Here is a 198,374-nt window from a genome sequence, read left to right as displayed (position 1 = left end):
ACCCGCCTTCAAGGCGGAACCGCAACTTCAATCTGTGACTTAAACGCCTCGCGCGCTAGCGCGTACACCGAAGTTTCAGAGTGAGAAGAAAAGCCGCGTTCCGCCTACGGCGGAAGGTGGAATGCGCTTCGCTTATTCCACCCTACGGGGTTCCGCTTCCAAGATAAGTTCACCCGAAATCCAAATTCATCGAAGCCTGGATTCCGGCTTTCGCCGGAATGACGATGTTCGGAGAGTGGTGCGGAAGAGCGCCTACGTCGTCTCATCCCCGGCAATATGCAGCGCATGCTCATGCCCATACTTCTGCCGCAGCCAGCGCAGCTGGAAGGTGTACTGCGCCGACCGTGCAAGGTCGCGCAGGTACCAGGCATTGACGGAGCCGCCGACCAGGGCGCCGATCACCGGCAGGGACTCGCCGGCCTTGCGCCAGCCCAGGTTGCGGGCCAGGCTCTTGCCGAGGTTGTTGAGGCTGAAGGCGACGCTGTCCTTGGCCAGTTCGCGCTGGGCGGCGCGGCTGACGCCGTCCACGCCGGCCTCATGGTCGATGGTGTCGTCGACTTCGCCGACGGAGTCGATCGCGGCCAGGGCGGCGGCTTTTTCCTGCATCGAGTTGGCCGAGGCCAGGGCGAACACGGCCACCGGCAGGCGGCGGCGTTCCGGCGCGGCGAGGTCTTCGCCGTAGCAGAGGCCGATGCGGTGGATGGTGCGGAAGGTCAGGGTCAGCAGGGTCGGCAGATCGGCGATCAGGCCGAGGCCGCCGGCGAGGCCGAATACGGCACCACTGCCCCCGGCCATCATGGCCGCGCGGCGACTGACCTGCTGCGCCAGGCGGTCGCAGATTTCGAGCTCCACAAGGCGCAGATCTTCGATGTGGGCGACGCCGCCGCGCTTGAGGATGGAGCGCCGGTCAGTGATCCGCACGGCGGTGGCATGCACCGCGTCCAGCGCCAGCCGCAGGGCCAGGGTCGGCACCATCTTCTCGGCGGCATTGGCCAGCGGGCCGGTGGCGTGGCCGATGGTGCGGGTGGCGAGGCCGGGCTGCTGGCCGCGCCAGGCGCGGATCAGCGCCAGCTGCTCGTGTTCGTATTCGTTCAGGGGGCTCATCGTGTCGCAGGTCCTTTTTGTATGCAGCATACCCTTTGACCGTGACAATCATAAAATGACGCATGTGCCTCATTTCCTTCGCCTGGGACGCCCACCCCGACTACGTGCTGGCGCTCGCCGCCAACCGCGACGAGTTCCATGGCCGGCCGACCGCGCCGCTGGCGCAGTGGGCGGATGCGCCCGAGGTGGTGGGCGGCCGCGACCTGCGCGAGGGCGGCAGCTGGCTGGCGCTGTCGGGCAAGGCGCGGCTGGCGGCGGTGACCAATGTGCGCGAACCGCACCTCGCTCCAGCGCCGCGTTCGCGCGGGGCGCTGGTCAAGGATTTCGCCATCGGCGACGTCCCGGCAGCTGAAGAGGCGGCGCGGATCCATGCCGCCCGCGACGCCTACGGGCCGCACAACCTGTTGCTGTGGGACGGCGCGCAACTGGTTTTCGTCAGCAACCGCAACGAAGCCCGGCCGCGGCCGGTGCAGCCGGGCATCCATGGCATCTCCAACGGTCCCTATGACGCACCCTGGCCGAAGACGCTGCAGCTGAGCGCACGCCTGGGCGACTGGCTGTCGGCACAGGACGGCACTGCGGACGCAGACATCACCCCCCTGCTGGAAGCCCTGGCCGACGAGCGCAAGGCCGGTGATGCCGAACTGCCGCAGACCGGTGTCGGCCTGGAGATGGAACGCATGCTGGCCCCCGCCTTCATCCGCAGCGAACGCTACGGCACCCGCGCCAGTACCGTGCTGCTGATCCGGCGCGACGGCCGCGCCACGCTGTTCGAACGCAGCTTCGGCCCGGACAAGCAGCCGCTCGGCGATGTGTGCCTGGAGCTGACGCTGTCCGCGCCCGGCACGGTCCCGCCATGAACAAGAAGAAGAGGAGAGACAGACAATGAGCGACTTGCGCGACAGGCTGCCGCCGGACGACTACATCTGTGCGCGCTTGCGCCGGATCGAGGTGGAGGTGCAGGTCGGCCTGCATCCCTGGGAACTGCACCCGGAAAAGCCGACGCGGCTCTGGGTGGAAGTGGAGCTGTACGCACTCAATCCGCCCCGCCGCCCTGCCGGTCTCTACGAAGTGATCGACTACGATCGCGTGCGCAACTACGTCCGCGCCTGGGAGCGGAAGGCGCATACGCCGCTGCTGGAAACGCTGGCGGAGGAGCTGGTGGAGTTCGGCTTCGAGGACGAGCGCGTCGACGCGGTGCGCGTGTCCCTGCTCAAGCCGGACATCTTCAATGAAACGCACGGCGCCGGCGTCGAGCTGTTCCGGCGGCGCCACACGCGCGGCGTGGAAACAGCGGCAGCCGGGAAGAAGCCCGCTGCGCAGAAAGGCAGGAGTGCGAAGAAGGGCAAGTAGCCCGGCGCAGGCTTGCGGGCGGCAGCCCCAATCAGGGCTCGTAGCGCAGGAAGACCAGCGAGGAAAGATGTTCCATTTCCGAACGCTCTTCGACCACCAGGAATTCCTCCTCGATCCGGTAGGACTCGGAAAACTCCCCGATCAGTTCCGTGCCGGCTTCGCTCAGCAAGCCTTTTTCGTCCTCGGTCCCCGTACTGTCGAAAATGTTGCGGACACGGACCACGTCGTAGTCGAGTTCGACCGACACCGCGATCAGCGAGTGCGGCACACGCGACAGCAGCGCGCGTTGCATGGCAAGCATGAGACCTGCTTCTTCCTGCGTCATCTACTTGCACTCCGTCAAACCGGGGATGTTACGTGAGAATGCCGACCCCGTAGTCCCGGACGGCGGCTTTGCCCGTCCGCGTCTTCCGCAGCAACTCTAAAGCAGGCCCTCGCCCCCATCCACCGCCAGCGTGGTACCGGTGATGAACGCCGCCGCGGGACTCACCAGGTAGCGTACCGCTTCGGCAATGGACGCCGCGCCGCCGAGCCGGCCGGCGGGGATCCGCGCCAGATGCGCCCGCTGCGCCGCTTCGTCGACGCTGTCGTCGATCGGCCACAGGATGCTGCTCGGCGCCACCGCGTTGACCCGCACCTCCGGCGCCAGCTCCAGGGCCAGCACCCGGGTGATGGCCTCCAGTCCGGCCTTGGCCGCGCAATAGGGCGCGCGCGCGAAGAGCGGCTTGCGCGCGTAGAGGTCGCTGATATTGACGATGGCGCCCTGCGCCAGGCGCAAGGCCGCGGCGCAGGCCTGGGACAGGAACAGGGGCGCCTTCAGGTTGGTGCCGACGAGGTCGTCGAAGGCCCGCTCGGTAATGCCGCCCAGCGGCGTTTCGTAATAGGTGGAGGCGTTGTTGACCAGCACGTCGAGCCGGCCCCACTGCGCCTCGGCCCGCTCCGCCAGCCGCTCGATCTGCTCTACGACCAGCAGGTCGGCGCCGAGGCTTACGGCGGAGTCGGGTCGCAGCAGGTTCAACTCGGCGGCCAGCACGCGGGCGTCGTCATCCGCGGCGCGATGGTGGATCACGACGTTCATGCCGGCGCCGTGCAGCGTGCGGACGATGGCCGCGCCGACGCGGCGCCCGCCGCCCGTCACCAGGGCCGTGCCGCTCAAGGCCATGCCGCCCTCCTGATCCTCGCGCAATTCCATGGCTGCTCCTTTATCCTGTTATAGCGTGTTTCAGACGCGCCACCCCTAAGGGCCTGTTCATAATCATTTGGTCGCTGTGTCCAAATGATTATGAACAGACCCTAACCATTCTACGGACCTTATCGTGAGCGACCTGCTGCAAGTCATCCTGCTCGGCCTGATCGAAGGCATCACCGAATTCCTGCCCATTTCCAGCACCGGGCACCTGCTCATCGCCGAGCACCTGGGCCTGGGTGCGCGCAGCGACGTGTTCAACGTGGTGATCCAGGCCGGCGCCATCCTGGCGGTGATGCTGATCTACCGCGCCCGCCTGTGGGAACTGACGCGCGGCTTCCACAAGCCGGAAAACCGCGACTACTCGCTCAAGCTGATCGCCGCCTTCCTCATCACCTCGGTGTTCGGTTTCCTCCTGGTCAGCAAGCTGCACTTCAAGCTGCCCGAGGAGCTGGGACCGGTAGCCTGGGCCCTGATCATCGGCGGCGTATGGATGCTGGTGGCCGAATGGCTGGCGGCGAAGAAGGCCGACAGCGCGCGCATTACCTGGACTGTGGCCATCGCCGTGGGCCTGGCGCAGGTGGTGGCGGGCATGTTCCCCGGCACCTCGCGCTCGGGCGCCACCATCTTCATCGCCATGCTGCTGGGCACCAGCAACCGCGCCGCCGCCACCGAATTCGCCTTCCTGGTCGGCATCCCGACCATGTTCGCCGCCAGCGGCTACGAGCTGCTCAAGGCGCTCAAGCACGGCGGTGCCGGCGGCGAGAACTGGGCCGACCTGGGCATCGCCTTCGTCGTCTCCACCATCACCGCGTTCGTGGCGGTGAAGTGGTTGCTCGGCTACATCCGCAGCCATCGCTTCACCGCCTTCGCCATCTACCGCATCGTCGTTGGCGTGGCCCTGCTGGTGTATATGGCCCGGGTGCCGTCGGCGATCTGATCTTTCACCTCCGGGAGATCGCGCCCCTCGCCCCTGCCCCTCGGCCTCCGGGAGAGGGGTTTTCTCAGTAGACCATCGCCGCCGCGTTGAGGATGCCGCCGCAGATGGAGATGGTGGCGGAGAAGATCGCCACCGAGACGCGGTCGGCTTCGATGTGGCGGGTCAGGTCGCGGATCAGCAGGCGCATCATCAGGTAGACCAGCAGCTGCACCACCAGCGCCACCAGGCCCCACAGGAAGAAGTCGAGCAGGCTATCGCCGTGGGCCAGGGCGCTACCGACCGGCAGCACGTAACCGATCAGCGCGCCGCAGAAGCACACGGCGGCGCTGACATTGCCCTCGCGAATCAGCTTGATCTCATGCTGCGGCGTGATCAGCACGTAGACGGTGGCGAAGGCGAAGCACAGCAACGCGGCCAGGCTCCACCATTCGATGAAGGCCGGCAGGTTGCTCAGATATTTGTCCATCGACGATCTCTACTCCGATGATCTTCAATTACTGCTTGACCGCAAACTGTCGCGGCGGCCGCTTTCATCCCAGCCATTCATCGAACAGCCGCCTGCCCCAATAGAGTCCCACACCACTGCCGACGGCGCCGAGTATCACCGCCGCGGGCAGTGCCCACAACGCGCCCAGCCACCAGCCGAACCAGCCCACCGCGGTGGTGCCCATCAAGGCGAACAGGGTGCGCATGGCCGTAAAGCTTGCGTCTACAGCGACATGCAGGCAGCGGCGCGCACGCGCAACACCGCCTCCTGCTCAAAGCGCGTCTTGTAGCGATCGGCGATTTCACCCACGGCGCGCTCGCTCCTGTCATCCACCGGATGCAGCAATTGCAGCACGTGGGTCTGCTCATGGGCAATGCTGCCGTCGGCGTTGCGCCACTGCCCCTGCGCTTCGAGGATGCTGAAGCCCTGCGGAAAGCGCGGCGCGATCTCGTCGCGGACGAAGCCCTCCCATTCCTGTGGCGTGACCGCGCCGCCGTGGACGCGGCCGGTGCCGAAGTACAGCGTGTCCTGGATTGCGGCCTGCTGTCCCGGCGTGCAGAGCGATGCGGGATTGGAGGCGCAGGCCGACAGCAATGCCAGCACCGACATGGCAAGGCGCCTCAAGTGCCGTGCTCCCCGTTGTCCTGGCGGAAGGTGAGCAGCCGCTGGGTGCGCCGCTTCTTCAATTCCTCGCCCACCGCCACGCCGTTGAAGCCGTCCTTGACCACTTCTCCGGCCTGGATCGCGACGGCGGCCTCGCGCGCCGCGCGCAGGTAGGCCACCGGCGGGTAGTCGCAGTTCTCCTGGCCGAGACGGCCGCGCGCATCGCACAGGCAGGCGTCCAGCGCCTGGTCGAAGAACTCGCCGCGCTTGAAGGCGCCGAGCCGCTCCAGCAATTCCAGCAGGGTGGCGGGACGCAATTCGCGCACGCGGTGCACCAGCAGGTGGTCGCGCGTCACCGCCAGGGCCAGGTCGCGCTGCGCATTGGGCACGCGCAGGCGCGCGCAGAACTGCTCCACCAGGGGCAGTCCGCGCATGTCGTGCATGCGGTGGCTGGGCAGTTCCGCCTGCGGCGTCACTGCTTTGCCCAGGTCGTGCAGCAGCGCGGCGACGCGCACCGGCAACGGGAAGCCCAGCCGCGCGCCGACGTCGATGCACATCAGGGTATGCACCAGGGTGTCGACCTCGGGATGGTAGTCGGCGCGCTGCGGCACGCCGGACTGCGCCGCCAGCTCCGGCATCACCCGCGCCAGCGCGCCGCAGTCGTGCAGCACCTGGAAGTAGACGCTGGGCCGGTAGCCTTCCTCGACACGGCCGTCGCCGGAGAGGGCGCGCTCGGTTTCCTTCCATACCCGTTCCGGCACCAGCTCGTCGGCCTCGCCCCGCTGCACCATCTGCCGCAGCAGCTCCATGGTTTCGTCGGCGACGCGAAAACCCATCGGCGCAAAGCGCGCGGCGAAACGGGCCAGGCGCAGGATGCGCACCGGGTCTTCGGCGAAGGAGGGCGAGACGTGCCGCAGGATGCGCGCTTCCAGATCGCGCTGGCCGCCGTAGGGATCGACCAGTGCGCCGTGCTCGTCGCGCGCCATGGCGTTGACGGTGAGGTCGCGCCGGATCAGATCCTCCTCCAGTGTGACGTCGGTGCCGGTGTGGAAGGTGAAGCCGTGGTAGCCGCGCCCGGACTTGCGCTCGGTGCGCGCCAGGGCGTACTCCTCCTTGGTCTGCGGATGCAGGAACACCGGGAAGTCCTTGCCCACCGGCCGGTAGCCCGCGGCGACCATGTCTTCCGGGCTGGCGCCGACCACCACCCAGTCCTGCTCCTTCACCGGCAGGCCGAGCAGGGCGTCGCGCACCGCGCCGCCGACCAGGTAGGCCTTCATTTCGGAGGCGCCGGATCGGGCGCCACCGGATCGGCGAGAACCGGGGCCTGCGTCTGCGCCGGCGGCACCGCCGGCACCGCGATCTGCCCCAGCCAGGCATCGGCCTTCTGCGGCTCGCCGCTGCGGCGCCAGCCGAACACCACCGAATGCCACAGCACGCGCTGCACATAGTCGCGCGTTTCGTTGTAGGGGATGTTCTCGATCCACACCGCCGCGTCACGCGGCGCATCCGGCAGCCAGCGCGTGGCGGCGTTCGGCCCGGCGTTGTAGGCGGCGATGGCCAGCGGCTGCTGGTTGCCGAACAGTTCCAGCAGGTCATGCAGCTCGGCGCTGCCCAGCGGCACGTTGACGTTGGGATCGAACAACTGGCCGCGTGCCGGCGACGGACGCTGCCAGCGCCGCGCCACGCGCTGTGCCGTGTCGGGAATCAGTTGCAGCAGGCCCATGGCGCCGGCGCGCGACACCACCTCGGCGTCGTACAGGCTTTCCTGGCGCAGGATGGCGTAGATCAGGTCTTCAGGCACCTGGGTCAGGGCCACGGCGGCGTGCACCGCGACATCGTACGGCTTCGGATAGAGCAACTGGTAATCGTTGTACACACCCTGCTTGCTGGCGCTGGCGATGGCCTGCTCGTACCAGCCCCAGCGCAGCGCCAGCGGCACGGCCTGCACGCGCCAGGCGGGATCGAGGCCTTCGAGGCCAACCTGCCATTCCACCGCGGCCAGCGACTTGAGATCACACAGCAGCAGCTCGTGCGCGCGCACGAAGGGCGGCTGCTGCGCGATCTGCGTACCGATGGCGGTGTTGATGGCCAGCGGCTGCGGATGCGGGGCGAACGGCTGGCCCAGGCGCGCACTGGACAGTACGGCGTAGTAGTTGTCGTTGGCGGTGAGCTGCACATAGACCGCGCGCGCGGCGGCGGCATCGCCCTGCACTTCGCTGGCGCGCGCCGACCAGTAGCGCCAGCGCGGCAGTTCGCGCTGCGCCGGCGACAGCGTGGCCAGGGCCTGCGCGGTACGCGTCCAGTCGCCGCTCCACAGCGCGGCGCGCACGTTCCACTCCGCGGTGCGCTCGTCGATATCGCCGGGGGCGACGCGGCTGAAATAGGTCAGGGCTTCCGGGCGGCGGCTCCAGGCCGCGCCGAGGGCCAGCGAACGCGCGGCGATGCTGGCGCCGGCCGCATCGAGCTTGCGCGCATCGACCAGCGGCTGGTAGCGCTGCAACGCCGCATCGACATCGGCGCGCGCCAGGCGCTGCCAGCCGTCCAGCAAGGCCGCCGTTTCCACCGGCAGTTCCGGCCCGGCGATCAGGCGATCGATCTCGCGCTGCGGCTGCTCGATCAGCGCGGCCCATTGCCGCAGCGGCGCAGCCATCTCCGCCGGCAGCGTCTTCAGCAGATTCTGCGCAAGGCGCGCATTGCCGGTCGCCAGCGCCAGCCGCGCGCGCTGATCGATCAGCGAGGGCGGCAGCAGCTTGCGCGCGCGCAGCCAGTCGAATGCGGGCTCGCACTCGGCCGGCGTGTCGCGGCCGGTCAGCCATTGCTCGACGATGGCCGGCGCGAGGTCCTTGGTCAGGTTGAGGGCGATGCGCGCCTGCAAGGCATTGCAGCGCAGGGCGGGATCGGAGCCGGTATCGACGTAATGCGTGTTGAACATCGACCAGGACTTGCGCCGCGCCAGGTCGGGCAGCCAGGCGCGGCGCAAGGCGCGCGCGGCCTGCTGGTCGGCGTTGTCCTTGATGAAGGCGGCGATGCGCACGTCGACGGCATTCGGATCCGGCGCCAGGCGCAGGTCGCGCCGCAGCCGCGCCGCTTCGAGGTAGGGATACAGCGGATAGGCCTGCAGCGCCGCGCTGTCCTGCGCCGGCCCCTCGGGCAGCATGGCGCTGGCCGGGGTGTAGGCGCGGAGGAATTCCTGCCGGGCGGCGGCGTAGGCATCGTCATCGGCGCGCGCCAGCAGTGCCGCGCAAAGCAATGCGGGCACGAGCAGCAACGGGGCACGTTTCAGCCGCATGAGGAGATCCAAGCCTGGCAGACCTTGTTTGGAGTGCAGCAGCGGCGGCGAGTTTCCTGCCGCGGCCGGAAAAAGCCGCGGCACACCGCCGCTCACCCGCCCATTGTAGGCGGGCGCGGCCCGGGGAGTCTTCGATTAATGCGGCGGCTGCCGTTATCCGGCTGCCGCCGCGCTTGCCCTACTGCCCCGCCGCGCAGGCGGCGAACACCTGTTTCGGTGTCTCGCCGGCATTGGTGTGCGCGCTGAACACGCTGTTGGCGCAATAGGTCGACACCGGGAAGTAGTCGCCCATGATCAGCGGCGCCGACGCGGCCTGGCCCTGCGGCACGGCGAAGGCCGACTGGGTGAAGTTGGGGGAGGCCAGCATGTGGCGCAGGATTGGCGCGGCCTGTTGATCGGTGCCGTAGGTCAGCCAGTCGAAACCCCGCGACGGCACGGCGTTGGCCGGGCGCTTGGCCGGCACCGAGATGACGATGTTGAAGAAACCGTCCTTGTCGATGGTGGCGTTGCTGTCCTCGATGCAGGCGTAGGTCTCCACCGTGACGTAGGCGTTCTGGCAGATCGACCAGTGGCGCAGCTGCGGATCGGAGCCGGCCTTGGGGCCCGTGGCGTAGGTCGGCGCCCTGGCCCGCATCAGCACCAGGTCGCCGGGCTTCTGCGACAGCAGGGCATAGATGTAGCGGTTGTCGGAATTGAGCAGCACGTCGCTGGCGTTGTCGCGCAGCATGAACACCGGCGCCGCCGGCACCGGCTTGGCCGCGATCGGCTTGGGATATTGCGGATTGGCGTTGACGATGTCGGAAAGCTGGGCGCGCGCCACGCGGCGCAGGTTGCGCTGGCCGATGCCGAGGTCGCAGACCGCCTTGTTGTCGAGGCTGGCGAGGGTCACGTCGCCGCTGGCGGTTTCCTTGTACACGGTCGGCAGGGGCACGCCGCCGTGATCGATGACGTCGAGGTTGCCGAGGGCGTTGTAGATGCGGTAGATGAAGACCGCCTGGCTGCCCAGCGAGAAATTCTTGGCGGTGACGTAGAGCGTGTTCGGCGCCGGGGTGGCCGGCGCGACGCCGTAGACGATGCGGACGGTGTAGTGGCCGCCGGGCTGGATCGCGGTATCGAGCGTGTTGACGCCGTTGAACGGCGACTGGCTGCCCGGGTCGGGCTGCACCTTGTAGTCGGGCAGGTAACCCAGGCCGCCATTGGGGCCGTTGTAGAGCTGGTAGGAGAAGTTGCGCGCCTTGGGATACTGGCCTTCGATGCGGAATGTCGTGCCTACCGGGAAATACGGCGACAGGAACACCTGGTAATAGCCGGCCGCCAGTTCGATGTAGCCGTAACGGATGCCGGTGGGGCTGGCCGTGGTGGGCGTGCCGTTGGCGGGACGCCAGTCGCAGGCGAGGTTGAGACCCTTCGGCGTACCGGCCAGTGCGTCGGGCGCGCCGAGGTCGATCGGCAAGGGCGCGCCGTCGGCGTTGATGGCGCCGACGCCTTGCGCATCATCGGCGCCGGCGGCGAAGGAAACCAGGAACAACCCCGAGACCAGAGCAGCAGCCAGACGGCGCATGTTGCGCATCGGTGATCTCCATCCATGTATTTTTTTGTTGGGGAACACTTTCCCCTGGCTGGAAAATAAGCCGAGTCGAGCGTCCTTGGCAAATATCCTTCACCGCACTGCAACAATACACGGACGGCTGGCGTCACCTCATTGCGAAAAATCCAATTCCGTACCTGAGCAGTACCCACAGGCCCCCGGGCGCCGGACGGAGGGGCGCTACTACGCCCTACCCAATACCATCGGCACGCTCCCGGATCACCCTGCGAAGAAGCGGCTCGCCACTATCCCCCGAGGAGGAGTCCGCGATCGGCGGCTCCTCCTCTGGAAGAAAGCGGGATCGGACGATACGGCTCAGGACCAGCTGTCGTCCCCGCCGCCACCGCCGCTGTCGCCGCCGCCATCGTCCCAGGAGCTGGTGTCGTTGACGCCGAAGTCGTTGCCGCCCATATCGGCGTTGGGGTCGCGCTGCGGCTCGCGGTAGCTGTCGCCACCACCGCCTCCTTCCACGCGCCGTTCGCCGCCGTCGAGGAAGCGGTGCGCCAGCTCTTCGCCCGCCACCACGCCGGCGCCGACCGCAAGACCGGTGCCGAGGCTGCCGAGCAGGCCGGAACCGCCGCTGGGAGGCGGATAGCCATTGCCGTAGCCGCCGCCGTAAGGCGCGCCGCCCGCGCCCGGACCGGCGTAGCCGCCGGGCATCACCGCCTGCTGACGCCGCCGCAGCAACATCCAGGCGATGGCGACGACGAAGCCGATGCCGAGCACCATGCCCCAGGGAATGCCGGAGGAATGCGCAGGAATCGGCGCGATGCTGTTCACCGGCGTGGCGCGCTGCTGCGGAAACAACTGCGCGCGCAGGGCGTTCACCGAGTCCGGCTTGGCGAAGGGCAGGCCCGGCTCGAGCCGCTCGGCGGTCTGGAACTCGTCACGCGCGGTGGCGAACCTGCCCTGGCGGGCATCCAGCTCGGCCGCCACGTAATGGGCCTTGGCGCTGTTCGGGTGGTCCTTGAGGACCTGCACCATCATGGTCTGTGCCTGGTCGAGGTGGCCGCTGTTGGCGGCGTCGTAGACCTGCGGCAGGGTGGCATCCGCCGCCGCGGCGGCGCCGCCGAAGCCGGCGCAGGCCGCCAGCAGCAGGATCAGCGCTGATTTGGATAAAAAGGATCTGGACATGGAGAAACTCCGTGGGACGACGTCACTTGCAACGTTGGACAGCGTTCTAGGGCAAAAATGCCGCCGGAACGGCCGAATTCAAGTCGGCCTGCCGGCTGATATTCAAGCAGCCGCAGATGAACGCAGCCTGACCAGCGCCGCGCAGCCGAAATGGATGAAGCAGAGGCCGGAGTAGACCGGCGCGACCAGGTTCACCACCGGCACCAGCTGGATCAGGGAGGCGACGCAGCCGAGCAGGTAGAACCGGCCGCCGGCGCGGCCGCGCAGCAGGGCGTACTCGTCGCGGCTGGCGTGCTCGGAGAGGGCGTCGTAGCGGAACAGACGGTCGTTGAGCCAGCCGTTGAGCAGCACCGGCAGTACGACGGCGGGCAGGCCGAACAGCCACAGGGGCAAGGTCACCAGCCACAGCAGCAGGTAGGCCAGGGTCGATCCCAGGGCGTTCCAGACGCTGCCCATGATGGTGCCGCCGCGGCGGCGCTCCAGTTGCGGGTAGTCGCGCCGCGCCACGAACTCGACCATCAGCGGCATCGCCACGGTGGCGGTGATCAGCAGGGCTGTGGCCTGCACCAGCGGCGGCAGGATCAGGAACAGGGCGACGGCTACGCTGAATTCGCTGACCACGTGCAGCACGGTGTCGCCGAACAGGTTTTTCAGCGCCGGCACCGAGGCCAGGTGCTGCAGGCCGTTGACCAGGTCGTGCCAGAAGAAATAACCGAGCAGGGACCACAGCAACACCGAGCCGAGCAGCGGCCACAGCACCAGGCCGAGCATGCGCGGGGTGAAGAAATCGCGGAGGGCTTTCGCCAGGGCGTCGGTCATCAGCCTTTGGACATCAGCCTTCGGCGATCTGCGCCTGCGCATCGTGCAGCATGCGCACGCCGCGGATGCCGCCGTTGACGATGGCGTCACGCAGGATCTGCACGGCCTGCTGGCGCGGGAAGCTGCGGCGCCAGATCAGGCCGATGCGGCGCGTCGGCGCCGGGGCGGCGAGCGGCACCGAGGGCAATGGGTTCGGTTCGGCCGGGCGGTTGTCGACCGAGCCGCGCGGCAGCACGGTGATGCCCAGGCCGCTATCGACCATGTAGCGGATCGTTTCCAGCGAGCTGCCGGTATGCGGGCGCGGCCCGTCGCCTTCGGCGTCGACGCACTTGGGGCAGACGGCGATGACCTGGTCGCGGAAGCAGTGGCCGGGACCGAGCAGCAGCAGGTGCTCTTCCGCCAGTTTCTTCGCGGGCAGCGAGGTCTCGTGCACCCAGCGGTGATCGCGCGGCAGCACCACCACGAATTCCTCGTCGTACAGCGGCCAGGCCGAGAGGCCGTGCAGGTCCACCGGCAAGGCGATGATGGCCACGTCCAGCTCGTTGTCGCGCAACTGCTCCAGCAGCACCGCGGTGAAATTCTCCTCGATCACCAGCGGCATCAGCGGCGCGCGCTGGCGCAGCTCCGGCACCAGGGCGGGCAGCAGGTAGGGGCCGACGGTGTAGATGGCGCCGAGGCGCAGCGGCCCGACCAGTTCGTCCTTGCCTTCGCCGGCGATGTCCTCGACGCGCTTGGCCTCGGCCAGCACGCGCCGCGCCTGGGCGATGATGCGCTCGCCCACCGGCGTCGGCCGCGCTTCGCCGCGGATGCGCTCGAACAGCGCCACGCCCAACTCCTCTTCCAGCTTCTTCAGCGCCACCGACAGAGTCGGCTGCGACACGAAGGAACGCTCGGCGGCGCGCGAGAAGTGGCGCTCCTTGTCGAGGTTCACCAGGTAACGCAGTTCGGTGAGGGTCATGTCTGGGGGCTCAGGCCAAGAGATGCCCGACCTGCTCGAGCGCGGTACGCGCGCGCTCCAGGTCCGGCTCCTGCACCAGCACGTATTCGGTTTCGTAGCTGTTGACGGCGAAGATGCTGACGCCGGCCTCGGCCAGCGGGCCGGCCACGGCGGCGAGCACGCCGGACTCGGAGAACGGGAAAGGCCCGGCGACTTCCAGCGCGCGCCACACCGTGCCGGTGAAGGCCTCGTCCGCCTCGCGCACCACGGTCAACGACTCCTGCGTGCGCACCACGGCGAACAGGCCGTCCTGCGAGGACGGCAGCGGCAGGGCGGCGTCGCGCGGCAGGCGTTCCACCGCCAGCCGCCAGGGATGCGCCATCAGGCGCAGGCGTCGGCTCAGGGCCATGGCTAGACCCAGTTCCGCCTGATCAGGAATTCCTCGTACAAGCGCGCCTCCGCCGAGCCGGGCTCGGGGTGATGATCGTAACGCCAGGCCGCCAGCGGCGGCATCGACATCAGTATGGACTCGATACGGCCGCCGGACTGCAAGCCGAACAGGGTACCGCGATCCCACACCAGGTTGAACTCGACGTAGCGGCCGCGCCGGTAGAGCTGCCAGTCGCGCTCACGCTGGCCGTAAGGCATGTCCTTGCGGCGCAGCGCGATGGGCAGGTAGGCCGGCAACAGGCTGTCGCCGACGCTGCGCATCAGGGCGAAGCTCTGCTCGAAGCCGCCTTCGCGCCAATCGTCGAAGAACAGGCCGCCGACGCCGCGCGGCTCGTTGCGATGCTTGAGGAAGAAGTAGTCGTCGCACCATTGCTTCAGCTTCGGGTGCACCTGCGGACCGAAGGGCGCGCAGGCGTCGCGGGCGACACCGTGCCAGTGGCGCACGTCTTCCTCGAAGCCGTAATACGGCGTGAGGTCGAAGCCGCCGCCGAACCACCAGATCGGCCCTGACACGGTGCCCTCGCGAAGCGAGGTGGGTGCGGGAGGGGCCGAAGGGCTCGCGTTCGCTGGCGATCCCGGAGCCGCGCCGCCGGCACTCGCCCCTCCTTTTCCAGACATGGCGTCGCGAGCCGGCTCCGCACCGGGGGCCTCGGCAACGAGGAAGCGCACGTTGCAATGCATGGTCGGCGCGTAGGGATTGCGCGGGTGCACCACCAGCGACACGCCCATGGCGCGGAAGCCGCGGCCGCTCAGTTCCGGCCGCTGGGCGGTGGCGGAGGGCGGCAGCTTCGCACCGGTCACATCGGAGAAATTGACGCCGGCGCGTTCGAACACGGCGCCATCGGCGAGCACACGGCTTTCACCGCCGCCACCTTCCGCACGCGACCAGGTGTCGTGCCGGAATTTCGCTGCGCCGTCGAGCTGCTCGAAGGCCGCGCAGATGCGGTTCTGCAAATCGCGCAGATAGGTTTCGACCGCCTGGATATCGATTGTGCTCATCGGCGCAGGATCATGCCGCTGATGACGTCGCGGATCGTGGTCGGCGATTCCTGCTTGCCGAGGGCGCCCGGGACCAGGGCGTCGATGCTGCGGCGGAAGGCCAGGCGCACGCCGCTGGCGCTGCGGATGGCTTCATGGCCGGCGCGGTTGGCGCTGGTGGAGACGATGGGGCCGCCGTAGGCCAGGCACAGCGCCTGCACCACCGGGTGGGCGCTGACGCGGATGGCGACGCTGTCGCGCTCGCCGCTGATCCACATCGGCGTATGGTCGGAAGCCGGAAACACCCAGGTGGCCGGCCCCGGCCAGGTGGCGAAGGCGCGCTTCTGCGCGGTGCGCGAAGGCAGTTGCACGAAGGGCTCGAGCTGGGCGAAGTCCGCCGCCACCAGGATCAGGCCCTTGCGCCAGTCGCGGCGCTTGAGGGTCAGCAGCTTGTCCACCGCGCGCTCGTTGAGCGGTTCGCAGCCCAGGCCCCACACCGCCTCGGTGGGATAGGCGATGACGCCGCCGGCTCGTAGCGCCGCGCAGGCAATGCGCAGGGGCGTCGTTGCCATGCCCGACTTAAGCCTTCTTGGCGCCGGCGGCGCGTTTTGCGACGGCTTTCTTCGCAGCGGTTTTCTTCGCTGCAGCTTTCTTGGCCGGAGCCTTCTTCGCCGCCGCCTTGGGCGCCGCCGCGCCTTCCGCCGGTGCCGCGGCCTTCTTCGCCGCGGCCTTCCTGGCCCCACCCTTCTTCTTGCCGGGCTTGGCCGCTTCGGCCTCGGCCAGGTAGGCCTCGCACTCGAATACCGACAGCGATTCCGGATCGCGCGTCTTGGGGATGCGCGCCTTGCGCTTGCCGTCGGTGATGTACGGACCGAAACGGCCCTTGACGATGCGGATGCCGGTGTTGTCGAACAGCTTGATGGTGGCCGCTTCGAGCGCCGCCTGCTTGGCTTCGATCAGCTCGATCACGCGCGGCATTTCGATGGTGAAGGGGTCGTCGTCCTTCTTCAGCGAGACGAACTGGTCACCGTAGCGCGCGTAGGGCCCGAAGCGGCCGATGTTCACGTCCACTTCGACGCCGCTGCCCGGCAGCGGGCCGAGCTTGCGCGGCAGCTTGAACAGCTCCAGCGCCTGCTCCATGGTGATGGTGTCGATGCGCTGGTTGGCGCGCAAGCTGGCGAAGCGCGGCTTGTCGACATCTTCCTTGGTGCCGATCTGCACGAACGGCCCGTAGCGGCCGAGACGCGCGCTGACCGGCTTGCCGCTGGCGGGGTCGATGCCGATCTGCCGCGCTTCCGACACTTCCGAGCGCGACAGCTCCATCTTGGAATCGACGGTGGGCTTGAAGTCGCTCCAGAACCGGGCCAGCAGCGGCACCCACTCGGCTTCGCCGCGCGAGATGGCGTCCAGCTCGTCTTCGAGCTTGGCGGTGAATTCGTAATCGACGTAGCGGGTGAAGTGCTCGGTGAGGAAACGGTTGACGATCATGCCGACATCGGTCGGAATGAAGGCCTTGCCTTCGAGCAGCACGTACTCGCGCGCCAGCAGGGTGGAGATGATCGAGGCGTAGGTGGAGGGACGACCGATGTCGAACTCTTCCAGCGTCTTGACCAGGCTGGCTTCGGTATAGCGCGGCGGCGGCTGGGTGAAGTGCTGCTCGGGCAGCAGCTCCAGCAGCTTGACCGTCTCGCCCTCGACCAGCGGCGGCAGGCGCTTCTCGTCGTCCTCGTGCGCTTCGGACTCGTCGTCCACGGCGATGCCGTAGGCGGCGAGGAAGCCCGGCTCGACCAGGACCTGGCCGTTGGCGCGGAAGGCGTGTTCCTTGCCGGCGCGCAGTTCGGCGGTGACGGTGTCGAACACCGCCGGATTCATCTGGCAGGCGACGGTGCGTTTCCAGATCAGGTCGTACAGCTTGGCCTGGTCCGGAGTCAGATAACGGCCGATCTGTTCCGGCGCGCGCGCGGCGGAGGTGGGGCGCACCGCTTCATGCGCTTCCTGCGCGTTCTTCGACTTGGTCTTGAACTGGCGCGCTTCGTCCGGCAGCGCCTTGGCGCCGTAGCGATTCTTGATGGTCTCGCGGATCTCGGTCAGCGCGTCCTGCGCCAGCGACACCGAGTCGGTACGCATATAAGTGATGAGGCCGACGGCCTGGCCTTCGATCTCGACGCCTTCGTACAGCTGCTGCGCGGTGCGCATGGTGCGGCTGGCGGTGAAGCCGAGCTTGCGGTTGGCGTCCTGCTGCAGGGTCGAGGTGGTGAACGGCGGGCCGGGCGAGCGCTTGCGCTGCTTCTTCTCGACCTTGGCCACCAGCAGTTCGCCATTGGCTGCCTTCTCGATCGCCGCGTGCGCGGCGCTGGCCGCGCCCTGGTCGCCGAGGGTGAACTGCTCGACCTTGGCGCCGTTGTATTCCAGCAGGCGCGCGCTGAAGACCTGCTGGTCTTTTTCGCTGCGCGCTTCCAGGGTCCAGTATTCCTGCGGCACGAAGGCGCGGATTTCCGCCTCGCGCTCGCAGATCAGGCGCAACGCCGGGCTCTGCACGCGGCCGGCGGACAGGCCCGGTGCGACCTTGCGCCACAGCAGCGGCGACAGGTTGAAGCCGACCAGGTAGTCCAGGGCGCGGCGCGCCTGCTGGGCGTTGACCAGGTCGAGCGAGACCTCGCGCGGGTTGGCGATGGCCTGGGCCACTTCGCGCGGCGTGATCTCGTAGAACACCACGCGCTGCACCGGCTTGTCCTTGAGCAGGCCCTTTTCCTTCAGGTACTCGGACAGGTGCCAGGCGATGGCCTCACCCTCGCGATCCGGATCGGTGGCGAGGATCAGGTCGTCGGAATGCTTCAGTTCGGCGGCGATGGCGCGGACGTGTTTCTCGTTGCGCTCGATCAGCTGGTACTTCATCTCGAAGCCGCGCGCGGTGTCGACGGCGCCGTCCTTCGGCACCAGATCGCGCACATGACCGTACGAGGCCAGGACTTCATAGTCCTTGCCCAGGTATTTCTTGATCGTCTTCGCCTTGGCGGGCGATTCGACGATGACCAGATGTTTGCTCATGCTTGGGGAAGCTCTAACCCGGATTTCGCGTTTTATGGCGCGTGGGGCGTCAGCTTATACAAGCGCTGCCGCGGCCTGTCCAGCGCCGGAGGCGGCCGAAAAGGCGCGCCAAAGCCAATTTCGTCAAGGCGCAAGCCGCCGAAACCGGATGTGAAAATTTACCGCCGGGCAGCGCCGCCGACGGTTCGAATCGCGATGGACTCAGGGTTCCGGCGGGGTTCCCATGGCGAGCGCGTCGAGCTCGGCATCGCTGACCCGGGCCTGCGCCAGCAACCAGCGCGCGCGGTGCATCAGGGCGACAGGGACCATCAGCTGACTGCCCTGCTCCAGACCGGGAACGATGCCGAAGGACTCGACCCGCACCGGCACCGAGTCCGCGCGCAGGACGCCTGCGGCGATTTCCGCCGCTAGGTGGGTGGAGAATGTTTCCAATAGCTGCCACTCGCTCGGCAGCATCAGGGACAGCCCATCCACCCTTCAAGGGCGCTTGTTTCAACAGTCCGGGCCACGGATGGCCCGGTCTTGTCCAGGATGGACCTAATGTAGGAACTCGCCCTGGTAGTACACCATGTCTTCCAGGTGCACCGCCGCTTCTTCCTCGCCGGGCTGGTTGATCAGCACCAGCAGGCAGACCCATTTGACGCGCTCGAGATCGACTTCCTCTTCCAGGGCGAGCAGGCGTTCGATCACCAGTTCGCGGCTTTCGGGGTTGAGGATGCCGAGCTGTTCCAGGTACAGGAGGAAGCCGCGGCACTCGGCCGAGAGGCGTTCCTGTTCCTGGGGCGCGTAAATGCGCAGGGCGTCGGTGCGTCCGGCCAGGGGCGGGGCGTTGCGCTGGTTGGCCAGGCCGTCGAGCCAGGCGAAGGCGTGGCCCACTTCTTCTTCGGGGAACCCGGCGGCGGCCAGTTCGACGCGCAGGGTTTCCTGGTTGTCGGAGTCGGAGAACTCACCGTCGTGGTAGTTCTCGAAGAGGTACATCAGTACATCGAGAAGGGTTTCTTTCATCTCTTTCGCGCCGGATTGAGGCCGGCGCGTTATCAGGTTTAGCCATTATAAGGGCGAACCTTCCGCGGACAAGCCGCGTCTGCCGCCCCGCCTAAAACCCCGATCAAGCCCCTTTTTTCGCTATCTTTTCACTCCTTGCTGTTTAGCTCAAGTGCGTTGCAGCCTTGTGAAGGTATCGCCCGGCCCGGCCGAGACCAGGCCTTCCAGTTCCAGCGTCAACAGGGCCGCCGAAATCCGCTCCACCGGCAGGCCCAGACGCCCCACCAGGTGATCCAGCGACACCGTCTCGAAACCCAGGGCCTGCAACACCCGCAGCTGCTCCGGGTCGCCGATGGACGCAGCAGGATTCGTGCCGCCGAGGGCGGCGCGCGCGGCCGGGAGCTGCGGCGCCAGTTCGGCCAGGATGTCGTCGACCGTTTCCACCAGCTTGGCGCCTTCACGGATCAGGGCGTGGCTGCCGCGCGCCAGCGGGTTGTGGATGGAGCCGGGGATGGCGAAGACCTCGCGGCCCTGCTCGCCGGCCAGGCGGGCGGTGATGAGCGAGCCGGATTCGCGCGCCGCCTCCACCACCAGCACGCCCAGCGCCAGGCCGCTGATGATGCGGTTGCGGCGCGGGAAGTGCTCCGGCAGCGGCGGCACGCCGACCGGGAATTCGGACAGCAGCAGGCCGCGTGCGGCGATGGTGTGGGCCAGCTCGCGGTTGCGCGCCGGGTAGACCCGGTCGAGGCCGTTGCCGCAGACGGCGATGGTCAGGCCGTCGGCCAGCAGGGCGCCGCGATGGGCGGCGGCGTCGATGCCCAGGGCCAGGCCGCTGGTGATGGTGAGCCCGCGCCGGGCCAGCTCGGCGGCGAAGGCCTGGGCGTTTTCCATGCCCTGGGCGGAGGCGGAGCGGGCGCCGACCATGGCGAGCTGCGGCAGGCGCAGCAGATCGGGGTCACCGATGGCGTAGAGGGCCAGCGGGGCCTGGGCGATTTCCGCCAGCTGCGGCGGGTAGCGGAGATCGCGGAAGGTGATGAAGGAGCGGACGGCGGGGGGCGCCGATGCGGCCAGCCAGGCCAGGTCGAGGTCAACCCCGGCCCGGTCGGGCTGGGCCAGGCCCTGGCACAGCGCTTCGGACAGGCCGGCGCCGCGCCAGGCGGACTCGCCGGCCCCGAACACCGCGGCCGGCTCGCCGAAGCGCTCCAGCAGGCGCCGCGCCCGGCCCGGGCCGAGGCCCGGAACGCGGATCAGGGCCAGCCAGCCGCGCAGCGCCTCCTCGTCCAAGGGCGGCGCTCAGTGCCGCCGGCTGGCCGGATTGTGCACCTTGTCGTACTGGTGGGCGGGGCGCGTTTCCTTCAGCACCAGGCCGTAGCTCAGGCGCGGCGTGACCTTGAAGATCATCAGCAGGCCGGCCTTCTGCTCCGGCAGCTGGACCTTGCCGCTGCCGTAGGGGTCCGCCACCGAGTGGCCCTGCTGGTAGATGCCGAGCATGCTGCCGGGATCGAGGCCGTCGCGGCTGCCGCGGTTGATGGCGACGATGTCGTACTGGGCGATCAGGGTCAGGGCGCCGTAGACGCTGAGGATGCGGCCGTCAACGGGCACCGCCGGGGCATGGGGATAGAAGTCGGCCTTGAAGCTCTCCGGCTCCAGCGGCAGCAGGCGGTTGCCGATTTCCACTTCCTGCGGCGACTTGGTCAGGATCATTTCCGCGGGCTGGCCGTAATCGCGCAGGTCGGCCTCGCCGGTGGGAATCGCCTCGTAGCCGAGCAGTTCGTGGCTGTCCGGGTCGATGTAGGGATTGCCCACCTTGACCAGGGACCAGCTGGAGACGGTGTCTTTCGGCAGGTTCTTGACGTAGACGCTGCTGTTCTGGCCGACGATGACGTGCTCATCGGTGAACTCGACCACGTAGGGCGCCTTGTCGATTTCTTCCTTGGAAATCAGGCGCGGACCGCGCAGGAATTCGCGGATGGCGTCGATCGGGATCGCCGGGATGGCCTGGTCCAGCGGCATTTCATGGATGCGCGGATGCAGGCGGTCCTCCGCCAGGATCAGGCGCGGGCGGCCGTTGACCATGACCAGGGTCAGCACTTCGCCCGGGTAGATCAGGTGGGGATTCTTGATCTGGCCGTTGGTGTACCAGAGCTGCGGCCACTGCCAGGCGTCGCGCAGGTAGTAGTTGGAGATGCCCCAGAGGGTATCGCCCTTCTTCACCGTGTAGTGCAGCGGCGCGTCCTCGCGCAGCGACAGGTCGCCGGCGGCGGCGGTGGCCTGGCCGATGTCGTCCACGCCGTTGATGACGGCGGTCGCCGGATCCGGATCGGGCGCGGCCTGCGGCACCGTCTCGGCGTTGGCGCTCTCGCTCAGCGAGGCCGATTCCTGGCCGGCGCAGCCGGCCAGCAGGGCCAGCAGCAGGCCGGTTGCCACGCTCCGCGCACCCAGCGCCAGGCCAAAATGATCCGGTGAGGCGTTATACTTCCCCATGTCACAACTCCCTTTATTCTGCAAACCCTCTTAACAGCCGGTATAGCAGCTAGCCGATTTTGGCACAAACCTGAGCAGTGACGCACGGTTGCCGGCGAGTCCGGCAGTGAATTCGCAAGTTTGGTCACCAGTCACGCAGCAAGCTCCGCCGCCATGGCCCTCCTCCCCATCCTGCATCACCCCGATCCCCGGCTTCGCAAGAAGACCGCGCCGGTGCAGCAGTTCGACCAGAAGCTGCAGAAGCTGATCGACGACATGTTCGAGACCATGTACGCCGCCCCCGGCGTCGGCCTGGCCGCGAACCAGGTCGGGGTGCAGCTGCGCCTGTCGGTGATGGACTGTTCGGACGAGCACGACCAGCCGATCGTGATGATCAACCCGGAGATGGTCGGCAGCGACGATCCCCAGGATATGGAAGAAGGCTGCCTGTCCCTGCCGGACATCCGCGACAAGGTGCAGCGCTACAACAAGGTGAAGCTGCGCGCCCTGGACCGCAACGGCAAGCCCTTCGAACTGGAAGCGGAAGGACTGATGGCGCAGTGCATCCAGCACGAGATCGACCATCTCGACGGCAAGCTTTACATCGATTACCTGTCCAGCCTGAAGCGCGAGCGGATCAAGAAGAAGCTGCTTAAAGCAGTGGCTAGTGGTCAGTGACTAGTGGCCAGTCAACAGCTTCGGCTTTCGCGCTTTTACTAGCCACTAATCACTAATCACTGGCCACTGACTCTGTGAAGCTCGTCTTCGCCGGCACTCCCGACTTCGCCGTGCCCGCGCTCGATGCGCTGCATGCCGCCGGCCATGACATCGTCGGCGTCTTCACCCAGCCCGACCGCCCCGCCGGGCGCGGCCGCAAGCTGCAGGCCTCGCCGGTGGCGCTGCGCGCCGAGGCGCTGGGGCTGGCGGTGTACAAGCCGCCGAAGCTGCATGCCGAGGCGCAGGCAGTCCTGCGCGAGCTGGCGCCGGAGGTGATGGTGGTGGTGGCCTACGGACTGCTGCTGCCGCAGGCGGTGCTGGATATCCCGACGCTGGGCTGCCTCAACATCCACGGCTCGCTGCTGCCGCGCTGGCGCGGCGCGGCGCCGATCGCGCGGGCGGTGGAAGCCGGCGACAGCGAGAGCGGCATCACCATCATGCGCATGGACGCCGGGCTCGATACCGGGCCGATGCTGCTGCTGGAGCGCCTGCCGCTGACGCCGGAGATGACGGCCGCGCAGCTGCACGACGCGCTGTCCCCCCTGGGCGGGCGGCTCATCGTCGAGGCCCTGGCGCGGCTGCAGCGCGGCGAGCTGCCGGAGCGGGCGCAGCCGGCCGAGGGCATGACCTACGCCAGAAAACTCTCCAAGGAGGAAGCGCGCATCGACTGGAGCCAGCCGGCGGCGACGCTGGCGCGGCGGGTGCGCGCCTTCAACCCGGCGCCGGTGGCGTGGAGCGAGCTGGATGGCGAACGCATCCGCTTCTGGAACGCGCGCGCCGTGGATGGCGCGGGCAACGCGGCGCCCGGCACCGTGGTCGCGGCGGACGCCGCCGGCCTGCGCATCGCCTGCGGCGAGGGCGCGTTGCTGGTGACCGAGTTGCAGCGGCCGGGGGGCAAGGCGCTGGAGGCGGGACAGGCGGTGCGCGGCTGGGCGATTGCGGGCAAGACCTTCACCTGAGCGGGAGCGGACGGCGGCCGAGCGCGTTCCAATCGACGCGGCGCGTCAGGAACATGGCTACTCCCAGGCCGATGAACAGGGCCACCGAACCGCCCAGCAGGGCGTGGTCCTCGGCGCGCAGGATCGAATACAGGTAGGCGTAGAGCGCCCCCAGCACGCCGCCGACGGCGAGGGCCTGCCAGGCGTGGCGCAGCAGGCTGAAGCAGTACAGGGTGATCATCGTCACCACCGCCAGCGCCGCGACCACGAAAGCCACGGTGAAGCCGAAGTGTTCGGCGAAGGACAGCTGCAGCAAACCGAACAGGCACAAGGCGGCGCCGACGAAGGCGTACTGGATCGGATGCACGGTCTGCCCCGAGAGCACTTCGGTGAGCCAGATCACGGCGAAGGTGAAGAGCAGGGTCAGCACCGCGTACTTGAGCACGCGCTCGGCCGTCACGTAGGGATCGACCGGTTGGGCCAGGGTCACGCCAAAACGGGATTTGCCCAGGGTGGCCGCCGCGTTCGCCAGCCCGGTCCAGTGCTGCGGATAGTCGCGGCCGAGATAGGACACGGACCATTGCGCATTGAAGCCGTCGTCGCGCACGGCGCGTTGCGTGGGGAGCCAGCCGCCCTGGAAACTGGGATGCGGCCAGTCCGCGGCGAGCGTCACTTCGGTCTGCTCGGCGGTGGGGGTGAAGGACAGCGCATCGGCGCCGTTGAAGCTGAGCTGGATCGAGAAGCTGCTGCCGTCCGGCCCGGACACCTGCGCCAGTTCCTGCCCCAGCGGGGCGTGGATGCCGGACTCGACCCACTGGTCGGCATGGCCGGTGGAAGGCTTGAAGCGCAGGGCCTGTCCGCTCCAGTTGAGGGCGGCATCGGCCTGCAGGGTGCGCGGCTCGGCCATGCCGACCACCAGCTCCGCATGCTTCCAGTCGATGTCCTCGGGACTCACCGACCAGGGCGTGAAATCCGGACGCTCGAACTGCCCGGACAGATGCAGCCGCGCCACGTAGACCGGCACCTCGAAGATGCCACGGTGCCGCATTTCGGCTTCGAGCTTGCCGTCGATGTGCAGTTCGCGCGGCAGGAAATACGCCGCTTCGGTGGTGTCCTGCCGCACCAGCTTGCCGTCCGTGCCGGGCACCATGCGATGCACCGCGAAAGGCACGCGCAGGACCGGGCCGGTGAGGCTCTGCGGTCCACCCCAGCCGGCCAGGATGTCGCCGACGGCTTCACCGCGCCGCGCCGCGCGCTCGTCCACCACGCCGCGAATCATCATCAGCGGAATATTGAGCAGCAGCATCAGCACGGCGATCAGCAGCAGCCGCCCCAGCGGCGAGGAAAAGCGCGGCGCCCACCGCTGCGGCGGCAGGGGCGGCGGCGCCTCGATGATCGGATCTTCAGTGGTCATGGTCTCTCCCTGTGATGACATGGAATGTGGAAGCGCGGCGCGTTCAAAAGGTCGTGACCGGCTGCAGCATCGAGTTGAGGGCGCGCCCGAGCACCACTTCGGTCGGCAACCACAGGGCTCCCGCCAGCGCCAGTCGCGCGGGCGGCAAGGGGCGTTGCTCGCGGCGCGATCCGGCCAGTACGCCGAGCGCGTAGCGGTCGAGCATGAAACCGGCGTCGACACAGGCGCCGATGCGCAGCGGCGTCGCCACGCCGCGCAAGGCGGCGCCGCAGAGCAGCAGGCTCAAGGCGTAGCGCTGGTTGGTGGCGCTGCCGGGCATCTGCTCACCCACCAGGCGCCCGAGCAGGGCGCCGCAAGCGACGGTGGCCAGCCACATCGCACCGGACCGGCTGATGTCTTCGCTCCACGTCGAAATCAGGTAGTCGAGGGGCAGCATGCCCATGACGGCCGCGATCGCCAGCAAACAAGTCGAAGTATTGGTCGGCGCGAAATTCAGCAGCTTGGCGAGACGCATGGCAAGGCCCGTGATGGATGGGCAAAGTCTGGCGGCACGCCATGCAGGGCTTTCGGCCAGGGGGTGCAAAAAAGGCGGAAAATGGTGCAGATGCGGTGCAGCGCAGGCCGGGCTCGGCACGCTCATTTGCCGCGGAAAGCTCTAAACTGCCGCTCCCACGCACCTTTCCTGGCCTTCGTCTTGTCCACACCGTCCCCAGCCAGCACCACTCCCAACGTCCGCGCGCGCGCCGCGCTGACGGTGGCCGCCGTACTCAAGGGCGCCAGCCTCGACGATGCGCTGGTAGCACAGAGTCCGGGCCTGAGCGGGCCGGACAGTTCCCTGCTGCGGGCCATCGCTTACGGCGTGGTGCGCGAGTACCGGCTGCTGACGGCGCTGACAGGCCTGCTGTTGCAGAAGCCGCTGAAGGACGAACCGGAGGTGCAGGCGTTGCTGGCCTGCGGCCTGTACCAATTGCGCTCGATGCGGGTGCCGCCGCACGCGGCGGTGGGCGAAACGGTGGCCGCCGCAGCGGTGATGGACAAGGCCTGGGCCAAGGGGCTGGTCAATGCGGTGCTGCGGCGTTACCAGCGCGAGCAGGCCGCCATCGACGGCGCGCTGCCGGCGACGGCGAGCATCCGCCAGTCCTATCCGGACTGGCTGGTGGATGCGGTCAAGGCGGACTGGCGGGACAGCTGGCGCACGGTGCTGGCCGGCGGCAACGAACCCGGGCCGCTGACCCTGCGCGTCAACCGCCGCCAGGTCACACGCGATGCCTATCTGGCGGAGCTGGCTGCGGCCGGCATCGAAGCCGAAGCGGTGCCGGAAGCGGCGGACGCCGTGCGCTTCGTCAATGCGGTATCGGTGGACGGGATTCCGGGCTTCATCAGCGGCCGCGCCTCGGTGCAGGATGCGGCGGCGCAGCTCGCCGCCGACCTGATCGATGCGCAGCCGGGCCAGCGCGTGCTGGACGCCTGTGCCGCGCCGGGCGGCAAGACGGTGCATCTGCTGGAACGGGTGAACGGCCTCAAGCTGCTGGCACTGGACAGCGACCTGTCGCGGCTGGCGCGGGTGGCCGAGAACCTGCAGCGCTCGAACGTGCTGGCCCGCTTCGAAGTAGCCGACGCGTCCAAGCCGACGGTGTGGTGGGACGGCAAGCCGTTCGACCGCATCCTGCTCGACGCGCCCTGCTCCGGCACGGGCGTGATCCGGCGCCATCCCGACATCAAGTGGCTGCGCCGCGACAGCGACATCCCGCGCATGGCCGAGCTGCAGCAGCGCCTGCTGCGGGCGCTGTGGCCGCTGCTGGCACCCGGCGGCCTGCTGGTCTACGCCACCTGCTCGGTGCTGAAGGCCGAGGGCGAAGCGGTGCTGGCGGGGTTCATGGGCGCGCACGCGGATGCGCGCGAGGTGCCGATCGCGGCGGAATGGGGCGAGGCGTGCGGGATCGGCCGGCGCATCGCGCCGGGCGGGGCTTTCGACGGGTTTTATTACGCGCGGCTGACCAAGGTTGCGGAAGACGTCGCGCCGCAGGTCGGCTCAAGCGAAGCGGAGCCGACAGCGGTTTCGCAAGGGGCCTGGGGAGGCTGGCCTTCCTGATCGGACCACAGCGCTGCGGCGGCCACGGGCCGCCCTACAACAGCGGGCCGCTTTCCGGCTTCAGAAAAACTTGCTGCGGCGGAACCACCAGAACATGCCGAAGCCGATGATGAAGATCAGGCCCAGCGCCCAGTAGTAACCGTATTCCCAGTCCAGCTCGGGCATGTGCTTGAAGTTCATGCCCCAGATGCCGGTGAGCAGGGTCAGCGGCATGAAGATCACGGTCAGCACGGTGAAGACCTTCATGATCTCGTTGGTGCGGGCGCTGACGGTGGCGAAATACAGCTGCACCGCCGCTTCCAGATCCCGCTCCATGCCGCTGGCATGGTCGCGCACGCGGGTGACGTGCTCGCGCAGGTCGCGCATGCGCACTTCGGCGGTACTGCCCCAGTCCAGCGCGGTGCCGCGGCGCCAGGCATCCAGCGCCTCGATCTGGTCCTCGCTCAGCGCCTCCAGGCGCCGCACCAGGCGGCGACCCTCGAGCAGGGCGTGCCAGTCTTCCATCTTGTTGTCGGGATTGAGCAGCTCGTCCTGCAGCTCGGTCAGGCGCACCGCCAGTATCTCGCGCACACGCAGGAAACGGTCGACCATGGTGTCGAGCACCAGGTGGGCCATGCACAGCGCGCTCGGCGGCGACTTGGCTTTCATGCCTTTCAGCTTCTGTTTGACCATCTGGAAGCTGAGGTTGTCCTCGGCGCGCACGGTGATCAGCAGGCGCTCGAAGACGAAGAACGAGGCGCTGCGCGTTTCCAGCGGGAAGGGATCGTCGCGTGGCCCCAGGCCCTCGAAGATCACCATGTCGTAGTCTTCGGTGGCGTCGAAATACGAGCTGTGGCCGGGCGTCAGCGCGTCGGCGACCTGGGTGTGGTCGACCTCGACGCCGAGCAGCCGCCTGGGCCAGCTTTCCCAGCCCTGGGCCTCGCTGCGCAGGAAGTCGAGCCAGATGTAGCCCTCTTCCGGCATGTGGTCCAGCCGGTTGTGCAGGATGGGCGGATGGCCGCTGAGGCAGTGGTAGATTTCCATGCGGCCTGCCCTACCCGCGCCCGCTCCGCATTACTTGAATCCCTTGACGGGATCGACCTGCTTCATGCGGGTGAAGAAGTCGCGCAGCGTTTCGTCGAGCTTGGCGCGGACCTCGTCGGCGCTGCCGACCCCGTAGCGCTCGCGCGATTCGATCGGCAGCCAGCCGGCGTAGGGATACGGCGGCCCCGCATTGAAGGCGCGGCGCAGTTCGATGCGGTGCAGGAAGATGTAGCGGCCATCGCCCTGCTTGCTCGGGCTGACCTTGGAATAGACGTAGACCTTGACGTCGGGACTGTCCGGGATGTTGTTGCCGACGGTCGTCGCCATCTGCTGGGTGGCGGCGCTCAGCGCGTCTCCCGTCAGCAGCGGATTGTCCGACTCGGTCTTGATGGTGAATGCCTGCGCCGCACCGGCGACTGCCCAGGCCAGGACCACGATTGCCGCGCTCTGCCACTTTTTCATCGCACTCTCCCGAGCGGACCTCTCGCGCGGGGGCCGGTCATTGCCGACCGGCCCCAGGACACGCGGGATGGTAAAAGCCTAGCGTCGCCTACTTCAGCAGTTCCTCGATCGCGGCGCGCTCTTCACGCAGCTCGGTCTCGGTGGCGGTCATCTTGCCGCGCGAGAACTCGTCGACCGACAGGCCCTGCACGATCTCGTACTTGCCGTCCTTGCAGGTCACGGGATAGCCATACACGACGCCCGGCTTGATGCCGTAGGAGCCGTCGGACGGAATGCCCATGCTGACCCACTTGCCGTTGGTGCCCAGGGCCCAGTCGCGCATGTGGTCGACCGCCGAGGAGGCCGCCGAGGCCGCACTGGAAGCGCCGCGCGCCTTGATGATGGCCGCGCCGCGCTGCTGTACGACGGGGATGAAATCCTTTTCCACCCATTCCTGGGTGACGAGGCTCTTGGCGGCCTTGCCGGCGACGGTGGCGTGGCTGATGTCCGGGTACTGGGTGGCGCTGTGGTTGCCCCAGATGATGACCTTGTCCACGTCCGTCACCGCGGCGCCGGTCTTGGAAGCGATCTGGCTGATGGCGCGGTTGTGGTCCAGGCGCACCATGGCGGTGAACTGCTTGGGATCCATGCCCTTGGCGTTGGACTGCGCGATCAGCGCATTGGTGTTGGCCGGGTTGCCGACCACCAGCACCTTGACGTCCTTGGAGGCCTTGGCCGCGATGGCCTTGCCCTGCACCGAGAAGATCGCCGCGTTGGCCGTCAGCAGATCCTTGCGCTCCATGCCCGGGCCGCGCGGACGCGCGCCGACCAGCAGGGCGTAATCGGTGCCGTCGAAGCCTTCTTCCGGCTTGTCGGTGGCCACCACGCCGTGCACCAGCGGGAAGGCGCAGTCGTTCAGCTCCATCACCACGCCCTGCAGCGCGCCCAGCGCCGGGGTGATTTCGAGCAACTGCAGGATGACCGGCTGGTCCGGGCCCAGCATCGAGCCGCTGGCGATGCGGAAGATCAGCGAGTAGGAAATCTGGCCGGCGGCGCCGGTGACGGTGACGCGTACGGGCTTTTTCATTAAGGGCTCCGGGCGGGTTGAAGAATTCACAGGGGGTGAATTATGCCAAGTCGGCGGGGAGGATGTGTGGCATGCACGGTTTTGGGGCCTCTGCGCGGGCCCGCCGAGGCTTTCGATGAACTTTCAATTTGGCTGCTTCTGGTTTCTGGTTGGCCTCGCCTATGCACTCTGAAGCCTGGGTGTACGCGCTTGCGCGCGAGGCTTTGGAGTCGCAGATTGAAGTTGCGGTTCCGCCTTGAAGGCGGGTTACTTTCTTGTCTCCAGCGACAAGAAAGTAACCAAAGAAGCGCCGCCCCGGAGCCTGCGCAGGCAACGGGGGGAACGTCAAAGGCCAAATCAAAAGCAACCGCAAAAGCGCAAAGCAACGTCAAAAGCCGGAGTGTCGCTCTTGGGCGTTCCTCGGCCTTCTTCGTCATCCCCGCGCAGGCGGGGATCCAGTTTTCCCCAGCCCCTTTCCAGAGGAAAAGGAAAAGCGCTCACCGCATGCGTGCCAACAAAAAACCTTGGCACGCATGGCACGCATGGGGAAAAACAGGGGTGTCGCCGTGTTGTCTTGGCTTGCGACCAATGACGCGCTCGGCCCCTCGATACACCCGCTGCGCGGGCACTCGGGGCGAACGGAGATTGGTGCAAGATCAGGGGAAGAGCGCCCCTCACCCCGACCCTCTCCCCATGAACATGGAGAGAGGAGGAACAACGCGGGCGAGAAGGATCAGCCGACCAGCACCTGCCGCGGCGGCGTCTTCAGCACGCCGCGCAGCGACAGCCAGCCGACCAGGGTGACGATGCCGCAACCGGCCACGGCGCCGGCCAGCCACAACAGGGGCCGCGGTCCGTACGGAATATCGAACACCTTCACCGCCAGCACCCAGGCCATGACCTGCGCCGCGATGGCGGCAACGCTGCCGGCGAGCAGCCCGAGCACGGCGTACTCGGCCAGCAGGCCTTGCAGGATCACTTTCGAAGAGGCCCCGAGCGTGCGCAGCAGCGCGGTCTCCCGCGCGCGCTGTGCGCGCGAAGCTTCGATCACGGCGAGCATCACCACCAGGCCCGCGCCCAGGGTGAAGGCGAAGATGAACTCCAGCGCACCGACCATGCGGTCGACGATGCCCCGCACCTGCGCCAGCGCGGCATCGAGATCCAGCGCGGTGACGTTGGGGAACTGGCGCACCAGTTCGCGCAGCAGGCCGCGCTGCCCGGCCGGCAGGTAGAAGCTGGTGATCCACTGCACCGCGCCGGAGTTTTCCAGCACGCCCGGCGGCGTGGCCAGGAAGAAGTTGGGACGGAAGCTGTCCCAGCGCACCTTGCGCGTGTTGTGCACGGTGAAGGTGGTGCGGGTGCCGGCGATGTCCAGGGTCATGCTGTCGCCGGGCTTGAGCTTGAGCTTTTCGACGCCGTACTCCTCCACCGACAGCCAGGGCTTGCCGGCGTCGGCGGCGGTCCACCACTGGCCGCTGAGCAGCTGGTTGTCGTCGCCGAAATGATCGGTCCACGACAGGTTGAATTCGCGGTTGATCCAGCGCCGCGTTTCCGGGTCTTCGAAACTCTCGGCGGTGACGGGCTTGCCGTTCAGTTCGACCAGGCGCGCGCGCACCATCGGCCATACATCGAGTCCGGCGTAGCCGTGCGCGGCGAAGAAGGCCTGCAGGGGTTTGACCTGTTCCGGCTGGATGTTGATCAGGAACTGGTTGGGCGCGTCGGGCGGCAGGCGATTGCGCCAGCTCGACAGCAGGTCGGCGCGCACTACGGTCAGCAGCAGCAGGGCCAGCAAGGCCACGCCCAAGGCCACCGCCTGGGCCACGGCGGTGCCGCGCCGGCGCGCGATGTTGCCGAGGCCGAAGCGCCAGGCCACGCCGCTGCGGCGACGCAGGGGCGTGAGCAGGTGCACCAGGCCCCAGGCCAGCAGGGCGAGTACGGCGGCGGTGCTGCCGGCGCCGAGGATGACGTAGGCGGCGAGCCGAGGCTCGCCGGACTGGAAGCCGACCAGGGCGCCGACGGCCAGCAATGCGGCCACCAGGCCGAAACGGCTGCGCGTCTCGTTGCCGGCGGCGCGCTGGAACACGCGCACCGGCGGCACCGCCACGGCTTCGAGCACCGGCGGCAGGGCGAAGCCGGCGAGCAGCAGCAGGCACAGGCCCAGGGCTTCCAGCAGCGGCAGCCAGCCCGGCGCGGGCAATGCGGTATTGAGCAGCGGCGCGGCGAACAGGCCCAGCACTTCCTGGCCCAGCGCGCCGACCAGGGCGCCGGCGCCGCCGGCGAACAGACCCAGCAGTACCAGTTGCAGGGCCAGCGCACGGATGACGAAGCCGCGCTGCGCGCCGAGGCACTTGAGCAGGGCCACTTCGTCGCGCAGGCGCTCGCTGTAGAGGCGCGCGGTCAGCGCCACGGCTGCGGCGGAGAGCAGGATGGTGGCGAGGACGGTGATGCCGAGGAAACGGCCGGCGCGCTGCAGGGAATTCTTGATCTCGGGACGCGAGTCCTCGATGCCGCGGAAACGCGCGCCCGGCGGCAGCTTGAGCTGGCGTGCGTCGGCCAGCGCGGCGGGCGCGCCGCCGAGCTGGAGGGTGTATTCGACGCGGCTGCCGGGGCCGAGCAGCTGGGTCGCCGCGAGATCGTGCGCGTTCATCAGCAATTCCGGCGCGAACTCGGCGAAGGCGCCGCCGCGGCCGGGCTCGTTCGCAATGACGGCGGCGACGCGCAGGATGGTGCTGCCTACCTGGAGGCGCGCGTCGGCATGCAGGTTGAGCGCGCTCCACAGGCGGCCGTCGACCCAGGCCTCGCCGGGGGCCGGGATGCCGCGGGCAGGCGCAGCGGGAGCATAAGGCTCGCGGCTCAGGCTCAATTCGCCGCGCACCGGGTAGCCGGCTTCCACCGCCTTGACCGTGGCGAGCTGGGTCTGGTCGCCGTCTGCCGGCGCCACCACGCTGGCGAACTCGGTCAGGGCGACAGTCTTCAGGCCCAGCTTGCGCAGGCCGTCGGCGAAATCCGCCGGATACGGATCGCGGCCCTTGATGATGGCGTCGGCGCCCAGCGCCTCGCCGCTGCCGCGCCCGATGGCCTGCTGCACGCGGCCGCTGAACATGCCGACCGAGACCATGGCGGCGCTGGCCACGGCCAGGGCCAGGCCCAGCACCAGCAGCTCGCCGCTGCGCCAACCGCGGCGCAGGCGGCGGAAGGCGTGGCGCAGTGCGGCGCCCCAGCTATTCATGTAAGCGGCCGCCCTTGAGGGTGAGTACGCGTTGGCAGCGCTGCGCCAGGGCGTTGTCGTGGGTGACCAGGATCAGGGTGGTGCCGCGCGAGCGGTTCAGCTCGAACAGCAGTTCGACGATGCGGTTGCCGGTGGCGAGGTCGAGGTTGCCGGTGGGTTCGTCGGCGAACAGGATGCGCGGCTCTCCGGCGAAGGCGCGGGCGATGGCGACGCGCTGCTGCTCGCCGCCGGAGAGCTGGTGCGGATAGTGGCCGAGGCGCTGACCCAGGCCGACCTGGTCCAGGGTGGCGCGGGCCCGCATCTCGGCATCGGCATGGCCGGCCAGTTCGGCCGGGAGCATGACGTTTTCCAGGGCGGTGAGTCCGGCCAGCAGCTGGAACGACTGGAACACGAAGCCGACCCGGCCGGCGCGCAGGCGGGCGCGGCCGTCCTCGTCGAGGGCGGTGAGGGACTCGCCGGCCAGGCGGATTTCGCCGGAACTGGGCAGGTCCAGCCCGGCGAGCAGGGACAGCAGGGTGGTTTTGCCGGAGCCGGAAGCGCCGACGATGGCGACCGATTCACCCGCCGTGACGCGCAGCGACAGGCCGTCGAGGATCGCCAGAACCGTGCTGCCGTTGGCGGAATCGGCCGGACCGCTGGTGTTAATCTGTTTGACCAGTCGGTCGGCGAAGATCACTTCCGCGGCCGTTGCGTCCGCCGTTGCCCCGTCCATACTCCCAGCCCTGCCAGCCTGTGCATTCATGAAAGCGAATTTTCCCGTGCGTATGTTGCTGTTGTGGTGCAGCCTGCTGTTCAGCGCCGCGGCCGGCGCGGCGGACAAGACCATCCTCGTGTGGGGCGACAGCATCAGCGCGGGCTACGGCCTGGACGCGGATACCGGATGGGTACATCTATTGGAGCGGCGCCTGCAATCTCAAGGCAAGGGCTACGCCGTGGTCAACGCCTCGGTCTCCGGCGAGACCACCGCCGGCGGCCTGTCGCGCCTGCCCGCGGCCTTGGACAAGGTGCATCCTGACATCGTTCTGCTGGAACTGGGCGGAAACGACGGTTTGCGCGCCCAGCCCCTCGACGCCATGCGCGCCAACCTGGACAAGATGATCGACCTGAGCCTGGCGGCGCATGCGCGGCCGGTGCTGTTCGAGATGTACATCCCGCGCAACTACGGGCCGGTCTACGCCGACCGTTTCACCAAGGTCTTCGGCGAGCTGGCGCAGCAGCGCAAGGTGCCGCTGGTGCCGTTCCTGATGGCCGGGCTGGTGGCCGAGCACGACCGCTGGTTCCAGGACGACGGCATCCACCCGAATGCGTCGGCACAGCCGCAGCTGCTGGACGCCGTATGGCCGACCCTGGCTCCGCTCTTGCAGCATGCCACGCATCCGTAACGCCGCGGTTGCCGTAATGCGTTACACACCCATCACGGCAAGTCAGTAGAACTCAGCATGAAGATCGCGGTCATCGGCAGCGGTATTTCCGGCCTCGGTGCCGCGCATTTCCTGTCACGCAAGCACGAGGTGGTGCTGTTCGAACAGGCGCAGCGGGCCGGCGGCCATACCAATACCGTAACGGTGGATACGCCGCGCGGTCCGCTGGCGATCGATACCGGCTTCATCGTCTGCAATCCGGTCAATTACCCGAATTTCTATCCCTTCCTCGATGAGCTGGGCGTGCAGCGCCAGAATACAGACATGTCGCTCGGCGTTTCGGTGGCGGAAGGCCGGGTGGAATGGGCCGGCGACGAACGTCTGACAAGGATTTTTTCGCAGCCCTCGCTGATCTTTTCGCCGACCCATATCGGCATGCTGCTGGCGGTGCTGCGCTTCAACAAGCAGGTCAAGCGGCTGCTCGCCGCAAACACCCTGCCCGAAATCACGCTGGGCGAGTTCCTGGAAAACAACCGCTATCCGATGGCGCTGCGCGTGCGCTACGTCGCCGCCATGGCCGGCCCGATCTGGAGCACCTCCACCCGTGGCGTGATGGACTTCCCCTTCCCCGCCTTTGCCCGCTTCTTCGAGTCGCACGGCCTGCTCAGCGTCTCCGACCAGCCGCAGTGGCAGACCGTGACCGGCGGCTCCAACACCTACGTCCAGAAGGTGCTGGCGCAGTTCAAGGGTGAGCTGCGGCTGGACACCCAGGTGAAATGCCTGAAGCGCGATGCGGACGGCGTGGTGCTGAGCACCGCGCTGGGCGAGGAGCGCTATGACGCGGTGGTCTGCGCCACCCACTCCGACCAGGCCCTGGCAATGCTGCCGGATGCCTGCGAGGCCGAGTGCAACCTGCTGGCCAGCGTGCCCTTCGCCTCCAACACCGCCTACCTGCACACCGATGAATCGTTGATGCCCAAGCGCAGGCGCGCCTGGTCGAGCTGGAATGCGATCCTGGCGCGGGACGAACTGAGCGATGAGCCGATCGGCGTCAGCTACTGGATGAACCTGCTGCAGAAGCTCGATACGCCGACGCAGTACATCGTCTCGCTCAACCCGCCGCGGCCGCCGCGGCCGGAAACGGTGCTGTACCAGACCCGTTACGAGCATCCGCTGTACACCCCCGCCACCATCCAGGCGCAGCGGCGCCTGCCGGAGATCCAGGGGCGCAACCGCATCTGGTGGGCCGGCGCCTGGACCGCCTATGGATTCCACGAGGATGGCTTCAAGTCCGGCCTGCGGGCGGTGGCGGGCATCGACCGGAGTTGCCTGCCGGTATGGGCCACCGGCCTGGAACTGGAATCCGCGCATGGCGGAGCCTCCGCCACGGGCCGCATTCTTGCCGATTCAGGCCTGGAGCCGGCCTGAAGACATGGACAACCGATTGCTCATCGCAGTCCCGGGCCGCGCATAATCCGGCCATGGCCAACCCGGAAGTCGCTTGCCTGTACGCCTGCCAGGTGATGCACCGGCGGCTGGTGGCGCCGCTCTATCGCTTCGTCTACCGCGTGTTCTACCTGCTGCTGGATATCGACCACATCGATGCGGCGGCCCGGGGCACCCGGCTGTTCTCCCATAACCGCTTCAACCTGCTGGCCTTTCACGACCGCGACCACGGCGACGGCAGCGGGCGCCTGCGCGCCTGGGCGGAGAGCCTGCTCGCGGGAGCCGGCATCGACCTGGCGGGCGGACGCATCCGCCTGTTGGTGCTGCCGCGCCTGCTCGGCCATGCCTTCAACCCGATCAGCCTGTGGTACTGCGAGCACCGCGACGGCAGCCTGCGCGCGGTCATCGCCGAGGTGCGCAACACCTTCGGCGAGAAGCACTGCTACCTGCTCGGCGGCGACGGCGCGGCCATGCCCTATGAAACGCCGCACGAGAAGGACAAGTGCTTCCACGTCTCGCCGTTCTTCGATCTGGTGGGGCGCTACCGCTTCACCCTGGGCGAGCCGGGAGCGCGGATTCGCGTGGCGATCCACGAGACCCGCGAGGGCCAGGCCATCCTCGACGCCACCGTGGCGGGCGAGCGCCGGCCGCTGGGAGATGCGGCGATCCTGGGGCTGGTGGCGCTGATGCCGTTGATGACTCTCAAGGTGGTGGCGGGCATCCACTGGGAGGCGCTGAAGATCTGGCTGCGCGGCGGCAAGTTCCACCGCAAGCCTGAGCCGCCGAAGGTTGAGGTGAGCTAAAGCACGCTCCCCTTTCCTGTTTGCCGAAGAGGGGGAAACTCCCCTTGCTTTTTGAACTGGTGCTCAACGGAAAACTCACGCCCCCTCGTTTAAGGGGTGTGCGCGGCATCCGGACGCTACAAAGATGCGTATTAGGGGATACGGCCGCGCCAGTGCGGGCGCAGGCTGAACAAATGGGGCGTCACGAGATGAAGAATCAGGATTTCGATGGGGGCGATTCACTGGGCCGCATCCTGGGCCGCGACGGCTTTTCACCGGACCTGCCGACGGCGCTGGTGCCCCGGGACAATGGCCGGGGCGTATCGCTGGGACTGAAGCTGCTGATGTACATGGTCTCGGGCATCCGCTTCGGCTCGCTCGACGTGACCCTGCCCGATGGCAGCGTGCGCCGGTTCGCAGGCTCCCAGCCGGGGCCGCACGGCGTGTGGCACATCAAGAGCGAGCGCCTGATCCGCCACATCCTGGCTTCGGGTGAAGTGGGCGTCGGCGATTCCTACATGGACGATTGCTGGGATTCGCCCGACCTGGCGCAGCTGTTGCTGGTGATGCACATCAACGAGCCCTACTACAAGGGCCCGTTCGAGGCGAACTGGCTGGGCCGCGTCTACGGCTGGTGGAAGCACAAGCGCCGCGCCAACACCAAACGCACCGCGCGCAAGAACATCGAACACCACTACGATCTCGGCAACGAGTTCTACAAGATATGGCTGGACGAGACCATGGCGTATTCCTCCGGCATGTTCATCCAGCCGAACGAGACGCTGATGGATGCGCAGCTCAACAAGTTCCGGCTGATGTACGAACGGCTGGGCCTGAAAGCCGAACACAGGCTGCTGGAGATCGGTTCGGGCTGGGGCGGCTTCGCCATCTATGCGGCGCAACGTTCCGGTTGCCGCGTGCACTCGATCACGCTGTCGCGGGAACAACTGGTAGAGGCGCGCATCCGCGCCGAAGCGGCCGGGGTGTCGGACCGGGTCACTTTCGAACTGCGCGACTACCGCGACGTAACGGAGCAGTACGACCGCGTGGTGTCGATCGAGATGTACGAGGCGGTGGGCGAGGAATACTGGCCGGGCTACTTCGCCACCATCGCCCACGCGCTGAAGCCGGGCGGGCGGGCGGCGATCCAGGGCATCACCCTGAACCCGAAACTGTTCGAGCACTATCGCAGCAAGCGCGATTTCGTGCAGAAGTACATCTTCCCCGGCGGCATGCTGTGCCCGCCGGACCGCTTCGAAAACCTGGCGCGCGCCGCCGGCCTGACGCCGGCGGATGCCAGCTTCCACGCCCTCGACTACGCCGACACCCTGGCGCAGTGGCACCGCAACGTGATCGGCGTACGCGAAGCCATCGTGCGGCAGTTCGATGAGCGCTTCCTGCGCATGTGGCGCTACTACCTGGCCTATTGCGAATGCGGCTTCCGGGCCGGCAGCGTCGACCTGATGCAGATTACGCTGAACAAGGCGTAACCTTGCCGCGATCCGCCGCCGCGCCCGGCGCGGCGGCTTTTTTCCCATGGACCGGAGCACGGCATGACCGGCAGGCTCAAGCTGATATTCGCGCTGGCGCTGATCGCCATCCTTTGCACCACCACCTGGGCATCGCTGCAGATGCCGTTCTGGAAGACGCCGCAAGCGGTAGTCGGGCACCCCTGGTTCATCGCCACCCTGGTGGACACCTACCTCGCCTTCTTCACCTTCTGGCTGTGGGTGGCCTACAAGGAACGCTCGAATCTGGCGCGCGGGGTGTGGCTGCTGCTGATCTTCGGCCTGGGCAATATCGCCATCGCCGGCTACATGCTGCTGCAGCTGTACCGCACGCCGCCCGACGGCGGCATCGAAGCACTGCTGCTGCGCCGCGAATGAGACAGCCGGCGCAGGCCACGGCTCAGCGCAGCTGGTGGAAGCGGCACGTGGTCGACCTCATCGTGGCGCAGTTCCGGCAGGGCATCACGCCGGAGAAGATCGCCCTGACGGTGGCGCTCGGCTGCGTCCTCGCCACCTTCCCGATCCTCGGCTCGACCACCCTGCTGTGCACAGCCGCGGCGCTGTGGCTGCGGCTGAATCAGCCCATCATCCAGCTGGCGAACTACCTGTGCTATCCCCTGCAAATCCTGTTGTTGATCCCGCTGTACCGCGCCGGTGAATGGCTGGGGGCGCCGCACCTGGCGCTGTCGATCCCGCAGCTGATGGAGCGCTTCAGGGCGGGGCCGCTGCAATTCATCGCCGACTTCGCCGGCATCGCCCTCGGCGGCGTCGGCATCTGGTGCCTGGCCGCGCCGCCGGTGGGCGCCGCCCTTTATTTCATCCTGCGCCCGCCGCTGCGGCTGCTGGCGATTCGTTCGCGCCGCAACGCCGGAAACGTTTAGCCGGGCCAGAGCCGGCTGCGGATGAGACGCCTGAAGACTTGACCGCTCCACCGATTTAGGTGTATATACACCTTATGAATCAAACAGAATTCCTCGAATGTGATGACTGCCTGTGCTTTGCCGCACGCCGCGCGGCACGGGCCATCACCCAGTTTTACGACCGGCAACTGCGCGAGAGCGGGCTGCGCAGCACGCAATTCACCCTGCTGGCCTTCCTGCTCAACGCCGGCACCAGCTCGGTCAACCAGGCCGCCGAGTATCTCGGCATGGAGCGGACCACGCTGAGCCGCAACCTGGAGCCGCTGCTGTCCGCCGGCTATGTGCGGGTCGACAGCGGCGAGGACCGCCGCGTGAAAATGATCGCCATCACGACCAAGGGTAGAGCCGCGGCCCGGGCGGCGCTGCCGCTATGGCGACAGGCGCAGCAGGCAATGACTGCCAGACTGCCGCCCGCCGCAGCCCAGACCTTGAGCCTGGCGTCGAGGGTGGGCTGATTTTTTTGACTAAATATGTGTAACTACACCTAATTCGAGATGCCCGTGATTTTCGACATCCTTGCTGCTATCACCCTGGGCGCGCTGGCGGTGCTGGCGCCTTACCACCTGTTGTTGTCCCCGTTCGTGTTCGCCCGGTTGGCGGGCGCGAAACGGAAACGGTTTGCGCTATCGGCTCACGCGCATCCGATCAAAGCGGTTTGAGCAACCATCATCCAGATTGGAGAATCACATGAACACGATCCAAACCCTGTCCCGCGGTGCCGCCTTGGCCTTGCTGGTGTCCGCAACCTCGATGCCGGCGCAGGCTCAATCAGCCAACGCCGCCGATCTTTTCATCAGCACCGTGCTGACCGCGGAGCTGCGCACCCCGCCGGCCGCATCCACCCCTGCCGCGGACGACGGCAGCAATGCCAGCGATGCGTTCGTGGCCGCGGTGCTCAAGCCGCAGCTGGCCCGCGGCGGCGCATCGCCCGCCGACGCAGCGGCGGGGAAATTCGCCCCCGCGCCGGTCGCGGCCTTCATGGTGGCCCCGCCGCAGGCAGGTTGAAGGTGGGGACGGTTGAGTTCCGGGGAGCGGTGCCGCTCCCCGGAACGTCCCCGCTCAGAGATAGCTGAGCCACCAGTAGTCCTTGTGCCGGCTCTTGTAGCCGGCGTACCAGCGGCATGGCGGGTAGAGGATCAGGATGGTCAGCGCCCAGACGATGTACAGGCGCAACAGGCTGGGCTCGTATCCCGCAGGCAGGGACGGGGTGAGAAACGCGGGTTGCGCGCCGACGCCGTAGACGAGCTTCGCGGCAATCCAGGCGCCCAGGTGCAACAGGGGCAGGTGCAGCAGGTAGAAGAAGAACGGCACCCGGCCGAACACGCTTACCAGACGCACCCAGGCTCCGCGCTGTTTCTCCAGCCAGGGCAGCAGGAGCAGGACCGGACCCAGGGTCATCAGCAGGTACAGCAGGGAGGGCGGGTACTTGGTGACGTTGAGCACGCCCAGCGCCGTGTACAGCGGGCCGCGCGGGTTGCTCAGCCACGGCTGCGACTCGCCGTAGAAATTGCTCAGCCGCAACAGCAGGAACAGGGCGACGGCGGCCAGCCCGAGACGACGCATCCAGCGGTCGCGCTCCTGCGGCGGCAGCTCCAGCAGCTCGCCGAAGCAATAGCCCAGGGCCATGACGCCGACCCAGGGCACCAGGGGATAGCCCAGCGCCACCATGTAGCCCGAGGCGGTCACCGGCGCGGCGTGGAATTCGTGCGCTGCCGCCCACAGCCAGCCCCAGCCGGCGCCATAGGCGGCAACGTCCTCGTAGTGGATGCCGTCGAAGGCGTTGTGGCCGAACACCAGCAGCAGGCCGAAGGCGGCGATGGCGCGCCTGGGCAGGAACAGCAGGGCCGCCAGCAGGGCCATGCACCAGCCCAGCGCCCAGATCACCTGCAGCACCAGGCCGTTGAAGTCGAAGCGCCAGCTGAAGCTGACCACGGTCAATTCCAGCAGCACCAGCCACAGGCCGCGTGTGAGCAGGAAACGCTGCAGTTCGCCGCGCGTGGCGCCGGTGTTGCGGGCATAGAGCCAGGCGCTGGTGCCGGCCAGGAACATGAAGGTCGGGGCGCAGAAGTGGGTGATCCAGCGGGTCAGGAACAGCGCCGCCGAGGCCTTGCCCAGGTCGGCGGGATCGTAGGGCGTGGGATCCCAGAAATCGCGCACGTGGTCGATCGCCATGATGATCATGACGATACCGCGCATCAGGTCGATCGAACCGATGCGGTTGGCGACCCGCACCACCGCGCCGCTGGCGGCCTGTTCCCCCAGCCGGTCGATGCTTGTCACCGCCATGCGCCCTCCCCCTTTTCCCTGCCGCAGGCAGTGGGATGCGCGAAGCGGCGGCCGCGTTTAAACCACGGCCGGGGGAACTGCCCAGCCTTCAGCTGTAAGCCTGCTCCAACTCCTCCAGCGCCTCGCCGGTATAGACCGCCAGGCGCTGCATGTGCGGCAGGGTGTCGCGGCAGCCGGTGTAACCGAAGTTGAGCGTGCCGGCGTAGCTGACGCAGGTGATATTCAGGGCCTGGCCGTGGCTGAGCAGGGAGATGGGGTACATCGCCTCCAGCCGCGCGCCGGCGAAGTACAGGGGCTTCTCCGGTCCCGGCACATTGGAGATGGTGACGTTGAACATGGGGCGGCCGCGCCCGCCCAGGCCGGTCATCAGGCTGAGGATGAAGGGACCCATGAAGGCCGAGGTGTAGTTGTTGAGGCTGGTCTTGCGCAGGCCCTGGAGATGCTCCTTGGCATGCACGGTGGAGATGCGGATCTTCTCCAGGCGCTCGCGCGGATCGGCCACGTCGGTGGCCAGGTTGCCGAGGATGAAGGTGATGGCGGTGCCGACGCTGTCGTCGCCCTGCGGCCGGATCGACACCGGCAGGCCGGCGGTGAGCGCCTCGGCCGGCAGCTCACCGGACTCGTCGAGGAAACGGCGCAGGGCGCCCGCGCAGATCGACAGCACGATGTCGTTGAGCGTGACCCCGGCCTTCTTCGCCAGGACGCGCAGCCGGGTCATTTCGTATTGCTGGGTGGCGAAGCGGCGCGGCGCGGTGACGCGGCCGTTGAGCACCGACTTGGGCGCGTTGAAGGGCCGCACCAGCGCCGGGTCTGCGTCCTTGCCCCGCCCCCAGACCTGGGCCATGGCGCGGCCCACTTCGGGCAGGGTTTCCGCCTGTTCGCGCACGTTCTGGTACAGCGCGCCAAGACGCTCCGACAGCGAACCGCCGGCACTGTCGCCGCGCTGCTTGAGGCTGCCCAGGGACCAGGGCGGCACGATTTCGCGATTGCGCGGGGACTCGGACATGGCGCGCTGGATCATGCGCATGCCGGCCATGCCGTCCATCAGCGCATGGTGCATCTTGGTATAGAGGGCGAAACGGCCGCCTTCCAGGCCTTCGATCAGGTGGCATTCCCACAGCGGCCGCTTCAGGTCCAGCGGGTGGCTGTGCAGGCGCGACACCAGCACGCCCAGCTCGCGCTCGCCGCCCGGCTCGGGCAGGGCGGAATGGCGCACGTGGTAGTCGAGATCGACGTTCTTGTCGATCTCCCAGGCCGGGAACAGGCCGCTCAGGGGGGACTCGGCCAGGCGCAGGTTCCAGGGCGGCACGAAGGTGGAGTCGGCCCTGAAGCGGTCGATCAGGTCGCGCAGGAAGCTGGCCTTGGCGTTCTTCGGCTGACTGAAGATCTGCAGGCCGGCGACGTGCATCGGCGTATCACGCGACTCCACCAGCAGCCAGGCCGCGTCGAGCGGCTTGAGCCTCTTCATATGTCCTCCTGAGTTATTGACCTGCTTTGCCCAGCACTTTAACCCGGCGCGGCGGGCAATGCTGTGTGCCGCATCGCGCCCGATGCCCCTGGACAATGTACGCGGCAGATGTGCGCGGCCGGATAAGCCGCTAGGCTTTGCGCAGTCCCGACCGCCGCCGCCCATGCTCCGCATCATCTGCCCCCTGTGCCGCCAGCCCCTGCAGCGCCAGCCTGCGGTGTGGAAGTGTCCCTGGGGGCACAGCTTCGACGTGGCCCGCGGGGGCTATGTGAACCTGCTGCCGGTGCAGCACAAGAACAGCCTGGAGCCGGGCGACAGCGCGGAGATGGTGATGGCGCGACGCGCGTTCCTGCAGGCCGGGCACTACCAGCCGCTGCGCGAGGCTTGCGTGGCCCTGCTGGCGCCGCTGGGAGCGCAGGCCCTGCTCGATGTCGGCTGCGGCGAGGGCTACTACACAGGCGCATTCACGGCGGCGGCGCCGGAGGTGATCGGCCTGGACATCGCCAAGCCGGCGATCCGCCTGGCGGCGAAGCGTTTCCTCGACATCACCTGGCTGGTCGGCAGCGCCGCCCTGCTGCCGCTGGCCGATGCCTCGGTGGACATCGTGTGCAGCCTGTTCAGCCAGTTGCAGATCGCCGAGATGCAGCGGGTGCTGAGCCCCGGCGGCCATGTGCTGGTGGTGACGCCGGCGGCGGATCACCTGTGGAGCGTGCGCGAGCAGCTGTTCGACACGGTGCAACCGCACGAGCCGGACAAGTTCCTGGCCGGCTTCGAGGGCGCGTTCGAACTGCATACGCGGCAGGAGGTACGCGTTTCCCTGAGCCTGGGGCAGCCGGCGCTGCGGCAGCTGCTGGAGATGACGCCCTATGCCTGGAAGGCGAAGCCGGAGAAGCGGGCGGCGCTGGAAAGCCGGGAGACGTTTTTCACGCAGGCGGCGTTTTCCCTGATGTTGCTGCGGAAGGTGTAACAGCGCAGCGGCGGCCACAAGCCGCCCTGCTTTCTCTTCTCAGGCAGCGGCGAAAGCCTTCGCGATCAGGTGCCGCGGCACCTTGGTTTTCGGCACCGGGCTGTCGAACCAGCTGCGCACGTCTTCTTCCAGGCCGATGCCGTGCATGTAGTTGTAGAGCGCCTTGTTCAGCGCCGCGCCGAGTTCGTCGTGGTCGACGCCGGTCGGGTCGATGAAGGCGATGTCGTTCTTGGCGAAGGACACCGGCGGCAGCGGCGCCAGGGTGACGCCGTATTCCGCCGGGTTGCGGCCCACCGGCGAGTGCACGGTGCAGGCGAAGCGGTGGAAGAAGCCGGACTGGATGCAGCCGGCCTCGAACAGCTGGCGCACGTATTCCAGCGCGTCGACGGTGTCCTGCACGGTCTGCGTGGGGAAGCCGTACATCAGGTAGGCGTGGACCAGGATGCCGGCGTCGGTGAAGGCGCGGGTGACGCGGGCCACCTGCTCCACCGAGACGCCTTTCTTCATCAACTTGAGCAGGCGGTCGGAGGCGACCTCGAGGCCGCCGGAGATGGCGATGCAGCCGCTGTCGGCGAGCTGCCGGCACAACTCCGGGGTGAAGGATTTCTCGAAGCGGATATTGCCCCACCAGGAAATCGACAGCTGGCGTCTTTGCAGTTCGGCGGCGAGGGTCTTGAGGGCCTTGGGCGGGGCCGCCTCGTCGACGAAATGGAAGCCGGTCTGGCCGGTCTCGGCCACGATCCGTTCGATGCGGTCGACCAGGATGGCGGCGCTGGCGGTGTCGTAGCGGGAGATGTAGTCGAGGCTGACGTCGCAGAAACTGCACTTCTTCCAGTAGCAGCCGTGGGCCACGGTGAGCTTGTTCCAGCGGCCGTCCGACCACAGGCGGTGCATGGGATTGAGCATGTCCAGCACCGACAGGTAGCGATCCAGCGGCAGGCCGTCCCAGGTAGGGGTGCCGATGTCGGCGAAGGCGATGTCGGGCTCGCCGCAGTCGATGTAGCGCACCGCGCCGTCGGCGCCGCGGGCGAAGGTGCGCACCAGGCGCTCCTGCGGGCGTTCGCCGCGCAGGTGTTCGAGCAGGGCCAGCAGCGGGCGCTCGCCGGCGTCCAGGCTGACGTAGTCGAAGTAGTCGAACACGCGCGGTTCGGCCAGTTCGCGCAGTTCGGTGTTGACGAAGCCGCCGCCGAGCACGGTGACGACGGAGGGGTCCTGCGCCTTGATCGACTGGGCGATGCGGAAGGCGGCGTAGACCGCGCCGGGGAACGGCACCGAGATCAGAGCCACTTGCGGCTGGTGCCGCGCCAGCGCTTCCAGGGTCAACTCATGCAGGGTGCTGTCGACGAGATTGAGCGGGGCCGCCAGGGCTTCGGCCAGGGGCTCGAAGCTGGCCTGGCTCTGCGCCAGGGACTCGGCGTAGCGCACGAACTCGAAGCGCTGATCGACCGCGTCGCGCAGTACGTCGGCGAGATCGTTGAGGTAGAGGGTGGCGAGATGGCGGGCGCGATCCTGCACGCCGAGCGAGCCGAAGGCCCAGGCCAGGGCGTCGCCGCCGTCCTCGTCGCCATCTTCTCCGGCGGTGTAGACGTCGAGCGAGCCGAAGCGCGCCCCCTCGGGCAGGAAGTTGCGGCCGCAGATGCGGTGACCGATGGTGGAATCGCGCCCCTGCAGGAAGGCGATGGCTGGGGTGACGGTAGACAGGTAACGCGCGAATTGTGCGTGGAAGGCCTTGACCCGGGGCGAGCGCTTGCGCGGCGGCAGGGCTTCGATGCGGTCGTGGATGGCGCGCAGGCCCTCGGGCGAAAACAGCTTCAGCACCAGGGCCAGGGCCAGGTCTTCCTGCACCGCATCGACGCCGCGCGAGCGCAGGAAGCCGGTGAGGTAGGCGGTGGACGGGTACGGCGTGTTGAGCTGCGTCATCGGCGGGATGACGGAGAGCACGCGGAGGGGCTGGGCTGGGGTCATTCTGGCAACGCTTTACGGTCCGGGCCAGTGCGGCCTTTTCCCACGCCGTGTCGGCGCGGCGCCATCTTAGCAAATGGCCCTGGCCGCGGACCCCGCCCTATACTGCTGCACGTACACCGCAACCGCCGACATCGCCATGCCCTCCTTCGACATCGTTTCCAAAGTAGACAAGCACGAGCTGACCAACGCCATCGACCAGGCGCGGCGCGACCTGGGCAACCGCTACGACCTGCGCGGCACCAATGCGCGCTTCGAGCTGGAGGAATACGTGGTGACGCTGTTCGCGCCGAGCGAGTACCAGCTGGACCAATTGCTGGACATGCTGCGACCGCGGCTGGCCGGGCGCGGCATCGACCTGCGCAGCATCGAGCTCGGCGACGTGGAAACCAACCTGGCCGAGGCGCGGCGCAAGGTCACCATCAAGCAGGGCATCGAGCAGGCCGACGCGAAGAAGATCGCGGCGAAGATCAAGGAAGCCAAGATCAAGGTTGATACGCAGATCAACGGCGACAAGCTGCGCGTCAACGGCAAGAAGCGGGATGATTTGCAGGCGGCGATCGCGCTGCTGCGCAAGGCGGAACTGGAGTTGCCGCTGCAGTTCGAGAATTTCCGGGACTGAGCGGCGTCAACGCCTTCTGGTGTTTGGCCAGTTGTCGCTTTGGCCCCTCGATACACCCGCTGCGCGGGCACTCGGGGCGAACGGAGGATTTTGAAAGGCGGATAAAAGCGGAGCGTCACGCCCCCGGCTATTGGGCAGAGTCGGATCCGCTTCGCTTGATCCGACCTACCGGCCCTGTAGCGCCTCGGCCTTGAGGCGGCTCAATTCCTCGTCCTTGCGTTCCCACAGGGCGTTGACCCAGTTCTGGAAACGCTCGCGGAATTCCGGATCGTCCTGGTAGTCGCCGCCGACGAGGTCCGTCGGCACCGGCAGCACGCGGGCGCGGACCGCGATGTCGCGCTGCTGGCCGCGCAGGAAACTGCCGAGTGTGCCGTAGCGGCTGGGCACGTAGCACAGGGTGACGTCGACGATGCCGGCGAACTGGTCGCCCATGGCGTTGAGGGCGAAGGACAGCCCGGCGGCCTTGGGACGCAGCAGGTTGCGGTAGGGCGAGCCCTTGGCGTCGCGCTTGGCCGGGGTGAAGCGGGTGCCCTCGAGGAAATTCACCATCGTGACGGGGATCTGGCGGTACTTCTCGCAGGCCTTGCGGGTGACTTCCAGGTCCTGCTGCCGCAGTGCCGGATTGGCGGCGATGGCGGCCTTGGAATGGCGCTTGACGAAGGGCATGTCCAGGGCCATGCAGGCCATGCCGATCACCGGCATCCACAACAGTTCCTGCTTGAGGAAGAAGCGCGTGAAGGGGATGCGCCGGCCGAAGATGTCCACCAGCAGCGGGATGTCGGCATAGGACTGGTGGTTGCACACCAGCAGCCAGGTCTTGTCCGGATCGAGCTCGCCTTCGATGACGATGTTGCGGCGGGGGCCGTGCATCAGCAGGTAGGTCAGGCGGTTGAGACCCCACCAGCTGCCGTTGCCGACGAAGGCGCCGAGCCAGTTGCGCGCCAGCCAGGTGCGGCCCCGCGCCGAGGGCGTGAGGAATTTCACCAGCGCGCCCAGCATCAGCAGGGCGAAGCTGATCAGCAGCGCGATCAGCAGCAGCGCGAAGCTCAGCGCGATGACCAGCAGGGCTGGCAGCCAGCGCAGCACTTGAGCTCCTAGCTCGCTTGTTGATACGCCGGGCTGAGATCGCGCACCGCTTCGACCAGGGCGGCGACGCTCTCGATGGGCGTGTGCTGCAGGATGCCGTGGCCCAGGTTGAAGATATGGCCCGGGCCATGACCGTAGTCGGCCAGCACGCCGGCAACCAGTTCGCGCACTTTCTCCGGGCGGGCGAACAGGGAGGTGGGATCGAGGTTGCCCTGCAGCGCGACGCGGCCGCCGACGGCCTTGCGTGCGTCGGCCAGGCTGGCGGTCCAGTCCACGCCCAGCGCGGCGGCGCCGCTCCGCGACATTTCACCCAGGTGGGCGGCGGCGCCTTTGCTGAACAGGATCACCGGCACGCCGGGGGCCAGGACGCGCAGGCGCTCGATCACGTCCTGCATCGCCGCCAGCGAGAACTCGCGGTAGCCCTGCGGATCGAGCGCGCCGCCCCAGGTGTCGAACACCATCAAGGCGTCGGCGCCGGCGCGGACCTGCGCCGCCAGGTACAGGGCCACGGCTTCGGCCAGCTTGGACAGCAGGGTCTTGAGCAGGTCCGGGCGGTCGTAGCGCAGGCGCTTGGCGTGGACGAAGTCGCGCGAGCCGGCGCCCTCGATCATGTAGGTGGCCAGGGTCCAGGGGCTGCCGGCGAAGCCGATCAGCGGCACGCGGCCGGCCAGGGCGGTCTTGATGGTGCGCACCGCGTCCATGACGTAGCCCAGCTCGGCTTCCGGCTCCGGCACACGCAGCTTGAGGATGGCTTCCTCGGTGCGCAGCGGATGGTGGAAGGCCGGGCCTTCGTTGTCGACGAAGTGCAGGCCCAGGCCCATGGCATCCGGCACGGTGAGGATGTCGGAGAACAGGATGGCCGCGTCGAAGCCGAAGCGCTCGATCGGCTGCATCGTCACTTCGCAGGCCAGCTCCGGGTTCTTGCACAGGGCCAGGAAGTCGCCGGCCTTGGCGCGGGTGGCGCGATACTCGGCCAGGTAGCGGCCGGCCTGGCGCATCAGCCACACCGGGGTGCGTTCCACCGGCTCGCGCCGCAGGGCGCGCAGGAACAGGTCGTTTTTCAGGGGATTCGGGGGAGTCATGTTTTTCGTTCGGTTATGCGAGGGCGGCGGCGATCTCGGCCTGGATCGCCTGGGCGGCGGCGCGCGGATCGGCGGCGTCGCGGATCGGGCGGCCCACCACCAGGTAGTCGGCTCCGGCTTGCAACGCGCGTGCCGGGGTCATGACGCGCTTCTGGTCGGAGTCGACGCGGTTGTCCACCGGGCGGATGCCAGGGGTGACGACGATCAGTTCGCGCGGCGCTTCGGCGCGCAGTTTCGCCACCTCCAGGCCGGAGGAGACGACGCCGTCGCAACCGGCGGCCAGGGCGCGGCGCGCGCGCGACAGCACCAGGGCTTCGACGTCGCAGTGGAAGCCGAGGTCGTCGAGGTCGCCGCGGTCGAGGCTGGTGAGGGCGGTCACCGCCAGAACCTTGAGGCCGTTGCCCTTGGCCTTGGCGGCGGCTTCCATGATGGCCTGGTTGCCGTGGATGGTGCAGAACTGGGCGCCGTGTTCGGACAGGGCGCTGACCGCCCGCGCCACGGTTTCCGGGATGTCGAAGAACTTGAGATCGACGAAGACCTTGTTGCCGCGGCCGCGCAGCCAGGCCAGCAGCTCGAAGAAGCCGGGCGCCATGCACAGCTCCATGCCGATCTTGTAGAAGACGGCGGCGTCGCCGATGCGCTCGACCAGGGCCTTGGCGGCGGCGGCTTCCGGCAGGTCGAGGGCGACGATGAGGCGGTCCTGCGGGGGGATGCTGGTGGACTTGGCGGTGTTGGGCACTTCAGATTCCGGTAAACAAAAGATCGAGGGCGGCAATGATGTCGGTACGCTGTGCCGACAGGTCAGCCAGTGGATCCACCAGCGCGGAAGCCGCCACGGCGCCCATTTCCGCCGGAGACAGCACCACGCTGTGCCCCTTGATGCTGAAGCCGGGATTCAGTCGCGGGATGCGGCGCGAGGGGAACAGGCGATCACGCACCAGGGGAATCACCAGCCGCGTGGGCAGCAGTTCGACCACGTCCGACTGCACGTCGAGCACGAAGGGAATGCGTTCACGGCCTGCGACTCGAGGGTTCTGATAGACGCGGAACTGCGCCATCAGAAACCGCGCTCCTCGCTGTCCCCGAAGATGCCGTTGCGCTCGATGTAGCGGCTGAAGGCTTCCAGGGCGGCGCGGTTCTCTTCCTGCCAGTGCCGCACCCGCGATTCACGCAGGCGTGCATCCAGCGCCTCTTCGAACAGGCGCGACAGGTTCAAACCGAGCTTGCGCGCCTCGTCGAGCAGTTCCTTGCGGGCCGACAGATTCACCGGCTTGCGCAGCAGACTGGATTTGAGGGCGCCCTTGGGCATGGCGGGAATGGCCTGCACGTTGAATTCATGCGCATTGTAGCTGCGCATGCCGAGGCTGTCATCAAGATTCAGCGGGGCCGCCGGCCATTCGGGATATTCATCTTGCGCAGGCGCTCAGAGCGGGATTTCCGCATGGCCAACCAGCATGCGCATGCCAGATGCGCATGGCAACAGCTCAGCCGGCGCCGTCCGTCTCCACCGCCGGCGCCGGCTGCGCTGCCACGGCCCTGCGGCTTTGCAGCAGGACACCGGCGTAGTACGAAGCGTAATAGCCGATCACCACGCCAAGCATGGCCAGGGTCAGCAGGCTCTTCGAGCCGCCCATGGCGGCCAGGGGATCACCCGGGTTGGGCAGGTGGAAGCCGCCGGCCTGCTGCATCTGCGGGTACAGCACGGCGAAGCGGTAGATCAGGCGCAGCGCGAACAGGGCGGACACCGCCAGGCCGATGTAGATGTTGGGGATGTAATAGTGCTTGGCGCCGCGCGTTTCGAAGCGGGTGTGGAGCAGGCTGAACAGTCCCAGCGCGACGCCGGTGGCGATGCCGCCGATCAGGCCCAGGTGCAGCAGCGTCGAGCGCGGCAGCGCCAGGATGAACACGGCCAGCCCGCACAGCAGCAGCACCCGCAGGCCCATGCGCAGCGGCGTCACTTCCTGCGGGCCGACGTGACGGCGGTAGCGCCGGTACAGGCTGTACAGGAGCAGGGCGGCGACGGGCAACAGCGCCAGGCCGTGGAAGGGCAGGACGTTCATGAGCGTTCCTTATACACGAGGAATCCTTACAACAAACGCGCACCGATGGCCTTGAGCACGGCGTGGGTGCGGTCGCGCGCGTCCAGCTTGTGGAGGATTTCGGTGAGGTGGTTCTTGACGGTGCCGTCGGAAATGCCCAGCGCGCGGCCGGTCTCCTTGTTGGAGTAGCCGCCGGCGACGAGGCGCAGCACCGCCAGTTCACGCTCGGTCAGGTGCGCCGGCGTACCCTGGTCGGCGGGCACGCCGAGGCGCGCGGCCTGCAGGCTTTGCGGCGACAGCAGGGTTTCGCCGGCGGCCACGCGCAGGATCGCCGCCTTCAATTCTTCCGGCGCCGCATCCTTGAGCAGGAAGCCCTGGGCGCCGGCCTGCACCGCGCCTTGCAGCAGGGCGGCATCGTCGAAGGTGGTGAGCAGGATGGCGGGGGTGTAGTCGCCACGGGCGCGCAAGGCGCGCACCACCTCGATGCCGGAGTGGCGCGGCATGCGCACATCGCTGATCAGTACGTCGACGCGGGTCTGCCGCAAGGCAGCCAGCAGGATCGCGCCGTCCTCGGCTTCGATCGCCACCTCGAGGCCACCCAGGTCTTCGAGCAGGGCGCGCAGGCCGCGCCGTACCAGGGCCTGGTCGTCGGCCAGGGCGAGCCGCAGTGGCGGAATCATGGCAGCGAGTCCGCCGGTGAGGCCTGCGGTAGCCAGGCACGCAGGCGCAGGCCGCCGCGTTCCGCAACGCCGAGTTCGAGACGACCGCCGAGGGCTTCGAGCCGTTCGCGCATGCCGCGCAGGCCGTTGCCGGGGATCGGCGCCTGCTGGGCACGGCCGTCGTCCTCCACGCTGAGGCCGATGCCGCCGGCATCGGCGGCGAGGCGGATGACGATCTGCGCGGCGCCGCTGTGACGCAAGGCATTGGTCAGGCCCTCCTGGGCGCAGCGCAGCAGCGCCTGCGCCTGGGCCACGCCGGCGGCGCGCGCTTCCGGCGCCAGCTCCAGCCGCACCCTGGGATGCGGCAGCGCCGGCACCAGGGCGGCCAAGGCCTGTTGCAGGTCGATGCCGTCGTGTTCGCGCAGGGCGCCGACCACGCCGCGCACGTCGGTCAGCAGTTCGTCGGCAAGGCGCTCGCATTCGGCGATGGCCGGCGCGGACGTCTGGCCGCCCTGGCGCGCCTGCAAGCGCAGCTGCAATTTCAGCGCGGTGAGCTTGTGGCCGACCACGTCGTGGAGCTCGCGCGACAGGCGCAGGCGCTCTTCGCTGCGCGTGCTTTCCAGCAGCAGGCGCCGCGTCGCGAGCAGCTCGCTGTTGATGCGCACGGCGATGTCGCGCGATTCCTCGGCGCTCCTGGCGTAGGCGGTCATCATGGCGGCAAAGGTCTGGAAGGCGCCGTAGGAGAGCATCGAGGCGGCGGCGTCGGCCCAGCCCCAGCGTTGCTGCAACATCAGCAGCAGCGCCGCATTGGCCAGCAGCATCAGCCCCAGGGCCGCGCGCAGGGGATACAGGACGCTGACCTGGCCGGCGATGACGACCAGCAGGATCGGCATGGTGCCGCCGCCGAAGGCGTAGCAGGCCAGCAGCGCGGCGGGAATCTGCAGCAGCACCAGGATGCGCAGGCGGGCGAGGTCGGCGTCGCTCTCGGGACGGCCGTAGCGCGAACGCAGGATGTAGAGCACCGGCACGGCGATCATGCCGAGCAGCCCGACGGCAGTGACGCCGGACCAGTGCAGGCGCCCGTGCCGCCAGTCGAGCCAGGGCTGCAGGGCGACGGCGATCCAGGTGAGGTAGACCGCCAGGCTCAGCGGCGCGAAAGGACCACTCCAGTGATTGGCGCGCAGCGTCTGGGGGGCCTGTTCCATGCCGCAGTATAGGAGACGGGCCGCTTCCCTCCGAGGTGAGTTTTGTCACCCCCCGCTTGTGCCATCTGTCACCTGCCCGCCCACGGCGGACATCCCGACAATGGCGGCACATCGAACGGGAGTGGCGACATGCACGGAATGGTTCCGGCTTTGCACGTGGCGGTCGGCGCGGTGGCGCTGCTCGGTTTCTGGACCGCGGCGCTGGCGCCCAAGGGGCGTCCCCTGCATCGGCTTGCCGGCCGCATTTACCTGTGGGCGATGGGCGGCATCCTGCTCACCGCGCTGCCGCTGGCCTTGTCCTATTTCGGCCAGGGCAGACCGCTGCCCGGCGTGTTCTTCCTCTACCTGGAGGTGCTGGTCGGCGCCAGCGTGGTGGTGGGTCCGCGCGCGGTGCGCCTGAAGCAGGACTTCGCTGCATACAGCAGCGGCATCTACCCCGTGCTGGCCTGGGCGCAACTGGGGAGCGGGTTGGCGGTGGCGGCGATCGGCCTGTGGGCCGGACAGGTGCTGCTGACGGTATTCGGCCTGGTCGGCGTGGGGCGCTCGGTGCAGATGCTGCTGCAGCGCCGCGCCGCCAGCCCCGCACCGGGCTGGTGGTTGCGCGAGCACTTCACCGCCATGATCGCCAATGGCATCGCCACGCATATCGCCTTTCTCGGCATCGGCCTGATGCGCATCCTGCCGGCGGACCTGGCCGCGAAAATGGCCGACCTGCACCTGTCCTGGTTCGCGCCGCTGGCCATCGGCTTCGGCGCCATCACCTGGCTCCGGGTGCGGCATCGGCGCCGCTTCGCGCGCCGCCGGCCTGCGTCGTCGCGGGTTTCCGCTGCTCCGGTATCGGGCTGATCCCGGTCCGCGCCTCCATTCACTGCTCGCGGGAGGATTTCCATGTTCGTCGAAATCGTGCGTCACACACCGTCCTGGGTCTGGCTGCTGCTGGCCGCCCTGTTGTGGCGCGGCTACGGCATGACGCGGCCGCAGCAGGTGACGCAGTCGCGGGCGGCGATGCTGCCCGCCCTGTTCACGGCACTGTCTTTCGGCGGCGTGATCTCCACCTTCGGCGCACAGCCGGGAGCCTTGCTGTGCTGGGCCGGCGGCTTGTTCTTGTCCGCCTATGAAGTCCAACGCCGCGGCGCGCCGAAGGGTGCGGCTTATCTGGCGCAGAGCCGCCGCTACGCGTTGCCCGGCAGCTGGGTGCCGCTGCTGTTGATCGTGCTGATCTTCGCGGTGAAGTACGGCGTCGGCATCCAGCTCGCGCTACATGGCGAGCTGCGCCAGGTGGAGCTGTTCGTGCTGGCGGTGAGCACAGCCTACGGCGCGCTCAGCGGCGTATTCCTCGGGCGGGCGCTGCGGCTGTGGCATCTGCAGCGCATGGAGGGGCTCACGCTCGATACCACGAACGGGCGCATCGCCCGCTAGTCAGATTTCGCCCGGCTTGTCATGGCAGCAGATGCAGAGCTTGTTGCCGTCGGGATCGCGGAAGTACGCGCCGTAATAATCGGGATGGTAGTTGAGGCGCAGGCCGGGGGGTCCGTCGCAGGCGCCGCCGTTGGCCAGGGCGGCGGCATGCGCGCGGTCCACCGCCGCTCGCGTCGGCGCCAGCAGGGCGACCATATTGCCGTTGCCGGGACTCGCCGCCCGGCCGTCGTAAGGCGCGCCGATCAGCAGCAAGGGGCGCGGCGCGCTTGGGGAGGACCACGCGGCCCAGGGCTTTTCAGGGTCGCTGAATTTCAGCGCCAGGCCCAGTTCGTCCATGACGCTGCCGTAGAAGGACAGCGCGCGATTGAAGTCGGATACGCCGAGGAAGATGTGGGAAATCATGGCAGGCGGACGAAGACGTGGACGACACCGAGTATGCCGGATCGCCCTCGCCGGCGGCCATGGCCGGCACCTTGTACCGGCATGCCGCGCTCCGCCGGTGGCGGAACGCGGGTCATGACCGAATTCCGCGAAGCCAGCCTATCGTCAGGCGAGCATGCGCACCCTGGGTTCACGGGCGTAATAGCGAAGCGCCGCGGCGGCGAAGAACGAAAAGCATCGCCGGCGCCTAGGCCAGCGATGCAATTCGCAAACAGCGCTCGTTGCATCCTACGCCGCGGCGCTTTCCTGCGACTCCGCTGAGCCGGCCACGCCGGCATCAAGTTCCAGGTAGGCCTCAAAATCCCGTTGACGCTCCCGGTCGACGATTTCCGTGAAACTATCGGCGGCGCAGCGCTCCAGCTGTTTACGCAGCCGCGCATAGGTGCTGTTGAAGGAACGCAGTTCGCGGGTGGCATCACGGTCCCGGCTGTTCTTGCGTTGCAGGGCTGCGACAAGCATGCGGTCGATCAGCACGATCTGGCTGTCGATATAGGCCAGGCATCGAATGCGGCAGTGCGTGGAAACGCCGGCCACGATTTGCAGGACCGGCACCAGCGGCAGGGTGAGATAGCCCTTTGCCGGAACGGCATTCGACGCGGAAAGCTCCCTGCGCAGCAACTCGAGCAGGGCACCGCCCCAGTAGTGCCGATCGAGACGAGCTGCTTCGCGCCGTCGCGCCAGTGCGTCGATGTATCCGTTGTCGACGAGACGGCCATCGCGTACCACCACGTCGTGGTCGGTGGACTCGCCCGCAACGATGCAGTTCGCGCCGATATAGCTTTCGCTGCGGTTCCGGTTCAACAGCACGGCATGTTGCAAGCCATCCGGCACTTCGGCATCGAAGGGCACGACTGCGCATACAGCGGGCTTGCCCCTGTCGTGGATGCTGCAACGCTGGTCTTCGCCCAGCGCCGGACAGCGATTCAGCGATGTGTAATCGAACGCCTGCGTATGGACCGACATCTCGCGCGCACCAGATACCGCGCGCCGTATGGCCAAGGCGCCGACAAACAAACCTTCGTGCCGGAACAGTTCCGGCAGGCTCATCAGCGGCGGCGAGTTGCAGCACTTGCCGCAGGCGGTGCAGCGGAAGGAGACCGTGTTCACGGCCGGAGCATGACGGCGTCTCTCACCACGGCCGGCGCACCGAATCCTGGTAGTGCGCCAGGATGTAGTGCTTGATCGGCTCGGAATGGTAGGCGGCGACGAGTTGCGCCACCCAGGGCCGGTTCTTGTCCTGCGCACGCACGGCGATGACATTCGCATAGGGACTGCGGGCGTCCTCCATGCCGATGGCATCGCGCGCCGGTTGCAGGCCGGCCTGCTCCGCCACGGCCCAGGGGATGGCGGCGAAAGCTACCTTGTCGAGCGCGCCGGGAAGCTGCGCGGGCGCCAGCGTGATGAACTTCAGCTTCCTGGGATTGGTGCTGAGGTCGCGCGGCGTCGCGTGCAGCCCGGCGGTGTCGGGGAAGGTGATGAGGCCGTAGTTCTGCAGCAGGATCAGGGCGCGAGCGCAGTCGGCCAGCGTCTTCGGCAGCGCCACGGTGTCGCCAGGCTTGAGGCCGCGCAGGGAAGTCAGTTTTTTCGAGTAGAAAGCAAGCGGCAGGGTCACGGTATAGGCGACATCCACCAGGTGATAACCGTGGGCCTGTTTCTGCTGGTCCAGATACGGCAGATCCTGGAAGCTGTTGGCGTCGAGCGTACCGGCATCCAGTGCGGCATCGATCTTGTTCTCGTCGTCGAAATGCACGACCTGGAGGTCCAGGCCCTTGCCCGCCGCAACGCCTTTCACCTCCTCCATGATCTCGGCCTGCGGCCCGGCGCTGACGCCAATCCTGATGACTTGCGGCGACGTATCGGCACCGGCCGATGCAAACGCGGCCATGCAGCCAAGGCACAGCGCTACTGAAGCGGCGCGCAATCCGCCGTGATTCCGGCTACTTCGCTTCACGCCGCTCAACCGCGCAGCACGGTGCGGAAGCCGATGTGCGAAGCCGGCAGGTTGTCTTCCTGCGCTTCACGCGCCGAGGCGCGGTAGCGCACGCAGAAATCCTGCGAGCAGAGGAAGGAGCCGCCCTTGATCACCATCGGCTGGCCGGGCCGGCCGGTGCGGCTGGCGGCGGCGACCGAGGCGGTGTCGCCGTTGGCATGGCCCTGGTGCGGGCCGCTATAGGGATCGGCCGTCCATTCCCAGGCATTGCCGATCATGTCGTACAACTTCCAGTCGTTGGCCGCGTAGCAACCCACGGGCGCGAGCCCTTCGTGCCCATCGGCGCCGGTGTTGAGCACCGGGAAGGAACCCTGCCAGTAGTTGGCGGTGGGCTTGCCCGCGGCATCGCGCGGCGCCTCGTCCAGCTTCGCGTCCTGGCGGCCGGCCTTGGCGGCGTATTCCCATTCGGCCTCGGTGGGCAGATCACGCCCGAGCCAGTGCGCGTAGGCCAGGGCATCAGCCTGGGTGACCAGGGTCACCGGCTGGTTGTCGAGCCCCTTGCGGTCGCTCCCCGGGCCGGTCGGATGGTTCCAGTCGGCGCCCTGCACGTAGCTCCACCAGGCGTAGGGCCGCGTCTTGAGTTCCGCGTAGTCGGGCTTGTGGAAGACCACGGCGCCGCCGTCGCGCTCCGCGGTGGTGACATAGGCGGTGGCCGCGACGAAGGCCGCGAACTGCCGGTTGGTGACCTCGGTCTGGTCGATCCAGAAAGCCGCCACCGCGACCTTGCCGGACTCGGCCGGACGCTCGTCCTGGTAGCCGAGGGTGGTGCCGAAGACGAAACGGCCGCCGGCGAGATGCACCATGCCGGCGTGCCGGTCGCTGCCCCATTGCGGCGGCAGGCCGGAGTAGCGCGAGCATTGCTCCGGGGAACCCAGGGCAGCGGGTGGCGGGCCAATAGTGACAGGGGCATTGAAGGCGCCCACGCGCAGCGCGACGGCGCCGAGCGCGCCGCCCGCGACCGCGAGTGCAGCCAGGATCAATCCCTTCTTGGCCATGGTGAATTAAGCGCCTGCGCTCTTGCCCCGATGCCTGGCGTTAATAGTAGCCCTTCGGCTGCAAGGGCTCGACGCCGCCGACGTTCGTCATGTAAGTCTCCCACTGGTTCACCAGCGTGGTGACCACGTCGGAATTCTGCGCCGAAACATCGTCGGTCTCGCCGCGGTCCGTGTCGATGGCGAACAATTCCCAGTGTCCGTCGAGCGGACCCAGCGGCGGCTCGGTCCAGCGCGCCTTCCACTTGCCGTCGGGGCTGCGCAGGTAAGCGCGGCCGTAGGACTCGTCGCCGAAGGGCGCGGTATGGACCTGCCCGCTCGCCTGCCCTTCCAGCACCGGCAGCAAGGACACCCCGGTGACGGGATAGACGTAGCGGTTGTCGTATACCACCTTGCCCTTGTTCTGGTCTACGCCCGTGGCCGGATTGACCAGGGGCGGCGCCGGCACGTTCGGCGGCGTCACGCCGGCCAGGGCGAGGAAGGTGGCGGTATTGTCGGTGACGTGGGTGAAGGCGCCGATGGTCGGCTGCTGCAGCACCTGCCGCGGCAGGTGGACGATGGCCGGCACCGACACGCCGCCCTCGCCGGAATAACCCTTGGTCAGGCTGAAGGGCGTAGCGCTGACCTCGGCCCAGCGGAAACCGTACTGGATCTTCTTGGCGCTGGTCTGGCCGTTGTCCGCGCCCAGGGTTTCGTACACCGGCGACTGCGCATTGGCCTCGTCGGTAGCCGTGGGATCGGCGCCCGAATCGATCGGCCAGCCCTCGGCGCCGTTATCCGACTGGAACATGATGAAGGTGTTGTTGTATTCGCCGATGTCCTTCAGGTGCTGGATCAGCAGGCCGATGTCGTGGTCGAGGTTCTCGACCATGCCGGCATAGATCTCCATGTAGCGCGCCTGCGCCCTCTGCTCCAGCGGCGACAGCGACTCCCATTTCTTGTCGACATAACCCCGGTTGTAGTCGATATAGCCATCGGCGGGGCTGTGCAAGGCGCTGATGTACTTCGCATTGGCGGTGCCGGCATCTGGCGTGGCGGCCGAGCGGGTCAGCGTCTCCGGCAATCCGGCGAAGGGATTGAAGTCCGCCGGGATGATGCCGAGCTGCTTCTGCCGCGCCAGCCGCGCGGCGCGAATCACCTCGTATCCCTGGTCGTACTTGCCGACATAGTTGTGCAGGTAGGGGTCCGGCACCGCCAGCGGCCAGTGCGGCGAGGTGTAGGCGGCGTAGGCGAAGAAGGGCTTGCCGTCGCCGTGATTCAGATCGATGTAGGAAATCAGCTTCTGCGTGTAGAAGTCGGTGGAGTAGAACACGGCCGGGGTGCCGCCCGCCCCGCCGGGCTGTCCCGGCTGCCCGGGCTGCACATAGACGCCATCCTCGGTGTAATTCTTGGAGCCGGCTGCTTCGTGTGCGAAGTGATTGCTGGCGGCACCGCCGAGCAGGGCGTAGCTGTGCTCGAAGCCCCACTGGTCCGGTGTCTGGCCGGCGTTGCCGGTGCTGCCGACGATGCCGGAGCCCAGGTGCCACTTGCCGGCCATGTAGGTGTGATACCCCGCATCCTTCAGCAGCTGCGCGACCGAAAGGGAGCGGTCGTTGAGATAGCCTTCATACCCGGGCAAGCCCTTGCGCTCGTCCGTCGGCGCACCCATGGTGCCTTCGCCGACGAGGTGATGATCGGTGCCGGAGATCAGCATCGAGCGCGTGATGGCGCAGACCGTTCCGGCATGATGGTTGGACAGGATGCGGCCGCTCGCCACCAGCGCATCCAGGTTCGGCGTGTCGATCTCGCCGCCCATGGCATGGATGTCCGAATAGCCGAGATCATCGGCCATGATGTAGAGGATGTTCGGCTGCGCGGGCGGCGGCGCGGCATTGTCGTCGTTGCTGCAAGCAGCCAGCAGGGCGACGGTGGCTGCGGCGATCAGCGTCTTGCGAAAGCCCGGACGCGCGGGCGCCGGAAACTGGAAGCTCATTGTTTTTTTCGGCCGGTGGAGGTGACGGGCCGCGAAATTCTAGTCAGGCGTTCCAGGCATTGAAAATAATCATTTGGCGCGTTCGCGTGCGCTTATGATCTAAGAGTGCAGCGCCGCACCTTGGCATAGTACTTTCAGGTATGACTTTATGATCAATTCCTGGCGCCGGATGTAAAGCTGCTTAACATGACGCAGCCCCGGTGTTTGCGGCAACGCCGGATGCATTGAATGAAATGAATTGCGTCGAAGGACTGGACATAAAAAAAGCCCGCTCGGAAGCGGGCTTTTTCATGCATCAGGCCAGGCTCAGCCCCCCAGGTAGTCGAGTATCCCCTCGGCCGCCTGGCGTCCTTCGAACACCGCGGTGACCACCAGGTCGGAACCGCGCACCATGTCGCCGCCGGCGAAGATCTTGGAGTTGGTCGTCTGGAACTTGCGCTGCTCGGAGGTCTTGATGCGGCCGTCCTGCTGCAGTTCGACGCCGTGCTCGGTGATCCAGGCCGCGGGGCTGGGGCGGAAGCCGAAGGCGATGAGCACGCGGTCGGCGGGAATGACTTCCTCGGAGCCGGCCACCACTTCCGGCTGGCGACGGCCCTTGGCGTCGGGCTTGCCGAGGCGGGTTTCGACCATTTTCACGCCCTCGACCTTGCCGTCGCCGACGATTTCCACCGGCTGGCGGTTGAACAGGAAGCGCACACCCTCTTCCTTGGCGTTGGCGACTTCGCGCTTGGAGCCGGGCATGTTGGCCTCGTCGCGGCGATAGACGCAGGTGACGCGGGCGGCCTGCTGGCGCGCGCTGGTGCGGTTGCAGTCCATCGCCGTGTCACCGCCGCCGAGCACGACCACGCGCTGGCCGCGGACGTCGATGAACTGCGCGGGATCGGTCTCGATGCCCATGACGCGGTTGACGTTGGAGATGAGGAAGGGCAGCGCCTGCGTCACGCCGGGCAGGTCCTCGCCGGGGAAGCCGCCCTTCATCTCGGTGTAGGCGCCCATGCCGAGGAACACGGCATCGTACTCGTTGAGCAGCTGCTCGAACGGGATGTCGCGGCCGATCTCGGTGTTGAGGCGGAACTCGACGCCCATGCCTTCGAGCAGGCCGCGGCGGGTCTTCACCACTTCCTTTTCCAGCTTGAACGGCGGGATGCCGAAGGTGAGCAGGCCGCCGATCTCGCTGTAGCGGTCGTACACCACCGCCTGCACGCCGTTGCGGGTCAGCACGTCGGCGCAGCCGAGGCCGGCCGGGCCGGCGCCGACGATGGCGACGCGCTTGCCGGTGGGGACGACGTTGGACATGTCCGGGCGCCAGCCCTGCTTCACCGCTTCATCGGTGATGTACTTCTCGATGTTGCCGATGCTGACGGCGCCGAAGCCGTCTTCCAGGGTGCAGGCCCCCTCGCACAGGCGATCCTGCGGGCAGATGCGGCCGCAGATCTCCGGCAGGGAGTTGGTCTGGTGCGACAGCTCCGCCGCGGCGAACAGGTTGCCTTCCTGGATCAGCTTCAACCAGTTGGGAATGAAGTTGTGCACCGGGCACTTCCACTCGCAATACGGATTGCCGCAATCGAGGCAGCGCCCGGCCTGGGCCGCGGCCTGGTCGGACTTGAACTGGCCGTAGATCTCGCGGAAATCGTGCAGGCGGATTTCCACCGGGGCTTTCTTCGGATCCTGGCGCGGGAGGTCCAGGAACTGCATTACATTCTTGGCGGCCATTAGCGTACTTCTTCGAAAAAGTGATCAGTGGCTGGTGGCCAGTGACTGGTAAAAGCAAAAGACGGGCGCGTAGCGGCCGTTACCGGCCACTGGCCACTAACCACTGGCCACCGCTTCATCACGCCGCTGCCCGGATGGTGACCAGCAGGGAGCCGATGTCCGCCGCCTTGGGCTTGGCCAGCCAGAACTTGCCGACGTAATCGCGAAAGTCGTCGATGATCTCCTGGCCCCATTCGCTGCCGGTGGCTTCGACGTAGTTGCGCAGCAGGTCCAGCAGGTAGTGGCGGTGGCCTTCCATGTGTTCGGCAACGATGCGATGGATGTCGATGAGTTCGTGGTTGTAGCGGTCGACGAAGTTGCGCTGCTCGTCCAGCACGTAGGCGAAGCCGCCGGTCATGCCCGCGCCGAAGTTGACGCCGACCCTGCCCAGCACCACCACCACGCCGCCGGTCATGTACTCGCAGCCGTGGTCGCCCACGCCTTCCACCACCGCCAGCGCGCCGGAGTTGCGCACGCCGAAGCGCTCGCCCGCGGTACCCGCTGCATAGAGCGTGCCGCCGGTGGCGCCGTAGAGGCAGGTGTTGCCGATGATGACGGTCTTGTTGGTCTCGAAACGCGCCGCGCGCGGCGAGCGGATGACGATGCGCCCGCCGGCCATGCCCTTGCCGACGTAGTCGTTGGCCTCGCCTTCCAGCTCGAGGTTCAGGCCGCCAGCGTTCCAAACGCCGAAGGACTGCCCGGCGGCGCCGCGCAGACGCAGGGTGATCGGCGCATCCGACATGCCGAGGCTGCCGTGGCGCCGCGCGATCTCGCCGGACAGGCGCGCGCCGACCGAACGGTGGGTGTTGTTGACCTCGTACTCGAACACGCCGCCGGCCTTCTTCTCGATGGCGGGCAGGGCGTCGGCCACCATGCGCTCGGCCAACTCGCCCTTGTCGTGCGGCGGATTGGCGCTGGTGCAGAACTGCGAGGACTGGCTGACCATGCCGGCCGCCGACAGGATCGGCGACAGGTCGAGGCCGCGCTGCTTGTCGGTGACGCCCTCGGCGATCTCCAGCAGGTCGGTACGGCCGATCAGCTCGGCCAGGGTGCGCACGCCGAGGCTGGCGAGCCAGATGCGGGTCTCTTCCGCGACGAAGCGGAAGTAGTTCATGGCCATTTCCGGCAGGCCGACGAAGTGGCTGCTGCGCAGCACCTTGTTCTGCGTGGCGACGCCGGTGGCGCAGTTGTTGAGATGGCAGATGCGCAGGTACTTGCAGCCCAGCGCAACCATCGGCCCGGTGCCGAAGCCGAAGCTCTCGGCGCCGAGGATGGCCGCCTTGATCACGTCGAGGCCGGTCTTGAGGCCGCCGTCGGTCTGCACGCGGACCTTGTCGCGCAGGCCGTTGAGGCGCAGCGTCTGGTGCGTCTCGGACAGGCCCAGCTCCCACGGCGTGCCGGCGTACTTGACCGAGGTCAGGGGGCTGGCGCCGGTGCCACCGTCGTAGCCGGAGATGGTGATCAGGTCGGCATAGGCCTTGGCCACGCCGGCGGCGATGGTGCCGACGCCGGGGCCGGAGACCAGCTTGACCGAGACCAGGGCCTGCGGGTTGACCTGCTTCAGGTCGAAGATCAGCTGGGCCAGGTCTTCGATCGAGTAGATGTCGTGGTGCGGCGGCGGCGAGATCAGCGCCACGCCGGGCCGCGCATAGCGCAGCCGCGCGATCATCTCGTTGACCTTGTCGCCGGGCAGCTGGCCGCCTTCACCGGGCTTGGCGCCCTGCGCCACCTTGATCTGCAGCACTTCGGCGTTGATCAGGTATTCCGGCGTCACGCCGAAGCGGCCGGAGGCGACCTGCTTGATCTTGGAAGTCTTCTCGGTGCCGTAACGCGCCGGGTCTTCGCCGCCCTCGCCGCTGTTGGATCGGCCGCCGAGGCGGTTCATGGCGATGGCCAGGGCTTCGTGCGCTTCCGGCGACAGGGCGCCGAGCGACATGCCGGCGGAGTCGAAGCGCTTGAGGATCTTCTCGATCGGCTCGACTTCCTCCAGCGCGATCGGCTCGGCCTTGCCGCTGAGCTTGAGCAGGTCGCGGAAAGTCGCCACGGGGCGCAGGTTGACCAGGTCGGCGTAGACCTTGTAGTCGTCGTACTCGCCGGAGCGCACCGCCTTGTGCAGGGTGTTGATGATGTCCGGGTTGTAGGCGTGGTACTCGCCGTTGTTGACGTACTTGTACAGGCCGCCCTGTTCCACCGGCTTGCGCGGGGTCCAGGCCAGCAGCGACAGCTGGGTCTGCTCGCCTTCCAGTTCGGCGAAGCGCGCGCCCTGGATGCGGCTGACGGTGCCTTCGAAGCACAGGTTCACGATCTCGTCGTGCAGGCCGACGATCTCGAACAGCTGGGCGCCGCGATAGCTCGAGATGGTGCTGATGCCCATCTTCGACATGATCTTGTACAGGCCCTTGTTGATGCCCTTGCGGTACGAGGCGGCCAGTTCTTCCGGCGCCTTGCCCTTGATCTCGCCGTTGCGCGCCATCTCGTAGAGGCTGGCGTAGGCGAGGTACGGGTAGACGCAGGAGGCGCCGTAGCCGATGAGGCAGGCGAACTGGTGCGGATCGCGCGCCACCGCGGTCTCGACGATGATGTTGCAGTCGCAGCGCAGGCCTTCGCGGATCAGGCGGTGCTGCAGCGCGCCGACGGCGAGCAGGGCATGGATCGGCAGCTTGTCGCGGGCGATGTTGCGGTCGGACAGCACCAGCACCACGCTGCCGGCCTTGACCGCTTCCAGGGCGCGCTCGCACAGCGCCTCGAGCGCGGCGCGCAGGCCGAGCTTCGGCTCGTAGTTGAGGTCGATGACGGTGTGGGGATAGCCGTCCTCGCCCAGCGACAGCAGCTTGCGGAACTTGGCCTCGGACAGCACCGGCGAGTCGACCAGCAGGCGCGCGGCGCGCTCCGGGGTCTCGTCGAACATGCCGCGCTCGGCGCCGAGCGAGCACTCCAGCGACATCACGATCTGCTCGCGCAGCGGGTCGATCGGCGGGTTGGTGACCTGGGCGAATTGCTGGCGGAAGTAGTCGAACAGCGAGCGCACCTTGGCCGAGAGCACGGCGAACGGCGTGTCGTCGCCCATCGAGCCGACGGTTTCCTGCCCGGTCTCGGCCAGGGTGCGCAGCACTTCGCCGCGCTCTTCCTGGCTCAGCTGGAACAGCTTCTGGTACACCGCCACGCTTTCCGGGTGCAGTTTGTCCAGCGCCGCCGGATCGTCGTGCAGCGAGGATTCGAGGCGCCGGATGTTGCGCTTCAGCCACTGCTTGTAGGGCTGGCGCGCGGCCAGCATGCGGTCGATGTCCATCGGCCGCAGCAGGCTGCCGGACTCGGTGTCGATGGCCAGCATCTGGCCCGGGCGCAGGCGGCCCTTCTCGACCACGTCCTCGATCGGCACTTCGTTGACGCCGATTTCGGAGGCCAGGGTGATGATGCGGTCGCGGGTGATGACGTAGCGCGTCGGGCGCAGGCCATTGCGATCGGTGGCGCAGACGGCGTAGCGGCCGTCGGTCAGCACGATGCCGGCCGGGCCGTCCCAGGGCTCCATCTGCAGCGAGTTGTACTCGTAGAAAGCGCGCACGTCGGCGTCGAGACTCTCGACGTTCTGCCAGGCCGGCGGGATCAGGCCGCGCATCGCGGCGAACAGGTCCATGCCGCCGGCGAGCAGCACTTCCAGCATGTTGTCCAGGCTCTGCGAGTCGGAGCCACTGAGCGAGACCAGCGGCGCGATCTCGTCGATGTCGGTGAGGTCCTCGCACTGGTACTTGTAGCGGCGCGCCTGTGCCCACATGCGGTTGCCGGCGATGGTGTTGATCTCGCCGTTGTGCGCCAGGAAGCGGAACGGGTGCGCCAGCCGCCACTGCGGCAGGGTGTTGGTCGAAAAGCGCTGGTGGAACACGCAGATCGAGCTTTCCAGGCGCGGGTCGGACAGGTCGGTGTACAGCACCGGCAGGTAGGCCGGCATCACCAAGCCCTTGTAGACGATGACGCGGCAGGACAGGTGGGTGACGTAGAACTCGGTGTCGCCCTCCGCCTCGAGGATCTTCTCGGCGCGGCGGCGCGCCTTGTACAGCTTCAGCTCGAAGGTGAACTTGTGGGTGCCGCTGGCGGGCACGATGAACACCTGCTCGATGCGCGGCAGGGTCTTCAGCGCCTCGGCGCCGCAGGCGTCCGGATTGATCGGCAATTCGCGCCAGCCCAGCACCTTGAGGCCGTGGTGGGCGCAGGCGTCGCCGAGCACCTCGCGCGCCCGCGCGGCGCGGGCCGGGTCCTGCGACAGGAAGATGTTGCCGGCGCAGTAGTGCTCGCCCAGCTTGAACTTGAGTTCGGCGGCCTTCGCGCGCAGGAAGCGGTCCGGCTTCTTCATCAGCAGGCCGCAGCCGTCGCCGGTCTTGCCGTCGGCGGCGATGGCGCCGCGATGGGTCATGCGTCCCAGGGCATGAATGGCGGTTTTCACCAGCTTATGGCTGGCTTGATCGTCCATCTGGGCGATCATGCCGAAGCCGCAGGCGTCGTGTTCGAACTCGGGGCTGTACAGGCCCGGCTGTGCTGGGTGACTCATGACCGTGTGCCTCTGGCCCCCCACGGGGCCTTTTTGCGGCGGCGCGCCACCCTGCCGCGCGTGCGGCCTTTTTATCGGGCCAGACAGGAAAGCAGGGTGGATGGACGCGCGGCGAACAGTTTCGCCGCAGCGCAACATCGCATTATAGAAGCGGTTTCCAATCCGTCAATGACGGGCCGGCCCGCCCGGCCATTTCCGGCCACCGGCGCGGCTGGCGGCCGCTTTTCCCGGATTTTTCCGCTGCCCCGGAAGCCGCCTTGCGCGGCCTCCGGGGGAACCCTGGAAAAAGGGCCTCAGGAGAACATCAGGTAGCGCCCCACGCCGATGATCAGCAGCCAGGCCAGGATGGCCAGGGTCCAGGCGAAGTTGTGGCGGATCACCTCGCCCTCGTTGCGCACGAACTTGGTGGTGGCGACGCCGACGCTGCAGGTCTGCGGAGCGATCGGCTTGCCCACCTCGGCGCCGACCGAGTTCAGCGTCGGCAGCAGCAGCGGCGGCAGGCCGAGCAGCTTGCCGACCAGCATCTGCACCGCGCCGAACATGGCGTTGGTGGAGGTGTTGCTGCCCGACAAGGCCACGCCGATCATGCCCAGGATGGGGGCGAAGACGATGAACCACAGGCCCATGTGCGACAGCGCGCTGGCCAGCGAGGCGGCCATGCCGGAGTAGTTGTAGACATAGGCCAGTCCGAAGACGAAGACGCCGACCAGGGCGGCGCCCCAGATCTGGAACGCGGTCTTGGCGAAGATCTCGCGCAGCTGCCTGAAGCTCGGGCGCAGCAGGGCGATCACCACCAGCCAGGAGGCGAAGATGGCGGTGCCGCCGACGTAGGGCTTGAAGTCGAAGGCCGAGCTGATGGGCTTCTGCGTCACCGAGGAAATGGCTTCGACCTTCATCGACAGCCAGGAGATCTTGGGCAGGCTGGACCAGGGGCCGGTCCAGGCCACCACCACCACGATCAGCACCAGGAAAGGCAGCCAGGCGCCGAATACCTCGCCGGCGGACGGCGCCGCGGCCCTGTTGGCGGCGGCGGCGATATCGGCCTGCGACACCGGTACGCCGCCGTAGCCGAGCACGGTCTTCGGCCGCCACACCTTGATCAGCGCCAGCAGGGCGATGAAGCAGACGATGGAGCCGGTGACGTCGGGCAGGTAGGGCCCGAGGTACACGGCCACCGGCAATTGGCCGGCAACGTAAGCGAGCGAGCCGACGATGGCGAGCGGCCAGCCGTCGCGCAGGCCGGCGCGGCCGGACACCAGGTAGATCAGGATCCACGGCGGCAGCAGGGCCAGCACGGCGACGACGTAGCCGACCGAGGCCGACAGGTCGAGCAGCGGCAGGCCGGTGACCGCGGCCAGGGCGATGATCGGCGCGCCGAGAGCGCCGTAGGAGACCGGCGCATTGTTGGCGATGGCGGCGACGCGGATGGCGTCGATGTCCGGGATGCGCAGGGAGATCAGCAGGGGCGCCACCACCGCCCAGGGATAGCCGAAGCCGACCAGGCCTTCGAGGAGGGCGCCGAAGGCCCAGGCGAACAGCAGGGTCTGGATGCGCACGTCGAGCGTGCCCTGCGATACCAGCCAGGCGCGCAGCCGCTCGAAGCGGCCGGTGATGACCAGGGTGTTGAACAGCATCAGGCCCCAGAAGGTGATCCAGTCCACCGCCCAGGCGCCGTTGAGGCTGCCGTAGAAGTAGGAGCGCGCGCCGCTGTCCAGCGGCATGCCCCAGACCAGCCAGGCGAGCAGGAAGGTGACGACGGAACCGATCATCGCCGCCAGCCAGGCGGTGCGGCGCAGCCACACCAGCAGGAGCAGCAGCACCGCCAGGGGAACCAGGGCAACGGCGGCGGTAGCCGCCATGTTGCCCAGCGGATCGAGCACTTGGTTGAACACGATCATCTCCTCCGAGGCGTTCCGTCGTGCGGAACGTCGATTGAACCCGGTTTTTTATGCCTCCGCCCCCGCGCTCCATGCCGCGTCCGGCGGGGTTTATGCGCTGGAATATAGACCCCTGTGAGTGTCCGCGGGTTACCGTCCGGTTGTCCTACGACTAAAGTCGTACGCAGATGTACCGCGACAAGCAGGCAAGGCCGCGCCGCGTGCAGGCAGAATTGGCGCTCGCCTTGCGGTACCGTAGCCAGGCTCATCCCCGAACGCGCCAGCCGATGTCCGCCACCGCCATGAATGCCGCCCCCTCCGCCAGCGCAGCCGCCCTGTTGCCGCGGCTGCGTGCCGCACTGCCGGGCGAGGCCCTGCTGACCGAGGCGGAGGACCTGCATCCCTACGAATGCGATGGCCTGTCGGTCTATCGCGGGGTACCGCTGGCGGTGGCCTTGCCCGCCACCGCCGAGGCGGCGGCGCAGGTGCTGCGGCTGTGCCGTGAAGCCGGCGTGCCAGTCATCGCGCGCGGCGCCGGCACCGGGCTGTCCGGCGGCGCCACACCACGTGCCGGCACGGTGGTGCTGTCGCTGGCCAGGCTCAACCGCATCCTGGAGATCGACCCGCTGGCGCGCGTGGCGCGGGTGCAGCCCGGCGTGCGCAACCTCGCCATCTCGGAAGCGGCGGCGCCGCTGGGCCTGTATTACGCGCCCGATCCATCGAGCCAGATCGCCTGCACCATCGGCGGCAACGTCGCGGAGAACTCCGGCGGCGTGCATTGCCTCAAGTACGGCCTCACCGTGCACAACCTGCTGCGGCTGAAAGTGGCGACCATCGACGGCGAGATCATAGAACTGGGTGCGGAGGCGCTGGACGCGCCGGGCTACGACCTGCTGGCGCTGTTCACCGGGTCGGAAGGGCTGCTCGGCGTGGTGGTGGAAGCCACGGTGCGGCTGATCCCGAAACCGGAGTGCGCGCGCGTGGTGCTGGCCGCGTTCGACGACCTGGGCAAGGCCGGCCAGGCGGTGGCGGACATCATCGGCGCCGGCATCATTCCCGCCGGGCTGGAGCTGATGGACCAGCCCGCCATCGCCGCGGTGGAGCCCTTCGTCCACGCCGGCTATCCGCTCGACGCGGCGGCGATCCTGCTGTGCGAGTCCGACGGCACGCCGGAGGAGGTGGCGGAGGAGATCGTGCGCATGGAAGCGGTGATGAGCGCCGCCGGCGCCACCGATTGCCGCGTCTCGCGCGACGAGGCCGAGCGCCTGCGCTTCTGGGCCGGCCGCAAGGCCGCCTTCCCGGCGGTGGGCCGCATCTCGCCGGACTATTACTGCATGGACGGTTCGATTCCGAAGAAATGCCTGGCCGCGGTGCTGGAGGCGATCCGCGGCATGGAGCGCAAGTACGGACTGCGTTGCGCCAACGTGTTCCACGCCGGCGACGGCAACCTGCATCCGCTGATCCTGTTCGACGCCAACAAGCCGGACGAGCTGCATCGCACCGAAGCCTTCGGCGGCGAGATCCTGGAATTGTGCGTGCGCCACGGCGGCAGCATCACCGGCGAGCATGGCGTGGGCATCGAGAAGATCGACCAGATGTGCGTGCAGTTCGGCAGCGAGGAGCTGGAAGTGTTCCATGCGCTGAAGCACGCTTTCGATCCCGAGGGCCTGCTCAACCCCGGCAAGGCGGTGCCGACCCTGCACCGCTGCGCCGAGTTCGGCCGCATGAAGGTGCACGGGGGACAACTGCCGCATCCCGAACTGCCGCGATTCTAGGATCATGGAATCCATTCCCATGAGCGAAGACGTGGCGGCGCTGAGCGAGCGCATTCTCGCCGCGGCGGCAAACGGCCGCGCGCTGTGCATCCGCGGCGCCGGCAGCAAGGATTTCTACGGCGGCCCTCTGCAGGGCGAGCCGCTCGATACCATCGGCCTGCGCGGCATCGTCGATTACGAGCCGACCGAGCTGGTGGTGACGGCGCGCGCCGGCACACCGCTGGCGGAACTGGAAGCGGCGCTGGCCGAGCGCGGCCAGGTGCTGCCGTTCGAGCCGCCGCGTTTCGGCGGCGGCACACTGGGCGGCGCGGTAGCTGCCGGCCTGTCCGGCCCACGCCGGCCTTATGCCGGTGCGGCGCGCGATTTCGTGCTGGGCCTGCGCCTGCTCGACGGCCAGGGAAGACATCTGCGCTTCGGCGGCCAGGTGATCAAGAACGTCGCCGGCTTCGACGTGTCGCGCCTGCTGACCGGCAGCCTCGGCACCCTGGGGCTGCTCACCGAGGTGACGCTGAAGACGCTGCCGCGACCGCCGGCGGAAACGAGCCTGCGCTTCGAACTGGACGAAGCCACGGCGCTGCGCCGCATGAACGAGTGGGCGGCGCGGCCCCTGCCGCTGTCGGCGAGCAGCTACCACGATGGTGCGTTGCGACTGCGCCTGTCGGGCGCCGAAGCGGCGGTGCGCGAGGCCTGCGGCAAGCTGGGCGGCGTAGCGTTTTCCGGCGGTGATTACTGGGATGGGCTGCGCGACCAGCACGATGCTTTCTTCAAGAGCGCGGCGACGCTGTGGCGCGTATCGCTGCCGCAGACCGCGCCCCCCCTGCGCGGCGACGCGCCCCAACTGATCGAATGGGGCGGCGCCCTGCGCTGGCTGGCCGGTTCACAGGATGCGGTGGCGTTGCGCCGGCAGGCGGCCGAACTGGGCGGCCATGCCACGCTGTTCCGCGGCGCCGACAAATCCGCCGGTGTATTCCAGCCGCTGCCGGCCGCGCTGGCGCAGCTGCACCGGCGCATCAAGGCGGTGCTCGATCCCGCCGGCATCTTCAATCGCGGCCGCCTCTACCCGGAATTCTGAAGAGACCCCCGCCCGTGCAAACCCAGCTCCTGGCCTCGCTGCTCGAAACCGCCGACGGACGCGAGGCCGATTCGATCCTGCGCAAATGCGTGCACTGCGGCTTCTGCACCGCCACCTGCCCCACCTACCAGCTGCTCGGCGACGAACTCGACGGGCCGCGCGGACGCATCTACCTGATCAAGCAGGCGCTGGAAGGCGCACCGGTCACGCGCAAGACGCAGCTGCACCTGGACCGCTGCCTGACCTGCCGCTCCTGCGAGACCACCTGCCCTTCCGGCGTGCGCTACGGCCGGCTGCTGGACATCGGGCGGCAGCATGTCGAGCACGCCGTGCCGCGCGGCCCGTGGCAGCGGCTGCAACGCAGGGCACTGCTGCTGTTGCTGCCGAACCGGCCGCTGTTCGGCCTGCTGCTGGCGTTGGGCCGGCTGCTGCGGCCCTTGCTGCCGGTACGGCTGCGCCAGTCGGTGCCGCCCCTGCAACCGGCAGGCGACTGGCCGACGGCGCAGCACGCGCGGCGCATGCTGCTGCTGGAAGGCTGCGTGCAGCCGGCGATCGCCCCGGTCATCGACCGGGCGGCGGCCCGCGTGCTGGACCGCGCCGGCGTCACCCTGGTGCGCGCCGCCGGGGCCGCCAGCTGCTGCGGCGCCCTGGCGCATCACCTGTCGGAAGAAGAGCGGGCGTTGCAGCAGGCGCGCCGCAACATCGACGCCTGGTGGCCGGAGATCGAGCGCGGCGCGGAAGCGGTGCTGGTCACCGCCAGCGGCTGCGGCGTGATGGTGAAGGATTACGGCACGCTGCTGCGCGAGGATGCGCGTTATGCCGAGAAGGCGGCGCGGGTCTCCGCGCTGTTCCGCGACCTGAGCCAGGTGGTGGCGGCCGAAGCGGCGCGCCTGCCGCCGATCCCGCAAATGAAGGCACGGATCGCAGTGCATTCGCCCTGCACGTTGCAGCACGGTTTACAGATCCGCGGCGTGGTGGAGGAGTTGCTGCGCAAAGCCGGCTTCACCCTGCTGCCGGTGGCCGACGGGCATCTCTGCTGCGGCTCCGCCGGCACCTATTCGATCCTGCAACCGGAACTGTCGCAGCGACTGCGCAACAACAAGCTGGCAGCATTGCAGGCCGGGGCACCGGAGACCATCGTCACCGCCAACATCGGCTGCCTGACCCACCTGGGCGCCGGCAGCGAACGGCCGGTGCGGCACTGGATCGAACTGCTGGACGAGGCGCTGACCTAAGTCAGCGCCGGTCTTTCAGGCCGGCACGAACACGATCTTGTGGCTGCCGGCGTCGCCGGCCAGTTCCCGGTAGACCTTGACGGCTTCGCTGAGCAAGCGTTCTTGCGGCGGGGGCGGCGGCGGCAGCAGGCCGGTGGCGAAGGCGATGCTGAAGCGGTCCAGCATGGCCGCGCAGGCGCGGCTGTCGTATAGCAGCGAGTTGATGCCGATGATGCTGCCGCCACGGCGATACAGGTCGAGCAGGGGCAGCTCGCTGACCCCGCCCGGCGGCGCGGCGATGGTGGCGATGCGGCCGAATTCGGCCAGGGCCGCCACCGAGGGGCCGAGCCAGGCGCCGGTGGTATCGAAAATCAGGTCGGCGCCGGCCGGGTAATATCGGCGCACCGCGGTGGAAAGGTCCTCGCTCTCGCCCAGCAGGATGGCCTCGAAGCCTTCCGCCGTCAGCTGCTCGACCTGCGCGGGACGGCGTACCGCGCCGATCACCTGGGCGCCGCACCAGCGGCCCAGGGCCATGGCGGCACGGCCCACGGCGCCGGCGGCGCCGATCACCAGCAGGCCCTCGCCGGGAGAGATGCCGCTGCGCTCGAGCGCATCCCAGGCCGTGGTGTAGGGGACGCCACAACTCGCCGCCTGGGCGAACGTGAGCAGCGAGGGCTTGGGGGCGATGCCGTCCTGCGGCACGGCGATACGCTCGGCGTGGCTGCCGTCGCGGACGAAGCCGAATTCCTTGCCGGTACCCCACACTTCTTCGCCGATCATCTCGGCCGGGCCGTCGATGACCACGCCGGCGAAATCGCGGCCCGGAGTGCGAGGCAGGGTGGTATAGGGGAAGCGGCCCAGCACGTTCTTGACGTCGCTGGGATTGAGACCGGCGGCGCAGACTTCCACCACCACCTCGCCCGGCTGCGGGCGCGGCGGCGCGATGGTCTGGAGGGACAGCGCGTCGAGGCTGCCGGTATGGTCGAAACGGAGTGCTTTCATCATGGGGCGGGAGTTTAAAGCAGTTGCTGGTGCTTAGTGGTCAGTAAAAGCACACTCTTTCTGCCGTTACCAATCACCAGCCACCAATCACTGACCACTAGCTTCAGCGCAGGCGCCGCGGATCGAACAGGCGCTCGTACTCGTCGATGGCGTAGCGGTCGGTCATACCGGCGATGTAGTCGGCGACCACGCGGGCGCGGCCATTGTCGCCGGCTTCCTGGTGCGCCGCCTCGGCCTGGGCGGAAAACTCCGGCAGCAGCAGGCGCGGATCGGAGTTCAGCGCGGTGAACAGCTCTTTCACCACCTTCTGCGCCTTCACCGTCATGCGGTAGACCTGGTGGTGACGGTAGAGCTGGTCGCGCAGGAAGCTCTTCAGTTCCAGATTTTCGGCCAGGATCTCCGCGCCGAACCCGACCAGGGGTTTGGACTGGGCACGCACCTCGTCCGGATGTTTCGGCTTGAGCTTGCGCAGGCGCGCGGCGGTCTGCTCCACCAGGTCGGAGACCAGGGTGTTGATCATGCGGCGGATGGTTTCGTGGCGCAGCTGCTTCGGCGTCAGGCTGGAGTAGGCCTTCAGCACCTGGTCGTGGTGGCGCGCGAACAACGGCACCTCGCGCAGCTGCTCGATGCTGAGCAGCCGTGCGCGCAGGCCGTCGTCGACGTCGTGGTTGTTGTAGGCGATCTCGTCGGCGAGGTTGGCCAGCTGCGCTTCCAGGCCGGGCTGCTGCTTCCTGATGAAGCGCTGGCCGATATCGCCGAGGGTGCGGGCGCGCTTCAGCGAACAGTGCTTGAGGATGCCCTCGCGCGTCTCGAAGCTGAGATTGAGGCCGCGGAAGTCGGCGTACTTGTCCTCCAGCTCGTCGACCACGCGCAGCGACTGGGCGTTGTGCTCGAAGCCGCCGTAGGGGCGCATGCATTCGTTCAGCGCGTCCTGCCCGGCATGGCCGAACGGCGTGTGGCCCAGGTCGTGCGCCAGGGCGATGGCCTCCACCAGGTCTTCGTTGAGCGACAGCGAGCGGGCGATGGTGCGGCCGATCTGCGCCACTTCCAGCGAATGGGTCAGGCGGGTGCGGAACAGGTCGCCTTCGTGGTTGACGAAGACCTGGGTCTTGTACTCCAGGCGGCGGAAGGCGGCGGAATGCACGATGCGATCGCGGTCGCGCTGGTATTCGCTGCGGTGGGCCGGAGGAGCTTCGGGAAAGCGCCGGCCGCGCGAGTTCTCATCGTGCGCGGCGTAGGCGGCGAGCGGCTTCATCGTGGTCGTCCGTTTGTTTCGAGCTTCAGCCACAGAAATCCGCGAGGGTCTGCTCCAGGGCATCGGGATCGAAGTCGGCGGTGACCACGGCTTCGCCGATGGCGCGCAGCAACACCAGCCGCACGCGGCCGCCGGCCACTTTCTTGTCCAACGCCATCAGCCGGCGGAAATCCTCGGGCGTCATGCCTTGCGGCGGCCGCACCGGCAGGCCGGCGCGCTTGACCAGCACGGAAACGCGTTCGGCGTCCGCCGCCGCGATCCAGCCCAGGCGCGCCGACATCGCCGCCGCCATGCACAGGCCCAGCCCGACTGCCTCGCCGTGCAGCCATGACTGGTATTTCGTATAGGTCTCGACGGCGTGGCCGAAGGTGTGGCCGAGGTTGAGCATGGCGCGCGGACCGGCGCCGCCGTGGAGCGATTCGCGCTCGTCGGCGGCGACGATGCGCGCCTTGAGGGCGCAGCAACGCTCGATGGCATCGGCCAGGGTCTCGGCATCCAGCGCCAGCAGGCGGTCGAGGTCGCGCTCCAGCCGGGCGAACAGCGAGGCATCGCCGAGCAGGCCGCACTTGATCACTTCGGACAGGCCGGCGGCCAGCTCGCGCGGCGGCAGGGTGCGCAGGGTGTCGGTATCGGCGATCACCGCGCGCGGCTGGTGGAAGGCGCCGATCATGTTCTTGCCGCGGGCGTGATTGACGCCGGTCTTGCCACCGACGCTGGAATCGACCTGGGCCAGCAGGGTGGTGGGAATCTGCACGAAGTCGATGCCGCGCTGGTACAGCGCGGCGCAGAAACCGGTGAGGTCGCCGATGACGCCGCCGCCCAGGGCCACCAGCACGCCGTCGCGCGGCAGGCGCGCCTGCAGCAGCCAGTCCAGCACGACTTCGGCGTTGGCCCAGGTCTTCTGCGTTTCGCCCGCCGGCAGCACCAGCGCCTCGGCCGGGCTCAGGCCGAGCGCCTTGAGCAGGGGCTCCAGGTAGAGCGGCGCGACGTTGGCATCGGTGACGATGCGCACCAGGCGGCTGCGCAGCAGCTTGTAGCTGTCCGGCTCGGCCAGCAGGTGCGGGCCGATGCGGATGCCGTAGCCGCGCTCGCCGAGTTCCACGCGCAGTTCGCGCGCGGCGGCTTCAGAGCGCGGTCGCCGGGCGGGAGAAGTGGTCTTCGATTTCGCGCGCGAGCGTGCGGGCGTTGCGTCCGTCGGTGTGGAGGACGAGGTCGGCGATTTCACGGTAGAGCGGGTCGCGGGTCAGGAATAGCCGTTCCAGCGTGTCACGTCGGTTGCCGCCCTGCAATAGCGGGCGGGTGTCGGAGCGCTCGGTGCGGGCCAGCTGCTGCTCGATACTGGCATGCAGGTAGACCACGAAACCACGCGCCGACAGCCACTGCCGGTTATCCGGATCGAGGATGGCGCCGCCGCCGGTGGCCAGCACCAGGCTATGCCGCTGGGTCAGCTCGCAGATCGCCTGGCGCTCGCGGCGGCGAAAGCCGGCCTCGCCTTCCTTTTCGAAGATGAAGGCGATATTGACCCCGGTGCGCGCTTCCACTTCCTGGTCGCTGTCGACGAAGTCCAGGCCCCGCGCCTCGGCCAGACGGCGGCCGATAGTGGTCTTGCCGGCGCCCATCGGGCCGATCAGGAAGATATTGGCGGATTTGAGCATTGCGGCGGCGGCTTCAACAGCCGGCCGGGCCAGAACCTGGCGGCCGGGTGTGACGGTTCGAAAGTGACACGGGACTTGCACTCATACCGCTGACGGATCGGGCTCCCGCCGGCAGTATAGCCAACGGCAGCCCGCCAGACCCGGCTTCAATCGACCTTGAGTCCCTCGGTCAGGATCTTCGGCGTGATGAATACCAGCAACTCGGTCTTGTTGTTGATGACCTGGTTGTTGCGGAACAGGTAACCCAGGACCGGGATATCGCCCAGCATCGGAATCTTGGTCACGGTGAGGCTGGTGGTCTGCTGGTAAATGCCGCCGAGCACCACGGTCTGGCCGTTGTCGACCAGCACCTGGGTATCGACTTCGCGCGTGTCGATCGACGGGGTGCTGCCGCCGCTGCCGGTGCTGATGTTGGTACCGACGCTGTCGTCGTGCACCGCCAGGTCCATGATGACGCGGCCGTCCGGGGTGATCTGCGGCGTGACGTTGAGCGACAGCACCGCGTCCTTGAACGAGACCGAAGTGGCGCCGCTGCTGGTGGACTGCTGGTAGGGAATCTCGACGCCCTGCTTGATCACCGCCGGCTTGGCGTTGGCGGTGATGACGCGGGGGCTGGACACCACCTCGCCCTTGCCTTCGGATTGCAGCGCCGACAGCTCCAGGTCGACCAGGGTGTTCTTCGCCAGCAGCGACAGGGCGATGCTGCCCGGGGTGCCGGAAGACGCCGGCGCCGGCAGGTTGACGTTGTAGTTGGTGCCGCTGGGAGAGGGCACCGTGAACTTGCCGTTGGTGCTGGTGGTGAAGCTGTTGACGGTGGAATCCGTCGCCGTATTGCTACCGCCGGTGGTCAGGAAATTCTGGCCCAGGTTGCCGACGAAGCTCACACCGAACTGCGTGCCCAGGTCCTTCTCGAAATTGTCGTTGGCGACGACGATGCGCGACTCGATCAGCACCTGGCGCACCGGGATGTCGAGGTGCTGTATCAGCGCACGGATTTCTGCGATCTTGTCGCGGGTCTCCAGCACCAGCAGGCTGTTGGTGCGATCGTCCACGGTGACGCTGCCGCGCTCGGAGAGGATCGAATTGGACTTGTTCTTGACGATATTGCCCAGGTCGGAAGCCTTGGCATAGTTGATCTGGATGATCTCGGAACGCAGCGGCGACAATTGCGTCTTCTGCTTTTCCGCCTCGGCCTCGGCGCGCTCGCGCGAAGCGATTTCCTCCACCGGCGCCACCAGCATCACATTGCCTTGCCGGCGCATGGCCAGCCCCTTGGTGCGCAGGATGATGTCCAGCGCCTGGTCCCAGGGCACGTTCTGCAGGCGCATGGCAATCTGGCCGCTGACGCTGTCGCTGACGATCATGTTGGTGCCGGCGACGTCGGCGATGATCTGCAGCAGCGAACGGATATCGACGCTCTGGAATGACAGGCTGATGCGCTCGCCGGTGAAGGTCGGCTGTTCACGCTGTTTTTCCGCCAGCTTTTCCTGCGATAGCGGCTGCAACTCGAGCACGAACTGGTCGCCGGCCTGGTAGGCCACCTGCTCGAAATCGCCGCCGGCCCCCGGCGTCACCACGATGCGGGTATCGACGCCGTCACGCTGCGCGTCGATGAATTTCACCGGCGTGGCGAAATCGAGCACGTCGAGACGCTTGCTCAGGCGATCCGGCAGCGCGGTGTTCTTGAAGCGGGCGACGATCTTGCCGCTTTCCTCGTGCACATCGACCACGGCGCGCGGATCGGACAGGGAAACCAGCACGCGGCCCTCGCCTTTCTCGCCGCGGCGGAAATCGATCTTGTTGATCAATGCGGCGGAAACCTGCTGCGTCGGGGCGGTGGACCGCGCCGAACTGCCGGCCGCGGGGCCGGCGAGGTCCACCACGATGCGATTGCCGTCGACGGTGATGTTGTAGGCGGTGGGCTGCACCAGCTCGACCACCAGGCGGGTGCGGCCCTGCGCTTCCACCGCGGCAATCGAACGGACCTGCCCGACGCTGACCTTGCGGTAACGCTCGGCCAGGGCCAGATGGGTGTCCGGCAGGTCCACCGACAGGCGTGCCGGCTTGTCGATGGCGAATACCGCCGGCTGCGGCGCGGCTTCGGACAGGGTCAGGGTGATCTGCACCCGGTCGCCGTCGAGCGCGGCGAAATCCACCGCCTTCAATTCACGCGCCGACTGTGCCTGTGCCGGCAAGGTGCCGCAGGCCAGCAATGCAAGCAATGCCAGGCCACGTGCGGCGCAGCGTTTGAAAGACGTTCGTTCGGCGCGGGCCGGAGCGGGTTGTCCGAGAATCTGGCTGAACATAGTACTGCTCCCTTATTTCTGGTCGGCAGCGAGACTGGCTGGCTGCTCTTTGAATCCACCGAAGCCGTCCGGGACGATTTCGTCCAGGGAAATCTCGCTTTCGCTGATCCTGGTGATCTTGCCGAAGTTCTGCCCGATGTAGTTGCCGACGCTGACCCTGTGGATCACCCCATCCGGCGCCCTGACCAGGGCGTAGACAATCTTGTTGTAGTCGATCAGGCCGACCATCTTCAGCGCGTCCAGGGGAAATTCCTCCAGCGGCTCGCGGTTGCGGCTCATGTCGGGACGCACGCCCTCGCCGTTGCGCGCACTCTCCGGCACGCTCGGCGTGAACGGTTCGCGGCGATCACCGGCGACGTAGGCAAAGGCTTCGTACTGCTTGATCTGCGGGATCGGATCGATCTTGGTGCTCTTGCGCGCCTTCACCTGCGCAATGTACTGCTGCAGTTCGTCCATGTCGCTGGAGCAGGCGCCGAGCAGCGTCACCGCCACCAGCAGCAGTCCGCAATGGAGCTTGCGCGCAATCATTTGCCACCCCCGGCCGGGGCTGGCGCGCCCGCATCCTGATAGCGGTAGGTCTTGGCCAGGGCGCTCAAGCGCAGCGTCCCCTTCTTTTCCGCCGGCTTGATGTCGATTTCGTCGATGACGACGATGCGCGGCAACGCGGCGACGCCGCTGACGAACTGCCCCATTTCATGGTAACCGCCGGTCACCGTGATTCGGTTCGGCATTTCCACGTAAAAATCCTTGGTGATCTCGCTCTGCGGCTGGAACAGCTCTTCCTGCAGGTTGCTGGCGATACGGGTCTGCGAGATGTCGTTGAGCAGGTTGGCCACCTCGGCCTTGCTCGGCAATTGCCGCAGCATGTCGCCGAAGGAATGCTGCATCTCCTCCAGCTGCGCCTTGTAGGCATCGAGCGCCGCGACTTTCTGCTGCTTGTTCTCGAATTCCTGACGCAGGCCGACTTCTTTTTGCTGTTCCTGGCCGAGCTGCTCGTATTCCGGCTGCACCAGGAAGTAGACGCCGAAACCGACGATCAGCAGGGCCAGCAGCACGCAGGCGGAGATATGCACCCAGCGCGGCCAAGCGCCGGGGTTCTGCATGTCCAGCGTTTGCAGCTGTTCCAGAATTTCGCGCGGGCTCATTTCCGGGGCGCTCCCGCGGCGGGCTGGGAACTGTCCGTCGCCTTGGTGAGGTTGGTGACCTTGAGCTGGAACTCGCTGCTGCGCAAGCGGTTCTTGTCGCTGGTCCGGATCACCACCAGCTTGGGATCCTTGAACCAGGGCGAGGAATCGAGGTTCTTCATGTAGGCGGAAATGCGGCCGTTGGATTCGGCGACCCCGTCCAGGGTGACGTCCGTGCCGGTCTGCTTGATGCTGGTGAGATAGACGCCGTCGGGAAGCGTATTGATGATCTCGTCGAAGAAATGCACGGTGGCGGAACGGCTCTGCTGCAGCTGTTCGATCACCCGCATGCGCGCCAGCAGGTTGGCCTTGACCTTCTGCAGCTCCTGGATTTCCTTGATCTGCTTGTCCAGCGCAGCGATTTCGGTCTGCAGGATCTTGTTGCGGTCCTGCTGGTGCGAAATGGCCTCATCCATGGCGAAGTAGGCGATGCCGACCAGCGCTGCGCTGGCCAGGAAGGTGATGCCGAGGAGCAGCATGAACTGCTGCTTGCGGCGCTGGCGGCGCTCGGCGCGCCAATCGAGCAGGTTGATTTTTGTCATGGACTGCCTTCCTTAGCCAGCCACGTCGAAGGCGCGATAGGCCAGGCCCGCCGCGATCAGCAGCGAAGCCTCGTCCTGCGCCAGTTGCGCCGGCTTGGCGCGAGCCGCCACCGACATCTGCGCGAACGGGCGCGCCACCACAGTCGGGATCTGCAGGCGCTCCTGGATGGCGGCATCGACGCCCGCGATCTGCGCGCAGCCGCCGGCCAGGATCACCTGGTCGATGGTGCTGTGCTGCGAGGAAGCGGAAAAGAAGAACTGCAGCGAACGGTCGATCTGCTGCGCCATGTCGGCGATGAAGTGCGCCAGCACTTCGCTCTGGTAATTTTCCGGCAGGGTGCCGAGCCGCTTGCCCTTGGACGCTTCTTCCTGCGACATGCCGTAGAAGCGCATGATGTCCTCGGTCAACTGGCGGCCGCCGAAGGCCTGGTCGCGCGTATAGGCGGTCTGCAGGTCGTGCAGCACCATCAGCGAGGTGGTCGACGCGCCCATGTCGACCACGGCGATGGTCTTGCCCTTGCCGCCCTCGGGCATCTGGTGGCGCAGGAACTGGCAGGCGTTTTCCAGTGCGTAGGCTTCGATATCGACCACCACCGGCTTGAGGCCGGCGATTTCCAGCGCCGCCATGCGCTGCTCCACCTGTTCCTTGCGGCAGGCGGCGAGCAGCACGTCGACGGAAGTCTTGTCCTTGGCCGAGGGGCCGAGGATCTGGAAGTCCAGGTTGACCTCCTCGATCGGGTACGGAATGTACTGGTCGGCCTCGGCCTTGATCTGCTCTTCCATGTCCTGCTCGGAGAGCGAGGCCGGCATGGAGATCTGCTTGGTGATGACGGAGGAGCCGGCCACCGCCACGGCGGCATTCTTGGTGCGGGTGCCGGCGCGGTTCACCGCGCGCGCGACAGCTTCCCCGACCACACGGGGATCCATGACCTGCTTGTCGTTGACGACGTTGCCCGGCAGCGGTTCGACCGCGTAGGCCTCGACGTTGTAGCGATCACCGCGTTTGCTCAGTTCCAGCAACTTGACCGCGCTGGAACTGATGTCCAGGCCGATCAACTCGCCACTGCCGCTCCCGAACAGCGACTCCATGAAGGACATATCGCCCTCGCACCCCAGATACCGAGCCCCCAACAGGCCCCCCGCAGATCACCAATTCCTTTAATGACTCTGCCCCGATTCCACCTTAATATAACGGATGTATTCTGCCACGCAACTATAAGTTACTTCTCCAAGTGCCTGAAAGCAGTCCCAAACCAGGCAACGAGCATAGGCCGGCAAGGCCACCCGAGGGTCCGGTTTGAATCTATACCTGCGTGTTGTACTGATCGCTGCCGCCGTTCTTGCGACCGGCATTCTGTGCGCGATCCTGGGCTTTTTCGGCGTGCGGGCCTATTACGAGCCGCGCCTGCCTTCGGTCGACAGCCTGCACGAACTGAAGCTGGGCATCCCTTTGCGCGTCTACAGCCAGGACGGCGCCCTCATCGGTGAATTCGGCGCCGAGCGCCGCGACCCGCTGCGCTACGAACAGATTCCCCCGCGCCTGGTGCAAGCCTTCCTCGCGGCTGAAGACGACCGCTTCTTCGAGCATCCCGGCGTCGACCTGCAGGGCCTGCTCCGCGCCGGCGTGGTGCTGGTCACCACCGGCGAGAAACGCCAGGGCGGCAGCACCATCACGATGCAGCTCGCGCGCAACGTCTTCCTCAGCCCGGAACGCAGCTTCACCAGGAAAATCAAGGAGATCCTGCTTGCCCTGAAGATCGAACGGGAGCTCAGCAAACAGCAGATCCTGGAGCTGTACCTGAACCGCATCTTCCTCGGCAACCGCGCCTACGGCGTCGGTGCCGCGGCCCAGGTGTACTTCGGCAAGGACACGGCCCAGCTCTCGCTGGGCGAAATGGCCACCCTGGCCGGCCTGCCCAAGGCGCCCTCGCGCGACAACCCGATCGCCGACCCCCGGCGCGCCCAGGAACGCCGCGACTACGTGCTGCGCCGCATGCACGATCTGCACTTCGTCGACGACAACAGCTACAAGCTGGCCGTGGCCGAACCGATCACCGCCCACGAGCATGTCGCCAGCGTGCAGCTGGAGGCCAGCTACGTCGCCGAAATGGCGCGCGCCGAAATGGTCGCCAAGTACGGCGAGGCCGCCTACAGCGACGGCTATTCGGTCATCACCACCATCGATTCGACCCGACAGAAGGCGGCAAATGCCTCCCTGCGCGGCGGCATCTTCGCCTACGAGGAGCGCCACGGTTACCGCGGCGCGGAGGCGAAGCTGCCAGCCGCCGCCCTGGCCGCGCTCGACAGCGACCCCAATGGCGAGATGATCCAGGCGCAACTCGAGGCGCGCCCCCAGGCCGTGTCGATGATCGCCGGCGTGGTGCTGCAGTTCTCGCCGGAATTGCTGCGAATCCAGACCGAAAGCGGCGTGGTCGACCTGCCCAAGGCGGGTTTCGACTGGGCCAGGCTGTCCGACAAGAAGCCGCTGAACCGCGGCGACATCGTGCGGCTGGCCCGCGTCGGCGGCGCCTGGCGCCTGGCGCAGCTGCCGAAAGTGGAGGGCGCGCTGATCGCCCTCAACCCCACGGATGGCGCGGTGCAGGCCCTGACCGGCGGCTACGACTTCTTCCTCGGCGCCTACAACCGCGTCACCCAGGCCAAGCGCCAGCCCGGCAGCGGCTTCAAGCCGTTCCTGTATAGCGCAGCCCTGGCCAAGGGCTACACCCCGGCCTCGGTGTTCCTCGACGCCCCGGTGGTCTACGTCAACGCCAATCCGGACGACGACTGGCGCCCCGGCAACTACGAGGGCAAGTTCAACGGCCCGATGCGGCTGCGCGAGGCCCTGGCCGAATCGCGCAACCTGGTTTCGATCCGCGTGCTGCAGGCCGTCGGGCTCGACTACGCCATCGACTACGCCGCCAAGTTCGGCCTGCCCAGGGACCGGCTGCCGAAGGACTTGACCCTGGCCCTGGGCAGCGGCGCGCTGACCCCGTGGGAAGTGGCGCGCGGCTACGCGGTGTTCGCCAATGGCGGCTTCCTGGTCGACCCGTACTTCATCCAGTCGATCCACACCGCCGACGGCAAGGAAATCTTCCACGCCCAGCCGAAGCAGGCCTGCCCGGCTTGCGATGTTCCGGCTGCCGATCCGGCCGCACCCGTCGACGGCAAGGTCGCGGCAACTACGCCGCCCGCCGCCCCTGCGCCCGAAATCGCCGCCGCCGATCGCGCACCGCGCGTGATCGACGCCGACGTCGACTACCTCATTACCAGCATGATGCACGAGGTGGTGACACGCGGCACCGGCGCCGCGGTGCGCTCGCTGGGCCGTGACGACCTGGCCGGCAAGACCGGCACCACCAACGACTTCACCGACGCCTGGTTCAACGGTTTCAACCCGGCGCTGGTCACCATCACCTGGATCGGCTACGACCAGCCCACCACCCTGGGCCACGGCGAAGTCGGCGCCAAGGCCGCGCTGCCGGTGTGGATGGATTTCATGAAAGTCGCCCTCAAGGGCGTGCCGCAGCAGACGCTGCCGCGCCCGCCGAGCGTGGTGCAGGTGCCGATCAACCCGGCCAACGGCAAGCTGCTCCCCGCCGACGCGCCGGGCGCGATCCTCGAAGTGGTGCAGGCCGATCACGTGCCGCCGGCGGACGACGGCAAGAGCGCCCTGGGCGACCAGCCGGCGGGCTCGGAGATCTACTGATGGCGCAGCACCACCGGCCCGGCGCGGACCGCGGCGGCGCCGGCGCGTTGTCCAGCCCGATCGTGCAGGAAGCCGCGCGCATCCTGTGCGAGGAGGCGGTGATCGACTACCGCACCGCCAAGCTCAAGGCCGCGCAGCGCCTGGGATTGGGCGGCAACACGCCATTGCCGGACAACGCCAGCATCCAGGCCGCCGTGATCGACTACCAGCGCCTGTTCGGCGGCCGCGAATACGCCGAGCGCTTGCGCCAGCTGCGCGTCACCGCCGTGCAGGCGATGCGCCTGCTGGCCGAATTCCAGCCGCGCCTGAGCGGCGCCGCCGTCAGCGGCGCCATCACCGCGGCACACCGCGTGCAGCTGCATGTCTTCGCCGACAAGGCGGAAGCCCTCGACCTGTTCTTCGAGGACCGGCAGATCCCCTACCGCCAGGACGATCGGGTCTATCGCTATCCCAACGGCAACGAGGAAAACGTGCCCCTGCTGCGCTTCGAGGCGGGAGAGGTCGGCGTGGATATCGCCATGTTCGGCGAGGACGATCTGCGGCGGGCGCCGTTGTCGCCGAGCGACGGTTTGCCGGCAAAGCGCCTGACCCTGACCGAGGCGGAAATCCTGGCGAAGACCGAAGTGGACGCAATCCTGGGAACGGACGCGGCCTGAATCGGCTTTGCAGCCCTGCGGGCCTCGAACAAGGAGAGAGGCGGCCAGTCCCTCAGCTGCGCTTCACCGCCAGCGGCGCAAACGCCTGGCAGGTCGGCATCATGGAAATCGTGTTGATGTTGACGTGCCCCGGCCGGCTGACGACCCAGTGCACGGTGTCGGCGATATCTTCCGGGGTGAGCGGGCTGGTCCCGGCATAGACCGCCTTGGCCTTCGCCGCATCGCCGCCGAAGCGCACCAGCGAAAACTCGCTCTCCGACAGCCCCGGCTCGATCTCGCTGACCCGCACCCCGGTGCCGATCAGGTCGGCCTTGAGGTTGAGGCTGAACTGGCGCACGAAGGCCTTGGTGCCGCCGTAGACGTTGCCCCCCGGATAGGGCCACTCGCCGGCGGTGGAGCCGAGGTTGATGACGTGGCCGCGGTTGCGCGCCACCATGCCGGGCAGCAGCGCGCGGGTGCAGTACATCAGGCCCTTGATATTGGTATCGACCATCAGCTCCCAGTCGGCGAGCTCGGCCTTGTGCCCGGGCTCCAGGCCCAGCGCCAGCCCGGCGTTGTTGACCAGCACGTCGACCTCGGCGAATTCGGCCGGCAACGCGGCCACCACGCGCGCCACCGCGGCGGCATCGCACACATCCAGTTCCAGCGGCAGCAGGCGCGGGCCGAGTTCCTCGCGCAAGGCCTGCAGGCGCTCGAAACGGCGGGCGGTGGCGACAACCTTGGCGCCATCGGCGATGAAGCGGCGCGCGATGGCGGCGCCGAAGCCGGCGGAAGCGCCGGTGACGAAAACGATCATAAAGGCGGTGGCCAGTGGCTAGTGATTAGTGGCCAGTTTAAAGCAGGCAGTGGAGCGCTTCAGCTTTTACTGGCCACTAATCACTAGCCACTGGCCACCGCTCTTCTATGCCGTCGCGGCCCGCGTCGGCATGGCCAGCCCATGCGACACCATCTTCATCACGTCATCGATGACCTGGCGCTCCGGCAGCTTGCCCTGCCACAGGCACCAATGCATGCCGAGGAAGTGGCCGATGCCCATCAGCGCCCAGGCCCGCGCCTCGGCGTCGCCGGGACCGATCTCACCGCGCCGCACCGCCTCGCTCAGCCCCTCGCTGTAACCCTTGGCCAGGCGCTCGTAGTATTCGCGGAACACCGCCTCGTCGACGAACTGCGCTTCCTGCACGATGCGATACAGGCCCGGGTGCTTCTGGGTGAACTCCAGGAAGCCCTGCAGGCTATAGCGCTCGGCCTCGAGCCGGTCGGCGGCGTCGCCGGTGGCGAGCAGCATCTGCTTGCGCAGCTTGCGGCCGATATCGCGCACCAGCGTGACGAAAATCTCTTCCTTGCTGTGGAAGTACAGGTAGAACGTACCCTGGCCGACACCGGCCCGGGTGGTGATGGAACTCACCGAGGCGGCGTGGAATCCCTTGCCGCCGAATTCCTCTTCGGCCGCGCTGAGCAGCTTGCGCCGGGTCGCTTCACCGCGAGCGGTAACCGGCACCAGCTCTTTGAGTATCTGGGCCTTCGGCATCATGGCCGCGCAAACTCCATTGATTCACATAGGACCGGAGCTTAAATCATGGGTTGCCGGAAATGGCAGCGATTTCCGGCACATGAAGCGGGTGCGACCGTGTTTTCCGATGCACGGTGGTTCCCGGCAGAATATCGGTCAACGACGGTTGGCAATCGCGCCAGTCGCCGCCGCGGCGCCCGGCAAGACGGCGACACCACCGGAACCGCCGCGCCGGGCACCGTACTCCAGCGTACGCAGGAACCCGGCGCGGCAGGGCTTGGGACTAGTCAGAGGCTCCCTAGGAAACCGACCGCAGCCGCCGCCCATCCCGCGCCGCGGGGCCGGGGCGGCGCAGGCCGCTGTCCTTGAGCCAGGCGAGGCAATCCTCGAAGGCCCGCGAGATGCGCGTCTGCATGCGGATGCGTTCCAGCTTGGGCCAGGTGGCCCGCTCGCCGTCGCGGATATAGCGCTGCAGATCCTCCGCCGTCAGGTTGGCGAACATGCGCATCAGCTGCGCCGGGCTCTGGCGCGGGAAGATGCTGACATCGCCGCTGTAGCGCTGCTGCAGGATGTCGTTGAGCGCGTCGACGATGCGGCCGCCGGCGAAGCTGTGGCTGTACTGGCGCGCCACTTTCAGCGCATCGCGCCCGGTGACCGTGGCGATCTCGCGGGCGAAGCCGAACAGGCCGCGCTTGCGCGGCTCCAGTTCGCGCATGAACGGCACCACGTGCGGATTGGTCTGGCTGACGATGTAGTGATTGACGTTGTGCAGGCGCGCCAGCCGCAGCATCGGCAGGTCGTTGGCGATGGAGCCGTCGACCCAGCGCTTGCTGCGCATGTAGGGCACGATCTCGCCGCTGTAGTCCAGCGCTTCCAGCATCACCGGCGGGAATACGCCCGGCACGGCGCACGACGCCATCACCGCGCTGCGCACCACCACATTGGGCGCGGTCAGGTAATTGAGCAGGCGCGGCTGCTGATTGGCCTCCGCCGGGGACACGGTGACGCCGAGGATGCGGCGGGTGCGCTCGAACGATTCGAGGAAGCTGCCGGGATGGACGTTGCGGGTCAGGCAGTCCTGCAGCTGCGCCGGATCCATCAGCGACTTCTGTTTCAGCGCCTGGCGCAGGCTGACGCTCTGGAACGCCTGCACATTGAGGTTCTGCGAGTCGAAGATTTCCGGCAGCTCCTCGTCGGTGCGGGTACAGGCCATCGAAGCGATGATCGAGCCGGCGGAAGAGCCCGAGATGACGCGCGGCAGGTTGCCGCTTTCGAACAGGGCCTTGATCACCCCCAGGTGGAACATGCCCAGGGTGGCGCCGCCCGACAGCAGCAGGGCGGAACGGCCGAAACTGGTGCCGGTGCGCTTGAAGAACAACACCTTCTCGGCCGCGCTGAAATCGGGAAAGTCGCCGACGCAGATGTAGTCGAGGCAGCGCGCCGCCTCTTCCAGGTATTCCTCGATCAGGCGCTTGGTGCCGATACGGGAATAAGCATAGAGCAAGGGGTTTGCCGTATTGCCCAGGTTGCCGTGCAAGCCTTCCGCCAGATCATGCACCAGGCGCCGCACATTGCCGGCGCGGCGCAATTCGCGCATCCGCGCCAGTCGCTCGCGGATCAGCAGGTAATCGTAGTCGTCGCTCATCTCGTCCTGTTTCCAGGCATCGCCGCCCTCGAGGCGGTCGAGATCGAGCGCGATATCGCGCCAGGAGCTGTAATCCTGGGCGTTGTCGAGTTCCCTGAGGCGGCTGGCGATCAGCTTTTTGGACATGGCGGCGGCAGGGAGTGTAGCGAGTTGCACACGGTTTGCGGCAAGGCAGGCAATAATAACCATCGGGGAAGAACCGGCAGCACCAGAAAGGGGCGCCGGCACGGCTATTTTTCCCTGTCAAAACAATGGCACGCGCGCCCGCTAGAATGGGGGTTCGCAATTCGACCCAACATGAAAGCCGCCCGCGACTACAAATCACTGCTGCTGGCAGCCATCACCCTGGCGGTGTTCGTCATCGCCATCTGGGTGCTGCACCACAGCCTCGCCAAGCTGCGCCTGTCCGATGTGCTGGCCAGCATCGAAGCGGAGCCGTGGCCGCGCGTGGCCGCCTGCGCCTTCTTCAGCGCCTGCAGCTACGGCATGCTGACCTTCTACGACTACCTGGCGCTGCGCGGCGTGCGCCATCCCCTGCCCTGGCGGCGGGTCAGCCTGACCTCGTTCATCGCCTTCGCCATCGGCCACAGCGCCGGCCTGTCCATGCTCTCCGGCGGCTCGGTGCGCTACCGCAGCTACATCAAGGAGGGACTCAGCGCCTTCGAAATCGCCGGCGTGGTAGGGCTGGTGTCGGTCACCTTCGCCCTGGGCATCGGCACCATGCTGGGGCTGTCGCTGCTGCTCGAATCGCAGCAGGCGGCGCGCATCCTGCACCTCGACCACGCCTGGGAAGCACGGCTGCTGGGCACGGCGATCTTCGTCCTGATTCTCGGCTACCTGTGGCTGACCCAGCGCATCAAGCGCCCCCTGCGCATCCGCGAACGCGAATTCCGCCTGCCGCCGTTCCACATCGGCCTCGGCCAGATCGTCGTGGCCAGCATCGACCTGTGTTTCGCCGCCGCCTCGCTCTACGTCCTGCTGCCCGACGGCATCCCCCTGCATTTCTTCAGCTTCGTCGGCCTCTACGTGCTGGCGCTCCAGTCCGGCGTGATCAGCAATGTGCCCGGCGGCGTCGGCGTGTTCGAATCGGTGCTGATCCAGCTGTTGCCGGGCGGCGCCACCGCCGAGCTGGTCAGCGCGGTGCTGCTGTACCGCTTCATCTATTACTTCGTGCCGCTGGTGCTCGGCGTCGGCCTGTTCGCCGGTCGTGAGGCGATGCGATGAAGCAGTGGCGGTACGCGCGGCAGGCGGCCGAAGCCCTGCGTCCCTGGATCGAACGCTTCGCGCCGCACGTGGCCGCGGGCGGCGTGTTCCTCGCCGGCGTGATCCTGCTGCTGTCCGGCGCCACGCCGGAAATCGACAGCCGCATGGAATGGCTGCGCGGCCTGGTGCCTGACCCGGTGCTGGAAATGTCGCACCTGATCGGCAGCGCCGTCGGCGTCGGCCTGCTGATCCTGGCGCGCGGCCTGTACCAGCGCCTCGACGGCGCCTGGTGGACCACCATGGTGCTACTCGCCGGCGGCATCGCCGCCTCGCTGCTGAAAGGCCTGGACTACGAGGAAGCGACACTGCTGTCGGCGGTGGGACTGGGCCTGTGGTTGACCCGTGACCGCTTCTACCGCCGCGCCTCGATGCTGGACCTGCGCTCCTCCCGCGCCTGGGTCATCTGCACCGTGCTGGTGGTCGGCGCGGCGGTGTGGGTGTCGATGGTGTCCTACCGCGACGTGCAGTATGCCCACGAGCTGTGGTGGCAATTCGCCTTCGACGACGACGCGCCGCGCGTGATGCGCGCCGGCCTGCTCACCATCCTGCTGGCGGCCGGTTACGTGCTGTGGCAGCTGCTCAGCCCGCAGCGCGAGGAACCCGAACTGCCCGACGCCGACGCCATGGCCAGGGCCACCGCCATCGCCATGAGCAGCCAGGACACCCTGTCCTACCTGGCCCTGCTCGGCGACAAGCAGCTGCTGTTCAGCGAGGCCGGCGACGCCTTCATCATGTACCAGCGCTCCGGCCGTTCGATGGTGGCCCTGGGCGACCCGGCCGGCAACCCGGCGCGCTTCGAGGAGCTGTGCTGGAAATTCCGCGAGCTGTGCGACCGCAATTCGAGCTGGCCGGTGTTCTACCAGGTCAGCTCCGAACAGCTGCCGCTGTACCTGGACCTGGGCCTGGAGCTGGCCAAGCTGGGCGAGGAGGCGCGGGTGCTGCTGCCGGAGTTCTCCATGGAAGGCTCCAAGCGCAGCAGCCTGCGCAACGAATACCGCCGCAGCGCCAAGGAAGGCGCCAGCTTCGGCGTGCTCAGCCCGCAGGAAGTGGCGGAGCAGATGCCGCGGCTGAAGGAAATCTCCGACCAGTGGCTGCACAACAAGTCGGCGGCCGAGAAAGGCTTCTCGGTGGGCCGCTTCGACGCCGAATACCTGCGCCGCTTCCCCTGTGCCTGCGTCTACCGCAACGGCCAGATCGTGGCCTTCACCAATCTGTGGCTGTCACGCACCCGCGACGAATTCTCCATCGACCTGATGCGCTACGGCGCCGAGGCGCCGAAGGGCGTGATGGACTACCTCTTCATCGAGCTGATGCTGTGGGGCAAGAAGGAAGGCTACCGCTGGTTCAACCTCGGCATGGCGCCGCTGGCCGGACTGGAAAACCACCCGCTGGCGCCGTTCTGGCACAAGCTGGGGCGCATCGTGCATCGCTACGGCGAAACCTTCTACAACTTCGAAGGTCTGCGTCGTTACAAGGACAAGTTCGGACCGCAGTGGCGGCCGCGTTACATGGCCTCGCCCGGCGGCCTGGTTCTGCCGCGCGTTCTGCTCGACACTGCGGCGCTGATCGCCGGCGGCATGCGGGAGGTGGTGTGGAAGTGAATCGACTGACTCGAGGCGCCGGTGCCCTGCTGCTGGCGCTGGCCATGGGCGGCCTTGCCGCCTGGGCGCCGCCGGCTGCCGCGGCGAACGCCGCCGTTCCGGTGCAGAAGGCCGCGGCCCAACCGGCTGCGCCGGTGCCGCTGGAGAAGCCCGACACCACGCCGCTGCCGCCGAACGCCGAGCGCATCGTCCACGGCCGCTTCAGCGAAGTAGTGATGTACCGGCCGCAAGGGCAGCCGCACAGCTTCGTGCTGTTCCTCACCGGCGAGGAGGGCTGGACGCCGCAGGCGGTGGCTACCGTGCAGGCGCTGGTGCAGAAGGGCGCAATGGTCGCCGGCATCAGCCTGCCGCGCTTCCAGCGCACGCTCGATGCGCAAGCGGGCACCAACTGCGAGTACATCGCCGGCGACTTCGAGAACCTCAGCCACTTCGTGCAGGCCTACTACAAGCTGTCCGATTACCTGCCGCCCGTGGTGGTCGGTCTCGGCGCCGGCGGCGCGCTGGGTTATGCCGAGCTCGCCGAAGGCTCCGCCGACGCCACCGGCGGCGCGCTGCTGCTCGGCTTCAAACCCGGACTGCGGCAGCACAAGCCGCTGTGCACCGGCTACGCCCTGGCCACCGACCGGCACGTCGAGGGCGAGGGCTTCGACGTACTGGCGGCGAAGGCCGTGACGGTTCCCGTCACCCTGTTCACCGATGCCGGCGGCGAGACGGCGGCGAAGCGCTTCGCCGGCCAGCTCGGCCAGGGTAGCGCCATGACCCTGGCCGAGGGCGCGGGCGGCACGCCGCAGCCTTTCCTCGATGCCTTCGGCAAACTGACCGCCACGCTCAAGCCCAGCGCTCCGGCGGCGCCGGCCGGTCTCAACGGCCTGCCGGTGATCGAAGTGCTGCCCAAGGCCGGCGTGCCGCAGACCGACGCCTTCGCCATCCTGATCAGCGGCGACGGCGGCTGGGCCGGCCTGGACCAGGAAGTGGCCGACGCCCTCTCCGCCCAGGGCATTCCGGTGGTCGGCGTCGATTCCCTGCGCTACTTCTGGACCCCGCGCACCCCCGAGTCCGCCGCCGCCGACACCGACCGCATCATCCGCTACTACCTGACCCAGCTGAAAAAACAGCAGGTCATGCTGATCGGCTATTCGCAGGGCGCGGACGTGATGCCCTTCATCATCAACCGCCTGCCGGCGGAGACCCGCAAACACGTGGCCCTGGGCGCCGTGATGGGCCTGTCCGAGCACGCCCTGTTCGAATTCCACCTCGGCAACTGGGTCAATGCCACCCAGGACCAGGGCCTGCCGACCGCGCCGGAAATGGAAAAGCCGAGCGACATCCCGATGCTGTGCATCTACGGCGAGGGCGAAACCGACACGCTCTGCCCCAAGCTCGATCCGCAGAAGGTGCACGTGGTCAAGCTGCCGGGCGGCCACCATTTCGGCGGCGACTACAAGCGCCTGGCCAAGGAAATCATGGGCACCGCCAAGCTGCAGCAGGTGGCGGTCACCGACGCGGCGCCCGCCGCCGCCTTCGGCCAGCAAACTTCCCCCGGCGCCAGCAGTCCAAGCGACACCAACAACGAGGAAGGACCCGTCATGCTCAACCTGCACGTCATGATCACGCCGCTGCTGTCGCTGATCGCCGGAATCCTGATTCTGGTGATGCCGCGCCTGCTCAACTACATCGTCGCGATCTACCTCATCGCCATCGGCGCGCTGGGCCTGATCCACTTTCATTGAAGCAGTGGTTAGTGGTCAGTGATTAGTGATTAGCGAACGTAGGCTGGGTTGAGCGTAGCGAATCCCAGCCTACTGTTTTCTATTGAAGTGCGTGTTGGTCATCCGTGGTTAGTAAAAGCAAAGCCGCCTTTACTGGCCACTAATCACTAGCCACTGACCACTGCTTTTTCAATTCCCCGGAATCTTCAACATGCTGCCGACCCGCAAGCGGTCGGCATTGCCCAGCCCGTTGACCTGGCGCAGGGCCGAGACCGAGGTCTGGTAGCGCTTGGCGATGGCGCCCAGCGTCTGGCCCGACTTCACCTTGTGCAGGCGCAGCTTGGCAGCCGCCTTGCGTTCGGCCGCGGCATGCACCGAAGCCTTCAGCACATGCGGCTCCGGTGTATCGGCGGAAGCCACCACGGTGCTGGGCGCGTCGTGCGGCGGGATCTTCACGGTGCTGCCGGCGCGCAGGCGGGCATTGCTGCGCAGGCCGTTGGCGGCCAGGATCGCCTGCTGGCTGACGCCGAAGCGGTGCGACAGCTTGGCGATCGACTCGCCGCGCTCCAGGCGGTGCAGCACGTAGTACTGCCGCTGGTGCTCGAAGCGCTGGTCCGGGCCGAGCGAGGCATAGGCCAGCTTGAAGCGGTCGGCGGCGCCGGCCGGCACGCGGATCAGGTGGCCCGGCGGCACGTACAGGCGGCCGTCGATGACCTCGTCGTTGTAGGCGGGGTTGAGCGTGCGGAAGGTGGTGGCGTCGGTGTTGCTCAGCCGCTGCAGGGTGCCGTAGGGAACGTAGTCGCGCGTCTCCACCGTCTCGAACTGCGTCGGCGCGTCGCGCTGCAGGTCGCCGAAGTGCTTGCGCCAGTCGCGCTCGACGTCGCTGGCGGCGAGGAATTCGGCGTAGAAGTTGCGCGAGGCGAAGCCGAAGCTGTCGCCGTCGTAGCGCTGCAGCAGGTCGTCCAGACCGGTCCCGTTGACCTTGGCCAGGCCGCGCGCCACGCCGCCGCGGCCATGGTTATAGGCGGTGACCGCCAGCGGCCAGCTCTGCAGGGCGGCATAGTCGTCGCGCAGGTGGCGCGCCGCGGCGTCGGTGGAGAACCAGGGATCGCGGCGGTCATCGGCGATCTCGTCCAGGCGCATGTAGATGCGCGCCGAGGACGGCATGAACTGCCACAGGCCGGCGGCGCCGACCTTGGAATAGGCCTGCAGGTTGAACGAGGACTCCACCAGCGGCAGGCGCGTCAGCCGCGTCGGCAGGCCGTAGGAGGCGAAGATCTGTTCCATCTGCGGCAGATAGCGCCCGGCCACCTGCAGGGCGTGGGCGGTGCGCTCGCGCAGGCCGCGCTGCACGCGGAAGCTGCCGATGGCCTCGCGGAAGCGGTGCGGATCGCGGCTGTCGGCGTACATCATGTAGACGCGGTGCTCGTCCGCATCCATCTTCTCCGGCGTGTCCTGCAGCGCGTCGACGCGCTTGAGCAGGTCGTCGATCTGCTGCTTGGCGCGGCTTTCCTCGCGGCCCTTGAGCAGGCTCAGCTGCACCGCGTCGAAGGTCTGGGCCTGCTGGGTGAAATCCAGCACCACGTAGACCTTGCGCACGTCGTCGATGGAATGGACCACGCTCTGGTTCTCGGAATACTCGGAGAACACCTTGGTCCAGAACTCGACCTGCGGGCGCAGGATGGGCAGGTGCGGAAAACTGGGATCGTCCTGCGGCACCGCGGCCTGGACCGCCGCGACGAGCGGAGCGGCGACCTGGGGCTGCGCGGTCTGGGTCTGACCCGGGACAGCCGCAGCCTGCCCTTGTATCTGGGTCTGCGGCTGGATCTGCAACTGCTGCGCCAGTGCCGGCGTGGGCGGCAGGGGCTGGCTGAAGCCGCCCGCCACTGCCGGGCCCTGCGCCGCCGCCGTGCCGGCCGGCGCCAGCGTCACACTCGGCGCGGGGATGCGGTTCGGCGGCAGACCCGCGGCCTGGGTCTGGGCGGCGGGCGAGGGGGCGATGCCCTGGACCATGCGCAGCGGCGGCGGATTCACCGGCTGCGCGGCGGACGCGGCGGCGTTCTGCTGAGGCGCGGAATTTTGCGGAAGGGTTCCCGGGTCGGCGGCGGCAGTTCCGGCGCCGAGCAATGCGAACAGGCACAACAGTTTCTTCGTCATCGTCTCAATCATCGCCCCCGGCGAAGAAAGGAACTTGCGCCGATTTCATGGATGGATATTAGCTGCAACTGTCTTGCCACATCAATCAATTGGCGCAATGAGTTGCCAACATCCTGACGGATGGCCCCCGGGTCCGGAAAGCGCCGCCTCGCCCAACCCCGCCACGCCTTCGCAAGCTGCCGAATCCGGTAAGCTGGCGCATCCACCGATGGAAGTCCCCATGGCCCAGCCGTACCCGCCGATCGAGCCCTACCGCACCCACCGCCTCAAGGTCTCCGCCCTGCACGAGATCTACGTCGAGGAGTGCGGCAACCCCAACGGCCGCGCCGTGATCTTCGTGCACGGCGGTCCCGGCGGCGGCTGCGAGCCCTGGCATCGCCAGTTCTTCGATCCGAAGCGCTACCGCATCGTGCTGTTCGACCAGCGCGGCTGCGGCCGCAGCACGCCCAACGCCGAACTGCGCGAAAACACCACCGGCGACCTGGTGGCTGACATGGAGCGCATCCGCGGCCTGCTCGGCATCGAGCAGTGGGTGGTGTTCGGCGGCTCCTGGGGCAGCACCCTGGGCCTGGCCTACGCCCAGGCGCACCCGGCGCAGACCCGGGCCCTGATCCTGCGCGGCATCTTCCTGCTGCGGCCGGAGGAGATCCACTGGTTCTACCAGGAAGGCGCCAACTGGATCTACCCGGACGCCTGGGAGCATTACCTGGCGCCGATCCCGCAGTCCGAGCGCGGCGACCTGGTGGCGGCCTACCACCGGCGCCTCACCAGCGAAAACGCCGCGGTGCGCCGCGAGGCGGCCCGCGCCTGGAGCACCTGGGAAGGCGCCACCAGCAAGCTGCTGCAGAGCGAGGACATGATCGCCCGCTATGCCGGCGACAACTTCTCCGAAGCCTTCGCCCGCATCGAATGCCACTACTTCGTCAACGGCGGCTTCTTCCGCTCGCCCAACCAGTTGCTGGAAGACGTGGACAAGATCCGCCACATCCCCGCCGTCATCGTGCAGGGCCGCTACGACGTGGTCTGCCCGATGAAATCCGCCTGGGATCTGCACCGCGCCTGGCCGGAAGCCACCTTCACCGTGGTGCCGGACGCCGGCCACGCCGCCTCCGAGCACGGCACCCTGAACCGCCTGATCGAGGCGGCGGACCACTTCGCCAGGCTCTGAGCCCCGCAACCGCCGACCGGGAGGAACCATGCTGCTCGACGCCACGCTGGCCTACCTGCATTTCCTCTGCATCATCGCCCTGGTCTCGCTGATCCTGGCCGAGGCGGCGCTGCTGCGGCCGGCGCTGATCGCGCAGAGCGGCCGCTGGCTGGCCAGGCTGGACATCGGCGTCGCCATCGCGGCCGTCGCCGTCCTGTCCAGCGGCCTGTCGCGCGCCGTGTGGGGCGCCAAGGGCTGGGGCTATTACGCCCATAACCCGGTGTTCCACGCCAAGATCGGCGTGTTCGTGCTGGTCGCCCTGCTGTCGATCATGCCGACCCTGCAATTCATCCGCTGGGCCAAGGCCTTCCGCCGCGATCCGGCCTACATGGTGCCGGCGGCGGAACTGAAACGCGCCAGGCGCTACGTGATGATCGAACTGCACCTGCTGGTGTTGCTGCCGCTGTTCGGCGTGATGATGGCCAGAGATCTGCATTTCTGAGGAGGACGCCGTGGCCAAAGCGAATCCGCCGACCTACTCCGTCCATCCCGCCGTGACCCACACCCAGGCCATAGCGGGAAACCTGGTCCAGAACACCGGCCGCTCGCTGCCCGCATGGCTGGCCCTAGTGGCGAAGCAGAAGCTCGCCGATGCGAAAGCGATCCGCCAATGGCTGAAGGATCAGCACGGCCTGGGCGGTTCCACCTGCATGGTGATTGCCGACGCCGCCAGCGCAGGCAGCGACTGGTGCAGCGCCGAAGCCTATCTGCGCGTCGCGCCGGTCTACGTGGAAAATCTGTTCGCCGGTCCGAAGGCCGGGCTGCGGCCGCTCTACGAGGAATTGCTCGGCATCGGCCTCAAGCTGGGCAAGGACGTGAAGATCAGCCCCTGCAAGACTTTCGTGCCGCTCTACCGCAAGCATGTCTTTGCCCAGCTCAAGCCGAGCACCCGCACCCGGCTCGACCTGGGCCTGGCTCTGGGAGATTTGAAGGCGGGCGGCCGGCTGATCGACACCGGCGGCTTCGCCAAGAAGGACCGCATCACCCATCGCATCGCCATTGCTGCGGCGGCGGATATCGATGCGGAGACGAAACAGTGGCTGGCCAAGGCTTACGCGCTGGATGCAGCCTGAGCTGGAGCACTTGTAGGGCGGGCCGTGCCCGCCGGCGCACCTATCCAGACCTCGGCGAAGCGGCGGGCACGGCCCGCCCTACAAAGGCACCCCCTCGTCCTGCTTCACCGCATCCAGCACCAGGCTGGAACGCACGTCCTTCACTCCCGGCAGGCCGATCAGCACCTTCATCGAAAACTCGGCGAAGGCCTGCAGATCCGGCACCATCACATGCAGCAGGAAATCGAGATCGCCGGTCATGACGTAGCAGGCGCGCACCTCGGGCTGGCGCTTGATGGCGTGCTCGAAGGCCTCGGTGACATCCTTGGACTGCCGCTCGATGCTGACGCGGACGAAGGCCTGGATGCGCTGCCCCAGCGCCGCCGGGCTGAGCACCGCGGCGTAGCGCTCGATCACGCCGCTGTCCTCCAGCCGGCGCAGCCGGCGCTGGCAGGCGGTGGGCGACAACGACACCTTCTCCGCCAGGTCCACCACCGGCATGCGGCCGTTCTTCTGCAGCTCGCGCAGCATGCGCAGGTCGGTGCGATCCAGTTCGCTTTGCATGTTTTACCTAGTTATTGGCATTTTCATAGTGAAAAGATGCACAGATAGTAGCTCTTCGGTGTGAATTCGCAAGGAAAGCGCTGCCCTTTCGCGCTAGAGTGGTTGTTCGCATCGCCCGGATGAGTCCGACCCATGGGAAAGCAGACCAAGTACGTTTCGCCGCTGCCCGACGCGTCCGGCCAGATCCGCTATTCCGATGCGGAAAACGCCATCTGGGCGGAGTTGTTCGCGCGCCAGAAGCAGGCGATCCGCGGCAAGGCCTGTGACGAGTTCATGCACGGCCTGGACCTGCTCAAGCTCCCGGAAGACCGCGTGCCCCAGCTCGGCGAGGTATCGCGGCGCCTGAAGCGCGAAACGGGCTGGGAAGTGGCCTACGTGCCGGCGCTGATTCCCTTTTCCGAATTCTTCGCCCTGCTGGCCGACCGCAAGTTTCCCGCCGCCACCTTCGTGCGCACCCGCGAGGAGCTGGACTACCTGCAGGAGCCGGACATCTTCCACGAGATCTTCGGCCACACGCCGCTGCTGACCAACCAGTATTTCGCCGACTTCACCCACGCCTACGGCAAGCTCGGCCTCGCCGCCAGCCGCGAGGACCGCGTCTACCTGGCGCGCATGTACTGGTTCACGGTGGAGTTCGGCCTGATGCGCAAGCCCGGCGAGGCGCTGCGCATCTACGGCGGCGGCATCCTCTCCTCCATCGGCGAGACCGAATACGCCTACAACAGCGACCAGGCGCTGCGCCGCCGCTTCGACATCGTCGATGCGCTGCGCACCCCCTACCGTATCGACATCATGCAGCCGCTGTACTACGTCATCGAGGACCTGCGCCAGCTGTTCGAGATGACGCAACAGGACATCATGGGCCTGGTACAGCAGGCCAAGCGCATGGGGCTGCATGCTCCGCTGTTTCCTGCAAAAGGCGACGCGGCGGCCGCGTAGTCGCAACAAGCGCCCACTTGAGCGGTCTGTTATTTGGGCGTATCACAGTGCTGTAGCGTTCCAGAGAGAAGCTAGTCGACAGCGCGCTTATTTGAAGAGTCCGGACATGGATGTCCGGCAGCCTGGACAGGATGTCCACCACGGAGATTCACGATGGAAAAGAACACCACCAATCCGCTGCAGACCGACGGCTTCGAGTTCGTCGAGTACACCGCGCCCAACCGCGCCGGCATCGAGCAGCTGCACAAGCTGTTCGAGCTGCTCGGCTTCACCGCCGTGGCGCGCCACCGCAGCAAGGACGTGACGCTGTTCCGCCAGGGCGACATCAACTTCCTGGTCAACGGCACGCCGTACACCCACTTCGCCCAGTTCGCCCAGGCCCACGGCCCTTCCGCCTGCGCCATGGGCTGGCGCGTGAAGGATGCGGCCAAGGCCTATGCCTACGCCGTGTCGCAGGGCGCCGTGCCGTTCGACACCAAGCCGGGCTTCATGGAGCTGAACCTGCCGGCGGTCTACGGCATCGGCAACAGCGTGCTCTATTTCATCGACCGCTACGGCGACAAGACCATCTACGACGTCGACTTCATCCCGATCGAAGGCGCCGACCAGCATCCGCAGGGCGTCGGCCTGAAGACGCTCGACCACCTGACCCACAACGTCGAGAAGGGCAATATGGACGTGTGGTCCGGCTTCTACGAGCGCATCGCCAACTTCCGCGAGATCCGCTACTTCGACATCGAAGGCAAGCAGACCGGCCTGGTGTCGCGTGCGCTCACCAGCCCTTGCGGCAAGCTGCGCATCCCGATCAACGAGAGCGCCGACGACAGGAGCCAGATCGCCGAATTCATCCGCGACTACCGCGGCGAAGGCATCCAGCACCTGGCGCTGGCCACCGACGACATCTACGCCACCGTGACCGCGCTGCGCGACCGCGGCGTGGTGTTCATGGACACGCCGGAAACCTATTACGAGAAGATCGAAGCGCGCGTGCCGGGCCACCACGAGAGCGTGGCGCGCCTGCGCGAACTGCGCCTGCTGATCGACGGCAGCGTCGAGGACGGCATCCTGCTGCAGATCTTCACCTCCACCGTGATCGGCCCGATCTTCTTCGAGATCATCCAGCGCAAGGGCAACGAGGGCTTCGGCGAAGGCAACTTCAAGGCCCTGTTCGAAAGCATCGAGGAAGACCAGGTGCGGCGCGGCGTGCTGAAGAGCGAAGCGGCCTGAGGTTCATCCCCTCTCCCTCCGGGAGAGGGGCAGGGGTGAGGGGCCGCGCTCGCGAGAGGGTGCATACTGCGTCGAGGCTGCGCCCCTCATCCCCAACCCTTCTCCCGAAGGGAGAAGGGCGAAAGGAGGAGAACGCATGAAGAAATGGATCTACCGCCCGCACATCGAGGGCAATGCCTCGCGCCAGGCCCATGCCGACCTGCCCGAGGGCACGGTCGAGCGCGAGCTGGGCAAGGAAGGCTTCTTCGGCCCGGCGACGCATATGTACCACCCGCGCCCGCCCACCGGCTGGAAATCCTGGGAAGGCCCGCTGCGGCCGCGCGCCTTCGACTGCGTCAGGATCAAGCCGCACGGCCATTCACCCTGGGACGCGGCCTTGCTGCTGCACAACGCCGCCCTGCGCATGCGCTTCTGGACCTGCCGCGAGTCGATGGATCACCTGGCGCGCAACGCCGACGGCGACGAACTGCTGTTCGTCCACAACGGCAGCGGCGAGCTGTACTGCGACTACGGGCACCTGGCCATCGAGGCCGGCGACTACATCGTGCTGCCGCGCAGCACCATGTGGCGCATCGACTGCGCCGCGCCGATGCAGATGCTGCTGATCGAAGCGACCAATTCCAGCTACACCCTGCCGGACAAGGGCCTGGTGGGCGAACACGCCATCTTCGACCCGGCCATGCTGGACCTGCCGCGCATCGACGATGCCTTCAAGGCCCAGCAGCAGGGCGCGGCGGCGGCGCGCGACTGGGCGGTGCGGATCAAGCGGCGCAATGAAGTGTCCACGGTGGTCTACCCCTACAACCCGCTCGATGCCATCGGCTGGCATGGCTCGCTGCATCCGGTGCGCATCAACGTGCGCGACATCCGGCCGCTGATGAGCCACCGCTTCCACCTGCCGCCGTCGGCGCACACCACCTTCGTCGCCGGCCGCTTCGTCGTCTGCACCTTCACGCCGCGCCCGTTCGAGACCGATCCGGGCGCGATCAAGGTGCCGTTCTTCCACAACAACGACGATTTCGACGAGGTGATCTTCTACCACGCCGGCGATTTCTTCTCGCGCGACAACATCCACCCCGGCATGATCACCCTGCACCCCTGCGGCTTCACCCACGGCCCGCATCCCAAGGCGCTGGGCCGGATGCTGCAGCAGACCAAACCGGGTACTGACGAGTACGCGGTGATGATCGACGCGCGCGACGCGCTGGATATCGACGAAGCGGCCACGGCCGCGGAATTCCACGACTACCACCGCAGCTGGCAGCAGAAATAGCGCCTTCCGGCGCGGCGCGCCGCTCGCCCCCGCCCATCGGGCGCGATCGGCCTCCGGGGAACTGCGGCGCTGAAAACAGGTCATGAGTGGTTGCATACCGGCGCGCGTCCCCGCGCTCCGCAGCAATCCGGAGGCGCGGCAGCGTGCGTAAAGATGGGTAAATCAAAGTCGTCTGAAGTTGCGCAGAACGCCCCGCGGCCCGACATTAGGGGGATGTCACGCATCCTGATAGCCGACGACGACCGCGAGCTGTGCGCCCTGTTGACCGATTACCTGCGTCGCGAGGGCTTCGAGGTGGAGGCGGTACACGACGGCGAAGCGGCACTGGAACGCCTGCGCGACGCCGCCCTGCGCCCCGAGCTGCTGATTCTCGACGTGATGATGCCGGGCGGCGACGGCCTCGAAACGCTACGGGAATTGCGCCAGCAGCACCGCCTGCCGGTGATCATGCTGTCGGCGCGCGGCGAGCCGGTGGACCGCGTGGTCGGCCTGGAACTCGGCGCCGACGATTACCTGTCCAAACCCTGCCTGCCGCGCGAGCTGCTGGCGCGGGTGCGCGCCCAGCTGCGGCGCCAGACCCTGCCGGCGGCGGACGAACTGAGCCTGGGCTCCCTGCACCTGCACCCGGCGGAACGCCGCGCTTCGGTGGAGGGCCAGGAACTGCGCCTGACCGGCGCCGAATTCGCTTTGCTGCTGACGCTGGCGCAGCACGCCGGCGAGGTGGTGGGCAAGGCCACGCTGACCCGCCTGGCCCTGGGGCGCGAGATCGAACGCTTCGACCGCAGCGTCGACGTTCACGTCAGCCGCCTGCGGCGCAAGCTGTCCGAAGCCTCGACCAGTGCGCCGGCCATCGAAGCGGTGCGCGGCGCCGGCTACCTGCTCATAACGCAGCGGGCCTGAGACGCGGCACCGGTGCCCGTCCGCATGGCCGGCGCCCCGCTTGAAGCGTGAAATCGAGCAAGACGGAGCATCGAGCCGCTCGGGTAAACTGCGCCGGTCGCACCCGGCGCTGCGCGAAGCGAGCTTCGCCGCAGCAATGATTCCAACGCCTACAGGCCCCGCTTGAGCCCCCTTTACCGCCGCCTGCTGCTGTGGTTCTGCATGGCCAACGTCATCACGCTGCTGGTCAGCGTGGCGGTGACGCAGGACATCGCGCGCCGCACCTACGGCGGCGAACTGGACTGGCCGGCGCTGGCGCAGGCCGCCGACGACGCCTACGTCCGCGGCGGCCCCGCCGGCCTGACCGACTGGACCGAGGCGACGCGGCACAGCGAGCGCTTCCAGGTGATGCTGTTCGAGGACGGCCACGATGTCCTCGGGCGGCCCACCGGGCCGCTGCTGGCGCGGCACCTGCCGCAGCTGCTGTCCGGCGACAGCATCGTGCTGCGGCCGGTGCCGGAGGTGTTGCTGGTCGGGCAGAAAGTGGTGGGCGGCGACGGCACGCCGCGGCAGATGCTCGCGGTGCGCGGCCCCCGGCCGCAGCACGCCAAGCTGGAACTGCTGCTGGGCGTGCAGATCGCGCTGTCGCTGATCGCCATCGGCGGTGTCGGCTGGTTGGTGGCGCGCAGCATTGCGCGCCCGGTGGCGGCCCTGCAGCAGGCGGCGCAGCGCATGGCCGCCGGCGACCTGTCCTCGCGCGTCGGCGGGCCCTATCCGCTGGCCCGCGACGAGCTGGGCCTGCTGGCCCGCGAGTTCGATCACATGGCGGGCCGCATCGAGGCGCTGGTGGCGCACGAGCGCGGCGTGCTGCAGGACGTCTCGCACGAGCTGCGCTCGCCCCTGGCGCGCCTGCAGCTGATCCTGGAGCTGGCGCGGCAGGAATCCGCCGAGGGTGCGGCGGCGCACTTCCAGCGCGCCGAGCATGAAATCGCGCGGCTCGACGTGCTGATCGGCGAACTGCTGGCGCTGTCGCGCATGGAAGCGGACCTGCCCGGCATGGCGCGCGAGCCGGTGGATCTCGCCGCACTGGCCGGCGACTGCGTCGCCGAGGCGGAGCTGGAAGCCGGCGCCCACGGCGTGCGCCTGCGCCTCGACACCGGCACGGCCCTGGACACCAGCGGCAATACACAGCTCCTGGCGCGGGCCCTGGACAACCTGCTGTCCAACAGCATCAAGTTCAGCGCCGGCGGCGAAGTACTGGTACGGCTGGCGCGCAACGGCGACCGCGCCGAACTGAGCGTGCGCGACCACGGCCCCGGCGTGCCTGAGGCCGACCTGCCGAAGCTGTTCCGGCCGTTCTTCCGCGGCGGCAACGCCGCGCGCGCCGATGGCCACGGCCTGGGCCTGGCCATCGTCGAGCGCATCGTGCGCGCGCACGGCGGTCACACCGCCGCGGCCAACGCTGAAGGTGGTGGGCTGCGCGTCACATTGTCCCTGCCGCTGGTCGCGGGGATGCCCGGCGCGGGGCCGGCCAAGGCGTAAAATGCGGGCATCGGCGGATTTCCGTTCCGCAAACTGATTCTCCGGAGCCGCATGAAACTCGCAACGCTCAAGGACGGCACGCGCGACGGCCGCCTGGTGGTGGTCAGCCGCAACCTCTCGCACGCCGCGCCGGCGCCGCACGTCAAAACCCTGCAGGCCGCGCTCGACGACTGGGACACCATCGCGCCCGAGCTGGAAGCGCTGTCGGCCCGCCTCGACGAGGGCATGATCGCCGGCACCATGGCATTCAGCGCCGACGAGTGCCTGTCGCCGCTGCCACGCGCCTACCAGTGGGCCGACGGCAGCGCCTACGTCAACCACGTCGAGCTGGTGCGCAAGGCGCGCGGCGCCGACATGCCGCCCAGCTTCTGGACCGACCCGCTGATGTACCAGGGCGGCAGCGACACCTTCCTCGCCCCGACGCAGGCGATCCCGCTGGCCGACGAATCCTGGGGCTGCGACCTCGAGGCCGAGATCGCGGTGATCACCGGCGATCTCGCCCTGGGCAGCACGGCGGCGCAGGCCGGACAGGCGATCCGCCTGCTGATGCTGGTCAACGACGTCTCGCTGCGCGGCCTGATTCCCGATGAACTGGCCAAGGGCTTCGGCTTCTTCCAGTCCAAGCCCAGCAGCGCCTTCTCGCCCTGCGCGGTGACGCCGGACGAGCTCGGCGCCGCCTGGGACGGCGGCCGCCTGCACCGGCCGCTGCTGTCGCAGATCAACGGCCGCAAGCTCGGCCAGCCCGACGCCGGCACCGACATGACCTTCGACTTCCCCACCCTCGTCGCCCACGCCGCGAGGACCCGCGCGCTCGGCGCCGGCGCCATCATCGGCAGCGGCACCGTTTCCAACCGCGGCCCCGACGGCGGCCCGGGCAAGCCGGTGGACCAGGGCGGCGTCGGCTATTCCTGCCTGGCCGAGGTGCGCACCATCGAGACCATCCAGCTGGGCAAGCCGCAGACGCCCTTCCTCAAGCGCGGCGACCGCGTGCGCATCGAGATGTTCGGCGACGACGGGCAGTCGATCTTCGGCGCCATCGACCAGGCGGTGGGTGAATAAGCTCCAAGGCGAAGGCCATGCTCAAGCTCTACAACTACTGGCGCTCCTCTTCCAGCTACCGGGTGCGCATCGCGCTCAATCTCAAGCTGATCCAGTACGAGTCGATCCCGGTGCACCTGCTGCGCGACGGCGGCGAGCAGCACAAGCCGGAATATCGCGCACTCAATCCGCAGGAGATGGTGCCGCTGCTGGTCGACGGCGATTTCGCGCTGGGACAGTCGCTGGCGATCTTCCAGTACCTGGAAGCGCAGGTGCCGCAGCCGGCGCTGGTGCCGGAGGATTCGCGCGATGCCGCGCGCATGTGGTCGTTCTGCCAGGTCATCGCCAGCGACGTGCAGCCGCTGCACAACACCCGCCTGCTGCAGTACCTGGACAAGGAACTAGGCGTGGACGAGGAGCGGCGCAAGACCTGGGTGCGGCACTGGATCGGGCTGAACCTCGACGCCCTGGAACAGGAGCTGCAAGTCCGCGAGGCCACGCCCTACTGCTTCGGCGAGACGCCGACCTACGCCGACTGCTGCCTGGTGCCGCAGCTGTACGCGGCCGAACGCTTCGGCGCGGTGCGCGACTGGCCGCGCCTGCAGGCGGTCGCGACGCGGTGTCGTGAGCATGCGGGATTCATCGCCGCGCATCCCGATTTGCAGGTGGATGCGCAGAAGGTTTAGGGAACCTCTGATCAATCGGATCATCGTCATTCCCGCGTAGGGCAGCCCCGACACGGTGCCCGGAACGGTGGGTGCGGGAGGGGCTGCATCGCCTGCTCCCGCACCCACGCTGGCGCGGCACCGTGTCGCAGGCGAAATCCTGTTTTGCGAAGGTCGGAAATCAAAAACCGGCCCCCGCCGATGCGGGAGTGACGAAACGATCAGGGGCTCCCTGGGGAATCAACCCTTGGCCGCGGCGTCGTAGAACTTGCCGAGATCGTTCTTGAGCTGCTTCAGGGCCTCGGTGTTGAGGTAGATCATGTGGCCCGCCGGGTAGTAGCCGAACTGCACGTTCGGCACCAGCGAGGGGTCGAGGTCCATGTGACTCAGGTCGAATTCGGTGGCGAAGAACGGCGTCGCCAGGTCGAACCAGCCGTTGGCGGAAAACACCTTCAGCTTCGGGTTCACCCGCATCGCCGCGGCGAGGTCGCCGGCGGTGCTGGGCAGCTGGATCGGACGCTCGCGGCCCGGCACCTTGTGCTTCCAGTCCCAGTCCTTGTTGATGTCGCGGCCGGACAGGGCGTAGGGCACATCGCTCGAGTACTTCAGGGTACGTCCCAGATAGTCGTTGAAGGCGGCGGTGAAGGCGCCGATGATGCCGGTGTCGGACGCATCGGTGGAGGGGGTCTCGCCGCCGGCGTCGGGGTCGATGCCCTCGAAGCGGGCGTCGTAGCGGCCCATGGTGCGGCGCTCGCCGCGCAGCAGTTCGGCGCGGAAGCGCGCGGCGTTGACGCGCAGGTTGGCGTCCTCGATGTAGGCCACGCTCAGGCCGGTGTAATGCGACATCTTGGCGGCCACCGCATCCAGCTGCGCCTTGGGCAGGTTGTGGCCCTGGGCCAGGGCGGCGGCGTATTCGCCGCGGGCGAAAGCGCGCACTTCCTGCTCATAGGCGACGAGGTCGGCCGGCTTGGGGCTGAGCTTGTCGTGGTACCAGGCAATGGCGGCGTAGCTCGGCAGGTAGTCGATGAACTCCTCGTCCAGGCCGGGAATGCGCGCGCCGTAATTGAGGATCGAGGAGACCAGCACCACGCCGTTGAGCGAGACGCCGTCGTTCTGCAGCACGTTGGACAGCACCGCCGAACGCGGCGTGCCGTAGGATTCGCCGATCAGGAACTTGGGGGAGTTCCAGCGCTGGTTGACGGTGATGTAGCGCTCGATGAACCTGGCGAAGGAAGTGGCATCCTGGTCCACGCCCCAGAAGTCCTTGCCGGTGCCCTTGCCCACCGGCTTGGAGAAGCCGGTACCGATGGCGTCGATGAAGACGAGGTCGGTGCGGTCGAGCAGGCTGTCGTCGTTGTTGACCAGCTTGTACGGCGCCGGGCCGGTCGGATCGGGGCTTGCGGTGGTGAGGCGCACCGGGCCGAACGAGCCCATGTGCAACCATAGCGAAGCCGAGCCGGGACCGCCGTTGTAAAGAAAGGTAACGGGGCGCGTGGAGGCGCCGTTTTTGCCGCCGTCGGCGGTGTACGCGACATAAAACACGCTGGCCTGCGGCTTGCCCTCGGCATCGCGGATCAGCAGGGTGCCGGTGCTGGCGGTGTAGGCGATGGACTTGCCGCCGACCTGCACCTCGCCGTGGGTGACGACCGCGGCCTCCTTCGGGATGGGTTCTTCGGCTTTGCCCGCATCCTTCTTGTCGGCGGGGCTTTTATCGCCTTCGGCAGCCTTGGCCTCGGCCTTGTCGGTCTCGGCCGCAGCGGCGGCGAAGGGCAGGATGGAACAGGGCAAAGCAGTCAGGAGCGCCGCCGCGAAAGCGGCCGGCAGCAGGGAGCGCAGCATCATTGGTGACTCCGGGAAGGGGATACTGCGCTGTACTCTGCAACGAAAATGCCACGCCGTCGAGTCGCCGCGGGCCGGCGCCGGGCCGCCCCGGCCGCGCCTTTCGGGCCAGCTCTTCACCGGGCTGCAATAAAGGATTCACGGCCCTCGCGTAATTTCGATCGGTCATGAGCCCCGAAGACCCCCGAGCCGTGCCGCCTGCGGCGCCCGCGGCTGCCGCCGAACTCGCCGCCCTGCGCCGCGCGGTGCAGCCGATCGCGCCCGCGACCACGGTGGTGGAGGTGGCGGACATCATCAAGCGGCCGGAATACGCCGGCCTGCTGTGCCTGCCGGTGGTGGACCGGGGTGTGCCGCTGGGCACGGTCAGCCGCAACCAGCTGACCGACGTCTTCATGATGCGCTTCGGCCGCGAGTTGTACGGCAACCGGCCGGTGACCGAGGTGATGAACCGCGCCCCGCTGCTGGTGGCGGACAACCTTTCCCTGGAAGCCGCCGCGGAATATGTCGCCGCCAATATCGGCAGCCCGATCAGCGAGGATTTCATCGTCACCCGCGACGGGCGCTACAGCGGCGTCGGCGTGGTCATCGACCTGCTCGGCGCGATCCAGGCGCGGGTGGCGCAGAACGCGCAGCAGCTGTCCGAGGCCTATCGCCAGCTGAAGTCCTCGCAGACCGCCCTGGTGCAGTCGGAAAAGATGGCCTCGCTGGGCCAGATGGTGGCCGGCGTGGCGCACGAGATCAACACGCCGCTGGGCTATGTGCGCAACAACGTCGAGATGGTGCAGGGCGTCTTCGCCCAGTTGCGCGCCATGCTCGGCGAGCACGAGGAATTGACGCGCATGCTCACCGACGAAGGCACCGACGAGCAGGAGCTGAGCCGCCTGCTGTTCAAGCTCAGCGCCGACGCCCACGACCTGCAGGAGAGCAAGCTGCTGGAGGATACCGAGGCGCTGTTCGGCGACACCCTGTTCGGCGTCGACACGATCAAGGAACTGGTCATCAACCTGCGCAACTTCAGCCGCCTCGATGCGGCCAAGGTGGCGGAGGTGAGCCTCAACGACTGCCTCGACCAGACCCTGGTCATCGCCAACAACGTGCTGAAGAACAAGGTCGAGGTGATCAAGCGCTACGGCGAGATCCCCAACGTGGCCTGCTCGCCCTCGCAGATCAACCAGGTGCTGCTCAACATCATGAGCAACGCCGCGCAGGCGATCGAGCACGACCAGGGCAAGCTGCTGCTGAAGACCGAGGCCGACGGCGAGTGGGTGCGCGTCAGCATCCAGGACAACGGCAAGGGCATCGCGCAGGAACACCTGCGCAAGGTGTTCGACCCCTTCTTCACCACCAAGCCGGTCGGCCAGGGCACCGGCCTGGGCCTGTCGATCAGCTACCAGATCGTGCAGGCGCACGGCGGCACCATCCAGGTCGCCTCCGTGGTCGGCAAGGGCACGCGCTTCGTCATCAGCCTGCCGCTCGCCCCCGCCGTTCAACCCGCTGTCGCAGCACCAGACGCGGCCCGCGCCGCGTGACGAGGCTCCCATGATCGCGCCGAACAAGCCCGCCCTGCTGCTGGTCGACGACGAGGAGCGCATCCTGCGCTCGCTGGCGATGCTGTTCCGCGGCCAGTACCAGCTGCACACCACCACCGACGCGCGCGAGGCGCTGGCGATCGTCGAGCGCACGCAGATCCATGTCATCGTCAGCGACCAGAAGATGCCGATCATGCGCGGCGCCGACCTGCTGCGCGAGGTGAAGGAGCGCAGCCCCAACACCATGCGCATCCTGCTCACCGGCTACTCCGAGCTGGACGCCATCGTTGCCTCGGTCAACGAGGGCGAAATCTTCCGCTACGTCAACAAGCCCTGGGACGCCGCCGAGCTGCGCACCACCGTCGACCAGGCCGCGCAGATCGCCGCCGCCCTGTTCACCGCCCCCGCCGCCGAGACCGCGCCCATCACCGCCGCGCGGGCCGTCACCGCGGTGGAAATGGTGCCGGTGTCGCCCGCCTCCGCCGAGGGCATCCTGGTGATCGAGGACGACGCCGAGGTGTTCCGCGCCGTGCAGGACCTCGTCGGCGCCGCCCAGCCGGTGTACTGGGCCCGCAGCCTGGAACAGGCCTTCGACCATCTGGAACATCACCCGGTGGGCGTGATCGTGTCCGAGCTGGTGGTGCAGCGCGAAAGCCTGACCACCGCGCTGAAGCTGCTCAAGGCGCAGTACCCGGAAGTGGTGACCATCGTCATGACGCCGTTCCAGGACACCGGCGTGCTGATCAACCTGATCAACCAGGGCCAGATCTACCGCCTCCTGCCCAAGCCCCTGCGCCCCGGCCCCCTGGGCATGAACATCGCCTCCGCCCTGCGCCACCACCGCATGCTCAAGGCCTCGCCCAAGCTGCGGGAGCGGCACGTGGTGGAGAAGATCAGGCAGCCGGAGGAATTGTCGGTGGCGACGCGGGTGATGGGGTTCCTTGGGCGCTTGCGGGGACGCGCTACGGTTTGATTTTGCCGTCCCATGGTCATTCCGGCGCAAGCCGGATCCAGTTTTCCCCGGCCCCTTTTTCGGGGTAAAAGGAACATCGCTCACCGCATGTGTGCCAACAAAAAGCCTTGGCACACATGGCACGCATGGTGAAAAACAGGGGTTTCAGCGCATGGTGCTGGCCTGCAGGACCAAACAAAAAGCCCCTCTTCCCATTCACGGGAAGAGGGGCCGACAATCCAAAGCAACGCCGTTAAGCGCTTACTTGCCGCCCTTCGCCTTCCACTCCTTCAAAGCGGCCAGCGTGTTCTCCACGTGGTGATCCGGCTTCAGGTCGGTGTAGGCGTAGATGATCTTGCCGTCCGGGGTGATGACGTAGGAGGTGCGGTCCGCGTATTCCGGCTTCTTGGCCAGCACGGCGTCGTAGGACTTGATGATGGCCTCGTCCGGATCGGCGGCCACCGCGAACTTGCTGCGGCATTCGCTGACCGAGAACTTGTTCAGCGTGTCGATGTTGTCGTGCGAGACGCCGATCACGGTGGCGCCCAGCGCCTGGTACTGCTCGGTGGCCTCGGCGAAGTCGTGGGCCTCGATGGTGCAGCCGGTGGTGAAGGCGGCGGGGTAGAAGTACAGCACCACCGGGCCCTTCTTCAACGCTTCGGCCAGCTTGAAGTCGAACACCTTGCCGCCGAGCGAGGCCTGGGTGGTGAATTCAGGGGCCTTGTCGCCGACCTTGAGGCTGGCGAGCGCGGGCAGGGCGATGAGTGCGCCGGCAAGCGCGAGGGCGGACAGTTTCTTGATCGGCATCAGCGGGTCTCCTGAAGCATGGGGGAATTGTTGGCTGCTTGGGGCCGCAAGGGGCGGCGCGGTGCGGCCTGGACGGCATGTTAGTGCCTTTTTCCCGCCCACGAGGTTGCAAGCGCCGGCAGCGCCAGCCGAATCGGCCTTCGGATCGGCGCCGATGACCGGTAGCACAGCCCCGACCGGCAGCCGTTCCGCGGCCTTGTCCCGACGAGCGGGGCAAAACGGTCCACCCGGGATACTTGTGGGTATGTGCCCGCTGTATTGAACTGGGGGTGAGGAAAAATCCATCGGAGAGGGCAGTGGATAGCGGCATCGGTCCCGCTCTGGCGAAACTTCCGGAGCGCTGCGTTTCACGTGAACCCACCAGCGGCAGGCTGGTGGTGGTGCAGCGTGGACGGCAGGGATTCCAGTACATCAACGGCGAACGCTCGCCGGAAGCCTACAACCGCGCCCTCGGCCTGAGCTACGAACAGGTGGAGGCGATGGAGTACGGCGCCCTGTTCGGCTTCGACGCCGAACTGGCGGACCCCGATCGGGTGCGCAAGGTGCGCGAGGAGCTGGGGCAGCCGGTGGGGCCCATCAGCGCCGCCCCCGTGATCCCGGCCAGCCGTCCCGCGCCGCCGCCCACGACCAGGGCGGATCTGCCGGAAGACATCGGCAATTTCGCACCCTGGTTCCAGGAAGCCCTGGCGCACGGGCGCAAGCGCTGAGGCAGCCGCTTCCTAGGGCCTGCCGTTGAAGGCGAAGCCGGAAAAGAGCCGGTTGGCCGGATCGTACAAGGCCCCCCAGGCGCCGGGACCACCGTCGCAGACGACGATGGCGAACTGCTTCCAGTCGGTGCTGCGGTACATCCCCTCGACAAAGGCGTTGACATAAATCATGCGGCGCCCATGCACCACGATGCCGAAGTACTGGCGGTAGTAGCCGAGGGCGTCGCCGACATGCGCCGCGGCGGCGGCCGGCGATTGGGCGTTCAACAGCGGCAGATCCTGTTCGAGCTGCAGAATGTCCGCCGGAGCGGGCTGCCAGGTCGACTCGTAGTGCGGTGGATTGGGGCGGGAGCACTGCTCCGCCACCACTTCGGTCTGCTCGGCGCCGAGCACGGCCGAACGCACATTGCTGGCGCAGCCGGAGAGCAGCGCGGCGCCGGCCAGTGCCAGCAGCGCGCCGCACCGTCGCTCAATCCGCATGACGGAACGCCCTCCCCCAGCACCAGGCGCCGGCCAGCGCCAGGAGGCCGCAGGCTACCAGGATCTGGGTGGGAGGCGGACTGTGATTGAGCCCATACAGCACCGCGGCGGCGAGCCAGGTGGAACCGCCGGCGGCGGCGAACAGGGTGCGGCGGTTGGCGGTGCGGATCTCGTGGCGCAGCGCATCCACGCTTTCCGCGTTGATGGCGCCTTGTCCAGGCCCCTGCGCCAGCACCTTGAGCGCGCGCTGTGCCAGCTCCGGCAGCGACTCTGCCAGGGCCGGCGCATGGGTGCGCAGCCGCGCCAGCTGCGCGCTGGGGCCGATGCGGTTCCACATCCATTCTTCCATGATCGGCTTGGCGCTCTTCCACAGGTCGAGATCGGGATACAGCTGGCGGCCGAGGCCCTCGATGGTCAGCAGGGTCTTCTGCAGCAGCACCAGCTGCGGCTGCACCTGGTAGTTGAAGCGCCGCGCGATCTGGAACAGGCGCAGCAGGAAGAAGCCGAAGGAGATGTCCTTGATCGGTTTGCCGAAGATCGGCTCGCACACGGTGCGGATGGCCGATTCGAAATCCTCCACCCGGGTGCCCTTGGGGATCCAGCCGGACTCGACGTGCAGCTCGGCCACCTTCTTGTAGTCGCGGTTGAAGAAGGCCAGGAAGTTTTCGGCGAGGTAGCGCTGATCGGCCTGGGTCAGGCTGCCGACGATGCCGAAGTCCACCGCGAGGTAGCTCGGTTTCCGTGGATCGGTCATGTCCACGAAGATATTGCCGGGATGCATATCGGCGTGGAAGAAGTTGTCGCGGAACACCTGCTTGAAGAAGATCTCCACGCCGCGCTCGGCCAGCACCTGGAAATTGGCGCCCTGCTGGCGCAGCGTGTCCAGCTCGCGGATGCTGACGCCGTAGATGCGCTCCAGTACCAGCACGTCCGGCCGGGTGTAGTCCCAGAATACCAGCGGGTGGTAGATCAGCTCGGAGCCCAGCCAGTTGCGGCGCAGCTGCGCGCAGTTGGCGCCCTCGCGCATCAGGTCCAGCTCGTCGAAGATCACCTTCTCGTATTCGGCCACCACCGCGCGCGGACGCAGGCGCTTGCCGGAGGGGTGCCAGCGTTCGGCCAGGTCGGCCAGGGCGCGCAGCAGGGCGATGTCGCGCTCGACCAGCGCTTCCACGCCCGGCCGCAGCACCTTCACCACCACTTCCATGCCGGGATCGTTCTGGCCCTGCGGCTTGAGCCGCGCGGTATGCACCTGGGCCACGGAAGCTGCGGCCAGCGGCACCTCGTCGAACTCGGCGAATATTTCCCCGATCGGCTTGCCCAGCGCCTTCTCGACGATGGCGCGGGCCTCCGCCCCCGGGAACGGCGGCACCCGATCCTGCAGCTTGGACAGTTCCGCCGCCACTTCCGGCGGCAGGATGTCCGGCCGCGTGGACAGCGCCTGGCCGAACTTGACGAAGACCGGGCCCAGCTCCTCCAGCGCCAGGCGCAGGCGTTCGCCGCGCGGCAGCCTGTGCGGGCGTGCCTTGCGGCCCATGAATTCGCCCAGGCCGTACTTGCTCACGACGCGGCTGATCTGCCACATGCGGGCGATGCGCATCGGGTTCATCAAGAGGGTTGCTCCGTCTTGCCTTCGAGCAGGGCCAGGCGCGCTTCCAGGCGGTCGGCGCCCTCGCGCAACGCCTCCACGCCCTGCATCCACTCTTCGATATCGCCGGCGCGGGCCAGATCGCCGGTTTCCTCGCTCAGGTATTCGGCGGCGTCCTGCGACAGCCGCTGCGCCGCATGGCGGCCCCAGCCGAACAGTTCGCGCAGGCCGCCCACCACGCGGTGCGCCGCGGCGTCGCCCAGCACCTTCGCCGCCAATTCCTCGGGATCGAAGCCGACCCGCGCCAGCAGGGCGTTGAAGCGGGTGAGCAGCTCGGTGTCGCCTTCCACTTCCAGCCCGGCAGGCAGGCCTTCGGCACCGCCGGCGCTGCGCAGCGCCAGCTGCAACAGGCGCATGCTCGGCGCCGCGACGCGCACGTCCGGCGGAATCTCGCTTTCCGCCAGCACGCGCACGCCGGCCGCATGCGGCTCGACCACGAAGGTCCAGCCCAGGTCGGCCAGATGCAGGGCTATGCTCTTGCCGTCCAGGGCGGCGCATTCCTCCAGCGCGGAACGCTCCAGCCGCAGGTAGCGGTTGAGGGCGATTTCGAGGCCGGCGCAGGCCAGGGCGGGAGTCGTCATGGCGCGGCTCGCCGGCCAGTGGCTAGTGGCCAGTGATTAGTGGTTAGTAACAGAAGATTGGACACGAGGACTCTCAATGTTTTCGGGCTTTCACTAATCACTGGCCACTAACCACTGCTTCAATCCAGCCTGTAGCCGCGGTGGACCGCGACGATGCCGCCGGTCAGGTTGTACACCTGCACCCGGCTGAGGCCGGCGTTTTCCATCATGCCCTTGAGCGTGGCCTGGTCCGGGTGCATGCGGATCGACTCCGCCAGGTAGCGGTAGCTGTCGGCATCGCGCGCCACCAGCTTGCCCATCAGCGGCAGCAGGCGGAACGAGTATTGGTCGTAGACCTTGGCCAGGCCGGCGTTGAGCGGCTTGGAGAATTCCAGCACCAGCAGGCGGCCGCCGGGCTTCAGCGCCTTGGTCATCGAGACCAGGGCGGCGTCCTTGTCGGTGACGTTGCGCAGGCCGAAGCCGATGGTGATGCAGTCGAAGGTGCCTTCGGCGAAAGGCAGCTTCTCGGCATTGGCCAGGGCCAGCGGCACATCGACCACGCCCTTGTCGGCCAGCCGGATATGGCCCTGCCGCAGCATCGCCTCGTTGATGTCGGACAGCACCACCAGGCCCTGCGGGCCGACCAGGCGGCGGAATTCGCGCGACAGGTCGCCGGTGCCGCCGGCCACGTCCAGCACCTTCTCGCCCGGCCGCACGCCGGCCAGGTCGATGACGAAGCGCTTCCAGATGCGGTGGATGCCGAACGACATCAGGTCGTTCATCACGTCATAGCTGGATGCCACCGAGGAAAACACCTCGCGCACGCGCTGCTGCTTCTGCGCGGTCGGCACTTCTTCGAAGCCGAAGTGGGTGTATCCGGCTTTTTTCCCGTTTCCGGGGCCGGGTTTATCGTTGGACATGGGCGTCTGCTGGGGAACCGTTCGGCTATTATCTCCCAGATTGCGCCGGACGCTGTGTCGGGGAACGCCGTGCCGGGGGGAACGCATCCGCTGCCGCTCTTGAAACGTATTCCGCGTGCCCCCAAGGTGGACCGATTGCCGTTGCAGCGGCCGGTTATCGCCTCGTGGGCGGCCGGTGTCCGGCCTGCACCAGGGCTACTCAATATAAGGAAGGGCGATGAACACGGCTCAGGCCATTTGCCGGTGCCTCTGCGCCGCCATGCTGCTCACCGGATTGGCGGCGCAGGCCGCCGACGATCCGGGGCGGATTTCGGTGCTCGAAGAAAACGACGGCGTCATTACCCACAAGGACCGCTACTACACCCAGGGCCTGCAGGTTTCCTACCTGTCCAGCGACCTCACCGGACACGAGGTGTGGAACAAGGTGTTCGACGCGGTCGGCTGGGCCTTGCCGATGTACCGCGATTCCGCCGGCGTGGCGCAGCGGCGCTTCGAATACATTCCCATTGCGCAGGCCGAGTTCACCCCGGAGGTGCTGGACATCTCCACCCCGGATCCCAAGGACCGGCCCTACGCGGCCTGGCTCTACACCGGTCTGCACCTGCTGCAGGAAAACAACCAGCGCAGCCTCAACAACCTGGAGGTGCTGGCCGGCGTGGTCGGCCCGGATGCCTTCGGGAGCCAGATCCAGGACGGCTACCATAACCTGGTCGGCTTCCATAAGGCGGACGGCTGGGACCACCAGATCGGCAACCGCGCCGCCTTCCAGTTTTCCTACGATTACAAGCGCCGGCTCGATCTCGATTTCGGCTCGCGCTACCAGGCCGACATCATTCCGGAAGCGGGGGTCAGCGTCGGCAACGTCTACCGTTACCTCGATGCCGGCGCGATGCTGCGCTTCGGCAATGCGCTCGACGTCGACTACGGGCCGGAACACATGCGCCCGTCCCTGTCCGGTACCGCCTTCAGCGATTACCGCCGGCTCGGCGGCAGCTGGTTCCACTGGTACGTCTATGCGGGCGTGCAGGAACGGCGCATGTTCTACAACCTGTTCATCGACGCCGCCGACGAGGTGGCGCCGCAGGGCATCGGCAGCCAACCCTTCGTCTCCGATTTCTTCGGCGGCGCCTCGATCTTCTTCGGCCATTTCCTGCGCGCAGATTTCGTCGCGACCCGGCGCAGCAAGGAATTCTACGGCCAGGACGGGGCGGATGTGTTCGGCGGCGTCAACCTGACCTTCGATCCCTGATCCGGCCCGCGTGGCCGCTGCGGTCGGGTATTGGGCTGTTTATACCGTTGAGGAGTCGGCGCGCCCCCTGCATGCTAGCGTCGTCGCTGCGGCTGCGGCCGGGCGGCGTGCCTTGGGGGCACGCACGGCAGCGATGCTAAAGAACCTGTTCAGTGGTATCCCGTCGCCCGGAAACGGAGTTTCCTGCTGGGCGTGCATGAAGCTTCGCGGGCGTCTTGGTGAGGATTCATGTACGGGGATCATGCATTTCCGGCGCTGCAACAACCGCTCTGCACCGGGGTCTGGAGCTATGACCCGGGGCAGCGCTGCCTGTGGTGGTCCCCCGCCACCTTCCTGATCCACGGCCTGCCGGCGGATGCGCCGCAGCCGGATGCGCGGGGCGCCCTCGAGTTCTTCAGTCCGGCGAGCCGGACCCTGATCGAACAGGCCTTCCGCTCCAGCCTGGCCGGCGGCCGGCCCTGGGAACTGGAAGCGGGGATTGCCGCCGCCGACGGCCGCGAGCGCCGGGTGCGCGTCACCGGCGAAGCGGTGCTTCGTGATGGCGCCGTGGTCGAACTGCGGGGCAGCTTCGCCAGCCTGGAAAATCCGCGCGCGCCCGCGTTCGATGCGTCGTCCGCCGAACAGGAGCTGGCGCAGGTCTCGCTCGCCGCCGTGTCTGACGGCGTGATCCGCACCGACCCCAGTGGACGCATCCTCTACAGCAATGAATCGGCGCAGCGCCTGTCCGGCCTGTCCACCGCAAACCTGCTCGGGCAGAGCCTTGAGCAGCTTATCGTCCTCCCCGCCGAAGATCGGGACGCCATGCAGCGCTCATTGCGGGGCGGTGCGCGCACGCCGCTGCCGGCACATGCCGCGTTGCGCACCACGGGCAACGAATCCCTGCCGGTCGAGGGCTCGATCACCCCGAGCCGGGACGGCGGCGGCATCATCGTGTTCCGCGACCTGTCGCAGACGCGGGCGCTGGCGCAACAGCTCCAGCACCAGGCCGAGCACGACCCGCTCACCGGCCTGCCCAACCGCGGCCGCTTCGAGCAGGAGCTGGCGGCGAGGCTGCCCCTTGCACGGGTGCGCGGCGAGATCCACGCCGTGCTGTTCCTCGATCTGGACCGCTTCACCCTGATCAACGATACCTGCGGCCACCAGGACGGCGACCGCCTGCTGTTGCTGGTGGCGCGCGAACTGGGCACGCGGCTGCGGCCCGGCGATGTCATGGCGCGCATCGGCGACGACAAGTTCGGCGTGATTCTCGACGGCTGCGACAGCGAACACGCCCTGCAGAAAGCCGCGTCCCTGGTCGAAGCGGTGGACCACGCCCGCTTCCGCGTCGGCGAGCGCGTGTTCCGGCTGGGCCTGAGCGCCGGTGTCGCCGGCATCGACGCCTCCAGCGAAGATGCGCGGCAGGTGCTGATGCACGCCGACACCGCCTGCTATGTCGCCAAGCGGCTCGGCGGCAACCGCGCCCAGCTCTACCAGAACAACGACCTGGAAGTGTCGCGCACGCGCAGCGACATGGACTGGGTGGCGCGCATCGAGCAGGCCCTGGACGAGAGCCGCATCGAGCTGTTCGCCCAGCGCATCGTGCCGCTCGAAGGTGGCAACGCGCCCTGCTACGAGCTGCTGGTGCGCATGCGCCTGCCCGACGGCGGATTCGCCCCGCCCAACGACTTCCTGCCGCCGGCACAGCGCTTCGGCCTGATGGACAAGATCGAGCGCAGCGTGGTGCGCCAGGCGCTGGACAAGATCGAGCGCCTGTTGCGCCATGGCGGCCTCGGCGAATTCGGCTACCTCTCGGTCAATCTGTCCGGCACCAGCCTGTCCGACCAGGGCTTTACCGCCTTCCTGCTGCGCGAGCTGGAGCGGTACGCCACGCCACCGGAGCGGGTGCGCTTCGAGATCACCGAAACGGCGGCGCTGAACGAAACCGTGGCGGCGCGCAATTTCATCGCCAGCCTGCATCGCCTCGGCTACAAGATCCTGCTCGACGACTTCGGTACCGGCTTCACCTCTTTCGGTTACCTGAAGACGCTCGGCGCCAACGGCCTCAAGGTCGATCAGTCCTTCACCCGCAACCTCGCCGGCGACGTCATCAACCAGGCCATCGTCGAGTCGATCTGCAAGATCGGCAGCAGCCTCGGCCTGGAGATCATCGCCGAGGGGGTGGAGGACGAGGTGACGCTGCAGGCGCTACGCTCATTGGGCGTGCGCCATGCGCAGGGGTGGTTGTTTCACCGGGCGGAGCCGCTGGAATTGGTGTTGCCACAAGTGGCGTAGCGGCCAGTGATTAGTGGTTAGTAGAAGCGCAATACAAGCTGCCTTTACCAACCACTAATCACTGGCCACTAACCACTGCTTCACTCAATCGTCCGCGATGTCCTCGCCCGGAAACAGCTGCTCGGTGAAGCCGAACTGCCGCATGTCGCGGATGCGCATCGGGTAGAGGATGCCGTCGAGGTGGTCGCACTCGTGTTGCACCACACGCGCGTGGAAGTCGCTGGCTTCGCGCTCGAAGCGCTTGCCGGACTGGTCGAAGCCGCTGTAGCGCAGCCGCAGGTGGCGCGGCACCAGGCCGCGCATGCCGGGCACGCTGAGGCAGCCTTCCCAGCCGTCTTCCAGTTCATTGCCCAGCGGCGTCAGCACCGGATTGCACAGCACGGTGAAGGGCACTTCTTCCGCGTCGGGGTAGCGCGGATTGCGCGCCACGCCGAAGATCACCACGCGCAGCGGTACGCCGATCTGCGGGGCGGCCAGGCCGGCGCCGTTGAGGGCGGCCATGGTGTCCTGCATGTCCTGCAACAGGGCCGCCAGTTCCGGCGTGCCGAACTGCTGCACGGGCTGCGAGACCTGCAACAGGCGCGGGTCGCCCATCTTGAGAACATCACGAATCACAGCCCGTCTCCGAATAATTACCTGTCATCCTGAGCGCAGCGAAGGATCTAGCTTTGAGGCAGGGCCAGATCCTTCGCTGCGCTCAGGATGACAAATTGGGAGTCTGTTGCTTGTCCGTTGCAAAGCTTCAGACCGGCTTCGGCACATGCTTCTTCGGCAAGGCCGACAGCTTGGTCACGTCCGAATCGCGCGACATGCCGTGCTCGCCCAGCCGTTCCAGGTAGCGTGCCCACCAGCTTTCCTGGTTGGCGGCCAGCTCGCGCAGGATGTCCCAGGAATACAGGCCCGTGTCGTGGCCGTCGTCGAAGCGCAGCCGCACCGCGTAGCGGCCCACCGGCTCCACCGCGCTGACGTTCACCAGGCGCTTGCCGCCCACCAGCATCGGCTCGCCGCCGCCGTGGCCGCGCACCTCGGCGGAAGGCGAGTAGACACGAAGGTACTCACACGGCAGCTGGTAACAGCTGCCGTCGGCGTACCCGACTTCCAGCAGGCGCGAAGCGCGGTGCAGGACCAGGCGGTTGGGAATGGGGGTGCTCATACCCGAAGAATATACCGCTTACAGGATGTACCGGCTCAGATCCTCGTTGCCCGCCAGCACCTTCAGCTTCTCGTCGACATAAGTGGCATCGACGGTCAGCGTGGTGCCCGACTGGTCCGGCGCGTCGTAGGCCGCCTCCTCCATCAGCCGTTCCAGCACCGTGTGCAGGCGGCGGGCGCCGATGTTCTCGGTACTCTCGTTGACCTGCCAGGCGATCTCGGCGATGCGCTTGAGGCCCTCCGGCGCGAACACCAGGGTGACGCCCTCGGTGGCCAGCAGCGCCTTGTACTGCTCGGTCAGCGAATGCGCCGGCTCGTCGAGGATGCGCAGGAAGTCCGCCGCCTTGAGCGCGTCCAGTTCCACCCGGATCGGCAGGCGGCCCTGCAGCTCGGGGATCAGGTCGCTGGGCTTGGCCATGTGGAAGGCGCCGCTGGCGATGAACAGGATGTGGTCGGTCTTGATCGAGCCGTACTTGGTGGAGATGGTGCAGCCTTCCACCAGCGGCAGCAGGTCGCGCTGCACGCCTTCGCGCGAGACGTCGGCGCCGCTGTACTCGGCGCGCTTGCACACCTTGTCCAGCTCGTCGATGAAGACGATGCCGTTGTCCTCGGCGTTCTTCAGCGCCTCGACGCGGATCGCCTCCTCGTCCACCAGCTTGGCGGCCTCCTCGTCGAGCAGCAGCTTCTGCGCTTCCTTGATCTTCAGCTTGCGCGTCTTCTGCTGGCCGGTGCCGAGGTTCTTGAACATGCCCTGCAACTGGCTGGTCATCTCTTCCATGCCGGGCGGCCCGACGATCTGCATCTGCGCCGGGTTGGACTGCAGGCTGATCTCGATCTCGGTGTCGTCCAGCTTGCCCTCGCGCAGGCGCTTGCGGAACACCTGGCGCGCGGCCGTGTTCTCGGATTCGCGCTGGGTCGAGGCCTCGCCGAAATCGCGCGGCGGCGGCAGCAGGGCATTGAGCACGCGCTCTTCCGCCGCGGTCTCCGCGCGCGGCCGCACGCGGATCACGGCCTGCTCGCGGGTCTGCTTCACCGCCGCGTCGACCAGCTCGCGGATGATGGAATCGACATCGCGGCCGACATAGCCGACCTCGGTGAACTTGGTGGCTTCCACCTTGACGAAGGGCGCATTGGCCAGCTTGGCCAGGCGCCGCGCGATCTCGGTCTTGCCGACGCCGGTGGGCCCGATCATCAGGATGTTCTTCGGCGTGATTTCGCCGCGGATCGCTTCCGGCGTCTGCTGCCGGCGCCAGCGGTTGCGCAGGGCGATGGCCACGGCGCGCTTGGCGGCCTGCTGGCCGACGATGTGGCGGTCGAGCTCCTGCACGATCTCGCGCGGAGTCATGGCCGCCGCGCCCTGTGCGGTCGGGGCAGGCGGAGGAGTGGAGAGTGCGTCGTTCATTATGTATTCCCGGATCAATAAGGGGAGGCGCCGCGGCACGGTCATGCGGGCGGCGCCGGGTTCGGCAGGGCTGGCGCGCCTCAGGCGGTGGCCAGCGCCTCGATGGTCAGGTTGTGGTTGGTGTAGATGCAGATCTCGGCGGCGATGTGCAGCGCCTTTTCCACGATCTCCTGTGCCGACATCTCGGTGTTTTCCACCAGGGCGCGCGCCGCCGCCGCCGCATAGGGCCCGCCCGAGCCGATGGCCATCACGCCGTGCGGCTCCGGCTCCATCACGTCGCCGGTGCCGGTGATCATCAGCGAGGCTTCCTTGTCCGCCACCAGCAGCAGCGCCTCGAGGCGGCGCAGGTAGCGGTCGGTACGCCAGTCCTTGGCCATCTCCACCGCGGCGCGGGTCAGGTTGCCGGAGTGCTTCTCCAGCTTGCCCTCGAAGCGCTCGAACAGGGTGAAGGCATCGGCGGTGCCGCCGGCGAAGCCGGCGATGACGGAATTGTTGTAGAGCCGGCGCACCTTGCGCGCATTGCCCTTGACCATGGTGTTGCCCATCGAAACCTGGCCATCGCCGCCGACGCAGACCTGGCCGGCGCGGCGCACGGTGAGGATGGTGGTGCCGTCGAATTGTTGCAAGGTGCTTCTCCGTGAAACCCGCAGTGCGGTGGATTGTGAATCACTGCCGGTAGTGAGGCACTAAGTGTGGACAAGCGTGATGCATTTCAAGTTTCTGCCCCGGCCGGCGGCGCCCGGGGCGATTTGGCCGGCCTCTCGTGTGCGCGGCGTCACAGACTCCGATTGACTACTGAACGTTGCTCATTTAAATTGAATTAAACATTGTTCAGTTATCTGGCGACACAGGAGTCAGGAGCATGGCAACGTTGTTGTCCCGCATCCGCGGGCTGGTGGCGGCGCAAGCGCACCGCGCGGTGGATCGGGCGGAAAATCCGCAGCTGATGTCGCACCAGCTGGTGCGCGACCTCACCACCGATCTGGCCAACGCCAACCGCGGCCTGGTGGCGGCGATGGGGGCGGAGCGCCAGCTGCGGCGCAGCCGCGAGCGCATGGAGCAGGAGGCTGCGGACTGGGAGCGCAACGCCGAAACCCTGCTGCGTAAAAATGAGGAAGGCCTGACCCGCGAGGCGCTGGAACGCGCCGTGGCCCTGCGCCAGGGCGTCGAGGCCCTGGCTCAACCGCTGCAACGCGCCGCGGGGACGGTGGAGCGCCTGCGCGGCCAGGTCGGCCGCCTGCGGGCGGAACTGGGCCGTGTGCGCCAGCGGGTGGCGGTGATCGACGTGCATCAGGCCGCCGCGCTGGCCCTGCGCCGGGCCGGCCATGCGGACGACGCCTATACCCGCGCGCTGGACCGCGCCCAGGAACTGGAACGCTACGAGCGCAACGCCGAGAGCACCGATTGCGCGGCCGAGGCGGCCGGCGAACTGCTCGACGAGCAGGACCGGCTGGAGCGCAGTGTCGCCCGGCTCAGCGCCGATGCCGCCGTCGACGAGGCGCTTGCCGCCCTGCGCCGCCGCCTTGCCGCCGGGCAAGGCCCCGCCGCCGAAGTCACCACCGAGGAGAAAGCGTCATGAACCAACAGATGCTGGAAAACGCCGGCGCCGGCCGCCAGGATTCGCCGGGCTGGATCTTCTTCGTCAAGGTCTCCTTCACCGCGGCCCTGGCCGGCATGGTGTTCGGCATCGCGGTGATGCCGGTTGAAATCTGGGTGCGCGGCTACATGATCCTCGGCACGCTGTTCTTGGTCGGGTCCACCTTCACCCTGGCCAAGACCATGCGCGACGAGTTCGAGGGCGCCAAGCTGATCAACCAGATCGCCCAGGCGCGTGCCGAGAAACTGCTGCACGAGTACGGCGTGAAGGAGTGAAGTCGGTAGAGATTCGGCCCCCGGCCGCCACCATTGGCGCTTTGGTCAATGGCGGCAGCGGCGCCGATCTGCCGTATCAGTCTGTACACGTCGTTCGCGTCGGGCAAATGGCCCGACAAGGATTGATCATGAGTGGCCCGCTTCCCCTGAAATCCGGCGATATCGTCTTCATCGCCACGCCCAGCCCGCTGTACCGCAGGGTCGCCCGGGCGACCGGCTCCAAGGCCTCGCATGTCGGCATCGTGTTCGAAGATGCGCAGGCGGGCTGGGTGGTGGCGGAAAGCGCCGTGCCGCGCAGCCGCTACCGCCCGCTGGAGCGGTTCCTGGGCCGTTCCGACGACGACTGGTTCGTGGTGCGCCGGCTCAAGCAGGAACTGACGCCGGATCAGGTAGCGGCGCTGCGCGCCGCCTGCGACCAGCGCATGGGCCGCTGGTACCACCTCGGCTTCAAGTACGAGTCGGTGCGCACCTTCTGTTCGAAGTTCGTGCACGAGGTGTACCGCGAGGCGCTGGGTGTGGACATCGGCGAGGTCGAAACCTTCAGCGAGCTGCTGCGCCGCAACCCCGGCGAACCGCTGGGTTTCTGGAAGCTGTGGTTCTTCGGCTTCATCCCCTGGCAGCGCAAGACCGTCACCCCGGAGAGCCAGTTGCAGTCGCCCAGGCTGAACACCATCTGGCATTTGGGTAGCCCCGGAAGCGCCTAGCTTCAGCCGCGCTCTTCCCGCAAGCCGGCGACAAACGCCCGCACGATCAGGTCCGACAGCGGCCTGACGTCCTTCAACCCGCTCCAGTGGAGCTTGCCGGTGGCGGACAGCACGCACAGGCCATGCACGCTGCTCCACAGCGCCGTGGCCGCCGTGCGCAACTGCTTCGGCGAGGCGTCGGGCAGCAGCGGCGACAGGTGCTCCTCGACGAATTCGAACAAGGCTGCCTGCCGCGCGTTGAGGCCGGGGTGATCCCACTTCTCCGGCGGCAGGTAGTGCTCGAACATCAGCCGCCAGCGGAAGGAATGCTTCTGGGCGAAGCCGATGTAGCCGGCGGCGATGGCCTGCAGGCGTTCCAGCGGCGCCTTCGGCTTCGCCGCCACGCCGCGCAGGTATTCGTACATGGCATCGGCCGTGCGCAGCGAGACCTCCGCCAGCAGGTCGTCCTGGTTGCTGAACAGCAGGTACAGGTTGCCGACGGTATAGCCCATGGTCAGGGCCACCTTGCGCATGGAGAAACCGGCCAGACCCTCCGCGGCGACGAGGGCGTCGGCGGCGTCGAGCGCCATGCGGCGCTGTTCTTCGCGGCTGTGCTGGTTTCTACGTCCCATGCGGCATTCTAGCCGCGATTTGAACGCTGATCATTTTCTTCGCCGACTGTTGCACAGTCCGGTGGATCCGACAATCTGATTTGGCCGAGATCGAGAGCCTGGGAAAACGCAGCTGACGACGTCCGCTTTCGGCGACCCGGGACATCATCGGATCGCGCCGTCACAAAGCGGAAGTCAACCTGATTGAGGCGGTACAGACTTCCGGGCATGAATTGTTGGGCATAGCCGTGTGCCACGACTGCTTCCGACTCTTGAACTGCGCAGGCTGCCAGGCATGCGCCACCTGCCTCGCATGACACAGATCAATGCAGCAGAGCCGCCGCTGGGCTCGACTATAGATAATCATTCACAGGAGGCCCTAGGCACCGGCGCAGCATGCGCAAAGTCGCTGGCAAGCCGGGATTTGCACATAAGCAGTCCGCCACCACCGCTCGCAGCAAGTGCCCGCAGCTCATCCAGCCAGCAAGATCGGCCCTGGCCGCGTGTATGCGCTGCGGTGTTCGGAGCGGCTTGGCTGGCACTGGCGTGGCGCCCCCTGTACCCGCAGGACTGGGCACTTGAGAACGTGCTGTCGCTTTTTACTGCCTGGTGGCTGCTACGCCTTCATCGCCATTCGCCACTGTCCGATGTCGCTTATATCCTGCTCCTGCTATTCGGCCTGGCGCATGAACTCGGCGCGCACTTCACTTATGCCGAGGTGCCATACGACGCCTGGAGCCGCCGACTGCTCCACTTCTCGCCAGACGCGTTCTTTGGCTTTTCACGCAACGAGTACGACCGTTTGGTGCATTTTTCCTTCGGCCTGCTTTGCTTCCGGCCCATGCGCGAAGCGCTCACCGCATCGTTGCCGCAATCGCGCAGCGTCGCCCTGGCGCTGACCGCGGCGGTAATGGTTGCGATTTCCGCGCTTTACGAGTTGCTGGAATGGGCCGCCGCCCTGCTGTTCGGAGGCGATCTGGGCGTGGCTTACCTCGGCACCCAGGGCGACCTCTGGGACGCGCAGAAGGATATGGCACTGGCGCTGCTCGGCACCCTGATCGCGCTGGCCTGTAGCCTGGTCGCCGCACGTTATGACCGCGCCTCGCGGTTGTCGACCTGAGGGCAGACCTGAACAAAAGCTGCGTTCTCCCTTTTGGGGGGGGCGCCATATGCCTGCCTCAACGCAGGCCGTCCATTTCAGCCTCGATTTACAGCAGCGAAGTCCGCTCCGGGAATGCGCAGCGATATTGAAGGGTGCCACCAAACGGACAGCGATCTCCGGGCGAATGGCTGCGAGGGTCGTGTGCAGTCCATCCGATGCCGGGTCTTGCCAGTTGATGCAGATCAGTGTCAACAGGGCTTGCCAGGAATACATTCCACGTCCGAAGGCAATGCCGCATCGGCAGGACGGCGCACATCCATGGAATTGTTCGTCCCCTTACGCATCGAACCGTTCGCTCGGCTCGCATTGGGCCTGCTGCTGGCGCTGGCCTGCTGGAATGTGCTGCAACCGTTTTTTCCGGCCATCCTGTTTTCGATCGCCATCGCTTTATCGACTTGGCCGGCGTACTGCTGGCTGTTGCAGCGCATGTCCGGACGACGCAGCGCGGCGAGCCTGCTGGCCTGCGTGATCATGGCGCTGGTAGTGATCGCGCCAACCGTGATGCTGGTTTTGTCCCTGGGGGATGCCGCGGCCTGGCTGTTGCAGCTCCTCGACGAATGGCGTGCCTCCGGTCCCATACAGGCGCCGGCCTGGTTGACGGGGATTCCACTACTGGGCGACCTGATTGCCGGCTGGCTTGGGCACGCGGCTTCCGCCGACGACTGGATGGCGAAGGCGTTGCAGCAACTGGCCGAGCCCGCACGCAGGATGGCATTCGTCGGCGGCCGGGCGCTGGGTCGCGGGGTGGGCCAGACCCTGCTCGCCGCGCCGCTGCTGTTTTTCTTCTACCGCGACGGCGACAGGCTGGCCCGGCGCACCGCCGACATCGCGCGGCAACTTGGCGGGCTCCGCGCCCTGGAACTGCTGGCAATCGCGCAACGCACCATCGCCGGCGTCATGTTCAGCGTGGTCGGCACCGCACTGGCCCAGGCGGTAGTGGCCACCATCGGCTTCTCTGTCGCCGGAGTGCCCAACCCGGTTCTGCTGGGAGCCCTGACCTTTGTGCTGTCGATGGCTCCGGTGGGCCCTCCGCTGATCTGGGGCGGTGCCGCGTACTGGCTCTTGCGCGAAGGCGATGCGGGCTGGGCGCTGTTCATGGCGATCTACGGCTTTTTCGGCATCAGCTCGGTCGACAACTTGATCAAGCCATTCCTGATCAGCCGCTCCAGTCACCTGCCTTTCGCCCTGACTTTCATGGGCGTGATCGGCGGCGTCCTGGCCTTCGGCGTCGCCGGCGTGTTGATCGGCCCTACCGTGCTGGCCCTGGCCATCCGCCTGGGCGAGCAGTTCAGCCCCGGCCACGGGGATGGACCGGCGTCCGGCGAGGAATTGAGCCAGGTCAATGCCGGGGCAAAGCCATAAGCTTTTAATTAGACACCGGTTATGCAGGACGGCCCAGCGGCTTTCCGCGGTCTTTCCGCCGACCTTGATCCGAGAGGCTGCCCGATGAAGCATTACAAGACGCTGCTGGCGGTGGTGCCGGCGAAGGTGGAATCGAGCCCGGCAATCCAGCGCGCCGCCGGACTGGCGCGCGCCAGTGGCGCCGCGCTGCACCTGTGTACCTTCGTCTACGATCCCGCGGTGGAACTGGCCGCGGATCGCGTCGGCTCCGCCGTCGCAGCTCACATGCGCCATGACATCATGCGCGAGCGAAAGGGCCAGCTGGAGCGCCTGGCGGCAAACTTGGCGGGCAAGGGACATCCCATCGAGTGCCACGTGGTATGGGCGCCGGACGAGGCCGAGGCGGTGCTGGCCAAGGCGCTGGACCTGGATGCCGATCTGGCGCTCAAGGACGCTCATCACGAGCCGGCCCCGCGGCGCGCCTTGTTCACGCCACTGGACTGGAAGCTGATGCGCACGCTGCCCTGTCCGCTGATGCTGGTGGGGCCGGCGGCGCACCCCGGAAGCGGGCGGGTTGCGGCGGCCATCGACGTGCTGGCCGAGCCGGCCGGGGCGGATGGCCTGAACGCGCGCGTGCTCGATGCTGCCATGCGGCTGTCCGGTTATCTGGGCGCGCAACTCGACCTGGTCGCGGTGTTCGCGCAGCATCCGGACATCCAGTTCAAAGCCTGGCCCAGCGCAAAGGCAGCGTATGCCGAGGAAGACGCCGCCCAGCTCCAAGCCTTTACCGCCTTTGCCGATCTGCACGGCGTCGCGTCGGGGCGCAGGCATCGGCTGGCGGGCACGCCGTCAGTCGAGCTGGCGCGGTTCGCTGCCCAGAATCAGATCGACGTGCTGGTGGTCGGTTCGAGCTATCGCAGCCGCTGGAACAAGTTCCTGCTCGGCAGCACCACTGAAAGCCTGTCGCAGCAACTCGGTGCGGACCTGATGCTGATCAAGCCGGCGGACTTCCTGGACGTATTGGGGAGCAAGGTCGATCTCACGGCGCTGCGCGAACGCTGTCAGGTGGAACAGCAGGTGTAATGAGGCATCGCCTTTTCTTGCATCGGCAGGATCGAGACGGAGTACAAATATGCATAACGATGAAAACACGGTGCCGGTATGGGACGCTTTTGTCCGCATCGGCCACTGGACCCTGGCCGCAGCCTTCCTGACCGCCTACTTCAGCGCGGAGGAATTCGAGGACCTGCATGTCGCCGCCGGGTACTGGGTGGGCGGCTACGTCATCGCGCGCACCCTGTGGGGCTTTATCGGCTCGCCGCATGCGCGCTTCAGAGATTTCGTATACGGACCGCGCACCGTGTTCGGCTACCTGGCGGACATGGCCAAGGGACGCCCTGCGCACTATGTCGGCCACAATCCGGCCGGCGGGGCCATGATCCTGGCCTTGCTGTTGTGCCTGGCGGCCACCGCCGTCACCGGGCTGGCGCTGCAGGCACAATCCGAAAACGAAGGTCCACTTGCGCCCTGGCTGGGACATGCCGCGGCACCGCTGGTCGCGACGCCCGCGGCTGCGCCCGCCGCCGGCATTCACGCCGGAAAGCCTGCGGAGCAGGCTGAAGCTGGAGACGGCGACAGCGCACTCGAGGAAATCCACGAGTTGTTCGCCAATCTCACCCTGGGGCTGGCGATCCTGCACGTGCTCGGCGTCATCGCCGCCAGCTTGCTGCACCGCGAGAACCTGGTGCGCGCAATGATTACCGGTCGCAAGGCCGCGGTCCCGGCCGTGCCGCGCGCAGGCCTTGCATCCCGACCCGAACGCTGAGGTGGCCGACCAGGCCAGCCTTGGCGTAACGGATCCGCTCACCGGAGCCCGGCTGCGGCGGGGGCTGACCGACCAGCAGGCGCAGGAGCGGCTGCGCACCGACGGACCCAACGAACTGCCGCGGCAGAGCCAGCGGCCGCTGTGGAAGATCGCCGCCGACATCCTGCGCGAGCCGATGTTCCAGCTTCTGCTGGCGGCGGGACTGGTCTATCTGGCTCTTGGCGACCGCGGCGAGGCGGTGCTGCTGCTGTTGTTTTGCGGCTTCTCGATGTTCATCACCGTGGCGCAACAGGCACGCACCGAGCGCACGCTGGAGGCACTGCGCGACTTGAGCAGTCCGCGCGCCCTGGTGATCCGCGATGGCCGGCAGCTGCGCGTCGCCGGACGCGAGGTGGTATGCGGCGACATCCTGGTACTGAGCGAGGGCGATCGCGTGGCGGCGGACGCCTTGGTGCTGTCGGCCCAGGACCTGGCCGCCGACGAATCGCTGCTGACCGGCGAATCGGTGCCGGTGACCAAGGCCGTGGCCGGCGCCCCGCAGGCTGCGCCGCATCCCGGTGGAGATGGACTGTCCTATGTGTTTTCCGGTTCGCTGATCGTGCGCGGGCGCGGCCTGGCCCAGGTGCAGGCCACCGGCGCGCGCAGCGAGCTCGGCCGCGTCGGCGTGCTGCTGACCCAGGTGAAGGAGGAAGCGACACCGCTGTCGCTGCAACTGGGCAAGCTGGTGCGCGTGTTCGCGGCCACCGGCATGGCGATCAGCGCATCGGTGGTACTGATCTACGGATTGGCCAAGGGCGCCTGGCTGCGGGGCCTGCTCGCCGGCATCGCGCTGGCCATGTCGCTGTTGCCGGAGGAGTTTCCGCTGGTGCTCACGGTGTTTCTGGCACTGGGCGCAAGACGCCTGGCCCAGACTCATGTCCTGTCCCGGCGGGCGTCCAGCATCGAGGCGCTGGGCGCGGCTACGGTATTGTGCTCGGACAAGACCGGAACGCTGACGCTCAATCGCATGAGCGTGGCCGAGCTGCGCCTGCCCGGAGCGGTGCATCCAGTAAAAGCCGGTGCGGCGCTGCCACCGGGCTGCACAAGCCTTGTGCGTTGCGCGGCGCGGGCCAGCGCCACCGAACCGACCGACCCGATGGAGCGGGCCATTCTGGAGCTGGCCGGTGCCGGCGCATCCGCAGGCAGAATGGTGCATGCGTACGGGCTGTCTCCCGATTTGCTGGCCATGACCCAGGTATGGAGCCAGTCCGGCGACACCGGCTACACCGTGGCGGCCAAGGGCGCTCCCGAGGCCATCATCGATTTGTGCCGGCTGGTGCCGGCCGAGCGCGTCGAGCTGCAAGCGGCGCAGGACGATATGGCTCAGCGCGGCCTGCGCGTCATCGCGGTGGCGCAGGCACGGTTCGAAGGAACGGTCTGGCCGGCGACGCAACGGGAATTCGATTTCGCCTTCCTCGGACTGGTGGGCCTGGCCGATCCGGTGCGGCCGGCAGTGCCGCAGGCGATCCAGGACTGCCGCACTGCCGGCATCCGCGTGATGATGATCACCGGCGACTATCCGGCCACCGCCCTCGCCATCGCCGGCCAGGCTGGCCTTGACGTCTCCCGCGCGGTGCTCAGCGGAGCGGACATCGACACGCTCGACGATGCCCAGCTCGGCCAGCGCATCAAGCACACCGCGGTCTGCGCCCGCGTCATGCCCAAACACAAGCTGCGCATCGTTCAGGCCCTGAAGGGCGCCGGCGAGATCGTCGCCATGACCGGTGACGGCGTCAACGATGCGCCCTCGCTGCGCGCCGCGCACATCGGCATCGCCATGGGCGGCAGGGGCACCGACGTGGCCCGCGAAGCGGCCGCCCTGGTGCTGCTCGACGACGAATTCGGCTCGGTGGTTCGTGCCATCCGGGTCGGCCGGCGCATCTACGACAACCTGCGCAAGGCCATGGCCTACATCCTGGCGGTGCATGTGCCGATCGCCGGCCTGACGCTGTTGCCGCTGCTGTTCGGCTGGCCCACCATCCTCGGCCCGGTGCATATCGCCTTCCTGGAATTCCTGATCGACCCGGTATGCTCGATCGTGTTCGAGGCCGAGCCGGAAGAAGAGGGCATCATGAAGCGCCTGCCGCGTCCGCCGCGCGAGCCCCTGTTCTCGCGCCGCCTGCTGATCTGGAGCCTGCTGCAGGGCCTGGTGACCTTGGGCCTGCTGCTGGGATTCCACGCCGCCCTGCGCGCCGCCGGCATGCCCGAACCGGATGCGCATGCCATCAGCTTCGTCTCCCTGATCCTGACCAACGTCGCCCTGATCTTCGTCAACCGCAGCTTCAGCACTTCCCTGGTCGATGCGGTGCGACGTCCCAATGTCCTGCTTTGGCGTGGTCTGCTGTTGCTGGCGACGCTGCTGCTCGCGGTGCTCTATGTGCCCTACCTGAGGCACTTGTTCGGATTCGGCACCCTGCACTGGGATGACCTGGCGCTCAGCACCTGCGCGAGCATCCTGCTGATCTGTGGACTGGAGTTCAGCAAACGCTGGCTGTCGCCACTTGTGCAAAATCGGATGGTCAAAACCGTGTCGTGAGCGTGGTTCGTTCGACGTTCTCGATCTTTGCCATCGTCATGTGCGTTAGAGCATTTTCCATTTACTAATCGACATATCCTGCGTTGGTGAGATAGTTTCTGCACTCTTCCGGAGAGAGTGCGTCGAGGAGGCTGCCAATGTGGTCCCAGAGCGCATCGACGGTGCGTTTGGCGGCTTTGCGCAGCAGGATCTTGAGCTTGGCGAAGATTTACTCGATCGGATTGAGGTCGTGGGAATAGGGCGGCAGGTAAGCCAGCCCACTCCGCGCTCGCGTCAACGCGACCTGTGTCGCCTTCTCAAAATCACATAGACAGCTAGCAGAGCGAAGTCGATCAAGGACAAAAGTAGATTTGCGCCTCTAACATGCACGTCATTCAGAACTCCGTGTTGGAATCGAACCCAGAAAATTGCGCAGCCAACAAGAACAAGACCCAGCAAAACCCACCACCTAGCACCCTGGTGGGCCGGATCCGTCGGAAGGTTGCCGTTCGTCATGATCGTCATACTCTCACAGGTCCCGACTGCAGTTCCTTGAATAGGACTGCCCGCCCGGAAAGCGGCCATTGGCGGGCATCAGCAAAGGGCCGAGCTCGGCCGAGGCATATTACGGTGATGTCGATGGAGCGAGCCCAGAGCCAGATCGCCGGTCGGCAGGACCAAGATATTTGGTGGAAAACCATTGATATTCTGTGGCGCCGGACCGAGCTCCCAGGTCAAGTGCCCGGTCAACGCGGGGTTTTATGCTGTCGTCGTAAGCATTAGGCTTCTCGAAGGTGGTCGGATAAAGGTCGCGATATTCTGCGGCCAACCGAAGCACGGACAGTTGGTGTTGCGTGAGAGGCGGCTGATCAGGACTGTTATACATGGCCAGCGTTAACACATCACCCACTATAAACCCCTCGGCTCTATGAATCGCGCGATCGATATCGCCGGCTCGGGTCATAGCAGCAATCTGGATTTCGATGGCAAGGTGATTGGCCTCAGATTCCAGAAATACGCTGCGCTCCTCCTGCACTTTGATGTGTTCACCCCAGAGGAACGAGCCGGCAGATACAGCGACGAGAGCGCCTGAATACAACAATGCACGTAGCTTCACAGGCTCCCTCATTCATGTCGGCAGAGATGATGACCCCTGCGATCCTTGCTCATTAGCTTAGCCGAAAGCCGTCATTCACCTGCGGCCGCTTCGGGCCGGCCGCTGTGTGTACGCGGCTCGCACCCTACGCTTGCTCGATCTCGTATGCGCAGCCATCGATCCGTTGTAGCAACGCCAGAGTCGCGCGCTGCAACTCAGCCAGCCGCTCTGACGCAAGTTGCCCTTCGACGATCGCCTCGACAAAAAACCTGTCTTCATTGAAGCGCACCTTCATTCCATCGACTACCGCGCTGTACTTCCCCGATCCCTCGCCCTCGCTAGGTGCCGGCCCATCACCGATCCGGTAGAGCTGATCCAGCGCCACGAAATCCGGCTCCTCGGTATGCCGCCAGTAGCTCTTGAATCCTTGGTGCGCATGCTTGCGAGTCCACAACTCCTGTCGCGTATCCCACAGCCGGTTCGGCTGCCGATCCACACGCAGCATCACCCAGTGCTGCCAGTCGCGCCGCGTCAGCCGGCGCCATTCCCCGCTGCCTGTATCCAGTGCCCAAGAGTCCACTTGCTCACGCATCGCGCATTCTGCCCCCAGCCATAGCTCGCCACCGCTGACGACGATCGTGCGCCCATCTTCTTCCAGTACAGCTTGGTGGCTATGGATCCAGCCCGGCGCATCGCCTCGCGTCGCCATCGCCTCCATCCGCATCGATCCGAGTAGCAGCCGATACACCGGCGTTGCATCAAGCGTGCGTGTCACCCCGTAACCCAGCCGGCCTATCACATAGATCGCATCGCCCACCAGCGTCGCGCTGTGAAAATCCGTCGGCGGAAAATCCTCTTCCGGATATCCGTAGATCGCGATGGCCCCCGTCGCATCGATCACCGTCACATCGTTGTAAATGTGAAAGTCCGGATCGTAGAAGTCTTCGTGCTCTCCGCCTATGTGTATCACCCGCCCATCCGGCAGCGCTGTCTCACTCTTGCCGAAACGGTCGAAGCACCACGTCGGCCCTGCCTTGCGCTCGGCAGGTCCTGAGTACAGCTTGCAGGCTTGGTATGCGCTCAAGCGCGTCCGCACGAGCCAGTGCCATAGCGGGTTATCCAACTGCGTCGGATTCGTCTCCACCTCACGCGGCGAGCGCCACGCCAGGAACTCCGCCTCGCCGATCTGCGGTGGAGGCTCGCTCTTGCGAAGGCGATCTGTCTCTTCCTCAACCGCCTCGCGCGCCCATACATCTTGGTCTTCGTCCATGGGCAGTTAGCCTACCCCAAAGTTGCCGTTCGTGACCGGCCGGTACGGGCCGACGGCGACCGGCTGTATGGCAGCAACTCCTAATTGTCTGGAGCCAGCCTACCCGCAAGCGGTCACCGACGAACGACCGCGTTTCGATCAGGGAGTGCCAATTGACGCCGTTTGGCCCCCGATGGTCATCGCTTGAATCGGCCGTTCGGAATTCCCATGGATAAACGAGGCGGGTGAAAGGCCCATCCAAAGGGCCCGATCATTAGCTGCTCGCGAGAACTCCGGCGGTCGCCTGCAACTTTTGACGCCGCCGAACCTCCAACTGAAGTCCTGTTTCGGCAATCGCGAACTCGGACCCGTGCGGCCCGGCCGAGGCCTATCCTAGAGGAATCTACTTGCTGTGCGCATTACAACTTCCTGCGTCTCCCTGCTGCTCGTGGGACTGGTCGGATGCGCACACCTACCCGACGCGGACCAAGACATTGACCGCGCGCTGCAGGGCGCGGATTCCCATGGTCGCATCGACCGGCTGCGCCATCATTACGAGGAAATCACCGGGGTACCCTTCAGCGAAGGCAACAGCGTCCATCTGCTTCGCGACGGGTCATCCACCTATGCCGCCATGAAGGCGGCCATCGCGGGTGCGACTCGCTATATCTACATGGAAAGTTATTGGTTCGACGAGTCGGTGGGCCGGGGGTTCGCAGAACTGCTGGTGAACGCCAGTCGACGAGGCGTAGCAGTCTATTTGATCTACGACGCTTGGGGTTCGGTGGACACCCCGGCGGCGATGTTCGACGGACTGCGAGCCGCCGGCATTCACGTCCTGGAGTTTAGCCCGATCGATCCGGCCGCCGTGGTCGAGGATCTGGTGGACCGGCGGGACCATCGCAAGGTCATGGTGGTGGACGGAAAAATTGCCGTCACCGGCGGGGTCAATATCAGCGGGGTCTATCTGCGCCGCCGGGTGCCGCCGGGTGCGTTGGCCGACGGCGAGCCGTGGCGGGATACAGACATCCGGATCGAAGGGCCGGCTGTAGCGGATCTGGAAGAGTGCTTCAAGCAAGTCTGGAAGGAGCAAAAGGGGCCGCCCCTTGATGATCACGCAGCCCCGGTCCCGGGCGCAAAAGGGGATTTCCTCCTGCAGGTGATCACAAATACACCGGCGGTGCACGACCACGCCATTTATCGCTCTCTGCTGGTGTCGATTACCTTGGCGCGCAAATCGGTTCACCTTACCACCGGTTTCTTCGTTCCCACGCCGGATCTGGTCAGGGCGCTGCGGCGAGCCGCCCGTCGCGGGGTCGATGTCGCCGTGCTGGTCCCGGCCAGCAGCACCTCAAATCTGGCCATCGAAGCAGGCCGTTCGCATTACGAAGACCTGCTCGAAAGCGGCGTGCACATTTACGAATTCCAGGGTCGCGTACTGCATGCCAAGACCGCCGTGATCGACGGCGACTGGAGCAGCGTGGGCTCGTCCAACCTGGATTGGCGCAGCGTGGTTTTGAACAACGAGATCAATACCGTCATTCTCAGCCGGACCTTCGGCCAGGAAATGGAGTCCCTGTTTCGGGATGATACGGCGCAGTCAAAGCCGATCCAGCTCTCCGATTGGGAGCGGCGCGGCTTCATGGAACGGTTCAGAGAACAGCGTGCGCGGCTGATCGAAGCTTTCCTTTAAGCCGGTGCGCTTTGACCAGCATGCCGAAGTTCGATCGGCGTTCATCGATGGCTTGTTCAACTTGTCGTCACGTCTCGTTGCAGTCGGATCATCCCGCCGCCGGAGAAAAGCCTTTCGCGGACGACGCATTCGGCCTGGAGCAAGCCGGGCGCGCGGCCAAACGCTTGTCGGGCGGCGGAATTGATGGCGGAAAGGTCCAGCGACAGCGCCTACGCCGCTTCGTCGGCGACGATGGCGTTCCAGCAGATATGGGTCAGGGTATCGGCCAGCTTCTCCAGCTGGGCGCCGCGCAGGCGGCGGCCATATTGCAGGGCGCAGTGGTTCACGCTCCAGGTCAGCGCGTCGGCCAGCAGGGGCGTGGCCGCCGCGTTGGCCCGGCCGGCCCGGCGCAGGCTGAGCACGGCGCGCCGGCTTTCGGCGCAGAGGGCTTCCATGGTCTCGCGCCACAGCCGCGCCACCGCCGCATCGCGCGTGGCGGTCTCCACCACGGCGTCGATGATCACGCGATGCTCGCGGTACACGCCGAGGATGCCGCGCAGCGCCCGGCGCATGTCCTCGCGCTGCGCCAGCTCGGCATGCTGGAACCATAGTCCGGCCGAGCTCACGATCTCCTGCCTGACCCGTTCCATCAGGCGCGTCACCAGCTCCCCCTTGTCGCGGAAGTGCAGGTAGAAGGTGGCGCGGGCGATGCCGGCGGCGGTGGTCAGCTGTTCGATGCTGACGCTGGAGAAACTGCCGCCCTCGGCCAGCAGCTGCTCCATCGCCCGCAGCAGCTTGTCCTCGATGCGGGGGCGGTCGGCAACTGGCTTGGCGCGGGTGCGTCGGGTCGGCATGGAGCTGCATCACTTGGCGTCGGTCGATGCCCGCCACTCTAACGGTTCGCCGCGCCAGTGGTCGATGCCGTGCCGGCGCGCCGGGGACCGCGGCGCGGCAATGCCCGGAAAATAGACGCACTGTCTATTTTAATATAGACACAGTGTCCATTTCCGTGTTACTACTCGATACGTCAGCGGCCCCGCTTTCCACTACAGGCCGCGCCGGAGGAGACTCATGAGCAGCGTCAGCCCCATTGCGGAGTTCCGTGTTCCTTCAAGTGGCGGCAAGGGCAATTCCGGCGGCCCCGCGTCGGCGATCGCGCCCATCGCCGTGCGCGACACCGTCGACGGCCCGCTGTCGACGTCCCGGTTGCGCAGGACGTTTCTGCTCTATGTGCTGCTGGCGCTGACCGGCTTCACCCTGGCGCTCGGCGCCGGGCCGGCCCTGCGGGCCGGCGGCCTGGGCCTGATGCTGCCCGGCGGCGGCTTCCTCGGCCATCTCGGCGGCGGCCTGTGGCCGTCTGTCGGCGCCGTCGCCGGCCTGCTGCTGACCCTGCTGCTGTTCGGCGCCGCGCTGTTCGCCTGGTTCGGCAGCGGCAACATCATCGCGCCGCTGGCGGTCTGGCTGGGGGCCGCCCTGCTGGCCGCCGCCACCGCCCCGGTGCCGGGCTGGTCCGGCGCGCCCTGGCTGCTGGCCGCCGCCATCGTCGCGGCGGCGGCGGTGATGCTGCGCGGCCGTGCGCGCTATCGCGCGCAGGCCATCACCGACCGCGACCGGCGCAATGCCCACCTGGCCAGGCTCGCCGCCCAGCCGGCGACGCCTGCCGCCGTGGCGCGGCCGGATGCCGGCGGCATGCCCGAAGAAGCCGCCGGATACCTGCGCCATGTACTCGATCGCGCCTTGCAGCCGCTGGAACGCTTCGACGGTTTCGACAGCATCGACCAGTTCCAGACCGCGTCCATCCGCTACCAGGTGTGCAATTTCGGCTACACCCTGGCGGCGCTGCAGTATGAGCACCTGCCGGCGTTCCGCGGCTACCTGGCGCAGGCGCAGCAGAACCTGCACCTCAAGATGCTGGACCACCGCAACTGGAAATACTGGGCGCTGGAAAACGCCTGGGGCAACCTGAGCCTGGACCCGGACCCGGTGCCGCGCGACAACATCATGTACTCGGGTTGGTTCGGCGCGATGCTGGCCGAATACATCTCCAACACGGGAGACAGCCGCTACAACGACAGTCCGCTGGTGCTGCGCCATCCGGACGGCCGCGAGTGGCGCTATACCTTCTCGCAGCTGGCCGAGGCGGTGTACCGCAACTTCAAGCGGAGCCGCTTCACCCTGTTTCCCTGCGAGCCGAACTGGATCTATCCGCTGTGCAACAACTTCGGCGGCATCGCCCTGAAGATCCATGACCGCCTCTACGGCACCCGCTGGTGGTCGGAAATCGAGGCCGACTACCGCCGGCATTTCGACAACGAGTTCACCACCCTGGACGGGCGCACGCTGGCGATCCGCTCCACCCGCACCGGCCTGACCATCGCGGCGCTGACCTCGGTGATGGCGGACTGCGTCACCGCCTACTTCCTGCACGGCATCCTGCCGGACGTGGCACGGCGCGCCTGGGAGATCGCGCGGCTCGACTTCATCCGCGTGGCCGACGGCAAGGTTGACCTGCTCACCCGCGGCTGGGATGCGATCGACACCGGCAACTACCGCAAGTCGATGATCACCACTTATGCCCAGGTCGGCGCGGCGGCTGGCGAGATGGGCGACGGCGAGGTGCTGGAATTGCTGCGGCAGCGGGTGCGCGACGAGTTCCCGCGCGGCTACGCGGATGGCGTGGTGCGGCACCAGGGCGTTTCCAACTTTGCCCACGCCAGCCTGCTCGGCCTGTTCAGCCAGGGCGCCGCCACGCGACGCAACCTGCATGCGCGCGGCGTGGCGGCGGAAACGCTGAATGGCCCCCTGCTTGCCGCGGCGCCGTATCCCGACGTGCTGGTAACCCGCGCCCGCAACGACGGCGGCGTACTGGACTGTGTGCTGCGCCCGGGCCGGCCTGCCGCCGTCGGCGGCACCTACGCGCTGGAACTGAGCCAGCTGCGTCCCGGAGCGGCCTACCGCTGCGAAGGATTGCAGCAGGCCACGGTTACCGCCGATACGCGCGGCATGGCCACGGTGCATGCGCAAGTGTCGGCGGCGCACTCCTTCCGCGTCAGTCCGGCGGCCTGAGCCGTGGCCTGCTGCGCCTTTCTCGCCTTCCTCATCGGCCAGTGCCTGGCTCTGAGCCAGTCCTGGCGCCGGCGCATCGCCGGGCTGCTGCCGTGGCGCCGCTCGCGGATGGAGCAGGTGCCGGCTGCTCCGCGCCAACCGTCATGGCGCAAGGGCCTGCTGGCCGCGCTGGCGATCGAAGTGGGAATCGTCGCCGGTGCTGGTGGCGGCGCATGGCTGGCCCGGGGTTCGTCGACGTTGACGGCGCCGCTGGCGGCGCTTTGCGGAATCGGCAAGGCGGTGGCTGCCGGGGAATCAGCCTCGCTGCGTTGACGCGAGGCTAGGTGATGCGGCGCTTGGCCCTGGGATGCGCCTCGTCGTACACCTTGGCCAGGCGCTTCCAGTCGAGCTGGGTGTAGATCTGGGTGGTGGACAGGTTGGCGTGGCCGAGCAGTTCCTGCACCGCGCGCAGGTCGCCGCTGGCTTCCAGCATGTGGGTGGCGAAGGAGTGGCGCAGCTTGTGCGGATGCAGGTGCGCCGGCAGGCCCACGGTGCGCGCCCAGGCGGCGAGGCGCAGTTCGATCGAACGTTGCGACAGGCGCCGGCCGTTGCGGCCGACGAACAGCGCGGACTCCTCAGGCGCGGCCATGGCGCCGCGCTCGCGCAGCCAGGCGTCGAGCGCTTCGCGCGCCTTGCCGCCGACCGGGGCGATGCGTTCCTTGCTGCCCTTGCCGAGTACCCGCACTTCGTCGGGAAAGCGGTCTCCGGGCGGTACGTCGAGCTTCTGCAATTCGGCCAGGCGCAGGCCGGCGGAATAGAACAGCTCGACCATCGCCTTGTCCCGGGCGCCCAGTTCCCCCTCGGCTTCCAGGTTGAGGGCGTTGTCCAGGTCCTCGGCCATGATCACCTTGGGCAGTTCGCGCTTGCCCTTGGGGCCGCGCACGCCGGCCACCGGGTTGTGCTCGGCCAGGCCCTCGCGCAGCGCATAGCGGAACAGGCCGCGCAGGCTCGACAGGTAGCGCCGCAGGCTGGAGGGCTGCTGGCCCTTGCGGTGCAGGCGCGTGATGAAGCCGCGCACGGTGTGGATGTCGACGCGCCTGGGCTCGTGGATGCCGCATTCCGCGCAATAGGCAAGGAACGCGGTACTGTCGCGGCGGGTCGCTTCGAGGGTGTGTTCGGAGGCGCGCCGGTCGACGCGCAGATGACTCATGTAGCCCGCCAGCAGCCGTTCGAGTGCGCTGGCGGGTTCGCTCATGTCAGGCGCGCGCGTACCGCGGCGGCCACCAGTTCGGCGGTGATTTCCAGGAACAGCTTGCCCTGGCGGGGCTGGAAGCGTTCGGCGTCGCGCGACCCCAGCACCAGCATGCCGAGGTTCTTTTCTTTCTCCAGCGGCACCACTGCCGCCGACAGCACCGGCTGCGCGGCCTTGGGGAACAGCAGCTTGGTGCGCTCCTCGCTGATCGGCCCGCATTCGATCAGGCGGGTGCGGATGAAATTGTCGAACACCCGGGCAATGGCGCCGCTGGGTTCGATCGGCACGATGCCGTCGATGTCGTGGCGCTTGTAGGCGCCGGCGTTGAGGCCGACGAAGACCTCGTCGATGTCGAAATCGTCGCGCATCGAGGTGCGCAGGCCGACCACGATATTGGCGAGCGAGGGTGCGCGGATCAGGGCGCGCGCCAGGCGCAGCACGCTTTCGGCGCGCGTTTCGTTGTCGCGCGCGGTGTCGATCAGGCGGTTCAGGCGCGCTTCCAGCCGCGCGTTCTTGCCGCGCAGCAGTTCCACCTGGCGCTCGATCAGCGACACCGCCGAGCCGGCGGAGTGCGCCACTTCCAGCATTTCCAGCAGTTGCGGGTGATCGGTCAGCAGCTGCGGGTGGGCCTTGAGGTAGGCCACCACCTGCGCTTCGCTGGCCATTTCGGCCGGCGCCGCGTCGTCCGCCGCCTGTTCCTTCGGTTCGCTTACTTCGGCCACACCAAGCTCCCTTCGAATACCGTTTCCGCCGGGCCGGTCATCCACACCGGCTCGCCTTCTCCCGCCCATTCCAGCTGCAGGGTGCCGCCGCGCACCTGGATGGCGGCGCTGGCGCCCAGTTTGCCCCAGATGCGCCCCACCACCATCGCCGCGCAGGCGCCGCTGCCGCAGGCCAGGGTCTCGCCCGCGCCGCGCTCGTAGACGCGCAGCCGCGCATGGCCGCCATCGACGAACTGCACGAAGCCGGCGTTGACCCGCTGCGGGAATGCCGGATGGTGCTGTAATTCCTCGCCCACCGCCGCCACCGGCGCCGCGTCGACGTCGGCCACCTCGATCACCGCGTGCGGATTGCCCATGCTCACCGCGCCGCAGGCCAAGGCGGTGCCGTCGGCCAGGGTCAGGCCGTATTCGGGCGAGCGGCCGCCGCTGTGGACGATCATCGGGATCTGCGCCGGCTCGAAGCGCGGCGGCCCCATGTTGACGCGCACCTGGCCGTCGTCGAGCAGGCGCACTTCGAGCAGGCTGGTGCTGGTCTTCACCCGCAGCGCGCGCTTGTCGCTGAGGCCGTGGTCGCGGACATAGCGCGCCAGGCAGCGCGAGCCGTTGCCGCACTGGCCCACTTCGGAGCCATCGGCGTTGAAGATGCGGTAGCCGAAATCCACGTCCGCGCTCGGCGCCGGCTCGATCAGCAGCACCTGGTCGCAGCCCACGCCGAAACGGCGGTCGGTGAGCTGGCGCAGCAGGGCCGGCGAAGGCGTCTGCAACAGCTCGTGCACCGGCGCCCGCGTGGCGTCGATGACGACGAAGTCGTTGCCGAGGCCGTGCATCTTGGCGAAGGGGAGATTCATGGGCGCAGATTATCGGCCTGATCGCCGGCCGTTGAAACAGTTTTTTGCATCGCGCGGGCCTCGTGCGGCGCGCGCCACCGCAGCATCCCTGACAAATCCGGAATCCTCACCTGCTTGATAACACGAATCTTTCTCATTATTATCCTTATCAATGACAAGGGCGGAATGCCGCATGCCGGCTTCCGACGAAGGAAAGATGGGGACGATGCTTACCGGATTCAGCACGCGGCTACGGCTTTCGGGCGCGCTCGTATTGTGTGCGGCGCTCGCCGCCTGCAGTGGTGGCGGCGGCAGTTCCGGCAGCCCCGACCAGCTGTCCGCCGCGGCCCGGTTGGGCCAGAAGATCTTCGTCGACCAGACCCTTTCCGTTTCCGGCAAGCAGTCCTGCGCCACCTGCCACGTCGCCGGGTTCGCCTTCGCCAGCGACAACAGCGCCGGCGGTCCCGACCATGGCCTGCCGGTGCCGCTGGGCGGCCCGAACATGGACCTGTCCGGCTTCCGCAACACGCCCTCGCTGATGTACGCGTCCTTCATCCCGGCGTTTTTCTTCGACGGCGACGGCAATCCCAACGGCGGCTTCTTCCGCGACGGCCGCGCCGCCACCCTGGCGGACCAGGCGATCGCCCCCTTCACCACCGCGTTCGAGATGGCCAATGCCGACGCGGCGGCGGTGATCGAGAAGCTGAAGACCCGGCCCTACCTGGCGGACTTCACCGCCATCTACGGCGCCGACGTGCTGAACGATCCGGATACCGCCCTCAAGCGCATGGGCGCGGCCCTGGCCGCCTACGAGACCGAAGATCCGGATTTCCATCCGTTCTCCAGCAAGTTCGACTACTGGCGCAACGGCCAGGCCACCCTCACCAGCCAGGAGCTGAACGGCTTCGCGCTGTTCAACAACTCCACCAAGGGCAACTGCGCGGCCTGCCATCCGACCACCTCGGCCAACGGCTCGACCCCGGCCATGTTCACCGACTTCAGTTTCGACAACCTCGGCCTGCCGCGCAACGCCAACATCCCGGCCAACGCCGACAGCGGCGCGCCCGACTACACGCCGGTCAACAGCGACGACGGCGTGCATACCTACTACGACCTCGGCGTCTGCGGCCCGCTGCGCGACGACCCGGGCCTCAACAAGTCCGGCATCTGCGGCCAGTTCAAGGTGCCGACGCTGCGCAACATCGCCGTCACCGCGCCGTACTTCCATAACGGCCAGTTCGCCACGCTGGCGGACGCCATCGGCTTCTACGTCCGCCGCGACACCAATCCGGAACAGTTCTACCCGACCGACAGCGGCGGCAACGCCACCAAGTTCGATGACCTGCCGGCGCTCTACGGCGGCCAGTTCCTGGTCAACATCAACGAGCCGTCCAGCGACGCCAACTACGCCGGCAACGTCAACACCGGCGAGATCCCCTACAACCGCCGGCTCGGCGGCCAGGCGGCGCTGACGCCGGACGAGATCAACGACGTCATCGTCTTCCTCTGCACGCTTACCGACGGCTACGACCCCGCGCATCCCGCCGCGCAGGTCCTGCCCGCGCAATGCCGGGCGGCCGTGACCGCCTCCACTCCTTAAGAAGCCCGCTCCATGAGCCCGATCATGAAAAAGCCTTTCGCCCTCAGCCTCATCGCCGCCGCCCTGCTGGCCGCCGGCGCCGCCCGCGCCGCCGACCCGGCGGCCAAGCCGGCCGGCGTCGACGCCGCCACCGCGCAGAAGCTGGAGCAGCAGATCGACCTGATGCAGCAGCAGCTCGAAGCGCTGAAGGCCGAGCTGGGCCAGCTCAGGAAGCAGAACGAGAGCCTGGCCGCGCAGCAACAGCAACAGGCGGTGCAGGTGCAGGAAGTCGCCGCGACCGCCAGCGCCAAGCCGGAGGGCGGCATCTCGCCAAACCTGAGCCTGTGGGGCTACGGCGAGATCTACTACACCCACCCGGTGCACCAGCCGGAAGACACCACCGCGGACCTCGCGCGCGCCGTGTTCGGTATCGGCTACCGCTTCGACGACCGCACCGTGTTCAACTCCGAGTTCGAGGTCGAGCACGCCGTCTCCTCGGCCGACGACCAGGGCGAGTTCGAGGTCGAGCAGTTCTACGTCGACCACCAGCTCGCCCCCTGGGTCTCGGTCAAGGGCGGCCTGTTCCTGATGCCCTTTGGCCTGCTCAACGAGCACCACGAGCCGACCAATTACTACGGCGTGCAACGCAACTTCGTCGAGACCCTGATCATCCCCAGCACCTGGCGCGAGGGCGGCTTCGCCTTCCACGGCGACACCGATATCGGCCTGACCTGGGACACCGGCCTCACCACCGGCGTCAACCTGGCCAACTGGAGCCCGAACCCGGAAGACCCGCTGTACCGCACCGCGCTGCAACTGGAGAACAGCGGCGCCGCGCCGCTCCAGGCCAGCCACCAGGAACTGCAGCTGGCCAATGCCCAGCACCTGTTCGAGTACGGCTCGCTCAACTACAAGGGCGTGCCCGGCCTGCTGGTCGGCGCCGCCATCTCCACCGGCACCTCCAAGGCTTCCGCCCAGACGCCGGACCAGCGCGTGACCCTGTGGGAGACGCATGCGCGCTGGACCCCGGGCGCGGCCGACCTGTCCGCGGTCTATGCCCGCGGTTCCATCACCGGCACCGCCCCGTACAACACCCTCAACGCCGGCGGCTCCAACCCGATGCCGTCCAAGTTCTACGGCTACTACCTGCAGGGCGCCTACTCGGTCTGGCGCCACAACGGCTACCGCCTGGCCCCGTTCGTGCGCTGGGAGCGGTACGATATGGGGGCGGGTTACGAGGGCATCGCGCCCGGATTCTCGCCGGTGCCCGGCGGCCTGGCCTCGGACGGCCGGCCCTGGCCGCAGCCGTATGATCGCGTCTGGACCTATGGCGCGAATTTCTACCTCAACCCGCACGTCGTGCTGAAAGCGGACTACCAGTCGTACCAGACCAACAGTGATTTCACCCGCTTCGATCTCGGCCTGGGGCTCAATTTCTGATCCTGAAGGGCAAATGGGCCTGAGTGAGGTTCTCACTCAGGCTTCGGTTTGGTTTGTGCTGTCACGGCGGTCCTGCGCATGAGCATTTCCAGTCGCCTGGTCTACCTGCCGGTTGCCGCACTCAGCGTCTGCGCCCCGGCACAGGCCCTGGTCTACATGAGCGTGGAGGATGCGCAGAAGCTGATGTTCGGCGAGCAGGCGCTGACGCCGCTGACGCTGGCGCTGAGCCCGGAGCAGAGCGCAGCCATCGAGAAGGATGCCGGCGCCAAGGTATTCGCCGGCTCCCTGCGCGCCTGGAAAGCCAATGACGGCTACTTCTTCGTCGATGCCGTGATCGGCAAGCACGATCTGATCACCTACGCCGTGGCGCTCGGCACCGACGGCAAGGTGCGCCAGGTCGAAGTCCTCGAATACCGCGAGGCCTATGGCGGCGATGTGCGCAACCCGCGCTGGCTGGCCCAGTTCAAGGGCAAGCAGCACGGCGACGAGCTGCGCATCGGCGAGGGCATCCAGAATGTCAGCGGCGCCACGCTGTCCTGCGAGCACGTCACCGACGGCATCCGCCGCTTGCTGGCCACCTATGCCATCGCCATCGCCCAGCACTGAAATCCGCCGCGCGCGGCCGCTGCTCGGCACGCTGGTGGAGATCCGCGCCACCGCCGCGGGGCCGCGGGCGCCGTTGCACGCGGCCATCGATGCCGCTTTCGCCGCGGTGGAACAGGTGCACCGGCTGATGAGTTTTCACGATGCGGGCAGCGAGGTCGCCGCGCTGAACCGCGAGGCCCTGCACCGGTCGCTGCGTGTCGATGCGCAGACCTGGACCGTGCTGGCCGCCGCGCGGCGCCTGTCGCAGCTCAGCGAAGGCGCTTTCGATATCTCTATCGGCGTGCACCTGCAGGACTGGGGCTATCTGCCGTCCGGCCCCGGCCCGATCCCGTCCGAAGGCAACTGGGCCGACATCGAGCTTCTGGACGATGCGCGCGTGCGCTTCCACCGTCCGCTGCGGATCGACCTCGGCGGCATCGCCAAGGGCTATGCCGTGGATTGCGCCATCGCGGTCCTGCGCGAAGCGGGGATCGATAGCGCACTGGTCAATGCCGGCGGTGACCTGCGCGTCCTGGGCCCGCCGCAACAGGTGCAGCTGCGCCATCCTCAGAATCCCGCCTTTTCCGCGCATGCGCTGTCCTTGTGCAACGAGGCGCTGGCCACTTCCGCCAACTATTACGCGCGCCGGACTTCCGCCTCGGGGGAAGTTTCGCCGCTGCTCGATCCGCGCAGCCGGCGGCCCTGGCTGGGCGCCGCCAGCGTCAGCGTGCGCGCGGCGGACTGCATGAGCGCGGATGCCCTGACCAAGGTGGTTCTCTTCGCCGCGCCGGAAACTGCGGCCCGCGTCCTGGAAGCCTGCGACGCCCGGGCCTACGTGCAGAATCCGCTCGAAGCGGCGGCCTAACAGGCCCGATCCTCCATGCTCAGCCTGATCCACCGCCGCTCCGCCTATGCCGTGCTGCTCCTGCTGTTCCTCAGCGGCCTGGCGCATTACATCCTGCACGGCTGGTTCATGCGGCAGGGGGAGTTCGGCCCGGCGCCCAATACGCTGGAACCGTGGATGCTGAAGCTGCACGGTGCCGCGGCCATGCTCGGATTGATCGTGCTGGGCAGCCTGCTCTCCACCCACATCGACCGCTTCTGGCGCCTGCGCCGCAACCGTCGCGCCGGCGGCATATTCCTGGCCTGCGCGCTGCTGCTGATCGGCAGCGGCTACGGCCTCTATTATTTCGGCGGCGAACAGGCGCGCGCCCTGAGCCGGCAGCTGCACATCGTCATCGGCCTGCTGGCCCTGCCGGCGTTCGCGGTCCACCTGTGGCGCGGCCGCGCCCTGCGCCGCCATCCGCGCGCCAATGGCCTGCGCGCCTGAGCCCTGCGCCGTCTAAAATCAACGCATGGAAAAAGTCACCCATCGCGGCGGCTGTCACTGCGGCGCCGTGCGCTTCGAAGTGCGCGCGCCGGCGCGCATCACGGTACAACGCTGCAATTGCTCGGTCTGCAGCAAGACCGGCTTCGTGCACCTGATCGTGCCGGCGGAAGACTTCACCTTGCTCTCCGGCTCGGCGCGGTTGCAGACCTACACTTTCAATACCGGCGTGGCCAAGCACCTGTTCTGCGAGGTCTGCGGGATCAAGTCGTTTTACGTGCCGCGCTCCCATCCCGACGGGTTCTCGGTCAATCTGCGTTGCCTCGATGAAGGCACTGTCGAGGCGGTGACGGTGGCGGACTTCGATGGCCGCAACTGGGAGCAGCATGGCGCCACGTTGGCGGGCGCGGGCGGCGCATGAAGCCGCTCCGGCTGCTCCTCTTGCTGTTCCCGCTCTGGAGCGGGTCCGTGTTCGCCATCGAAGCCGGCAAGCCGGCGCCGCCGCTGAAGGCGAAGCAACTCGACGGTGCCGCCTACACCCTGGCCGCGCACAAGGGCGAGGTGGTGATCCTCAACTTCTGGGCCACCTGGTGTGTGCCCTGCCGCGCCGAGTTGCCGGCCTTCTCCGAGTTCTACCGCAAGCACCAGGCGGAAGGGCTGAGTGTGCTGGCGGTGAGCATGGACGACCCCGAAGACCTGGCCAAGGTGCACAAAGTGGCTGGCGACCTGCCGTTCCCGGCCGCCATGTATGGCGACACGCAGGCCGGGGGCTATGGCCGCATCTGGCGCCTGCCCATCACCTTCGTTATCGGCCGCGACGGCGTGCTGCGCTACGACGGCGGCGTCGGCGAACGGGGGACTTTCGATCTGTCCGGCCTGGAACGCACGGTCGGACCGCTGCTCGCTGCCAAATAGCGAACGCGCCGCGCCCCCGGAAAAAAAGGGGCGCGGCGGTCAAAACCTCATTCCAGTCACTCAGAAGCTGTAGCTCAACCCCGCCGTGACGCTGTAGCGCGGCGCCAATTCCAATCCCTTGTAGAACTGGTACACCGGCAACTGCACGAAGCCGTAGGCATGCACCTGCCGCAGCACCCGCGCCGTCAGGCCGGGGCTGACGAACACGGCGCGGTCGCCGCTGTTGGCGTAGTCGCCGTTTTCGCCGATCTCGTGTCCTTCCCAGCGCAGGTTCACCTGCAGCTGCGGCACGATGGCTGGATTGGCGACGTAGCGCACCCCCACATTGCCGGTGAGCTGCGTCGCCGGGCGGAAGCCGGCGTCGGAATTGAGCGCCTGTTTGAACTGGAGCTGCTCGAAGCGATCCCAGTTGCGGCTGATCGGCTCGAAGTTGTAGATGCCGAGCAGCAGGTCGGTGGTGCCGCTGCCGGGCTGCAGTCCGCGATCCACTTGTTCCCCTGCCGCCGGCCCCGAGATGAAATTGCCTCGGGTCGGGCCGCTCGGCAGCTTGAGGCCGAACTGCACGCCCCAGGTACGGTCCTCGAAGAAGCCCTGGTAGCGGCCGAGGATGCGCACGTCGCCGATGCCGTACAAGTGCGAGGTCGACAAGGGGTTGCCGGCGGTATCGATGGTCTCGTGTTCGCGATCGATATAGGGGATCTGCACATCGACGCCCCAGTCGCGGTTGATGCTGTAGTCCACGCCCAGCGTGTAGGAGCGAGTCAGCGTGCCCTGCTGGATCTCCTGGTCCGGATCGTCGGGAACATAACTGTGTTTGTCGACGGCGTTGGAACCGAGGCGCAACTGGCTCTGGTCGACATAATCGTAGCGCAGGTCCACCCGCCAGCCGGTGCCGGTGGAATAGCCTGAGCCGGCCCATTCGGTGCCGACGGTGCAGCCGCAGGCCGCACAGGCCAGCGCTGGAAGCGGAACGGCGGAAACAGCGGCGGCGAGCAGGCCCAGCCTTGCGCGAAAAGACAGATGCATGGTGTTCTCCCGATCATTCTGATGATGCGGCGCTCGACGCGCCGATGCCGCGCACCCCGGTGCGCGGCTTCATGTCTTCACAGCATCAGGAGAACAGCGGAGGGCCCCGCGCCGGCGGCAGCGCCAGTTGCAGCGTGGGCGCGGCGGGAAGCGCGCCGGAAATGACCGGAACGGAAGCGACCGTGAACCGCGGCGCATCCACAGCGGCCGGGGGCGGTGCCGCTGCGGCGGCGGCAAAGCCGCACTCCGCGTAGGCATGCATGCCGGCCTTGCCCGGCGCCTGCGGTTCCGCCGTCTGCAGCAGCCCGCCGGAGCAGAGCACCAGGACCGCGCCCGCGCGTACCTGCGCCGCGCTGGCCGGCATGAAGCCCACCGGGATCAGGGCGCGATAGAACACCGCCGCCAGCGCCAGCCAGAGGGCGAACTGCTGCCTGCGGTTGCGGAAAACGGTCAAGGGCGGCATGCCGGGAAATGAGCGTCGATTTTAGGCGTCGGCGGGCGCATCCCGCCATATGGACCGCCTTGGCGGCCGGAAAAGACTAAGCATGTTCCGGATTCACGCCCGTTTCGCTGCGGCAGGATGACTCGATCCGCCGCCATGATTCCGTCATCGCAGGCCCAGGCTGAAAAGGGCGTGCCGCGCCGGTTTTGACCGCACCCGGCCCCCATGCTACAAACCCCGCCATCAATCAATTGGCTGGGCAGGGAGTTGCGCATGCGCATTTTGGCCGCGGACATCGGCTTTGGATACACCAAAGCCACGGATGGCCGGCAGTTCCAGGTATTCAAATCCATCGTCGGCGAGGCCAACCCGATCCAGTTCGCCGAATCGCTGCTGCCCTCGCAGGCATCGCAGCCGCGGCATTTCTCCATCGGCGGGGAAGACATCTTCATCGGCGAGCTGGCGGAAACGCAGTCGCGCGGCCGCGGCTTCACCCTGGACCACGCCCAATTCATCGCCAAGTACGCCAAGCTGCTCGGCCTGGCCGCGCTGTCGCCCTACGTCGAGCACGGCGACCCGGTGCGCCTGGTCACCGGCCTGCCGATCAGCTTCTTCCGCAAGTACAAGGACGCCCTCACCACCCTGCTGCAGCAGCGCCACACCGTCACCGTGGTGCAGGCCAACGGCACGCGCGAGGACAAGACCATCTACATCGAGAAGGTGCGGGTGGTGCCGCAGCCCTTCGGCTCGCTCTTCAACCAGATGCTCGACGGCCAGGGCAAGGCGCTGAACCAGCGCTTCGTCACCGACAAGATCGGCGTCATCGACATCGGCTTCCGCACCACCGACTTCACCATCAGCGACAAGACCCGCTATTCCGAGCGCGGCAGCCTGTCCACCGATTCCGGCATGTCGGTGGCCTACAACGCCATCGCCAACCTGCTGCACGAGAAGAGCGGCACCCAGGTCGAACTGTATCGCCTGTACGAGGCGGTGACCCGCGGTGTGATCAAGATCAAGGGCCAGAAGTACGACCTCACCGTGCTGGCGCAGCAGGCCTACAGCCAGCTCGCCACCCGCATCGCCACCGAGGCCAACCGCCTCTGGGCGGACGACTGGGACATGGACGCCATCATCATCACCGGCGGCGGCGGGGCCGCGCTGGCGCCGTTCCTGCAGCAGCAGATCGAGGGCGAGGTGCTGCCCATGCCTACCGACCAGGACGCGCGTCTCAACAATGTCGCCGGCTACTGGAAATACGGCGTGCACATCTGGCCGGCGCAGCAGGCCGGGTAACGATTATTTCCGTGGCGGCGGAATAAGGCGCGCCCCCTATCCTCCGGTAGGCCCGCGCCACCGCCATCCGGCGTAGGCTAGTTGCCGGTCCGTCGCGGCAGGTAGTCACTGACATTACCGTGCTGGCGCGTCAGCGGCTTTTTGCTTAAGCTCGGACGGTCGTTCAATAAGCGGCGCGCGCGCCTGCGCGCTGAAGTTGCCGGAGGAATTTCCCCATGAATACCGTCGTTTCCTACCTGCCGTCCGCCGTCGCCCAGCAGGGCCTCGAGAGCGAGATCCAGCGCGTGTTCGAGCGCCAGCGCCTCGCCGCCCTGCGCCTGCGCAGCTCCACCTTCGAGGAGCGCAAGGCCAAGATCAACAAGCTCAAGGACGCGGTGATCGCGCACACCCAGGACTTCTACGACGCCGGCTACGCCGACTTCAAGAAGCCGCCCGCGGAAGTCGACATCACCGAAATCCTCAGCGTGGTGCTCGAGGCCAAGGAAACCGTGCGCCACCTGCGCAAGTGGATGAAGCCGGCGCGGGTCATGCCCACCCGCGCCACGCTCGGCCTCAAGGGCTGGGTGCAGTACCAGCCCAAGGGCCGCTGCCTGATCATCTCGCCGTGGAACTACCCGGTGAACCTGACCTTCGGCCCGCTGGTCTCCGCCATCGCCGCCGGCAACACCGCTATCCTCAAGCCGTCGGAAATGACGCCGCATCTGTCGGCCGTGATGGTCAAGATCGTGCGCGAAATCTTCCACGAGGACGAGGTCGCAATCTTCGAGGGCGACGTCAAGGTTTCGACCGCCCTTCTCGACCTGCCGTTCGATCACATCTTCTTCACCGGCGCGCCCTCCATCGGCAAGGTGGTGATGGCCGCCGCCGCCAAGCACCTGACCAGCGTTACCCTCGAGCTGGGCGGCAAGTCGCCGACCATCATCGACGCCAGCGCCAACCTCAAGGAAGCGGCGCGCAACCTGATGTGGTCCAAGTACACCAACAACGGCCAGACCTGCATCGCACCGGATCACATCTACGTCCATGCCTCGGTCAAGGACGAGTTCGTGCGCCTGTGCAAGGAAACCCTGGACAAGGCCTACGGCAGCGGCGCCGCCGCGCAGAAGACCAGCCCGTTCCTGGCGCGCGTGGTCAACCAGCGCCACACCGGCCGCATCAAGGCCCTGCTCGACGACGCCAGGACGCGCGGCGCGCGCACCCTCACCGGCGGCGACGTCGACGAGCAGAACTGCTACATCGCGCCGACCCTGCTCGACAACATCCCGGACGACGCCAAGATCATGCAGGAGGAAATCTTCGGCCCGCTGCTGCCGATCATCTCCTACACCGAACTCGACGACGTGATCCGCCGCATCAACGCCGACCAGAAGCCGCTGGCCCTGTACATCTGGAGCAAGACCGAGGCGAACATCCAGAAGGTGATGCAGCAGACCTCCTCCGGCGGCGCCTGCATCAACAACTCGGTGGTGCAGTTCCTGCACGGCAATCTGCCTTTCGGGGGCGTCAACAACTCCGGCATCGGCAGCGGACACGGCCACTACGGCTTCAAGGCCTTCTCGCACGAGCGCGCCGTGGTGCGGACGCAGATCTCCAGCAACTGGATGTTCTATCCGCCGTATACGAACTTCACGCAAAAGATAGCCAAGTTCCTGCTCAAGGCGGTCTAGCCGGTTGTTTCAAAGCAGCCGCGCCGGTGAAAACCGGCGCGGCTTTTTTGTGGCTTGCTGTTCACCCTCTCCCATGAACATAGGGAGAGGGTCGGGGTGAGGGGCCGCTTTCCTATCTGAACAACACCACCCTCCGTTCGCCCCGAGTGCCCGCGAAGCGGGTGTATCGAGGGGCCAAGCGCACTATCTGCTCCTCCGTCATTCCCGCGCAGGCGAGTCGCTGCGCGGAAATGACGTTGTTTGAAAGTTGCGCCCGGAGGGAGAGGTATTCCCAGAACTATTGAGCCTTCTGCCCCGCAAACAATGGTCGTATCAACGGCGGCGCAATCAGCGTGGTGGCGCAAGCCATGAACAGCACCGCGCCGAACAGCGACTCGGTGATGACGCCGACGCCAAGCCCGATCTGGGCGACGACGATACCGACCTCACCCCGCGGCACCATGCCGACACCAACCTGCATGGCGCCCCGCATCCCCAGCCCCCGGGCACCAAGGCCGCATCCCACCAGCTTGGTCAGCACCGCCACCGCGGTCATGACGACAGCGAGCAGCAGGGTCTGCGGATGGGTGAACACGCCAAGATCGAGTTGCATGCCAATGTTGACGAGGAAGAACGGCACCAGGAATTCGGTGGCACCGCGCACCTGCTGGTGCGTGTCGTGGTTGCCTTCGACCGCCTCGGCCAGGGCCATGCCGGCGAGGAAGGCGCCGATGATGGCAGCCACGCCGATGTAGGTTCCAGCCAGCGCCAGACCGAAGCAGAGCAGGATGGCGACGACGAAGAATTCGTTGCCGGCGCGCAGGTGGCGGAAATGCGGCGCGGCGCGGGTCAGGGCCGGGGCGCCGAGGAAGGTGATGGCGGCGACGAAGCCGATGGCGAGCAGGGCGGTGGTGGCGATCTCGACGACGTTGACGCTGCCCTGCGCGGCGCTGGCCACGGCGGCCAGCACCAGCAGGCCGAGGATGTCGTCGATCACCGCGGCGCCGAGGATGATGCGGGCGGCAGTGGAATCGAGCAGGCCCATGTCGCCCAGGACGCGCGCGGTGATGCCGACGCTGGTGGCGACCATCGCGGTGCCGATGAACAGGGCTTCGATGTTGTTGCCGTCCCAGGCCATCATCAGCAGGTAGCCGCAGAGCATCGGCACCGCCACGCCGAGCACCGCCACCAGCAACGCCATGCGCCCGACCTTGAAGATCGACGAGGGCTTGGTTTCCAGGCCGACGTTGAACAGCAGGAAGATCACGCCGAGTTCGGCCAGCACGTGCGAAGTCTCGGACGGCGCGACGAGGTGCAGCACCTGCGGTCCGATCAGCACGCCGGCCAGGATCTCTCCGACCACGGTGGGCTGGCGCAGCCAGGCGAAGATTTCCGCCATCAGTTTGGCACCGCCGAGCATGACGAACAGTTCAAACAGCAGCTGGGTGCCGTGTGCCTCGCCTGCCGGAGCGGCCATGAGATTTCGCGCCTAATCGATAAAAGGATAGTGGTGGATGTGCACCCCGCTGGACGGGCGCAGGGCCAGCGTCAGCATCGCGTCCGCCACCTGCTCCGCCTGCACCGGGCGATACTGGCTCAGTCTGCCGATGAACAAGGGCGACAGCAGCGGCGAAACCTTTTGCGCGATGTCCTCCGCCAGGCGCGCTTCCTGGCGCGCGCCGAGCAGCAGCGAGGGCCGCAGGATGTGGACCGTGGCGTAGCCGGCTTCGGCCACGCTGCGCTCCATGCGTGCCTTGACCCGCGAGTAGAAGGCGGGTGAGCGCAGCGCGGCGCCGACGGCGGAAACCACCACGAACTGCCGGGCGCCGGCCGCGCGGGCACTGCGGGCCAGGTCCACAACCATGTGATAGTCGACCCGCTCCAGGCCAGCCTGGCCGCCGGCCTTGGCGGTGGTGGTACCGAGGCAGCAGTACACGTCGTCCGCGGCGAGCTGCGCGCCCAGCTGGCCGAGGTGTTCGAAATCGCTGGGCGGGTTGCTCAGCTTGGGATGGCTCAGGGCCAGCGGACGGCGCGTGACGGCGACGACGCGGTCGTAGGCGGGGCTGGCCAGCAGCTTGGGCAGCAGGAGGCTGCCGATGAGGCCGGTGCTGCCGGCAATGAGGGCGGTGCGGGCCATTCTAGGGTCTGTCCACGCTTATTTGATCGCTGCGACGGGGGTAATTTTCGTGCAGTGCTAGGAACGACGAGCGAAGTGTACCAACCGTACATGAGCGAGGAGAGACGACGCAATGCGCGAAAATTACCCCCGTCCCGGAGGGTTGCCCCCAAAATCGCGTCATTCGTCGTTGCTCGTCGCTCATTTAGTGGTACTAAACTTCGCTCCTCGCGCCTAGCCTGACGCGATTTTGGGGGCAACGCAGCGACCAAATAAGCGTGGACAGACCCTAGGGCGTCCACGCTTAGATGGGCGGAGTTTAACCGGAGTGGTCCGGGCGATGTGTTGCGGGCTTGCGCTAGACTGTTTCCAACCCCTCCCAACAAAAGCCCGCCAATGGCCATCTGGAAACAAGCAGTGACCCTGGGTCCGGTGACAGACCAGCGCTTCCCCATCCCAGGCACCATCGGCGAGCACATCGGCCTGCGCCTCACCGAAATCGGCGAGGATTACCTGCGCGGCACCATGCCGGTGGACGGGCGCACCAGGCAGCCCTATGGCCGCCTGCACGGCGGCGCCTCCTGCGTGCTGGCGGAGGAGCTGGGCAGCATCGCCGCCAGCCTCTGCACCGACCCCGGCCAGGTCTTCACCGTGGGCCTGGAAATCAACGCCAACCATATCCGCGCAGCCACCCAGGGCATCGTCACCGGCACCGCCCGGCCGCTGCATGTGGGCCGCACCACCCAGGTGTGGGAAATCCGCATCGAGGACGAGCAGCAGCGGCTGGTGTGCATCTCGCGCCTGACCATGGCGGTGGTGTCGCTGAAGGAAGGCAAGCCGGCATGAGCCGACTCGCGACGCTCAGATCCCCATGCTGCGCGCGGGGCCACTCCGCGCCGCTCGCGACGCGTGCATGAGCTTCGCCCTGCATCCGCAGCTGGCGAAGGACTGCCACCGGCTCGGTCATTTCGAACTGGGCCTGCTGCTGTTGATGAACGATGCGCAATATCCCTGGTTCATCCTGGTGCCGCAGCACGCCGGGCTGCGCGAGATCTACGAGCTGGACGAGCCTGGGCAGGCGCTGCTGCTGCGCGAATCGACTACGCTGTCGCGGGCCTTGATGGCCGCCTTCCGGGGCGACAAGCTCAATATCGCGGCGCTGGGCAATATGGTGCCGCAGCTGCATCTGCACCATATTGTGCGCCATGCGGGTGATCCGGCCTGGCCGGCACCGGTGTGGGGGCGGCATCCGGCGCGGGCTTATACGGCGGAGGAGCTGGCGCAGCGGCTGGCGCTGTTGCGACCGCATCTGCCGGCGGGGTTCGTCGAGGAATACGCCGGCCCCCTGGTTTAAACCGAACCGCGGTAAAAGCGGCTCCGGCACTGGTAGGTCGGCTCAAGCGCAGCGGAGCCGACGAGCCCGGCCGTGGCGCAGTGTCGGCTCCGCTGCGCTTGAGCCGACCTTCAGGGCTCTTCGCCTGCCGCCGGATCCTTGGATGACAACGGGGTGAGGTGGCGCGGCTCCTGTCGCCACGGCCAGTCTGCCCCATCGCCCCGATACCTATACTCCGTCGGGTATTTCGACCGACGCGGAGTGGACGATGCAAAGCGTAGCCGGCAGGAAGGTGCTGATCACGGGCGCCGCCATGGGCATGGGGAAGATCTACGCCCGGCTGGCGGTGCGCGAAGGCGCGGCGGCGGTGATCCTGTGGGACATCAACCAGGCCGAGCTGGAGAAGACCGCGGCGGAGCTGAAGGCGGCGGGCGGCGCGGTGCATCCTTATCTGGTCGATGTGTCGAAGCTCGAAGCCATCACTGAAGCAGCGGCGAAAGTGCGCGCCGAGGTGGGCGATCCGGAGATCCTGTTCAACAACGCAGGCGTGGTGCGCGGCAAGTATTTCTGGGAGCACCATGCGGTGAAGGACATCGCCTTCACCATGTCGATCAACGCCATGGCGCCGATGTACATCGCGCGCGAGTTCCTGCCGGCGATGATCGCCAGCCGCGGCAGCGAGCAGCGCATGGTCAACATCGCTTCCGCCGCCGGTCTGATCGCCAACCCGCGCATGAGCGTGTACTGCGCCAGCAAATGGAGCTGCACCGGCTGGAGCGATTCGGTGCGGCTGGAACTGGAGCAGGCCGGCCATGCGCATGTGCGGGTGACCACGGTCAATCCGACCTATATCTCCACCGGCATGTTCGAGGGCGCCAAGACCATGCTGTTCACCCCCATCCTGACGCCGCAATACGTCACCGACCGCGTCTGGGCGGCGATGAAGGTGGGCCGGCCGCGGCTGATCATGCCCTGGACGGTCTACGTCTCCAGCGCCCTGCGCGGGCTGCTGCCGGTACGCCTGTTCGACTGGGTGGCGCGCTACGTTTTCCGCGTCTACGGCACCATGGATACCTTCAGCGGACATGGGCCAGGCCATGGGGCGGGGCATGAGCCGTAACAGGCCATGCCGGGCGCTTGCCGAGGCAAGCAAAGCCGGGCCGGGCTCCGCTAAAAACTACCCTGGTCCGGGCTGCGTTTTGGCCGGGATATGCTAGTTTGTCGGGGCGAGAGAGGGTGCCGGCTCGAACCGGCAGCGCTTGATAATCGAATAAATACAGGCCTAGGAGCAGAACAATGAATTACTTCGTCACCGGCGCCACCGGCTTCATCGGGCGCTTCCTGGTGGATCGGCTGGCGGCGCGCGAGGACGCCAAGGTCTACATCCTGGTGCGCGAGTCTTCCCAGGAGAAGTTCGATGCGCTGGTGGAGCGCGTCGGCGAAAACGGCGACCGGCTGTTCCCGGTCTACGGCGACATCACCGTGCCGGGCCTGGTCGACGCGGCCGAGGCGAAGAAGCTGAAGGGCAAGATCGACCATGTGTTCCACCTGGCCGCCGTCTACGACATGAACATGGACGACGCCACCGCCGACCGGGTCAACACCGAGGGCACGCGCAACGTCGTCGACTTCGTCAACGAGCTGGGCGGCAAGGTCAGGCTGCATCACATGAGCTCGGTGGCGGTGGCCGGCGGCGACTACGTCGGCAAGTTCACCGAGGACATGTTCGACGAGGGCCAGTCAACCAAGCACCCCTATTACCGGACCAAATTCCAGGCCGAGAAGATCGTCCGTGAGGAATCGAAGGTTCCGTTCCGCATCTATCGTCCCGGTGCCGTGGTCGGCTCCTCCGAGACCGGCGAGATCGACAAGATCGACGGCCCGTATTACTTCTTCAAGGCGATCCAGAAGATCAGCCATCGCCTGCCCAAGTGGGTGCCGCTGCTCGGCATCGAGGGCGGCCGGGTGCCGATCGTGCCGGTGGACTACGTGGTCAAGGCAATGGAAGCCATCGCCCACAAGGACGGCCTCGACGGCGAATGTTTCTGCCTGATCCAGTCGCACTCTCCCACCGTGGGCGAGCTGCTCGGCGCCTTCCTCGCCGCCGCCCACGGCCCCGAATTCGCCAAGAAGCTGGAAGTACCGACGCTGCCGAGCGCCCTGCGCGCCCTCACCGGCCGTATCGGCGACGCGGTGCCGGAATCGGTGAAGAAGCAGTTGTCCCGGTCCATCGGCGTGCCGATGTCGGTGCTGGGCTACGCCACCAACCGCGCCGTGTTCGAGGACAAGAACGCCCGCGCCGCGCTGCGCGGCAGCGGCATCAAGTGCCCCGACATCGCCGACTACGCCCCGGTGCTGTGGAATTACTGGGACCAGTACCTGAACCTGAGCTACAAGGCCTCGCCCAAGCTGGTGCGGCGCATGGCCGGCAAGATCGTGCTGATCACCGGCGCCTCGTCCGGCATCGGCTTCACCACCGCCAAGAAGATGGCCGCGGCCGGCGCCAAGGTGATCCTGGTGGCGCGCACCAAGGACAAGCTCGACGAGACGCAGAAGATCATCGAGACCATCGGCGGCGAAGCCTTCGTCTACCCCTGCGACCTCAACGACATGAAGGCCATCGACGAGATGGCGGCCGCGGTGCTGAAGGATTTCGGCCACGTCGACGTGCTGATCAACAACGCCGGCCGCTCGATCCGCCGCGCCGTGGCGGAGTCGTACGACCGCTTCCACGACTTCGAGCGCACCATGCAGCTGAACTATTTCGGCTCGGTCCGCCTGATCATGGCCCTGCTGCCGAGCATGCTGCACCGCAAGAGCGGCCACATCATCAACATCAGCTCGATCGGCGTGCTGGCCAACGCGGCGCGCTTCTCCGCCTACGTCGCCAGCAAGGCGGCGCTGGATGCCTTCACCCGCTGCCTGTCGGCGGAGATCAAGGCGAAGAACATCCACACCACGGCGATCTACATGCCGCTGGTGCGTACACCGATGATCGCGCCGACCAAGATCTACAGCTACATCCCGACCTGGTCGCCGGACGACGCCGCCGATACCGTGATCAAGGCCGTGATGGAACGGCCGAAGAGCATCGCCACCACGCTCGGCACCGCCGCTTCGGTCAGCTATGCGCTGTGGCCCAAGGTCAACGACTACATCCTGTCCAAGGGCTTCCAGCTGTTCCCCTCGTCCGGCGCGGCCAGGAGCGGCAAGGACAAGGACGCGCCGACACCGAAGCCGACGCTGGAGCAGGTGGTGTTCGCCAATGTGTTCAAGGGCGAGCACTGGTAGACGTCCCTGTCCAAGCTACCGGACATCCCTGTCCGGACTGTTGAAATAAGCGCGTAGCAAAAAGGGCCGATCGCGAGATCGGCCCTTTTTCGTTTCCGCTTGGACGGCTTGGCTTATTGCAGCGAGTACGGCGTCAGGAATTGCCACAGGGCGACGGTGGCATCCAGGTTCTGCGTGGTCTTGCCGAGGTAGGCGGTGTAGAGGCTGTACGGTGAATCCGGCCAGGTGTGGCCGCCGCCGTTGATGGTGTAGAGCGAGTTGGCGGCGCCCGCGGGGCACTGGGTGAAGCTGGTCTGGGCCACGGTGGTGCCGTCCTTGACCTGCTGCGGCAGGACGGTGGTGCTCATCGCGGTGGCGGTGCAGCCGTTCTTCACCGCCCAGAAGGCAGTGGCGGCGGAGGCGGATTGCAGGCTGGGTTCGCCCTTGTAGGGCACCACCAGGTCGGAAGTGCCGTCCATGAAGGCCGCCGGCATGGTATGGGTCGGCGTGCACTCGCCGGCTGCGGCCAGGGAGTTGCGCAGGGTTGCAGAAACGGCGACGAAGCCGGCAATCCTGGAGGAGAGCTGGCAGGCCAGGCGCTCGGCCATGAAGCCGCCAGCGGAATAACCCGCGGCGTAGACACGCTTGCTGTCGATGTGGTCCTCGCCGACCGCCTTGTCGATCAGGGCGGAGATGAAGCCGACGTCGTCGACCTTGCTGGTGGAGGACGGATCCTCGTTCCACTTGCCGTTCTCGCCCTGCGGCAGGTACACCCAAACGCCGTAGTCGTGGGCCAGACGGCCGGCGCGGGCCAGGTTGGCCATGGTCTGCGGCGTGATGCCGTGCGCGTGCATCAGGATCAGCGCGGGGGCGTCGGTGGTGGCCGGGTCGGGGCGCACCACGACGTAGGTGCGCGCCAGGCCCTGGTAGGAAATGGTGACGGTGCTGCTGGTGGTGCCCGGGGTCGGGTCCAGGTAGTTCTGGTTGGCTTCCTTCAGGATCAGGGTGAAGGTGGCGATGGTCTGCTGCAAGGTGCCGCCGAGGGTGCCGCCGGACTGGCCGATGATTTTGCCGAGAGCTGCCTGGGTCTGGGCCTCGATCTTCTGGATCGCCGCCTGGGTCTGCTGGCCGGCCTGCTGCAGGGCCGCGATGGCCTTGGCGATGGCGGCGGCCAGGCCGCTGCCGTCACCTGCGGCCTGTGCCATCGGCACCGCCGCGGCAGCACTCAGGGCCAGGGCCAGGCCGGTACGCCGCAGAACACGCGAAGTCTTCTTGCCAACCGCTTGAATTAACATTGAATTTCCCCGAGACCGGAGCTCCCCCGGCGATTTATGTGCGCATCTTACTGGAAGTGCAGGAGCAAGATGCGCACCAACGCACATCATGGGAAATCTTGACCACAGGCAATGCGATACGTCACAAATCGCCTGTTTGTGCCGTCAAATGACGTCAGTCGGCCCCGACCAAGTGGCTACACTGGGGTCTCAATCCGGCTTGCAACGGAGTTCCCGCATGAACGACAGCACCATCGTCCCTTCCGCCGAACCCAGCGAAAGCGAGCGCAGCACGCTGCTGGTGGCCTATGTGCTGTACGGCGTCACCCCGTTCACCTGCGGCCTCGCCGCCGTGGCCGGGGTGATCATCAACCACCTCAAGGTCAACGACACGGCCAATGAATTCCTGCGCAGCCACCACCGTTGGCTGCTGCGCACCTTCTGGTACAGCCTGCTGTGGACGGCGGTCTCGTCCCTGCTGATGTTCACCATCGTGCTGATCCCGGTGGCCTGGCTGGGCTATGTGGCGACGGGAATCTGGTACATCTACCGCGTGGTGCGGGGCGCGATCAATTTCGCCGACCGCAGGGCGATGCCGGTGTAATCAGGACCACGGGGCGTAGCCCGGAAGCGCGAAGCGCTATCCGGGCCGTGGATCGCGTGATCAGGCCGACTTGGCCAGCCGCGCCTGGCGCTGCGCCACGCTGGCGGCGAGGCCGCGCAGCAGTTCGGTGGTGTCGTCCCAGTTGATGCAGGCGTCGGTGACGCTCTGGCCGTAGACCATCCGGTCGCGCGGCCCGATTTCCTGGCGGCCTTCGACCAGATGGCTTTCCACCATCACGCCGACGATGCGGCTGTCGCCGCCGGCGATCTGGTGGCCGACGTCCTGCGACACGGACAGCTGCTTCTTGTGCTGCTTCTGGCTGTTGGCGTGACTGAAGTCGATCATCACCTGCGGCTGGATGCCGGCCTTGGTCAGCGCCGCGCAGGCCGCTTCCACCGACTTGGCATCGTAGTTGGTGCCGGTGCTGCCGCCGCGCAGGATGATGTGCGTGTCGGCGTTGCCGCGGGTTTCGAAGATGGCGGTCTCGCCGGTGCGGGTCAGCGACAGGAAGCGGTGCGGGCTGCGCGCGGACTGCACCGCGTCCACCGCCACCTTGACGCTGCCGTCGGTGCCGTTCTTGAAGCCCACCGGGCAGGACAGGCCGCTGGCCATTTCGCGATGCAGCTGCGATTCGGTGGTGCGGGCGCCGATGGCGCCCCAGCTGACGAGGTCGGCAATGTACTGCGGGGTGAGGATATCGAGGAATTCGACGCCGGCGGGCATGCCGCGGTCGTTGAGGTCCAGCAGCAGGCGGCGCGCCACGCGCAGGCCGCGATCGATGTCGTAGCTGTCGTCGAGACCGGGGTCGTTGATCAGGCCCTTCCAGCCGACGGTGGTGCGCGGCTTCTCGAAATACACGCGCATCACGATCTGCAGCTGCCTGCCGAGTTGTTCGCGCAGCGGCTTGAGCCGGGCGGCGTAGTCCAGGGCGGCTTCCGGATCGTGGATCGAGCAGGGGCCGACGATCACCAGCAGGCGGTCGTCGCGGCCCTGGAGGATGTCCTGGGTTTCGCGGCGCGCGTTGACGGTGGTCTGGGCGGCGGCCTCGGACAGGGGCAGTTCGACCTGCACCTGGGCGGGGGTGGAGACCGCGCTGATGGAGGTAATCCGGAGGTTTTCGGTAACGGTGGTCATGTCTTGCTCATTTTCGACAGCGCGCGGATGCTACCAGAGCCCCCCGAGGGCTGCATCCGTGTTCCGGACAAGCGCTATGCTGGCGGCAACTCGAAAAGCAGCAGTTCCGCTTCGTTTTCCGCTGTAAGTTCCAGTATTGATTCGTTTTCCAGCATCGCCGCATCGCCGGCCCGCAGCGCCAGGCGGCCGAGCTGGACGGCCCCCTTGGCGACGTGCAGGTAGTGCCGGCGGCCCTCTGCCAGCGGCTGCCGCAGGGCCTGCCCGGCCACCGGCCAGGCGATATACAGGTGTGCATCCTGGTAAATGCGGAACGGCGCCGGCTCGCCCTCCGGGGCGATGACCTTGCTGAAACCGGCGCGCAGCGCCGCCTGGTCCAGCATTTTCTGCTGGTAGCCCGGGGCCACGCCGCGCTTGCTCGGCACCACCCAGATCTGCAGGAAGTGCACCGGCTCGGTCTGCGAATCGTTCATCTCGCTGTGCGAGATGCCGCGGCCGGCGCTCATCAGCTGCACCTCGCCATGACGGATCACCGAGCCGCCGCCGGTGGAGTCGCGGTGGCGCAGGCCGCCTTCCAGCACGTAGGAGATGATTTCCATGTCGCTGTGCGAATGCGCCGGAAAGCCGGCGCCGGGCACCACGCGGTCCTCGTTGATCACGCGCAGGTCGCCGTAGCCCATCGCGCGCGGGTCGTGGAAGTCGCCGAAAGAGAAGGTGTGCCAGCTGTCGAGCCAGCCGCGTTCGGCGTGGCCGCGCTGGTCGGCGAGACGGGTGGTGATCATGGCTGCGCCCCTGCTCCGTTGAAACACGCTACATGATGGCAAGGTCGGGGGTGAATGCAAGCCGGTCGCGTAAGCGAGCACGGCGGCTATGCGCCGGGACGGCACAGCCACGCCTGAAGGCGAGCTAGTCGTTGTGTGAGGCGCGCAGGATCTTCAGCTGCTCGGCGTTCTGCAGGCGGTTGGCGCGCCGCAGGTCGGCCTCTGCGTAGCGGCGCTTTTCCTCCGGTGTTTCCGTCAACAACGGCGGCACCGGCCGCGGGCAGCCTTCGGGATCGACGGCGACGAAGGTGAGGTAGGCGGAGAGGATATGGCGGCGCTCGCCGCCGCCGATGGCTTCGGCTTCCACCCGCACGCCTACTTCCATCGAACTGCGCCAGGCGCGGTTGACGGCGGCGTGCATCACCAGCACGTCGCCGCGCCGGGCCGGCGACATGAAGTGCACGGCATCGACGCTGACGGTGACGGTGACGCCGCCGGCATGGCGGTCGGCCACCACCGCCGCGAGGCGGTCCATGTGGGCCATGATCAGGCCGCCGAACACGGTGTCGTTGGAATTCAGGTCGTTGGGAAACACCATGTAGACCTGCTCGCGCACGATGGAGGAGGCGACGGTCCTGGCGGGCAGCGGCTGTTGCGGGGTATCCATGGGCGGAATGTTAGCCCAATCCCCGGGCACAGGAGCCTTTCAGAGGCGGCTAAGCACGCAGCCGCTCAATGTCCCCCGGCCGCCGCGGGACTCGCCGCGGCGCGCGGCTTCTGCAACAGCGGCAGCAGCAACATCGACAGCACCACGCTCCAGGCCAGCAGGCGGTACATGTCGGCGTAGGTCAGCGTCGCCACCTGCACCTGCATCTGTTGCGCCAGCATGCCGATGCTGCCGGCCTGGCTGGCCGCGCCCAGTCCCGGGTGCAGCAGGTCTTGCATGTTGCCGAGCGCTTCGCGCACCGGCTCGCGGCTGAGGCGGGTGGTCTCGGCCATCTGCTGCCAGTGCAGCCAGGTGCGCTGGTTGATGAGGGTGTTGATCACCGCCAGGCCCAGCGCGCCGCCGAGATTGCGGGTGACGTTGAACAGGCCGCTGGCGTTGTGCACCTCGGACGCGGGCAGCGTGCCCAGGGCGAGGCCGGTGAGCGGGATGAAGCTGCAGACGAAGCCGGCGCCGCGCAGCATCTGCGGCAGCACGAACTGGGCATAGCCCCAGTCGGCGGTGAGGCCGGCGTTGAGGAAGGTGCCGGCGGCGATCAGCACCAGGCCGATGGCGATGATCAGGCGCGGGTCCATCTTCATCTGCATGCGGCCGATGATCGGCGCGCTGAAGAACATGGTGCCGCCCTGGATCATCATCACCTCGCCGATCTGCAGCGGGTTGTAGCCGCTGACCTGGCTGAGGAACACCGGCGTCAGGAAGATCAGGGTGAACATGCTCATGCCGAGCGTGGTGGAGACCAGCGAGGTGACGGCGAAATTGCGGTCGCGGAACGAGCGCAGGTCGACGATGGGATGGGCCGCGGTGAAGGAGCGCCAGAAGAACAGGGTGCCGCCGACGATGGCCATGACGGCGCAGACGGCGACGCTGTCCTCGCTGAACCAGTCATGGCGCGGGCCGTCGTCCAGCGTGTATTCGAGGCCGCCGAGGAACATGGCCATGAACAGCAGGCCCCACAGGTCGAAGCGCTTGAACATCGCCGGCTGCGGCTTGTCGATGTCCACCAGGCTCCACACCGCCCAGGCGCAGATCACGCCGGGGCCGAGATTGAGCAGGAACAGCCAGTGCCAGGAGAGTGCGTCGGTGACATAACCGCCGATGCTGGGGCCGAGCGAGGAGGCGGTCATGGTCAGCATGCCGGTCAGCACCTGCGGCACGGCGCGCGACTTCGCGTCCGGGAACATGATGAACATGGTCGCGAAGGCGGTGGGAATCATGCCGCCGCCGAGCAGGCCCTGCAGCACGCGGAACACCACCATCGAGCCGAGGCTCCAGGAGCCGGCGCAGGCGATGCTGGCCAGGGTGAAGCCCACCGCGGAGATGACGAAGTAGATGCGCGTGGACAGCATGCGCGACAGGTAACCCGACAGCGGGATGGCGATGACCTCGGCGATCAGGTACGAGGTCTGCACCCACTGGATCTCGTCGATCGAGGCGGACAGGCCGGCGCGGATCTCGTTGATCGAGCTGGCGACGATCTGGATGTCGAGGATGGCCATGAAGCTGCCCAGGGCCATGGCCCAGAAGCCCCATAGGCTGCGCCGCTTGGCGGCGCGCTGGGCGTCCTCGGCGGGCGAGGCGCTGCCGGTCATCACTGCCTCCTGCACGTGCCTGGCCCGCCCCGCTTCAGCGCTGGCTCAGCGTCGGCGCAGCGGGCTGCTGCTGCGTGTCGACCGTGGCCACCACCGACATGCCGGGGCGCAGGCGGCCGCGCAGGGGCTCGTCCGCTTCCAGCGCGATCTTCACCGGCACGCGCTGCACGATCTTGGTGAAGTTGCCGGTGGCGTTCTGCGCCGGCAGCAGGGCGAACTCGGCGCCCGATGCCGGAGAAAGACTGTCGACATGGCCGCGCAGGCGCGCGCCGGGGAAGGCGTCGACCTTGAGCCGCACCGGCTGGCCGATGCTCATGTGGGTGAGCTGCGTTTCCTTGTAGTTCGCTTCGACGTACACGGCCTGCAGCGGCACCAGCGACAGCAGGCGCTGGCCGGCGGCGACGCGCTCCCCGACGCGGGCGGCAAGATCGCCGACGCTGCCGTCGATCGGCGCGCGCAGGGTGGTGGTATCGAGGTCGATCTGCGCCAGTTGCAGCATGGCGGTCTGCGCCTGCAGCTGTGCCTTGAGTCCCTCGCCCTGCGCCTGCAGGGCGCCGACCTGCTGGTTGGCCGCCTGCAGCGCCGCGTCGTAGCGCGCCACATTGGCCTGGCCGGATTTGAACGAGGCCTGCGAGGCGTCCAGCCGCTGCGAGGTGGCGACGCCGTCGCGCACCAGCTGCTGGGCGCGGTCCCAGTCTTTCTGCAGGCGCACCTGGTCGGCCTGGCTGGCGGCGAGGTTGGCGCGCGCCTCGGCGATATTGGCCTGCTGCAACTTGAGCTGTTGCTCGTTGTTCAGGATCGACGCCTGTGCCGAAGCCACCGCGGCCTGGGCATTGGCGACACGCGCGGCATAGTCGCGCGTGTCGATCTCCACCAGCACATCACCCTTGTGCACCACCTGGTTGTCGACCACGTGCACCGCCAGGATCTCGCCGCCGACGCGCGGCGTGATCACGCTCATGTCGGCGCGCACGTAGGCATCGTCGGTGCTCTGCAGGAAGCGCCCGGTGTTGTACCAGTAGACGCCGAAAGCGAGCGCTGCGGCGGCGGCGACGACGGGGACGGCGATGCGGAAGAAGGCTTTGCGGTTGGCCATTGGGATGCGGCTGGAGTGGGTTGCGCGGCGGGAAATCAGCTGATAATGTAATGAACGTTACAGTTCATTTTGCGACGCCGCAACCTTGAAAGTCAACCGCCAAATCGCCGATGCACGCGAGCCCGCCGCACGCCGCACGCCGCGTGGCGAGGCGCGCCGCAGCGCCCTGCTGGAAGCGGCGCGCGAGGTGTTCCTGGAGCAGGGCTACGAGGGCACCAGCATCGAGGAGATCGTACGCCGCGTCGGCGGCTCCAAGGCCAGCCTGTACAGTTATTTCGGCAGCAAGGAAGGCCTGTTCTGGGAAGTGGCGTACGAGCTGACCGACGAATTCGTCAACCAGCTGGCGGTGCCGACCCAGGCCAACCCCGATCTCGAACAGACGCTCCACACCCTGGGCATGCGCTTCCTGGGCGGCTTCCTCGATCCGGCCGGCTGCCGGCTGCTGCGCACCCTGATCGCCGAGTCGCAGCGCTTCCCCGAACTGGCGCTGCAGTATTTCGAGCGCGGCCCGCAGCGCGTGCGCCGCACCCTGGGCGACTATCTGCGCCTGCAGCGCGAAGCCGGCCGCATCGACTGCGCCGACCCGGACATGGCCGCCTCGCAGTTCCTGGAACTGGTGAAGGGGCCGCCGCACGCGCGCATGATGCTGTCGGTGCCGCCGTTCGGTCCGGGTTTTGATCCGGAACAGCATGTCGCCGGCGCGGTGCGCCTGTTTCTCTATGGCTGCGCACGCCGCTCCCCGTGATCACCATTCCGATCATCACTCATCGCAACTCCTGAAGAAGACCCGCAGCATGAAGACATCCTTCCTGGCCGTTGCCGCCGCCCTGCTCGCCGCCGCTCCCGCCCATGCCATCAGTCTCGGCGACGCCGCCGGCCTGGCCCTGCAGAACGATCCGCGCATGCGCGCCGCCGGCGATGCGGTGCAGGCTTCCACCGCGCAGGTGGACGTGGCGCGCGCCGGCTACCTGCCCAGCGCCACGCTCACCGCCAACACCGGCCTGTCGCGCTATTACCTGTCGCCGGCCCTGGCCAGTTCCATTCCCATCGACGGCCCGCTCAACCCCAACGCCGTCGGCCTTCAGGCCTCGCAGCCGCTCTATACCGGTGGACTGACCAGCGCCACGCTGGCCTCGTCGAAGAGCCAGCTGGAAGGTTCGCAGCAGAGCGAGATCAACACGCGCCAGCAATTGCTGCTGGCGGCCGCGAGCGCCTATCTCGACGTGGAGCGCGACCGCACCGTGATCGATCTGGCCAGCGCCAACGTGGCGGCGCTGCAGCAGGAACTCTCCGATACGCAGAAGCGCTACGCCGCTGGCGAAGCCACGCGTACCGACACCTCGCAGGCGCAAGCGCGGCTGGCCGAGGCGCAGGCCAACCTGAAGCGGGTCGGCGCGCAGGAGAAGATGAGCGAGGCCACGTTCCTGCGCGTGATCGGCATCATCCCGGACCAGCTCGGCAGCGGCTGGCCGGCGCCGGAAGTGCCCGCCACGCTCGACGCCGCCCTGGCCAGCGCCGGCGTCACCCCCGCGGTGCTCGCCGCCGATGCGCAGCGGCGCAGCGCCGAAGCGCAGATCGATGCCGCGCGCGCCGAGTACTGGCCCAAGCTTTCGCTCAACGGTTCGGCCACCGCGCAGGGCGACAGCAACGTCGCCGCCGACCGCTACAAGGACTGGACCGTGCAGATCAAGGCGACGCTGCCGCTCTACTCCGGCGGCGCCACCCGCGCCCGCGTCTCCGCCGCGCAGGCGCAGGCCTCGCAGGCCACCGCCAATCTCGACGACGCGCGCCACGCCGCCATCGAATCCATCACCCAGTCCTGGGCCATGCTGCAGGCGTCGGACGAATTGATCCGCGCCTACCAGGCCGACGTCGATGCTTCGACGCTGGCGCTGGACGACGTGCGCAAGGAACTGGACGTCGGCACGCGCACCACCAAGGACCTGCTCGACGCCGAGCGCGACAAAGTGTCGGCGCAGGTGAACCTGGCGACCAGCCAGCATGACCGGTCGGTGTCGGCGTTTCAGTTGTTGGCGGCTTGTGGGAGGTTGCGGTTGGAGGATGTGAGGTAGGAACTGTTGCTCCTGCTTCTTTCTCCATATCTCCGAGGCTGTGTTGTACGCGCTTGCGCGCGTACACAGAAGTTTCGGAGATAGGGACTACGGGGAGACAAGCCGCGTTCCGCCTGTTCGGCCATGTAAAGCGGCCTATAGCGGGGCCACTTGTTCCCGATGCCGCTCCAATATCCGCCGGTACTGCGAAGGATCCTTGATATGCACCAGGTCCCCTTCGCGCGGGAAGGTCCAGTCGTAGAGCCGCGATAGATAGAAGCGGAACGCGGCGGCCCGCAGCACCAGCGGCCACGCGGCGCGCTCCGCCGCGTTCGGCTCGCGCCGCGCCAGGTAGGCCTCGAGCAGGGCATGCGCGCGCGCCTGGTTGACGTGGCCGTCCGGCTCGGTGCACCAGTCGTTGAGGGTGATGGCCAGGTCGTAGAGCAGGGCGTCGTTACAGGCGTAGTAGAAATCGATCACGCCGCTGAGTCGGTCGTCGACGAACAGCACGTTGTCCTTGAACAGGTCGGCATGGATCACGCCCTGCGGCAGCGCGGCCAGGTCCAGCGTGGCCTGCGCCGCCAGTTCGCTCTCGATCAGCGCGTGCGCCTCCGTGTCCACCTTGGGCAGCAGCGCCTCGGCGGTGCTGCGCCGCCAGTCCACGCCGCGGTCGTTGCGGCAGTGGCCGGCATAGGTCTGGCCCAGCACATGCAGGTCGCCGAGTACGCGGCCCACCGCGGCGCACTGCGCGAGGTTGGGGAACAGCACACTCTGGCCGTTCAGGCGCATCACCAGCGCGGCCGGCTTGTCATGCAGCAGGCTCAGGTTGCGGCCTTCGTTGTCGGGCACCGGCATCGCGCTGGGGAAGCCGCGGTGCGCCAGGTGCTCCATCAGGCCGAGGAAGAACGGCAGGTCCTGGTAATTGAGGCGCTCGAACAGGGTCAGCACCCAGCGGCCTTCGCTGGTGTCGACGAAGTAGTTGGTGTTCTCCACGCCCTCGCCGATGCCCTGGTAGCCGATCAGCTCGCCCAGGGGGAAGCGCTTGAGGAACTCCTGCAACTCGGCGTGGCTGACCTTGGTGAAGACGGACATGGGTGAAAAACGGCCGGCGGTGCTTCAGCCCGTGACGGGCGGGGACGTGAATTGTGCCGGACGCGTCTCGGTCCAGTCGATCACCACGGTGCGGCGCTGGAAGCGCCAGCGGCCATTGTGCCGCAGCAAGCGGTCTTGGTAGCGCATGGCCCAGACCAGGATGCTGGCGGCGCCGCCGCCGAGATCGGTCAGGTGGTTGGCGCTGCAATAGGTCTCCGCCTCGGCGCTGTCGCCGGAGACGGTGACGGTCTGGTTGTGGACCTGGTGCAGGGTGCGGCTGTACATGCCCTTGAGCATGGCGGGGATGCCGCCGATCTGCTCCAGGCCCTGCATGACGAAGCCGGTGCCTTCGATCACGGCATCCGGGGTGAATATCTCGGCCAGCAGGTGCGGCTCGTTGCGGTCCATGGCGCGCGCGTACAGTGCCGCCAGCCGGCGGATCGCGGCCTCGTCGTCGGCCAGCCGCGGCTCGGTGCTGCCCATGCGGAACTCCTCCTGTGCTGATCCCGAGCGACTGTCTCACACCCCACCGCCGGCGCACAACGGCGTGTGGACGCCGGCGCAGGTGCGATTTATTCACGGATAAGCTCTAAACTGCGCCCAGGGGATTTCCGGGATCTGCCGCTTGTTGAAGGACATACTTTACGTCGCCAACCCGCTGGGCCTGCTGCTGGCGGCCTTCGGCGCGGCTTACCTGGCGCCGATTTGCGCCGCCCTGATCTATGGCGACGGCGCGCTGCAGCCCTTCCTGCTGGCCGGCCTCATCGACCTTGCCGCCGGCCTGGCGCTATGGCGCCTGACCCGCCCCTACGCGCGCGATCTCAAGTCTCGGGACGGTTATCTGCTGGTGGCCCTGGCCTGGGTGCTCACCGCCGCCTCGGCCGCCGTGCCGCTGATGCTGGCGATCCCCGGCCTGTCTTTCACCCAGGCCTACTTCGAGGCCATGTCCGGCGTCACCACCAGCGGCGCCACGGTGCTCAGCGGCATCGACAATCTGCCGCACGCGGTGAACCTGTGGCGGCACGAGCTGTGCTGGCTCGGCGGCCTGGGCATCATCACCCTGGGCATGGCGGTGCTGCCGCTGCTCGGCATCGGCGGCATGCAGGTGTACCGCGCCGAGGCCACCGGACCGATCAAGGACAGCCGCCTGACGCCGCGCTTCGTGCAGACGGCGCGCTCGCTATGGCTGATCTACATCGGCCTGACCGTGGCCTGCATGGTGCTGCTGCGGCTGGCCGGCATGAACTGGTTCGATGCCGTCTGCCATGCCTTCTCGGCCTTGTCGTTGAGCGGCTTCTCCACCCACGACGCCAGCATCGGCTACTACAACTCGCCGCGCATCGAGTTCGTGCTGATCGTCTTCATGGTGCTCGCCGGCATCAACTTCGCCACCCATTACACGGTGTGGCGCGGCAAGAGCCTGAAGATCTACCGCCGCGACATCGAGGCGCGCGCCTACCTGCTGGTGCTGCTCGGCAGCAGCGTCTTCATCGCCTGGTACGTCTGGCACCGCGGCGTGTATGGGAACTACTGGCTGTCGCTGCGCCACGTCGCCTTCAACCTGGTATCGACCGTCACCAACTGCGGGCTGGTCAGCCTGGACTACGCGCGCTGGCCGCTGTTCGCCTGCCTGTGGATGCTGCTGCTGTCCTGCGTCACCGCCTCGGCCGGCTCCACCGGCGGCGGCATCAAGATGGTCCGCACGCTGATCCTGTTCAAGCAGAGCGCCGGCGAGCTGTTCGGCCTGGTCCATCCCACGGCGGTGCAGTCGCTCAAGGTCGGCGGCCAGGTGGTGAGCGAGCGCACCACGCTGTCGGTGTTCAGCTTCGTCCACATCTACGCCATCACCGTGATCGCGCTGAGCATGCTGCTGATCCTCAGCGGCATGGACTTCATCACCGCCTTCTCCGCCGTGGTGGCGATGATCAACAACGGCGCCCATGGCCTTGGCGGCGTCGGCCCGTCCCACACCTTCGGCGCCCTCAACGAATTCCAGACCTGGGTCTGCACCTTCGCCATGGTGGCGGGGCGGCTGGAACTGTTCATGATCCTGGTGCCGCTGACGCCCGCATTCTGGCGGGAGTAAAGCGGTGCGCCTTCTGAATTTCCTGGGCGCGTACCTGGTGCTGGCGGCGATCTTCGCGGCGGGGATGTACCAGTTGACCGGTTTGCGCAGTTACCTGGCCCTGGTTGCGCACGGCATCGAGACCAGGGGCATAGTCGTCGGCACAGCCTGCGCGAACCATGACCGTTACCGCTATACCTTCCAGGCCCAAGGCCGATGGTTCAGCGGCAGTGCCAGCGGCGGCATTGCAAAAGACTGTTCCGAACTGAGATCGGGTGAAGAGATCGGAGTGACCTATCTTTCCACCGACCCTTCCGTAAACACTGCCGGCGACGTCAGGCAGCGACGCAACAACGAGATTCTATCCAGCCTGTTGGTGGTCCTGCTGTTTCCGGCAGCGATCGTGCTGCGATTCGGTCTGCGCAGTCACCCGCGGCGCTCGAGGACATAACCGGCTGCGCATAGCCTGACCTGGTCCGAGTGCTGCCGCTGATCACGACAACCGGCCTGGCGTCATCGACGCACGCGCGGCGTGGACTCCGGCGGCAGGCGGTCCGCCGCCAACAGCGCTGCGACAGGGTTCGCGTCGGGCTGGTCGCCGCCGGACGAGCTGCCTAGCAGTTTCATGCGCCGGGCCGCGGCCAGGGCGTTGCCGTCGCCGGTGCTGAGGCGCGCGTCGGCCTCGTCGAACAGCTGCCGCGCGCCGTCGAGCGCCGCGCCGATCCGGCCGAAGCTGTCGACGAACTCGTCCAGGCGCTGCAGCAACTGCTCGCCCGCCTGCGCCACGGCCTGGGCGTGCAGCTCCTGCGCCGCCACCCGCCACAACTGGGCCACCATCCCGACCACCAGGAACAGCGTGCCGGGCGTGGCCACGACCACCTTGTGGCGATGCGCGCGGCCGAGCAACTCGGGATCGCGATCCAGGGCGGCGAGCGCCGCGCCTTCCACCGGCACGTAGAGCAGGGTGAAGGGGATGGGCTTTTCGCCGTCCGCGAGCTCCGCATAGCGGCGCGAACCGAGCAGGTCGATATGCCGGCGCAGCCCGTCCACATGCTGCTCCAGCGCGGCGTCGCGCGCCGCGGCGCCGGAGACGGTGGCGGCTTCTTCCCAGGCATTCAGGTTGAGGCCGGCATCGATCGGCAGGTAGCCGGTCTGGTCCGGCAGGCGCATCGCCACGGGGGGCCGGCATTCGTCGCCGTTGCCGTCCTGATCCGCCAGCTGACGCAGATAGTGCCGTCCCTCCTCGAAACCGGCCGACTGCAGTTGCAGCTCGAGCCGCATATTGCCGAGGGCACCGGCGTTGCCGGGGGTGACCGAAAGGGCGCGGGTCAGGGCTTCGGCCTGGCCGGACAGTTGCCGCTGCGTCCTGCCGAAACCGTCGAGCAGTTGCGAGAAGCCGGCACGGGCATGCGTATCGACCTCGTGCACCTCGTTGATGCGCGCCTGGAATTCGGCCAGCTGATGGCGCAGCGGCGCGACGATTTCGTCGATCGAGGCGCTGTTCGACTGCTGCAGGGTGGAGGCCTTCTCCACCAGCAGTTGGGCGGCCAGCTCACCGAACTGTGCCTTGAGCCTCTGGCCCTGCTCTTCGACCCAGGATTGCTGCGTTTCCAGACGGTCCTTCACCGAACGGTAGTCCTCGCGCAGCTGGGCGAGTTCCCGGTTCAGGCTCTGATTGATCTCCTCCGCCGCGCGCAGGCTGGCTTCCAGCGCAGCCAGCCGCTCCTGTGCCTGCTGCTGCAGCACGGCGCGTTCGCTTAGGGCGCGGCGCTCGGCTTCGAGCTGGCCGCGGCTGTCCGCCAGGGCGCGGATCAGGGTTTCGGATCGCTCGCGCTCGGCCTCCGCGCTTTTTCTGGCCTCGGCGAGCTGCTGTTGCTGCGCGTCCGACTGCGCATTCAGCCTGGCCAGCTCGGCGGCATCGCTCAGCTCCCTGGCGCGGTAGCGCAGGCTCTGCTCCTCGAGTACGCGGCTGAGGGAATCGGCGTTTTCGGCGCGTGCGCGATAGCCCGCCACCGAACGCCGCGCTACAAACCAGACCAGGCCCAGCAACAGCGACACGATCAGCACGTCACGCACAATTTCCATCGTCATGGCTCCCGCTTTCCATCTTCCCCAAGCCCCGCCGTCTTGCGACGCCGTCAATGGCTACCGGGGTGCGGGTATCGGCTCAGGGACGCGCAGCGGTACCGCGCGCGATGGGGCGGTAGACTGTGCACAAACCACCCTGAGCGGATGGACCAGCTTGCTCCGGACGTCCTTGCCGGCTGCATCGCGGCCTCCACTTGCTGCGGAAGCTCCTGGTACTGCGATGCAGATTCTGGACCGATGCTAGGTGCCGAGGTGAACGGCCGTCAAGGATAGCAACGTCCCACGGCGAGAACGGCATCTCAAACCGATTCCCGCAAACCGGGGGTGACGCCGCCAAGGGCTTGTTCCTGTTAGATGAAAGTCAACCCGACCTGGAACAGTTTCTCCACGTCCTTGGTCTTGCGCTTGTCGACGATGAACAGGATGACGTGGTCTTCGGCCTCGATCATCACCTCGCCGTGGGCGATCAGCACGTCCTCGCCGCGCACGATGGCGCCGATGGTGGTGCCGGGCGGCAGCTTGATCTCTTCCAGGCGGCGGCCGACCACCTTGGAGTTGCTGCGGTCGCCGTGGGCTACCGCCTCGATCGCCTCGGCGGCGCCGCGGCGCAACGAGTGCACCTTGACCACGTCGCCGCGGCGCACGTGCGCCAGCAGCGCGCTCACCGTGGCCTGCTGCGGCGAAATGGCGACGTCGATGGCGCCGCCCTCCACCAGGTCCACGTAGGCCAAACGATTGATCAGCGACAGCGCCTTGCGCGCGCCCAGGCGCTTGGCCAGCATGGCGGAGAGGATGTTGGCCTCGTCGTCGTTGGTGACGGCGCAGAACACATCCACGTCCTCGATGTTCTCTTCCATCAGCAGCGATTCGTTGGCGGCGTCGCCGGCCAGCACCACCACGTGGTTGAGTTCCTCGGACAGCTTGCGCGCGCGGTCGCGGTTGCGCTCGATGATCTTGACCTGCACCTTGTCCGACAGCGCGCGCGCCAGGCGCAGGCCGATGTTGCCGCCGCCGGCGAGCATGACGCGCTTGACCGGACGGTCGAGCTTGCGCAGCTCGGCCATGATCTTCGGGATGTGCCCGCGCGCGGCGACGAAGAACACCTCGTCCTCCGCCTCGATCACGGTCTCGCCTTCCGGCAGGATCGGCTTGCCGCGACGGTAGATGGCGGCGACGCGCGCATCGACATCGGCCGGCAGGTGCGAGGGCAGTTCCTTCAGCTGGCGGCCTACCAGCGGGCCGCCGTAATAGGCGCGCACGCCGACCAGGCGCACGCGGCCGTCGGCGAAGTCCACCACCTGCAGCGCGCCCGGGTACTCGATCAGGCGGCCGATGGCATCGGTGACCAGCTGCTCCGGGCTGATGCGCATGTCCACCGACAGCGCGTCCGGCAGGAACAGCTTGTCTTCCTCGCCCAGGTATTCCACCGCGCGCACGCGGGCGATCTTGGTGGGGGTGTGGAACAGGGTCTGGGCGATACGGCAGGCCAGGATATTGGTCTCGTCGCTCTCGGTGACGGCGATGATCATGTCCGCGTCGTTGGCCTGGGCGCGGCGCAGCGTCTCCGGGTAGGAGGCATGGCCGAGCACGGTGCGGATGTCGAGCCGCTCCTGCAGGTTGGCCAGGGCCTGCGCGTCCGAATCCACGACGGTGATGTCGTTGGCTTCGCTGGCGAGGTTTTCGGCGAGAGTGGTGCCGACCTGGCCGGCACCTAGGATGACGATTTTCACAACCGCAGACCTTACCGGCCCCTGTCGGGCGGCGCAAGCGCGGGGCGGGGTCGGAATTTCAGTCTATTGACAGGGGCAGTTCCGTGCCGTTCGAAAAGGCCCCGGATCGAATGCCACGCCGGCACATCCTACAAACTGTGCATTGATCACACCGCCGGCCGCACCGTCTGCACCCGTCCCACCGCCTCGCGCCAACCGGCGTACAGCGTATCCGCCCGCCCGGCATCGAGGACCGGTTCGAAGCGCCGGTCGATCCGCCACAGCGCGCCGATCTCGTCGAGCGAGGCGTAGACGCCGGCTTGCAGTCCGGCAAGCAGCGCCGCGCCCAGCGCGGTGGTTTCCACCGTCTGCGGACGCACCACCGGTATGCGCAGGATGTCGGCGAGGAACTGCATCAGCCAGTCGTTCACCACCATGCCGCCGTCGACGCGCAGCTCGGTCGGCGGCGTGGCGTCGTCGCGCATCGCCTCCAGCAGGTCGCGCGTCTGGTAGCACACCGACTCCAGCGCCGCGCGCACGATGTGGGCGATGCCGGAGTCGCGGGTCAGGCCGAAGATGGCGCCGCGCGCCTGTGGGTCCCAGTAGGGCGCGCCGAGGCCGGTGAAGGCCGGCACCAGGTAGACGCCGTGAGTACTGTCGATGGAGCGCGCCAGCGCTTCGCTCTCGCCGGCCGCGCCGATCAGGCGCACCGCGTCGCGCAGCCACTGCACCGCCGCGCCGGCGACGAAGATGCTGCCTTCCAGCGCATGCGTGGTGTGGCCGCCGAGGCGGTAGCCGACGGTGTTGAGCAGGCGGTGGCGCGACTGCGCCGCCTGGTCGCCGGTGTTGAGCACCAGGAAACAGCCGGTGCCGTAGGTGCTCTTGATCATGCCGGGCTTGAAGCAGGCCTGGCCGACCGTGGCCGACTGCTGGTCGCCGACCATGGCGCCGATGGGGATGGCGCCGCCGAACAAGTCGGCCTCGCTCTTGCCGTAGTCCGCCGCGCTGTCACGCACTTCCGGCAACAGCTTCGCCGGCACGCCGAAGAATTCCAGCAGTTCCGGGTCCCAGTCCTGCGTGTGCAGGTTGTAGAGCAGGGTGCGCGAAGCGTTGGTGGCGTCGGTGAGGTGCAGCTTGCCGCCGCTCAGCTTCCACAGCAGCCAGCTGTCGATGGTGCCGAAGGCCAGCTCGCCGCGCTCGGCCCGCGCCCGCGCGCCGTCCACGTGGTCCAGCGTCCAGGCGATCTTGGTGGCGGAGAAATACGGGTCGAGCAGCAAGCCGGTTTTCTGTTGCAGCCAGCGCTCGCGCTCGGGGCTGTCATGTTCGCGGCACCAGTCGGCGGTGCGGCGATCCTGCCAGACGATGGCGGGATGGATCGGCTTGCCGCTGGCGCGCTCCCACAGCACCGTGGTCTCGCGCTGGTTGGTGATGCCGATGGAGGCGATATCGGATGCCTTGAGTTTTGCCGTGGCCAGCGCCTCCTGCACGCAGGCCACCACATCGTCCCAGATGCGCAGCGCGTCGTGCTCCACCCAGCCGGAATGCGGATAGGCCTGCGGCAACTCGCGTTGCGCCACCGCCAGGCGCGCACCGTCGCGCCCGAAGACGATGGCGCGGCTGCTGGTGGTGCCCTGGTCGATCGCGAGCAGCGCGGTCTGTTTCATCGGATTCTCCTCGGCCTGCTGTGCCGCAGGTGCGATTTGTTCACGGATAGGCTCTTATAGTGACATCTCTAGTGACATCAAGATCAGGGGACTTGCTCATGAGCGCAGACGGATTCCAGGTGCAGATACCGACGGGCCACGCCATCCACGTGCACCGCTGGCTGCCACAAGGACCGGTCCACGCCACCCTGCTGGTCGCGCACGGCATGGCCGAGCACGGCGCGCGCTATGCGCGCCTGGCGCAGGCGCTCAATGCCGCCGGCTGGGCTGTCTATGCGCTGGACTGGCCCGGCCACGGCCTCAGCGTGGACAGCGCCGCCGAGCTCGGCCACTTCGCCGATCATGACGGCTGGAACTACGCGCTGGATGCGCTGTACCGCGTGCGCGGACGGGCGGCGCAGGAGCAGGCCGGCAAGCCGCTGTTCCTGCTCGGCCACAGCATGGGTTCCTTTCTCAGCCAGTACTACGCCGTCGAACACGGCGAGGGGCTGGCGGGCGTGATCCTTTCCGCCACCACCGGCGACATGGGGCCGACACGCGCGGCCGGCGCCCTGCTGCTGAAGCTGGAGGGCATGCTGCTGGGCGTGCGCCACCGCAGCGCACTGGCAGAAGCCTTGTCGTTCAAGGCCTTCAACAAGAAGTTCGCGCCCACGCGCACCCCCGCGGACTGGCTGTCGCGCGATGCGGCCGAGGTGGATAAGTATGTGTCCGATCCCCTCTGCGGTTTCCGCTGCAGCGCCGCGCTATGGGCCAGCCTGCTGGATGCCGGTGCTTCCCTGCGCGATCCGCGGCGCCTGTCGCGCGTTCCGAAGTCGTTGCCGGTGCTGTTGATTGCGGGCAGCAAGGATGCCGTCAGCGGCGGCGCACACGGCCCCGAGCTGTTGGCGCAGGCCTATCGCAGCGCCGGCCTGAAGGACGTGACTGTGAAGATCTATGAGGGCGGACGTCACGAATTGCTCAATGAAATTCCGCAATGCCGTGATCAGGCCACCGCGGATCTGCTGGGCTGGCTGCAGCAGAAGTTAATGCGTAGGTTGGGGTGAGCGTAGCGAACCCCTACGTCTTCGGCTCAGGTCAGGCAATGTTGGGGTTCGCTGCGCTCACCCCAACCTACGAGACTTGCCATCCCGAGCGCGGCGAGGAATCCGGCCCTGCCATGGTGAATGAGGACGAGATCCTTCGCCGCGCTCGGGATGACAAAAAAATTACGCGGCCTGCACTGCCGGCCCGGAGGTCAGCACCGGCCCGGTCGGCTTGCCTGTCGGCGAGCCACCTTGCGGCTCCAGGCTGACGGCCAGCGTGATGCCGCCCTGCGCCAGCATTGCCTTCGGCAGGGCCATGCTGCCATTGCCCTGCACCGGCAGCAGGCCGATCGCCACCGGTCCCTGCGGCGAGATCCACCACAGCTCCATGCTGTGCTGGCCGAGTTGCGGGTAATCGCCGGCCGCGGCCACGGTCATCCGACCCTTGGCCAGGGACAGGCTCACCGTCCACTGCATGGTCGAATCCGGCACCTTCAGCTGCGCCACGTAGACCGGCGCCGCCGGCGCCACGGCAGTCGGGGCCTGTGCCACCGGCGCGGTCTCGTGCGCGCCGGGCAGGATACCGCGCTGGCCCAGCATCACCACCACGACCACCGCCGCGGCGGCGGCGAGGCCAGCCCAGATGCGCCGCATCGGCACCGGCTTCGGCTCCGCCGGACGGGCGCGCAGCGGCACGCTGTTGCCCGACTCGATGCGCCGCAGCAGCGACAGCCACACGGTCGGGGCCGGCGTCACCGGCTTGACCGCGAGGGCCAGCCGGCCGAGGCGCGTCTCCCAGAAATACTGCTCCGCGCGCAGCGCCGCGTCGGCGCGCGCCAGCCGCTCAAAACGCCTGCGCGCCGGACCGCGCAGCGTGCCGAGTACGTACTCGGCCGCCAGCATCCTGCGCAACCTGGCATCCTGATACTTCATTCCTGCTCCACCACACCGCCGACCCCTTCCAGGCAGTCACGCAGGCGCGACAGGCCTCGCCGCACCCAGCTCTTCACCGTACCCAGCGGCGCCTTCATCGCCCGCGCCAGCTCCTGGTGGGTGTACCCCTCGTAATACGCCAGCAGCACACTCCGGCGCTGCTCGTCCTGCAGGCCGCGCATGCAGTCGCGCAGCTTGTCGATGCCTTCACCCTCGATGGCGCCGTCCACCGGGTCCTGTCCCGGATCGGCCAGCGTCATCGGCGGTTCCTCGCCTTCTTCCGGCATCTCCACTTCCGGCCGCTTCATGCGCAACAGATCGAGCGCGCGATAGCGGGCGATGGTGGAAAGCCAGGTCAGCGGCGCGCCCCGTGCGGGTTCGTAGGTTTCCGATTTCTGCCAGATCTTGAGGAAGCAATCCTGCAACGCCTCTTCCGCCCAATCCCGTCGTTGCAGAATACGCAGCAGCAGCCCGAACAGATGCGAGCTGCAGCTTTCATAGAGCTGGGCGAACGCGCGCTGGTCGCCGCCGCCGATGGCGGCAAGCAACTGGGTCAGGCGTTCCGGGTCGGCTGTGGCGGAGCTCATGTCGCGTTTTTCAGGTGTCGCTTGGGCTCGGAGTCGGGACCGATCATAGCAAGGCCTTGCGGCGGGGTCGCTGGTACGTGGATCGGGCCGTTTTGGTTGCAGCGAGGGGTGACAAATCTGCCCCGGACCGCGTTGCCGCCTATAATTGCGCGGTTTCCCCTGCGAGTTTCCCGCCCGTGAATGCCGCCTTCCCCAATACCCGCCCGCGCCGCCTGCGCAGCGCCGAATTCGTCCGCGCCCTGGTGCGCGAAACCCGCCTCGCCCCGGCGCAGCTGATCCAGCCGTTGTTCGTGGCCGAAGGCGCGCTGAAGGGTCCCATCGTCTCGATGCCCGGCCAGACCCGGCTCGATCTCGACGAGCTGGTGCGCGAGTGCGCCGAGCTGCAGAAGCTGGGCATCGTCGCAGTGGCCCTGTTCCCGGTGATCCCGCCCGAGCTGAAGACCGAGCATGGCGGCGAAGCGCTCAACCCGGAAGGCCTGATTCCGCGCGCCATCCGTGCGGTGAAATCGGCCTGCCCGGGCCTGGGCGTGATCGTCGACATCGCCCTCGACCCCTATACCAGCCACGGCCATGACGGCGTGCTCGACGCCTCCGGCTACGTCGACAACGACGTCACCGTGGAAGCGCTGCGCAAGCAGGCCCTGGTGCTGGCCCGCGCCGGCGCCGACGTGCTGGCGCCTTCGGACATGATGGACGGCCGCGTCGGCGCCGTACGCCAGGTGCTGGAGCGCGACGGCCAGAAGAACGCCCTGATCCTGTCCTATGCCGCCAAATACGCCAGCGCCTTCTACGGCCCGTTCCGCGATGCTGTCGGCACCAAGGTGGCGCTGAAGGGCGACAAGCGTACCTACCAGATGGATCCGGCCAATACCGATGAAGCGTTGCGCGAGGTGGAGCTGGACCTGAGCGAGGGCGCCGACATCGTCATGGTCAAGCCGGGCATGCCCTATCTGGACATCATCCGTCGCGTGAAGGACCGCTTCGGCGTGCCGGTGGCGGCGTACCAGGTCAGCGGCGAGTACGCCATGCTGCGCGCCGCCATCGCCAACGGCTGGCTCGACGAGCGCAAGGTGGTGATGGAGTCGCTGCTGTGCCTGCGCCGCGCCGGCGCCGACATGATCCTCACCTACTTCGCCAAGCAGGCCGCGCAGTGGCTGGCGGAAGGCCCGGCGTGATCGTCCTGTGGCAGTTCGGGCCGGCCCTGGGTTTGCCCAGCGCCAGCCCGTTCTGCATCAAGGCGCAGACCTGGCTGCGCCTCGCCGGGCTGGAATACGAGGCGCGCAACGCCCTGACACCTAGGCAGGCGCCGCTGACCAAGCTGCCCTACGTGGAAGTGGACGGCCGCAAGATCGCCGATTCCGGCTGCATCGCGCGCGAGTTGTCGGCGGCGCGGGGCATCGACCTGGACGCCGCGCTCGACGCGCGCGGCCGGGCCGTCGCCCATGCCTTCATCCGCATGGCGGAAGAACACCTGTACTGGGCGGTACTGTATAGCCGCTGGCTCGATCCCGCCCACTGGGAGGCGATGAAGCGGTCCTTTTTCGCCGCCCTGCCCGCCGTCGCCCGCGGCCCGGTGGCCAAGCTGGTGCGGCGCAAGGTCGAACGCGACGCGCGCGGCCAGGGCCTGGCGCTGCACTCCCCGGAGGAAATCTACCGCCGCGGCGCCGCCGACATCGCCGCGTTGGCGGACCTGTTGGGCGAACGACCCTACATGATGGGCGCCGAGGCGAGCACGCTCGACGCCAGCGCATACGCCATGCTCGCCAGCTGCTGGGAAGCGCAGCTGGATACGCCGCTGAAGGCCGCGGTGGGACAACATCCCAACCTGGCTGCCTACTGCGCCCGCATGAAACTCCGCTGTTTCAGCTGAATGTCCATCCTGGACAAGACCGCACCATCCATGGTGCGGTCTCTTCAAACAAGCCCGATTCCATGGACCATTACGCAGTATTAGGCCAGCCCGTCGCGCACAGCCGCTCGCCGCGCATCCACAGCCTGTTCGCCGCACAGAGCGGCGCGCAGCTGTCGTATGAGGCCATCGAGGTGGCCCAGGATCAGCTGGCGGAGAAGCTCGCCGCGCTGCATGCCGCGGGCTATGCCGGCTTCAACCTGACCCTGCCGCACAAGACCGCCGCTGTCGCCTTGTGCGAAAGCCGCAGCGAACGCGCCGAGCGCGCCGGGGCGGTCAATACCCTGATCCGCACCGCCACCGGCTGGCGCGGCGACAACACCGACGGCGCCGGCCTGGTGCGCGACCTGCGCCACAACCTCGGCGCGGCCATCGCCGGCAAGCGCGTGCTGGTGCTGGGCTCGGGCGGCGCCACCCGCGGCATCCTCGCGCCTTTGCTGGCCGAGCAGCCGGCCGAACTGGTGGTGTCGGGCCGCAACCCCTGGAAGCCGGAAGAACTGGCCCTGGCGTTCAAGGCCGTGGGGCCGATCCGCCCGGCCACCCACTACGCCCTCAAGGGCGACCGCTACGATCTGGTGATCAACGCCACTTCCATCGGCCACCAGGGCGGGGTGCCGCGCCTGCCGCCGGAACTGTTCGCCCCCGGGGCCCTGGCCTACGACCTCAACTACGGCAAGGCGGCGGAGCCGTTCCTGCAGTGGGCCGCCGCGCAGGGCGCGGCAAAACGCGCCGACGGCCTGGGCATGCTGGTGGAGCAGGCGGCGGAATCGTTCCTGTTGTGGCGCGGGCTGCGGCCCGAGACCGCCGCGGTGCTGGCCGAGCTCAGGCAGCCCTAACGGTTGCTCGCCTGGCCCGCCAGGGCGCGGCGGAAATCCCAATCCTGCACCAGGGGCACGGTGGCGTTGATCAGGGAGTCGGACAGCACTTCGTAGTAGTTTTCCTGCGAATAGGAGCGGCCGAAGCGCTGGGCCGTGCCGCTGGCACTGCCGCTCCACAGGGTCACCCCGGCGCGATTGCGCACCGAGAGGTGCAACTGGACGGTGCCCTTGTACAGGCTGGTTTCCTCGACGAAGAAATCCCGCACTTCTCCTGACACGATGACGTCGCCGCCGCTGTCCACCGTGTCGAGCCCGGCGCGGTCCAGGATCTGGCGCACATTGGCGCTGACGAATTCGCCGACGTTGCCGCTGGTGGTGACCGGCCTGGGAATCGCGTCCTCGCGGTTTTCCGCGATCAGCGCCGGCTGCTTGCGTGCATCGACGAATGGTTCGAACTGGATTTTCGAGCGCCGGGCCTCACTCAGGTCGACGCCGCCGAAATTGAGTTCAGAGGTCGGTTTCCATACCAGCGGCACGTCGTTCAGCGGCTGGGTGGCGCAGGCTCCAAGGTTCAGTGCGAGCAGGACGGCGGCAAACAGCTTGCGATTACTCATGAAGTCTCCTGGGGCGCGTCGTGGGGCGGGATTGCGCGGTACCTTGGACAACGCGCCTGCCGCCAGGTGCCGCGCACGAGGGCGGCGCGGAACCGCTTTCAGCCGGAAGTCGAGGAGGACTGGGCGGCCTGTTCCGCGGCGTTCTTCGACTTCACCATCCAGCGCGCACCGAGGATGCCCAGCTCGAACAGGATGTACATCGGCACCGCCAGCAGCACCTGCGACAGCACGTCCGGCGGCGCCAGGATGGCGGCGACGAAGAACACGCCTACCAGCACGTAGTCGCGCCGCGCCGCCAGCTGCTGCGGCGTGACGAAGCCGGTCCAGCACAGCAGCACGATGGCTGCCGGCGTCTCGAAGGTGAGGCCGAATACCAGGAACAGCTTGATCACGAAATCCAGGTACTTGCCGACGTCGGTCATCACCGACACGCCTTCCGGCGCCACGCCGACGAAGAACTTGAACACCGCCGGCAGGATCAGGAAATAGCAGAAGGCCACGCCGATGTAGAACAGCAGGGTGCTCGACACCAGCAGCGGCACCACCAGGCGGCGCTCGTTGCGATACAGGCCGGGCGCGACGAAGGCCCAGATCTGGTACAGCACCCAGGGCAGGGCGACGATGAAGGCCAGCATCGCCGCCAGCTTGAACGGCACCAGGAACGGCGCCGCCACCTCGGTGGCGATCATGGTGCCGCCGGCCGGCAGCAGGCGCAGCATCGGCTCGGCCAGCAGGTGGTAGATGTGCCGGGCGAAGAACGCCATCGGCAGGAAGCAGACGAAGATGCCGAGCAGGGCGCGGATCAGGCGCGAGCGCAGCTCGATCAGGTGCGCCAGCAGCGGCTGCTCGCCGCCGCCCGGGACATCGCCGGACTGGCCCAGGGCGTTCTGCTCTTCAGCCATGTTCGGCCGGCGGCTTGCTCACTGCCGTCGTCGTAGGCTTGGCCTCCTCGACCAGCTTGTGCGTTTCGTTCTGCAGGCTCTGCGACTGCTCGCGCAGGATGCGCTGGGCGTCGTCGATCTGCTTCTTCAACTCGGCCACCTGGGTCTCACGCTCCAGCTCGGCCGTGAGGTTGCGCATGTAGACGCGGGCCTTGCCGGTCCAGCGGCCGACGGTGCGCGCCACCGCGGGCATGCGCTCGGGGCCGAGCACCACCAGGGCGACGACGAAGCACAGCAGCAGTTCCGAAAAACTGAAATCGAGCATAGGGCGCGGTCCGCCGGAACCGGGTTCGGTACGGGGCCTCTAGACCTTGTCGCTGTGCGCCGAGTTCGAGGACTGCGGCGGCACCGGCTTGGATTCGCCTTCGATCACCTCGGGCGCCTTGGCCGGACGCGCAGCCTCGTCCTCGCCCTCGCGCATGGCGGTCTTGAAGTTCTTCACTGCCGAACCGAGATCGCCACCGGCATTGCGCAGTTTCTTGGTGCCGAACACCGCAATGACGATGACCAGCAGGATCAGCCAGTGCCAGATGCTGAAAGTACCGGAAAACATTTGAATTCCTCGCTACTGCCTGGTTTCAGGTCAGTTGTTGGTACGGGCGGCCTTTTCTTCGAGGCCGGAGCGGCCCATACGCCGCGCCAGCTCGTCGGTCAGGACGCTGAGGGGGAGATCATACGCCGCCAGCAGCACCAGGGTGTGAAACCACAGGTCGGCCAGCTCGTGGGCCAGGGCGCCCTGATTTTCCGGCGTGCCGCCGGAGAGGGGCAGATTCTTCGCCGCGATCAGGGTTTCCCCGGCTTCCTCGGCGACTTTCTTGAGAATCGCGTCGATACCCTTGGCGTACAGCCCGGCGACGTAGGACTGCTTCGGGTCGGCGTTCTTGCGCTGCTGCAGGGTGGCGTAGAGCTGCGCCAGCACCGCGTCGGCGTCGGACGGCGTACTCACCGCCGCACCCGCACGCCGTACTCGGCCAGGTATTGCTTGGCCTGGGCCCAAACGGTGTCAGGTGCCGTTGTGGAAGATACTCGCGACCAGCACCGCATCGGCCGGTTCATAGCCGCACCCGTATGCCGCGCTCGGCCAGGAACTGCTTGGCCTGACCTACCGTATAGGTACCGTTGTGAAAAATACTGGCGGCGAGCACCGCGTCGGCGCCGCCTTCGCTGAAGCCCTGTTCCAGGTGCTCCAGGGTGCCGACGCCGCCGCTGGCCACCACTGGCACCGGTACCGCGTCACTGATGGCGCGCAGCAGCTCGACGTCGTAGCCGGCCTTGGTGCCATCGCGGTCCATGCTGGTCACCAGCAGTTCGCCCGCGCCTTTCTCCACCATGGTGCGGGCCCATTCGATGGCGTCCAGCCCGCTGCTCTTGCGGCCGCCGTGGGTGAAGACCTGCCAGCGCGGCGCCTCGTCGGCGTCCTTCTTGCGCGGCTTGACCCGCTTGGCGTCGATGGCGACGACGATGCACTGCACGCCGAAACGCTCGGCCGCCTCGTGCACGAAATCGGGGTTCAGCACCGCGGCGGTGTTGATCGAGACCTTGTCGGCGCCGGCGGAGAGCAGGGCCCGCACGTCGGCGGAGGTGCGCACGCCGCCGCCCACAGTGAGCGGAATGTAGATCTCGCGCGCCACCTGCTCCACCGTCCTGAACAGGGTCGGGCGGTCGTCGGCGCTGGCGGTGATGTCGAGAAACACCAGTTCATCGGCGCCCTGCAGGTCGTAGCGGCGCGCCACTTCCACCGGGTCGCCGGCGTCGCGCAGCTGCTCGAACTTGACGCCCTTGACCACGCGGCCGGCGTCGATGTCGAGACAGGGGATGACGCGCTTGGCAAGCATTGGGAAACTTCGCGGTTGAAAATCAGGCCGTGGTGACGGCCTTGAGACAGTCCTTGAACTGCAGGCCGCCCTCGTACAGGGCGCGTCCGATCACCGCGCCCACCACGCCGTCCTCGCGCAAGCCGCCGAGGCTGCGCAGATCTTCCAGGGAGGAGACGCCGCCGGAGGCGATGACCGGGGTGTTGACCGCCTTGGCCAGCGCGCGCGTGGCTTCGACGTTGAAACCCTGCATCATGCCGTCGCGGCCGATGTCGGTGTAGATGATGGCTTCGACGCCGTCGCGCTCGCAGTGCTGCGCCATCTCCACCACGTCGTGGTGCGAGAGCTTGTTCCAGCCGTCGATGGCGACGCGCCCGTCCTTGGCGTCGAGCCCGACGAAGATGTGGCGCGGGTATTCCAGGCACAGGTCGCGCAGGAAGTGCGGCGTGTTCACCGCCTTGGTGCCGATGATGATGAAGCTGACGCCGACGTCGAGGTAGTGCTGCACCGTCTCCTCGTCGCGCACGCCGCCGCCGGCCTGCACCGGTACGTCGCCGACCGCGGCGACGATCTTTTCCAGCGCCTTGAGGTTGCCCGGCGAGCCTTTCACCGCGCCGTCCAGGTCCACCACGTGCAGGCGCTGCGCACCCTCGTCGACCCAGCGCTTGGCAACGCTGACCGGGTCGGTGGAAAAGACGGTGACGTCATCCATGCGGCCCTGACGCAGGCGCACGCATTGGCCGTTCTTGAGATCGATAGCGGGGATAAGCAGCATTGGGGCGGACGGGCCGGCGGAGCGGCGTTCGTTTAGGTCGAAGGTTCGCGGATCGGTGGAACAGCTGCTGAAATTCCCTGCTCGAACTGTGCCGGAAAGCGCGGGGCAAGGCAAGCGGCAGGCGGCAACTGCGAAAAAAACCGGGGAGGCCGCTTCATTGCCGCCATTTCTGGAACGCCCGGGGGCGAGGTCGGGCGGTACGGATTCACTACGCCCCTTCCCCATTCCAGTTGACGAAATTGGCCAGCAGCTTCAGCCCGACGTCCTGGCTCTTTTCCGGGTGGAATTGGAACCCGACGATATTGTCGCGCGCCACCGCGGCGGCGAACGGCTGGGGATAATCCGCGGTGCCGAGGATGTGCGCGGGATTTTGCGGCGCGGCGTGGTAGCTGTGCACGAAATAGAACCAGCTGTTGTCCGGCACACCGGCCCACACCGGATGGGGGCGCGTCTGCCGCACCTGATTCCAGCCCATGTGCGGCACCTTGAGGCGCTCGTGGTGCAGTTCCGGCTCGGTTTCTGGCGCGGGGTCAGGGAAGCGCACCACCGAGCCCGGGATCAGGCCCAGCGCGTTGACGCCGCCGTTCTCGTCGCTGCGCTCGAGCAGCACCTGCATGCCCAGGCAGACGCCGAGCAGCGGCCGCTTGCGCGCCGCCTCCAGCACCATCTGATCCAGTTCCAGCCGGCGCAATTCGTCCATGCAGGCGCGCACGCCGCCGACGCCGGGCAGTACCAGACGGTCGCACTCGAGCAGGGCCTTGGTGTCGTAGCTGACGAAGATGCGCTGGTTGCCCGCCACCCGCTCCAGCGATTTCGCCAGCGAGTGCAGATTGCCCATGCCATAGTCGATGACCCCGATGGTTTCCATGATGCGGTGAGGCTTTTGGGATCGGGTGGCGGGGAACGGGCGGGTTAGAGGACGCCCTTGGTCGACGGCATGGCGTCGCCAAGGCGTGCATCGGGAGCTGCGGCCATGCGCAGGGCGCGGCCGAAGGCCTTGAAGATGGTTTCGGCGATGTGGTGCGCATTGCGGCCGCGCAGCGCGTCGACGTGCAGCGTCACCTTGGCGTGGTTGACGAAGCCCTGGAAGAATTCGCGGAACAGGTCCACATCGAAATCGGCGACGCGGGCGCGCGGGAATTCGACATGCCATTCCAGGCCGGGGCGGCCGGAGCAGTCCAGCACCACGCGCGACAGCGATTCATCCAGCGGCACATAGGCATGGCCGTAGCGCACGATGCCGCGCTTGTCGCCGATGGCCTGGTCGAAGGCCTGGCCCAGGGTGATGCCGATGTCCTCGACCGTGTGGTGATGGTCGATGTGCACATCGCCGGTGGCGGAGACATCGAGGTCGATCAGGCCGTGGCGCGCCACCTGCTCCAGCATGTGCTCGAGAAAGGGGATGCCGGTGGCAAAGCGCGATTCCCCCGTACCGTCGAGGTTCAGCTTGACGGTAATCTGGGTCTCACGAGTATCGCGGCTGAGAGCGGCGCTACGCGTTGCGCTGACGGGCATGCTGCGACACAAGGTTGCGGAAAGGCGCTGAGAATACACCGCAGCGCAGCAAATTTCATCTGCCGGGTCGCGTTCGGCGCTCCAGAATGGTGCAAAGCCGCTGGCGCAGGGCCGCGTCGGCAAGCCCCGCGATTTCCACCCGCTTGGTCTTGGCGGTGTGGCCCGCAACCACGTTCACCGCGGAAAGCGGCAGGCCCAGGGCGTCCGCCAGCAGCTCTTCGACGGCGGCGTTGGCCTTGCCGCGTTCCGGCGCGGCGGTCACCGACACCTTCAGCACTTCGCCCATGAAACCGCTGAGGGCATTGCGCGAAGCCTTGGGGCTGACCTTCAGGTCGAGCAAGGCCATAGGCTTATCTTGCCGTCTTGTTGACGATGGGCATCCTGCCCATCGCCCTTCGGGCGGCCTGCGGCCGTCCGATTCGGCAGTCCTGCCGAATCGCCAGGACGAACATCAGGCAATGATGCCGCCGATGATGGCGCCCAGCAGCAGCATGCCGATGTGCACCATGCCCAGCATCAGGCCGCCCAGCCCGGCCAGCACGCCGATGGCGATCATGCCGGTCATGGCGGTGGCGAAGAAGAACAGGGCCGCGCCCAGGATGAGTCCGGGCAGCAGGGCAGCCAACAGCGCATTGCCGACGCTGCCCGAAACCTTGCCTCCGACCAGACCGGCGATGAAGCCGCCGACGCCGGGCAGCCAGAACAGGAGGATCGAGATCAGGAACATCCAGAACGCGCCCCAGAACACGCTGCCGTTGCTTTGACTCATTACTGCTCTCCTTATTAGAGGGATGCCGCCGCGGACTCCGACGGGCGCCTACCATGACAGCGCAATACTGAACGAAAGCTGTCCGGCCATGGTCGGAATTTAACCCGCCGCGCCGCTTTTTTCGGCAAGAGCCGGGTCTGGGCTAAAATGCCGCCTTATTCCAACCGTTTTCCGCACCAGAGAATTTCATGCAAATCGCCGAACGCACCGTCGCCAGCTTCAACTACACCCTGACCAATGATGCCGGCGAGGTGCTCGATTCTTCCTCCGGCCGCGAGCCGCTCACCTATCTGCACGGCGGCGGCAACATCGTCACCGGCCTGGAAAAGGCCATGACGGGCAAGAAGGTCGGCGACAAGTTCAACGTCGACGTCACCCCCGAGGAAGGCTACGGCGTGCACAACCCGGGGCTGGTGCAGGTGGTGCCGCGCGACGCCTTCCGCGGCGTCAACGACCTGCAGGCGGGCATGCAGTTCCGCGCCGAGAGCGACAACGGCCCCATGTCGGTGGTCATCACCAAGATCGACGGCGACAAGGTCACCGTCGACGGCAACCACCCCCTGGCCGGCGCCACCCTGCATTTCGCCATCGAAATCACCGAAGTGCGCGAAGCCAGCGTCGAGGAAGTGCTGCACGGCCACGTGCACGGCGCGGGCGGGCATCACCACTGAGCGTCTCGCTGGCTGCTGACCGGCTGCGGGCCGGTCGGCAGCCGGTCCTGTCCGCGGCATCAGTGCGCGGCCGGCGCTGTCGGGACGGTCGCCGCATTCGCCGTTCCGTCGGCGGCGGGCGAAGCGGCTGCGGCCTGGGGACCGATGTTCTTGTCCAGGAATGCCAGCATCTTCACATACAGGTCCAGGCGGTTTTGCGGCAAGTAGAACCCGTGACCCTCGCCGGGCTTGACCAGCCATTCATAGGGATAGTGGCGTTCGTCCAGTGCCTTGCGCAGCGCCTTGGCTTGTGCGATCGGAACCCGCTTGTCTTCCTCGCCATGCGCAATCATCACCGCCGCCTTGAGCTTGTCGATCTGGCTTGCCGGTGAAGCCTGGTAGAGGCGTTCGGGCGTGGCACCGATGAACTCATCGATGTAGTTGTTGCCCGAGTCGGAGGCGCTGGTATCGGACCGTGCCTTCTGGATCCGGAGATCGTAGACGCCCGCGTAGTCCACCACGCAGCGGTAGAGATCCGGCTCACGCACCGCACTCATGAGGGCGGCGTAGCCGCCATAACTGGCGCCGTAGATACAGAGCCGCCTGGGATCCGCGTAGCCCTGGCGGACCACCCACTTGGTGCCGGCGGTGATGTCGTCGATCATGACCGTGTCCCAGCTCTGCTTTCCGGCGTACTCGAAGTTGCGGCCATAGCCGCCAGAGCCGCGGAAATTGACCTGGAGCACCGCGTAGCCGCGACTCGCGAGCATGGCCGGTTCCGCTTCCCAGGCCCAGTGATCGCTTATTCCGAACGGGCCGCCGTGCGGGTTCACCACCAGCGGCAGATTCTTCGCCTCCTTGCCGGGCGGCAGGGTCAGGTAGCCATGCACCATCTGGCCGTCCCGGGCCTTGAAGGAGATCGGGCGGCGCTCCCCCATCTGCGCCGGGTCGATGCTTCGGCGCTTGCGCAGCACCGGGTCGATGCTCATCTTGACGGTGTCGAACAGGTAGTAGGTCCCCGGATCGCGGTCGCTGTAGACCAGCACCACCATTTTGCCGCCATCCGCAGTCTGCGACACCGGGATTACCATCTTGCCTGGGAAGTTGCCGACTACAGCGTCCAGCTTGTCACGCATCGGATCGTCGCTGTCGAGCAGCGATATCTTGGGATAGTCGGATTGGTAGATGGCCGCAAGCGGCACCCGGTTCGGAGAAAAATAGACCATGTCGAGGTCGGCGCTGTCGTCGCAGCTGAGCTTGCGGCGCTCGTCCTTGACCAGATCGTGCTCGATCAGGCACTTGCGGTCCCCGCCTTCATCTGAAGCCAGATAGACCTTGATGCCATCCGCGGAGAATTTGTACGGAATGACCTGCGCGTGCTTCATGTCCCCGGTGTTGAGCAGATTCCAGTCGTCCTTCGCCGACTTGCGGAAATAGGTCAACAGGTGTTGGTGCGGGTCCATGCCAAGCGCATAGCGCACGACGCCGGAAACGTCGGCCAGGAAGGTGGAGAAGCCCAGCATTGGCGCCAAGACCAGATTGTCGAGGGAACCGCCGCTCACGTCCATGGTGTAGGCCGCGGTGCGCTGGGTGTCCTCGTTCAATCCCCAGGTATTGACTGCGATGACGATATGATGGGGATCCTTCGGAAGCGCTTCGACGATGGTGGCCCAGCCGCTGCTGGTGTTCTGGTCCTGGTGCTTGTGGATCAACGAGCCGGAATCGGTCGGAGCGTTGTAGCCGAACAGGTAGCTGCCGCCACCGCCGTCGGCGTCGACGCCGATCAGCTCACCAGTCCGTTGGGGCTGACCCAGCAGGCCGTCCTGTATGGCCGTTTCCAGTACCAGGCGCTGCGGTCCGGCCCAGGAATAGTCATAAACGCTGGTGCCGGCAGTAGGCGCGAACTTTCCGACCGGCTTGCCGTCTGAAAGACGGAGGATCGCCAGCGCGGTCTGATCGTCCGAAGGAATTTTCGCGGCCAGATAGGTGCCGTCCGGCGAGATGCTGACATCTTCGAAATCGTTGAGCTTGGCAAAATCCGCCAGGGGAACCTCGGCTTGCGCGAGTACAGGCAAGGCCAGGACCAGCAAGCAGAGTGACGGACGAATCATGTAGCTCTTCCCCCCGAAGAACGAAACTGAAGATATGATGCAACCCAAAACCTTAGGCGATTCCCCGGCCGCTGGATAGCTGCGCGCCCACGCGTACTGTGATTCCGCGCACACCGGGGCATCCGGAGATTCCTCAATGCTGCTGAAATCCCGCCTCGCACTGGCGCTCCTTGTGGTCGCCGCCCCCATTGCCGCTTCCCTGGCCGAGCCATCCACCAGCAAGAGCGCCGCGAACGATCCTCTGGCCCAGGCCATCGCCAGCCCGAGCCGTACCGAATCGTATCGCGCCCGCGATGTTTACCGCCATCCGTTGGAGACGCTGAAGTTCTTCGGCATCCGCCCGGACATGACCGTGGTCGAGATCTGGCCCAGCAGCGGCTGGTACACCGAGATCCTGGCCCCCTATCTGCGCGACCAGGGAAAATATTACGCGGCCGGAGCGGCGGCGAGCCTGCCCGATGCCTCGGAAGGAACACGCCGGAGCGTCGCCGAATACCAGCAGCGCCTGGATGCCGATCCGGCGCGCTACTCCGCCGTCACCGTCACCGAATTCCGCCCGCCGCTGCGCACCGAGATCTGCCCGCCGGGCAGCGCCGACCTGGTCTTAACCTTCCGCAACGTGCACAACTGGATGGCCGGCGGCTACGAGCAGGAGGCGTTCAACGCGTTCTACACCGCTCTCAAGCCCGGCGGCGTGCTCGGCGTGGAGGAGCACCGCGCCAAGCCTTACACCACGCTGGAGCAGACCAGGAAGACCGGCTACGTCAACGAGTCCTACGTCAAGGCGCTGGCCGCCAATGCCGGTTTTCAGTTCGTCGCCGCGTCTTCGGTGAACGACAACCCGAAGGACAAGAAGGACTATCCGGACGGCGTGTGGACCCTGCCGCCGACTTACACCCTCGGCGACAAGGACAAAACGAAGTACGAGGCGATCGGCGAATCGGATCGGATGACGCTGAAGTTCATCAAGCCGCAGGGCTAAATCGAAACAGCTGGCCGGCGCAGCGGATGAATGCCGCTTCGCCGGCCAGCCTACTCTTCCGGCTCGTAGGCCAGGTTCGGCATCAGCCACTTCTCGGCTTCGGCGACGGTCCAGCCCTTGCGCTCGGCGTAGTCGACGACCTGGTCCTTCTTGATGCGGCCGACCACGAAGTATTGCGATTCCGGATGGGCGTAGTACCAGCCTGAAACCGCCGCGCCCGGCCACATGGCATAGCTTTCGGTGAGCTTGATGCCGGTGTTGTTCTCGACATCGAGCAACTGCCACAGCGTGCCCTTTTCGCTGTGTTCAGGGCAGGCGGCATAGCCCGGCGCGGGACGGATGCCCTTGTACTTCTCGTCGATCAGGGCGGCGTTGTCGAGGTGCTCGTCGCCGGCATAACCCCAGAATTCCTTGCGCACCCGCTCGTGCAGGCGCTCGGCGAAGGCTTCGGCCAGGCGATCGGCGATCGACTCCAGCAGGATCGCGCTGTAGTCGTCATTGGCCTTCTTGAACTCGACGATCTTTTCCGCGCTGCCCAGGCCGGTGGTCACGGCGAAGGCGCCGACATAGTCGTGCAGCCCGCTGCTCTTCGGCGCCACGAAGTCGCCCAGACAACGGTTCGGCACGCCTTCGCGATGCTCGCTCTGCTGGCGCAGGTTGTGCAGCCGCTGGATCACCTGCGTGCGCGTCTCGTCGGCATACACCTCGATGTCGTCGCCCACCGCATTGGCCGGGAAGAAGCCGCAGACGCCGTTGGCGGTGAGCCACTTCTCCGCGATCAGCTTGTCCAGCATTTCCTGGGCGTCGGCATACAGGCGGCGCGCGGCCTCGCCGCTGACCGGGTTGTTGAGCAAGTCCGGGTAGCGCCCCTTCATCTCCCAGGCGATGAAGAACGGCTGCCAGTCGATGTACTGGCGCAGTTCGGCGATGGGATAGTTGCGCAGCACTTTCACGTACTGCGTCGGCTGGGTATGGTGCGCGTGGTCGCAATTCGGCCCTTCGCACACATCCTTGGTCTGCTGCATCAGCATGCGCGGCCGGAACGGGCGGTAGGCCGACCAGTCGATCGGCGTGGCGTTGGCGCGGGCCTTTTCCAGCGAAAAATATTTCTGCTCGCGGTCCTTGTTGGCGTGGCGCTCGCGGATCTCGGCGTATTCCTTCGCGGTATCGGCCATCAGCTTCGGCTTCTGGTCGGCCGACAGCAGGGCCGCCGCCACCGGCACCGAGCGCGAGGCGTCCTTCACCCACAGCACCGGGCTTTTATACGCCGGCGCGATCTTCACCGCGGTGTGGGCGCGCGAGGTGGTGGCGCCGCCGATCAGCAGCGGAATGTCGAAGCCCTGGCGCTGCATCTCCTTGGCCAGATGCACCATCTCGTCGAGCGAGGGCGTGATCAGGCCGGACAGGCCGATGATGTCGGCCTTCTCGGCCTTGGCCGCGTCGAGGATCTTCTGCGCCGGCACCATCACGCCGAGGTCGACCACGTCGTAGTTGTTGCACTGGAGCACCACGCCGACGATGTTCTTGCCGATATCGTGCACGTCGCCCTTGACCGTGGCCATGACGATCTTGCCCTTGGCCTTCTCCACGTCGCCGGGCTTCTTCTCGGCCTCGATGAAGGGAATCAGGTAGGCCACCGCCTTCTTCATCACCCGCGCCGACTTCACCACCTGCGGCAGGAACATCTTGCCGGCGCCGAACAGGTCGCCGACCACGTTCATGCCGTCCATCAGCGGACCTTCGATCACCTCGATCGGGCGGCCCTTGGCGGCGGCAATCTCGGCGCGCAGCTCCTCGGTGTCGGCGTCGACGTAGGCGTCGATGCCTTTCACCAGCGCGTGCTTGATGCGCTCGCGCACCGGCAGCTCGCGCCAGGCCAGTTCGTCGCCGACCTTCTTCTCCGCCGCGCCGCCCTTGAAGCGTTCGGCCAATTCGAGCAGGCGCTCGGTGGCGTCCTCTCGGCGATACAGGATCACATCTTCAATGCCGTCGCGCAGTTCGGGGTTCAGCTCGGCGTACAGCGCCAGCTGGCCGGCGTTGACGATGCCCATGTCCATGCCGGCCTTGATGGCGTGGTACAGGAACACGGCGTGGATGGCCTCGCGCATCAGGTTGTTGCCGCGGAACGAGAAGGAGACGTTGGAGACGCCGCCCGAGATCAGCGCGCCCGGCAGGTTCTGCTTGATCCAGGCGGTGGCCTCGATGAAATCCAGGCCGTAGCGGTTGTGCTCGGCAATGCCGGTGGCCACGGCGAAGATGTTCGGATCGAAGATGATGTCTTCGGCCGGGAAGCCGACCTGCTTGGTCAGGATGTCGTAGGCGCGCTGGCAGATCACCTTGCGGCGCTCCAGCGAGTCGGCCTGGCCCTGCTCGTCGAAGGCCATCACCACCACCGCCGCGCCGTAACGCCGGCACAGCTTGGCCTGCTCGATGAATTTTTCCTCTCCTTCCTTCATCGAGATGGAGTTGACGATGGGCTTGCCCTGCACGCACTTCAGGCCGGCCTCGATCACCTCCCACTTGGAGGAGTCGATCATGATCGGCACGCGCGAGATGTCCGGCTCGGAGGCGATCAGGTTGAGGAAGCGCACCATGGCGGCCTTGCCGTCGAGCATGCCCTCGTCCATGTTGACGTCGATCACCTGCGCGCCCGCTTCCACCTGCTGCCGCGCCACGGTCAGGGCGGCGGTGTAGTCGCCGGCCTTGATCAGATCCTTGAACCTGGCCGAGCCGGTGACGTTGGTACGCTCGCCCACGTTCACGAACAGCGTGTCGTCGGTGATGTTGAGCGGTTCCAGGCCCGCCAGCCGGCAGGCCGGTGCCGCCGGCGTCGGCACGCGCGGCTTCTTGCCGCGTACGTGCGCGTCGATCGAGCCGATATGCCCCGGCGTGGTGCCGCAGCAACCGCCGACGATGTTCACCAGGCCGGCGTCGGCGAACTCGGCGATGATCTCCGCCGTATCCTCCGGCCGTTCGTCGTATTCGCCGAAGGCGTTGGGCAGGCCGGCATTGGGATAGCAGGAGATGTAGCAGTCCGCCAGCTTCGCCAGTTCGGCGATGTAGGGGCGCATCTCCTTGCCGCCGAGGGCGCAGTTGAAGCCGATGGCGAAGGGCCTGGCGTGACGTACCGAATTCCAGAACGCCTCCGTCACCTGGCCCGACAGGGTGCGGCCGGAAGCATCGGTGATGGTGCCGCTGATGATCACCGGCAGGCGCACGCCCTTTTCTTCGAACACCTGCTCCACCGCGAAGATCGCCGCCTTGGCGTTGAGCGTGTCGAAGATGGTTTCGATCAGGAGCACGTGGGCGCCGCCGTCGATCAGGCCGCGCGCGCAGTCGCAGTACGCCGCCACCAGGCTGTCGTAGCTGACATTACGCTTGCCCGGATCGTTGACATCGGGGCTGATGCTGGCAGTGCGGTTGGTCGGGCCCAGGGCCCCGGCGACGAAGCGCGGCCGTTCCGGCGTGCTCGCCGCGTCGGTTTCCAGCCGCGCCAGCTTGGCCGCCTCGAAGTTCAACTCGTAGGCCAGCGCCTCCATGTGGTAATCCGCCAGCGAGATGCTCTGCGAATTGAAGGTGTTGGTTTCGATGAAATCGGCGCCGGCCACCAGATATTTGCGGTGGATCTCGCGGATGATGTCCGGCTGGGTCAGCACCAGCAGGTCGTTGTTGCCCTTGAGATCGTGGGGCCAGTCCCTGAAGCGCTCGCCGCGGTAGTCGGCCTCGCCCAGCTTGTAGCCCTGGATCATGGTGCCCATGGCGCCGTCGATGACCAGAATGCGCTCACGCGCGAGCGCATCGAGCCGGGCGGCGAGGGATTCTTGCGGAACTGCGAGTGGGGCGTCGAACATGGCGCTATTGTATCCCTTTATCCGGATAAGCAGATATTCAGGCCGGGAGATGGGCTCGCAGGCTGCGGGCCGATTCGGGTCCGCTACCGCTCATCGTCCCGTACCCGCGCTACGTCCGTCGGCATAGGCCGCTGGCATGGATCGGGCGTCTAGTACCCGGGAAGGCAGTTGCCGGGGAGCAAAATCATGAGAACAAACAATTTTGCTTACGCTCGACTGCATTTCATCTGGTCTCGGGTATTATCCTTGCTGCCGGCTCAGGGAGTCCGTGATCGTGCACCTAACGAGGCGGGCCCGGCGTTTCAAATTCAGGGACTTAGATCCTAATGGTGAGTAACCCGCAATGACCGCAACGGTGCATCCGTTGTTTTCCGGTTCGCCGCAGGGGCGCGGCGAGCAGACGGTTGCGCCCGTTCCTTCCCATCCCCTGGTGGCGGAACTGCGGGAAGTCGCCCTGGGCGTGCTCGACGAGCTGGTGCGGCGCATGTTCGACAGCGCCGACGACGTGCTGTTCGAGATGGGCGAGAAGTCCTCCACCGACGACGAGCGGCGCCGCTATTTCGACACCATGCGGGTGCTGCGCCTGGACCGCGGCAAGGTCGGCATCGCCTTCGCCGACGACCTGACCCGCGGCTTCGCGCCGGTCGTCGCCCCCCGCAACAGCAAACTCGAATTCGATCTCGACAGCCTGTCGATCCAGCCCACCGAGGAACTGGAAGAGAAGATCGCCGTCACCAACATGGCGGCCAAGGCCGAAGGCCTTTACAAAAATCCCATCTGGGAGCTGGAGCGCCATCTGGATTTCGCGGTGCGCGAGCTCGGCGTTCCGGTGTCGCCCCTGGCACTGGGTCCCGGACGTATCTGTGACGCCTTCGGCAAGGCTACCGGCGTGCTGGATACCGAGTTCCAGGTCAAGCTGGTCATCTACAAGCTGTTCGACCGGGTCGTCATCAACGACCTGGGCAAGGTCTACAATGCGGCGCTGGAAGTGCTGGAACGCCACGGCATCAACCCTTCGCGCCGCAGCTCGCCGCCGCCCCTGCCGCCGATGGACGAGACCGAGATGGTGCCGCCGGCACCGTTCCAGCCGCAGGGCGGAGCTGCGGGTTCCTACGCACCGCCAGGCGGCGGCCAGGGATATGGACAGGGCCAGCCTTATGCGCAAGGACAGCCTTATGCCCAGGCGCAGGAACTGCTGCGCCGTTATTCGCTCGATCAGGCCAGCGTGCAGCGCGCCAGCAACCCGGTCGGCGCCGAACTGGCCGGTTTGCTGCAAACCCTGATCAGCGGCGCCTCCTCGCCGGCGGTGCAGGCCTCGACCCAGCGCCTGTCGCTGGCCGGCCGCATGTTCGACGACCTGATGGCCGAGCCGATGCTGCCCGAGCCGCTGCGGCCGGCGCTGGAGAAGCTGCGCTACCCGGTCTACAAGACCGCGCTCAGCGACCCCAGCTTTTTCGCCAATCAGGCCCACCCCCTGCGCAAGCTGCTCAGCGACATGGTGGAACTCGCGGTGTCGGCGCAGACCAGCGAATCGGCCCAGGCCCAACTGCGCGAGACCATGCGCACTGCCTCGGCCCTGCAGACCGGCCCGGCCCTGGTGGCCGATGCGCTGAATTCCGCCCAGCCGGTGCCCGAAGGCGAGGTGGAAGGCTTCCTCAACCAGATGCGCGAGCAGACCCGCGCTCGCCGCGAGGCCCTGCTGGTGCGGGTGCGCCGCCAGGTGGCGCAGGAGCTGGAAGTGCAGACCCTGGGCCGCCGCGTGCCGGACCCGGTGATGGACCTGCTGCGCGGGGGTGTGGGCCCGCTGATGGCGGTGCGCCTGCTCAAGAACGGCCGCGGCAGCGGGCCGTACCAGGAAGCGCAGTCGATGATGGAAGGGGTGCTCAAAAGCCTCGAATTCATTCCGCCGGCCAGTCCCGAAGTGCTGGAGACGCGCGAGCAGCTGCTGTCCAAGATCGTGACTGCGCTCGCCGATATCGGCATGACCGAGGACAAGGTCGAGTCCCTGCTCAACGGCCTGCAGGAGGTCTACAAGCTGCTCGACAGCGCCGAGGCCGCACCGGGCGCTGCCGTGGGCGCGCAGACCGAGCGCCTGACCGAACGCGAAGAGCATCTGCTGATGTCGGATTTCGACCAGCAGGCGCGGGAAAAAGCGCGCGCGGAGCGGGCCAGCCAGGTTGCCGCGTCGCCGCCCACCGCATCGGGCGCCGATGCCGCTTCGACCACGGTGATGGACCTGCTGCGGCGCCTGCTGGCGCCGGAAAGCTGGTTCCGCGTCTACGACGCCGAACACAACCAGACGCGCTGGCTGAAGCTGAACTCGTTCTATCCGGACCAGGATTCCGTCACCTTCACCGGCTTCGACGAAAGCCTGAAGCTGAGCATCCGCGCCCATCGCTTTGCCGAGCACCTGGCCAGTGGCCAGTCGGAGCCGATCAATCCCGACGATTCAGCCCGGGAAGCGCTGGAACAGCTCAGGCGTGGAAAGAACCACGCCTGAGCTGTTCCAGCGCTGCTGTCGTCCTGACAAGCAGCCTGTCGTCCCTGACAAGCACCCCACGCGCGATCTCTGCGGAATCTATTGATCGGCTATCCATGGCGGGGACTTTTGAAACAAGCCAGCTACTTCATATCTGGCGATTCAAGTCCGCGCCTTGCCGTCATGTCCGCCCAGCGCGCGGGGCGGGACGTCGGTCCAGGCGTCGTCGCGGGTCCGCTCGTAATCCTGGTGCAGCGGGTAGTGCACCCGGTTCTCCGGCTTCGAACGCTCGCCGATGACCATGAGCCGCACCTCGGTGGTCGTATTGTTCAGGATGGTGTGGCAGATCCCGGTGCCGGCGGGGAAGCCGACCGCGTCGCCCGGCGCGAGCCGGTGCAGCGTGCCGTCGATCCAGGCATCCGGGGTTCCTTCCAGTACATAGATGAACTCTTCCTCGGCGCTTTCGGCATGCGGGTACGAGGTGCGCCGGCCAGGCAGCAGCCTTTCGTGGTGAATGCCGATGCGCGTAAGGCCCAGCAGGCGGCCGAGCGGTGCGCCGATTGCCAGCAATTCGGTATCGCCCGGGTAGTGGCGATCGTCCGCCCCCTCGAGGTCGCGCCAGTGTCGGATGAAGCTCGGTCGCTCGGTCATGCCGGACTCCCAATCGTGATGGCCGAGCTTAGCTGAAAGGCGACTGTTTTCCCCGGCCGACCAGCGACGTTGACATCAGCCAATGTTTCGATTAGTTTATTGAACGATCGTTCTATAAGCTTTATTCAACAGTCCGCGCCATGGATGGCGCGGTGCTTGTCAGGGATGACATACAGGAGCCCCATCATGACGACCGCGACACTCTCCGCCCCGGCCTGGACCGACAAGAAGCGCTACCTGTGGCTGCTGGGCATCGTGGTCATGGGCCTGCCGCTGTACGGGTACGGCCTGTACCTGTGGACCGGCCTGTCGCTGTTCTTCTGGACCACACCGGTGATCGTCTACACCCTGATTCCCCTGTTCGACCGCCTGATCGGCGAGGACGAGTCCAATCCGCCGGACGGAGTCATGGCAGCCCTGGCGCAGGAGAAGTACTACCGCTACGTGGTCTATGCCGCCATCCCGGCGCAATACCTCAGCTTCATCGGCGGCACCTATCTCGCCGTGCGCGGCGACCTGGTCTGGTACCAGTGGCTGGGCTTGCTGGTCTCGGTGGGCATGACCTCGGGCCTGGCGATCAATGTCGGCCATGAGCTGGGGCACCAGACCTCGAAGCTGGAGCGCTGGCTGGCCAAGATCGCCCTGGCGCCGGTGATGTACGGGCATTTCTACGTCGAGCACAACCGCGGCCACCACGTGCGCGTGGCCACGCCGGAAGATCCCGCCACCTCGCGCTTCGGCGAGTCCTTCTACGAATTCCTGCCGCGCTGCGTCTACGGTTCGATCAAGTCGGCCTGGGAAATCGAGAAGCAGCGCCTGGAGAAGCAGGGCAAGAGCGTCTGGTCGATCGAGAACGACAATCTCCAGGCCTGGGCCATCACGGTGGCGCTGTTCGCCGCCATGACCGCCTGGCTCGGCTGGTGGGCGCTGCCCTTCATGATCGTGCAGGGCGCCTACGGCGGCAGCCTGCTCGAGGTGGTCAATTACCTGGAGCACTACGGCCTGCGCCGCCAGAAGAAGGCGGACGGCAGCTACGAGCGCTGCCAGCCGCACCATTCCTGGAATTCCAACCACACCGCCACCAATATTTTCCTGTACCACCTGCAGCGGCATTCGGACCACCACGCCAACCCGACGCGCTCGTTCCAGACCCTGCGCAATTTCGAGGGCGTGCCGCGCCTGCCTAACGGCTATGCCGGCATGATCGTGGTGGCCTACATCCCCTGGCTGTGGTTCCGCGTGATGGATCCCAAAGTGGTGCAGCACTTCGGCGGCGACATGAGCAAGGCCAATATCAAGCCCTCCATACGAGACCGGATATTGGCGAAATACGGCTCCGCCACGGCATAATTGGCGCCCGTTTCGGCGGCGTATCCCGACCGGATGCGCCGCCGTTTCGTTTTGTGGGTGCCGGCTGACGCCGGCCAAATTTCCTATCCGTTTGAGGTTGCTGATGAAGAAGTGGCGCTGTCTGGTCTGTGATTTCGTCTACGACGAGGCCAAGGGTGTTCCCGAGGAAGGCATTGCTCCCGGCACGCGCTGGGAAGACGTGCCGGACAGCTGGACCTGCCCGGATTGCGGCGCCGCCAAGAGCGATTTCGTGATGGAAGAGATCGACTAGATTCGCCCGCGGATGCGGCCCAGCCGGTCCGCATCCTCCGTATGGCGCAAGACGCGGTTGCATCGGGCCGCCAGTCTCGGTGCATTGATCCCCCAGGAGTACATGCATGTCCGCAGGCCAGAAATTTCGTGCCGCCGTCGCCGCCGAGAAGCCCTTGCAGGTGATCGGCGCGATCAACGCCTACACCGCCCGCATGGCGGAAGCGGTGGGTTACAAGGCCCTGTACCTGTCCGGCGGCGGCGTCGCCGCCAACTCCCTGGGCATGCCGGACCTGGGCATCAGCACCCTGGAAGACGTGCTGACCGACGTGCGCCGCATCACCGACGTCACCACCCTGCCGCTGCTGGTGGATATCGACACCGGCTGGGGCGGCGCCTTCAATATCGCCCGCACCATCCGCTCGATGATCAAGGCTGGCGCCGGCGCCGTGCATATGGAGGACCAGGTCGGCACCAAGCGCTGCGGCCACCGTCCGGGCAAGGAAGTGGTGAGCAAGGAGGAGATGGTGGACCGCATCAAGTCCGCCGTCGACGCCCGCACCGATCCGGGCTTCGTCATCATGGCCCGCACCGACGCCCTGGCCATCGAAGGCATCGACGCCGCCATCGAGCGCGCCGTGGCCTATGTCGAGGCCGGCGCGGACATGATCTTCCCCGAGGCCATGACCGAGCTGCCGATGTACCGCAAGTTCAAGGATGCGGTCAAAGTGCCGATCCTGGCCAACATCACCGAATTCGGCTTCACCCCGCTGTTCACCACCCAGGAACTGGGCTCGGTGGACG

The 198,374-nt window shown here is 67.2% G+C and carries 190 protein-coding genes and 1 pseudogene; 81 read left to right on the top strand and 110 right to left on the bottom strand.

The genetic code is table 11. The annotated features are described in order from the left end of the window. Window positions 1-252: 252 nt before the first annotated feature. Entirely contained in the window at window positions 253-1,104 is an 852-nt protein-coding gene (locus BP26_RS0107225; protein WP_029919905.1) for an EcsC family protein, read from the bottom strand. Between the two features lie 62 nt (window positions 1,105-1,166). Here BP26_RS0107225 and BP26_RS0107220 point away from each other — a divergent pair, with 62 nt between their 5' ends. Together BP26_RS0107220 and BP26_RS0107215 are read left to right on the top strand one after the other, a co-directional pair. Beyond that, window positions 1,167-1,964: an NRDE family protein gene (locus BP26_RS0107220; RefSeq protein WP_029919904.1), complete on the top strand. Its 798-nt coding sequence runs from the start codon at window positions 1,167-1,169 to the stop codon at window positions 1,962-1,964. A gap of 25 nt (window positions 1,965-1,989) precedes the next feature. Next, entirely contained in the window at window positions 1,990-2,457 is a 468-nt protein-coding gene (locus BP26_RS0107215; protein ID WP_029919903.1) for a dihydroneopterin aldolase, read from the top strand. A 31-nt stretch (window positions 2,458-2,488) separates the two neighbouring features. Here BP26_RS0107215 and BP26_RS0107210 read toward each other — a convergent pair whose 3' ends face one another. Then, window positions 2,489-2,782 carry a MafI2 family immunity protein gene (locus BP26_RS0107210; protein ID WP_029919902.1) on the bottom strand — a complete coding sequence of 98 codons (294 nt, stop codon included), beginning with the start codon at window positions 2,780-2,782 and terminating at the stop codon, window positions 2,489-2,491. A 96-nt stretch (window positions 2,783-2,878) separates the two neighbouring features. Further along, the gene (locus tag BP26_RS0107205; RefSeq protein WP_245611739.1) at window positions 2,879-3,649 is read right to left on the bottom strand and encodes a pteridine reductase; all 771 of its coding nucleotides are present in this window, start codon (window positions 3,647-3,649) and stop codon (window positions 2,879-2,881) included. 124 nt (window positions 3,650-3,773) lie between these two features. Between BP26_RS0107205 and BP26_RS0107200 the strand changes: the two genes are divergently transcribed. Next, a complete protein-coding gene (locus BP26_RS0107200) occupies window positions 3,774-4,583 on the top strand; it encodes an undecaprenyl-diphosphate phosphatase (RefSeq protein WP_029919900.1) in 810 nt (269 codons plus the stop codon). Window positions 4,584-4,647: 64 nt separating this feature from the next. Here the strand turns inward: BP26_RS0107200 and BP26_RS0107195 are convergent, their stop codons facing one another. The 17 genes from BP26_RS0107195 to BP26_RS0107115 all read right to left on the bottom strand — a co-directional run bounded on the left by BP26_RS0107195 (window position 4,648) and on the right by BP26_RS0107115 (window position 21,384). Further along, window positions 4,648-5,049: a DUF350 domain-containing protein gene (locus BP26_RS0107195; protein WP_029919899.1), complete on the bottom strand. Its 402-nt coding sequence runs from the start codon at window positions 5,047-5,049 to the stop codon at window positions 4,648-4,650. 64 nt (window positions 5,050-5,113) lie between these two features. Further along, entirely contained in the window at window positions 5,114-5,275 is a 162-nt protein-coding gene (locus BP26_RS29290) for a hypothetical protein (protein WP_157572403.1), read from the bottom strand. A 17-nt stretch (window positions 5,276-5,292) separates the two neighbouring features. Beyond that, window positions 5,293-5,694 (bottom strand): DUF3574 domain-containing protein, encoded by a 402-nt coding sequence (locus tag BP26_RS0107185; protein WP_211254855.1) that lies wholly within the window; start codon window positions 5,692-5,694, stop codon window positions 5,293-5,295. Next, window positions 5,691-6,950: a multifunctional CCA addition/repair protein gene (locus BP26_RS0107180; RefSeq protein ID WP_029919897.1), complete on the bottom strand. Its 1,260-nt coding sequence runs from the start codon at window positions 6,948-6,950 to the stop codon at window positions 5,691-5,693. The genes BP26_RS0107185 and BP26_RS0107180 overlap by 4 nt, the downstream gene beginning before the upstream one ends. Beyond that, on the bottom strand, window positions 6,947-8,962 hold the full coding sequence (locus BP26_RS0107175; RefSeq protein WP_084182881.1) for a lytic transglycosylase domain-containing protein: 2,016 nt from the start codon (window positions 8,960-8,962) through the stop codon (window positions 6,947-6,949). The genes BP26_RS0107180 and BP26_RS0107175 overlap by 4 nt, the downstream gene beginning before the upstream one ends. A gap of 178 nt (window positions 8,963-9,140) precedes the next feature. Beyond that, window positions 9,141-10,532 (bottom strand): hypothetical protein, encoded by a 1,392-nt coding sequence (locus tag BP26_RS0107170; RefSeq protein ID WP_029919895.1) that lies wholly within the window; start codon window positions 10,530-10,532, stop codon window positions 9,141-9,143. A 333-nt stretch (window positions 10,533-10,865) separates the two neighbouring features. Beyond that, window positions 10,866-11,684, bottom strand: coding sequence for a hypothetical protein (locus BP26_RS0107165; RefSeq protein WP_029919894.1), 819 nt, complete (start codon window positions 11,682-11,684; stop codon window positions 10,866-10,868). A 102-nt stretch (window positions 11,685-11,786) separates the two neighbouring features. Continuing rightward, entirely contained in the window at window positions 11,787-12,503 is a 717-nt protein-coding gene (locus tag BP26_RS0107160; protein WP_029919893.1) for an EI24 domain-containing protein, read from the bottom strand. Between the two features lie 13 nt (window positions 12,504-12,516). Next, a complete protein-coding gene (locus BP26_RS0107155) occupies window positions 12,517-13,461 on the bottom strand; it encodes a hydrogen peroxide-inducible genes activator (RefSeq protein WP_029919892.1) in 945 nt (314 codons plus the stop codon). A gap of 10 nt (window positions 13,462-13,471) precedes the next feature. Then, window positions 13,472-13,849: an ACT domain-containing protein gene (locus BP26_RS0107150; RefSeq protein ID WP_051748524.1), complete on the bottom strand. Its 378-nt coding sequence runs from the start codon at window positions 13,847-13,849 to the stop codon at window positions 13,472-13,474. Between the two features lie 2 nt (window positions 13,850-13,851). Continuing rightward, entirely contained in the window at window positions 13,852-14,889 is a 1,038-nt protein-coding gene (hemF, locus tag BP26_RS0107145; RefSeq protein ID WP_029919890.1) for an oxygen-dependent coproporphyrinogen-III oxidase, read from the bottom strand. Further along, a complete protein-coding gene (gene tsaC, locus BP26_RS0107140) occupies window positions 14,886-15,440 on the bottom strand; it encodes an L-threonylcarbamoyladenylate synthase type 1 TsaC (RefSeq protein ID WP_051748521.1) in 555 nt (184 codons plus the stop codon). The genes hemF and tsaC overlap by 4 nt, the downstream gene beginning before the upstream one ends. 7 nt (window positions 15,441-15,447) lie before the next feature. Then, window positions 15,448-17,916, bottom strand: coding sequence for a DNA topoisomerase I (locus BP26_RS0107135; protein WP_029919888.1), 2,469 nt, complete (start codon window positions 17,914-17,916; stop codon window positions 15,448-15,450). Between the two features lie 201 nt (window positions 17,917-18,117). Further along, entirely contained in the window at window positions 18,118-18,372 is a 255-nt protein-coding gene (locus BP26_RS0107130) for a hypothetical protein (RefSeq protein ID WP_029919887.1), read from the bottom strand. Window positions 18,373-18,453: 81 nt separating this feature from the next. Then, window positions 18,454-18,921 carry a Smg family protein gene (locus BP26_RS0107125; protein ID WP_029919886.1) on the bottom strand — a complete coding sequence of 156 codons (468 nt, stop codon included), beginning with the start codon at window positions 18,919-18,921 and terminating at the stop codon, window positions 18,454-18,456. 147 nt (window positions 18,922-19,068) lie between these two features. Then, entirely contained in the window at window positions 19,069-20,184 is a 1,116-nt protein-coding gene (gene dprA / locus BP26_RS0107120) for a DNA-processing protein DprA (protein WP_029919885.1), read from the bottom strand. Between the two features lie 9 nt (window positions 20,185-20,193). Next, window positions 20,194-21,384 (bottom strand): LysM peptidoglycan-binding domain-containing protein, encoded by a 1,191-nt coding sequence (locus tag BP26_RS0107115; protein WP_051748518.1) that lies wholly within the window; start codon window positions 21,382-21,384, stop codon window positions 20,194-20,196. A 153-nt stretch (window positions 21,385-21,537) separates the two neighbouring features. Here BP26_RS0107115 and def (BP26_RS0107110) point away from each other — a divergent pair, with 153 nt between their 5' ends. Beyond that, a complete protein-coding gene (gene def, locus BP26_RS0107110) occupies window positions 21,538-22,041 on the top strand; it encodes a peptide deformylase (RefSeq protein WP_029919883.1) in 504 nt (167 codons plus the stop codon). 74 nt (window positions 22,042-22,115) lie between these two features. Continuing rightward, window positions 22,116-23,039, top strand: coding sequence for a methionyl-tRNA formyltransferase (gene fmt, locus BP26_RS0107105; RefSeq protein WP_029919882.1), 924 nt, complete (start codon window positions 22,116-22,118; stop codon window positions 23,037-23,039). Here fmt and creD read toward each other — a convergent pair. Further along, window positions 23,032-24,432 carry a cell envelope integrity protein CreD gene (gene creD, locus BP26_RS0107100; RefSeq protein WP_029919881.1) on the bottom strand — a complete coding sequence of 467 codons (1,401 nt, stop codon included), beginning with the start codon at window positions 24,430-24,432 and terminating at the stop codon, window positions 23,032-23,034. The genes fmt and creD overlap by 8 nt on opposite strands. Window positions 24,433-24,475: 43 nt before the next feature. After that, complete coding sequence (locus tag BP26_RS0107095; protein WP_029919880.1) at window positions 24,476-24,946, bottom strand: hypothetical protein; 471 nt, start codon at window positions 24,944-24,946, stop codon at window positions 24,476-24,478. 180 nt (window positions 24,947-25,126) lie between these two features. On the opposite strand from BP26_RS0107095, the gene rsmB reads away from it, so the two are divergent. After that, on the top strand, window positions 25,127-26,524 hold the full coding sequence (gene rsmB, locus BP26_RS0107090; protein WP_245611737.1) for a 16S rRNA (cytosine(967)-C(5))-methyltransferase RsmB: 1,398 nt from the start codon (window positions 25,127-25,129) through the stop codon (window positions 26,522-26,524). A gap of 60 nt (window positions 26,525-26,584) precedes the next feature. Here the strand turns inward: rsmB and BP26_RS0107085 are convergent, their stop codons facing one another. From BP26_RS0107085 to BP26_RS0107065, 5 genes are all read right to left on the bottom strand, one after another. Further along, on the bottom strand, window positions 26,585-27,547 hold the full coding sequence (locus BP26_RS0107085; RefSeq protein WP_029919878.1) for a magnesium transporter CorA family protein: 963 nt from the start codon (window positions 27,545-27,547) through the stop codon (window positions 26,585-26,587). A gap of 30 nt (window positions 27,548-27,577) precedes the next feature. Beyond that, window positions 27,578-28,009: a hypothetical protein gene (locus BP26_RS0107080; RefSeq protein WP_029919877.1), complete on the bottom strand. Its 432-nt coding sequence runs from the start codon at window positions 28,007-28,009 to the stop codon at window positions 27,578-27,580. An 88-nt stretch (window positions 28,010-28,097) separates the two neighbouring features. Next, complete coding sequence (locus tag BP26_RS0107075) at window positions 28,098-29,075, bottom strand: malate dehydrogenase (RefSeq protein ID WP_029919876.1); 978 nt, start codon at window positions 29,073-29,075, stop codon at window positions 28,098-28,100. Window positions 29,076-29,787: 712 nt separating this feature from the next. Continuing rightward, window positions 29,788-32,283 (bottom strand): ABC transporter permease, encoded by a 2,496-nt coding sequence (locus BP26_RS0107070; RefSeq protein WP_029919875.1) that lies wholly within the window; start codon window positions 32,281-32,283, stop codon window positions 29,788-29,790. Next, window positions 32,276-32,995 (bottom strand): ABC transporter ATP-binding protein, encoded by a 720-nt coding sequence (locus BP26_RS0107065; RefSeq protein WP_084182879.1) that lies wholly within the window; start codon window positions 32,993-32,995, stop codon window positions 32,276-32,278. Before BP26_RS0107065 ends, BP26_RS0107070 begins: the two co-directional genes overlap by 8 nt. A gap of 52 nt (window positions 32,996-33,047) precedes the next feature. Here BP26_RS0107065 and BP26_RS0107060 point away from each other — a divergent pair, with 52 nt between their 5' ends. The 9 genes from BP26_RS0107060 (at window position 33,048) to BP26_RS0107020 (ending at window position 39,305) form a co-directional block, all read left to right on the top strand. Then, entirely contained in the window at window positions 33,048-33,665 is a 618-nt protein-coding gene (locus BP26_RS0107060) for an arylesterase (RefSeq protein WP_029919873.1), read from the top strand. Window positions 33,666-33,722: 57 nt separating this feature from the next. Continuing rightward, a complete protein-coding gene (locus BP26_RS0107055) occupies window positions 33,723-35,072 on the top strand; it encodes an NAD(P)/FAD-dependent oxidoreductase (RefSeq protein ID WP_084182878.1) in 1,350 nt (449 codons plus the stop codon). A gap of 53 nt (window positions 35,073-35,125) precedes the next feature. After that, on the top strand, window positions 35,126-35,893 hold the full coding sequence (locus BP26_RS0107050) for a DUF1365 domain-containing protein (protein WP_029919871.1): 768 nt from the start codon (window positions 35,126-35,128) through the stop codon (window positions 35,891-35,893). Between the two features lie 188 nt (window positions 35,894-36,081). Continuing rightward, complete coding sequence (locus BP26_RS0107045) at window positions 36,082-37,362, top strand: SAM-dependent methyltransferase (RefSeq protein ID WP_084182877.1); 1,281 nt, start codon at window positions 36,082-36,084, stop codon at window positions 37,360-37,362. 63 nt (window positions 37,363-37,425) lie between these two features. Then, complete coding sequence (locus tag BP26_RS0107040) at window positions 37,426-37,758, top strand: DUF1475 family protein (protein WP_029919869.1); 333 nt, start codon at window positions 37,426-37,428, stop codon at window positions 37,756-37,758. After that, window positions 37,755-38,261 (top strand): DUF2062 domain-containing protein, encoded by a 507-nt coding sequence (locus BP26_RS0107035; protein ID WP_029919868.1) that lies wholly within the window; start codon window positions 37,755-37,757, stop codon window positions 38,259-38,261. Before BP26_RS0107040 ends, BP26_RS0107035 begins: the two co-directional genes overlap by 4 nt. 74 nt (window positions 38,262-38,335) lie before the next feature. Further along, window positions 38,336-38,755: a MarR family winged helix-turn-helix transcriptional regulator gene (locus BP26_RS0107030; RefSeq protein ID WP_051748514.1), complete on the top strand. Its 420-nt coding sequence runs from the start codon at window positions 38,336-38,338 to the stop codon at window positions 38,753-38,755. A 45-nt stretch (window positions 38,756-38,800) separates the two neighbouring features. Then, window positions 38,801-38,959: a hypothetical protein gene (locus tag BP26_RS29285; protein ID WP_157572402.1), complete on the top strand. Its 159-nt coding sequence runs from the start codon at window positions 38,801-38,803 to the stop codon at window positions 38,957-38,959. A gap of 28 nt (window positions 38,960-38,987) precedes the next feature. Then, window positions 38,988-39,305 carry a hypothetical protein gene (locus BP26_RS0107020; RefSeq protein ID WP_029919866.1) on the top strand — a complete coding sequence of 106 codons (318 nt, stop codon included), beginning with the start codon at window positions 38,988-38,990 and terminating at the stop codon, window positions 39,303-39,305. Between the two features lie 54 nt (window positions 39,306-39,359). Here the strand turns inward: BP26_RS0107020 and BP26_RS0107015 are convergent, their stop codons facing one another. Beyond that, window positions 39,360-40,586, bottom strand: a complete 1,227-nt coding sequence (locus BP26_RS0107015; RefSeq protein ID WP_051748511.1) for an acetyltransferase domain-containing protein — start codon at window positions 40,584-40,586, stop codon at window positions 39,360-39,362. Between the two features lie 88 nt (window positions 40,587-40,674). Beyond that, entirely contained in the window at window positions 40,675-42,054 is a 1,380-nt protein-coding gene (locus BP26_RS0107010; RefSeq protein ID WP_036516253.1) for a WS/DGAT/MGAT family O-acyltransferase, read from the bottom strand. Between the two features lie 163 nt (window positions 42,055-42,217). Here BP26_RS0107010 and BP26_RS0107005 point away from each other — a divergent pair, with 163 nt between their 5' ends. Beyond that, window positions 42,218-43,021 (top strand): putative RNA methyltransferase, encoded by an 804-nt coding sequence (locus BP26_RS0107005; RefSeq protein WP_029919863.1) that lies wholly within the window; start codon window positions 42,218-42,220, stop codon window positions 43,019-43,021. 39 nt (window positions 43,022-43,060) lie between these two features. Here BP26_RS0107005 and BP26_RS0107000 read toward each other — a convergent pair whose 3' ends face one another. Continuing rightward, the gene (locus BP26_RS0107000) at window positions 43,061-44,986 is read right to left on the bottom strand and encodes a B12-binding domain-containing radical SAM protein (RefSeq protein ID WP_029919862.1); all 1,926 of its coding nucleotides are present in this window, start codon (window positions 44,984-44,986) and stop codon (window positions 43,061-43,063) included. A 136-nt stretch (window positions 44,987-45,122) separates the two neighbouring features. Between BP26_RS0107000 and BP26_RS0106995 the strand changes: the two genes are divergently transcribed. Beyond that, window positions 45,123-45,605 (top strand): YajQ family cyclic di-GMP-binding protein, encoded by a 483-nt coding sequence (locus BP26_RS0106995; RefSeq protein ID WP_029919861.1) that lies wholly within the window; start codon window positions 45,123-45,125, stop codon window positions 45,603-45,605. Window positions 45,606-45,770: 165 nt separating this feature from the next. Here the strand turns inward: BP26_RS0106995 and yihG are convergent, their stop codons facing one another. The 8 genes from yihG to BP26_RS0106955 form a co-directional block, all read right to left on the bottom strand. After that, window positions 45,771-46,691: a 1-acylglycerol-3-phosphate O-acyltransferase, YihG family gene (yihG, locus tag BP26_RS0106990; RefSeq protein ID WP_029919860.1), complete on the bottom strand. Its 921-nt coding sequence runs from the start codon at window positions 46,689-46,691 to the stop codon at window positions 45,771-45,773. A gap of 8 nt (window positions 46,692-46,699) precedes the next feature. Next, the gene (gene hemE / locus BP26_RS0106985; protein WP_029919859.1) at window positions 46,700-47,773 is read right to left on the bottom strand and encodes a uroporphyrinogen decarboxylase; all 1,074 of its coding nucleotides are present in this window, start codon (window positions 47,771-47,773) and stop codon (window positions 46,700-46,702) included. A gap of 13 nt (window positions 47,774-47,786) precedes the next feature. Then, window positions 47,787-48,512, bottom strand: coding sequence for an orotidine-5'-phosphate decarboxylase (pyrF, locus tag BP26_RS0106980; protein WP_029919858.1), 726 nt, complete (start codon window positions 48,510-48,512; stop codon window positions 47,787-47,789). Between the two features lies 1 nt (window position 48,513). Further along, a complete protein-coding gene (locus BP26_RS0106975; RefSeq protein WP_029919857.1) occupies window positions 48,514-48,831 on the bottom strand; it encodes a CcdB family protein in 318 nt (105 codons plus the stop codon). Then, window positions 48,831-49,130 (bottom strand): type II toxin-antitoxin system CcdA family antitoxin, encoded by a 300-nt coding sequence (locus BP26_RS0106970; RefSeq protein ID WP_211254853.1) that lies wholly within the window; start codon window positions 49,128-49,130, stop codon window positions 48,831-48,833. The genes BP26_RS0106975 and BP26_RS0106970 overlap by 1 nt, the downstream gene beginning before the upstream one ends. Window positions 49,131-49,257: 127 nt before the next feature. After that, window positions 49,258-49,833, bottom strand: coding sequence for a CcdC protein domain-containing protein (locus BP26_RS27435; RefSeq protein ID WP_051748509.1), 576 nt, complete (start codon window positions 49,831-49,833; stop codon window positions 49,258-49,260). 26 nt (window positions 49,834-49,859) lie between these two features. Continuing rightward, window positions 49,860-50,489: a response regulator gene (locus tag BP26_RS0106960; protein WP_157572407.1), complete on the bottom strand. Its 630-nt coding sequence runs from the start codon at window positions 50,487-50,489 to the stop codon at window positions 49,860-49,862. After that, window positions 50,489-51,676, bottom strand: coding sequence for a sensor histidine kinase (locus BP26_RS0106955; protein WP_051748507.1), 1,188 nt, complete (start codon window positions 51,674-51,676; stop codon window positions 50,489-50,491). Before BP26_RS0106955 ends, BP26_RS0106960 begins: the two co-directional genes overlap by 1 nt. 129 nt (window positions 51,677-51,805) lie before the next feature. On the opposite strand from BP26_RS0106955, the gene BP26_RS0106950 reads away from it, so the two are divergent. Next, a complete protein-coding gene (locus BP26_RS0106950) occupies window positions 51,806-52,522 on the top strand; it encodes a hypothetical protein (RefSeq protein WP_157572401.1) in 717 nt (238 codons plus the stop codon). A 42-nt stretch (window positions 52,523-52,564) separates the two neighbouring features. Next, window positions 52,565-53,095 carry a DUF6622 family protein gene (locus BP26_RS0106945; protein ID WP_029919851.1) on the top strand — a complete coding sequence of 177 codons (531 nt, stop codon included), beginning with the start codon at window positions 52,565-52,567 and terminating at the stop codon, window positions 53,093-53,095. On the opposite strand, the gene BP26_RS0106940 is transcribed toward BP26_RS0106945, so the two are convergent. The 8 genes from BP26_RS0106940 to BP26_RS0106905 form a co-directional block, all read right to left on the bottom strand. Then, window positions 53,096-53,497, bottom strand: a complete 402-nt coding sequence (locus BP26_RS0106940) for a VOC family protein (protein WP_029919850.1) — start codon at window positions 53,495-53,497, stop codon at window positions 53,096-53,098. 267 nt (window positions 53,498-53,764) lie between these two features. Continuing rightward, window positions 53,765-54,643, bottom strand: coding sequence for a YkgJ family cysteine cluster protein (locus BP26_RS0106935; RefSeq protein ID WP_051748506.1), 879 nt, complete (start codon window positions 54,641-54,643; stop codon window positions 53,765-53,767). 22 nt (window positions 54,644-54,665) lie between these two features. Continuing rightward, window positions 54,666-55,421, bottom strand: coding sequence for a MetQ/NlpA family ABC transporter substrate-binding protein (locus BP26_RS0106930; protein ID WP_051748505.1), 756 nt, complete (start codon window positions 55,419-55,421; stop codon window positions 54,666-54,668). Between the two features lie 71 nt (window positions 55,422-55,492). Beyond that, window positions 55,493-56,521 carry a formylglycine-generating enzyme family protein gene (locus BP26_RS0106925; protein WP_029919847.1) on the bottom strand — a complete coding sequence of 343 codons (1,029 nt, stop codon included), beginning with the start codon at window positions 56,519-56,521 and terminating at the stop codon, window positions 55,493-55,495. A gap of 40 nt (window positions 56,522-56,561) precedes the next feature. Further along, window positions 56,562-58,490, bottom strand: a complete 1,929-nt coding sequence (locus BP26_RS0106920) for an arylsulfatase (protein WP_051748504.1) — start codon at window positions 58,488-58,490, stop codon at window positions 56,562-56,564. Between the two features lie 306 nt (window positions 58,491-58,796). Continuing rightward, on the bottom strand, window positions 58,797-60,203 hold the full coding sequence (locus tag BP26_RS0106915; RefSeq protein ID WP_029919845.1) for an FAD-dependent oxidoreductase: 1,407 nt from the start codon (window positions 60,201-60,203) through the stop codon (window positions 58,797-58,799). A gap of 118 nt (window positions 60,204-60,321) precedes the next feature. Beyond that, window positions 60,322-64,785 carry a glutamate synthase large subunit gene (gene gltB / locus BP26_RS0106910; protein WP_029919844.1) on the bottom strand — a complete coding sequence of 1,488 codons (4,464 nt, stop codon included), beginning with the start codon at window positions 64,783-64,785 and terminating at the stop codon, window positions 60,322-60,324. Window positions 64,786-65,078: 293 nt separating this feature from the next. Further along, window positions 65,079-66,677 (bottom strand): L-lactate permease, encoded by a 1,599-nt coding sequence (locus BP26_RS0106905; protein WP_029919843.1) that lies wholly within the window; start codon window positions 66,675-66,677, stop codon window positions 65,079-65,081. A gap of 272 nt (window positions 66,678-66,949) precedes the next feature. On the opposite strand from BP26_RS0106905, the gene BP26_RS0106900 reads away from it, so the two are divergent. The 3 genes from BP26_RS0106900 to glcF are packed head-to-tail and all read left to right on the top strand — an operon-like array spanning window position 66,950 to window position 70,744. Further along, entirely contained in the window at window positions 66,950-68,437 is a 1,488-nt protein-coding gene (locus tag BP26_RS0106900; protein ID WP_051748502.1) for an FAD-linked oxidase C-terminal domain-containing protein, read from the top strand. A 19-nt stretch (window positions 68,438-68,456) separates the two neighbouring features. Next, a complete protein-coding gene (gene glcE / locus BP26_RS0106895; RefSeq protein ID WP_029919841.1) occupies window positions 68,457-69,509 on the top strand; it encodes a glycolate oxidase subunit GlcE in 1,053 nt (350 codons plus the stop codon). A gap of 14 nt (window positions 69,510-69,523) precedes the next feature. After that, complete coding sequence (gene glcF, locus BP26_RS0106890; RefSeq protein ID WP_029919840.1) at window positions 69,524-70,744, top strand: glycolate oxidase subunit GlcF; 1,221 nt, start codon at window positions 69,524-69,526, stop codon at window positions 70,742-70,744. A gap of 15 nt (window positions 70,745-70,759) precedes the next feature. Here the strand turns inward: glcF and BP26_RS0106885 are convergent, their stop codons facing one another. The 9 genes from BP26_RS0106885 to BP26_RS0106845 all read right to left on the bottom strand — a co-directional run bounded on the left by BP26_RS0106885 (window position 70,760) and on the right by BP26_RS0106845 (window position 79,765). Next, window positions 70,760-71,725 carry a quinone oxidoreductase family protein gene (locus BP26_RS0106885; RefSeq protein WP_029919839.1) on the bottom strand — a complete coding sequence of 322 codons (966 nt, stop codon included), beginning with the start codon at window positions 71,723-71,725 and terminating at the stop codon, window positions 70,760-70,762. Window positions 71,726-71,828: 103 nt separating this feature from the next. After that, window positions 71,829-72,980, bottom strand: a complete 1,152-nt coding sequence (locus BP26_RS0106880) for a deoxyguanosinetriphosphate triphosphohydrolase (RefSeq protein ID WP_029919838.1) — start codon at window positions 72,978-72,980, stop codon at window positions 71,829-71,831. A gap of 25 nt (window positions 72,981-73,005) precedes the next feature. Further along, window positions 73,006-74,088, bottom strand: a complete 1,083-nt coding sequence (aroB, locus tag BP26_RS0106875) for a 3-dehydroquinate synthase (RefSeq protein WP_029919837.1) — start codon at window positions 74,086-74,088, stop codon at window positions 73,006-73,008. 16 nt (window positions 74,089-74,104) lie between these two features. Further along, window positions 74,105-74,635 (bottom strand): shikimate kinase AroK, encoded by a 531-nt coding sequence (gene aroK / locus BP26_RS0106870; RefSeq protein WP_029919836.1) that lies wholly within the window; start codon window positions 74,633-74,635, stop codon window positions 74,105-74,107. Between the two features lie 146 nt (window positions 74,636-74,781). Beyond that, entirely contained in the window at window positions 74,782-76,941 is a 2,160-nt protein-coding gene (locus tag BP26_RS0106865; protein ID WP_029919835.1) for a type IV pilus secretin PilQ, read from the bottom strand. A 12-nt stretch (window positions 76,942-76,953) separates the two neighbouring features. Then, on the bottom strand, window positions 76,954-77,469 hold the full coding sequence (locus tag BP26_RS0106860; RefSeq protein WP_029919834.1) for a pilus assembly protein PilP: 516 nt from the start codon (window positions 77,467-77,469) through the stop codon (window positions 76,954-76,956). Beyond that, window positions 77,466-78,086, bottom strand: a complete 621-nt coding sequence (locus BP26_RS0106855; protein WP_029919833.1) for a type IV pilus inner membrane component PilO — start codon at window positions 78,084-78,086, stop codon at window positions 77,466-77,468. The genes BP26_RS0106860 and BP26_RS0106855 overlap by 4 nt, the downstream gene beginning before the upstream one ends. After that, window positions 78,083-78,667, bottom strand: coding sequence for a PilN domain-containing protein (locus tag BP26_RS0106850; protein WP_029919832.1), 585 nt, complete (start codon window positions 78,665-78,667; stop codon window positions 78,083-78,085). Before BP26_RS0106850 ends, BP26_RS0106855 begins: the two co-directional genes overlap by 4 nt. Before the next feature lie 12 nt (window positions 78,668-78,679). Continuing rightward, window positions 78,680-79,765, bottom strand: coding sequence for a pilus assembly protein PilM (locus tag BP26_RS0106845; RefSeq protein ID WP_157572400.1), 1,086 nt, complete (start codon window positions 79,763-79,765; stop codon window positions 78,680-78,682). A gap of 199 nt (window positions 79,766-79,964) precedes the next feature. On the opposite strand from BP26_RS0106845, the gene BP26_RS0106840 reads away from it, so the two are divergent. Both BP26_RS0106840 and BP26_RS0106835 read left to right on the top strand, forming a co-directional pair. After that, a complete protein-coding gene (locus BP26_RS0106840; protein WP_029919830.1) occupies window positions 79,965-82,373 on the top strand; it encodes a penicillin-binding protein 1A in 2,409 nt (802 codons plus the stop codon). After that, window positions 82,373-83,029 (top strand): hypothetical protein, encoded by a 657-nt coding sequence (locus tag BP26_RS0106835; protein ID WP_051748501.1) that lies wholly within the window; start codon window positions 82,373-82,375, stop codon window positions 83,027-83,029. The genes BP26_RS0106840 and BP26_RS0106835 overlap by 1 nt, the downstream gene beginning before the upstream one ends. Window positions 83,030-83,081: 52 nt before the next feature. Here the strand turns inward: BP26_RS0106835 and BP26_RS0106830 are convergent, their stop codons facing one another. The 3 genes from BP26_RS0106830 to BP26_RS0106820 all read right to left on the bottom strand — a co-directional run bounded on the left by BP26_RS0106830 (window position 83,082) and on the right by BP26_RS0106820 (window position 86,310). Next, window positions 83,082-83,825: an SDR family oxidoreductase gene (locus tag BP26_RS0106830; protein WP_029919828.1), complete on the bottom strand. Its 744-nt coding sequence runs from the start codon at window positions 83,823-83,825 to the stop codon at window positions 83,082-83,084. Between the two features lie 105 nt (window positions 83,826-83,930). Next, window positions 83,931-84,560 carry a TetR/AcrR family transcriptional regulator gene (locus BP26_RS0106825; protein ID WP_029919827.1) on the bottom strand — a complete coding sequence of 210 codons (630 nt, stop codon included), beginning with the start codon at window positions 84,558-84,560 and terminating at the stop codon, window positions 83,931-83,933. A gap of 277 nt (window positions 84,561-84,837) precedes the next feature. Next, window positions 84,838-86,310 carry a DUF3336 domain-containing protein gene (locus tag BP26_RS0106820; protein WP_029919826.1) on the bottom strand — a complete coding sequence of 491 codons (1,473 nt, stop codon included), beginning with the start codon at window positions 86,308-86,310 and terminating at the stop codon, window positions 84,838-84,840. A gap of 171 nt (window positions 86,311-86,481) precedes the next feature. Between BP26_RS0106820 and BP26_RS27430 the strand changes: the two genes are divergently transcribed. From BP26_RS27430 to BP26_RS0106810, 3 genes are read left to right on the top strand one after another with little or no spacing between them, the layout of a single operon-like run. Continuing rightward, on the top strand, window positions 86,482-87,408 hold the full coding sequence (locus BP26_RS27430) for a lysylphosphatidylglycerol synthase domain-containing protein (protein ID WP_051748498.1): 927 nt from the start codon (window positions 86,482-86,484) through the stop codon (window positions 87,406-87,408). Next, the gene (mprF, locus tag BP26_RS27425; RefSeq protein WP_051748496.1) at window positions 87,405-89,048 is read left to right on the top strand and encodes a bifunctional lysylphosphatidylglycerol flippase/synthetase MprF; all 1,644 of its coding nucleotides are present in this window, start codon (window positions 87,405-87,407) and stop codon (window positions 89,046-89,048) included. The genes BP26_RS27430 and mprF overlap by 4 nt, the downstream gene beginning before the upstream one ends. After that, a complete protein-coding gene (locus tag BP26_RS0106810; RefSeq protein ID WP_051748495.1) occupies window positions 89,039-90,778 on the top strand; it encodes a DUF3096 domain-containing protein in 1,740 nt (579 codons plus the stop codon). The genes mprF and BP26_RS0106810 overlap by 10 nt, the downstream gene beginning before the upstream one ends. Before the next feature lie 168 nt (window positions 90,779-90,946). Here the strand turns inward: BP26_RS0106810 and BP26_RS0106805 are convergent, their stop codons facing one another. Further along, on the bottom strand, window positions 90,947-92,914 hold the full coding sequence (locus tag BP26_RS0106805) for a LysM peptidoglycan-binding domain-containing protein (protein WP_157572399.1): 1,968 nt from the start codon (window positions 92,912-92,914) through the stop codon (window positions 90,947-90,949). Window positions 92,915-93,134: 220 nt separating this feature from the next. Here BP26_RS0106805 and pip point away from each other — a divergent pair, with 220 nt between their 5' ends. The 3 genes from pip to BP26_RS0106790 are packed head-to-tail and all read left to right on the top strand — an operon-like array spanning window position 93,135 to window position 95,194. Then, complete coding sequence (gene pip / locus BP26_RS0106800; RefSeq protein WP_029919823.1) at window positions 93,135-94,082, top strand: prolyl aminopeptidase; 948 nt, start codon at window positions 93,135-93,137, stop codon at window positions 94,080-94,082. A 28-nt stretch (window positions 94,083-94,110) separates the two neighbouring features. Beyond that, a complete protein-coding gene (locus BP26_RS0106795) occupies window positions 94,111-94,563 on the top strand; it encodes a DUF2214 family protein (protein WP_029919822.1) in 453 nt (150 codons plus the stop codon). A gap of 10 nt (window positions 94,564-94,573) precedes the next feature. Then, entirely contained in the window at window positions 94,574-95,194 is a 621-nt protein-coding gene (locus BP26_RS0106790; protein WP_051748490.1) for a DUF5655 domain-containing protein, read from the top strand. Window positions 95,195-95,272: 78 nt separating this feature from the next. Here BP26_RS0106790 and BP26_RS0106785 read toward each other — a convergent pair whose 3' ends face one another. Further along, on the bottom strand, window positions 95,273-95,737 hold the full coding sequence (locus tag BP26_RS0106785) for an Lrp/AsnC family transcriptional regulator (protein WP_029919820.1): 465 nt from the start codon (window positions 95,735-95,737) through the stop codon (window positions 95,273-95,275). A gap of 132 nt (window positions 95,738-95,869) precedes the next feature. Here BP26_RS0106785 and phhA point away from each other — a divergent pair, with 132 nt between their 5' ends. The 7 genes from phhA to maiA all read left to right on the top strand — a co-directional run bounded on the left by phhA (window position 95,870) and on the right by maiA (window position 103,321). Beyond that, window positions 95,870-96,676, top strand: coding sequence for a phenylalanine 4-monooxygenase (gene phhA, locus BP26_RS0106780; RefSeq protein ID WP_029919819.1), 807 nt, complete (start codon window positions 95,870-95,872; stop codon window positions 96,674-96,676). A gap of 153 nt (window positions 96,677-96,829) precedes the next feature. After that, window positions 96,830-97,903 (top strand): 4-hydroxyphenylpyruvate dioxygenase, encoded by a 1,074-nt coding sequence (hppD, locus tag BP26_RS0106775; protein ID WP_029919818.1) that lies wholly within the window; start codon window positions 96,830-96,832, stop codon window positions 97,901-97,903. A gap of 136 nt (window positions 97,904-98,039) precedes the next feature. Then, window positions 98,040-99,176 carry a homogentisate 1,2-dioxygenase gene (locus BP26_RS0106770; RefSeq protein ID WP_029919817.1) on the top strand — a complete coding sequence of 379 codons (1,137 nt, stop codon included), beginning with the start codon at window positions 98,040-98,042 and terminating at the stop codon, window positions 99,174-99,176. Between the two features lie 213 nt (window positions 99,177-99,389). Continuing rightward, on the top strand, window positions 99,390-100,076 hold the full coding sequence (locus tag BP26_RS0106765; RefSeq protein WP_029919816.1) for a response regulator: 687 nt from the start codon (window positions 99,390-99,392) through the stop codon (window positions 100,074-100,076). Between the two features lie 162 nt (window positions 100,077-100,238). Further along, window positions 100,239-101,597 (top strand): sensor histidine kinase, encoded by a 1,359-nt coding sequence (locus BP26_RS0106760; protein WP_211254851.1) that lies wholly within the window; start codon window positions 100,239-100,241, stop codon window positions 101,595-101,597. A gap of 51 nt (window positions 101,598-101,648) precedes the next feature. Further along, on the top strand, window positions 101,649-102,656 hold the full coding sequence (locus BP26_RS0106755; RefSeq protein ID WP_029919814.1) for a fumarylacetoacetate hydrolase family protein: 1,008 nt from the start codon (window positions 101,649-101,651) through the stop codon (window positions 102,654-102,656). Between the two features lie 17 nt (window positions 102,657-102,673). Then, window positions 102,674-103,321, top strand: coding sequence for a maleylacetoacetate isomerase (gene maiA, locus BP26_RS0106750; RefSeq protein ID WP_029919813.1), 648 nt, complete (start codon window positions 102,674-102,676; stop codon window positions 103,319-103,321). A 219-nt stretch (window positions 103,322-103,540) separates the two neighbouring features. Here maiA and BP26_RS0106745 read toward each other — a convergent pair whose 3' ends face one another. After that, entirely contained in the window at window positions 103,541-105,142 is a 1,602-nt protein-coding gene (locus tag BP26_RS0106745) for a S10 family peptidase (protein WP_211254850.1), read from the bottom strand. 164 nt (window positions 105,143-105,306) lie between these two features. On the opposite strand from BP26_RS0106745, the gene BP26_RS0106740 reads away from it, so the two are divergent. Together BP26_RS0106740 and BP26_RS0106735 are read left to right on the top strand one after the other, a co-directional pair. After that, entirely contained in the window at window positions 105,307-106,668 is a 1,362-nt protein-coding gene (locus BP26_RS0106740) for a sensor histidine kinase (protein WP_051748488.1), read from the top strand. 10 nt (window positions 106,669-106,678) lie between these two features. Beyond that, window positions 106,679-107,641 carry a response regulator gene (locus BP26_RS0106735; protein ID WP_051748486.1) on the top strand — a complete coding sequence of 321 codons (963 nt, stop codon included), beginning with the start codon at window positions 106,679-106,681 and terminating at the stop codon, window positions 107,639-107,641. 240 nt (window positions 107,642-107,881) lie between these two features. On the opposite strand, the gene BP26_RS0106730 is transcribed toward BP26_RS0106735, so the two are convergent. After that, complete coding sequence (locus BP26_RS0106730) at window positions 107,882-108,427, bottom strand: peroxiredoxin (RefSeq protein WP_036516250.1); 546 nt, start codon at window positions 108,425-108,427, stop codon at window positions 107,882-107,884. Window positions 108,428-108,723: 296 nt separating this feature from the next. On the opposite strand from BP26_RS0106730, the gene BP26_RS0106725 reads away from it, so the two are divergent. Then, window positions 108,724-109,134, top strand: a complete 411-nt coding sequence (locus tag BP26_RS0106725) for a hypothetical protein (protein ID WP_029919808.1) — start codon at window positions 108,724-108,726, stop codon at window positions 109,132-109,134. A 12-nt stretch (window positions 109,135-109,146) separates the two neighbouring features. On the opposite strand, the gene BP26_RS27420 is transcribed toward BP26_RS0106725, so the two are convergent. The 4 genes from BP26_RS27420 to ubiE form a co-directional block, all read right to left on the bottom strand. Further along, the gene (locus tag BP26_RS27420) at window positions 109,147-109,614 is read right to left on the bottom strand and encodes a hypothetical protein (protein ID WP_051748484.1); all 468 of its coding nucleotides are present in this window, start codon (window positions 109,612-109,614) and stop codon (window positions 109,147-109,149) included. Next, entirely contained in the window at window positions 109,604-111,220 is a 1,617-nt protein-coding gene (ubiB, locus tag BP26_RS0106715) for a ubiquinone biosynthesis regulatory protein kinase UbiB (RefSeq protein ID WP_036516248.1), read from the bottom strand. The genes BP26_RS27420 and ubiB overlap by 11 nt, the downstream gene beginning before the upstream one ends. After that, window positions 111,220-111,840: a ubiquinone biosynthesis accessory factor UbiJ gene (locus BP26_RS27415; RefSeq protein ID WP_051748482.1), complete on the bottom strand. Its 621-nt coding sequence runs from the start codon at window positions 111,838-111,840 to the stop codon at window positions 111,220-111,222. Before BP26_RS27415 ends, ubiB begins: the two co-directional genes overlap by 1 nt. 119 nt (window positions 111,841-111,959) lie before the next feature. Continuing rightward, the gene (gene ubiE, locus BP26_RS0106705) at window positions 111,960-112,739 is read right to left on the bottom strand and encodes a bifunctional demethylmenaquinone methyltransferase/2-methoxy-6-polyprenyl-1,4-benzoquinol methylase UbiE (protein ID WP_029919804.1); all 780 of its coding nucleotides are present in this window, start codon (window positions 112,737-112,739) and stop codon (window positions 111,960-111,962) included. A gap of 217 nt (window positions 112,740-112,956) precedes the next feature. On the opposite strand from ubiE, the gene BP26_RS0106700 reads away from it, so the two are divergent. After that, window positions 112,957-113,988, top strand: a complete 1,032-nt coding sequence (locus BP26_RS0106700) for a lipid A deacylase LpxR family protein (protein ID WP_029919803.1) — start codon at window positions 112,957-112,959, stop codon at window positions 113,986-113,988. 228 nt (window positions 113,989-114,216) lie between these two features. Next, a complete protein-coding gene (locus BP26_RS0106695) occupies window positions 114,217-116,259 on the top strand; it encodes an EAL domain-containing protein (RefSeq protein ID WP_051748479.1) in 2,043 nt (680 codons plus the stop codon). 84 nt (window positions 116,260-116,343) lie between these two features. Here BP26_RS0106695 and def (BP26_RS0106690) read toward each other — a convergent pair whose 3' ends face one another. The 4 genes from def (BP26_RS0106690) to hslV all read right to left on the bottom strand — a co-directional run bounded on the left by def (BP26_RS0106690) (window position 116,344) and on the right by hslV (window position 119,439). Beyond that, window positions 116,344-116,874 (bottom strand): peptide deformylase, encoded by a 531-nt coding sequence (gene def / locus BP26_RS0106690; protein ID WP_084182875.1) that lies wholly within the window; start codon window positions 116,872-116,874, stop codon window positions 116,344-116,346. Window positions 116,875-117,001: 127 nt separating this feature from the next. Further along, a complete protein-coding gene (locus BP26_RS0106685; protein WP_029919800.1) occupies window positions 117,002-117,412 on the bottom strand; it encodes a gamma-butyrobetaine hydroxylase family protein in 411 nt (136 codons plus the stop codon). 18 nt (window positions 117,413-117,430) lie between these two features. Continuing rightward, a complete protein-coding gene (gene hslU / locus BP26_RS0106680; RefSeq protein ID WP_029919799.1) occupies window positions 117,431-118,756 on the bottom strand; it encodes an ATP-dependent protease ATPase subunit HslU in 1,326 nt (441 codons plus the stop codon). A gap of 137 nt (window positions 118,757-118,893) precedes the next feature. Next, the gene (gene hslV / locus BP26_RS0106675) at window positions 118,894-119,439 is read right to left on the bottom strand and encodes an ATP-dependent protease subunit HslV (RefSeq protein WP_029919798.1); all 546 of its coding nucleotides are present in this window, start codon (window positions 119,437-119,439) and stop codon (window positions 118,894-118,896) included. 236 nt (window positions 119,440-119,675) lie between these two features. Here hslV and BP26_RS0106670 point away from each other — a divergent pair, with 236 nt between their 5' ends. The 3 genes from BP26_RS0106670 to BP26_RS0106660 all read left to right on the top strand — a co-directional run bounded on the left by BP26_RS0106670 (window position 119,676) and on the right by BP26_RS0106660 (window position 121,389). Then, window positions 119,676-120,392: a PspA/IM30 family protein gene (locus tag BP26_RS0106670; protein ID WP_029919797.1), complete on the top strand. Its 717-nt coding sequence runs from the start codon at window positions 119,676-119,678 to the stop codon at window positions 120,390-120,392. Then, window positions 120,389-120,685, top strand: coding sequence for a YiaA/YiaB family inner membrane protein (locus tag BP26_RS0106665; RefSeq protein ID WP_211254849.1), 297 nt, complete (start codon window positions 120,389-120,391; stop codon window positions 120,683-120,685). The genes BP26_RS0106670 and BP26_RS0106665 overlap by 4 nt, the downstream gene beginning before the upstream one ends. Before the next feature lie 128 nt (window positions 120,686-120,813). Then, window positions 120,814-121,389: a YiiX/YebB-like N1pC/P60 family cysteine hydrolase gene (locus tag BP26_RS0106660; protein WP_029919795.1), complete on the top strand. Its 576-nt coding sequence runs from the start codon at window positions 120,814-120,816 to the stop codon at window positions 121,387-121,389. A 2-nt stretch (window positions 121,390-121,391) separates the two neighbouring features. Here the strand turns inward: BP26_RS0106660 and BP26_RS0106655 are convergent, their stop codons facing one another. Then, entirely contained in the window at window positions 121,392-122,000 is a 609-nt protein-coding gene (locus BP26_RS0106655; protein ID WP_029919794.1) for a TetR/AcrR family transcriptional regulator, read from the bottom strand. Between the two features lie 292 nt (window positions 122,001-122,292). Between BP26_RS0106655 and BP26_RS0106650 the strand changes: the two genes are divergently transcribed. The 5 genes from BP26_RS0106650 to BP26_RS0106630 all read left to right on the top strand — a co-directional run bounded on the left by BP26_RS0106650 (window position 122,293) and on the right by BP26_RS0106630 (window position 128,882). Beyond that, entirely contained in the window at window positions 122,293-123,099 is an 807-nt protein-coding gene (locus BP26_RS0106650) for a DUF2238 domain-containing protein (RefSeq protein WP_084182874.1), read from the top strand. Between the two features lie 300 nt (window positions 123,100-123,399). Next, on the top strand, window positions 123,400-124,503 hold the full coding sequence (locus tag BP26_RS0106645) for an AI-2E family transporter (RefSeq protein ID WP_051748472.1): 1,104 nt from the start codon (window positions 123,400-123,402) through the stop codon (window positions 124,501-124,503). Between the two features lie 84 nt (window positions 124,504-124,587). Beyond that, complete coding sequence (locus tag BP26_RS27410) at window positions 124,588-125,565, top strand: universal stress protein (RefSeq protein ID WP_051748470.1); 978 nt, start codon at window positions 124,588-124,590, stop codon at window positions 125,563-125,565. Between the two features lie 49 nt (window positions 125,566-125,614). After that, window positions 125,615-126,307 carry a cytochrome b/b6 domain-containing protein gene (locus tag BP26_RS0106635; protein ID WP_029919790.1) on the top strand — a complete coding sequence of 231 codons (693 nt, stop codon included), beginning with the start codon at window positions 125,615-125,617 and terminating at the stop codon, window positions 126,305-126,307. A 1-nt stretch (window position 126,308) separates the two neighbouring features. Then, window positions 126,309-128,882, top strand: coding sequence for a cation-translocating P-type ATPase (locus tag BP26_RS0106630; protein WP_029919789.1), 2,574 nt, complete (start codon window positions 126,309-126,311; stop codon window positions 128,880-128,882). A 64-nt stretch (window positions 128,883-128,946) separates the two neighbouring features. Here BP26_RS0106630 and BP26_RS30540 read toward each other — a convergent pair. From BP26_RS30540 to BP26_RS0106620, 3 genes and pseudogenes are all read right to left on the bottom strand, one after another. Next, a pseudogene (locus BP26_RS30540) lies at window positions 128,947-129,132 on the bottom strand (IS630 family transposase); the annotation flags it as partial. A 354-nt stretch (window positions 129,133-129,486) separates the two neighbouring features. Beyond that, window positions 129,487-129,978: a hypothetical protein gene (locus BP26_RS29280; protein ID WP_157572398.1), complete on the bottom strand. Its 492-nt coding sequence runs from the start codon at window positions 129,976-129,978 to the stop codon at window positions 129,487-129,489. Window positions 129,979-130,102: 124 nt separating this feature from the next. Continuing rightward, window positions 130,103-131,227: a Kelch repeat-containing protein gene (locus BP26_RS0106620; protein WP_029919788.1), complete on the bottom strand. Its 1,125-nt coding sequence runs from the start codon at window positions 131,225-131,227 to the stop codon at window positions 130,103-130,105. A 391-nt stretch (window positions 131,228-131,618) separates the two neighbouring features. Between BP26_RS0106620 and BP26_RS0106615 the strand changes: the two genes are divergently transcribed. Continuing rightward, window positions 131,619-132,899, top strand: a complete 1,281-nt coding sequence (locus BP26_RS0106615) for a phospholipase D-like domain-containing protein (RefSeq protein ID WP_029919787.1) — start codon at window positions 131,619-131,621, stop codon at window positions 132,897-132,899. A 209-nt stretch (window positions 132,900-133,108) separates the two neighbouring features. Here the strand turns inward: BP26_RS0106615 and BP26_RS0106610 are convergent, their stop codons facing one another. Beyond that, window positions 133,109-133,732 (bottom strand): TetR/AcrR family transcriptional regulator, encoded by a 624-nt coding sequence (locus BP26_RS0106610; protein ID WP_051748468.1) that lies wholly within the window; start codon window positions 133,730-133,732, stop codon window positions 133,109-133,111. Window positions 133,733-133,949: 217 nt separating this feature from the next. On the opposite strand from BP26_RS0106610, the gene BP26_RS0106605 reads away from it, so the two are divergent. Both BP26_RS0106605 and BP26_RS0106600 read left to right on the top strand, forming a co-directional pair. Next, the gene (locus tag BP26_RS0106605; RefSeq protein WP_029919785.1) at window positions 133,950-135,944 is read left to right on the top strand and encodes a linalool dehydratase/isomerase domain-containing protein; all 1,995 of its coding nucleotides are present in this window, start codon (window positions 133,950-133,952) and stop codon (window positions 135,942-135,944) included. 3 nt (window positions 135,945-135,947) lie between these two features. After that, window positions 135,948-136,256, top strand: a complete 309-nt coding sequence (locus BP26_RS0106600) for a hypothetical protein (RefSeq protein ID WP_029919784.1) — start codon at window positions 135,948-135,950, stop codon at window positions 136,254-136,256. Window positions 136,257-136,263: 7 nt separating this feature from the next. Here BP26_RS0106600 and BP26_RS0106595 read toward each other — a convergent pair whose 3' ends face one another. Genes BP26_RS0106595 through BP26_RS29275 form a run of 4 tightly spaced genes read right to left on the bottom strand, consistent with a single transcriptional unit; the run spans window position 136,264 to window position 138,882 of the window. Next, entirely contained in the window at window positions 136,264-137,178 is a 915-nt protein-coding gene (locus tag BP26_RS0106595; protein WP_029919783.1) for a tyrosine recombinase XerC, read from the bottom strand. Continuing rightward, complete coding sequence (locus BP26_RS0106590) at window positions 137,175-137,897, bottom strand: DUF484 family protein (protein WP_029919782.1); 723 nt, start codon at window positions 137,895-137,897, stop codon at window positions 137,175-137,177. Before BP26_RS0106590 ends, BP26_RS0106595 begins: the two co-directional genes overlap by 4 nt. After that, window positions 137,885-138,745, bottom strand: a complete 861-nt coding sequence (gene dapF, locus BP26_RS0106585; protein WP_029919781.1) for a diaminopimelate epimerase — start codon at window positions 138,743-138,745, stop codon at window positions 137,885-137,887. The genes BP26_RS0106590 and dapF overlap by 13 nt, the downstream gene beginning before the upstream one ends. Next, entirely contained in the window at window positions 138,742-138,882 is a 141-nt protein-coding gene (locus tag BP26_RS29275; protein ID WP_157572397.1) for a hypothetical protein, read from the bottom strand. Before BP26_RS29275 ends, dapF begins: the two co-directional genes overlap by 4 nt. Window positions 138,883-138,917: 35 nt before the next feature. On the opposite strand from BP26_RS29275, the gene BP26_RS0106580 reads away from it, so the two are divergent. From BP26_RS0106580 to BP26_RS0106550, 7 genes are all read left to right on the top strand, one after another. Beyond that, the gene (locus tag BP26_RS0106580) at window positions 138,918-140,324 is read left to right on the top strand and encodes a cytochrome-c peroxidase (protein ID WP_211254848.1); all 1,407 of its coding nucleotides are present in this window, start codon (window positions 138,918-138,920) and stop codon (window positions 140,322-140,324) included. A gap of 24 nt (window positions 140,325-140,348) precedes the next feature. Further along, on the top strand, window positions 140,349-141,743 hold the full coding sequence (locus BP26_RS0106575) for a porin (RefSeq protein WP_029919779.1): 1,395 nt from the start codon (window positions 140,349-140,351) through the stop codon (window positions 141,741-141,743). 78 nt (window positions 141,744-141,821) lie between these two features. Continuing rightward, window positions 141,822-142,349 (top strand): FMN-binding protein, encoded by a 528-nt coding sequence (locus BP26_RS0106570; protein ID WP_029919778.1) that lies wholly within the window; start codon window positions 141,822-141,824, stop codon window positions 142,347-142,349. After that, window positions 142,324-143,193 (top strand): FAD:protein FMN transferase, encoded by an 870-nt coding sequence (locus BP26_RS26465; RefSeq protein WP_051748466.1) that lies wholly within the window; start codon window positions 142,324-142,326, stop codon window positions 143,191-143,193. The genes BP26_RS0106570 and BP26_RS26465 overlap by 26 nt, the downstream gene beginning before the upstream one ends. Before the next feature lie 15 nt (window positions 143,194-143,208). Next, window positions 143,209-143,658, top strand: coding sequence for a hypothetical protein (locus tag BP26_RS0106560; protein ID WP_036516247.1), 450 nt, complete (start codon window positions 143,209-143,211; stop codon window positions 143,656-143,658). 25 nt (window positions 143,659-143,683) lie between these two features. Beyond that, window positions 143,684-144,076, top strand: coding sequence for a GFA family protein (locus BP26_RS0106555; protein WP_029919776.1), 393 nt, complete (start codon window positions 143,684-143,686; stop codon window positions 144,074-144,076). A 47-nt stretch (window positions 144,077-144,123) separates the two neighbouring features. After that, the gene (locus BP26_RS0106550; RefSeq protein ID WP_211254847.1) at window positions 144,124-144,570 is read left to right on the top strand and encodes a peroxiredoxin family protein; all 447 of its coding nucleotides are present in this window, start codon (window positions 144,124-144,126) and stop codon (window positions 144,568-144,570) included. 60 nt (window positions 144,571-144,630) lie between these two features. Here BP26_RS0106550 and BP26_RS0106545 read toward each other — a convergent pair whose 3' ends face one another. Together BP26_RS0106545 and BP26_RS0106540 are read right to left on the bottom strand one after the other, a co-directional pair. Continuing rightward, window positions 144,631-145,596 (bottom strand): hypothetical protein, encoded by a 966-nt coding sequence (locus BP26_RS0106545; RefSeq protein WP_029919774.1) that lies wholly within the window; start codon window positions 145,594-145,596, stop codon window positions 144,631-144,633. 85 nt (window positions 145,597-145,681) lie between these two features. Beyond that, on the bottom strand, window positions 145,682-146,050 hold the full coding sequence (locus BP26_RS0106540) for a hypothetical protein (protein WP_157572396.1): 369 nt from the start codon (window positions 146,048-146,050) through the stop codon (window positions 145,682-145,684). 261 nt (window positions 146,051-146,311) lie between these two features. On the opposite strand from BP26_RS0106540, the gene BP26_RS0106535 reads away from it, so the two are divergent. Both BP26_RS0106535 and BP26_RS0106530 read left to right on the top strand, forming a co-directional pair. Continuing rightward, complete coding sequence (locus tag BP26_RS0106535; protein ID WP_036516246.1) at window positions 146,312-147,334, top strand: ParM/StbA family protein; 1,023 nt, start codon at window positions 146,312-146,314, stop codon at window positions 147,332-147,334. A gap of 215 nt (window positions 147,335-147,549) precedes the next feature. Then, window positions 147,550-149,001 (top strand): aldehyde dehydrogenase family protein, encoded by a 1,452-nt coding sequence (locus BP26_RS0106530; RefSeq protein ID WP_029919771.1) that lies wholly within the window; start codon window positions 147,550-147,552, stop codon window positions 148,999-149,001. Window positions 149,002-149,278: 277 nt separating this feature from the next. Here the strand turns inward: BP26_RS0106530 and BP26_RS0106525 are convergent, their stop codons facing one another. Together BP26_RS0106525 and BP26_RS0106520 are read right to left on the bottom strand one after the other, a co-directional pair. Further along, window positions 149,279-150,457 carry a cation:proton antiporter gene (locus BP26_RS0106525; protein WP_029919770.1) on the bottom strand — a complete coding sequence of 393 codons (1,179 nt, stop codon included), beginning with the start codon at window positions 150,455-150,457 and terminating at the stop codon, window positions 149,279-149,281. A 12-nt stretch (window positions 150,458-150,469) separates the two neighbouring features. After that, on the bottom strand, window positions 150,470-151,117 hold the full coding sequence (locus tag BP26_RS0106520) for an NAD-dependent epimerase/dehydratase family protein (protein ID WP_029919769.1): 648 nt from the start codon (window positions 151,115-151,117) through the stop codon (window positions 150,470-150,472). A 375-nt stretch (window positions 151,118-151,492) separates the two neighbouring features. On the opposite strand from BP26_RS0106520, the gene BP26_RS0106515 reads away from it, so the two are divergent. From BP26_RS0106515 to BP26_RS0106500, 4 genes are all read left to right on the top strand, one after another. Next, window positions 151,493-151,942 (top strand): hotdog fold thioesterase, encoded by a 450-nt coding sequence (locus BP26_RS0106515; protein WP_084182870.1) that lies wholly within the window; start codon window positions 151,493-151,495, stop codon window positions 151,940-151,942. A 67-nt stretch (window positions 151,943-152,009) separates the two neighbouring features. Then, on the top strand, window positions 152,010-152,450 hold the full coding sequence (locus tag BP26_RS0106510) for an HIT domain-containing protein (protein WP_029919767.1): 441 nt from the start codon (window positions 152,010-152,012) through the stop codon (window positions 152,448-152,450). Between the two features lie 247 nt (window positions 152,451-152,697). Then, window positions 152,698-153,549, top strand: a complete 852-nt coding sequence (locus BP26_RS0106505; RefSeq protein WP_036516244.1) for an SDR family oxidoreductase — start codon at window positions 152,698-152,700, stop codon at window positions 153,547-153,549. Between the two features lie 176 nt (window positions 153,550-153,725). After that, the gene (locus BP26_RS0106500; protein ID WP_029919765.1) at window positions 153,726-155,720 is read left to right on the top strand and encodes an SDR family oxidoreductase; all 1,995 of its coding nucleotides are present in this window, start codon (window positions 153,726-153,728) and stop codon (window positions 155,718-155,720) included. A 113-nt stretch (window positions 155,721-155,833) separates the two neighbouring features. Here the strand turns inward: BP26_RS0106500 and BP26_RS27405 are convergent, their stop codons facing one another. Next, a complete protein-coding gene (locus BP26_RS27405; RefSeq protein WP_051748462.1) occupies window positions 155,834-156,994 on the bottom strand; it encodes a CE1 family esterase in 1,161 nt (386 codons plus the stop codon). Window positions 156,995-157,211: 217 nt separating this feature from the next. Here BP26_RS27405 and BP26_RS0106490 point away from each other — a divergent pair, with 217 nt between their 5' ends. Further along, window positions 157,212-157,577, top strand: a complete 366-nt coding sequence (locus tag BP26_RS0106490; RefSeq protein WP_051748461.1) for a DUF4870 family protein — start codon at window positions 157,212-157,214, stop codon at window positions 157,575-157,577. Between the two features lie 60 nt (window positions 157,578-157,637). On the opposite strand, the gene BP26_RS0106485 is transcribed toward BP26_RS0106490, so the two are convergent. The 5 genes from BP26_RS0106485 to BP26_RS0106465 form a co-directional block, all read right to left on the bottom strand. Continuing rightward, window positions 157,638-158,711 carry a 3-deoxy-7-phosphoheptulonate synthase gene (locus tag BP26_RS0106485; RefSeq protein ID WP_029919762.1) on the bottom strand — a complete coding sequence of 358 codons (1,074 nt, stop codon included), beginning with the start codon at window positions 158,709-158,711 and terminating at the stop codon, window positions 157,638-157,640. Window positions 158,712-158,785: 74 nt separating this feature from the next. After that, window positions 158,786-159,490 carry a pirin family protein gene (locus BP26_RS0106480; protein WP_029919761.1) on the bottom strand — a complete coding sequence of 235 codons (705 nt, stop codon included), beginning with the start codon at window positions 159,488-159,490 and terminating at the stop codon, window positions 158,786-158,788. Window positions 159,491-159,614: 124 nt separating this feature from the next. Beyond that, a complete protein-coding gene (locus BP26_RS0106475) occupies window positions 159,615-160,136 on the bottom strand; it encodes an acyl-CoA thioesterase (protein WP_029919760.1) in 522 nt (173 codons plus the stop codon). A 65-nt stretch (window positions 160,137-160,201) separates the two neighbouring features. Beyond that, entirely contained in the window at window positions 160,202-161,785 is a 1,584-nt protein-coding gene (locus BP26_RS0106470) for a DHA2 family efflux MFS transporter permease subunit (protein WP_029919759.1), read from the bottom strand. A 34-nt stretch (window positions 161,786-161,819) separates the two neighbouring features. Next, complete coding sequence (locus BP26_RS0106465) at window positions 161,820-162,881, bottom strand: HlyD family secretion protein (protein ID WP_084182869.1); 1,062 nt, start codon at window positions 162,879-162,881, stop codon at window positions 161,820-161,822. 85 nt (window positions 162,882-162,966) lie between these two features. Between BP26_RS0106465 and BP26_RS0106460 the strand changes: the two genes are divergently transcribed. Together BP26_RS0106460 and BP26_RS0106455 are read left to right on the top strand one after the other, a co-directional pair. Further along, window positions 162,967-163,626: a TetR/AcrR family transcriptional regulator gene (locus tag BP26_RS0106460; protein ID WP_051748459.1), complete on the top strand. Its 660-nt coding sequence runs from the start codon at window positions 162,967-162,969 to the stop codon at window positions 163,624-163,626. Window positions 163,627-163,675: 49 nt separating this feature from the next. Beyond that, the gene (locus BP26_RS0106455; RefSeq protein WP_169740656.1) at window positions 163,676-164,953 is read left to right on the top strand and encodes a TolC family outer membrane protein; all 1,278 of its coding nucleotides are present in this window, start codon (window positions 163,676-163,678) and stop codon (window positions 164,951-164,953) included. 135 nt (window positions 164,954-165,088) lie between these two features. Here BP26_RS0106455 and BP26_RS0106450 read toward each other — a convergent pair whose 3' ends face one another. After that, window positions 165,089-166,024, bottom strand: a complete 936-nt coding sequence (locus BP26_RS0106450) for a homoserine kinase (RefSeq protein ID WP_029919755.1) — start codon at window positions 166,022-166,024, stop codon at window positions 165,089-165,091. A gap of 24 nt (window positions 166,025-166,048) precedes the next feature. Further along, the gene (locus BP26_RS0106445) at window positions 166,049-166,507 is read right to left on the bottom strand and encodes a nuclear transport factor 2 family protein (protein ID WP_029919754.1); all 459 of its coding nucleotides are present in this window, start codon (window positions 166,505-166,507) and stop codon (window positions 166,049-166,051) included. A gap of 145 nt (window positions 166,508-166,652) precedes the next feature. On the opposite strand from BP26_RS0106445, the gene BP26_RS0106440 reads away from it, so the two are divergent. Continuing rightward, window positions 166,653-168,110, top strand: coding sequence for a TrkH family potassium uptake protein (locus BP26_RS0106440; RefSeq protein WP_029919753.1), 1,458 nt, complete (start codon window positions 166,653-166,655; stop codon window positions 168,108-168,110). Window positions 168,111-168,114: 4 nt separating this feature from the next. Continuing rightward, window positions 168,115-168,540 (top strand): hypothetical protein, encoded by a 426-nt coding sequence (locus BP26_RS0106435; protein WP_029919752.1) that lies wholly within the window; start codon window positions 168,115-168,117, stop codon window positions 168,538-168,540. A 62-nt stretch (window positions 168,541-168,602) separates the two neighbouring features. Here BP26_RS0106435 and BP26_RS0106430 read toward each other — a convergent pair whose 3' ends face one another. The 3 genes from BP26_RS0106430 to glpK all read right to left on the bottom strand — a co-directional run bounded on the left by BP26_RS0106430 (window position 168,603) and on the right by glpK (window position 173,550). Continuing rightward, the gene (locus tag BP26_RS0106430) at window positions 168,603-170,180 is read right to left on the bottom strand and encodes a DNA recombination protein RmuC (RefSeq protein ID WP_029919751.1); all 1,578 of its coding nucleotides are present in this window, start codon (window positions 170,178-170,180) and stop codon (window positions 168,603-168,605) included. Window positions 170,181-170,527: 347 nt separating this feature from the next. Continuing rightward, window positions 170,528-171,907 carry a Trk system potassium transporter TrkA gene (gene trkA / locus BP26_RS0106425; protein WP_029919750.1) on the bottom strand — a complete coding sequence of 460 codons (1,380 nt, stop codon included), beginning with the start codon at window positions 171,905-171,907 and terminating at the stop codon, window positions 170,528-170,530. A 146-nt stretch (window positions 171,908-172,053) separates the two neighbouring features. Beyond that, window positions 172,054-173,550, bottom strand: a complete 1,497-nt coding sequence (glpK, locus tag BP26_RS0106420) for a glycerol kinase GlpK (protein ID WP_029919749.1) — start codon at window positions 173,548-173,550, stop codon at window positions 172,054-172,056. 98 nt (window positions 173,551-173,648) lie between these two features. Between glpK and BP26_RS0106415 the strand changes: the two genes are divergently transcribed. Continuing rightward, window positions 173,649-174,593, top strand: a complete 945-nt coding sequence (locus BP26_RS0106415) for an alpha/beta hydrolase (protein ID WP_029919748.1) — start codon at window positions 173,649-173,651, stop codon at window positions 174,591-174,593. A gap of 162 nt (window positions 174,594-174,755) precedes the next feature. On the opposite strand, the gene BP26_RS0106410 is transcribed toward BP26_RS0106415, so the two are convergent. Continuing rightward, entirely contained in the window at window positions 174,756-175,505 is a 750-nt protein-coding gene (locus BP26_RS0106410) for an anti-sigma factor (protein WP_084182867.1), read from the bottom strand. Next, window positions 175,502-176,092: a sigma-70 family RNA polymerase sigma factor gene (locus tag BP26_RS0106405; protein ID WP_029919746.1), complete on the bottom strand. Its 591-nt coding sequence runs from the start codon at window positions 176,090-176,092 to the stop codon at window positions 175,502-175,504. Before BP26_RS0106405 ends, BP26_RS0106410 begins: the two co-directional genes overlap by 4 nt. 176 nt (window positions 176,093-176,268) lie before the next feature. Here BP26_RS0106405 and hemB point away from each other — a divergent pair, with 176 nt between their 5' ends. The 3 genes from hemB to aroE all read left to right on the top strand — a co-directional run bounded on the left by hemB (window position 176,269) and on the right by aroE (window position 178,837). Continuing rightward, on the top strand, window positions 176,269-177,267 hold the full coding sequence (hemB, locus tag BP26_RS0106400) for a porphobilinogen synthase (protein WP_029919745.1): 999 nt from the start codon (window positions 176,269-176,271) through the stop codon (window positions 177,265-177,267). Then, entirely contained in the window at window positions 177,264-177,962 is a 699-nt protein-coding gene (locus tag BP26_RS0106395) for a glutathione S-transferase family protein (RefSeq protein ID WP_029919744.1), read from the top strand. Before hemB ends, BP26_RS0106395 begins: the two co-directional genes overlap by 4 nt. A 62-nt stretch (window positions 177,963-178,024) precedes the next feature. Then, window positions 178,025-178,837, top strand: a complete 813-nt coding sequence (gene aroE / locus BP26_RS0106390) for a shikimate dehydrogenase (RefSeq protein ID WP_029919743.1) — start codon at window positions 178,025-178,027, stop codon at window positions 178,835-178,837. On the opposite strand, the gene BP26_RS0106385 is transcribed toward aroE, so the two are convergent. From BP26_RS0106385 to BP26_RS0106330, 11 genes are all read right to left on the bottom strand, one after another. Continuing rightward, the gene (locus BP26_RS0106385) at window positions 178,834-179,433 is read right to left on the bottom strand and encodes a hypothetical protein (protein WP_029919742.1); all 600 of its coding nucleotides are present in this window, start codon (window positions 179,431-179,433) and stop codon (window positions 178,834-178,836) included. The genes aroE and BP26_RS0106385 overlap by 4 nt on opposite strands. 98 nt (window positions 179,434-179,531) lie before the next feature. After that, window positions 179,532-180,335 (bottom strand): twin-arginine translocase subunit TatC, encoded by an 804-nt coding sequence (tatC, locus tag BP26_RS0106380; RefSeq protein WP_051748457.1) that lies wholly within the window; start codon window positions 180,333-180,335, stop codon window positions 179,532-179,534. Then, window positions 180,328-180,639: a Sec-independent protein translocase protein TatB gene (gene tatB / locus BP26_RS0106375; protein ID WP_051748455.1), complete on the bottom strand. Its 312-nt coding sequence runs from the start codon at window positions 180,637-180,639 to the stop codon at window positions 180,328-180,330. Before tatB ends, tatC begins: the two co-directional genes overlap by 8 nt. A gap of 39 nt (window positions 180,640-180,678) precedes the next feature. Then, window positions 180,679-180,927 carry a Sec-independent protein translocase subunit TatA gene (gene tatA / locus BP26_RS31245; RefSeq protein ID WP_029919739.1) on the bottom strand — a complete coding sequence of 83 codons (249 nt, stop codon included), beginning with the start codon at window positions 180,925-180,927 and terminating at the stop codon, window positions 180,679-180,681. Window positions 180,928-180,957: 30 nt separating this feature from the next. Then, a complete protein-coding gene (locus BP26_RS0106365; RefSeq protein WP_029919738.1) occupies window positions 180,958-181,320 on the bottom strand; it encodes a phosphoribosyl-ATP diphosphatase in 363 nt (120 codons plus the stop codon). Between the two features lie 106 nt (window positions 181,321-181,426). Beyond that, entirely contained in the window at window positions 181,427-182,209 is a 783-nt protein-coding gene (gene hisF, locus BP26_RS0106360; RefSeq protein ID WP_029919737.1) for an imidazole glycerol phosphate synthase subunit HisF, read from the bottom strand. Window positions 182,210-182,231: 22 nt separating this feature from the next. Continuing rightward, window positions 182,232-182,963 (bottom strand): 1-(5-phosphoribosyl)-5-[(5-phosphoribosylamino)methylideneamino]imidazole-4-carboxamide isomerase, encoded by a 732-nt coding sequence (hisA, locus tag BP26_RS0106355; RefSeq protein ID WP_029919736.1) that lies wholly within the window; start codon window positions 182,961-182,963, stop codon window positions 182,232-182,234. Window positions 182,964-183,171: 208 nt separating this feature from the next. Further along, window positions 183,172-183,831 carry an imidazole glycerol phosphate synthase subunit HisH gene (gene hisH / locus BP26_RS0106350; protein WP_029919735.1) on the bottom strand — a complete coding sequence of 220 codons (660 nt, stop codon included), beginning with the start codon at window positions 183,829-183,831 and terminating at the stop codon, window positions 183,172-183,174. Between the two features lie 44 nt (window positions 183,832-183,875). After that, window positions 183,876-184,478 carry an imidazoleglycerol-phosphate dehydratase HisB gene (gene hisB / locus BP26_RS0106345; protein WP_029919734.1) on the bottom strand — a complete coding sequence of 201 codons (603 nt, stop codon included), beginning with the start codon at window positions 184,476-184,478 and terminating at the stop codon, window positions 183,876-183,878. 55 nt (window positions 184,479-184,533) lie between these two features. Then, window positions 184,534-184,824, bottom strand: a complete 291-nt coding sequence (locus tag BP26_RS0106340; protein WP_029919733.1) for a DUF167 domain-containing protein — start codon at window positions 184,822-184,824, stop codon at window positions 184,534-184,536. Window positions 184,825-184,929: 105 nt separating this feature from the next. After that, a complete protein-coding gene (locus tag BP26_RS0106330; protein ID WP_029919732.1) occupies window positions 184,930-185,247 on the bottom strand; it encodes a hypothetical protein in 318 nt (105 codons plus the stop codon). Between the two features lie 188 nt (window positions 185,248-185,435). Here BP26_RS0106330 and BP26_RS0106325 point away from each other — a divergent pair, with 188 nt between their 5' ends. Next, window positions 185,436-185,918, top strand: a complete 483-nt coding sequence (locus tag BP26_RS0106325) for an FKBP-type peptidyl-prolyl cis-trans isomerase (RefSeq protein WP_029919731.1) — start codon at window positions 185,436-185,438, stop codon at window positions 185,916-185,918. 59 nt (window positions 185,919-185,977) lie between these two features. Here BP26_RS0106325 and BP26_RS0106320 read toward each other — a convergent pair whose 3' ends face one another. After that, window positions 185,978-188,008, bottom strand: coding sequence for an alpha/beta hydrolase family protein (locus BP26_RS0106320; protein ID WP_169740654.1), 2,031 nt, complete (start codon window positions 188,006-188,008; stop codon window positions 185,978-185,980). A gap of 136 nt (window positions 188,009-188,144) precedes the next feature. Here BP26_RS0106320 and BP26_RS0106315 point away from each other — a divergent pair, with 136 nt between their 5' ends. Beyond that, the gene (locus BP26_RS0106315; protein ID WP_029919729.1) at window positions 188,145-188,990 is read left to right on the top strand and encodes a class I SAM-dependent methyltransferase; all 846 of its coding nucleotides are present in this window, start codon (window positions 188,145-188,147) and stop codon (window positions 188,988-188,990) included. Between the two features lie 50 nt (window positions 188,991-189,040). Here the strand turns inward: BP26_RS0106315 and metH are convergent, their stop codons facing one another. Then, a complete protein-coding gene (gene metH / locus BP26_RS0106310; RefSeq protein WP_029919728.1) occupies window positions 189,041-192,841 on the bottom strand; it encodes a methionine synthase in 3,801 nt (1,266 codons plus the stop codon). A 343-nt stretch (window positions 192,842-193,184) separates the two neighbouring features. Here metH and BP26_RS0106305 point away from each other — a divergent pair, with 343 nt between their 5' ends. Beyond that, a complete protein-coding gene (locus BP26_RS0106305; protein WP_029919727.1) occupies window positions 193,185-195,341 on the top strand; it encodes a DUF1631 family protein in 2,157 nt (718 codons plus the stop codon). Window positions 195,342-195,482: 141 nt separating this feature from the next. On the opposite strand, the gene BP26_RS0106300 is transcribed toward BP26_RS0106305, so the two are convergent. Further along, entirely contained in the window at window positions 195,483-195,971 is a 489-nt protein-coding gene (locus tag BP26_RS0106300) for a cupin domain-containing protein (protein WP_029919726.1), read from the bottom strand. Between the two features lie 186 nt (window positions 195,972-196,157). On the opposite strand from BP26_RS0106300, the gene BP26_RS0106295 reads away from it, so the two are divergent. The 3 genes from BP26_RS0106295 to prpB form a co-directional block, all read left to right on the top strand. Next, window positions 196,158-197,321 carry an alkane 1-monooxygenase gene (locus tag BP26_RS0106295; RefSeq protein ID WP_029919725.1) on the top strand — a complete coding sequence of 388 codons (1,164 nt, stop codon included), beginning with the start codon at window positions 196,158-196,160 and terminating at the stop codon, window positions 197,319-197,321. 103 nt (window positions 197,322-197,424) lie between these two features. Beyond that, entirely contained in the window at window positions 197,425-197,592 is a 168-nt protein-coding gene (locus tag BP26_RS0106290; protein ID WP_029919724.1) for a rubredoxin, read from the top strand. A 106-nt stretch (window positions 197,593-197,698) separates the two neighbouring features. Continuing rightward, the coding region (gene prpB / locus BP26_RS0106285; RefSeq protein ID WP_029919723.1) for a methylisocitrate lyase at window positions 197,699-198,374 on the top strand (676 nt) is incomplete at its 3' end.

This window comes from Nevskia soli DSM 19509 (assembly GCF_000711955.1).
Taxonomy (GTDB): Bacteria; Pseudomonadota; Gammaproteobacteria; order Nevskiales; family Nevskiaceae; genus Nevskia; species Nevskia soli.
The sequence above is the reverse complement of the archived record's forward strand: the minus strand, read 5'-3'. Positions and strand labels throughout refer to the sequence as shown.

What these genes read in the sequence shown, in the direction of transcription:
- BP26_RS0107225 (WP_029919905.1), bottom strand. Translation starts at nt 1,104, where the DNA reads ATGAGCCCCCTGAACGAATACGAACACGAGCAGCTGGCGCTGATCCGC.
- BP26_RS0107220 (WP_029919904.1), top strand. Translation starts at nt 1,167, where the DNA reads ATGTGCCTCATTTCCTTCGCCTGGGACGCCCACCCCGACTACGTGCTG.
- BP26_RS0107215 (WP_029919903.1), top strand. Translation starts at nt 1,990, where the DNA reads ATGAGCGACTTGCGCGACAGGCTGCCGCCGGACGACTACATCTGTGCG.
- BP26_RS0107210 (WP_029919902.1), bottom strand. Translation starts at nt 2,782, where the DNA reads ATGACGCAGGAAGAAGCAGGTCTCATGCTTGCCATGCAACGCGCGCTG.
- BP26_RS0107205 (WP_245611739.1), bottom strand. Translation starts at nt 3,649, where the DNA reads ATGGAATTGCGCGAGGATCAGGAGGGCGGCATGGCCTTGAGCGGCACG.
- BP26_RS0107195 (WP_029919899.1), bottom strand. Translation starts at nt 5,049, where the DNA reads ATGGACAAATATCTGAGCAACCTGCCGGCCTTCATCGAATGGTGGAGC.
- BP26_RS29290 (WP_157572403.1), bottom strand. Translation starts at nt 5,275, where the DNA reads ATGCGCACCCTGTTCGCCTTGATGGGCACCACCGCGGTGGGCTGGTTC.
- BP26_RS0107180 (WP_029919897.1), bottom strand. Translation starts at nt 6,950, where the DNA reads ATGAAGGCCTACCTGGTCGGCGGCGCGGTGCGCGACGCCCTGCTCGGC.
- BP26_RS0107175 (WP_084182881.1), bottom strand. Translation starts at nt 8,962, where the DNA reads ATGCGGCTGAAACGTGCCCCGTTGCTGCTCGTGCCCGCATTGCTTTGC.
- BP26_RS0107170 (WP_029919895.1), bottom strand. Translation starts at nt 10,532, where the DNA reads ATGCGCAACATGCGCCGTCTGGCTGCTGCTCTGGTCTCGGGGTTGTTC.
- BP26_RS0107165 (WP_029919894.1), bottom strand. Translation starts at nt 11,684, where the DNA reads ATGTCCAGATCCTTTTTATCCAAATCAGCGCTGATCCTGCTGCTGGCG.
- BP26_RS0107160 (WP_029919893.1), bottom strand. Translation starts at nt 12,503, where the DNA reads ATGACCGACGCCCTGGCGAAAGCCCTCCGCGATTTCTTCACCCCGCGC.
- BP26_RS0107155 (WP_029919892.1), bottom strand. Translation starts at nt 13,461, where the DNA reads ATGACCCTCACCGAACTGCGTTACCTGGTGAACCTCGACAAGGAGCGC.
- BP26_RS0107150 (WP_051748524.1), bottom strand. Translation starts at nt 13,849, where the DNA reads ATGGCCCTGAGCCGACGCCTGCGCCTGATGGCGCATCCCTGGCGGCTG.
- hemF (WP_029919890.1), bottom strand. Translation starts at nt 14,889, where the DNA reads ATGAGCACAATCGATATCCAGGCGGTCGAAACCTATCTGCGCGATTTG.
- tsaC (WP_051748521.1), bottom strand. Translation starts at nt 15,440, where the DNA reads ATGGCAACGACGCCCCTGCGCATTGCCTGCGCGGCGCTACGAGCCGGC.
- BP26_RS0107135 (WP_029919888.1), bottom strand. Translation starts at nt 17,916, where the DNA reads ATGAGCAAACATCTGGTCATCGTCGAATCGCCCGCCAAGGCGAAGACG.
- BP26_RS0107130 (WP_029919887.1), bottom strand. Translation starts at nt 18,372, where the DNA reads ATGCTGCCGAGCGAGTGGCAGCTATTGGAAACATTCTCCACCCACCTA.
- BP26_RS0107125 (WP_029919886.1), bottom strand. Translation starts at nt 18,921, where the DNA reads ATGAAAGAAACCCTTCTCGATGTACTGATGTACCTCTTCGAGAACTAC.
- BP26_RS0107115 (WP_051748518.1), bottom strand. Translation starts at nt 21,384, where the DNA reads ATGGGGAAGTATAACGCCTCACCGGATCATTTTGGCCTGGCGCTGGGT.
- def (WP_029919883.1), top strand. Translation starts at nt 21,538, where the DNA reads ATGGCCCTCCTCCCCATCCTGCATCACCCCGATCCCCGGCTTCGCAAG.
- creD (WP_029919881.1), bottom strand. Translation starts at nt 24,432, where the DNA reads ATGACCACTGAAGATCCGATCATCGAGGCGCCGCCGCCCCTGCCGCCG.
- BP26_RS0107095 (WP_029919880.1), bottom strand. Translation starts at nt 24,946, where the DNA reads ATGCGTCTCGCCAAGCTGCTGAATTTCGCGCCGACCAATACTTCGACT.
- BP26_RS0107085 (WP_029919878.1), bottom strand. Translation starts at nt 27,547, where the DNA reads ATGGAAATCTACCACTGCCTCAGCGGCCATCCGCCCATCCTGCACAAC.
- BP26_RS0107080 (WP_029919877.1), bottom strand. Translation starts at nt 28,009, where the DNA reads ATGAAAAAGTGGCAGAGCGCGGCAATCGTGGTCCTGGCCTGGGCAGTC.
- BP26_RS0107075 (WP_029919876.1), bottom strand. Translation starts at nt 29,075, where the DNA reads ATGAAAAAGCCCGTACGCGTCACCGTCACCGGCGCCGCCGGCCAGATT.
- BP26_RS0107070 (WP_029919875.1), bottom strand. Translation starts at nt 32,283, where the DNA reads ATGAATAGCTGGGGCGCCGCACTGCGCCACGCCTTCCGCCGCCTGCGC.
- BP26_RS0107065 (WP_084182879.1), bottom strand. Translation starts at nt 32,995, where the DNA reads ATGGACGGGGCAACGGCGGACGCAACGGCCGCGGAAGTGATCTTCGCC.
- BP26_RS0107060 (WP_029919873.1), top strand. Translation starts at nt 33,048, where the DNA reads ATGTTGCTGTTGTGGTGCAGCCTGCTGTTCAGCGCCGCGGCCGGCGCG.
- BP26_RS0107055 (WP_084182878.1), top strand. Translation starts at nt 33,723, where the DNA reads ATGAAGATCGCGGTCATCGGCAGCGGTATTTCCGGCCTCGGTGCCGCG.
- BP26_RS0107050 (WP_029919871.1), top strand. Translation starts at nt 35,126, where the DNA reads ATGGCCAACCCGGAAGTCGCTTGCCTGTACGCCTGCCAGGTGATGCAC.
- BP26_RS0107045 (WP_084182877.1), top strand. Translation starts at nt 36,082, where the DNA reads ATGAAGAATCAGGATTTCGATGGGGGCGATTCACTGGGCCGCATCCTG.
- BP26_RS0107040 (WP_029919869.1), top strand. Translation starts at nt 37,426, where the DNA reads ATGACCGGCAGGCTCAAGCTGATATTCGCGCTGGCGCTGATCGCCATC.
- BP26_RS0107035 (WP_029919868.1), top strand. Translation starts at nt 37,755, where the DNA reads ATGAGACAGCCGGCGCAGGCCACGGCTCAGCGCAGCTGGTGGAAGCGG.
- BP26_RS0107030 (WP_051748514.1), top strand. Translation starts at nt 38,336, where the DNA reads ATGAATCAAACAGAATTCCTCGAATGTGATGACTGCCTGTGCTTTGCC.
- BP26_RS0107020 (WP_029919866.1), top strand. Translation starts at nt 38,988, where the DNA reads ATGAACACGATCCAAACCCTGTCCCGCGGTGCCGCCTTGGCCTTGCTG.
- BP26_RS0107015 (WP_051748511.1), bottom strand. Translation starts at nt 40,586, where the DNA reads ATGGCGGTGACAAGCATCGACCGGCTGGGGGAACAGGCCGCCAGCGGC.
- BP26_RS0107010 (WP_036516253.1), bottom strand. Translation starts at nt 42,054, where the DNA reads ATGAAGAGGCTCAAGCCGCTCGACGCGGCCTGGCTGCTGGTGGAGTCG.
- BP26_RS0107005 (WP_029919863.1), top strand. Translation starts at nt 42,218, where the DNA reads ATGCTCCGCATCATCTGCCCCCTGTGCCGCCAGCCCCTGCAGCGCCAG.
- BP26_RS0107000 (WP_029919862.1), bottom strand. Translation starts at nt 44,986, where the DNA reads ATGACCCCAGCCCAGCCCCTCCGCGTGCTCTCCGTCATCCCGCCGATG.
- BP26_RS0106995 (WP_029919861.1), top strand. Translation starts at nt 45,123, where the DNA reads ATGCCCTCCTTCGACATCGTTTCCAAAGTAGACAAGCACGAGCTGACC.
- hemE (WP_029919859.1), bottom strand. Translation starts at nt 47,773, where the DNA reads ATGACTCCCCCGAATCCCCTGAAAAACGACCTGTTCCTGCGCGCCCTG.
- BP26_RS0106975 (WP_029919857.1), bottom strand. Translation starts at nt 48,831, where the DNA reads ATGGCGCAGTTCCGCGTCTATCAGAACCCTCGAGTCGCAGGCCGTGAA.
- BP26_RS0106970 (WP_211254853.1), bottom strand. Translation starts at nt 49,130, where the DNA reads ATGCGCAGCTACAATGCGCATGAATTCAACGTGCAGGCCATTCCCGCC.
- BP26_RS27435 (WP_051748509.1), bottom strand. Translation starts at nt 49,833, where the DNA reads ATGAACGTCCTGCCCTTCCACGGCCTGGCGCTGTTGCCCGTCGCCGCC.
- BP26_RS0106955 (WP_051748507.1), bottom strand. Translation starts at nt 51,676, where the DNA reads ATGGAACAGGCCCCCCAGACGCTGCGCGCCAATCACTGGAGTGGTCCT.
- BP26_RS0106950 (WP_157572401.1), top strand. Translation starts at nt 51,806, where the DNA reads ATGCACGGAATGGTTCCGGCTTTGCACGTGGCGGTCGGCGCGGTGGCG.
- BP26_RS0106945 (WP_029919851.1), top strand. Translation starts at nt 52,565, where the DNA reads ATGTTCGTCGAAATCGTGCGTCACACACCGTCCTGGGTCTGGCTGCTG.
- BP26_RS0106940 (WP_029919850.1), bottom strand. Translation starts at nt 53,497, where the DNA reads ATGATTTCCCACATCTTCCTCGGCGTATCCGACTTCAATCGCGCGCTG.
- BP26_RS0106930 (WP_051748505.1), bottom strand. Translation starts at nt 55,421, where the DNA reads ATGGCCGCGTTTGCATCGGCCGGTGCCGATACGTCGCCGCAAGTCATC.
- BP26_RS0106925 (WP_029919847.1), bottom strand. Translation starts at nt 56,521, where the DNA reads ATGGCCAAGAAGGGATTGATCCTGGCTGCACTCGCGGTCGCGGGCGGC.
- BP26_RS0106920 (WP_051748504.1), bottom strand. Translation starts at nt 58,490, where the DNA reads ATGAGCTTCCAGTTTCCGGCGCCCGCGCGTCCGGGCTTTCGCAAGACG.
- BP26_RS0106915 (WP_029919845.1), bottom strand. Translation starts at nt 60,203, where the DNA reads ATGGCCGCCAAGAATGTAATGCAGTTCCTGGACCTCCCGCGCCAGGAT.
- gltB (WP_029919844.1), bottom strand. Translation starts at nt 64,785, where the DNA reads ATGAGTCACCCAGCACAGCCGGGCCTGTACAGCCCCGAGTTCGAACAC.
- BP26_RS0106900 (WP_051748502.1), top strand. Translation starts at nt 66,950, where the DNA reads ATGTCCGCCACCGCCATGAATGCCGCCCCCTCCGCCAGCGCAGCCGCC.
- glcE (WP_029919841.1), top strand. Translation starts at nt 68,457, where the DNA reads ATGAGCGAAGACGTGGCGGCGCTGAGCGAGCGCATTCTCGCCGCGGCG.
- BP26_RS0106885 (WP_029919839.1), bottom strand. Translation starts at nt 71,725, where the DNA reads ATGAAAGCACTCCGTTTCGACCATACCGGCAGCCTCGACGCGCTGTCC.
- BP26_RS0106880 (WP_029919838.1), bottom strand. Translation starts at nt 72,980, where the DNA reads ATGAAGCCGCTCGCCGCCTACGCCGCGCACGATGAGAACTCGCGCGGC.
- aroK (WP_029919836.1), bottom strand. Translation starts at nt 74,635, where the DNA reads ATGCTCAAATCCGCCAATATCTTCCTGATCGGCCCGATGGGCGCCGGC.
- BP26_RS0106865 (WP_029919835.1), bottom strand. Translation starts at nt 76,941, where the DNA reads ATGTTCAGCCAGATTCTCGGACAACCCGCTCCGGCCCGCGCCGAACGA.
- BP26_RS0106860 (WP_029919834.1), bottom strand. Translation starts at nt 77,469, where the DNA reads ATGATTGCGCGCAAGCTCCATTGCGGACTGCTGCTGGTGGCGGTGACG.
- BP26_RS0106855 (WP_029919833.1), bottom strand. Translation starts at nt 78,086, where the DNA reads ATGAGCCCGCGCGAAATTCTGGAACAGCTGCAAACGCTGGACATGCAG.
- BP26_RS0106850 (WP_029919832.1), bottom strand. Translation starts at nt 78,667, where the DNA reads ATGACAAAAATCAACCTGCTCGATTGGCGCGCCGAGCGCCGCCAGCGC.
- BP26_RS0106845 (WP_157572400.1), bottom strand. Translation starts at nt 79,765, where the DNA reads ATGTCCTTCATGGAGTCGCTGTTCGGGAGCGGCAGTGGCGAGTTGATC.
- BP26_RS0106835 (WP_051748501.1), top strand. Translation starts at nt 82,373, where the DNA reads ATGGCGCAGCACCACCGGCCCGGCGCGGACCGCGGCGGCGCCGGCGCG.
- BP26_RS0106830 (WP_029919828.1), bottom strand. Translation starts at nt 83,825, where the DNA reads ATGATCGTTTTCGTCACCGGCGCTTCCGCCGGCTTCGGCGCCGCCATC.
- BP26_RS0106825 (WP_029919827.1), bottom strand. Translation starts at nt 84,560, where the DNA reads ATGATGCCGAAGGCCCAGATACTCAAAGAGCTGGTGCCGGTTACCGCT.
- BP26_RS0106820 (WP_029919826.1), bottom strand. Translation starts at nt 86,310, where the DNA reads ATGTCCAAAAAGCTGATCGCCAGCCGCCTCAGGGAACTCGACAACGCC.
- BP26_RS27430 (WP_051748498.1), top strand. Translation starts at nt 86,482, where the DNA reads ATGAAAGCCGCCCGCGACTACAAATCACTGCTGCTGGCAGCCATCACC.
- mprF (WP_051748496.1), top strand. Translation starts at nt 87,405, where the DNA reads ATGAAGCAGTGGCGGTACGCGCGGCAGGCGGCCGAAGCCCTGCGTCCC.
- BP26_RS0106805 (WP_157572399.1), bottom strand. Translation starts at nt 92,914, where the DNA reads ATGACGAAGAAACTGTTGTGCCTGTTCGCATTGCTCGGCGCCGGAACT.
- pip (WP_029919823.1), top strand. Translation starts at nt 93,135, where the DNA reads ATGGCCCAGCCGTACCCGCCGATCGAGCCCTACCGCACCCACCGCCTC.
- BP26_RS0106795 (WP_029919822.1), top strand. Translation starts at nt 94,111, where the DNA reads ATGCTGCTCGACGCCACGCTGGCCTACCTGCATTTCCTCTGCATCATC.
- BP26_RS0106785 (WP_029919820.1), bottom strand. Translation starts at nt 95,737, where the DNA reads ATGCAAAGCGAACTGGATCGCACCGACCTGCGCATGCTGCGCGAGCTG.
- phhA (WP_029919819.1), top strand. Translation starts at nt 95,870, where the DNA reads ATGGGAAAGCAGACCAAGTACGTTTCGCCGCTGCCCGACGCGTCCGGC.
- hppD (WP_029919818.1), top strand. Translation starts at nt 96,830, where the DNA reads ATGGAAAAGAACACCACCAATCCGCTGCAGACCGACGGCTTCGAGTTC.
- BP26_RS0106770 (WP_029919817.1), top strand. Translation starts at nt 98,040, where the DNA reads ATGAAGAAATGGATCTACCGCCCGCACATCGAGGGCAATGCCTCGCGC.
- BP26_RS0106765 (WP_029919816.1), top strand. Translation starts at nt 99,390, where the DNA reads ATGTCACGCATCCTGATAGCCGACGACGACCGCGAGCTGTGCGCCCTG.
- BP26_RS0106755 (WP_029919814.1), top strand. Translation starts at nt 101,649, where the DNA reads ATGAAACTCGCAACGCTCAAGGACGGCACGCGCGACGGCCGCCTGGTG.
- maiA (WP_029919813.1), top strand. Translation starts at nt 102,674, where the DNA reads ATGCTCAAGCTCTACAACTACTGGCGCTCCTCTTCCAGCTACCGGGTG.
- BP26_RS0106745 (WP_211254850.1), bottom strand. Translation starts at nt 105,142, where the DNA reads ATGATGCTGCGCTCCCTGCTGCCGGCCGCTTTCGCGGCGGCGCTCCTG.
- BP26_RS0106740 (WP_051748488.1), top strand. Translation starts at nt 105,307, where the DNA reads ATGAGCCCCGAAGACCCCCGAGCCGTGCCGCCTGCGGCGCCCGCGGCT.
- BP26_RS0106735 (WP_051748486.1), top strand. Translation starts at nt 106,679, where the DNA reads ATGATCGCGCCGAACAAGCCCGCCCTGCTGCTGGTCGACGACGAGGAG.
- BP26_RS0106730 (WP_036516250.1), bottom strand. Translation starts at nt 108,427, where the DNA reads ATGCCGATCAAGAAACTGTCCGCCCTCGCGCTTGCCGGCGCACTCATC.
- BP26_RS27420 (WP_051748484.1), bottom strand. Translation starts at nt 109,614, where the DNA reads ATGCGGATTGAGCGACGGTGCGGCGCGCTGCTGGCACTGGCCGGCGCC.
- ubiB (WP_036516248.1), bottom strand. Translation starts at nt 111,220, where the DNA reads ATGAACCCGATGCGCATCGCCCGCATGTGGCAGATCAGCCGCGTCGTG.
- BP26_RS27415 (WP_051748482.1), bottom strand. Translation starts at nt 111,840, where the DNA reads ATGACGACTCCCGCCCTGGCCTGCGCCGGCCTCGAAATCGCCCTCAAC.
- ubiE (WP_029919804.1), bottom strand. Translation starts at nt 112,739, where the DNA reads ATGTCCAACGATAAACCCGGCCCCGGAAACGGGAAAAAAGCCGGATAC.
- BP26_RS0106700 (WP_029919803.1), top strand. Translation starts at nt 112,957, where the DNA reads ATGAACACGGCTCAGGCCATTTGCCGGTGCCTCTGCGCCGCCATGCTG.
- BP26_RS0106695 (WP_051748479.1), top strand. Translation starts at nt 114,217, where the DNA reads ATGTACGGGGATCATGCATTTCCGGCGCTGCAACAACCGCTCTGCACC.
- BP26_RS0106685 (WP_029919800.1), bottom strand. Translation starts at nt 117,412, where the DNA reads ATGAGCACCCCCATTCCCAACCGCCTGGTCCTGCACCGCGCTTCGCGC.
- hslU (WP_029919799.1), bottom strand. Translation starts at nt 118,756, where the DNA reads ATGACTCCGCGCGAGATCGTGCAGGAGCTCGACCGCCACATCGTCGGC.
- BP26_RS0106670 (WP_029919797.1), top strand. Translation starts at nt 119,676, where the DNA reads ATGGCAACGTTGTTGTCCCGCATCCGCGGGCTGGTGGCGGCGCAAGCG.
- BP26_RS0106665 (WP_211254849.1), top strand. Translation starts at nt 120,389, where the DNA reads ATGAACCAACAGATGCTGGAAAACGCCGGCGCCGGCCGCCAGGATTCG.
- BP26_RS0106660 (WP_029919795.1), top strand. Translation starts at nt 120,814, where the DNA reads ATGAGTGGCCCGCTTCCCCTGAAATCCGGCGATATCGTCTTCATCGCC.
- BP26_RS0106655 (WP_029919794.1), bottom strand. Translation starts at nt 122,000, where the DNA reads ATGGGACGTAGAAACCAGCACAGCCGCGAAGAACAGCGCCGCATGGCG.
- BP26_RS0106650 (WP_084182874.1), top strand. Translation starts at nt 122,293, where the DNA reads ATGACACAGATCAATGCAGCAGAGCCGCCGCTGGGCTCGACTATAGAT.
- BP26_RS0106645 (WP_051748472.1), top strand. Translation starts at nt 123,400, where the DNA reads ATGGAATTGTTCGTCCCCTTACGCATCGAACCGTTCGCTCGGCTCGCA.
- BP26_RS27410 (WP_051748470.1), top strand. Translation starts at nt 124,588, where the DNA reads ATGAAGCATTACAAGACGCTGCTGGCGGTGGTGCCGGCGAAGGTGGAA.
- BP26_RS0106635 (WP_029919790.1), top strand. Translation starts at nt 125,615, where the DNA reads ATGCATAACGATGAAAACACGGTGCCGGTATGGGACGCTTTTGTCCGC.
- BP26_RS0106620 (WP_029919788.1), bottom strand. Translation starts at nt 131,227, where the DNA reads ATGGACGAAGACCAAGATGTATGGGCGCGCGAGGCGGTTGAGGAAGAG.
- BP26_RS0106610 (WP_051748468.1), bottom strand. Translation starts at nt 133,732, where the DNA reads ATGCCGACCCGACGCACCCGCGCCAAGCCAGTTGCCGACCGCCCCCGC.
- BP26_RS0106605 (WP_029919785.1), top strand. Translation starts at nt 133,950, where the DNA reads ATGAGCAGCGTCAGCCCCATTGCGGAGTTCCGTGTTCCTTCAAGTGGC.
- BP26_RS0106595 (WP_029919783.1), bottom strand. Translation starts at nt 137,178, where the DNA reads ATGAGCGAACCCGCCAGCGCACTCGAACGGCTGCTGGCGGGCTACATG.
- dapF (WP_029919781.1), bottom strand. Translation starts at nt 138,745, where the DNA reads ATGAATCTCCCCTTCGCCAAGATGCACGGCCTCGGCAACGACTTCGTC.
- BP26_RS29275 (WP_157572397.1), bottom strand. Translation starts at nt 138,882, where the DNA reads ATGAGAAAGATTCGTGTTATCAAGCAGGTGAGGATTCCGGATTTGTCA.
- BP26_RS0106580 (WP_211254848.1), top strand. Translation starts at nt 138,918, where the DNA reads ATGCCGGCTTCCGACGAAGGAAAGATGGGGACGATGCTTACCGGATTC.
- BP26_RS0106575 (WP_029919779.1), top strand. Translation starts at nt 140,349, where the DNA reads ATGAAAAAGCCTTTCGCCCTCAGCCTCATCGCCGCCGCCCTGCTGGCC.
- BP26_RS0106570 (WP_029919778.1), top strand. Translation starts at nt 141,822, where the DNA reads ATGAGCATTTCCAGTCGCCTGGTCTACCTGCCGGTTGCCGCACTCAGC.
- BP26_RS26465 (WP_051748466.1), top strand. Translation starts at nt 142,324, where the DNA reads ATGCCATCGCCATCGCCCAGCACTGAAATCCGCCGCGCGCGGCCGCTG.
- BP26_RS0106560 (WP_036516247.1), top strand. Translation starts at nt 143,209, where the DNA reads ATGCTCAGCCTGATCCACCGCCGCTCCGCCTATGCCGTGCTGCTCCTG.
- BP26_RS0106555 (WP_029919776.1), top strand. Translation starts at nt 143,684, where the DNA reads ATGGAAAAAGTCACCCATCGCGGCGGCTGTCACTGCGGCGCCGTGCGC.
- BP26_RS0106545 (WP_029919774.1), bottom strand. Translation starts at nt 145,596, where the DNA reads ATGCATCTGTCTTTTCGCGCAAGGCTGGGCCTGCTCGCCGCCGCTGTT.
- BP26_RS0106535 (WP_036516246.1), top strand. Translation starts at nt 146,312, where the DNA reads ATGCGCATTTTGGCCGCGGACATCGGCTTTGGATACACCAAAGCCACG.
- BP26_RS0106530 (WP_029919771.1), top strand. Translation starts at nt 147,550, where the DNA reads ATGAATACCGTCGTTTCCTACCTGCCGTCCGCCGTCGCCCAGCAGGGC.
- BP26_RS0106525 (WP_029919770.1), bottom strand. Translation starts at nt 150,457, where the DNA reads ATGGCCGCTCCGGCAGGCGAGGCACACGGCACCCAGCTGCTGTTTGAA.
- BP26_RS0106520 (WP_029919769.1), bottom strand. Translation starts at nt 151,117, where the DNA reads ATGGCCCGCACCGCCCTCATTGCCGGCAGCACCGGCCTCATCGGCAGC.
- BP26_RS0106515 (WP_084182870.1), top strand. Translation starts at nt 151,493, where the DNA reads ATGGCCATCTGGAAACAAGCAGTGACCCTGGGTCCGGTGACAGACCAG.
- BP26_RS0106510 (WP_029919767.1), top strand. Translation starts at nt 152,010, where the DNA reads ATGAGCTTCGCCCTGCATCCGCAGCTGGCGAAGGACTGCCACCGGCTC.
- BP26_RS0106505 (WP_036516244.1), top strand. Translation starts at nt 152,698, where the DNA reads ATGCAAAGCGTAGCCGGCAGGAAGGTGCTGATCACGGGCGCCGCCATG.
- BP26_RS0106500 (WP_029919765.1), top strand. Translation starts at nt 153,726, where the DNA reads ATGAATTACTTCGTCACCGGCGCCACCGGCTTCATCGGGCGCTTCCTG.
- BP26_RS27405 (WP_051748462.1), bottom strand. Translation starts at nt 156,994, where the DNA reads ATGTTAATTCAAGCGGTTGGCAAGAAGACTTCGCGTGTTCTGCGGCGT.
- BP26_RS0106490 (WP_051748461.1), top strand. Translation starts at nt 157,212, where the DNA reads ATGAACGACAGCACCATCGTCCCTTCCGCCGAACCCAGCGAAAGCGAG.
- BP26_RS0106485 (WP_029919762.1), bottom strand. Translation starts at nt 158,711, where the DNA reads ATGACCACCGTTACCGAAAACCTCCGGATTACCTCCATCAGCGCGGTC.
- BP26_RS0106480 (WP_029919761.1), bottom strand. Translation starts at nt 159,490, where the DNA reads ATGATCACCACCCGTCTCGCCGACCAGCGCGGCCACGCCGAACGCGGC.
- BP26_RS0106475 (WP_029919760.1), bottom strand. Translation starts at nt 160,136, where the DNA reads ATGGATACCCCGCAACAGCCGCTGCCCGCCAGGACCGTCGCCTCCTCC.
- BP26_RS0106470 (WP_029919759.1), bottom strand. Translation starts at nt 161,785, where the DNA reads ATGACCGGCAGCGCCTCGCCCGCCGAGGACGCCCAGCGCGCCGCCAAG.
- BP26_RS0106465 (WP_084182869.1), bottom strand. Translation starts at nt 162,881, where the DNA reads ATGGCCAACCGCAAAGCCTTCTTCCGCATCGCCGTCCCCGTCGTCGCC.
- BP26_RS0106455 (WP_169740656.1), top strand. Translation starts at nt 163,676, where the DNA reads ATGAAGACATCCTTCCTGGCCGTTGCCGCCGCCCTGCTCGCCGCCGCT.
- BP26_RS0106450 (WP_029919755.1), bottom strand. Translation starts at nt 166,024, where the DNA reads ATGTCCGTCTTCACCAAGGTCAGCCACGCCGAGTTGCAGGAGTTCCTC.
- BP26_RS0106445 (WP_029919754.1), bottom strand. Translation starts at nt 166,507, where the DNA reads ATGGGCAGCACCGAGCCGCGGCTGGCCGACGACGAGGCCGCGATCCGC.
- BP26_RS0106430 (WP_029919751.1), bottom strand. Translation starts at nt 170,180, where the DNA reads ATGACGATGGAAATTGTGCGTGACGTGCTGATCGTGTCGCTGTTGCTG.
- glpK (WP_029919749.1), bottom strand. Translation starts at nt 173,550, where the DNA reads ATGAAACAGACCGCGCTGCTCGCGATCGACCAGGGCACCACCAGCAGC.
- BP26_RS0106415 (WP_029919748.1), top strand. Translation starts at nt 173,649, where the DNA reads ATGAGCGCAGACGGATTCCAGGTGCAGATACCGACGGGCCACGCCATC.
- BP26_RS0106410 (WP_084182867.1), bottom strand. Translation starts at nt 175,505, where the DNA reads ATGAAGTATCAGGATGCCAGGTTGCGCAGGATGCTGGCGGCCGAGTAC.
- BP26_RS0106405 (WP_029919746.1), bottom strand. Translation starts at nt 176,092, where the DNA reads ATGAGCTCCGCCACAGCCGACCCGGAACGCCTGACCCAGTTGCTTGCC.
- aroE (WP_029919743.1), top strand. Translation starts at nt 178,025, where the DNA reads ATGGACCATTACGCAGTATTAGGCCAGCCCGTCGCGCACAGCCGCTCG.
- BP26_RS0106385 (WP_029919742.1), bottom strand. Translation starts at nt 179,433, where the DNA reads ATGAGTAATCGCAAGCTGTTTGCCGCCGTCCTGCTCGCACTGAACCTT.
- tatC (WP_051748457.1), bottom strand. Translation starts at nt 180,335, where the DNA reads ATGGCTGAAGAGCAGAACGCCCTGGGCCAGTCCGGCGATGTCCCGGGC.
- tatB (WP_051748455.1), bottom strand. Translation starts at nt 180,639, where the DNA reads ATGCTCGATTTCAGTTTTTCGGAACTGCTGCTGTGCTTCGTCGTCGCC.
- tatA (WP_029919739.1), bottom strand. Translation starts at nt 180,927, where the DNA reads ATGTTTTCCGGTACTTTCAGCATCTGGCACTGGCTGATCCTGCTGGTC.
- hisF (WP_029919737.1), bottom strand. Translation starts at nt 182,209, where the DNA reads ATGCTTGCCAAGCGCGTCATCCCCTGTCTCGACATCGACGCCGGCCGC.
- hisA (WP_029919736.1), bottom strand. Translation starts at nt 182,963, where the DNA reads ATGCTGCTTATCCCCGCTATCGATCTCAAGAACGGCCAATGCGTGCGC.
- hisH (WP_029919735.1), bottom strand. Translation starts at nt 183,831, where the DNA reads ATGGAAACCATCGGGGTCATCGACTATGGCATGGGCAATCTGCACTCG.
- hisB (WP_029919734.1), bottom strand. Translation starts at nt 184,478, where the DNA reads ATGCCCGTCAGCGCAACGCGTAGCGCCGCTCTCAGCCGCGATACTCGT.
- BP26_RS0106340 (WP_029919733.1), bottom strand. Translation starts at nt 184,824, where the DNA reads ATGGCCTTGCTCGACCTGAAGGTCAGCCCCAAGGCTTCGCGCAATGCC.
- BP26_RS0106330 (WP_029919732.1), bottom strand. Translation starts at nt 185,247, where the DNA reads ATGAGTCAAAGCAACGGCAGCGTGTTCTGGGGCGCGTTCTGGATGTTC.
- BP26_RS0106325 (WP_029919731.1), top strand. Translation starts at nt 185,436, where the DNA reads ATGCAAATCGCCGAACGCACCGTCGCCAGCTTCAACTACACCCTGACC.
- BP26_RS0106320 (WP_169740654.1), bottom strand. Translation starts at nt 188,008, where the DNA reads ATGATTCGTCCGTCACTCTGCTTGCTGGTCCTGGCCTTGCCTGTACTC.
- BP26_RS0106315 (WP_029919729.1), top strand. Translation starts at nt 188,145, where the DNA reads ATGCTGCTGAAATCCCGCCTCGCACTGGCGCTCCTTGTGGTCGCCGCC.
- metH (WP_029919728.1), bottom strand. Translation starts at nt 192,841, where the DNA reads ATGTTCGACGCCCCACTCGCAGTTCCGCAAGAATCCCTCGCCGCCCGG.
- BP26_RS0106305 (WP_029919727.1), top strand. Translation starts at nt 193,185, where the DNA reads ATGACCGCAACGGTGCATCCGTTGTTTTCCGGTTCGCCGCAGGGGCGC.
- BP26_RS0106300 (WP_029919726.1), bottom strand. Translation starts at nt 195,971, where the DNA reads ATGACCGAGCGACCGAGCTTCATCCGACACTGGCGCGACCTCGAGGGG.
- BP26_RS0106295 (WP_029919725.1), top strand. Translation starts at nt 196,158, where the DNA reads ATGACGACCGCGACACTCTCCGCCCCGGCCTGGACCGACAAGAAGCGC.
- BP26_RS0106290 (WP_029919724.1), top strand. Translation starts at nt 197,425, where the DNA reads ATGAAGAAGTGGCGCTGTCTGGTCTGTGATTTCGTCTACGACGAGGCC.